Origin of the sequence: Paenibacillus sp. GYB003 (genome assembly GCF_036577625.1) — a bacterium.
Lineage (GTDB): Bacteria > Bacillota > Bacilli > Paenibacillales > NBRC-103111 > Paenibacillus_AB.
In genome coordinates, this window is the sequence record NZ_JARBDC010000052.1 from 1 (window position 1) to 230,152 (window position 230,152).

197 protein-coding genes, 1 rRNA gene, 2 pseudogenes and 1 riboswitch are annotated in these 230,152 nt (G+C 58.6%); of the genes and pseudogenes, 150 read left to right on the forward strand and 50 right to left on the reverse strand.

Annotated features, from left to right (window positions below):
* Both PV407_RS16975 and PV407_RS16980 read right to left on the reverse strand, forming a co-directional pair.
* A 16S ribosomal RNA gene (locus PV407_RS16975) occupies positions 1 to 91 on the reverse strand; the annotation flags it as partial.
* 360 nt (positions 92 to 451) lie between these two features.
* Positions 452 to 1,303, reverse strand: coding sequence for a MurR/RpiR family transcriptional regulator (locus PV407_RS16980; protein WP_332091112.1), 852 nt, complete (start codon positions 1,301 to 1,303; stop codon positions 452 to 454).
* Between the two features lie 223 nt (positions 1,304 to 1,526).
* Between PV407_RS16980 and PV407_RS16985 the strand changes: the two genes are divergently transcribed.
* Together PV407_RS16985 and PV407_RS16990 are read left to right on the forward strand one after the other, a co-directional pair.
* Complete coding sequence (locus tag PV407_RS16985) at positions 1,527 to 2,111, forward strand: sigma-70 family RNA polymerase sigma factor (RefSeq protein ID WP_332091113.1); 585 nt, start codon at positions 1,527 to 1,529, stop codon at positions 2,109 to 2,111.
* A complete protein-coding gene (locus tag PV407_RS16990) occupies positions 2,098 to 3,081 on the forward strand; it encodes a hypothetical protein (protein ID WP_332091114.1) in 984 nt (327 codons plus the stop codon). Before PV407_RS16985 ends, PV407_RS16990 begins: the two co-directional genes overlap by 14 nt.
* Before the next feature lie 51 nt (positions 3,082 to 3,132).
* Here the strand turns inward: PV407_RS16990 and PV407_RS16995 are convergent, their stop codons facing one another.
* A complete protein-coding gene (locus PV407_RS16995; RefSeq protein WP_442951670.1) occupies positions 3,133 to 4,023 on the reverse strand; it encodes an EcsC family protein in 891 nt (296 codons plus the stop codon).
* Positions 4,024 to 4,166: 143 nt separating this feature from the next.
* Complete coding sequence (abc-f, locus tag PV407_RS17000) at positions 4,167 to 5,903, reverse strand: ribosomal protection-like ABC-F family protein (protein ID WP_332091115.1); 1,737 nt, start codon at positions 5,901 to 5,903, stop codon at positions 4,167 to 4,169.
* Between the two features lie 630 nt (positions 5,904 to 6,533).
* Between abc-f and PV407_RS17005 the strand changes: the two genes are divergently transcribed.
* Entirely contained in the window at positions 6,534 to 7,628 is a 1,095-nt protein-coding gene (locus PV407_RS17005) for an NAD(P)H-dependent flavin oxidoreductase (RefSeq protein ID WP_332091116.1), read from the forward strand.
* Between the two features lie 410 nt (positions 7,629 to 8,038).
* On the opposite strand, the gene hisJ is transcribed toward PV407_RS17005, so the two are convergent.
* Both hisJ and helD read right to left on the reverse strand, forming a co-directional pair.
* Positions 8,039 to 8,860, reverse strand: coding sequence for a histidinol-phosphatase HisJ (gene hisJ / locus PV407_RS17010; RefSeq protein WP_332091117.1), 822 nt, complete (start codon positions 8,858 to 8,860; stop codon positions 8,039 to 8,041).
* Between the two features lie 240 nt (positions 8,861 to 9,100).
* Complete coding sequence (gene helD, locus PV407_RS17015) at positions 9,101 to 11,464, reverse strand: RNA polymerase recycling motor HelD (RefSeq protein ID WP_332091118.1); 2,364 nt, start codon at positions 11,462 to 11,464, stop codon at positions 9,101 to 9,103.
* Between the two features lie 674 nt (positions 11,465 to 12,138).
* On the opposite strand from helD, the gene PV407_RS17020 reads away from it, so the two are divergent.
* The 3 genes from PV407_RS17020 to PV407_RS17030 all read left to right on the forward strand — a co-directional run bounded on the left by PV407_RS17020 (position 12,139) and on the right by PV407_RS17030 (position 14,067).
* Positions 12,139 to 12,759 carry a hypothetical protein gene (locus PV407_RS17020; protein WP_332091119.1) on the forward strand — a complete coding sequence of 207 codons (621 nt, stop codon included), beginning with the start codon at positions 12,139 to 12,141 and terminating at the stop codon, positions 12,757 to 12,759.
* 175 nt (positions 12,760 to 12,934) lie between these two features.
* Positions 12,935 to 13,459 carry a peptide deformylase gene (gene def, locus PV407_RS17025; protein WP_332091120.1) on the forward strand — a complete coding sequence of 175 codons (525 nt, stop codon included), beginning with the start codon at positions 12,935 to 12,937 and terminating at the stop codon, positions 13,457 to 13,459.
* Between the two features lie 164 nt (positions 13,460 to 13,623).
* Positions 13,624 to 14,067: a hypothetical protein gene (locus PV407_RS17030; protein ID WP_332091121.1), complete on the forward strand. Its 444-nt coding sequence runs from the start codon at positions 13,624 to 13,626 to the stop codon at positions 14,065 to 14,067.
* Positions 14,068 to 14,273: 206 nt separating this feature from the next.
* On the opposite strand, the gene PV407_RS17035 is transcribed toward PV407_RS17030, so the two are convergent.
* Positions 14,274 to 14,960 (reverse strand): L,D-transpeptidase family protein, encoded by a 687-nt coding sequence (locus tag PV407_RS17035; protein WP_332091122.1) that lies wholly within the window; start codon positions 14,958 to 14,960, stop codon positions 14,274 to 14,276.
* Between the two features lie 288 nt (positions 14,961 to 15,248).
* Between PV407_RS17035 and PV407_RS17040 the strand changes: the two genes are divergently transcribed.
* Positions 15,249 to 16,823: an FAD-dependent oxidoreductase gene (locus PV407_RS17040; protein ID WP_332091123.1), complete on the forward strand. Its 1,575-nt coding sequence runs from the start codon at positions 15,249 to 15,251 to the stop codon at positions 16,821 to 16,823.
* Between the two features lie 33 nt (positions 16,824 to 16,856).
* Positions 16,857 to 17,936 (forward strand): Gfo/Idh/MocA family protein, encoded by a 1,080-nt coding sequence (locus PV407_RS17045; RefSeq protein ID WP_442951671.1) that lies wholly within the window; start codon positions 16,857 to 16,859, stop codon positions 17,934 to 17,936.
* Between the two features lie 97 nt (positions 17,937 to 18,033).
* On the opposite strand, the gene PV407_RS17050 is transcribed toward PV407_RS17045, so the two are convergent.
* The 5 genes from PV407_RS17050 to PV407_RS17070 form a co-directional block, all read right to left on the reverse strand.
* Entirely contained in the window at positions 18,034 to 18,189 is a 156-nt protein-coding gene (locus PV407_RS17050; RefSeq protein ID WP_332091125.1) for a DUF1540 domain-containing protein, read from the reverse strand.
* 131 nt (positions 18,190 to 18,320) lie between these two features.
* Positions 18,321 to 19,655, reverse strand: coding sequence for an ABC transporter substrate-binding protein (locus PV407_RS17055; RefSeq protein ID WP_332091126.1), 1,335 nt, complete (start codon positions 19,653 to 19,655; stop codon positions 18,321 to 18,323).
* Between the two features lie 192 nt (positions 19,656 to 19,847).
* A complete protein-coding gene (locus tag PV407_RS17060; protein WP_332091127.1) occupies positions 19,848 to 22,214 on the reverse strand; it encodes a helix-turn-helix domain-containing protein in 2,367 nt (788 codons plus the stop codon).
* Positions 22,211 to 23,782, reverse strand: coding sequence for an extracellular solute-binding protein (locus PV407_RS17065; RefSeq protein ID WP_332091128.1), 1,572 nt, complete (start codon positions 23,780 to 23,782; stop codon positions 22,211 to 22,213). Before PV407_RS17065 ends, PV407_RS17060 begins: the two co-directional genes overlap by 4 nt.
* Positions 23,783 to 23,866: 84 nt before the next feature.
* The gene (locus PV407_RS17070; RefSeq protein WP_332091129.1) at positions 23,867 to 24,472 is read right to left on the reverse strand and encodes a helix-turn-helix domain-containing protein; all 606 of its coding nucleotides are present in this window, start codon (positions 24,470 to 24,472) and stop codon (positions 23,867 to 23,869) included.
* 515 nt (positions 24,473 to 24,987) lie between these two features.
* Here PV407_RS17070 and PV407_RS17075 point away from each other — a divergent pair.
* The 4 genes and pseudogenes from PV407_RS17075 (at position 24,988) to PV407_RS17085 (ending at position 28,276) form a co-directional block, all read left to right on the forward strand.
* Entirely contained in the window at positions 24,988 to 26,319 is a 1,332-nt protein-coding gene (locus PV407_RS17075; protein WP_332091130.1) for an ABC transporter substrate-binding protein, read from the forward strand.
* A gap of 191 nt (positions 26,320 to 26,510) precedes the next feature.
* A pseudogene (locus tag PV407_RS29585) lies at positions 26,511 to 26,966 on the forward strand (NTTRR-F1 domain); the annotation flags it as partial.
* Positions 26,967 to 27,140: 174 nt separating this feature from the next.
* Positions 27,141 to 28,109: a beta-propeller fold lactonase family protein gene (locus tag PV407_RS17080; protein WP_332091131.1), complete on the forward strand. Its 969-nt coding sequence runs from the start codon at positions 27,141 to 27,143 to the stop codon at positions 28,107 to 28,109.
* 23 nt (positions 28,110 to 28,132) lie between these two features.
* Positions 28,133 to 28,276, forward strand: a complete 144-nt coding sequence (locus tag PV407_RS17085) for a hypothetical protein (RefSeq protein WP_332091132.1) — start codon at positions 28,133 to 28,135, stop codon at positions 28,274 to 28,276.
* A gap of 91 nt (positions 28,277 to 28,367) precedes the next feature.
* On the opposite strand, the gene PV407_RS17090 is transcribed toward PV407_RS17085, so the two are convergent.
* The 5 genes from PV407_RS17090 to PV407_RS17110 form a co-directional block, all read right to left on the reverse strand.
* Complete coding sequence (locus tag PV407_RS17090) at positions 28,368 to 29,249, reverse strand: carbohydrate ABC transporter permease (protein WP_332091133.1); 882 nt, start codon at positions 29,247 to 29,249, stop codon at positions 28,368 to 28,370.
* Positions 29,250 to 29,267: 18 nt separating this feature from the next.
* Positions 29,268 to 30,230 (reverse strand): ABC transporter permease, encoded by a 963-nt coding sequence (locus tag PV407_RS17095; protein ID WP_442951672.1) that lies wholly within the window; start codon positions 30,228 to 30,230, stop codon positions 29,268 to 29,270.
* 28 nt (positions 30,231 to 30,258) lie between these two features.
* On the reverse strand, positions 30,259 to 31,908 hold the full coding sequence (locus tag PV407_RS17100; RefSeq protein WP_332091134.1) for an extracellular solute-binding protein: 1,650 nt from the start codon (positions 31,906 to 31,908) through the stop codon (positions 30,259 to 30,261).
* Positions 31,909 to 32,104: 196 nt separating this feature from the next.
* Positions 32,105 to 34,480 (reverse strand): helix-turn-helix domain-containing protein, encoded by a 2,376-nt coding sequence (locus PV407_RS17105; RefSeq protein ID WP_332091135.1) that lies wholly within the window; start codon positions 34,478 to 34,480, stop codon positions 32,105 to 32,107.
* 175 nt (positions 34,481 to 34,655) lie between these two features.
* Complete coding sequence (locus PV407_RS17110; RefSeq protein ID WP_332091136.1) at positions 34,656 to 35,966, reverse strand: ABC transporter substrate-binding protein; 1,311 nt, start codon at positions 35,964 to 35,966, stop codon at positions 34,656 to 34,658.
* A gap of 125 nt (positions 35,967 to 36,091) precedes the next feature.
* On the opposite strand from PV407_RS17110, the gene PV407_RS17115 reads away from it, so the two are divergent.
* Complete coding sequence (locus PV407_RS17115; protein WP_332091137.1) at positions 36,092 to 36,973, forward strand: AraC family transcriptional regulator; 882 nt, start codon at positions 36,092 to 36,094, stop codon at positions 36,971 to 36,973.
* A 99-nt stretch (positions 36,974 to 37,072) separates the two neighbouring features.
* Here the strand turns inward: PV407_RS17115 and PV407_RS17120 are convergent, their stop codons facing one another.
* The 4 genes from PV407_RS17120 to PV407_RS17135 all read right to left on the reverse strand — a co-directional run bounded on the left by PV407_RS17120 (position 37,073) and on the right by PV407_RS17135 (position 41,916).
* A complete protein-coding gene (locus tag PV407_RS17120) occupies positions 37,073 to 38,578 on the reverse strand; it encodes an ABC transporter substrate-binding protein (RefSeq protein WP_332091138.1) in 1,506 nt (501 codons plus the stop codon).
* A gap of 116 nt (positions 38,579 to 38,694) precedes the next feature.
* On the reverse strand, positions 38,695 to 39,630 hold the full coding sequence (locus tag PV407_RS17125; RefSeq protein WP_332091139.1) for a carbohydrate ABC transporter permease: 936 nt from the start codon (positions 39,628 to 39,630) through the stop codon (positions 38,695 to 38,697).
* A gap of 25 nt (positions 39,631 to 39,655) precedes the next feature.
* The gene (locus tag PV407_RS17130; protein WP_442951676.1) at positions 39,656 to 40,606 is read right to left on the reverse strand and encodes an ABC transporter permease; all 951 of its coding nucleotides are present in this window, start codon (positions 40,604 to 40,606) and stop codon (positions 39,656 to 39,658) included.
* Positions 40,607 to 40,953: 347 nt separating this feature from the next.
* A complete protein-coding gene (locus tag PV407_RS17135; RefSeq protein ID WP_332091141.1) occupies positions 40,954 to 41,916 on the reverse strand; it encodes a metal-dependent hydrolase in 963 nt (320 codons plus the stop codon).
* Positions 41,917 to 42,112: 196 nt separating this feature from the next.
* Here PV407_RS17135 and PV407_RS17140 point away from each other — a divergent pair, with 196 nt between their 5' ends.
* Complete coding sequence (locus PV407_RS17140; protein ID WP_332091142.1) at positions 42,113 to 42,277, forward strand: hypothetical protein; 165 nt, start codon at positions 42,113 to 42,115, stop codon at positions 42,275 to 42,277.
* 151 nt (positions 42,278 to 42,428) lie between these two features.
* Here the strand turns inward: PV407_RS17140 and PV407_RS17145 are convergent, their stop codons facing one another.
* Positions 42,429 to 44,075: a helix-turn-helix transcriptional regulator gene (locus PV407_RS17145; protein ID WP_332091143.1), complete on the reverse strand. Its 1,647-nt coding sequence runs from the start codon at positions 44,073 to 44,075 to the stop codon at positions 42,429 to 42,431.
* A 117-nt stretch (positions 44,076 to 44,192) separates the two neighbouring features.
* On the opposite strand from PV407_RS17145, the gene infB reads away from it, so the two are divergent.
* From infB to PV407_RS17375, 46 genes are all read left to right on the forward strand, one after another.
* Entirely contained in the window at positions 44,193 to 46,154 is a 1,962-nt protein-coding gene (gene infB / locus PV407_RS17150; protein WP_332091144.1) for a translation initiation factor IF-2, read from the forward strand.
* A gap of 6 nt (positions 46,155 to 46,160) precedes the next feature.
* Positions 46,161 to 46,520 carry a 30S ribosome-binding factor RbfA gene (gene rbfA, locus PV407_RS17155; protein WP_332091145.1) on the forward strand — a complete coding sequence of 120 codons (360 nt, stop codon included), beginning with the start codon at positions 46,161 to 46,163 and terminating at the stop codon, positions 46,518 to 46,520.
* Positions 46,517 to 47,515, forward strand: a complete 999-nt coding sequence (locus PV407_RS17160) for a DHH family phosphoesterase (RefSeq protein WP_332091146.1) — start codon at positions 46,517 to 46,519, stop codon at positions 47,513 to 47,515. Before rbfA ends, PV407_RS17160 begins: the two co-directional genes overlap by 4 nt.
* Positions 47,512 to 48,453: a tRNA pseudouridine(55) synthase TruB gene (gene truB / locus PV407_RS17165; protein ID WP_332091147.1), complete on the forward strand. Its 942-nt coding sequence runs from the start codon at positions 47,512 to 47,514 to the stop codon at positions 48,451 to 48,453. Before PV407_RS17160 ends, truB begins: the two co-directional genes overlap by 4 nt.
* A gap of 14 nt (positions 48,454 to 48,467) precedes the next feature.
* Positions 48,468 to 49,451: a bifunctional riboflavin kinase/FAD synthetase gene (locus PV407_RS17170; protein WP_332091148.1), complete on the forward strand. Its 984-nt coding sequence runs from the start codon at positions 48,468 to 48,470 to the stop codon at positions 49,449 to 49,451.
* A 175-nt stretch (positions 49,452 to 49,626) separates the two neighbouring features.
* Complete coding sequence (gene rpsO / locus PV407_RS17175; protein ID WP_332091149.1) at positions 49,627 to 49,896, forward strand: 30S ribosomal protein S15; 270 nt, start codon at positions 49,627 to 49,629, stop codon at positions 49,894 to 49,896.
* Positions 49,897 to 50,096: 200 nt separating this feature from the next.
* On the forward strand, positions 50,097 to 52,202 hold the full coding sequence (pnp, locus tag PV407_RS17180) for a polyribonucleotide nucleotidyltransferase (RefSeq protein ID WP_332091150.1): 2,106 nt from the start codon (positions 50,097 to 50,099) through the stop codon (positions 52,200 to 52,202).
* Between the two features lie 890 nt (positions 52,203 to 53,092).
* Entirely contained in the window at positions 53,093 to 54,118 is a 1,026-nt protein-coding gene (locus PV407_RS17185; protein ID WP_332091151.1) for a polysaccharide deacetylase family protein, read from the forward strand.
* 118 nt (positions 54,119 to 54,236) lie between these two features.
* Positions 54,237 to 55,496 (forward strand): M16 family metallopeptidase, encoded by a 1,260-nt coding sequence (locus PV407_RS17190; protein WP_332091152.1) that lies wholly within the window; start codon positions 54,237 to 54,239, stop codon positions 55,494 to 55,496.
* Positions 55,480 to 55,929, forward strand: a complete 450-nt coding sequence (gene dut, locus PV407_RS17195; protein WP_332091153.1) for a dUTP diphosphatase — start codon at positions 55,480 to 55,482, stop codon at positions 55,927 to 55,929. Before PV407_RS17190 ends, dut begins: the two co-directional genes overlap by 17 nt.
* Before the next feature lie 211 nt (positions 55,930 to 56,140).
* Positions 56,141 to 57,040, forward strand: coding sequence for a dipicolinate synthase subunit DpsA (gene dpsA / locus PV407_RS17200; RefSeq protein WP_332091154.1), 900 nt, complete (start codon positions 56,141 to 56,143; stop codon positions 57,038 to 57,040).
* Positions 57,037 to 57,639 carry a dipicolinate synthase subunit B gene (locus PV407_RS17205; protein ID WP_332091155.1) on the forward strand — a complete coding sequence of 201 codons (603 nt, stop codon included), beginning with the start codon at positions 57,037 to 57,039 and terminating at the stop codon, positions 57,637 to 57,639. Before dpsA ends, PV407_RS17205 begins: the two co-directional genes overlap by 4 nt.
* Positions 57,640 to 57,668: 29 nt before the next feature.
* A complete protein-coding gene (locus tag PV407_RS17210; RefSeq protein WP_332091156.1) occupies positions 57,669 to 58,709 on the forward strand; it encodes an aspartate-semialdehyde dehydrogenase in 1,041 nt (346 codons plus the stop codon).
* Positions 58,710 to 58,745: 36 nt separating this feature from the next.
* Positions 58,746 to 59,963 carry an aspartate kinase gene (dapG, locus tag PV407_RS17215; protein ID WP_332091157.1) on the forward strand — a complete coding sequence of 406 codons (1,218 nt, stop codon included), beginning with the start codon at positions 58,746 to 58,748 and terminating at the stop codon, positions 59,961 to 59,963.
* Between the two features lie 118 nt (positions 59,964 to 60,081).
* Complete coding sequence (dapA, locus tag PV407_RS17220; RefSeq protein WP_332091158.1) at positions 60,082 to 60,963, forward strand: 4-hydroxy-tetrahydrodipicolinate synthase; 882 nt, start codon at positions 60,082 to 60,084, stop codon at positions 60,961 to 60,963.
* A 191-nt stretch (positions 60,964 to 61,154) separates the two neighbouring features.
* Entirely contained in the window at positions 61,155 to 62,831 is a 1,677-nt protein-coding gene (locus PV407_RS17225; RefSeq protein ID WP_332091159.1) for a ribonuclease J, read from the forward strand.
* Between the two features lie 520 nt (positions 62,832 to 63,351).
* Positions 63,352 to 64,071, forward strand: a complete 720-nt coding sequence (locus tag PV407_RS17230) for a ClpP family protease (RefSeq protein ID WP_332091313.1) — start codon at positions 63,352 to 63,354, stop codon at positions 64,069 to 64,071.
* Positions 64,068 to 64,286, forward strand: coding sequence for a YlzJ-like family protein (locus PV407_RS17235; RefSeq protein WP_332091160.1), 219 nt, complete (start codon positions 64,068 to 64,070; stop codon positions 64,284 to 64,286). Before PV407_RS17230 ends, PV407_RS17235 begins: the two co-directional genes overlap by 4 nt.
* Positions 64,287 to 64,487: 201 nt before the next feature.
* Positions 64,488 to 67,046, forward strand: coding sequence for an FtsK/SpoIIIE family DNA translocase (locus tag PV407_RS17240; protein ID WP_332091161.1), 2,559 nt, complete (start codon positions 64,488 to 64,490; stop codon positions 67,044 to 67,046).
* Positions 67,047 to 67,206: 160 nt separating this feature from the next.
* Positions 67,207 to 68,019 (forward strand): spore cortex-lytic enzyme, encoded by an 813-nt coding sequence (gene sleB / locus PV407_RS17245; protein WP_332091162.1) that lies wholly within the window; start codon positions 67,207 to 67,209, stop codon positions 68,017 to 68,019.
* 127 nt (positions 68,020 to 68,146) lie between these two features.
* Entirely contained in the window at positions 68,147 to 69,427 is a 1,281-nt protein-coding gene (gene yfmF, locus PV407_RS17250) for an EF-P 5-aminopentanol modification-associated protein YfmF (protein ID WP_332091163.1), read from the forward strand.
* A 3-nt stretch (positions 69,428 to 69,430) separates the two neighbouring features.
* The gene (yfmH, locus tag PV407_RS17255; protein ID WP_332091164.1) at positions 69,431 to 70,720 is read left to right on the forward strand and encodes an EF-P 5-aminopentanol modification-associated protein YfmH; all 1,290 of its coding nucleotides are present in this window, start codon (positions 69,431 to 69,433) and stop codon (positions 70,718 to 70,720) included.
* Entirely contained in the window at positions 70,717 to 71,466 is a 750-nt protein-coding gene (gene ymfI / locus PV407_RS17260) for an elongation factor P 5-aminopentanone reductase (RefSeq protein WP_332091165.1), read from the forward strand. The genes yfmH and ymfI overlap by 4 nt, the downstream gene beginning before the upstream one ends.
* Positions 71,467 to 71,587: 121 nt before the next feature.
* Positions 71,588 to 71,839: a DUF3243 domain-containing protein gene (locus PV407_RS17265; RefSeq protein WP_332091166.1), complete on the forward strand. Its 252-nt coding sequence runs from the start codon at positions 71,588 to 71,590 to the stop codon at positions 71,837 to 71,839.
* A 226-nt stretch (positions 71,840 to 72,065) separates the two neighbouring features.
* Positions 72,066 to 72,833 carry a DUF3388 domain-containing protein gene (locus PV407_RS17270; protein WP_332091167.1) on the forward strand — a complete coding sequence of 256 codons (768 nt, stop codon included), beginning with the start codon at positions 72,066 to 72,068 and terminating at the stop codon, positions 72,831 to 72,833.
* A 46-nt stretch (positions 72,834 to 72,879) separates the two neighbouring features.
* Complete coding sequence (locus tag PV407_RS17275) at positions 72,880 to 73,782, forward strand: helix-turn-helix domain-containing protein (protein WP_332091168.1); 903 nt, start codon at positions 72,880 to 72,882, stop codon at positions 73,780 to 73,782.
* 140 nt (positions 73,783 to 73,922) lie between these two features.
* Complete coding sequence (locus tag PV407_RS17280) at positions 73,923 to 74,414, forward strand: YajQ family cyclic di-GMP-binding protein (RefSeq protein WP_332091169.1); 492 nt, start codon at positions 73,923 to 73,925, stop codon at positions 74,412 to 74,414.
* 103 nt (positions 74,415 to 74,517) lie between these two features.
* Positions 74,518 to 75,846, forward strand: coding sequence for a 30S ribosomal protein S12 methylthiotransferase RimO (gene rimO, locus PV407_RS17285; RefSeq protein ID WP_332091170.1), 1,329 nt, complete (start codon positions 74,518 to 74,520; stop codon positions 75,844 to 75,846).
* Positions 75,843 to 76,421, forward strand: coding sequence for a CDP-diacylglycerol--glycerol-3-phosphate 3-phosphatidyltransferase (pgsA, locus tag PV407_RS17290; protein WP_332091171.1), 579 nt, complete (start codon positions 75,843 to 75,845; stop codon positions 76,419 to 76,421). Before rimO ends, pgsA begins: the two co-directional genes overlap by 4 nt.
* 55 nt (positions 76,422 to 76,476) lie before the next feature.
* Complete coding sequence (locus PV407_RS17295; RefSeq protein WP_332091172.1) at positions 76,477 to 77,727, forward strand: competence/damage-inducible protein A; 1,251 nt, start codon at positions 76,477 to 76,479, stop codon at positions 77,725 to 77,727.
* 301 nt (positions 77,728 to 78,028) lie between these two features.
* The gene (gene recA, locus PV407_RS17300; RefSeq protein WP_332091173.1) at positions 78,029 to 79,078 is read left to right on the forward strand and encodes a recombinase RecA; all 1,050 of its coding nucleotides are present in this window, start codon (positions 78,029 to 78,031) and stop codon (positions 79,076 to 79,078) included.
* 141 nt (positions 79,079 to 79,219) lie between these two features.
* On the forward strand, positions 79,220 to 79,909 hold the full coding sequence (locus tag PV407_RS17305; RefSeq protein WP_332091174.1) for a regulatory protein RecX: 690 nt from the start codon (positions 79,220 to 79,222) through the stop codon (positions 79,907 to 79,909).
* A gap of 68 nt (positions 79,910 to 79,977) precedes the next feature.
* Entirely contained in the window at positions 79,978 to 80,943 is a 966-nt protein-coding gene (locus PV407_RS17310) for a Gfo/Idh/MocA family protein (protein ID WP_332091175.1), read from the forward strand.
* Positions 80,944 to 82,183: 1,240 nt separating this feature from the next.
* On the forward strand, positions 82,184 to 82,807 hold the full coding sequence (locus PV407_RS17315; RefSeq protein ID WP_332091176.1) for a chromate transporter: 624 nt from the start codon (positions 82,184 to 82,186) through the stop codon (positions 82,805 to 82,807).
* A gap of 33 nt (positions 82,808 to 82,840) precedes the next feature.
* Positions 82,841 to 83,377 carry a chromate transporter gene (locus PV407_RS17320; protein ID WP_332091177.1) on the forward strand — a complete coding sequence of 179 codons (537 nt, stop codon included), beginning with the start codon at positions 82,841 to 82,843 and terminating at the stop codon, positions 83,375 to 83,377.
* Positions 83,370 to 84,575: an ROK family protein gene (locus PV407_RS17325; RefSeq protein ID WP_332091178.1), complete on the forward strand. Its 1,206-nt coding sequence runs from the start codon at positions 83,370 to 83,372 to the stop codon at positions 84,573 to 84,575. The genes PV407_RS17320 and PV407_RS17325 overlap by 8 nt, the downstream gene beginning before the upstream one ends.
* A 263-nt stretch (positions 84,576 to 84,838) precedes the next feature.
* Positions 84,839 to 86,383, forward strand: a complete 1,545-nt coding sequence (rny, locus tag PV407_RS17330) for a ribonuclease Y (protein ID WP_332091179.1) — start codon at positions 84,839 to 84,841, stop codon at positions 86,381 to 86,383.
* A gap of 100 nt (positions 86,384 to 86,483) precedes the next feature.
* On the forward strand, positions 86,484 to 87,281 hold the full coding sequence (locus tag PV407_RS17335; protein ID WP_332091314.1) for a TIGR00282 family metallophosphoesterase: 798 nt from the start codon (positions 86,484 to 86,486) through the stop codon (positions 87,279 to 87,281).
* 172 nt (positions 87,282 to 87,453) lie between these two features.
* Positions 87,454 to 87,714 carry a stage V sporulation protein S gene (locus tag PV407_RS17340; RefSeq protein ID WP_006286829.1) on the forward strand — a complete coding sequence of 87 codons (261 nt, stop codon included), beginning with the start codon at positions 87,454 to 87,456 and terminating at the stop codon, positions 87,712 to 87,714.
* 691 nt (positions 87,715 to 88,405) lie between these two features.
* Positions 88,406 to 90,136: a 2-oxoacid:acceptor oxidoreductase subunit alpha gene (locus tag PV407_RS17345; RefSeq protein WP_332091181.1), complete on the forward strand. Its 1,731-nt coding sequence runs from the start codon at positions 88,406 to 88,408 to the stop codon at positions 90,134 to 90,136.
* Between the two features lies 1 nt (position 90,137).
* Entirely contained in the window at positions 90,138 to 91,007 is an 870-nt protein-coding gene (locus tag PV407_RS17350) for a 2-oxoacid:ferredoxin oxidoreductase subunit beta (RefSeq protein ID WP_332091182.1), read from the forward strand.
* 104 nt (positions 91,008 to 91,111) lie between these two features.
* Positions 91,112 to 91,690: a phosphate propanoyltransferase gene (gene pduL / locus PV407_RS17355; RefSeq protein ID WP_332091183.1), complete on the forward strand. Its 579-nt coding sequence runs from the start codon at positions 91,112 to 91,114 to the stop codon at positions 91,688 to 91,690.
* Between the two features lie 91 nt (positions 91,691 to 91,781).
* On the forward strand, positions 91,782 to 93,311 hold the full coding sequence (gene miaB / locus PV407_RS17360) for a tRNA (N6-isopentenyl adenosine(37)-C2)-methylthiotransferase MiaB (protein WP_442951673.1): 1,530 nt from the start codon (positions 91,782 to 91,784) through the stop codon (positions 93,309 to 93,311).
* Positions 93,312 to 93,437: 126 nt separating this feature from the next.
* Complete coding sequence (locus PV407_RS17365) at positions 93,438 to 93,854, forward strand: RicAFT regulatory complex protein RicA family protein (RefSeq protein ID WP_332091316.1); 417 nt, start codon at positions 93,438 to 93,440, stop codon at positions 93,852 to 93,854.
* A 133-nt stretch (positions 93,855 to 93,987) separates the two neighbouring features.
* A complete protein-coding gene (locus PV407_RS17370) occupies positions 93,988 to 94,875 on the forward strand; it encodes a diacylglycerol/lipid kinase family protein (protein WP_332091184.1) in 888 nt (295 codons plus the stop codon).
* A gap of 30 nt (positions 94,876 to 94,905) precedes the next feature.
* Positions 94,906 to 95,409, forward strand: a complete 504-nt coding sequence (locus PV407_RS17375) for a low molecular weight protein-tyrosine-phosphatase (protein WP_332091185.1) — start codon at positions 94,906 to 94,908, stop codon at positions 95,407 to 95,409.
* Between the two features lie 131 nt (positions 95,410 to 95,540).
* Here PV407_RS17375 and PV407_RS17380 read toward each other — a convergent pair whose 3' ends face one another.
* Entirely contained in the window at positions 95,541 to 96,020 is a 480-nt protein-coding gene (locus PV407_RS17380) for a tryptophan-rich sensory protein (RefSeq protein WP_332091186.1), read from the reverse strand.
* A gap of 126 nt (positions 96,021 to 96,146) precedes the next feature.
* Positions 96,147 to 97,547, reverse strand: coding sequence for a hypothetical protein (locus tag PV407_RS17385; RefSeq protein ID WP_332091317.1), 1,401 nt, complete (start codon positions 97,545 to 97,547; stop codon positions 96,147 to 96,149).
* A gap of 157 nt (positions 97,548 to 97,704) precedes the next feature.
* Here PV407_RS17385 and PV407_RS17390 point away from each other — a divergent pair, with 157 nt between their 5' ends.
* The 3 genes from PV407_RS17390 to PV407_RS17400 all read left to right on the forward strand — a co-directional run bounded on the left by PV407_RS17390 (position 97,705) and on the right by PV407_RS17400 (position 102,468).
* The gene (locus PV407_RS17390) at positions 97,705 to 98,892 is read left to right on the forward strand and encodes a DUF2087 domain-containing protein (protein ID WP_332091187.1); all 1,188 of its coding nucleotides are present in this window, start codon (positions 97,705 to 97,707) and stop codon (positions 98,890 to 98,892) included.
* A gap of 87 nt (positions 98,893 to 98,979) precedes the next feature.
* Complete coding sequence (locus PV407_RS17395) at positions 98,980 to 100,491, forward strand: FAD-dependent oxidoreductase (protein ID WP_332091188.1); 1,512 nt, start codon at positions 98,980 to 98,982, stop codon at positions 100,489 to 100,491.
* Positions 100,492 to 101,379: 888 nt separating this feature from the next.
* The gene (locus PV407_RS17400; RefSeq protein ID WP_332091189.1) at positions 101,380 to 102,468 is read left to right on the forward strand and encodes a sialidase family protein; all 1,089 of its coding nucleotides are present in this window, start codon (positions 101,380 to 101,382) and stop codon (positions 102,466 to 102,468) included.
* Positions 102,469 to 102,502: 34 nt separating this feature from the next.
* Here the strand turns inward: PV407_RS17400 and PV407_RS17405 are convergent, their stop codons facing one another.
* The gene (locus PV407_RS17405) at positions 102,503 to 102,817 is read right to left on the reverse strand and encodes a DMT family transporter (protein WP_332091190.1); all 315 of its coding nucleotides are present in this window, start codon (positions 102,815 to 102,817) and stop codon (positions 102,503 to 102,505) included.
* Positions 102,818 to 103,156, reverse strand: a complete 339-nt coding sequence (locus PV407_RS17410) for a DMT family transporter (protein ID WP_332091191.1) — start codon at positions 103,154 to 103,156, stop codon at positions 102,818 to 102,820.
* A gap of 90 nt (positions 103,157 to 103,246) precedes the next feature.
* A riboswitch (guanidine-I (ykkC/yxkD leader) is annotated at positions 103,247 to 103,351 on the reverse strand.
* 195 nt (positions 103,352 to 103,546) lie between these two features.
* Between PV407_RS17410 and PV407_RS17415 the strand changes: the two genes are divergently transcribed.
* The 4 genes from PV407_RS17415 to PV407_RS17430 are packed head-to-tail and all read left to right on the forward strand — an operon-like array spanning position 103,547 to position 105,859.
* A complete protein-coding gene (locus PV407_RS17415; protein ID WP_442951674.1) occupies positions 103,547 to 104,080 on the forward strand; it encodes a mismatch-specific DNA-glycosylase in 534 nt (177 codons plus the stop codon).
* Positions 104,077 to 104,580, forward strand: a complete 504-nt coding sequence (locus PV407_RS17420) for a metallophosphoesterase family protein (RefSeq protein WP_332091193.1) — start codon at positions 104,077 to 104,079, stop codon at positions 104,578 to 104,580. Before PV407_RS17415 ends, PV407_RS17420 begins: the two co-directional genes overlap by 4 nt.
* 24 nt (positions 104,581 to 104,604) lie before the next feature.
* A complete protein-coding gene (locus PV407_RS17425) occupies positions 104,605 to 105,411 on the forward strand; it encodes a PP2C family serine/threonine-protein phosphatase (protein ID WP_332091194.1) in 807 nt (268 codons plus the stop codon).
* A 49-nt stretch (positions 105,412 to 105,460) separates the two neighbouring features.
* The gene (locus PV407_RS17430; protein ID WP_332091195.1) at positions 105,461 to 105,859 is read left to right on the forward strand and encodes a hypothetical protein; all 399 of its coding nucleotides are present in this window, start codon (positions 105,461 to 105,463) and stop codon (positions 105,857 to 105,859) included.
* 23 nt (positions 105,860 to 105,882) lie between these two features.
* Here the strand turns inward: PV407_RS17430 and yiaK are convergent, their stop codons facing one another.
* The gene (gene yiaK / locus PV407_RS17435) at positions 105,883 to 106,890 is read right to left on the reverse strand and encodes a 3-dehydro-L-gulonate 2-dehydrogenase (protein ID WP_332091196.1); all 1,008 of its coding nucleotides are present in this window, start codon (positions 106,888 to 106,890) and stop codon (positions 105,883 to 105,885) included.
* A 139-nt stretch (positions 106,891 to 107,029) separates the two neighbouring features.
* On the opposite strand from yiaK, the gene PV407_RS17440 reads away from it, so the two are divergent.
* The 4 genes from PV407_RS17440 (at position 107,030) to PV407_RS17455 (ending at position 110,373) form a co-directional block, all read left to right on the forward strand.
* Positions 107,030 to 107,776: an SDR family NAD(P)-dependent oxidoreductase gene (locus PV407_RS17440; RefSeq protein WP_332091197.1), complete on the forward strand. Its 747-nt coding sequence runs from the start codon at positions 107,030 to 107,032 to the stop codon at positions 107,774 to 107,776.
* Positions 107,777 to 107,933: 157 nt separating this feature from the next.
* On the forward strand, positions 107,934 to 108,527 hold the full coding sequence (locus PV407_RS17445; RefSeq protein WP_332091198.1) for a GNAT family N-acetyltransferase: 594 nt from the start codon (positions 107,934 to 107,936) through the stop codon (positions 108,525 to 108,527).
* Between the two features lie 67 nt (positions 108,528 to 108,594).
* On the forward strand, positions 108,595 to 109,911 hold the full coding sequence (locus PV407_RS17450) for an MFS transporter (RefSeq protein WP_332091318.1): 1,317 nt from the start codon (positions 108,595 to 108,597) through the stop codon (positions 109,909 to 109,911).
* A 72-nt stretch (positions 109,912 to 109,983) separates the two neighbouring features.
* Positions 109,984 to 110,373, forward strand: a complete 390-nt coding sequence (locus tag PV407_RS17455; RefSeq protein WP_332091199.1) for a hypothetical protein — start codon at positions 109,984 to 109,986, stop codon at positions 110,371 to 110,373.
* Between the two features lie 27 nt (positions 110,374 to 110,400).
* Here PV407_RS17455 and PV407_RS17460 read toward each other — a convergent pair whose 3' ends face one another.
* The gene (locus PV407_RS17460) at positions 110,401 to 110,862 is read right to left on the reverse strand and encodes a hypothetical protein (RefSeq protein WP_332091200.1); all 462 of its coding nucleotides are present in this window, start codon (positions 110,860 to 110,862) and stop codon (positions 110,401 to 110,403) included.
* A gap of 225 nt (positions 110,863 to 111,087) precedes the next feature.
* Here PV407_RS17460 and PV407_RS17465 point away from each other — a divergent pair, with 225 nt between their 5' ends.
* From PV407_RS17465 to PV407_RS17490, 6 genes are all read left to right on the forward strand, one after another.
* Positions 111,088 to 113,475 (forward strand): glycosyl hydrolase family 28-related protein, encoded by a 2,388-nt coding sequence (locus tag PV407_RS17465; RefSeq protein WP_332091201.1) that lies wholly within the window; start codon positions 111,088 to 111,090, stop codon positions 113,473 to 113,475.
* Between the two features lie 249 nt (positions 113,476 to 113,724).
* Positions 113,725 to 114,276: a class I SAM-dependent methyltransferase gene (locus PV407_RS17470; protein ID WP_332091202.1), complete on the forward strand. Its 552-nt coding sequence runs from the start codon at positions 113,725 to 113,727 to the stop codon at positions 114,274 to 114,276.
* 318 nt (positions 114,277 to 114,594) lie between these two features.
* Positions 114,595 to 116,928, forward strand: a complete 2,334-nt coding sequence (locus tag PV407_RS17475; RefSeq protein ID WP_332091203.1) for a glycosyl hydrolase family 28-related protein — start codon at positions 114,595 to 114,597, stop codon at positions 116,926 to 116,928.
* A 61-nt stretch (positions 116,929 to 116,989) separates the two neighbouring features.
* Positions 116,990 to 119,320 carry a glycosyl hydrolase family 28-related protein gene (locus tag PV407_RS17480; protein ID WP_332091204.1) on the forward strand — a complete coding sequence of 777 codons (2,331 nt, stop codon included), beginning with the start codon at positions 116,990 to 116,992 and terminating at the stop codon, positions 119,318 to 119,320.
* A 259-nt stretch (positions 119,321 to 119,579) separates the two neighbouring features.
* Positions 119,580 to 120,590 (forward strand): Gfo/Idh/MocA family protein, encoded by a 1,011-nt coding sequence (locus tag PV407_RS17485; RefSeq protein ID WP_332091205.1) that lies wholly within the window; start codon positions 119,580 to 119,582, stop codon positions 120,588 to 120,590.
* A 40-nt stretch (positions 120,591 to 120,630) separates the two neighbouring features.
* A complete protein-coding gene (locus PV407_RS17490) occupies positions 120,631 to 121,635 on the forward strand; it encodes a Gfo/Idh/MocA family protein (RefSeq protein ID WP_332091206.1) in 1,005 nt (334 codons plus the stop codon).
* A gap of 111 nt (positions 121,636 to 121,746) precedes the next feature.
* Here PV407_RS17490 and PV407_RS17495 read toward each other — a convergent pair whose 3' ends face one another.
* Positions 121,747 to 122,769 (reverse strand): methyltransferase domain-containing protein, encoded by a 1,023-nt coding sequence (locus PV407_RS17495; RefSeq protein WP_332091207.1) that lies wholly within the window; start codon positions 122,767 to 122,769, stop codon positions 121,747 to 121,749.
* 809 nt (positions 122,770 to 123,578) lie between these two features.
* On the opposite strand from PV407_RS17495, the gene PV407_RS17500 reads away from it, so the two are divergent.
* Positions 123,579 to 125,939 carry a glycosyl hydrolase family 28-related protein gene (locus PV407_RS17500; RefSeq protein ID WP_332091209.1) on the forward strand — a complete coding sequence of 787 codons (2,361 nt, stop codon included), beginning with the start codon at positions 123,579 to 123,581 and terminating at the stop codon, positions 125,937 to 125,939.
* A 42-nt stretch (positions 125,940 to 125,981) separates the two neighbouring features.
* Here the strand turns inward: PV407_RS17500 and PV407_RS17505 are convergent, their stop codons facing one another.
* On the reverse strand, positions 125,982 to 126,878 hold the full coding sequence (locus PV407_RS17505) for an AraC family transcriptional regulator (protein ID WP_332091210.1): 897 nt from the start codon (positions 126,876 to 126,878) through the stop codon (positions 125,982 to 125,984).
* 31 nt (positions 126,879 to 126,909) lie between these two features.
* Positions 126,910 to 127,806 carry an AraC family transcriptional regulator gene (locus tag PV407_RS17510; protein ID WP_332091211.1) on the reverse strand — a complete coding sequence of 299 codons (897 nt, stop codon included), beginning with the start codon at positions 127,804 to 127,806 and terminating at the stop codon, positions 126,910 to 126,912.
* A 238-nt stretch (positions 127,807 to 128,044) separates the two neighbouring features.
* Between PV407_RS17510 and PV407_RS17515 the strand changes: the two genes are divergently transcribed.
* The 5 genes from PV407_RS17515 (at position 128,045) to tatA (ending at position 131,977) form a co-directional block, all read left to right on the forward strand.
* Positions 128,045 to 128,857, forward strand: coding sequence for a sugar phosphate isomerase/epimerase family protein (locus tag PV407_RS17515; protein WP_332091212.1), 813 nt, complete (start codon positions 128,045 to 128,047; stop codon positions 128,855 to 128,857).
* A gap of 25 nt (positions 128,858 to 128,882) precedes the next feature.
* Positions 128,883 to 129,833: a glucosamine-6-phosphate isomerase gene (locus tag PV407_RS17520; protein WP_332091213.1), complete on the forward strand. Its 951-nt coding sequence runs from the start codon at positions 128,883 to 128,885 to the stop codon at positions 129,831 to 129,833.
* 52 nt (positions 129,834 to 129,885) lie between these two features.
* The gene (locus PV407_RS17525) at positions 129,886 to 130,590 is read left to right on the forward strand and encodes a PIG-L deacetylase family protein (protein ID WP_332091214.1); all 705 of its coding nucleotides are present in this window, start codon (positions 129,886 to 129,888) and stop codon (positions 130,588 to 130,590) included.
* 49 nt (positions 130,591 to 130,639) lie between these two features.
* On the forward strand, positions 130,640 to 131,665 hold the full coding sequence (locus tag PV407_RS17530) for a Gfo/Idh/MocA family protein (RefSeq protein ID WP_332091216.1): 1,026 nt from the start codon (positions 130,640 to 130,642) through the stop codon (positions 131,663 to 131,665).
* Positions 131,666 to 131,773: 108 nt separating this feature from the next.
* Positions 131,774 to 131,977, forward strand: a complete 204-nt coding sequence (tatA, locus tag PV407_RS17535) for a twin-arginine translocase TatA/TatE family subunit (protein ID WP_332091217.1) — start codon at positions 131,774 to 131,776, stop codon at positions 131,975 to 131,977.
* A gap of 82 nt (positions 131,978 to 132,059) precedes the next feature.
* Here tatA and PV407_RS17540 read toward each other — a convergent pair whose 3' ends face one another.
* Both PV407_RS17540 and PV407_RS17545 read right to left on the reverse strand, forming a co-directional pair.
* Entirely contained in the window at positions 132,060 to 132,383 is a 324-nt protein-coding gene (locus PV407_RS17540) for a hypothetical protein (protein WP_332091218.1), read from the reverse strand.
* 71 nt (positions 132,384 to 132,454) lie between these two features.
* Positions 132,455 to 132,922 carry a hypothetical protein gene (locus PV407_RS17545; protein ID WP_332091219.1) on the reverse strand — a complete coding sequence of 156 codons (468 nt, stop codon included), beginning with the start codon at positions 132,920 to 132,922 and terminating at the stop codon, positions 132,455 to 132,457.
* 195 nt (positions 132,923 to 133,117) lie between these two features.
* Between PV407_RS17545 and PV407_RS17550 the strand changes: the two genes are divergently transcribed.
* The 4 genes from PV407_RS17550 (at position 133,118) to PV407_RS17565 (ending at position 134,567) form a co-directional block, all read left to right on the forward strand.
* Positions 133,118 to 133,375 carry a hypothetical protein gene (locus PV407_RS17550; protein WP_332091220.1) on the forward strand — a complete coding sequence of 86 codons (258 nt, stop codon included), beginning with the start codon at positions 133,118 to 133,120 and terminating at the stop codon, positions 133,373 to 133,375.
* Positions 133,376 to 133,391: 16 nt separating this feature from the next.
* Positions 133,392 to 133,652, forward strand: a complete 261-nt coding sequence (locus tag PV407_RS17555; RefSeq protein ID WP_332091221.1) for a hypothetical protein — start codon at positions 133,392 to 133,394, stop codon at positions 133,650 to 133,652.
* A gap of 35 nt (positions 133,653 to 133,687) precedes the next feature.
* Positions 133,688 to 134,209: an Hsp20/alpha crystallin family protein gene (locus PV407_RS17560; RefSeq protein ID WP_332091222.1), complete on the forward strand. Its 522-nt coding sequence runs from the start codon at positions 133,688 to 133,690 to the stop codon at positions 134,207 to 134,209.
* Positions 134,210 to 134,351: 142 nt separating this feature from the next.
* On the forward strand, positions 134,352 to 134,567 hold the full coding sequence (locus tag PV407_RS17565; protein ID WP_332091223.1) for a double zinc ribbon domain-containing protein: 216 nt from the start codon (positions 134,352 to 134,354) through the stop codon (positions 134,565 to 134,567).
* A 64-nt stretch (positions 134,568 to 134,631) separates the two neighbouring features.
* On the opposite strand, the gene PV407_RS17570 is transcribed toward PV407_RS17565, so the two are convergent.
* Genes PV407_RS17570 through PV407_RS17580 form a run of 3 tightly spaced genes read right to left on the reverse strand, consistent with a single transcriptional unit; the run spans position 134,632 to position 135,691 of the window.
* A complete protein-coding gene (locus PV407_RS17570; protein WP_332091224.1) occupies positions 134,632 to 134,949 on the reverse strand; it encodes a hypothetical protein in 318 nt (105 codons plus the stop codon).
* A 44-nt stretch (positions 134,950 to 134,993) separates the two neighbouring features.
* Positions 134,994 to 135,218: a hypothetical protein gene (locus PV407_RS17575; RefSeq protein ID WP_332091225.1), complete on the reverse strand. Its 225-nt coding sequence runs from the start codon at positions 135,216 to 135,218 to the stop codon at positions 134,994 to 134,996.
* Positions 135,215 to 135,691, reverse strand: a complete 477-nt coding sequence (locus tag PV407_RS17580; protein ID WP_332091226.1) for an Hsp20/alpha crystallin family protein — start codon at positions 135,689 to 135,691, stop codon at positions 135,215 to 135,217. The genes PV407_RS17575 and PV407_RS17580 overlap by 4 nt, the downstream gene beginning before the upstream one ends.
* 441 nt (positions 135,692 to 136,132) lie before the next feature.
* Between PV407_RS17580 and PV407_RS17585 the strand changes: the two genes are divergently transcribed.
* Positions 136,133 to 137,449: a nitrate/nitrite transporter gene (locus PV407_RS17585; protein ID WP_332091227.1), complete on the forward strand. Its 1,317-nt coding sequence runs from the start codon at positions 136,133 to 136,135 to the stop codon at positions 137,447 to 137,449.
* Positions 137,446 to 139,554, forward strand: a complete 2,109-nt coding sequence (locus PV407_RS17590; protein WP_332091228.1) for a molybdopterin oxidoreductase family protein — start codon at positions 137,446 to 137,448, stop codon at positions 139,552 to 139,554. The genes PV407_RS17585 and PV407_RS17590 overlap by 4 nt, the downstream gene beginning before the upstream one ends.
* A 110-nt stretch (positions 139,555 to 139,664) precedes the next feature.
* Here PV407_RS17590 and PV407_RS17595 read toward each other — a convergent pair whose 3' ends face one another.
* Positions 139,665 to 139,958, reverse strand: a complete 294-nt coding sequence (locus PV407_RS17595) for a DUF7167 family protein (RefSeq protein WP_332091229.1) — start codon at positions 139,956 to 139,958, stop codon at positions 139,665 to 139,667.
* A gap of 208 nt (positions 139,959 to 140,166) precedes the next feature.
* On the opposite strand from PV407_RS17595, the gene PV407_RS17600 reads away from it, so the two are divergent.
* The 4 genes from PV407_RS17600 to PV407_RS17615 all read left to right on the forward strand — a co-directional run bounded on the left by PV407_RS17600 (position 140,167) and on the right by PV407_RS17615 (position 143,610).
* Complete coding sequence (locus tag PV407_RS17600; protein ID WP_332091230.1) at positions 140,167 to 141,228, forward strand: M42 family peptidase; 1,062 nt, start codon at positions 140,167 to 140,169, stop codon at positions 141,226 to 141,228.
* A gap of 151 nt (positions 141,229 to 141,379) precedes the next feature.
* Complete coding sequence (locus tag PV407_RS17605; protein WP_332091231.1) at positions 141,380 to 142,441, forward strand: metallophosphoesterase family protein; 1,062 nt, start codon at positions 141,380 to 141,382, stop codon at positions 142,439 to 142,441.
* A 19-nt stretch (positions 142,442 to 142,460) separates the two neighbouring features.
* A complete protein-coding gene (locus PV407_RS17610; RefSeq protein WP_332091232.1) occupies positions 142,461 to 143,033 on the forward strand; it encodes a nitroreductase family protein in 573 nt (190 codons plus the stop codon).
* Positions 143,034 to 143,250: 217 nt separating this feature from the next.
* The gene (locus PV407_RS17615) at positions 143,251 to 143,610 is read left to right on the forward strand and encodes a hypothetical protein (protein ID WP_332091233.1); all 360 of its coding nucleotides are present in this window, start codon (positions 143,251 to 143,253) and stop codon (positions 143,608 to 143,610) included.
* A 73-nt stretch (positions 143,611 to 143,683) separates the two neighbouring features.
* On the opposite strand, the gene PV407_RS17620 is transcribed toward PV407_RS17615, so the two are convergent.
* Positions 143,684 to 144,826: an RluA family pseudouridine synthase gene (locus tag PV407_RS17620; RefSeq protein WP_332091234.1), complete on the reverse strand. Its 1,143-nt coding sequence runs from the start codon at positions 144,824 to 144,826 to the stop codon at positions 143,684 to 143,686.
* Positions 144,827 to 145,011: 185 nt separating this feature from the next.
* Between PV407_RS17620 and PV407_RS17625 the strand changes: the two genes are divergently transcribed.
* From PV407_RS17625 to PV407_RS17720, 20 genes are all read left to right on the forward strand, one after another.
* Entirely contained in the window at positions 145,012 to 145,464 is a 453-nt protein-coding gene (locus PV407_RS17625; protein WP_332091236.1) for a helix-turn-helix domain-containing protein, read from the forward strand.
* Between the two features lie 16 nt (positions 145,465 to 145,480).
* Positions 145,481 to 146,263, forward strand: a complete 783-nt coding sequence (locus tag PV407_RS17630) for an MBL fold metallo-hydrolase (protein ID WP_332091237.1) — start codon at positions 145,481 to 145,483, stop codon at positions 146,261 to 146,263.
* Between the two features lie 27 nt (positions 146,264 to 146,290).
* On the forward strand, positions 146,291 to 147,010 hold the full coding sequence (locus tag PV407_RS17635) for a class I SAM-dependent methyltransferase (protein ID WP_332091238.1): 720 nt from the start codon (positions 146,291 to 146,293) through the stop codon (positions 147,008 to 147,010).
* Positions 147,007 to 148,263 carry a hypothetical protein gene (locus tag PV407_RS17640; protein WP_332091239.1) on the forward strand — a complete coding sequence of 419 codons (1,257 nt, stop codon included), beginning with the start codon at positions 147,007 to 147,009 and terminating at the stop codon, positions 148,261 to 148,263. Before PV407_RS17635 ends, PV407_RS17640 begins: the two co-directional genes overlap by 4 nt.
* A 157-nt stretch (positions 148,264 to 148,420) precedes the next feature.
* A complete protein-coding gene (locus PV407_RS17645) occupies positions 148,421 to 149,398 on the forward strand; it encodes an RluA family pseudouridine synthase (protein WP_332091240.1) in 978 nt (325 codons plus the stop codon).
* A gap of 512 nt (positions 149,399 to 149,910) precedes the next feature.
* Positions 149,911 to 150,510, forward strand: a complete 600-nt coding sequence (locus tag PV407_RS17650) for a carbohydrate-binding family 9-like protein (protein WP_332091241.1) — start codon at positions 149,911 to 149,913, stop codon at positions 150,508 to 150,510.
* Between the two features lie 47 nt (positions 150,511 to 150,557).
* Positions 150,558 to 152,477, forward strand: coding sequence for an alpha/beta hydrolase (locus PV407_RS17655; protein ID WP_332091242.1), 1,920 nt, complete (start codon positions 150,558 to 150,560; stop codon positions 152,475 to 152,477).
* A 136-nt stretch (positions 152,478 to 152,613) separates the two neighbouring features.
* Positions 152,614 to 153,222: an NAD(P)H:quinone oxidoreductase gene (wrbA, locus tag PV407_RS17660; protein WP_332091244.1), complete on the forward strand. Its 609-nt coding sequence runs from the start codon at positions 152,614 to 152,616 to the stop codon at positions 153,220 to 153,222.
* A 177-nt stretch (positions 153,223 to 153,399) separates the two neighbouring features.
* The gene (locus PV407_RS17665; RefSeq protein WP_442951675.1) at positions 153,400 to 154,344 is read left to right on the forward strand and encodes an LLM class flavin-dependent oxidoreductase; all 945 of its coding nucleotides are present in this window, start codon (positions 153,400 to 153,402) and stop codon (positions 154,342 to 154,344) included.
* Between the two features lie 26 nt (positions 154,345 to 154,370).
* On the forward strand, positions 154,371 to 155,105 hold the full coding sequence (locus tag PV407_RS17670) for an NAD-dependent protein deacylase (RefSeq protein ID WP_332091248.1): 735 nt from the start codon (positions 154,371 to 154,373) through the stop codon (positions 155,103 to 155,105).
* 103 nt (positions 155,106 to 155,208) lie between these two features.
* Positions 155,209 to 155,886, forward strand: coding sequence for a response regulator transcription factor (locus tag PV407_RS17675; protein ID WP_332091249.1), 678 nt, complete (start codon positions 155,209 to 155,211; stop codon positions 155,884 to 155,886).
* Positions 155,883 to 157,256: a sensor histidine kinase gene (locus PV407_RS17680; protein WP_332091250.1), complete on the forward strand. Its 1,374-nt coding sequence runs from the start codon at positions 155,883 to 155,885 to the stop codon at positions 157,254 to 157,256. Before PV407_RS17675 ends, PV407_RS17680 begins: the two co-directional genes overlap by 4 nt.
* Before the next feature lie 196 nt (positions 157,257 to 157,452).
* Entirely contained in the window at positions 157,453 to 158,919 is a 1,467-nt protein-coding gene (locus PV407_RS17685; protein WP_332091252.1) for a hypothetical protein, read from the forward strand.
* A gap of 332 nt (positions 158,920 to 159,251) precedes the next feature.
* Positions 159,252 to 160,937: an efflux RND transporter periplasmic adaptor subunit gene (locus PV407_RS17690; RefSeq protein WP_332091254.1), complete on the forward strand. Its 1,686-nt coding sequence runs from the start codon at positions 159,252 to 159,254 to the stop codon at positions 160,935 to 160,937.
* 2 nt (positions 160,938 to 160,939) lie between these two features.
* On the forward strand, positions 160,940 to 161,650 hold the full coding sequence (locus tag PV407_RS17695) for an ABC transporter ATP-binding protein (protein ID WP_332091255.1): 711 nt from the start codon (positions 160,940 to 160,942) through the stop codon (positions 161,648 to 161,650).
* Complete coding sequence (locus tag PV407_RS17700) at positions 161,647 to 162,825, forward strand: ABC transporter permease (protein WP_332091256.1); 1,179 nt, start codon at positions 161,647 to 161,649, stop codon at positions 162,823 to 162,825. The genes PV407_RS17695 and PV407_RS17700 overlap by 4 nt, the downstream gene beginning before the upstream one ends.
* Positions 162,826 to 162,869: 44 nt before the next feature.
* Positions 162,870 to 165,089, forward strand: a complete 2,220-nt coding sequence (locus tag PV407_RS17705) for a hypothetical protein (RefSeq protein WP_332091257.1) — start codon at positions 162,870 to 162,872, stop codon at positions 165,087 to 165,089.
* Between the two features lie 149 nt (positions 165,090 to 165,238).
* Positions 165,239 to 166,018, forward strand: a complete 780-nt coding sequence (locus PV407_RS17710; protein WP_332091258.1) for a stalk domain-containing protein — start codon at positions 165,239 to 165,241, stop codon at positions 166,016 to 166,018.
* Between the two features lie 1,013 nt (positions 166,019 to 167,031).
* Entirely contained in the window at positions 167,032 to 167,613 is a 582-nt protein-coding gene (locus PV407_RS17715; RefSeq protein ID WP_332091319.1) for a sulfite exporter TauE/SafE family protein, read from the forward strand.
* A gap of 92 nt (positions 167,614 to 167,705) precedes the next feature.
* A complete protein-coding gene (locus PV407_RS17720; RefSeq protein ID WP_332091259.1) occupies positions 167,706 to 168,287 on the forward strand; it encodes a GNAT family N-acetyltransferase in 582 nt (193 codons plus the stop codon).
* Positions 168,288 to 168,311: 24 nt separating this feature from the next.
* Here the strand turns inward: PV407_RS17720 and PV407_RS17725 are convergent, their stop codons facing one another.
* Positions 168,312 to 169,403: a cation diffusion facilitator family transporter gene (locus PV407_RS17725; RefSeq protein WP_332091260.1), complete on the reverse strand. Its 1,092-nt coding sequence runs from the start codon at positions 169,401 to 169,403 to the stop codon at positions 168,312 to 168,314.
* A 167-nt stretch (positions 169,404 to 169,570) separates the two neighbouring features.
* Here PV407_RS17725 and PV407_RS17730 point away from each other — a divergent pair, with 167 nt between their 5' ends.
* On the forward strand, positions 169,571 to 169,936 hold the full coding sequence (locus tag PV407_RS17730) for an ArsR/SmtB family transcription factor (protein ID WP_332091261.1): 366 nt from the start codon (positions 169,571 to 169,573) through the stop codon (positions 169,934 to 169,936).
* A 1,062-nt stretch (positions 169,937 to 170,998) separates the two neighbouring features.
* Here the strand turns inward: PV407_RS17730 and PV407_RS17735 are convergent.
* Complete coding sequence (locus tag PV407_RS17735; protein WP_332091262.1) at positions 170,999 to 172,297, reverse strand: PASTA domain-containing protein; 1,299 nt, start codon at positions 172,295 to 172,297, stop codon at positions 170,999 to 171,001.
* Positions 172,298 to 172,594: 297 nt separating this feature from the next.
* Between PV407_RS17735 and PV407_RS17740 the strand changes: the two genes are divergently transcribed.
* Entirely contained in the window at positions 172,595 to 173,659 is a 1,065-nt protein-coding gene (locus PV407_RS17740; RefSeq protein ID WP_332091263.1) for an LCP family protein, read from the forward strand.
* A gap of 99 nt (positions 173,660 to 173,758) precedes the next feature.
* Here the strand turns inward: PV407_RS17740 and PV407_RS17745 are convergent, their stop codons facing one another.
* Entirely contained in the window at positions 173,759 to 174,193 is a 435-nt protein-coding gene (locus tag PV407_RS17745) for a C40 family peptidase (protein WP_442951677.1), read from the reverse strand.
* 594 nt (positions 174,194 to 174,787) lie between these two features.
* Between PV407_RS17745 and PV407_RS17750 the strand changes: the two genes are divergently transcribed.
* A complete protein-coding gene (locus tag PV407_RS17750) occupies positions 174,788 to 176,110 on the forward strand; it encodes an ABC transporter substrate-binding protein (RefSeq protein ID WP_332091265.1) in 1,323 nt (440 codons plus the stop codon).
* A 139-nt stretch (positions 176,111 to 176,249) separates the two neighbouring features.
* Positions 176,250 to 177,629 carry an extracellular solute-binding protein gene (locus tag PV407_RS17755; RefSeq protein WP_332091266.1) on the forward strand — a complete coding sequence of 460 codons (1,380 nt, stop codon included), beginning with the start codon at positions 176,250 to 176,252 and terminating at the stop codon, positions 177,627 to 177,629.
* Between the two features lie 114 nt (positions 177,630 to 177,743).
* On the opposite strand, the gene xerS is transcribed toward PV407_RS17755, so the two are convergent.
* Positions 177,744 to 178,817 (reverse strand): tyrosine recombinase XerS, encoded by a 1,074-nt coding sequence (xerS, locus tag PV407_RS17760; RefSeq protein ID WP_332091267.1) that lies wholly within the window; start codon positions 178,815 to 178,817, stop codon positions 177,744 to 177,746.
* A 48-nt stretch (positions 178,818 to 178,865) separates the two neighbouring features.
* Entirely contained in the window at positions 178,866 to 179,090 is a 225-nt protein-coding gene (locus PV407_RS17765; RefSeq protein WP_332091268.1) for a hypothetical protein, read from the reverse strand.
* 229 nt (positions 179,091 to 179,319) lie between these two features.
* Between PV407_RS17765 and PV407_RS17770 the strand changes: the two genes are divergently transcribed.
* The 5 genes from PV407_RS17770 to PV407_RS17790 all read left to right on the forward strand — a co-directional run bounded on the left by PV407_RS17770 (position 179,320) and on the right by PV407_RS17790 (position 186,005).
* Entirely contained in the window at positions 179,320 to 181,281 is a 1,962-nt protein-coding gene (locus PV407_RS17770) for an ABC transporter ATP-binding protein (RefSeq protein ID WP_332091269.1), read from the forward strand.
* The gene (locus PV407_RS17775) at positions 181,205 to 182,956 is read left to right on the forward strand and encodes an ABC transporter ATP-binding protein (protein WP_332091270.1); all 1,752 of its coding nucleotides are present in this window, start codon (positions 181,205 to 181,207) and stop codon (positions 182,954 to 182,956) included. Before PV407_RS17770 ends, PV407_RS17775 begins: the two co-directional genes overlap by 77 nt.
* A 400-nt stretch (positions 182,957 to 183,356) precedes the next feature.
* Complete coding sequence (locus PV407_RS17780; protein WP_332091271.1) at positions 183,357 to 183,704, forward strand: hypothetical protein; 348 nt, start codon at positions 183,357 to 183,359, stop codon at positions 183,702 to 183,704.
* A gap of 167 nt (positions 183,705 to 183,871) precedes the next feature.
* Complete coding sequence (locus PV407_RS17785; protein WP_332091272.1) at positions 183,872 to 184,792, forward strand: ArsR/SmtB family transcription factor; 921 nt, start codon at positions 183,872 to 183,874, stop codon at positions 184,790 to 184,792.
* 295 nt (positions 184,793 to 185,087) lie between these two features.
* Positions 185,088 to 186,005 carry a glycoside hydrolase family 43 protein gene (locus PV407_RS17790; RefSeq protein WP_332091273.1) on the forward strand — a complete coding sequence of 306 codons (918 nt, stop codon included), beginning with the start codon at positions 185,088 to 185,090 and terminating at the stop codon, positions 186,003 to 186,005.
* 347 nt (positions 186,006 to 186,352) lie between these two features.
* Here PV407_RS17790 and PV407_RS17795 read toward each other — a convergent pair whose 3' ends face one another.
* Entirely contained in the window at positions 186,353 to 187,576 is a 1,224-nt protein-coding gene (locus PV407_RS17795; protein ID WP_332091274.1) for a GntR family transcriptional regulator, read from the reverse strand.
* Between the two features lie 201 nt (positions 187,577 to 187,777).
* On the opposite strand from PV407_RS17795, the gene PV407_RS17800 reads away from it, so the two are divergent.
* A complete protein-coding gene (locus PV407_RS17800) occupies positions 187,778 to 189,160 on the forward strand; it encodes a metallophosphoesterase family protein (RefSeq protein WP_332091275.1) in 1,383 nt (460 codons plus the stop codon).
* A gap of 100 nt (positions 189,161 to 189,260) precedes the next feature.
* Here the strand turns inward: PV407_RS17800 and PV407_RS17805 are convergent, their stop codons facing one another.
* The 3 genes from PV407_RS17805 to PV407_RS17815 all read right to left on the reverse strand — a co-directional run bounded on the left by PV407_RS17805 (position 189,261) and on the right by PV407_RS17815 (position 191,736).
* Complete coding sequence (locus PV407_RS17805) at positions 189,261 to 189,980, reverse strand: GNAT family N-acetyltransferase (protein WP_332091276.1); 720 nt, start codon at positions 189,978 to 189,980, stop codon at positions 189,261 to 189,263.
* A 125-nt stretch (positions 189,981 to 190,105) separates the two neighbouring features.
* Positions 190,106 to 191,263 carry an ABC transporter substrate-binding protein gene (locus tag PV407_RS17810; RefSeq protein WP_332091277.1) on the reverse strand — a complete coding sequence of 386 codons (1,158 nt, stop codon included), beginning with the start codon at positions 191,261 to 191,263 and terminating at the stop codon, positions 190,106 to 190,108.
* A gap of 260 nt (positions 191,264 to 191,523) precedes the next feature.
* Positions 191,524 to 191,736, reverse strand: coding sequence for a hypothetical protein (locus PV407_RS17815; protein ID WP_332091278.1), 213 nt, complete (start codon positions 191,734 to 191,736; stop codon positions 191,524 to 191,526).
* 171 nt (positions 191,737 to 191,907) lie between these two features.
* On the opposite strand from PV407_RS17815, the gene PV407_RS17820 reads away from it, so the two are divergent.
* The 14 genes and pseudogenes from PV407_RS17820 to PV407_RS17885 all read left to right on the forward strand — a co-directional run bounded on the left by PV407_RS17820 (position 191,908) and on the right by PV407_RS17885 (position 204,822).
* Positions 191,908 to 192,387: a GAF domain-containing protein gene (locus tag PV407_RS17820; RefSeq protein ID WP_332091279.1), complete on the forward strand. Its 480-nt coding sequence runs from the start codon at positions 191,908 to 191,910 to the stop codon at positions 192,385 to 192,387.
* 253 nt (positions 192,388 to 192,640) lie between these two features.
* Positions 192,641 to 192,943 (forward strand): annotated as a pseudogene (locus PV407_RS29590) (AraC family ligand binding domain-containing protein); the annotation flags it as partial.
* Positions 192,944 to 193,106: 163 nt separating this feature from the next.
* Positions 193,107 to 193,532: an AraC family transcriptional regulator gene (locus PV407_RS17830; RefSeq protein WP_332091281.1), complete on the forward strand. Its 426-nt coding sequence runs from the start codon at positions 193,107 to 193,109 to the stop codon at positions 193,530 to 193,532.
* Between the two features lie 132 nt (positions 193,533 to 193,664).
* Positions 193,665 to 194,525 carry a phytanoyl-CoA dioxygenase family protein gene (locus tag PV407_RS17835; RefSeq protein WP_332091283.1) on the forward strand — a complete coding sequence of 287 codons (861 nt, stop codon included), beginning with the start codon at positions 193,665 to 193,667 and terminating at the stop codon, positions 194,523 to 194,525.
* Positions 194,526 to 194,753: 228 nt separating this feature from the next.
* Positions 194,754 to 196,898 (forward strand): BglG family transcription antiterminator, encoded by a 2,145-nt coding sequence (locus PV407_RS17840; RefSeq protein ID WP_442951678.1) that lies wholly within the window; start codon positions 194,754 to 194,756, stop codon positions 196,896 to 196,898.
* Entirely contained in the window at positions 196,895 to 197,335 is a 441-nt protein-coding gene (locus PV407_RS17845; RefSeq protein WP_332091285.1) for a PTS sugar transporter subunit IIA, read from the forward strand. Before PV407_RS17840 ends, PV407_RS17845 begins: the two co-directional genes overlap by 4 nt.
* Positions 197,336 to 197,415: 80 nt before the next feature.
* The gene (locus tag PV407_RS17850; RefSeq protein ID WP_332091286.1) at positions 197,416 to 197,685 is read left to right on the forward strand and encodes a PTS sugar transporter subunit IIB; all 270 of its coding nucleotides are present in this window, start codon (positions 197,416 to 197,418) and stop codon (positions 197,683 to 197,685) included.
* Between the two features lie 27 nt (positions 197,686 to 197,712).
* Positions 197,713 to 199,008, forward strand: a complete 1,296-nt coding sequence (locus tag PV407_RS17855; RefSeq protein ID WP_332091287.1) for a PTS ascorbate transporter subunit IIC — start codon at positions 197,713 to 197,715, stop codon at positions 199,006 to 199,008.
* A gap of 186 nt (positions 199,009 to 199,194) precedes the next feature.
* Positions 199,195 to 200,187, forward strand: a complete 993-nt coding sequence (locus PV407_RS17860; RefSeq protein ID WP_332091288.1) for a phosphotriesterase family protein — start codon at positions 199,195 to 199,197, stop codon at positions 200,185 to 200,187.
* 251 nt (positions 200,188 to 200,438) lie between these two features.
* Entirely contained in the window at positions 200,439 to 201,179 is a 741-nt protein-coding gene (locus PV407_RS17865; RefSeq protein WP_332091289.1) for a creatininase family protein, read from the forward strand.
* 32 nt (positions 201,180 to 201,211) lie between these two features.
* Positions 201,212 to 201,946: an SIS domain-containing protein gene (locus tag PV407_RS17870; RefSeq protein ID WP_332091290.1), complete on the forward strand. Its 735-nt coding sequence runs from the start codon at positions 201,212 to 201,214 to the stop codon at positions 201,944 to 201,946.
* Between the two features lie 18 nt (positions 201,947 to 201,964).
* A complete protein-coding gene (locus PV407_RS17875; protein ID WP_332091291.1) occupies positions 201,965 to 202,231 on the forward strand; it encodes an HPr family phosphocarrier protein in 267 nt (88 codons plus the stop codon).
* The gene (gene ptsP, locus PV407_RS17880; protein WP_332091292.1) at positions 202,231 to 204,039 is read left to right on the forward strand and encodes a phosphoenolpyruvate--protein phosphotransferase; all 1,809 of its coding nucleotides are present in this window, start codon (positions 202,231 to 202,233) and stop codon (positions 204,037 to 204,039) included. Before PV407_RS17875 ends, ptsP begins: the two co-directional genes overlap by 1 nt.
* Before the next feature lie 474 nt (positions 204,040 to 204,513).
* On the forward strand, positions 204,514 to 204,822 hold the full coding sequence (locus tag PV407_RS17885; RefSeq protein ID WP_332091293.1) for an Ldh family oxidoreductase: 309 nt from the start codon (positions 204,514 to 204,516) through the stop codon (positions 204,820 to 204,822).
* A 112-nt stretch (positions 204,823 to 204,934) separates the two neighbouring features.
* On the opposite strand, the gene PV407_RS17890 is transcribed toward PV407_RS17885, so the two are convergent.
* Positions 204,935 to 205,834 carry an AraC family transcriptional regulator gene (locus tag PV407_RS17890; protein ID WP_332091294.1) on the reverse strand — a complete coding sequence of 300 codons (900 nt, stop codon included), beginning with the start codon at positions 205,832 to 205,834 and terminating at the stop codon, positions 204,935 to 204,937.
* Positions 205,835 to 206,065: 231 nt separating this feature from the next.
* Here PV407_RS17890 and PV407_RS17895 point away from each other — a divergent pair, with 231 nt between their 5' ends.
* Positions 206,066 to 207,397 (forward strand): ABC transporter substrate-binding protein, encoded by a 1,332-nt coding sequence (locus PV407_RS17895; protein ID WP_332091295.1) that lies wholly within the window; start codon positions 206,066 to 206,068, stop codon positions 207,395 to 207,397.
* Here the strand turns inward: PV407_RS17895 and PV407_RS17900 are convergent.
* Positions 207,394 to 209,493 (reverse strand): multicopper oxidase family protein, encoded by a 2,100-nt coding sequence (locus tag PV407_RS17900; RefSeq protein WP_332091296.1) that lies wholly within the window; start codon positions 209,491 to 209,493, stop codon positions 207,394 to 207,396. The two genes, PV407_RS17895 and PV407_RS17900, sit on opposite strands and share 4 nt — an antisense overlap.
* Before the next feature lie 138 nt (positions 209,494 to 209,631).
* Here PV407_RS17900 and PV407_RS17905 point away from each other — a divergent pair, with 138 nt between their 5' ends.
* Together PV407_RS17905 and PV407_RS17910 are read left to right on the forward strand one after the other, a co-directional pair.
* Entirely contained in the window at positions 209,632 to 210,330 is a 699-nt protein-coding gene (locus PV407_RS17905) for a response regulator transcription factor (protein WP_332091298.1), read from the forward strand.
* On the forward strand, positions 210,320 to 211,660 hold the full coding sequence (locus PV407_RS17910) for a sensor histidine kinase (RefSeq protein WP_332091299.1): 1,341 nt from the start codon (positions 210,320 to 210,322) through the stop codon (positions 211,658 to 211,660). Before PV407_RS17905 ends, PV407_RS17910 begins: the two co-directional genes overlap by 11 nt.
* An 84-nt stretch (positions 211,661 to 211,744) precedes the next feature.
* Here the strand turns inward: PV407_RS17910 and PV407_RS17915 are convergent, their stop codons facing one another.
* Positions 211,745 to 214,480, reverse strand: a complete 2,736-nt coding sequence (locus PV407_RS17915; RefSeq protein ID WP_332091300.1) for a DUF6528 family protein — start codon at positions 214,478 to 214,480, stop codon at positions 211,745 to 211,747.
* A gap of 284 nt (positions 214,481 to 214,764) precedes the next feature.
* Between PV407_RS17915 and PV407_RS17920 the strand changes: the two genes are divergently transcribed.
* The 10 genes from PV407_RS17920 to PV407_RS17965 all read left to right on the forward strand — a co-directional run bounded on the left by PV407_RS17920 (position 214,765) and on the right by PV407_RS17965 (position 230,057).
* Positions 214,765 to 216,531, forward strand: coding sequence for a sensor histidine kinase (locus PV407_RS17920; protein ID WP_332091301.1), 1,767 nt, complete (start codon positions 214,765 to 214,767; stop codon positions 216,529 to 216,531).
* Entirely contained in the window at positions 216,516 to 218,195 is a 1,680-nt protein-coding gene (locus PV407_RS17925) for a response regulator (RefSeq protein ID WP_332091302.1), read from the forward strand. The genes PV407_RS17920 and PV407_RS17925 overlap by 16 nt, the downstream gene beginning before the upstream one ends.
* A gap of 130 nt (positions 218,196 to 218,325) precedes the next feature.
* Positions 218,326 to 219,993: an extracellular solute-binding protein gene (locus PV407_RS17930; protein ID WP_332091303.1), complete on the forward strand. Its 1,668-nt coding sequence runs from the start codon at positions 218,326 to 218,328 to the stop codon at positions 219,991 to 219,993.
* Positions 219,994 to 220,082: 89 nt separating this feature from the next.
* Entirely contained in the window at positions 220,083 to 220,976 is an 894-nt protein-coding gene (locus PV407_RS17935) for an ABC transporter permease (protein ID WP_332091304.1), read from the forward strand.
* A gap of 14 nt (positions 220,977 to 220,990) precedes the next feature.
* Entirely contained in the window at positions 220,991 to 221,875 is an 885-nt protein-coding gene (locus tag PV407_RS17940; protein WP_332091305.1) for a carbohydrate ABC transporter permease, read from the forward strand.
* A gap of 9 nt (positions 221,876 to 221,884) precedes the next feature.
* Positions 221,885 to 222,691 (forward strand): sugar phosphate isomerase/epimerase family protein, encoded by an 807-nt coding sequence (locus PV407_RS17945; RefSeq protein WP_332091306.1) that lies wholly within the window; start codon positions 221,885 to 221,887, stop codon positions 222,689 to 222,691.
* Positions 222,688 to 223,590 carry a DUF6528 family protein gene (locus PV407_RS17950; RefSeq protein ID WP_332091307.1) on the forward strand — a complete coding sequence of 301 codons (903 nt, stop codon included), beginning with the start codon at positions 222,688 to 222,690 and terminating at the stop codon, positions 223,588 to 223,590. The genes PV407_RS17945 and PV407_RS17950 overlap by 4 nt, the downstream gene beginning before the upstream one ends.
* Before the next feature lie 25 nt (positions 223,591 to 223,615).
* Positions 223,616 to 226,267 carry a glycosyl hydrolase gene (locus PV407_RS17955; protein WP_332091308.1) on the forward strand — a complete coding sequence of 884 codons (2,652 nt, stop codon included), beginning with the start codon at positions 223,616 to 223,618 and terminating at the stop codon, positions 226,265 to 226,267.
* A gap of 42 nt (positions 226,268 to 226,309) precedes the next feature.
* Positions 226,310 to 228,994 (forward strand): family 78 glycoside hydrolase catalytic domain, encoded by a 2,685-nt coding sequence (locus PV407_RS17960; protein ID WP_332091309.1) that lies wholly within the window; start codon positions 226,310 to 226,312, stop codon positions 228,992 to 228,994.
* 835 nt (positions 228,995 to 229,829) lie between these two features.
* Complete coding sequence (locus PV407_RS17965) at positions 229,830 to 230,057, forward strand: sensor histidine kinase (RefSeq protein ID WP_332091310.1); 228 nt, start codon at positions 229,830 to 229,832, stop codon at positions 230,055 to 230,057.
* The last annotated feature ends 95 nt before the right edge of the window (positions 230,058 to 230,152 follow it).

Consider the following 230,152-nt stretch of genomic DNA (forward strand, 5'->3'; position numbering starts at 1 on the left):
TCCGCCGCTGACCCCGAAAGGTCCGCTCGACTTGCATGTATTAGGCACGCCGCCAGCGTTCGTCCTGAGCCAGGATCAAACTCTCCAATAAGGTGTTGCTTATTAGATGAGCCGATTTGCTCATTACATACACTTGCGTGTTTGCTTTTCACTCGTTGTGCAGTTTTCAAAGAGCAACTTTTGTTGCGACAGCGAGAATTACTATATCATACTCTCGCATCGATGCGCAACTGTTATTTTCTGGCCAGCGCTTCGAATCTTGCGACTCGGGCGATGGAACCATATCTTACCACATCGTCTCTCAAAATGCAACCGAAACTATTTTCCAGACCAGGGTAATGGCTTACCGTCAGGCACAGACAAGGTCCGACGCGTTTTGCAAAGACAACGATGAATAATATACCACGTTTGCCCCGCCATTACAAATGGTATTTTTTTGACGCCGAACCGATCAGGAACGCTTCGTGCGCCGCCCGACGGCGAGCCTCGTTTTATCGAGCAGCGGAATGACTTTATCCTGCTGCCGGCTCGCGATCGTAATGAACAAAATGTCGATGACGTTCAGCTGCGCGATTCGCGACGCCATCGCCCCGCTTCGGATGCTTTGCTCGACGGAGCTCGTAAACAACCGGATGTCGCCCAATTCCGCCACGGGCGAAGAACCGAATTTCGTCAGCGTAATGATCGTGGCGCCCTGCTGCTTCGCTTCCGTCAACGTTTCGATAATTTCGTTCGTTTGCCCCGAATACGAGATGCCGAACGCAACGTCGCGCTCCGTCAGCGTAACGGCGGACGTCAATTGCGCATGGAAATCGGCGTATGCCTGGCACCACCAATTGATCCGGTTCAGCTTCTGGTGCAAATCCTGCGCGATGACGGCCGACGCCCCCATGCCGTATACGTCGATTTTTCGCGCTTTGGACAGCGCTTCGGCGGCCCGCTCCACTTCTTCCAACGAGAGCACCGACACCGTATCCTGAATCGATTGCTTGTTATTGTTGCTGACCGCCTGAATAATTTCTTCGACGGACGCGCCCATCTTGATTTCCTCGTACGTTCCGGTCGGAATGTTCGAGCTCAGATCGCCGGCGATGCGCAGCTTCAGCTCCTGAAACCCTTTCATATTCATCGTCTTCGTCAGCCGGATAATCGTCGCTTCGGAGACGCCGCTGTATTCCGCCAGCTTCTGCACGGACAGCTTGACGACGTCTTTCGGATGCTCCAGTATATAATCCGCAGCTTTTCGTTCGGACGGTTTCAATTGATCCAATATGGCTTTCATCGCCACAAGCCCGCCGTTCATCGCGATCACTCGTTTCTTTGTTTCTATAATTCCGCCCGTTCGCGCCGATGCCGGTCGTTTCGCTTCGGACAAGGCCACCGGGTCTAAAATCTAGCTTAACCGAACGGTACGGCCGGCGCAATACAATTTCCGGGACTTTCGCCACAAAATCGATGACCGCGAATCGGGCAGTGAACCTTTAGTCGAGTCGGAACCAATATAAGGCGAAGGAGGCCGGCCCCCGATGAACCAACAACAGTCTATAAACGAATTGCTGCAACGCATACGAGACGGAGATCCCGATTCGTTCGCCCGATTGTATGAAGCGACCCGCGACCAGGTATACCGGACTGTCTATTTTCTATTAAAGCAAAAGCAAGACGCCGCGGACGTAGTCAGCGAGATTTATATGGAGCTCCTGCGCTGCTTGCCGAGCTATAACGATGGCCAGCCGTTCCGGTCCTGGTTGAACGGATTGACGGTCCGCCAAGTGCACAGCTGGAACAGGAAGCAATGGCGCTTATTCCGGTTGTTCGAAAGGCGCAGGTCGATGTCGCTCGAAGAGGCGCACGAAGACGCCGCCGACGAAGTGGTGCGGGACGAAAGGGCGGAAGAGCTGTGGGCGTCCATCGAAAATTTGCCGTTCAAGCTGAAAACCGTCATCGTCCTCCGCTACTATCAAGACTGCAGTCTGGAAGAAATCGCGGGGATCTTGAACATCCCGACGGGAACGGTAAAGTCGCGGCATCATCTGGCTCTGAAAAAGCTCCGTCTATCGGTGCGCCAACCCGAATATATGAAGGAGGAATATATTCATGCAGACGGATAACGAGTTGAAACGGATATTTCATAGACGCGCCGCAGCCGTTATGCCGCCGGCGAGTCTGGACGAACGCGTCGCCGGGCTATTCGAGCGCCATATCGGCACCCAACCGGCTAAAACGCGCCGCCGCGCCAGATCGGCTTTCGGCAGACGGACGGCCACCATCGCGCTCGCGCTCCTATTGTTCGGAAGCCTCGCCTACGCTTCGACGACCGTTTATCGAATGAGTACGGAAAATTTCCGTTATTCGATGACGGCCGATCCGACGATTGCGCTGAAGCATGCGTCGGGCAAACAAATTTACGAAGCGGTTGCATTCGTCCAAGGCAAGCTCGGCGAGGACGAAAAGGCCGTAACGTTCATCCGTTTGCTGGACGAGGAAAAACTGCCTCCCCTGATCAGTGTATCGAAGCCGCGGTTATATACGGACATCGCGGAATGGAAAAAAGCCGTCAAGTTCGACGCAGCCTGGAAAATGCCGCAGCGGCTCCCCGAGGGCTACAAGATTGCCGGCGGGAGAACGCAGTTTCCGATCGAAGCCGTTACGGCCGAATGGGCCGACCGATACGGGAGCAAACTGAAGAAAGAGGCGCAAAAGAGCGAGGATGCCGTGTCGTGGATCATAATCGGCAAAGGCGGGCATCCCCCGTACCCGGGAATCGACATACCGAATCTGGTTATAAAAACGAAAGCGGGCGGGGAAATCATCGTCAGCTGGATGAGCGTTCCGCCCGATACGAAAGTCGCGATGGACGTGAAAACAGGCGGTATGACTGTCGCCGAAAAACTCGACGTGAACGGCGTCGATGCGGTCTATTCATATAACGCCGACCACTTCTTCAGCCCGACGGGACGCATGCAATCGCTCTCGTGGTCGGAACAAAAAAACGGGACCACGATCCTGTATCAGCTCTCTGCGGATGCGCCCGATATGACAAAGAACGATTTGGTTGCGATCGCCCGAAATATGGAGTGACCTATAAAAGCAAACCCCCGGCGCCAAGACAGGCGCCGGGGTGTTTTCGCGTTAAGATTGCCGGAGCCTGCGCAGCAGGACCCGTTTCCTATACATCATTTTGCCGACTTCCGCCACGTCGCTCACCGCGCTTTTGTTGAGCAGCGCACCGAACAGCATCCCCGCGATCGGAACGAGCTGGAACAGCTTCTTCCAGCCGAAATTGTCCCGGTACGTCGCGAGCACCTCCCGCCAACCTTGCAGCTCCGAGGCCAGCTCCCGATCCTTCGCCCCGGCGTCCGCCGACGCCAGATCTTCGAGCACCGCCCGTTTGCCGACGATATCGGACGAGCTGAACTGCAAGCATTTGACGATAAACACCCGCTCCCGCGGATCGTTCGGATCGAAGCCGTAGCAAATCGCCGTTTCCTGCAGCACCTTCAGCGACAAGCCGAGCAGGGCGGGAATATCGATCGCCAGCGTAAACAGCCCGCCGAATCCGGTCGTCGCGCCCTGGACGGCGGCGAACGTTTTGCGGCTTTCCGCCAGCCGGTCGGCGGCGCGGTCCATGATCGCAAGCGGCAGCCGTCCCGCTTCGGCAGCCGAAGCCGGAGCCGCAGCCGCATCGCGCAGGCCGTTTTCCTCCGCGGCGCGGCGAAGCGCGTCGAGCACCGTTTTTTCCGAAACGAGATAGCGCCCGCCCGTCTGCACGTAGCCGCCCAGCTCGTCGATCGCTTGGCCGATTTTGTTCCGCACCGTTTTGGGCGTTAGTTTGTCCAGCAGCATGAACGGAATGCGGCCGATTTTTTCCCAAAACCAAATATCTTTTTGCCCGCGCTCCCAACGGGCGACCGACTCGAGCTCCCGCTCCAGCCATTCCTTCGTTTCCGCGGCACGCACGTCCGCGCGCGGCCCGCCGGATTCGTCCGCAAAGCCGGCAGCTTCGTCCGAAAGCAACGTCATCGCTCACCACTCCTGTCTTTGTTCTAGTATGCTATACGGATCGGAAGCCATTCCGGCTCAACAAAAATATCGTTCGCGGCGGCACCGTTTCGCGGATAGCATGCAGGAATAACGGACACCGACGGTCGGAACAAACGATCCAGCTACCGCTTCAATACCTTTAACCGGCGCATCAAACGGGCGTAAGCGTCCTCGAGCTGCTCCTTCGAATCGTGTTTGCCCGGAGCGGACAAACGGCCGAGCAAGCCGGTCAGCTCCAGCTCGAGACGCATCGTTTCCGCCTCGCGTTCCGCGGCGGACAAGCCCGCAGCCTCATCGGCTTTCTCCGCGTCCGCCCGTCCGGCCGGCTCGCCGGAAGCTGCCCTTTCCCGATTGTCCGAGCCTCCGGCGGACCGTTCGCCCGATTCGCGTTTTCGTTTCCGTTCCCGATACTCCGCGAATCCGCCGTATTCGAACGTCCACGTCCCGTTTTCCATAACGAGCAGATGGGTCGCCACTTCGTTCAAAAAATGCCGGTCGTGCGAGCAAAACAAAATCGTCCCCGGGTATTCCCGCAGCACCTCCGCCAGCTTCTCCCTGGCGAAAATGTCCAAATAGTTGGTCGGCTCGTCGAGCAGCAGCACGTTGTAGTTCGCCATAAACAGCTTGGCGAGCACCGCCTTGACTTTCTCTCCGCCGCTCAAGACGCCGGCCGGCTTGAATACGTCGTCCCGCTTCATCAGCATGCGCGCGAGCGCGGTGCGGATATTCGCCTCCGGATAGTCGCTCGTCTCCGCGACCTGCTCCAGTACGGTGCGATCGTTTCGCAAGCCGTCCAGCCGTTGGTCGAAATAGCCGATCTTGCTCGCCGCGGCAAGCCGTACGCCGGCCTCCTGCCGAAAAATCATTTGCAGCAGCGTCGTTTTGCCGCAGCCGTTCGGACCGACGATGCCGAGCCGCATGCCGGGGGCGATGCTGCAGGAAAACGGACGGAACAACAGCCTCTCGCCGAACGACCGTTCGAGACGGTCGATCCGGATCGCCTCCTTGGCGTGAATCGGCGTATGGTACCGGATATCGAAAACGGGCTGCTCGCGAATTTTCGGCTTTTCCTTGACCTCCAGCTGTTCGATGCGCTTGTGAATCGTCTGCACCGTTTTCTCGACTTTTGCCTTGCGCCGGTTGAACCGGTCTTTGCCAAGCCGCGCTTCGCTGTTCGTCTTGCCCGTTCGTTCCTTCTTCATGCTTTTCGCCTGTTCCGCTTTTTCGACGGCCGCCTGCTCGAGCCGCCTTTTCTCCTTCGCGTACTGCTCGTATTCGAACCATTCGCGTTCGCGCCGCTGTTCCTTCTGCCGCATATAGTCGGAAAAATTGCCGGCATAGTCGCGGAGCCGCCCGTCCTCCAGCTCGAGAATGCGGGTGCACACCGCATCCAGCAGCATCCGGTCGTGCGAAATGAGCATCACGGTCCCGGAGTACGTCCGCAGCTGCTCCTCCACTTCCGCCGCTCCGTCCGTGTCGAGATGGCTCGTCGGCTCGTCGGCGAACAGAAGCGCCGCCTGCTTGCGCATCGCCTGCCGCCATTTCCAGCGCGTGCGTTCCCCGCCGCTCATGGTGGCGTACGCCTCCGGCGCCGCCGATTCCTCCTCGTTCGACTCGGCAAGCTCCGGATCGGCCGGGTCTATCTGCCGAACGAAGGCAGCCGTGCCGTGCCGCGCGACCGATCCTCCGTCCGGCTCCGCCAGGCCCGCCAGAACGGAAAGCAGCGTCGTTTTGCCTGCGCCGTTTTCGCCGACAAGGCCGACCCGCTCGCCCTCGTACAGGCGCAGCGTCCCTTCGATCCGAAACAACAGCCGGTCGCCGATGCGGCGTTCGAGCTGATTCGCTTCCAGTCTTAACATACAAAAAAACCTCCCCGTACCCGGAGAGGATTGGTCGTTTTCCGTTTTCCATATACCGACGCAAACCGCCTTGCAACCAGCGGCGCAGCCGAATACGCGCGTGCCGTATCGATTCGCTTCCGTCTCATCCGGCTGCGGACGCATCCGGACGAAAAGGTCGCGCCATCGTCCGACCAACGGCGCGAAACGGGCCGGTTCGGCTATGCGGGTGCGGTATCGGCGAAGGACGTGTATTCGGTCGTATGGACAGACGTATCCCAATCTCCGGGTCAATTCGAATTAGAATCATCGTTCGGTATGATCCAATGCGCTTTGCCTTACGACAGAGATACATGATCCATTTCCGTCAAATACCTTGCCCTTTCCTTCGATTAGCCGCCGCTTTGTTTTGGCGCTGCGGCTTGCTCACAGTATAATGGGAATGGAATCCTTTTGTCAAACGCCCGGTTTCGGGGCGGGACACCTTGGTCGCGCTTGGAACGCGGCCGGACGGCAGGCAGCAAAACGTCCGTCGTCCGGGGCAAATCGGTCCCTATCCGCCTGTCGATTCGTTGGACGCCGATTTCCGGCCCGCGAAAAGTACGCTATACGTTCCGACCCGTTTCAATCCTTTCTTAGGAGGTTTCGCTTATGTCCCAGGATCCGCTGTACACCCCGCTTTGCCGGCTGCTCGGCATCGAGCTGCCGATCGTGCAGGCCGGCATGGCCGGCGGGCCGACGACGCCGGAGCTCGTCGCCGCCGTATCGGAGGCCGGAGGCCTCGGCACGCTCGGCGCCGCCTACATGGAGCCGGAGGCGATCCGCGAAGCGGTTCGCGCGATCCGGCGCCTGACGGCGAAGCCGTTCGGCGTCAATTTGTTCGTCGTCGCGATGCGGGACGATTACTCGCGGTACGCCGAAGTGCAGCCGGTGCTCGACCGGCTCGGCGCGGAGCTCGGCGTGCCGCCGCGGGCCGGCCTGGAGCCGATGCCCACGCCCGATCGGCTGGAGCGGCAGTTCGCCGTGCTGCTGGAAGAGGACGTCCCCGTCATCAGCACGGCGTTCGGTCCGCTCCCCGAGCCGTTCGGGCGCGCGGCGCGCGATGCGGGCCGGCTCGTCGCCACGATGGTGACGACGGTGGAGGAGGCGCGGCTCGCCGAAGCGGCGGGCTGCGACGTCCTCATCGCGCAGGGCGGCGACGCCGGGGGCCACCGGGGCACGTTCGACGTCGAACGTCGCCCGTACGGGGCCCTCGTGGGCACGTTTTCGCTCGTTCCGCAAATTGCGGATCGGGCGAACGTGCCCGTCGTCGCCGCCGGAGGCGTGATGGACGGCCGCGGCCTCGCCGCGGCGCTGCTCCTTGGGGCGCAAGGGGCGCAGCTCGGCACGCGGTTTTTGACCGCGGCCGAATCCGGCGCCCATCGCGCCTACAAGGAGGCGCTGCTGGCGAGCGCGGAGGACGACACCGTCGTCACCCGCTGGTTTTCGGGCCGGCCCGCGCGCTCGCTGCGGAACCGGTTCATCGAGGAAACGGAGCGGGCCGGCGTCGAGCCGCTGCCGTTCCCGAGCCAAAACAGCGCGACCGGCCCGCTGCGCCAAGCGGCGGCTCGGCAAGGCGACGCCGGGTACATGTCGCTTTGGTGCGGGCAGGCGCCCCGCCTGCTCACCCGCGAAACGCCGGCGGCGCAAATCGTCCGCGAGATCGCGGAGCAAGCCCGCCGCCTGCTTGCCCCGGGGACGCCGTAATGATCCGCAGCGCAAAAGGCCCGATAAAGTGAGCAGTCATATGCTCCTTTATCGGGCCTTTTCGACTTTGGAGGTTGCTGCGCCGAACCGTTAACGAACGAAACTTCCCAATTAGCCACCTTCACCTGCGCTAATTCGCCCGAAATGCCGGGCAACGTGCAATGAAGGAATTTTAGTTCACTATTAATGCCACTAAGTATATGAATAGTGAACTATCGTTTTGTATCGCACAACATTTTCGTATTAGCGGACAACTAAGAAAATGAGGTTCCTTATTAAGAAAATAAAGTTCATTAACGATCGGAGACCGCCCGCTCCACAGCCGAAGTCGGAACCGGGCGACGGCGGCATGAAGCCTGCGCCCTCACCCTTGCGCCGTCGCCCCCCTTGCTACCTTGCTTGTTCTCGCTTCACGCGCCGCGCATCGCCTGCTCGAAATAGTCCCATCCGAGGCCGACCTGCTCCGGCTTATGGGAATCGGAGCCGTACACGCATTCGATGCCGGCGGCCGTACAAACGCGGATGAACCATTCCGGAACGTACGGCTTGCCGCATGTCTCCACGCGCAGACCGGCCGTGTTCACGTCGACGCCGACGCCGGTCCGTGCGAGCAGCGGAACGACCCGCTCCAGCCTCTCGCGCACCTGCTCCTCGTCGATCGGCGGCAGCGCGCGGCCGAACTTCTCGATCAGCCCGATATGGCCGAGCCGCTTCCGTCCCGGCAATCGGATCGCGCTTTCGATCGCCAGCTCGACGTGGTCGAAATATTCGCCGACGACCTTTTCCATCGAGCCGTAATAGTCGAGCAAATTCGTCTTGAAATCGTCGGGCTTGTAATCGATGCAGCGCATGCCGCCGCGGCCGGGCAAGTAATGGACCGATACGACGCAATCCTCCAACAGGTCCGCCCACGGCTCCGCGACCCGCTGCGTAAACGCGAAATTATCGTGCAAATAATCGATCTCGAGCCCGACCGCGACGTCGATCCGCCCTTCATACCGGTTTTTGCAGTCGCGCACGTATTCGAAATAGGCCGGCATTTCCGCGAAGTCCATCGCCAGCTCCGCCATCAGCCCTTCGTCGGGCACGAGCTTCTCCGGCAAAGGCGGATGCTCCGTGACGGAATACCGCTCGAACCCGAGCGCGATAGCCCGGTCCAAATAACGCTCCAATTCGTCCGGGTGGCCGTGCTTGCAAAATTTCGTATGCGAATGCCCGTCCCATTTGATCATCGTCCGATTCTCTCCTCCGTCTTCTCCGCCTACGGCCCGCCTCGGCGCCGCTTTCGGTCCGCCGACACCGGCCGCCGGGCGCCGGTTCGGCACGGCCCGACAATAAATCCGACGCGTCCTAGCCGGCGCCGAAGGAGCGCTTCCTTCGTCACCATCGCGCTCCGTGCCGGTCGGCCGTTTTTCCGTATTCATTGTACCAGCTTCGCCGCCGGCCGCGCCATGCCGATTTTTCCGCGAGCGTTACGCCTGCGCCGTCGCCGTTTCGGCCTCGTAGACGTCCGGGGATACGCCGTCCAGAAAGGGAGTGCGCTCGCCCGCATAGCAAAGGTGCAGCTCGTGCATGGCCCGCGTGCAGGCGGTATAAAACAGCTTCCGCTCGCTCTCCCGGCCGTAACGGTCGCGGGATGCGTCATACAGCACGACGCCGTCGAATTCGACCCCTTTGGCCAAATACGAAGGGATGACGACCGTCCCCTGCTCGAACGTCGTCGAGGTCGTGCCGATCAGCTTCACCGGCAGCAGCGCCTGCAGCGCTTCGTACGCCTCCCGGCTTTCTTCCGCTGTTTTGCAAATGACGGCGATCGAGCGGTGTCCTTCCTCCTGCATGCGCCGAATCCGTTCGGCGACGGCGGCCGGCAGCGCAGCCCGGTTCTCCGTCCGGACGACAACCGGCTTCCTTCCTCCCCGATTGAACAGCTCGATCGCTTCGCCGCCCGCTATAAGCCCACGCGTAAATTCCACGATTTCGCGCGTGGACCGGTAGCTCCGCGTCAATACGAACTTCTCCGTCTCCTCCTCGTCGAACAGCCGGGCCAGCGCCGCAAAGCCGTCCTCCTCGGCCGCGTGCGCATAGATCGCCTGGTTCAAGTCGCCGAGCACGGTCATTTTCGCCCGCGGGAACAGACGGCGCAGCACGGCGAATTGGAACGCGGAGTAATCCTGCGCTTCGTCGACAAAGACGTGCCGGACGGACGTATTCGTCTGAAACCCTTCGAGCCGCTCCAGCACGTTCAAATACGGCGCGGCGTCTTCGTTCCCCAGCTCGCCCCGGTCGAGCCTTTCGACCGTCTGCGCGCAGATGTCGCTCCACAGCGGCGGCAGCGGGTCTTCGGGCGCAAGCGAGGCGGCGAAATCCGGGCGCTCGAACAGCTGCCGGTATATGCCGGGGACGTCGATGAAGGCGAGCCGTTTCGCCGCCCTTCTAAGCGGCTTGAATCGCTCTTGCACGACCATGAACGCCAGCTGATCGTGCTCCCGGGCGAAATCGTCGAACGTGTTTTCGGAAAATCGCTTTTTCCGCTGCAGCTGCTCGAACGCTTCGATATAGGCATCCTTGTCGAGCAGCTCGATTTCGTCTTCGACCCACGGCTTGCGCCGTTCCAGCTTCGCCAACTGCCGCAGCTCCTTCAGCAGCCATTCCGACAGCTCCTGCATCCGGTTCGGAAGCGTGCGGGCGCGGTCCGTCTCGTAAAACTTTTCCCGCAGCCGATCGGCGGACACGAGCACCCGGTCCCGGAACGTCACGTCGCGAAACCGTATGCCGTCCGTCGCCAAATAGGCCGCATACTTGTCGAGCAGGCGCATGAAGGCGGCGGACGATTTGAAGCGGATTCCTTCCACTCTCGCCGCGTAGCCGGGCTCCTCCATCGCGGTCAGCGTATATTCCATCTGCTCGAACGGGTCTTCGACCTTGAACGATTGCCCGAGCCGGTATTCGACGTATTGCTGGAACGTCGTCTGCTCCATGTTTTCTTCCCCGAGCTCGGGCAGCACCGTCGATACGTAGCTGTTGAACATCGGGTTCGGCGAAAACAGCACGATTTGATCCGCTTTGAGCGTTTCGCGGTACCGGTACAGCAAGTAAGCGACGCGCTGCAGCGCCGCCGACGTTTTGCCGCTGCCCGCCGCGCCCTGCACGATCAGCAGACGGGCCCGCTCGTTGCGGATGATCCGGTTTTGCTCCCGCTGGATCGTCGCCACGATGCTCTTCATCTGCGCGTCCGACTGCTTGCCGAGCACCTCCTGGAGCAGCTCGTCGCCGATCGTGACGCCCGTATCGAACAGGCTGCGAATGACCCCGTCCCGGATGACGAACTGGCGCTTCAGTTCCATGTCCCCTTCGATCGTGCCGCCCGGCGTTTCGTACCGCGCCTCGCCCGGTCCGTAATCGTAATATAGGCTCGACACCGGCGCCCGCCAGTCGTAGATGAGAAACTCCATGCCGTCGTCGCTGAGCAGCGAGCTCGTGCCGATATAGACGCGTTCGGCATTCCGCTCGCCCTTTTCCCGAAAATCGATCCGCCCGAAATAAGGAACCTGCTTCAGCCGCGCGAGCGCCTTCAGCTGATTGAACGCATGGCGGTGGCTGCGCTCCCGCTCCGACAGCACTTCCGCCTGCTGCTTCATGCTGGCGAACGTCTCGATCGCTTCGATGGCGTCTTCCAAATTGACCGTTACATCGTCCCAAAACGTTTTGCGAATTTGCACGATGTCCGTTTTCAGATCGCCGACCTGCTCCCCGAGCTTCTCCATTCGCTCGTCGATAATGCCGACGACACGGTTCACCCTCTGCTGCTCCTCCGCCCTGTTCAATTCCGCGCTCATGCCACCGCTCCCTTTCGTCCTTATTTTTCGCTCGAAAAACGAGTTGACAACGTTCTTCCCTTTGTGTTATGATTATGTTGGGAATATATGATGATTATCGTTTTTCATGAGCGAGAATCACTTTTCATTGTACCACGGGGTTATTCCCGATACAAGGCGATATTATGCAAAAAGAGCAACGGAGACGCATCGGCGACTCCGTTTTTTAGTTTCCGGACGGCAATCCGACCCGGACTGTACGTATGCCTTAACGGCTCGGCGTCCGTTCCCTCGAATGCAATAAACCTCAGCCCGCTGTCCGACGTCTTTGAACGGATCCGTACGATTCGTTCGCAAATTTCTTGCGCCGGGCAGCTTGTTCACCTTCTCCAAACTCTCATGAAATGCTCAACACGCCTCGAATGCGCCCCTCCTGTCATATTGCGGAAAAGTCCCTCCAAGCAATGCATTTCGTTTTGTATGCTAAACCTTTCTACGACTCCCGACCTTCGGCCCGGCTCATTAGCGGGCAATTTATGTCCGAGGGATACATATATTCATGTAAACGGCGGCAGGCTTCTTAATTCCCGTTCGACACTTTTGTAAAATACAACAATTTCAATTATATAATTGAAATATACTCGTTACAGTTATATAATTTCGTTACAAATTATTTTATTGGGGAGTTGAATCGCATGCCTGAACCGACGGCCGTCAGCTCGTCGCTTGACGAGCTTTCCGAAGGGATGGCCGCCTTCGAGGAGGAATTGGCCGACGAAATCGGAGAGCTCGCGAAACGGCGCGATTGGCAGGCCATTCAAGAAAAGACCGAGTACGCCAAGCAAATTCGCGCGTTCGCCCACAAGATCATGGCGCTCAAGGAGGAGTGGGACCGTCTGAACGGCTTGGACGATGCAGGCCCGGCGGAGTACGAAGGCGATCCCGACCAGCTTCCCGTTACCGCCCGCACCCGCTGGGAGCAAATCGGGGACAAAATTCGCGTGCAAACCGAAGGCGTCCGTTCCGCATACTCGAACGTGATCCCGGTTTGGCTGTTTAAAGATTTGGCTCTTGCCGCCCTTTCGCTAATCCGCGCAAACGGTTACGTGAAAACGGCCGACGTGCTGAACGGCAAACTGGATACGATCGTCGAAAAAAGCGAATACAAGCGCGCCCCCCGGCTTCCGGTGTACGTCACGTTCAAAGTGCTGGTCAAGGAAGGCATTTTCGAGAACCCGGACCGGAATACGCACCGGTATACGCTCGTAGGCGGCAACGAGCAGTTACTGCATCGTTTTTTGGGCGAGCTCGGTTAACTGCGGATATTTAACGTCGCAAAAGAAGCCGTTCGCAAAAAAGTCGCTCAGCCGTCGTCATCAGGCGCTGCGCTGCGGAAAGTCTCCAACGTGCAATGGGAATTACGCTTTCCCCGTCCCGACACGAAGGAATACAAGATCGGAAGAAAAGATTACCGGCAAGGAGCGTGTACTTATGGGTGAACGAATCATCCGGCAAATCGGAGATCCGGTACTGCGGCAAGTTTGCAAGCCCGTACCGGCCGTTACGCCGAATATTATTAAGCTGCTTAACGATTTGGCGGATACGATCCACGCCGGCGACAATCGCGCCGGACTCGCCGCTCCGCAGGTCGGCATCGCCAAACGGGTGGCCGTCGTCGATTACGGCACCGGGCTGATCGAGCTCATTAATCCCGTTATCGTCGAACGTTCCGGCGAACAGACCGGAGCCGAAGGTTGTTTATCGATTCCCGGCGTATACGGGATCGTCAAGCGCGCGCAATATGTCAAGGTAAAGACGCTCGACCGCGACGGGAACGTCGCGTACGTAGAAGGCACGGACAACGTGGCGGTTTGCTTGCAGCACGAAATCGATCATTTGGACGGCGTGCTGTATATCGACCATGTGAAGAAAGGCGAGCTGTTCAGCGAGCATAACGACAAACCGCTGGACGTCCTGAACATGATCCGGCTGTCGCGGTCGCAGGAAGGAAGGTAAGCGGCACGCTCAATTCGGTCGCTTCCGAGAACGTTCCTCCCGATCCCGGAGCTTCTCCCTCTTGCCAATCGCCCGCTCTGTACTATGATCGAAGCACACCGTTCGAGCCCTTTTCGGGCCGATGCGGTGTTTTTTTTATTTTGTATTAGGAAGGGAGCTGCATTATGACATTCGAAAGCGAGTACGAAGCTTTTCTGCTGCGCCATGCGAAGATGGGCCCGAGCGAGCGTCTTCGCCGTCTGCAGGAGGGACACGGCCATGCCGAGAAGCTGTTTCTTCAGCATGTGTGGTGGCCGGCGATCGGTCATTTCGACCATTTGCATCCGGAATACGAGGTCCATGACATCAAGGACGGCACGCGCTTTCTCGATTTCGCCTATATCCGGACGCCGTACAAAGTTTGTTTCGAAATCGACGGCTACGGCCCCCATAGCCGGGATGCAAGCCGACGGCAGTTCGCGGACAATTTGTTGCGGCAAAATCATCTCGTCATCGCGGGACGGAAGGTGATTCGCTTCGCCTATGACGACATTCAAGAAAAGCCCCGTCGCTGTCAGCAGCTGCTCGGCAAATGGTTCGGCGACGAGCATCGTCACGCCGCCGATTAGTCGAAATCGACGTCCTGCTTCCCGCTTCGGGTGCGAAACGAATACGAACGTACCGGCTGAGCGCTTCCGTCCAACCATATTTATATGGATGATCCCCCATTAACGGAAGCAGATTTAAGCAGATTCCGTTATCCGTGTAAAATAAAAAACATGTAGGGCATTAAAGGAACTGCGTTCCGTTATTTGTCCAAGATGCGGGTTCATCCTCAAAGCGCGGCAAACGGCGCGAGCCGCACCAGCTCCCGGCGCGTCCCGATCGCCATGACCGGCTCCGCCTCCGGCGCCATCCATTCGAGGACGCGCAGCACGTGCTCCTCCGCGGTCGTCACGCAGCCGGCCGAGCCGGTATCGGGGCCGCTCCAGACGTGGAAAAAGATCGCGCTCCCCCGCCCCGGCACGATCGGGCTATCGTTATAGCGGATGACGGCCGCTTTCCGATAAAGCGGAATCGACAGCCGTTCGAACGACGCCCAGCGGCCTGCCGGATCGCCGTCGTAGCGGACCCAGCGGTTGTAATCCGGCGAACGCGGATCGTCTACCCAGTAGTCGCGGTCGTCCGTCAGCCGGTACGGCCACGTCCCTGCCGGAACCGGCCCGGCGCCGAAGCCGCTGCCCATCCGGAACCGCCCGGCGGGCGTCCGTCCGTCTCCTTCCCGCTTCAGCAAAGACAGCCCGCCGCGCCCGATCGCCGCGGGAGCGGTTCCTCTCCGCTTCCAACCGTCCGCCTCGCTCCGCCGCTCCCACATGGACAGCGTCGCCCGGACCGTTGCGTAATCCGGCGCCTCAACGACGAGCATTTGACCAGTGCGTTCGATGCCGCACACCTCCATAAGCCGCTCCCCCTTCGATCTTCTACTATGCGTCGTGCTTTTTGCGCTGTCTCGTTGTTCCATTCACATATTTTCCGTCCGTCCATTATACGCCGAATTCATGCCGCTAAGAAGACGTTGTCTGGAATAAGACTTTATCGAACGTTACCGGGGGTACTTCCCAGCGATTCCCTCTCCCGTTTCTGAAAAAACAGCGAAAGTACCAAAAAAGGTCATCGTATTCCATAGGATTGCGCCGTCATTTTTCTTACAATGAACCTATCTATGCCTTTCGCATCGCGTTATAATAACATTGGCGGAAACTGGACATGGACATGGAAATGACATTACCGGCAAAAAGGAGTCGAACCGATGAACCGTCATCTTCACGCGGATATCGTCATTATCGGAGGAGGCACCGGAGGAACGGCGGCGGCGCTCGCCGCGGCCCGGATGGGACGCTCCGTCATTATGACCGAGGAAACCGATTGGATCGGAGGCCAGCTGACGAGCCAAGCCGTGCCGCCGGACGAGCATCCGTGGATCGAGCAATTCGGCAGCACCCGCAGCTATCGCCAGTTCCGCAACGGAGTGCGCGCCTATTACCGCGACCACTTCCCCCTTACGCCCGAGGCGCGCGCCAACGAGCGGCTCAATCCGGGCGGCGGCGGCGTCAGCCGGCTGTGCCACGAGTTCCGCACCGCGCACGCCGTGCTGCTGCAAATGGTCGCGCCGTACGTGCACAGCGGCAGGCTGACCATCTTGACCCGCCATGCGATCGAGTCCGCGGAAACCGAAGGCGACCGCGTCGTCTCGGCCGTCGTGCGCAATCGCGACACCGGCTCGCAAATAACGTTGACCGCGCCGTACTTCATCGACGCGACCGAATGCGGCGACGTGCTGCCGCTGGCCGGGGTCGAGTACGTAACCGGGGCGGAATCGCAAGCCCAAACCGGCGAGCCGCACGCGCTGGAAGGCGAAGCGGACCCGCTCGACATGCAGGGCTTCACCCATTGCTTCGCCATGGATTATGTCGAAGGCGAAGACCATACGATCGAGCGCCCGGCGCAGTACGATTTTTGGCGCAATTACAAAGCCGACTTCTGGCCGGACAAGCTGCTCAGCTGGAAAGGCGTCCGCCCGCATACGCTCGAGACGGTGCAGTACGAGCTGTTCCCCGGCACGGACCGCTACTCGCTGTTCCATTACCGGCAAATCGTCGAGAAGTCGCACTTCGTCCCCGGGACGTACGCAAGCAACGCGACGCTCGTCAACTGGCCGCAAAACGACTACTGGCTCGGTCCGGTGTTCGAGGTCAGCGAGGAAGAGCGCGCGAAGCATCTGGAAGGCGCGAGACAGCTCAGCTTGTCGCTGCTGTACTGGCTGCAAACGGAAGCGCCGCGTCCCGACGGCAAGTACGGCTACCCCGGACTTCGTCTGCGTCCCGACATCGTCGGCACCGAGGACGGCCTGGCGATGTATCCGTACATCCGCGAATCGCGCCGGATCAAGGCGGAGTTCACCGTTCTCGAGCAGCATGTCGCTACGGCGTGCCGCCCGGACGGCAAAGCGGAAACGTTCGCCGATTCGGTCGGCATCGGCTGCTACCGGATCGACCTGCACCCGAGCACGGGAGGCCGGCATTATATCGACATTTCGTCGCTGCCGTTCCAAATTCCGCTCGGCGCGCTCATTCCGGTGCGCATGAACAACCTGCTGCCGGCCTGCAAAAATTTGGGCGTGACGCACATTACGAACGGCTGCTACCGGCTCCATCCGGTCGAATGGAACATCGGCGAATCGGCCGGCTATTTGGCCGCCTACTGCCTCGAACGCGGCGTTTCGCCGCGCGCCGTGCGCAATACGAAGCCGGATCTCGAGCAGTTCCAGCAGCTGCTCGCGCGCGAAGGCGTCGAGCTGTCGTGGCCCGCAACCCGTCCGGTATAATCGTTCTTTATCGTTTCATACCCTTACCAATCCATGAATGAGGTGCTATCCGTGAGCAAAACCGTAAAAATCGCCGTCGTCGGCGCCGGATCGATCTCCGAAAGCCATTTGCGCTCCTATAAGGAAAACCCGCAGGCCGAGCTGTACGCCATCTGCGACCTGAACGAACAGCGCGCCCGCGCCAAAGCGGAGAAGTATAACATTCCGCACGTTTACACCGACTACAACGAGCTGCTGAAAGACCCGAACATCGACGCCATCAGCGTTTGTACGTGGAACAACGGCCACGCGCCGATCAGCATCGCGGCCCTTAACGCCGGCAAGCACGTGCTGTGCGAAAAGCCGCTCTGCAAAACGGTCGAAGAAGCGTACGCCGTTCAGGAAGCGGTTCGCAAAAGCGGCAAAACGCTGCAGGTCGGCTTCGTCCGCCGTTACGCGTCGAATACGCGGATCGTCAAGGAATATATCGACAACGGCGAAGTGGGCGAAATTTACTACGCCAAAGCGACGTGCATTCGCCGACTCGGCAACCCGGGCGGCTGGTTTTCCGACATCGAGCGTTCCGGCGGCGGCCCGCTCATCGACTTGGGCGTTCACGTCATCGACTTGTGCTGGTATTTGATGGGGCGGCCGAAAGTAAAAAGCATCAGCGGCAACACGTACCGCAAGCTCGGCAACCGCGCCAACGTGAAAAACCTGGCCTACTACAAGGCGGCCGACTACAACGCCGAGCATAACGACGTGGAAGACTTGGCGAACGCGGTCATCCGCTTCGAAAACGGCGCTTCCCTGCTCGTCGACGTCAGCTTCACGCTGCACGCGAAAAAGGACGAAATCTCCGTCAAGCTGTACGGGGAAAAGGGCGGCTTCGAGGTCGAGCCGGAGCTGGCGATCGTTACCGAAAAATACGATACGATCCTGAACGTAACGCCGCAAATCAACAACCTGTCGTTCGATTTCGTCAAAGGGTTCCAGGACGAAATCGACCATTTCATCGGCGTTTGCCTCGGCGAACGCGAAACGCTCAGCCCGGTCGAGGACGGCGTGGAAATGATGAAAATTTTGTGCGGCATTTACGAGTCGGCGGAAAAAGGCGTGGAAATCCGGTTTTAAGCCGCGTTAACAAAATCAAGCAAGCCGAATGATAATTGTTATCATTCAGGGTCATACTAAGAGGGGAGATCGCAGCTCCCCTCTTTTTTAAATCGGATTACAGCTTCGGTTCGAACGTTTTGCAGTCGGTTTCTTCGGAATTTCGCGCATGCTCGCCGCGGTGGCTGACTACATAGATGGACGATGCGCTGCATTTGTTGCCGGCCGCCCAATATTTGCACGAATTCACTTCGCAAAGCACGTCTTTGGCCATGTCCCTCACCTCCCCTCTCCCATTAAGGGTGGGCTACCGGGGCATTGTTTTATACGTGCTTCTTTTTGTTCCGCATTCGATCGGCGGGGGAACGCCGCGAATGCGATCGGCGCGCCCTGCCGATACCGGCGTTATTTGCCTTTCGCTTTTCGCGCCTCGGCAATTTGCTTGTCGGCCGTCTCCTGCGCGTCGCGCAGCGCCGTATTGATATCTTTCTGACCGAGGGCAACCGCTTTCGCAGCGTCGTTCAGCCGCGGCTTCACGATGGAACGGTCGTATTCGTTCGGGTTGTCGTGCATTTTTCTCGGCTTCGCCTTGAAGATGCCGGCCGTGTTTTTCCCCTTCAGGCTGCCCAGATCGGATCCGAACGACTTTTCCAGCTCCGGCTTGTTCAATACGGGGAACCGCCCCGCCTTGGCGACGGCTGTCTGAATTTCCTCGGACAGCATATAGGCCATCACCTTGAACGCATCGTCCTTATGTTTGCTTTGGTTGCTCAGCATGAGCAAATGCATGTCGACTTCCCTGCCCTTGCCGAGCTCCTCCTGGAAGTTGGGGAGGGCGGCGATGTCGTAGTTCAGCGGCTGTCCTTTCAAAAACAACTCCTCCGCGGCCCCGATCACCCCGTCCGACCAGTTCGGCAGCATCGCCAAATTGCGGTCCTTCAAAAAGGCGTTCAGCCCGTAAGTCCACTTGTTGTTCGGGCCGATGTAGCCCGGAATATCGTAATTTTGCTTCAGCAGGTTAAATATGTTTTTCCAGCCGTCGGAGTTGATGACCGTATTGCCGGTCTTCGCGTCGACGAGCGGCAGCGACAGCTGCCCGCCCGGCCGGTCCGGTTCGGTGAAATCGAGCCCGACATACTGGATGCCGCCGTCTTGACGGGTCAATTGCTTCGCCAGTCCGATGACCTGATCCCACGTCATCAAATCTTTCGGATAGCCGACGCCGAATTTATCGAAAATGTCCTTATTGTAAAACAGCGCCGCGTAATTCATCACGAACGGAAGCCCGATCATTTCCCCCGGTTTGTCCGCATACATGCCGAGCGTCTCCAAGACGGCCGGATTGACGCCCGACAAATCGAGCTTCTCCTTCTTGACGTATTCGGACAGATCCGCCACCCATTTCAAATCTTTATGGGCGAATACCGCCGTATTGCTGCCGTACATGATATCCGGGTACGTTCCGGCCGCGATGAGATCGTTCGGGTCGGTGCCGCCGTTTGCTTTATCTTTCACGAATTCGAGCGTAATGTGGGGATACTTCTTCTTGACCGGCTCGGCGAAAAAACGCTGAAACTCGTTGTCCGCAAGCGCGGCCCCGTGCAAGTAAAGCTTTAACGTGACCGGCTCCTTCTTCTCTTCGGGCTTCGCGCCCCCCTCCGATACGCCTTCTTTGCCGGCGCAGCCCAACAACGATACGCCCAACAGCACATTCAACGAAACAATGACAGCCTTCTTCATGGTTCAACCTCCCGTTTTGATCGTTTTTCCGTTTTTGATGCGCGGCGCAGCGGCGCCTGCGCTCATAAAAAGTAGCACGGCGCACGGACGGCGGGAAACGTACACTTTTTGCTTTCGCTCTCTTCTTTTGCTCAGTCGAAAAAAAGGCCCCCGCCGGCCCGATCGAGCCGGAGGAGACCTTTTTTGTTCCGCTTACTTTTTTTGCGCGAGCCGCAGCGGACTTCGCTTGGCCCACTCGCGTTCCCGGTATTCGCTGGGCGTCAGCCCGGTAAACTTTTTGAATATCCGGGTAAAGCTCGTATCGTGCGTGTAGCCGACCCGTTCCGCGATATCCCGAATTTTCCAGTTGGATTCGGCCAGCAGCTCCTTCGCTTTGCCCACCCGCAGCTCCGTCAAATAATCGATAAAGTTGTCGCCGGTATACTCCTTGAACAACCGGCTCAAATGCGACACGGATACATGAAACTCGTCCGCAATATAGTGCAGGGACAAATCGCTGAGCGCATAATGGTTCCGGACGAAATCGATGACGGCGTCCATCCATTCGTTTCTGTCCCGGTTAAAGCGCCTTGCCGCAATACGCTCGACATATTCGCCCAGCGTCGCGTCCGCCATGTCCCGGATTTGCTCCAGCCTTTCGCAGCGGCCGAGCATTTCTCCGATCGACGGCGAGCCGTCCGGCTTTTCGCGGTTATCCCGCTTCGCGCCGAGTTCCTCTGCGGTGACGGCCGCCCTCATCAGCAGCTGAACGACCATATGCTTGATCGTATCCGGCGGCACGCCGTATTTGCCGAACGCATCGAACCATTGGGCGGTTAAGGACCGCAGCTTCGCCGCATCGGGCAGCTTGAGCGAATCGACGATGCCGTCCATCATCGCGAACAGCTTCGTATACTCGGCATTATGCATGTCGAGAATATCGTCCGCCGTAATGACGGTATTGCCGCCCGTAATCAATCGGTACTTCAGCGCCTCGAGCGATTGCTTGTAGGATAAGGAGATGTCCGGCACGGAGTAGACGATCCCGCCGATTCCGATCGTCACCGTTCTCCGCAAATAGTCGCGCACGCTGCGCTTGATCATATCCGCGACGGCGACGGCGCGAATCGCCAGCTTCGCCTCGTCCTCCGCGTCCTCGAAGCTGACGATGACCGCGCAGCGGCCGTCTTCCCATTCCATCGCGGCTCCTCTATGCTCCGCGCCCACGATTTCTTCGGCGATGTTGCACAGCGCGTAAGCGTACAAGTGCAAGTCGCGCGCGCTCTTGATCTCGTGCTGGTTGTCGAGCTGTATGCTCATGACGACGAAGCAGCCGTCGTACAGCCGGATGCCTACCAGCTCCATATACGCATCCATGTTGCGATAGCCGGCCAAATCGTTGGTCAATATGTTCATGAGCAAACGCCATTTCATGAACGGCTTGCTTTCCTTGATCTGCTTCTGCAGCTTCTCGCTGTCGCTCAGGACGTCCTGCATCATCGTTTCGAAATAGACGAATTCGTCGGAATACCGGCCGTCGAAGCCGCGCAGATGATGCGCCTTCAGCTTGCGCGACATGCTGGCGATAAAGCGGTTAACCGGCTTGAACGTCCAGCGGCTGACGAACACGGCGGCGAGCGCGGCGGCGCAAAACAGCATCACCGACACGGCCAGCAGCATGTTCCGGATATGGACGAGCGGTTTGTTAAGCTCGACGGCCGGTACGACCCGGATGATGCTCCAGCCCGTATATTCCGAGCCGAAGTGAAAAATCGAGCTGCGGGCATCTCCTACGTCTGCCGTAAAAAAGCCGTCGCTCCCGCTTTGAAGCAATCGGGCGATATAGGGAACCTCGCCCATGTTTTTGCCGACCGTACGGTAATCCGGATGAAGAATCACCTGCCCGGTGCGGTCAATGACGAACGATAGCTCGGGCGCCGGGTAGCGGTCCAGCTCCTGAACGAGACCGTACAGCGCCTCTTGCTTGACGCTGACCGCGATAGCCCCTCTCCGGTAGCCGGGAGAGTGCAGCAGCGGGTACGTGCGAACCGAGGTGATGACGTCCTGATATACCGGAAAATTGGCGACGTCCAGCGTCAGCTTCCGGGTCGGGTACCAGCTTTGAAACCCGTCCGCCGCGTAAAATTGCTCGATCCACCCGAAATTTTCCGGAACGTCTTCGGCCGTATTGCTGTTCGCGGATATTTTCTGCTTCTTGACATAGGAATACAGGTCGACCGAAAAGACGTAATCGCTTCTTTGCATCATGTCGTTCAGCAAAGCCTCGATCAGTCTCTTGTTTGCCTGACGCTCCCCCTCCTCCATGTCCATGTCGAAAAACTTGCGGACTTCCTCGTGCTTCAGCAGCCGGATCGCGCTCCGGTCCAATTCCTCCATAATCAGCTTCAGCTTCTGGTCGATCTGGCGCAGCAGCTCCATATTGGCGTTCGCCACCTCATGGTTCAGTCTGCCGGTGACGATCCGGTAGGAAAGAAAGGCCGTCAACGAAACGACAAGCAGCAGCAGCGCAAGCAAAACGAGAACCATTTTTTTCGCCAACCGGGATTGCCAAAGATTCACGGGCTCCCCCCTATCCGATGCTCATCCGGCCGGCCGTTCGGAAAGCCGGCTTTATTCGTTTCGTACCAGCTTCGGACAAGCGCCTCGACATGCACGCCGCCGATGCGCCGCCATTCCTTGCGAATTTCCTGCATCGCCCATTCCGGGGTGTAGGCGGGGCCTTCCCGCACCGCTTTGAGCCGGAAATATTCGAATTTTTGTCCGACGGACGCAATCGCCTCGTTCAATTCCACGAAGCTGGGCTGGTACGGCAAGTCTCGCCTGTACGTATAGTTCAGCGCTTTCCGCAGGGCGTCGGTCTGCAAGCCGGCAACGCGCTGGGACAGCGGATCGGGCGCGGCTCTCGCGGACCAGTCGGACGGGCGCACGATTTCCGGCCGAAGCACGGCGTACTCGGACGCGTACAACACTTCCTTCCGGTATTTCTCCGCGTCGATCGTTTGCGGAATCCCGTTTACGGTTCGGACATGGACGCCTTCCGTGCCGTACGCAAGCTCCTTCCATCCTTTCTCGAGCATCCAGTCGAGGTACTTGACCGCCGTTTCGGGATCTTTCATTTTCTTGTTGAACGCCACATAGATGAACGGGGGCTCCTCCTGATACAGGCCGTATACGCCCCGTTCCGTCTCGACCGGCTCGAGCGGCACCGGTTTCGCGGCGGGGAAGCCGTTCAGCAAGTCTTTCAGCTGCATGTCGAACGTAAAGCTGCTCCACTGGCACAAGCAAATTCCGGCTTTGCCCGACACCCACGTCCGAACCGAATCTTTGCCCTCCGTATCGATCAGCCCTTCGTCGTAAAGCTGCTTTTCCAATCGGATCGCGTCCTTATACCGATCCGTTGTCGGACCGTATTGCAGGCTGCCGTCCTCCACAAACCATTCGCTCCGATGAATGCCGTAAAGGGCGGCATAAATGTCGGGCGATTCGCGGCCTACGATCGCGACGGTGTCGTCTTGGCCGTTGCCGTCCGGGTCCCGGCTGCGGAACGCTTTGGCGACGTCCAGCAGCTCGTCGATCGTTCGCGGCATGGCGAGGCCCAGGTTGTCCAGCCAGTCCTGCCGGATCCATATCCCGTGATTGACGACCGAGGTGACCGGGCGCTTCGTTGCAACCGCATACATTTTGCCGTTGAACGATAAGTAAGGCTTCAGTTCGGGATGTTCCCGCAAATAGCTTTTATAAGCCGTACTGTACGCTTCCAGGAAATCGTCGACCGGCTGAATGACGCCCTGCGACGCCAGCATGCCGATATATTTTCGGTCATAATCCCAGATCAGGTCGGGAGCGTCGCCGGCCGCGAACATAATATTGAGCTTTTCTTGCGCCTGCATTCTCGGTACCGGGACGAAATGGACGTAAATGCCGGACTGCTCCCGTATCCGTTCCACCCAACGATTGTTTCGGTACGTTCCTTCTTCGCTGGACACTTGCCCTCTGTCGTACATGGAGACGCTGAGCATCTTCGGGGCGGCGGATTCGTTCGAGCCGCCGCACGCCCCGAGCGCGATGCCGAACGCGGGCAGAAGCGTCAGCAGCGCCGCATTCCGTTTGCCGGCATTTTCGTTCATGGCATCCTCCCATTCGGCAACATTCGAAATGGATCGTTTTATCGCCGATTCCATTTTATCACAGCGATTTTGCGCGGGGAACGTTCAATCCAGCAGCTTGGCGCGCTCTCTGTCGGCGGGCATCGCCGCTTCGCCTCTCGACGGCGAGCGGAAGCCGATTTTGATATCGGGCAGTCCGGTCACGTGTTCGAGCGCTTGTAAAATCATTTTCAAATACCGGCGGTACAACCAATCTTTCTGAAATGGGCTGCCGCAATGGATGACAAGCAGCCCGTCCTCCACGGTCGCCTTCGTCCCGCGTATCCATGTGTTGTAGCTGGGCCATGTAATTTTCGTTTTCAGGATGGCCTTTACGTGGTTCCACACTTGCTCCGCATCCAGCGCCCCCGGGGCGGCGGGCGGTTCCGTTTCAGCGGCAGCCGGCTCCGGCTCCGGCGTTTTGTTCGTCGCGCTGTCCGCGCCTCCGTCCCCGCGTTTTTTCGCGACAAGTCCGAGCAATACATCGGTCGGCACGCCGAGCAGAAGCGCCAATTGCGCGAATGTCGGCAAATCCGGCAGCGAGACGCCCCGCTCCCATTTCGATACCGCCTGATGCGTCACCCCCAGCCGTTCGGCCAGCTCCGTCTGGGTCATGCCTCCGTTTTTCCGCAATTCGGCTATTTGGGCGCCGATGTGCCGCATATCGATCATCGTCGTTCATCCTTTCGCTTATCGTCCGTTTGGATTAGCTTTACGATAGCACAATGGGGGCGGATTTTCATGAAACCGTTCGTTGGATTTGGTTTGCTTCCCCGGGCTCGTGATGCAACCTGCCGTTGCAGAGGCCCATTGTCGTTCCGCAAAGGATGCCGACGCACAGCCATAGTCCCCCCGCCCGCCTACGTCGTCGAAATGATGTCTCTTAATTGACGGTGCCGGTAGCGCTTGCTATGCTGAAGGCGAAATCGTACGCAGCTTTTTTCGAACTCGCGATCTACCGTAGCGCAGGAGCGGGAAGGGGGCGGGATTGCACGGAAAGTCGGCTGCCGGGAGCGGCCGGTCTGACATTGCGACTGTAATTTGAAAGCGTTATCACAAAATGAAAACGTTGTCAAATTGTTCCTGTTGTTGCCCTTGTTTACGTCCTTACATCCATGTCTCGGAAATCGGAGAAACGCCCTGTCCGCAACGGATGGGTGATAAGCGAAAAAAGGGGACTGATGCGTATGAAACGATGGAAAACGATCGCCGGCTCGGCCGCGCTCCTGTCGGTATTTACCGCAGCATGCGGCTCCGCCGGCACGCCGAGCGGCGGCGCGAAACAACCGCCGGTCGCCGAAGCGGTTCCGAAGCCGGCTTCCGAGCCGGTCGAGCTCGTCTTTTTCCATGCCGGCGGCGACTGGAACCAGGAAGGCTACTTCATGAAAGAGTACGGCGACTTGATCCGCGCCAAATTTCCGCACGTCACTCCGAAGTTCATACCGACCACGAGCGGATCGCTCGACAAGCTGGTCGCTTCCGGCCAGCAGCTCGACATTATCGTCAGCTCGGTCGGCACCGCCTTTACGACCGTGTTTCCCGCCGGCCTGCAAACCGATCTCGATCCTTACGTGAAAAAATATAAGTTCGACGTAGGCCGTTTCGAGCCGACCAGCATCGACATGATGCGCCAAATGGGCGAAGGCAAGCTGTACGGGCTGCCGCTGTACACGTCGCCGGCTCCGATCTATTACAATAAAGACATTTTCGATCTGTTCGGGGTCGGATACCCGACGGACACGATGACGTGGGACCAGCTGTACGAAACGGCGAAAAAGCTGACCCGCCGGGAGGGCGGTCAGTCCTATTACGGCTTGGCCATTTCCCCGAGCCATTATTTGCTGCGCCATCAATCGACGCTCCAGCTCGTCGATCCGGTCACGTTGAAAGTGACGCTGAACACCGATCAGACGAAGGCGGCGATGGAAAATTTGCTCCGCTTCTATCAGCTTCCCGGCTACGAGCCGAACGCGACCAAGCTGTCCGTTTCCGGGCAGCGGCAGCTGTTCCAGAAAGACCATACGGCCGCCATGTGGCTCCCGTTCAGCACGATGCATACCGCCGAAGAGCTGGAAGGGATGAACTGGGACGTCGCCGCGGCGCCGACCTGGAAAGACAAACCCGGCGTCGGGGCGCAAGTGTACCCGTATCACCTGTACTTGGCAAGCAACGGCAAATATAAAGACCAGTCGTTCGAGGTCATCCAATATTTGCTGTCCGACGAATTCCAGCTGGCGAAATCGAAAAAAGCGCTGTTCGTTTCGCTGCTGAAAAGCGAAGCGATCCGCAGCGCATTCGGCCAGGACGCGCCGATGTACAAAGGCAAGCATATTCAGGCGATGATGCCCGGCAAGCCGGCTGCGCCGTCGGCGCAAAGCAAATATTTCAGCGCCTCGACGTCCCGCCTCGCGACGACGGTCGTTCAGGACGTCGTGCTGAAGGGCAAAGATCTCAACACCGCTCTCCGGGAAGCGGAGGAGGCGATCGTCAAGCAGATCGAGGCGGACAAAAACAAATGAGCCGACGTACTGCAGCCGGTTTCGCAAGCTTTCGCATGTAAACCAGAGCCGATCCTTCACGCCGCGCTGCGCCGAAGGATCGGCTCTACTTTTTTGTACGTCGGGAACTCTAGCAATTCGGTCGCTTGTCCCTTTCGAAACAAACATAGCTGCATATAGTAGCAGTAGCCATTCGAAAGGAGGAGATCTTTGTGGCCATTAATATAGTAAATAAAATCCAAAACCCGGGCTTCGAAACCGGAACATTCGCCAACTGGTCCGTCAGCAACGCAGCGATCGATGCCGCTCACAGCCATTCGGGAAATTTCAGCGCACGATTGACGGGCGGAGCCGTTGACGCTTTCGTCTCGCAAACGTTCTCCGTTAACCCGGGCGAAAATTTTGAAATAAACGTAGCGCTGGCAAAGCTGGGAGCGGCGGCAAGTCCTACGGTCGGGATTTCCGTTTTTTATTTTAACGCTGCATTGTCGTTCCTTGGAACCGGCTTGAATACGTTCGTCCCTTCCAGCCGTCTTCCCGACAATAACGAGGACGATTGGATCGAGCTTGCTCTAGTTACTACGCCGGCGCCCGCCAATGCTGCCGTAGGGCAACTAACCGTCTTCAAATCTTCTTTGGCCGGAAGCGCGGATGTTTTGGTGGACGACGTTTCGCTGTTATTGTTCGAAGGAGCGTCGACGCCAACGCCGTCGCCCGATCCCTGCTTCCAAGATATGAGGACGACGCTGCAGCAGCTTCAAGGAAAGCTGATTTCGGTCACGCTCGCGGGCTGCTGCGACGACAGTTTGTTCGGGCGCGTATTACGTGTCGACGACGGAAAAATGATTTTGGTCGGTACGTTAGGGACGCGCATACTTCCGATTTGTTCGATCAGTTCCGTCGATTACGGACCTTTTGCTTATGTCGCCAATTCGTCCGCCGATACGGTTACGGTCATTAATACCGCCACCAATACGGTCGTCGGTTTAATCCCGGTCGGCAATAATCCCGTAGATATAGCGATTACGCCCGACGGAACGCGGGCTTATGTCACGAACTTCCTCGGCGGCTCCGTCTCGGTCATTAATACCGACACCAACACGGTCATCGGTACGGTCTTTGTTTTGTTCCTGCCTCAAGGGATTGCGATTACGCCGGACGGGACGCGGGCCTATGTCGCAAATACCGGCAGCGATGCAGTTTCGGTGATCGACATTGCCACTAACACGGTTATAGGCGCTCCGATTCCGGTTGGGGACGCTCCGACGAAGGTAGCCATTACGCCCGACGGGACACGGGTTTATGTCACCAACGCCGGCAGCGATTCGGTTTCGGTGATCGATACCGCCACCAACTCGGTCGTCGGCGCTCCGATTCCGGTCGGGGACGGCCCTCAAGGAATCGCGATTATGCCGAACGGAGCGCGGGCTTATGTGGCAAATGCCAACAGCGATACGATCTCGGTGATCGATATCGCCACCAATACGGTTATTGCGACGATTCCGACTTTGGATAATCCTCAAGGGGTCGCGATTACGCCGGACGGGAGATTCGCTCTCGTCACAAATGCCGGAACCGACACGGTCTCCATATTCGATACGTCCACCCAATTGCGCGTCTTTCCTCTTGCGACTATCGTTGGCGATAACCCTATAGGGATCGCGATTACGCCCGACGGGAGCCGGGCCTATGTCGCGAATTTCCTCGACGGTAACGTCTCGGTAATCGATATTACGACCAACACGGTCACCGGCACGGTCCCGGTCGGAGGCGGTCCTCAAGGGGTCGCGATTACGCCGCTCACGATATAAGCTCAAGAGGGAGGACGATTCCATTGAAAAGAGCGGACATCATCGCTTTGATTCAGAATGAATTAAAGGAAAATCCGCATGCCGCAAGCATCGAGATCGCCAAAAAACACCGAATTCCCGTCACCATGGTCGAAGTATTTAGAAGAAAGCTAGCAAAAAACTCATGAAACGCCCTGGCGGCATTTCATAAAACAAGAGCCGTTCCTCCGCATCGCCTTGCGCGGAAGAACGGTTCTCTTTGTTTTTAAGCCCTCTGCGCTATCCCTTCAACGCGCCGACCATGACGCCTTTGACGAAATATTTTTGCAGGAACGGGTACACGCACAAGATCGGAATGGTGGCGACCATAATCGTCGCGTATTTGATCGTTTCCCCGATCTGGAACCGATCGCCGGCGTCGGAGCCCTGCGCCATGCTGTCGGTCGAGTTCGCGATCAAGATTTCGCGCAGCGTCAGCTGCAGCGGGAACAGAGCGCGGTCCTGAATGAAGATCGAGGCGTAAAACCAGCCGTTCCATTTCTCGACCGCGTAGTACAAAATCATGACGGCGATGACGGGCATCGACAGCGGGACGATAATTTTGAACAGGATCGTGAAATGGTTCGCCCCGTCCATTTTCGCCGATTCCTCCAGACTTTCCGGTACGGCCATGAAGGCGGTGCGCATAATGATCAGGTTGAACGTATTGATCGAGAACGGGATGATCGTCGCCCACAGCGAATCGATCAAGCCGACGTTTTTGACGATCAGATAGAGCGGTATAAGTCCTCCGCTGAAAAACATCGTGATGACGATAATGAACATGAACGCTTTGTTCCACAGCACGTTGCGGCGCGACAGCACGTACGCGCCGAGCGACGTCATGAGCAGGTTGACCGTCACCCCGGCGACGAGGATGAACAGCGTGTTCCGGTAGCCGGTCAAGATGGCCGGATTTTGAAACACGCTGCGGTACGCCTCCAGGTCGAAGCCCAGCGGTCCCCACAGCAGTCCTTTATGCTCGATCAACCGGCTCGCGTCGCTGACGGAAGCGAACGCGACGTGCAGCAGCGGATACAGCGTTACGACGACCAGCGCTATCAAGACGCCGTATACGACGACGTCGAGCAAACGGTCCGACAAGCCGCTCCGTTTCGCCATCGGCCTCCCCTCCTTCGGCTACCATAGGCTGTTTTCGCTCACTTTCCGGCTCATGTAGTTGGCGGCGACGAGCAGCAGCAAGTTGAATACGGAATTGAACAGGCCGACCGCCGAGCTGTAGCTCCATACGAACTCGAGCAGCCCTTTCCGGTAAACGAACGACGAGATGACGTCGGCCGTATCGTAGATGGCCGGGTTGTACAGCAAAATGATTTTCTCGAAGCCGACGTTCAGCATGTTGCCCATCCGCAAAATGAACATGATCGTAATCGTCGGCATAATGCCCGGCAGCGTAATGTGCCAAATTTGCTTCAACCGGCTGGCGCCGTCGATCCGGGCCGCCTCGTACTGCTCCTGGTCGATGCTCATGAGCGCGGCGATGTAAATGATCGATTCCCAGCCGATTCGTTGCCATATTTCCGACAGCACGTATATGCTGCGGAACAGCTCCGGCTTTTGCAGCATCGCCAGCCCGTCGTAGCCGAAAACCGTCAGCGCCGAATTGATGATGCCGCCGCTGTTCGTGAAATCTTTGACCATGCCGCATATGACGACGAGCGAGATAAAATACGGCATGTAGGTGACGGTTTGAACGAACCGCTTGAACGCGCGGCGGCGCACTTCGTTGATGAGCAGCGCCAGCACGATCGGAGCCGGAAATTCGAACAGCAGCGTCAGCAGGCTGATGACGAGCGTATTTTTCAGGATGCGCCAAAAATAAAAGCTGCCGAAAAAATCGCGAAAATGCGCCAGTCCGACCCATTCGCTGCCCATTACGCCCTTCATCGGACTGTAATCCTTGAAGGCGATCGTCGCTCCGTACATCGGCGCGTAATGAAATACGGCGTAATACGCCAGCACCGGAATCATCATCAAATACAAATATTTGTTCAGCGCGAAATCGCGGACGAAGCGGCGTTTCCAGTCCGGCGTTCGTTGCGGGGCCGCCTTGGCGGGTCGGGCTTGCAGCGTCTTGTCCATCAGCGGACCTCCCTTCTGCCTTCCTGGCTCACCGCTTGTTGTACCGCTCGAGCGCCGCCTTCTGAATCTCGATCGCCCGGTCCAGCTTCAGCGACTTCATCTTGTCGACGTACTTCTCGAAGCTGTCGAGCGGCTCCGTGCCGAGAATGAGCTTCAGCGTCATCTCGTCGACGAGCGTATCGATGTCGGTCATAATTTTCGCGTATTCCGAGCTTTCCTCCTGGGTCGGCGTAATCGGCGGCAGCTGATGCTTCTCCATGTCCGTCTTCTGCCAAATGCCGACCGCCTCGCGCTGCTCGGGCAAAGCCAAATATTGCTCGATGTACCGTTTGTCCTGCACGAACGGACCGTTGTAGTTGCTGCGGAAATACATCGACATCGCCTGGGCCGGCGCGAGCTTATCCGGGTTGTTCATGATGAGGTCGGTATATTTCGGGTAACCGTTTTCCATCTTGTAGCTGACGCCTTCCGTGCCGAAATTGAAAAACATATGCCCTTCCTCGCTGTAGCCGTAGTCGAGCAGCTTCGCGGCCAGCTCGGGATTTTTGGACTTTGCGGTAATGGCGACCATGCCGCCTTGCGTAAACGGCTGATCCCGCTGCCCGAACTTCGGCGTGTCGCCCTTCTTCAGCACCGGATACGGCGCGGCGACGAGCTTCGCCTTCGGATCTTTCGCCGTGACGAGCGGCTGCCATTTGCCGATGCCGCCGCCGGCATTGCCGACCGTCGCGCCGGTCGCGCCCGAGGCGATATTGGCGTCGAGCGCCTTCGTATCGACGTTGGCGATATTTTTGTCGAGCAATCCGTCCGCGTACCAGCTGCGGAACAGCGCAAGGAAGTCTTTGAACCCTTTCTCCGCCGGGCCGAATTTGATCTGGCCGTTTTCCAAATAAAACCCGCGGGTAACGCCGAAAGCTCCGGCGAACGCCCCCGCATTGAAATCGTTCAGCACCCTCGGCTTGCTGTTGACGGAAAACGGAGCGGCCGCGCCCTTCTTCTCCTTGAACGCCTTCAGCATCGCCGTCCATTCGTCGATCGTCGTCGGGAGGGGCAGCCCGAGCTCGTCGAGCCAGTCTTTGCGGACGATCGGCCCTTGGAACACCATCAGGCTGGCGTCGCCGCGGATGAATGGAAACACGTAGTAGCTGCCGTTGTCGGTTTTGATCATTTTGTCGACTTCGGGATGCTCCTTCAAATACTTTTTCAAATTCGGCGCGTGCTTGTCGATCAGGTCGTTCAGCTTCAAAATGTACCCGTCCTTGATCGCCTTCTCCGGCCCGCCCGGAAACGAGACGAAGTTATACTCGATCATGTCCGGAAGGTTGCCCGACGCCAGCATGACGTTGAGCGCCTCTTTCGCCTGATTGACCGGAGCGGTCGTAAATTTGAGCGGAACGCCGGTTTTTTTCTGCCATTCCTGAAAAAACGGCACTTCGCCGTGCGCCGCCTTCACCCCGGTCAAGTTGCCGGGCAGCTCGGCCCAATACGTAAGCATCTGATCCGTTTTGATCGGATACGTCGTGGACGACGCGCCTGACGACGCGCCCGGCTTGGCCGAATCGGACGGCGACGAGCCGCCGTTCGGAGAGCTTCCCGAGCCCGAGCAGGCGGCGACGACGGCGCCCATCATCGCGGTTGCCGCGAGGGCGGGTACGAGCTTGAATCGTTTTTGTCTCATCGCGAACAAGACCTCCTTGTACTTCCGGTGTGACCGGAACGCTTCGAGAACGTTCTCGTACCTCCACTTTATGACACCGCTTACAATCGGAATATCGGCAATTTCTCGAATCGGATCGGCAAAAACGGCGGCCGCCATCTTCAAAACGTACAATCGCATCTTCAAAATGTTCGCGGCCGGCACGAAGGGCGCCTTATTACGCTTTCGGCAGCAAGCTTTCCTTGTACGCTCCGGGCGTTACGCCTTCGACTTTTTTGAAAATGCGGATAAACGCGTTCACATCGTGGAAGCCGACCCGGCCGGCCACGTCGGAGACGCTCTTGTTCCCGCTGCCGATGACGCGCTTCGCCTGCGATACGCGTTCGCGGTTGATGCGGTCGAGCAGCCCTTCGCCCGTCTGCTCCTTGTACAGCTTCGAAATATAGGCCGGCTTCAGCCCGAAGTGCGCGCCGATCATCGTAATGTTCAAGTTCGGGTCGTCGTACCGGTCGGCGATAAACGCCGATACCCGCGCCGCCAGCTCCCTATAGGCGTGACTGCGGGATTCCTCCATATGCCGTCGCCGCTTCTCGCCCGTATATTCGCACACGGCCTGCAGCAAGTCGGTCATCTGCCCCCGCATGTCGGCGATCGTCTCGCACGCGGTCAGCCGTTCGATCCGCTTCGCCCGCTGGAACAGCTGCAGGTCCGCGCCCCCGCCCATCTCGCTGACGCACTTGATCAGCGTGCCGAGCAGATCGAATACGAGACAACGGGCTACCGGAGCGGGCAACACGTGAGACTCGAAGTTGCGCGCGATCAGCTCGCCCAGCAGCCGTTCGGCGTTCGGGAAATGGCCGGCCTTGACGCAGTTGATCAGCTGCTGCTCCACCTCCAGCGGATAATAGTAGCCTTCGTCCGAATCGGAGGCTGCGGAGTTGACGATATCGTCGTACGATAAAATTTCGCTGTCGCCCATGACGAGCTTGTATTCCATCGCGTCGAGCGCCTCCGTATACGCCTGCGGAATCCCCCGGAGCGTACGATGGATCGAGCTGAGCGATACCGACAGCCGGACGCGGAATTTCGCTTTCATGAAGCTGCGCACCTCGCGGGCGATCCATTGCAGCTCCCGCCGGCGCTGCTCGGGGTTCGCCGAGGCGAAATTGATCAGGCACGCGAGCGACCCGCCAACCTCCGCGACGTAGCCGCGATGGCGGGCGGAAGCGAGCTCCTCGGTAACGTTCGTCACGATAAAATGAAGCAGCTTCAGCTTATCCGGATGCTCGCCGGGCAGTCCGTCCGTAAATTCGCTTTCGTCGGCGTACAGCAGCATGACGGCGAAGTCGTCCGACTCGAAGCGCATATCGAACGCCGCGAGCGACTCGCTGACCGGAATATGCGCATCCGTCCGGCCCTGCAGCAATCTGGCGATGAAGTGGGCACGGACGATCGAATGCTGCTGCTTCACGCTTCTCCGCAGCCGGTCGATCTCGCCCAGCGTGCTGACGAGCGCTTCCTGAATGAAGCGGAATTCGTTATAGCCGCGCTCGTTTCGCTTCGGCTCCTCGGGCTTGGCGGCGAGAGACTGTACGATCGAGCGCACGGGATTGTACTGGCGGCGCGCGAATACGTAGGTGAGAATGCCGCCCCCCAGAATGCTGACGGCGATGCTCAAATAGGTAAACGCGCGCACCTGCTGCGCCTTCTCCCAAAAAATGCCGCTTGGAATGAGCGTGACATACTTGAGGTTCGTATCGGCGGATCTGATGACCGATACTTCGAAGCGGCGCTCCCCGTCCTGCCAAAACGTCGGCTTGTCGCCCGTCATCCCGGCGAGCGGCAGCCCGGCCAGCATCGATTCGTCCAAGCTCGAGACGAGCAGTTCGTTTTTCTCGTTATAGATCGCCACGTGGCCTTTATTGAACAGCTCCATCTTGTCGACGGCCCCGATGATGCGCGACCGATCGATCATGACGATGTTGGTGCCGACGGGCAGCCCGTTATCGTACGGATGGGCGGCAACGTAAGCGACCGTTTTGGTCGGTACGCCGTCTTCGGTAATCCGCACGGACGGAATGAAGCCCGGCGAACCGCCGCTCTCGACGAGCCACTTCCAGCTTTCGAAGGGAAGCGCTTGATCGGCGTGCAGCAGTTGATAGCCGAACGCGGCTTCGCGGTACAGGTTCGGCAGGAGCATCAGCTTTTCTTTGGCCAAATAAATGTAGAACAAGTCGATTTGCGGGAACGACGTTTTGTACACGTTCAAATCCTGCGTAATTTGATACAAGTCGTAGTAAAAATCGTTCGGGTAATTCAAATATTTGTTGGAATATAGAAGCTGCCTTACTTTGAGGTTCCAGCCCAGCTCGAAGCTGAGCCGCTTCATGTCCGCGAACCGGCCGTCCATGACGCTGCGGAATTGCTCCAGCAAGGAGTCGTTGGCTTCGTGAATTTCGTTTTCCAGCATGCGGCTCGATTGGAAGTAAACGACGATGCTGATGAGGATGGGGAACAGCAGGACGACGGCGTACGACAGCAGCCACGTGACCAGCACGCTTTTCGAATTGATGCGGAATTTCGATTTCGGCATAACATCCCCTCCGCAAAATCGGTGCGATTGTACCATTATATTACCGCTACATGAAAGCGTGTACAAGAAGGAGAGGCTGGAAGCGAAAAGCTTGGTAATCGCCGGCCGCCGTGTGATAAAATGAGGAATAGGAAAAAAAAGAGGCCGGCCGGAATCGTCCGTCGACCTCGTCTCCTTACTTGATTTTATTCGCTTCGATATGTTTGTTGATCGCTTCTTCGGCTTCCCGCAAAATCGAGTTGATGTCTTTTTCCCCTTTCACGACCGGTTCGATCAGGCTCGCCATGTGACCTTCGGCGAACGAGTCGTATTTGCTGACCGGCAGCGCTTTCGCCGGTTTGGACAAAAAGGCGGCTTTCAAATGCTTGCCCTGCGCATAAGGCAAATTGCTCCCGAACACATCCTCGACGGTTTTGCCCGTCAGCACCGGGAACCGTCCGTTTTTGGCGATCTCCGTCTGCACTTCGTCGGACAATACGGCGGTAATGACCTGGAACGCCTGCTCTTTATGCTTGCTCTGCGCGGTCACATGGAGTATCCATTCGTCGACCTGCATGCCGGTATCTTTCAGCTCGGGAAAGGACGGGTACTGCGCCATATCCCAATTCAAATTTTGCGCTTCCTTGAAATTCGGCAAATAATTGACGGAAGCCAGCATCGCCAGCGTCCGGTCTTTCACGAACTGATTATAGCCCGTTCCCGCCAGCCCGATCTTGTTGTTTCCGGGGATGTCGTAAATGCTCTTGAGAAGCCCGAACACCTTCTTCCAGTTATCGTTGTTGACCGTCGCTTTTTCCGCGGCGGGATCGATAAATCCGTAAGACAATACGGAGGCGACGCGGGTCGATTTATCCGGCTCGAGGCCGCGGTACTGGACGCCGCCCTCGTATCTCGTCACTTTTTTCGCCAGCTCGCGCGTTTCTTCCCAGGTCATGCCGTCCTTCGGATACGCCACGCCGAATTTATCGAAAATGTCTTTGTTGTAGTACAGCGCGCTGAAATGCATCGTCCACGGAAGGCCGATCAGCTGATTTTGCCGGCTGGCCGTTTTGACCGACTCGACGGCGATTTGGTTATAGCGGGACATGTCGAATTGAAACGATTTGATCAGCGGCTCGATATTGTGCTCCAGGCCGGTTCCGAGAAACCGGTACATGATCGGCGAGGCGGTCATTACCAAGTCCGGCACCGTCCCGCCGGCGATGATTTTGTCGAGGGCGAACTCCGGCTTCGTCATGTCGATGGCTTCCAGCGTAATATGGGGATAGCGCTTACGCACCGGCTCCTCGAAATATTTTTGAAATTCGTCCGGTCCCAGCCAGCCCATGTTGATCGCGAATTTCAGCGTTACGGGCTCGGTGGAAACGGTTACTTGACGGTCCTTCTCGCCGCCTGCGGGCCCCTGCCCCGTCTGGCTTCCGCAGGAAGCCGTCAGCAACGCCGCCAAAGCCGTGCAAATCCAGTACATTCCGCTCCTTTTGTTCATGCGAACTCCCTCCATCGAATTCGAACGGGGTTATCCCTTCCTTCAGCATAACGGATGCGGAACGACCAAGTATGCCACATTTTCGGCGAACCTGCCACATTTTCGGAAGCAGGAGGCGATTTGCCTTGACCTTCTATCCGGCAAGCAAACAGTTGAACGCTTACGCCGCGTTGAACAAACGGTGCCCGCTCATCCTCACCGTGAACGAAGTGAAGCGGCATTTTCCGGCGCACCGGCACGACTTTCTCGAATGTTCCCTCGTCATCGGCGGCGAAGGCTACGAGCTGATCAACGGCGACAAGCATCCGATGAAGCCCGGAACGTTCACGTTTTTGCTGCCCTACCATGTGCACGAAATTTTCACCGTATCGGAGCAGCCGCTGCGCTTGTATAACTGCATGTTCGATCCGAATGTGCTGTTCCGGTCGTCGGAGACGGGAGCCGGGCTCAAAGATTTGCTGTTCGCGAAACCCGGTTTGCCGCCGTCGGTTCATCTGAGCGACGAACATTTCGGGAAGCTGGCGGGCATTCTGGACGAAATGATGCGCGAATACGACGGGGACGACGCATGGCGAAACGATATGCTTCGGCTGAAGCTGGCGGAAGTTCTCATTCGTTTCGACCGGATCCGAAGAGCGAAGAAGACGGCTCGGTCCGCGGACGATTCCGCGGGCGGCGGATCGGTATGGCCGATCGTTCGCCACATTTATTTGCATTATCGCGAACCGATGTCGCTGTCCGAGCTGGCCGAATTGTTCGGGATGAGTCCGTCCCATTTGAGCGAAGAAATCAAGAAGCATCTCGGCATCACGTTCGTCCGCTTTCTTCACGAGATCCGGATTCATCATGCCTGCAGCCTGCTCGCGTCGACGAACATTCGCGAATACGACATCGCGCTCGAGGTCGGTTTCGGTTCGTACAAGACGTTTTCCAGATTGTTCCGAGAATTGAAGGGCGTGACCCCGAGTGATTACCGGAGAAACCGTTTGGCGGGGAGCGGACGCTAAGCTTAATCGCGGTAACAAAAAAGGCCCGTCCCCCGGGCGCTAGCAAACCCGGTTGGACGGCCTTTTACATCATCGAAAGGCTTCGATACGAAGCTTTTCTTATTTTTTGGTGGAAGCGTACCAGTCGTTGGCGGCTTTGATCATGTCGTCTCCGCCGTCCGCTTTCCATTGGGCGAGGAACTTGTCGTAGTTGCTGAGCGGTTCCGCGCCGGTCAAAAACTTGATGAACGTATCTTCCATCAGCTTGTTGAGCTTTTGCGCGTTTTTGGCGATCGCATCCATCGGAGGCGCGAAGGCGAGCGGGTCGACGACGGTGCTGCCTTTGGCGTTGTCCTGGATTTTCGTATACACCTCGGTCAGAAGCGGATCTTTGCGTACGCGCGCTTGCCAGTAGATCGGATAGTTTTTCTCGTCGACGCCGGTCAGGAAGCTGCTGCCGTTGTTCAGGTCGTCGTTGAATTTCGGCAAAATCGGAACGTAGTTGCCGTTTTCCACTTTATGATGCACGCCTTCTTCGCCGATCGAGGCGCCTTTGTGAATGTTTTTATCCAGCTTCAGATCCAAGTATTTGATGATTTCTTCTTTGTTTTCGGCCCATTTCGGGATGGCGGCGTAGAAGCTGATGCCGGCGGTGCCTACTGCGGCGGATTTACCGTTGTCGCCTTTAAGCAGCGGCAAAATGCCGACTTTGCCGTTCGGGAAGTTTTTCGTCAAAGCGTTCGAAATCGTCGGCGCGTTATACCAGCCGTTCAACATCATGGCCGCTTTGCCGCTCGTGAAGTTTTCGATCACTTTGTTCGATTGGTTGATGGACCATTCCGGATCGATCAGCTTCTCGTCGTACAGCTTTTTCATGAACGCCAGGTATTCTTTGATCGCCGGGCTTTCGACCATATGGGTTATTTTTCCATTCGATTCGACCCAGTTGGTCGTGAGGCCGAACGTCGTGGCGATCTGCTCGACCATCGGGCTTTTGCCGCCGGTAAGCGGAATGACGTTTTTCTTTTCTTTGATCGTCTTGAGCATGTTGTAAAACTCGTCGCGCGTCGTCGGCGCTTTCAGGCCGAGCTCATCCATCCAGTCTTGACGGACGAACATGCCCATGTTGACTACGACGCCGGAACCGGTTTGCGGAATGCCGTACGTTTTGCCGTTCAGCTTCGCGCCGTTCCACGACTTTTCGCTGATGACGCTTTTCAGGTTCGTACCGTACTTGTTCACCAGCTCGTCGATCGGCTCGAGCGCGCCGGCTGCGGCCAGCTTCGAATATTGCGTCGCGTTCAAAATCATGAACGAGTACGGCTCTTTGTTCGCCATAAGCAGGTTCAGCTTCTCGTCGAAGTTTTCGACCGGCAGCATATCGTACGTCACTTTGTATCCGGTCTTCTCGTTCAAATATTTGGCGGTAAATTCCGCGTTCGGGTCGAAACGGCCGTACTGGATCAACGCCTTGAACTCCGGCTTCGGCTTGTTGGCATCCGTTTGCTTGTTGTCCGTCGGAGCCGCGGAGCCTCCCTGCGTTTTGCCGTCGCCTCCGTTGCCGCAGGCGGCTACCGCCAAAGCGAGCGTGGCGATCGATACTGCCGACATTGTCTTTTTGAACATGGTTGAACCTCCCTTTAGCTGTGCAAATCATGAAACGATCGGGTCGTGCTTCGTAATGATGCAGCATCGCAAATAGCCATCCGTTTTTCCGCACCACCACCTTTCAGTCCTCGCGGTCAGCCTTTCACGGAGCCGACGAGCACGCCTTTGACGAAATATTTTTGCAGGAACGGGTAGACTAGCAAAATCGGCAGCGTAGCCAAAATGATCGAGGCCGCCTGAATCGCCTGAGGCGACGTATTCATTGCCGCGTCGACGTTGATGTCCTGTCCGGCCCGCAAAAACGTGTCGCTGGAGGAGACGAACAGCTCCTTCAAGTACAGCTGCAGCGGCTTCAGATGAGCCGAGTTGATGTAAATGAGCGAAGCGAAGTAGTCGTTCCAGAATTGAACCGCGAAAAACAGCGCGATCGTCGCCAGTACCGGCAGCGAGAGCGGCAGCATGATCCGCCACAGGATCGTCAGGTTGCCGGCGCCGTCCAGCTTCGCCGATTCTTCGAGCGCGTCCGGCAAGCTCTCGAAATAGTTTTTGATAATGAGCATGTTGTATACGCTCACCATCGCCGGCAGGAACAGCACCGGCAGTTTGTCGATCAGGTGAAGCTGCTGCATGAGCAGGTACGTCGGAATGAGACCGCCGCTGAACAGCATCGTGAAAATGTACATCAGGATAAAAAATTTGCGACCGCGAAGGCGCGGCTTCGACAGCGGATACGCGGCGAGCGTCGTCATGAACAACGAAAGCAGCGTCCCGCATATCGTTACCGTGAGCGATACTTTGAACGCGTTCATAAACATCGAATTTTGCACGACGTATTTGTATGTGCCGACCTGAAAATCGATCGGCCAAAACGTTACGATGCCGGAAACGACCGCCGCCTCGCTGCTGAACGATTTGGCGATCAGGTTGATGAACGGAAAAATGGTCGTCAGTCCGAGAAGGACGAAGAAGACGTAATTGAATACGGTAAATGCTTTTTCCCCGGCGGACGTTCGAATGCCGCGGGATTTTACTTTCACACGCGCGCCGCTTACGGCGTTATCGGCGTTCATGGCAAATCCCCCTTTCTCGCTACGCTTACCATATCCCCTGCTTCAGGAATTTGCGGCTCAAATAGTTGCCCGACATGATCAGGATGAAGCCTACGACCGAATCGAAAAGGCCGACGGCCGTCGAGAAGCTGTAGTCCTGGTCGCCGAGACCGATCCGGTACACGTACGTGCCGATGACGTCGGATACGTTGTAGACGCTCGGGTTGTACATGACGAGAATTTGCTCCGTCCCGGCTTCCAAAATATGGCCGAGGCGCAAAATGAACATAAGCATGATGATCGGAATGAGACCCGGCAGCGTCACGTGCAGCGTCTGCTTCCATTTGCTCGCGCCGTCGATCCGGGCCGCCTCGTACAGCTGCGGGTCGATGCTCGTGAGCGCCGCCAAATAAACGATCGTGCTCCAGCCGGTCTCCTTCCATCCGGCCGAGAAAACGAGCACCGAGCGGAATATGTCGCTGTCGAGGAAGAAGCGGATCGGCTCGCCGCCGAGCGCGACGATGATTTTGTTCACGATGCCGCCGTTCGTCGACAAAATGTCGATAAACAGGCCGCTGACGATAACCCACGACAAGAAGTGGGGCAAATAAATGACCGTTTGGATGCCGCGCTTGAACAGCATGTTTTTCAGCTCGTTCAGCATGATGGCGATAATGATCGGCAGCGGAAACAAGAAAATGAGCTTGTATAACGAAATAATGAGCGTGTTCTGGAACACGTGAATGAAGCTGTCGTTCGCGAACAGCTTCTCGAAATGCTTCCATCCGACCCACGGGCTGGCGGCCAGTCCGTCGAAAATGTTGAAGTCTTTGAATGCGATGACAATGCCGTACATCGGCGTGTACTTGAACAGCAATATGAACGCGATTCCGGGAATCAGCGCCAAATATAAGTCCCAGTCTTTGCGTATATCCGACCATAGCGTTTGAAAATAAGTTTTCTGTGCTCTCGGTGCGGGACCGGTGCCTTCGGTCATTGCCGGCTTCATCTTATCGTCCCCCTTCGAACCGATCGGCGGCGGCGCTTCGCGAAAGGCGCTTCCGTCGGTCATTATGTCTCGTATACTAGCATAGCAAACGGCGGCGCGATCTGTACCGGACTACTTTTACGTGTTTTGGTACTTTCGTGACAACGTTGCTGAGCCTTCCGGCAGGGGGGCGGGCGGCGGCGGAAAAAACGTTCCGGACAAGCGTTTGCGGCTATCCGCTCTCGCGCCGAGCCATGCGCGGAAGCGTCAAAAAGCCCGGATTCGAAAATCCGGGCCCGCTTTTTGCGCGTAATTTCGACTTCGCTCGACAGTCTCGCCGCCGCCATTTCCCGCCTTTATACGTAGGGCGGGGACCACGCCTTTTTGCGCCAGCCGAGCCGATCGTCGACGACGCGCAAATCGCGGTCCAGCCGGACGACGACCCCGAACGGCAGCTTGCGGTTATACCAAAATCTCACATCGCTCCAGACGACCTCGTAGCCGTCCTTGATTTCGCTCCACGATACGTGAACCCGCTGCGCGAATCCGAGAAACGCGCGGACGCCGTCCGTCCCCATCGTCGCCCGGATCACCTCGTTGCTCGCTTCCTTCGGATACGTTTCTTCCAGCGTAATGGCGCCCCGTACGATTTTCCCGAAAAGGAAGCGATCCTCCGTCTCCACGACGAAGCTCCACTTGTACCAGAGAACATCCGGCAACACGTGATAAATGCCTTCTGCGTTCAGGCGGCGCTTTACGTTACGCAGCTGCACGGAATGATGCCAGGCGCGCCATCCGATATAGGCGAAGCTCAGCGCATAAACCAAGACGAACACGTTGGCGGGGTCGGCCCCCCATACGAACCACAGCAGAAGCCCGCCGATATGAATCGCGAACAAGAACGGCTCGAAGATGGAGAGTACGTCCAGATGCATCCATTTGTTGTGAATGGGCCGCATGCATTGCACGCCGTAGGCGTTCAACAGGTCGAGACCGACGTGAAGCACGGTCGCGATCAAGCTCCACGCATACAGATGCGGCAGCCATTCCGGCGACCGGCAAGCCAGGGCGATAGGTACGGAGAGGAGCAGCGGCCAAATAAAGAGCGCCGGGATCGAATGCGTGATGCCCCGATGAAAGCGGATATAGTGGGAGAAGCCTTTCAGACGAAATAAGGAGTCGAGATCGGGGGCGTTCGAGCCGGCCAAAGTGCCGATCAGAACCGCTTGCGCCAGCTCCGGATTTTGCGCGACGGCCGGATCGACGTAAGCGAGACCGGCCAGCGTCAAGCCGATGGCCAAATGACTTCCGGTGTCCATTTCGTTCATCCTCCTCGTTTGCTTATGCCGAAGCGGCCCGCTTTCGCTTGCCGCGATTTCATTGTAACGGGGAAGGATCAACGCAAATTGCCGATTATGTAAACTTTTTGTAATTTACATTTCATTACAATTCCATTAACACCCGGTTAACCAACGAGCGTTACAATGAACGGTAAACGAGTAGGGAGGTGCGGAAGTGGTAGTATTCGACATCGTCTGCGACGGAGAAATCAGGGAAACGTTCCGGCCGTCCAATCAAAACCGACGCGAGCTGTATTGGTTTATCGTCGACCGCCTTCCCCTCTTGAGGCAAAAGTACGGCCACAGCTTCACCGTGTACCGAAGATCGATCCAGGAATAGCGGCCTGTCCCCGGCACCTCATCCCGCGACGAGAATCGGAACCGCGCCTCGCTCGTCGTCGACGGCCGGAACAGGCCGGCGCAAGACGAGATGAGAAAGGCCGCGGACGCGCGGGGATTGGCGTTTCTATCGACCGGGCGGCCGGCCGCCCTCAAGGCCGTACCTCGCCCGGCGTGACGCCCCAATATTTGCGGAAGACGCGCGTGAAGTAGCTGCCGTCGTGGTAGCCGACCATGGCGGCCGCTTCGCTGATTTTCGCGCCGGCCTGCAGCGCCGCCTTCGCCCGCTCCATTTTGCGCTCGATGACGTAGGCGGAAAACGACTTGCCCGTCTCCTGCTTGAACAACCGGCTCAGATAGGACGAATTGACGTACAGCCGGTCGGCGACCTGATGCAGCGAAATGTCCTGATCCATTTCTTCCTCCACGATGCCGAGCAGCTGCTTGACGATTTGATGGCTCACCGACATGCGCTGCTTGTGCACGTACTCGGCCGCGCGCTGCACGACGCGCACGAGCAGCGCATGAATTTGCTCCTTGCGGCCGAGCGCCTGCAAATTGAAGAAGAGGGCGAAATCGTCGCCGGCCAGCTCCTTGAACGGCCATCCCTGCTGCTGCATAATCCGGATGAGCAGGGCGCCGAAATACATGATGTTCTCCTGCACGTCGTCCGCCGATTCCGCGGCCATAATGCCGCTCATCGCCCACAGCTTCTCGAGCGCTTCCGTCGCCTTCTCGCAGTCTCCCGTCTGCAGGGCGATTTCGAGCGCCTTCTCCATGTTCGGATCCGACGGAAGCAGCGGCTTGTTGCCCGTCTCCTCGCGGAACGGGATGGCGATATTGCCGCCGTAAACGATCCGGTTTTGCAGCGCGCGAACGGCTTGCCGGTACAGCTCCGGCACTTCGTCGCGGCTGCCGGGAGTCCGGCAAATGCCGCCGCTCGCCGTAAGCTTGAGGCATTCCTTCACCGTCGACAGCAGCCGGGCGACGTCCGTGTTGATCTGCAGCATGACGTCGCCGTCCTCTTTATCCGCCGGAGCCTTGAATATAAGCGCGGTCGGTCCCCCCGGGTCGGAGCACACCCAGCAATCCGGCAGCGTCTCCTTGGCGATGCCCCCGAGCGCGAACTGCAGCACGGGCATATCCTGCTGCCCGAAGCGCGTTTCCCCTTCCGGCACCGGGTCCATGTCGACGGCGACGACGGCGTACTTGGCATCCCGCTCCAGGTCGAGCTGCACGTCCTGGCTGCGGCGGGTCACTTCCCATTCGACGAATTTGCCGTTCAGCCAATTGACGAAAAAGTTGTTTTGCAAATTCGGCAAATTATGCCGCCACTTCTCCTGCAGCGCGTCCTGGCTGTGCTTCAGCTCGAGCTCCCGGCGCAGCTGCTCGGCCGCATCCAGCACCGCCTGCAATATTTCTTCGTCGCCGGCCGGCTTGAGCAAATATTTCGAGAGCAGGGCGGCCGTCCGCAGGGCGGCGGTCAAGGCGGCGGCGAGCGCCGCCACGACGGAAATCGCCCGCCGTACCAGGGCAACCGTCCGCAAGGCGGCGGCCAAGGCGGCGGAGGAGGCCGTCCGTTCGGCGACCGTCCGCAGGGCGGCGGCCAGGGAGGCGGCGAGCGCCGCCACGACGGAAATCGCCCGCCGTACCAAGGCAACCGTCCGCAGGGCGGCGGCCAAGGCGGCGGAGGAGGCCGCCCGTTCGGCGACCGTCCGCAGGGCGGCGGAGGAGGCCGTCCGTTCGGCGACCGTCCGCAGGGCGGCGGAGGAGGCCGTCCGTTCGGCGACCGTCCGCAAGGCGGCGGAGGAGGCCGTCCGGCCGCAGTCGCGCCGGTCGCACCCGCAGCCAATACGCGGCCGCCGGCTCCGCGCACCGACCGCGACCGCGGCTATCAGGACCGGGAACGGGGAGGCGTGTTGAAAAACGCCGATCCGCGCTTCAACAAAGCGGAGGTCATTCGCACGACGGTCGAAAATTTGGACGACATCACGGTAGGTACCGGCCGGGCGAAAAAACCGAAGCCGGGATTTTCCGGCCGTTCGGGCGGAGCGGGCAACCGCGGAGGCAAAGGCGGCAGAGGCCGGCATCAGCCTCAGGAAGTGCGCAAAGAAAAAATCGACAATACGCCGAAAAAAATTATCGTGCGCGGCACGATGACGGTCGGCGAGCTTTGCAAGCTGCTTCATAAGGACGCGTCCGAAGTGATCAAGAAGCTGCTGTTCCTCGGAACGATGGCGACGATCAACCAGGAGCTCGACCTCGACACGATTTTGCTGGTGGCGGGCGAATTCAACGTCGACGTCGAAGTGAAGCTGCCGGTCGAGGAAGACAATTTCGAAACGATCGAAGAGAAGGACGACGAAGCCGACTTGGTCGAACGTCCGCCGGTCGTGACGATTATGGGACACGTCGACCACGGGAAGACGACGCTGCTTGACGCGATTCGCCAGACGAACGTCACGGAAGGCGAAGCGGGCGGCATTACGCAGCATATCGGAGCTTATCAGGTCGAGATTAAAAATAAAAAGATTACGTTCCTGGATACGCCGGGTCACGAAGCGTTCACGTCGATGCGCGCGCGCGGCGCCCAGGTGACGGACATCACGATCATCGTCGTGGCGGCGGACGACGGCGTCATGCCGCAAACGGTCGAAGCGATCAGCCACGCGAAAGCGGCGGGCGTGCCGATCATCGTGGCGGTCAACAAGATCGACAAGCCCGAGGCGAACCCGGACAAAATCAAGCAAGAGCTGACGGAATACGAATTGGTGCCGGAAGAATGGGGCGGCGATACGATTTTCGTCAACATTTCGGCCAAACAGCGGATCGGTTTGGAAGAGCTGCTCGAAATGATTTTGCTCGTCGCCGAAGTGCAGGAATTCAAAGCGAACCCGAACAAACGGGCGAGAGGCACCGTGATCGAGGCCGAGCTGGACAAAGGGAAAGGGCCGGTCGCCCGCGTGCTCATCCAGCACGGGACGCTCAAGATCGGCGACGCGTTCGTGGCGGGCGTCTGCTTCGGCCGCGTGCGCGCGATGGTGAACGACAAAGGGCGCCGTCTGAAGGAAGCGGGACCGTCGACGCCGGTCGAAATTACCGGTTTGACGGATGTGCCGCAGGCCGGCGATCCGTTCATGGCGTTCGAGGACGAGCGGAAGGCTAGAGCGATCGCCGAGCGTCGTCTCACGACGCACCGCCAGTCGACGATGGGCGCCAACACCCGCGTCACGCTGGACGATCTTTACAAGCATATTAAAGACGGCGAAATCAAAGATTTGTACGTCATCATCAAAGGCGACGTGCAAGGGTCCGTCGAAGCGCTCAAAGGCTCGTTGGAAAAAATCGAAGTCGAGGGCGTTCGCGTGAAAATCATTCACAGCGGCGTCGGCGCGATAACGGAATCGGACATCATCCTCGCGTCCGCTTCGAACGCGATCATCATCGGCTTCAACGTTCGTCCGGAGCCGGCCGCGATGACGACGGCCGAGCAGGAAAAAGTCGACATCCGCCTGCACAGCATCATTTACAAGGTGATCGAAGAGATCGAGCAGGCGATGAAGGGCATGCTCGACCCGGTTTACAAAGAGGTCGTCATCGGCCAAGCGGAAGTCCGCAACTTGTTCAAGGTGAGCAAAATCGGCACGATCGCCGGCTGCATGGTCACTTCGGGCAAAATTACGCGCGCGGCCGAACTTCGTCTGATTCGCGAAGGCATCGTCGTGTATACGGGCAAAATCGATTCGCTCAAACGGTTCAAGGACGATGTCCGCGAAGTGGCCCAAGGGTACGAGTGCGGCATTTCCATCGAGAAATTCAACGATATCCGCGAAGGCGACGTCATCGAAGCGTTCGTGATGGAATCCGTGGAAAGGTGATGACGGATGGCTAAAGTTCGCGTCGGCCGTGTCGGCGAGCAAATCAAAAAAGAATTGAGCCAAATTTTGCAGTCGGAGCTGAAGGATCCCCGCGTCGGCTTCGTGACCGTAACCGGAGTCGACGTGACGAACGACCTGTCGCTGGCGAAGGTGTACCTGAGCGTTCTCGGCACCGATCAGGAAAAGGAAGAGTCGCTCAAAGCGATCGCCAAGGCGACCGGCTTCATCCGTTCGGAGCTCGGCAAACGAATCCGTCTGCGGATTACGCCCGAGCTGCAGTTCCAGATCGACGCGTCGATCGAATACGGCAGCCGGATCGACCGGCTGCTGCACAAAATTCAGGAAGACGGGAATCCGAACGTATGAGCGGGCCACGCGAGACGCGCTCTTATGCCGAGCAATTGGCCGCCGCCCGGGCGTTCATCGAGGCGAACGACGATTTCCTCGTCGTCGCGCACGTGAACCCCGACGGCGATGCGGCCGGCTCGACGGCCGCCGTCGGGCTGCTGCTGGAGCGTTTGGGCAAAACGTACACCATGGCGAACGAAGGCGTCATGCCGGACAAGTTCGACCATTTGGCAGGGTTCGGGCGAATCGCCAGCATGGACGGCGATCGGCCGGAGCGCCGGTTCCGCTGCGTCATCAGCGTCGATTGCGCGGATGCGTCGAGAATCGGACGCGTTAGGGAGCTGTTCGCGGACGACGCGCGCATCCTCAATATCGACCATCACGCGTCGAACGACCATTTCGGCGACGTTCGGCTCATTCGCCCCGACGCGGCGGCCACCGTCGAGCTGCTGTACGATTTGGCGCGCGAGATGAACGTGCCGCCGTCGCTCGAATTCGCGACCGCCGTCTATACGGGACTGCTGACCGACACCGGCGGCTTCCGCTATTCGAACACGACTCCGAAAGTGCTGCGGATCGCGGCCGAGCTTTTGGAAATCGGCGTCAGCGGGGATCGGCTGGCCGAACGGCTGCTGGAGCGGATCAGCTTTTCGCACGTAACCGTCTTGAAGCAGGCGCTCGGCACGCTTTCGTTCGATTACGGCCGCAAGCTGAGCTGGATCGTCGTGTCCGCGGAGCTGATGCGGCAGACGGGGGCGACTTCCGAAGACTTGGACGGACTCATCCTGTACCCGCGCAACATCGAAGGCGTCGAAGTCGGGCTGCTGTTCAAGCAGACGGACGAGCGCACCGTCAAGGTGAGCTTCCGTTCGAACGGCAACGTCGACGTGGCGGCCATCGCCAAAACGTTCGGCGGGGGCGGACACGTCCGCGCTTCCGGCTGTACGGTCGCCGGCGAGCTGGAGGACGTCGTCGGGCGGGTTACGAAGGAAGTAGGGCAATCGTTCCTATGACATACGAAGGCGTTTTGCCGGTTCGCAAACCGGCCGGATTTACGTCGCACGACGTCGTGGCCAAAGCGCGGCGCATACTCGGGATGAAGCGGATCGGCCATACGGGGACGCTCGATCCCCAAGTGACCGGCGTTCTTCCGCTTTGCCTCGGCCGCGCGACCCGATTCGTCGAATACATTCAGGAGCTTCCGAAGCAGTACGAGGCCGAGCTGACGATCGGTTACAGTACGGATACGGAAGATTGGACCGGGGAAACGACCCGGAAGCTTGCGCCGGGACAAGTCGCGCTGTCCGAAGCGGACGTGCGCGCAGCGATCGCATCGTTCGTCGGAACGATCGAGCAGGTGCCGCCGATGTATTCCGCGGTGAAGGTCGGGGGCAAAAAATTGTACGAGCTGGCCCGGGAAGGCAAGCAAATCGAACGGAAGGCGCGCCGCGTCGACATTTACGAAATCGAACCGATTCGTCTCGACTTGACGGCGGATTACCCGAAAGTCCGTTTCCGCGTTCTTTGCTCGAAAGGGACGTACATTCGCACGCTGTGCGTCGATATCGGAAAAGCGCTCGGTTTCCCGGCGGTCATGACCGACCTCGTTCGCAGCCGCTCCGGCCCGATTACGCTCGGCGACTGCCTGACCTTGGAGCAAATCGAGGAACTGCACCGAACGGGGCGGCTCGCCTCCCGGATCATTCCCGGCGATCGCGTCGCCGAGCATTTGCCCGCGATCGCCGTACCCGTTCGGGACGCGGCGCACGCCGCGCAGGGCAAATCGGTCCCGCTGCCGGAAGGCGCGGCCAAGCCGGAAACGGGCGGGCTTGTCCGAATGTACGACCCGGACGGCCGGTTTGTCGGCTTGTTCCGGTACGATCGCGACGGCGACGCGCTGCGTCCCGAAAAAGTGTTTGCGCAAAGCTTATCCCGGCCGGACGCCGATTAGCAGGTGAGAGTGACATGCAAGCGATAACGATGAACTATCCGATGCATTTCCCGGTGCCGGGGATGCCCGAACGCGGACAAGTGCTGGCGATCGGAGATTTTGACGGGCTGCATCTCGGACATCGCGAGGTCGTCCGCAGGGCGGTCGAGACGGCCCGCAAGCTGCGTCTTCCCGCCGCGGTCATGACGTTCCACCCGCATCCGCGGGAAGTGCTCGGCCAACAAAAATACGTGGAGCATTTGACGCCGCTGCAGGACAAGCTGAAGCTGCTCGAGGACGCGGGGATCGACGTCGCGTACATCGTCCGTTTCGACGTGCCGTTTTCGCAAATCAGCCCGTCGCAATTCGTCGAAGAGGTTCTCGTCCCCATGGAGCCGAGCACGGTCGTGATCGGCTTCGATTACCGGTTCGGCCATAAGGGGGGCGGCGACGCGGACTCGCTCTGCGAGCTGGCCGCCGGCCGTTTCGCCGTCGAAGTGGTGCGTCCGTACCGGATGGACGGCGAGAAAGTGAGCAGCACGCTGATTCGCGATTCGCTCATGCAGGGGGACGTAAGCCGGGTTTCCCGGCTTCTCGGACGCGATTACGCCTTGTCGGGCGAAGTCGTGCACGGCGCGGCCAGAGGCAGGCTGATCGGGTTTCCGACGGCCAACATCGAGCCGGACGCCCCGTACGTCGTTCCGGCGAACGGCGTCTACGCGGTGCGGCTCGAATGGGGCGGCAGGCGGTATGCCGGCGTGATGAATATCGGCACGAAGCCGACCTTCGAGGGGGACAAGGCGAAGCGGACGCTCGAGGCGCATTTGTTCGATTTCGATTCCGACATATACGGAGAAACGGTCAAAGTCGAATTCGTCGCCTACATCCGGCCCGAGCAAAAGTTCGCCTCCGTCGACGACCTGATTGCGCAAATACGTCGCGACGCCGTTACGGCCCGCGAACTGACCGGCCATTCTCCCGTTCAGGAGGCGGCTCGGCTTCGGAACGGGCTTTCGTAAACGAACCGGAAGCTTCATCGGTTTCGGCGTTTACTTTCGTTCCCCGAATGTGCTATACTAAATTCCGTTGCCCGGGCATTTCGGCCGCGGCGGACGAACCTTGGCTCGGTCGCTAGATCTCACCGTCTTCTTCTGGGCTAACGGCGATTATTTGACGAATAGGGAGGTGAACGGGATGGCATTGACTCAAGAACGCAAAACCCAGCTGATCCAGGATTTCAAGAAGCATGAATCCGATACGGGATCTCCGGAAGTGCAAATCGCTATCCTTACGGAAAACATCGTGAACTTGACGAACCATCTGCGCGTGCACAAGAAAGACCATCACTCGCGCCGCGGATTGCTCAAAATGGTCGGTCAACGCCGCAAGCTGCTTGCCTACTTGAAAAACAACGACGTAGGCCGCTACAGCGCATTGATCGAACGTCTCGGACTTCGCCGATAACGTAAAATCGCGAGCGAAAAACAACCTAGCCGGCTCCGTGGCCGGACGGTTGTTTTTTTCCTATATGGGGCCTGACGGGGCCGGCTCCCGGGATTCCCCGGTTTTTCGGGGAATTTTCTTCGGTTAGAAGGAAATACTGGTTGGTATGCAGAAATAAGGAGAGTCGCTAGCCGAGCTTACATAAGAGCAGGAGGGATTGTATGGTAACGAAAGCGAGCATGGACCTTGGCGGTCGGCCGCTTCAGTTTGAAACCGGGCGATTGGCCAAGCAGGCCAACGGAGCGGTGCTCGTTCGCTATGGCGAAACGGTCGTGCTGTGTACCGTAACCGCTTCGAGCGAGCCGAAAGATTTGGATTTTTTCCCGCTTACCGTCAACTACGAAGAAAGGCTGTACGCGGTAGGGAAAATTCCCGGAGGATTTATTAAGCGGGAAGGCCGCCCGAGCGAGAAAGCGATTTTGGCCGGACGGTTGACCGACCGTACGATTCGTCCGCTGTTCCCCGAAGGGTTCCGCAACGACGTCCAAATCGTGGCGATGGTCATGAGCGTCGATCAAGACTGCTCGCCCGAAATCGCGGCGATGATCGGCACCTCGGCGGCGCTGACCGTCTCCGACGTTCCGTTCAACGGACCGATCGCCGGCGTTATCGTCGGACGAATCGACGGTCAGTTCATTATTAATCCGACGCACGAGCAGGAGCTGAAAAGCGACATGTACGTCGTCGTCGGCGGGACGAAAGACGCGATCATGATGGTCGAGGCCGAAGCGAACGAAGTGCCGGAAGAGCATATTTTGGAAGCGATCATGTTCGGCCACGAAGAAATCAAGAAAACGATCGACGTGATCGAATCATTCGCGCGCGACGCCGGCAAGCCGAAGATGGAAGTGAAGCTGCACGCGGTCGATCCGCAAGTGAGCGCGGACGTTCGCGAGTTCGCCGCCGCCCGTTTGGTGGAAGCGATCCGCATTCCGGAGAAGCACGCGCGCCAGGACGCGATCGACGCGATCAACGGCGAAGCGGTCGACCATTTCTCGCAAGCGTACGCCGAGACGCCGGAAAAGCTGAGCGACGTCAAGGAAGTGCTGTACGATATCGTCAAGGAAGAAGTGCGCCGCCTCATTACGCACGATAAAGTTCGTCCGGACGGCCGCGGCCTGAGCGAAATTCGCCCGATCGAATGCGATACGGCCATACTGCCGCGCACGCACGGCTCCGGCTTGTTTACGCGCGGGCAAACGCAGGCGCTCAGCGTATGTACGCTCGGGGCGCTCGGCGACGTGCAAATTTTGGACGGACTCGATTTGGAAGAAACGAAGCGGTTTATGCACCATTATAACTTCCCGCCGTTCAGCGTCGGCGAAGCGAGACCGCTGCGCGCCCCGGGACGCCGCGAAATCGGCCACGGCGCGCTTGGCGAACGGGCTTTGGCGAAAGTCATTCCGCCGGAATCCGAATTCCCGTACACGATCCGTCTCGTATCCGAGGTGCTCGAGTCGAACGGTTCGACGTCGCAGGCCAGCATATGCGCCAGCACGCTGGCGATGATGGACGCCGGGGTGCCGATCAAAGCGCCGGTGGCGGGCGTGGCGATGGGGCTCATCAAGGACGGGGAGCATTTCTCGATATTGACCGACATTCAAGGCATGGAAGACCATCTGGGCGATATGGACTTCAAGGTCGCCGGGACGTCGGCCGGCGTGACGGCCATTCAGATGGACATCAAGATCGACGGCATCGACCGTTCGATATTGACCGAAGCGCTCGCGCAGGCGAAGGAAGGCCGGATGTTCATTTTGGGCAAAATGATGGAGGCGATCGCCGAGCCGCGGAAAGCACTTTCGCCTTACGCGCCGAAAATCGTCATCATGCACATCAATCCGGACAAAATCCGCGAAGTGATCGGAGCCGGCGGCAAAGTGATCAACAAAATCATCGAGGAAACCGGCGTCAAGATCGATATCGAGCAGGACGGCACCGTATTCATCGCTTCGTCCAACGCGGAGATGAACGAGAAAGCGAAGTCGATCATCGAAGGCATCGTCCGCGAAGTCGTCGTAGGCGAAACGTACCTCGGCACGGTGCGGCGGATCGAGAAGTTCGGCGCTTTCGTCGAAATTTTGCCGGGCAAGGACGGTCTCGTCCACATTTCGCAAATATCGAACGAGCGCGTGGCGAAAGTCGAAGACGTACTCAAAATCGGCGATCAAATTACGGTCAAAGTCACCGAAATCGACAATCAAGGACGCGTCAATTTGTCGCGCAAAGCGACGCTGGCGGCGCCTCAAGTGCCGACGCAAAGCTGACGCCCGCAACCAACCGCATACTTTTTCAAACAAAGAGCCAGAGCAGTCTGTCTCTTTTTTTATGGACAAATAGTGGTTATCAATTAGAACTTATATCTTTTCGGCCTCCTTCTTAGTGTTTTGCAAACCTTCGTTTCCACGTCCGGCGTATCCTTATACTGTCGGGCCACTGGAATCGAACGAATCGGAAAACCTCCTGTTAACTCACTCTCGTATAGGCGTCGTTTTGAAATACCGGGAGAAGCTCCAGTTATAATGGCTCTGTATCGGCGAAATGCGCGGTTCGGTCGAAAATAGTGGGACGTTTTCCCGTTGTTTTGCCCGGAAACGGGAATCGACCCGAAAATAGCGGGAACATTTCCATCTCGCTTCCCGCTTCGCTGCCGTTTCGGCACAACCAACATGGTTCGGTTTGCACAGAAAAGACCGTCCTGTCCCGACCTTTGCTTAACGGAGCGGTCCTGCTGCCGGCGGCGGGACACACGATATCGGCCCGTATGACCTGCGCCGGCGTCGCCGGGAGTTGGAGCGTGGGGCGAGCGTGGGGCGGTTGCGGGACGGGCCCCAAGTTCCAAGCGTCTAACGGACATGGCGGACGCTATTGAGCCTAATAACGGCTTATTTTTTTCTAACGGACACAGGCTCAGCTATTTGGCGAAAAGCCCCTTCTTGAACGGCGGTTCGGAGAAAGTAAGCGCAGGTGGTGTCCGTTACGAGTGGAAAACGGCCGATTTTCGCGAAATAAGCTCCGTGGCGTCCGTTACGTTTTGGAACCCGACGGTTTGCGTTCATCCTCATAATACGTCGATAGACGATTTTCTTAATCCCGACATATCCCCGGGCTGTCCGACATAAAATTGGTACAAACTTACGGATCGGGGTATGGGGAGATGAAAAACGTAAAAGTGATCGTCATCGGAGCGGCCTTGACGCTCGCGACTTGGGGAGCGCTCAGCTCCGGCAGCCTGGACGCGTACGTGCGCTCGCTCGGCCAAAGCTCGGGGACGGCGTACCGGTACGTCGAGCCGTTCGACGGCCCGGACCCGGCATCGCGGACGACATCGATCAAGCCGAACGAGGAGCAGCTGCTGCAGTCCATCAAGGACGAGGCCGAGAAGCGGAAGGAGGCGCCGATCGACGCCAAGATCGACCGCGTTTGGAAAGCGATTCCCGGCTACAACGGGATCGAGGTGGACATCGAGGGCACGTGGAAGCTGGCGATGCAGCGCGGAACGGAAAACGGCATTCCGTTCGTGTACAAAGAAATTCCCCCGAGCGTCGGCCTCGACGATCTCGGCGCCGAACCGATCTACAAAGGCAATCCGAAAAAGCCGATGGCCGCCTTCATGATCAACGTCGCATGGGGGAACGAATATATCGGAACGATGCTGGACGTGCTGGAGAAGGAAGGGGTTCGCGCCACCTTTTTTTTCGACGGCTCGTGGCTGAGCAAAAACGTCGAAACGGCCAAAACGATCCGGCAAAAAGGGCACGAGCTGTCCAACCACGCTTATTCGCACAAAGATATGAGCAAGCTGGGGAGGGAGGATACGGTGCGGGAAATCGAACGGACGCAGCGGCTGCTCAAGGAACAGCTGGGAGTGGACAATACGCTGTTCGCGCCGCCCTCCGGCGACTTCAGCAGCCTGACCGTAAAGGTGGCGCACGAGATGAACTTGAGGACGATTCTGTGGACGCTCGACACGGTCGACTGGACGAAACCGAGCTCCGATTCGATCGTTCGCAAAATCGCCGCCCGCGTCGAGCCGGGGGCGCTCATCTTGATGCATCCGACGGCATCGGCGTCCGGGGCGCTCGAAGGAATGATCAAGACGATTCGGGACAAAGGGCTGGTCCTCGGCACCGTCTCCGAAGTAATATCGCCGAATCGGGTTCCAAAGGTTGAGCATCCGTAGTTTTTTTGTTACTATCATGGGAGTACGCGGGACCGACCGTCGTCCTAAGCGCTAACGAGTTCGCCCAAACCGCATCGTTACGATTACTTACGTTTCCATAATAAGGGGGAGCCCCATTTTGATCAAAAAGACGCTCAGCAACGGGCTGCGGATCATCGCGGAACCGATTCCGACCTATCGTTCGGTTTCGTTCGGCATATGGATCAAGACCGGATCGCGTCATGAAGGCGCGGCGAACAACGGCATTTCGCATTTTATCGAACATATGCTGTTTAAAGGCACGGAGCGGTATTCGGCCCAAGATATCGCGGAAATTTTCGACGGAATCGGCGGCAACGTGAACGCCTTTACGGCCAAAGAATATACGTGTTATTACGCCAAAGTGCTGGATACGCATCTGCCTCTCGCCGTCGACGTGCTGGCCGACATGTTTTTCCATTCGAAGCTCGACCAGGCGGAGCTCGACAAGGAACGCAACGTCATTCTGGAAGAAATCTCGATGTACGACGACACGCCGGACGATCTCGTGCACGACCTGATCGCCAAAGCGTCGTACAGCGATCACCCGCTCGCGTATTCGATACTCGGCACCGAGCAAAATTTGCGCGCCATGCAGCCGGATACGCTCCGGCAATATATGAACGACCATTACTCGATTCCGAACACCGTCATCTCGCTGGCCGGCAATATCGACGAGAGCGTCACCGAGCTGCTCGAACGCCATTTCGGCTCGTTTCGCAATACGGGAACGGCGAGCAGGCTGGAAGCGCCCGCGTTTGTCGGCGAGTCGCTGTTCCATGCGAAAAAAACGGAGCAAAACCATATTTGCTTGTCGCTTCCCGGCTGCTCGCTGCACGATCCGATGCTGTACCCGATGATTTTGCTCAACAATTTGATCGGCGGCGGGATGAGCTCGTATTTGTTCCAGGAAATTCGCGAGAAACGGGGACTCGCGTACTCCGTTTATTCGTATCATACGGCGCATGCCGACAGCGGCGAGTTTACGATCTATATGGGGACGGCGCCGAAGCAAACGGACGAGGTGCTGAAGGTGACGATGGACGTCCTGGAAGGCGTCGTGCGGAAAGGGCTGTCCGACGAGGAGCTGCGCAAAGGAAAGGAGCAGCTGAAGGGCAGCTTCATTCTCAGCCTCGAAAGCACGAGCAGCCGGATGAACCGGCTCGGCAAAAACGAGCTGATGCTCGGCGTTCACCATACGCTCGACGAGATACTCGCCATGATCGATTCCGTGTCGCAGGACGACATTCGCGGGCTGGTCAATCGGCTCTTTTCCCGGCCTTTCGCGCTGGCGATGGTCGGGAAATCGGACAAAGCGATCCAAACGTTCAGGAGGGACTCTCTTGTCATACGAAGTTAAAGTGAAGCGGCTGCCCGGCTGCGAAGACGTCCGGCTCCCGCAAAAAATGTCCGCGCTCGCCAGCGGCTTCGACTTGCACGCGGCCGTATCCGAGCCGGTTACGCTCGGGCCCGGGGAACGCGCCCTCATTCCGACCGGGATCGCGATCGCGATGCCGGGCGAGCTGGAGGCGCAAATACGGCCGCGCAGCGGCCTCGCCCTGAAGCACGGCATCACCTGCCTGAATACGCCGGGAACGATCGACGCCGATTACCGCGGAGAGATCAAAGTGCTGCTCGTCAATTTGGGACAAGCTCCTTTTACGATCGAACGCAACGAACGGATCGCCCAAATGGTGTTCCAGCTCGTCCCTCCGGTGCGGCTTGCCGAAGTCGCCGATTTGGACGAAACGGAGCGCGGCTCCGGAGGGTTCGGCCATACCGGCACGCAATGATGCGAGACCGATCGATAACGATAACGATTACGAAACCGCCATTTCCGATCCGGAAATTGGCGGTTTTTTCGGTTAAGCCGCCGCCGGCGGCCGGGGGGACGCCCGCGTTCCGCGGGAGGACGCGCGGACGGCCGCTCGTCTTGGGCTGTAACCCATCGGCGCAAGACCGCATAAGATGTCGTATACTCGGTTGTATGAAAGGGGTGTAATCATGCTGACCGGCATTCAAATTACGCTCATTGGCGGAGACGCCCGCCAATTGGAAGTGATCCAGAAATTTTCGGAGCTGGACGCGGCCGTCACCCTGATCGGGTTCGACAATTTGCAGTACTCGTACAGCGGCGTTTCGAAGCTCGCTTTGACGCCGGAATCGCTCGAAAAGACGGACGCCGTCATACTGCCGGTCGTCGGGACGGACGACAACGGCGTCGTCGAATCGATATTTTCGGGAACGGAACTCATTTTGACGGGCGACCATCTCGCCGCTCTGCCGTCGCATGCCAAAATATACACCGGAATGGCGAAGCCCTATTTAAAGAAGCTTAGCTCGGAGCACAACATCAGGCTGATCGAGCTGCTCGAGCGGGACGACGTGGCGATTTACAATTCGATTCCTACCGCGGAAGGCGCCCTCATGATGGCGATCCAAAATACGGATATTACGATTCACGGCTCGGTCTGCATGGTTCTCGGCATGGGCCGCACCGGCTTGACGATGGCGCGGACGCTGAAGGGGCTCGGGGCGAACGTGCTTGTCGGCATCCGCAAACCGGAGCATTTCGCCCGGGCGTGGGAGATGGGTTTTACGCCGTTTTACCTTAGCGAGCTGGCCCAAAAGGTGACCAATATCGACTTGCTTTTTAATACGATTCCGACTATGATAGTCACAGCGCAAATTATTGCCGGAATGCCGCACCGCGCCGTCATTATCGACCTTGCGTCGAAGCCCGGCGGCACCGATTTCCGCTTCGCGGAAAAACGCGGCGTGAAGGCGATGCTTGCGCCAGGACTTCCCGGAATCGTCGCACCGAAAACGGCTGGCCGCATTATCGCGAACACGATAAGCCAGCTGATCTTGGAAGACGTTACGACCGGGAGGAATGCGCAATGAACTGGACGGGGAAGACGGTCGGTTTCGCTTTGACCGGCTCTCACTGCACGTTTGCCGAAACGATGCCGCATATTCAAAGCTTCGTCGACGCCGGAGCGAGGGTGATTCCGATCGCCTCGCAAACGCTCATGACGACCGATACGCGGTTCGGCACCTCGGAAAATTGGCAAAAACAGTTGAAAGATATAACCGGGAATGATATCATTTCTTCAATTGTGGATGCGGAGCCGCTCGGACCTTCCAAATTGCTCGACGTCATGCTGATCGCGCCTTGCACGGGCAACACGACGAGCCGGCTTGCGAACGCGATGACCGACAGCGCCGTACTGATGGCCGCCAAAGCGCAGATGCGCAATCAGCGTCCGCTCGTGCTCGCCATCTCCACGAACGACGGACTCGGCCTCAATGCCGCCAATATCGCCAAGCTCCTCGTAGCCAAAAACATTTATTTCGTTCCGTTCGGCCAGGACAATCCGGCCCAAAAGCCGAATTCGCTCGTGGCGCGGATGGAGCTGATCATGGACACGTGTGCAGCCGCGCTGGAAGGAAGACAGCTGCAGCCGCTGCTTATCGAAAGGTTCCAGGATTTCATATCATAATCATCATTTCTTAAGGGGAGAACCAAGTCATGTCGAACCAAAAACTTTTCAATGTCGCCGTAGTCGGTGCAACCGGCGCGGTGGGTGAGCAGATCATCCGCCTGCTGGCTGAACGGGATTTTCCGGTGAACGAGCTGAAGCTGCTTTCGTCCGCGCGTTCCGCCGGCACGAAAATAAAGTTCAAAAACCGTGAAATAACGATCGAAGAAGCGACGCCCGAAAGTTTTAAAGGGATCGACATCGCCTTGTTCAGCGCGGGCGGCGACGTCAGTCGCAAGCTCGTACCCCACGCGGTGGAGCACGGTGCGGTCTGTATCGACAACACGAGCGCGTTCCGGATGGACCCGGAAACGCCGCTGGTCGTGCCGGAAGTGAACATCGACAAAATCGCCGAGCACAAAGGCGTCATCGCCAACCCGAACTGCTCGACGATTCAAATGGTAGCGGCGCTGAAGCCGCTTTACGACCGTTTCGGCATTTCCCGCATCATCGTATCGACGTATCAAGCCGTTTCCGGCGCCGGCGCCAAAGCGATCCACGAAATGCAGCGCCAAACGAAGGAAGTGCTCGAAGGCCGCGACGCCAACCCGGATATTTTGCCGGTTTCGTCGCTTCCGGTCAAGCATCAAATCGCGTTTAACGCCATCCCGCAAATCGACAAGTTTACGGACAATGGCTTTACTTACGAAGAAATGAAAATGATCAACGAAACGAAAAAAATTATGAACGACGATTCGCTTGAAGTGACGGCGACTTGCGTGCGGATCCCGGTCGTGTACGGGCATTCCGAGTCGGTTTATGTCGAATTGAAAAACGATTTCGACTTGGCCGAAGTGAAGTCGCTGCTTGCGAACGCGCCGGGCATCGAGCTTCTCGACAATCCGGATGAGCAGCTGTACCCGCTCGCGACCGACGCCGCCGGCAAGCTGGAAACGTTCGTCGGACGCGTTCGCCGCGACTTGTCGAATCCGCGCGCGCTCAACATGTGGATCGTTTCCGACAACCTGCTCAAAGGCGCCGCCTGGAACGCGGTGCAAATCGCCGAGTACATCGCGATCGAACAAAACTAAAGCGTCATTCCGTTAAACCGGCATGGAGGGAAGCCAATGCGTACTCTCGTACAGAAGTTCGGCGGAACTTCCCTCTCCGACGCCCGGGCCAGATCTCATGCCATCGGCCATATTAAGCGCGCCTTGGCCGATTCATACCAGCTTGTCGTAGTCGTTTCCGCAATGGGCAGAAAAGGAGAGCCTTACGCCACCGATTCATTGCTCGAGCTCATACGTCTGAACGGCAACTGCCTTCCCGCCAGGGAAAAAGATTTGCTGCTTCACTGCGGCGAGCTGATATCGGCCGCCGTCTTGTGCAGCCTGCTCGAAGCCGAAAACATTTCGACCGTCGTCCTGACCGGAGCTCAAGCCGGAATACGGACGAACGAGCGGTACGGCGACGCCCGCATCGAGTCCATTCAACCTTCCCGAGTCGTACAGGCATTGTCCGAGGGGAAGGTTGTGATCGTTCCGGGCTTTCAGGGCGAAACGGCGCACGGCGATATTACGACGCTCGGCCGCGGCGGCAGCGACACGACGGCGACGGCTCTCGGGGCGTCGCTTCGCGCCGAGCGCGTCGACATTTTTACCGACGTAAGCGGAGTTTTCACCGCCGACCCGAAAATTGTCGACAAAGCGAGACCGATCGAACGGGTCACCTACGCCGAAATTTGCAATTTGGCGTATCAAGGAGCGAAAGTGATTCACCCCCGCGCCGTCGAAATCGCGATGGAAGCCGGCGTTCCGATTCGGGTCCGTTCGACGTTTTCCGACGATCTCGGCACGCTCGTCACGAATGCGGGTGCGGCGGAACGTTCCGACGGGAAGCTGAACGACCGTTTCGTCACCGGCATCGCCCACGTCGCGCCGATCACGCAAATCAAGGTGGCCGCGCAGGAAGGCCAGTACGATTTGTCGCTAAACGTGTTCAAGGCGATGGCGGAGCACCGGATCAGCGTCGATTTTATAAACGCCAATATATCCGGAGTCAGCTATACGGTGTTCGATCACGAATCGGAGCGGGCGATCGCCGTTTTAACGAATATGGGCTATCGTCCCGAGTTCGTGACCGGCTGCGCCAAAGTATCGATCATCGGCGGAGGGATGAACGGCGTTCCGGGCATTATGGCCAGCATCGTCGAAGCGTTGACCAAGCGGGATATTCCGATCCTGCAATCGGCCGATTCGAATGCGACGATATGGGTGCTCGTGAAGGAAGCCGACATGACGCTCGCCATTCAAGCGCTCCACCATTCGTTCAGCTTGGACAAATAGTGCCGGCTTTGCCGCTCAATGCCCGGCTGATGCTTACGAAGACGGCTTTGCTTCGCAAAGCTCGGCATATGCTTACGAAGACGGCTTTGCTTCGCAAAGCTCTGAGGAGGAACCAGTAGTGGATTTCGGAAGAGTCATTACCGCGATGGTGACCCCATTCGACGCCAATCTGCAGGTCGATTGGGACGGGGTGAGGCGGCTGATCGATTATTTGATCGACGAGCAGCAATCCGACAGCTTGGTCGTGTGCGGCACGACGGGCGAATCCCCGACGCTCACCGAAGAAGAGAAGCTCGAGCTGTTCCGCGTGGCCGTTCAGCATGCGAACGGGCGGTGCCGCATTATTGCCGGTACCGGCAGCTACGATACGGCGCATACGATCCATTTGACGAAGCAAGCCGAAACGATCGGCGTCGACGGCGTGCTGCTCGTCGCGCCTTATTACAACAGGCCGTCGCAGGACGGCATTTACGCGCATTTCAAGGCGGCCGCCGAAGCGACGAAGCTGCCGGTCATGCTGTACAACATTCCGTCGCGGACGGGCATTACGGTCGCCGCTTCGACGACGCTGAAGCTGGCGCAGCTGCCTAACGTCGTCGCCACGAAAGAAGCGCACTCCGATTTCGATCTCGTTTCCGAGCTGACGGCGAACGCGCCGAGCGGCTTCAACGTATACAGCGGGGACGATATTTTGACGCTGCCGATGCTGTCGGTCGGCGCGTACGGCATCGTCAGCGTGGCCAGCCACGTCATCGGCAAACAAATGCAGCAGATGGTCCGCGCCTACGTCGGCGGCGAAGTGCAAAAAGCGGCGGAATGGCATGCGAAGCTTCGGCCGATTTTCAACGGGCTGTTCAACTGTCCGCACCGCGTGCCGAATCCGGTTCCGGTCAAATACGCGCTCGGCCTGCACGGCATGCCGGTCGGCGGCGTCCGGTTGCCGCTCGTCGAAGCTGCGGAAGAAGAAAAACGTTTTATCCGCGCGCTGTTCCAGCGCTGATCGAAATAAGGAAATAACCGAGGAAAACCGGTGCCCGGAGGCATCGGTTTTTTGTTTTGGGGAACGCTAACATTACTCGACTTGTATTTGCATATGCGCTTCATGTATAATGAAACACAAGTGACTGGTTCGGGTTATCTTTGGTCTGGGTATATAAAGATCGTCGCCAAAATCACTTAGGAGGGTTAGACTTGTCTAAAAAAAATATAGATAAAGTATCCATTTTCGCTCTGGGCGGCGTGGGCGAAATCGGGAAAAACATGTATTGCGTTCAATACGGGAACGATATTGTCGTCATCGATTCCGGTCTGAAGTTTCCGGAGGAGGACATGCTCGGCATTGATATCGTCATCCCCGACATTTCGTATTTGACGGAGAACCGCGATAAAGTCAGAGGGATTTTAATTACGCACGGCCACGAGGACCATATCGGCGGATTGCCGTATGTTCTCAAATATTTGAACGTTCCCGTATACGGAACGAAGCTTACGCTCGGCTTGATCGAAGCGAAGCTGAAGGAAGCGAATTTGCTCGGCGAAACGAAACGGATCTTGATTAACGCCGATTCGGAAGTTCAGCTCGGGTCGATGAAAGCAACCTTCTTCCGGACGAACCATAGCATTCCGGACTCGGTCGGCGTTTGTCTCGATACGCCGGAAGGACTCGTCGTTCATACGGGCGACTTCAAATTCGATCAAACTCCGGTTAACGATCAATACGCGGATTTGCATAAAATGGCCGATATCGGCCGGCGCGGCGTACTGGCTCTCATGTCCGACAGCACGAACGCCGAGCGCGCCGGATATACGGGCTCCGAGCGTACCGTCGGAGCGGAGCTGGAAGAAGTGTTCCGCAAGGCGAAGCAGCGCGTCGTCGTGGCGACGTTCGCTTCGAACGTGCACCGCATTCAGCAGGTCATCAACGCGGCGGAAGCTACGCGCCGGAAGATGGCCGTCATCGGCAGAAGCATGGTCAACGTGGTGAACATCGCAAGCGAACTCGGCTATTTGCACATCCCGGACGGCATGCTGATCGAACCGGAAGAAGTGAACAAGCTTGCGGCCGACCGGGTAGTCATTTTGTCGACCGGCAGTCAGGGCGAACCGATGTCGGCGCTGACCCGGATGGCTCGGTCCAATCACCGGAAGGTCGATATATTGCCGGGCGATACGGTCGTCATCGCGGCGACGCCGATTCCGGGCAACGAACGGTTTGTCGGACGCACCGTGGATGAGCTTTTCCGCATCGGCGCGAACGTCATCTACGGATCGGGATCGGTTACCGGCGTTCACGTTTCCGGTCACGGCAGCCAGGAAGAGCTCAAGCTCATGCTGAATATGATGAAGCCGAAATATTTCATACCGGTTCACGGCGAATACCGGATGCTTCGCCAGCACGCGCATCTTGCCGAATCGGTCGGAATCGACCGCGAAAACATATTCATCGTCGATATCGGCGATACGGTTGAAATTCAAGGCGGCGTGGCGCGCAGAGGACCTCGCGTTCCTTGCGGCAACGTGCTGATCGACGGACTCGGCGTGGGCGACGTGGGCAACATTGTATTGCGCGACCGCAAGCTTTTGTCGCAGGACGGAATCTTGGTCGTCGTCGTAACGCTGAGCAAGCAGGACGGAACGATCATGTCGGGGCCCGACATCATTTCGCGCGGTTTCGTGTATGTGCGCGAATCCGAAGGGCTGCTCGACGAAGCGAACCGCATCGTCAGCAGCACGCTGAATCGACTGATGGTCGAAAACGTCAATGAGTGGGCCTCGCTCAAGACGCATGTCAAAGATGCACTCGGACGATTTTTATATGAACAAACCCGAAGAAGACCAATGATTTTGCCGATTATTATGGAAGTGTAATCCGGTAAAAACGCTAGTCACTGAACCCAACGATACCCGAACACGTTTATGATGAGCTTTCCCGCTTGGCGCGGGGAAGCTTTTTCTTTTCGACATTTCGATCCCCCTCTTTCCCCCTTCGCCAAGGGGGAGGACTCGGGCGCTGCGCCCCGAGACCCAGCCAAGAAGCGTACCTTCGTCCGGGCCGTCTTCGATGGTTACCCAGGCGTATGAACGCTCTCGTCCGGAAGAAGCGTTTTCAAGCAGGGAATCGCCGGACACGCTTGCAGTTAGTGTTCTTACGCAATGTTTGCCCGATTGGAGGGACCTGCTACTTCACGATGAAAAGTCCTAACGTGGTTATTTCCCGCCATCATGACTTCGTCATGAAGCTTTATTTCGAACTTTTGGTAGGCGCATCTTGCTGCGCTCGTCCATCGACCGCAATTAGCAAACCTTTTCCAAACGAGCCGCCCGGATAAAATTTCAGACCCGATCCATACTATGGAAGACTACAGGAGGAGGGTCTGCCATGCCTGCAATGCCAAACAACGAAGCGGAACAGCCGGAAGTGGGCGAGAAACGCAGCACGACCGTCGACACGATCCAGCAGCTCGGCCAAATGTCGACGCCGGTTACGGAATCGAATATTTACTGCATGACGATCATCGGCCAGGTCGAAGGCCATATCGTACTGCCGCCGCAAAACAAAACGACGAAGTACGAGCACTTGATTCCCCAGCTTGTCGCCGCCGAGCAAAACGCGAAAATCGAAGGCGTTCTGATTATATTGAATACCGTCGGCGGGGACGTGGAAGCCGGCCTGGCCATAGCGGAAATGATCGCTTCCTTGTCCAAGCCGAGCGTGACGCTCGTGCTCGGGGGCGGCCACAGCATCGGGGTGCCGATCGCCGTGTCGTCCCACTTTTCGCTGATCGCCGAAACCGCGACGATGACGATCCATCCGATCCGGATGAACGGCATGGTGATCGGCGTTCCCCAGACGTTCGAATATTTGGAGAAAATGCAGGAACGCGTCATCCGGTTTATTACGAACCATTCGCGAATCCCGGAAGACAAGCTTAAGGAGCTTATGTTCAAAACCGGCGAGCTGACCCGCGATATCGGAACGACGGTCATCGGAGCCGACGCGGTCAAATACGGGCTGATCGACGCCGTGGGCGGAGTCGGCGATGCGATCAAGCAGCTGAACAAGCTGATCGACCAATACCGGGCGACGAGGGAGGGGCTGGTGCAATGATCCTGTACACGGCCGTACCGATCGAGACGGTGCTGGAAGGGATGGACGACCCGCGGCCCGCTACCGTCGAAATGACGGTGAACGGCGTGATGATGCAGATCGAGCCGGTTTCGCCTTACTCGGGCAAAATCGTCCGCTTGCTCAGTCCGGACCCGACGCATTTTTTGAATCCCGATTATGCGCCGGGAAAATTGATCGACTTTCGGCCCGTTTGACGCTTTAAAGCGGAAACGACCCGGGTGAGCGATTCGGAAGGGAGGGAGAAAACGCCCTCTCTTTTTTTCGCTCGCCATTTTTTTTTGGCTTCGAACACGAACGTGTGTTTTTATTTGCGCCGTTTTTTGGAAAGTATGATATAATGAAATACGCTTCGATGTCGGACAATCGGATGTAAAAGCAAACCGGAGGTGTGGAGCTTGGCCAAACGACGGAAAAAAGGCGGATCGCTGACGACCCAGCTGAAATACGAACTTTACGGCATCCTTATACTCATTTTCTCCGTCATCGCGCTTTCGCATGAAGGATCGGTCGCGCGTTCGCTCATGTACTTGTTCCGATTTTTCCTCGGCGTTTTCGACTGGGTCATTCCGGTCATCTTCATATACATAGGCTTGTACGTCATGATCAAGCGAGGATGGCCGGGGGGCTGGACGGCGCGGAAATCGGGATTTTTGCTGCTCGTGCTCGGCTTTCTCATCATGAATCACATTACGATGTTTCAGCTGCTCGACCCGACCGGCGAGCTGACGACGTCCAGCTGGATCATCGGGCAAACGTGGTCGAGCTTGCTCGACGGCCTCAGCCCGCAAAACGAGCAGGTGCTGTCCCATCAGGTCGGAGGCGGGATGATCGGCGCCGTTTTATACGCATGCTTGTACTTTTTGTTCGACAATTTGGGCGCGCGCCTGATCGAATATTCGCTGTTCGCGATCGGCTTCATCCTCGTCACCGGCTTGTCGTACGTCGATATGGTCAGCAAGGTGAAACGGCTGTTCCGCGGCAGCGGCGTGCGGATGAAAGATACGTTCTCGCAAATGTTCCAGCTGATGAAAAGCCCGGAGAAGCCGAAGCCGGTCCGTACGCGAAAGGCGGTCCAGCAGCAAATACCGGCCGACGACGATTTCGAGGACGAAATCGCCGAACCCGTCGTGATGCGCGAGAAAAAGAAGCCGGTCTTTTTCCAGCTGCTGCAAAAAAAACAGAAGCCGGCTGCGGCCGATAAAGACGAGGCCGAAGCCGAGCAAATCGTCTATTCGGCCGACGAACGCGACGGGACGGGGCTGCCTGCGCTGCACGAAGCCGACGACGCCGATGCCGATCGCGACGATTCGGAATTGCCGCGAATCCGCGACTTTCAGGAGCATATCGAGCAGCACGATTCCGATGAGGACGACGAGCGCGAGCCGGTTCAGCCGGAGCCGATTCAGGCGCTGCCGACCGCGACCGCATATGCGCCCCCGTCCAATCAGATGAAAATCAAGCTGCCGGTCGACGGCGAAGGGGAGATCGACGTCACGTTCGCGCAGCAGCGGGAACGCCCGCCGGCGAAGCCGTACGTGCTGCCGTCGTTTTCGCTACTTGCGAAGCCGGGCGGCTCCGGCAAAGGCGGCGACGCGGTCGACTACAAGACGATCGCCCGCAAGCTGGAGTCGACGCTGGAAAGCTTCGGCGTTCGGACGAAGGTGCTGGACGTCGTCCGCGGGCCATCGGTTACCCGCTATGAAATTCAGCCGGACGTCGGCGTGAAAGTAAGCCGCGTCGTCAGCCTGACGGACGACATCGCGCTCGCCCTGGCCGCCAAAGATATTCGGATGGAAGCCCCGATTCCCGGCAAATCGGCGATCGGCATCGAGGTGCCGAATTCGGAGATCGCCGTTGTGACGATGCGCGAAGTGATGGAAAGCCCGGTTTTCCAGGAATCGAGCTCGCTGTTGTCGATCGCGTTCGGCCGCGACATTTCCGGTCAGGCGATCGTCGGCAATTTGGCCAAAATGCCCCACTTGCTCGTCGCGGGCGCGACCGGCTCGGGGAAATCGGTCTGCATCAACGGGATCATCACGAGCATTTTATATAAAGCGAAGCCGGACGAAGTCAAGTTTCTGATGATCGACCCGAAAATGGTCGAGCTGAACATGTACAACGGCATCCCGCATCTGCTCGCCCCCGTCGTCACCGACCCGAGAAGGGCGTCGCTGGCGCTCAAAAAGATCGTCGGCGAAATGGAGAAGCGGTACGAGCTGTTTTCCAAATTCGGGACGCGCAATATCGAAGGCTACAACAACATGATGGCGGACAAGCCGGACGGCGAGAAGCTGCCGTTTATCGTCGTCATTTTGGACGAGCTCGCCGACTTGATGATGGTCGCGGCCAGCGACGTCGAAGACTCGATTTGCCGACTCGCCCAAAAAGCGCGCGCCGCCGGCATCCATCTCATCATCGCCACGCAGCGGCCGTCGGTCGACGTCATCACCGGCTTGATCAAGGCGAACATCCCGTCGCGGATCGCGTTCGGCGTTTCGTCGCAGGTCGATTCCCGCACGATACTCGATATGGTCGGAGCGGAAAAGCTGCTCGGACGCGGCGATATGCTGTTTTTGCCGGTCGGCGCGTCGAAGCCGATCCGGGTGCAGGGAGCGTTTTTGTCCGACCAGGAGGTCGAAGCGGTCGTCAATTTTTGCAAAAATCAGGAAGAGGCGAATTATCAGGAAGAAATGGTTCCGGAAGTGGAGGAGCAGGCCGAAGCCGCCGACGAATACGAGGACGAGCTGTACGACCAGGCGGCGCAAATCGTCATCGAGGCGAAGCAGGCGTCCGTGTCGCTGCTGCAGCGGCGCATGCGGGTAGGCTACGCGCGGGCGGCCCGCCTGATCGATTCGCTGGAGGCGAAAGGCGTCGTCGGCCCGTACGAAGGCAGCAAACCGCGGGAAGTGCTCGTCACGCTGGAGCAGTACCAGCACAGCCGGATACCGTCATAACATTGTTTTTCAGGAAGCGTTCTGTCGGGAGACAGGACGCTTTTTTGCTTTGCGCCGTCCGAAAGACGATCCCTTCTTTTGAATAATCCGGATATCGCATTGTCATAATAAGGCGTAAATATGGCGTACATTCAAGCAGCGAGGGATGGTAGAAAACACGATGAACAAACGATTGGTCGTCATTACGGTTTGCACCGTTTTATTTTTGCTGGGCGCCCTTCAAGTGAAACAAAGATGGTATTCCGAACAAACGTTCGGAGAGGCGGAAATCCGTTACGGCGCGCAAGGGGGAGACGTGTACGAGCTGCAAGGCAGGCTGAAAATGCTCGGCTTCTATAACGGCGACGTGGACGGCGATTTCGGGTATGAAACGCTGCAGTCGCTGAAACATTTCCAATCCGAATTCGGCATGAAGGTCGACGGAGTCGTCGGAGGCAAGACGAAGGTGAAGCTGTGGGAGGCGACGAAAGACTGGTCGCCCGACCGGACGCCGCGCAAAGGGGCGGAAGCGGAGGCCCCGACGCCGGCTCCGGCGCCCGCGCCGGCGGGACAGGACAACGCCCAGGCGGCTCCCGCCGCCGGCAACGAGCTGTATTCCGGCTCGAACCAGCTCGGCTTGTCGGCCCAAGATTTGAAGCTGATGGCGAACGCGGTATACGGCGAATCGCGCGGCGAGCCGTACGTCGGCCAAATCGCCGTGGCGGCGGTTATCCTGAACCGCGTCAAATCGCCGAGCTTCCCGAATACGGTGTCCGGCGTCATCTTCCAGCCGGGCGCGTTTACGGCGGTCGCCGACGGACAAATATGGCTGACGCCGAACGAAGTCGCCTCCAATGCGGTTCAGGACGCCTTGAACGGATACGACCCGTCCGGCGGCTGCTTGTACTACTTCAACCCGGAAACGGCGACCTCGAAATGGATATGGACCCGGCCGCAGGTGAAGCAGATCGGCAAACATATTTTTTGCAGATGACTTCAGCGAGAAGAAGTAACCGCATCGGTTGCTTCTTCTGTTTCTGGAAGAATATAATGGAAAAGAGGTCGATACAATGGCAGTAGATTCGAAGCGACCATCAATTGGCGAAGGGAGCGTATTGCCGTTGAGCAAATCCAATTTCGAACGGGAAACGATCGGAAACGTGAGGCTTCACGTCCTGCCGACCGACCAGTTCAAAACGTACGCCATTTCGGTATACATAGGGACTCCCTTGACGGAATCGACGGTTACGTCGGTGGCGCTGGCGCCGTTCGTGCTGCGGCGAGGGACCGCAAGCTTGCCGGAAACGAAGCAGTTCCGCGAGCGGCAGGACGATCTGTACGGCGCCGGCTTCGGCTTCGACGTATACAAACGCGGCGATTATCAGATCGTACAGTTCCGGATGGACATGATTCACGACGACTTCGTCAAAGACGAACAATCGATGCTCGAGCAGGCGATGAAGTTCGTCGGCGACGCGATTACCGATCCCGTCCGCGAAAACGGGGCGTTCCGCGCGAAGTATGTGGAAGCGGAAAAGGAGACGCTGCGCAAGCGGCTGGCCGCCATCGTCAACGATAAAATACGCTATGCGGCCGAACGCATGACCGAAGAAATGTGCAAAAACGAGCCGTACCGGCTGCATCCGCTCGGGAGAGCGGACGATTTGGCGGCGATTACGCCCGAATCGCTGTACGCCGGCTACGAGCGCTGGCTCGCCGAATCGCCGATCGACGTTTATGTCGTAGGCAATACGACGCTCGGCCAAGTGAAGCCTCTGCTCGAATCGGCGTTCCGTTGGAAACGGACCAAAGCCGCCGCTTACGACCGGAAGGCGGAGCACCGTCAGGTGAACGATGTCAACACGGTCGTGGAGCGAATGGACGTCACCCAAGGAAAGCTCAACATGGGCCTTCGCACGTACGTCACGTACGCCGACGACGAATATCCGGCCGCGCTTATGTATAACGGCATCCTCGGCGGCTATCCGCATTCGAAGCTGTTTTTGAACGTCCGCGAAAAAGAAAGCCTGGCCTATTACGCATCGTCGCGTCTCGACGGACATAAAGGCATTTTGACGATTCAATCCGGCATCGAGTTCGCGAATTACGAGAAAGCGGTCGACATCATCAAGCGGCAATTGGCCCACATGGCCGAAGGTCAAATCAGCGAGCTCGAAATGTCGCAAACGCGCGCCATGATCGCCAACCAGCTGCGCGAAAGCCAGGATTCGGCCTTCGAGACGATCGGGCTCGATTTCAACAACCAGCTTTCGGGCAAAATACGTACGGCGGCCGAACTGATCGAACAAGTGGAGCGGGTCGACGCGGACGCCATCCGCCGGGTAGCCGAAGGCGTGAAGCTCGATACGATTTATTTCCTTCGCGACCGGAAGGGGGAATGACGCATGCAAACGATACCTTTCACCCGACTGAAAGAAACGCTGTACCACGAGAAGCTGCCGAACGGCCTGAACGTGTACATTCTTCCGAAGCCCGGGTTCCATAAAATTTACGCGACGTTTTCGACGAGATACGGTTCGATCGACAACCGTTTCCAGGTCGAAGGCAAGCAGGAGACGTCCGTCCCGGACGGAATCGCCCATTTTTTGGAGCATAAAATGTTCGAGGAGCCGACGGGCGACATTTTCGCCACGTTCGCTTCGCAGGGCGCTTCGGCCAACGCGTTTACGAGCTTCGACCGGACCGTATATTTGTTTTCGGCGACGGAGCAAGTGAACGAAAACTTGACGACGCTGCTCGATTTCGTGCAAAACCCGTACTTCACCGACCAAAACGTGGAGAAGGAAAAGGGCATCATCGGCCAAGAGATCAACATGTACCGCGACAATCCCGATTGGCGCGTCTACTTCGGCCTGATCGAGGCGCTGTACCGGAATCATCCGGTGCGCATCGACATCGCCGGCACGATCGACTCGATCTCGCAAATTACGAAAGAAACGCTGTACGAGTGCTACCATACGTTTTATCACCCGAGCAACATGAGCCTGTTCGTCGTCGGCGGCGTCGATCCGCAGGCGGTCATGCAGCTCGTTCGCGACAATCAGGCGGCGAAGACGTTTCCGCCGCAGGGCGACATTCGGCGATTTTTCCCGGATGAGCCGGAGCAGGTCGCCGAAGAAACGAAACGGATCGAGCTGCCGGTGTCGCTGCCGAAATGTTTGTTCGGCTTCAAGGAGCCGGTCCGGCAAGGCGAAGGCGGAGACGCGGCGCTGAAGCGGGAAATGACGACGAAAATCGTGCTCGACGCGCTGCTCGGCCCAAGCTCCCGGCTGTACCAGCAATTGTACGACGACGGCCTCATTTCCGACCAGTTCGGCCACGAGTACAATTCGAACTCCAATTATGCCTTTTCGATTATCGGCGGCGAGACGAAGGATCCGGATGAGCTCGTTAACCGCATCCGGGCCGCGCTCGAGCAGGCCAAATCGGAAGGGATCGACGCGGAATCGTTCGAGCGAAGCAAGCGCAAAAAGATCGGCGGCTTCATGCGGATGATGAATTCGCCCGAGGCGATGGCGAACGAATTTACGAAGTACGAGTTCAAACAGACGAGCTTGTTCAACGTGCTCGACGCCTACGAGTCGGCAACGCTGGACGATGCGAACCGTCGGTTGAACGAGCATGCCGATTTCGGCCGGTTCGCCGTTTCGATCGTGCGGAGTCCGGGAACATGATCAAGCCTTTGTCCGAGACGACCGTGCTGGTCACGGGCGCGAGCCGCGGAATCGGAGCCGCCATCGCGGCGCGCTTCGCTTCCGCCGGGATGAAGGTCGTCATCCATTATTTGAATTCCCACGAATCGGCCAACGAAACGGCGCGAACGTGCCTGAATCTGGGCGCCAAAGTGCTGACCGTGACGGCGGACGTGACGAACCGGGACCATCTGCTGCGGATGAAGGAAAAGATGGAGAAGCACGGCATGGTGCCCGACATTTTGGTCAACAACGCCGGCATCGCCCATTACGGCTTGCTGCAGGACGTGTCCGAGGACGATTGGGAGCGCGTCATGAACGTCAACCTGAAAGGCATGTTTTTGTGCACGCAGCTGTTTATGGAGCCGATGATTCGGCAAAAATATGGAAGAATTATTAACGTATCGTCGGTTTGGGGGCTGTCGGGGGCTTCTTGCGAGGTCGTCTACTCGACCGCCAAGGGCGGCGTCAACGCGTTTACGAAAGCGCTGGCCAAGGAGCTGGCGCCTTCCGGCGTAACCGTGAACGCCGTCGCTCCGGGCGTCGTGGAAACGTCGATGAACGCGGGGCTGTCGGTAACCGAAAAGGAAGCGCTGCAAAGCGACATTCCGGTCGGCCGGTTCGCCCAGCCCGACGAAATCGCCTCGCTCGTCTATTTCATCGCCTTGCCCGAATCCGGCTACATTACGGGACAAATCATCAGCCCGAACGGCGGCTGGCATACGTAACGAAGCTTGCCCGGCGGAAAGCAGCCTGAAATTGGACGCGTCCCGCGGGCATACGGGGCGGACGTACGGCGCATGCTAGTATTGGTCATACCTTTACTACCCGACAAGGAGGAACCTTTACATGGCTACCGTACTCAAAAGCTTCGAGCGTTGGAAGGAGTTTTTGTCCGAGCGCGTGGAGCAGGCGCACAAAGCGGGCATGAGCGATGAAACGATATCCAAGATCGCCGCGCAGGTCGGCGAGTTTTTGGCGGATAAAATCGATCCCGAAAACAAAGAGGAGCGCGTTCTGAAAGAGCTGTGGGACGTCGCCGACGAGCAGGAAAAAAGAGCGATCGCCCGCTGCATGGTGAAGCTCGTTCGCCAGGAATAGGCGTAATCCGCGGATTCGAACGCTCCGCGCCATTTAAGGGCCGGATGCGGCGAACGGCGAAACGAATCGGATCAAACGAATAAACGCGCGGCGGACGGAAGCCTCCTGATCAGGGGGCTTTTCCCCCTGCCGTGGCAACTTTTTTTACGCGAAGCTAGGAGGATAATAGCGAATATTGTAGAATTAATGGTTAAGGAACGGCCAACCCGGGAAAGGTGAGATCACGATGGAAACGAAACAATGGTATATGGAATACAAAATACATAAAAACCGTCCCGGTTTGCTCGGCGATATCGCGTCTTTGATGGGCATGCTCGAAATCAACATTTTGACGATCAACGGCGTGGAAGACCGCACGCGCGGGATGCTGCTGCAGACGAACGACGACGAAAAAATCGAACTTATGGGTAAGATGTTGAAAAAAGTGGATAATATTACTGTATCGGCGCTTCGCGCGCCGAGACTGGTCGATATTCTCGCGGTACGGCACGGCCGCTACATCGAGCGCGACTCCGACGACCGCAAAACGTTCCGCTTCACGCGCGACGAGCTGGGACTTTTGGTCGATTTTCTCGGCGAAATATGCAAGAAGGAAGGCAACCAGGTCATCGGCCTGCGCGGCATGCCCCGCGTCGGCAAAACCGAATCGATCATCGCCGGAAGCGTATGCGCCAAAAAACGGTGGACGTTCGTCTCGTCGACGCTGCTTCGCCAGACGGTGCGAAGCCAAATGTCGGACGACGAAATGAACCCGCAAAACGTGTTCATTATCGACGGCATCGTTTCGACGATGCGCTCGAACGAGAAGCATCATATGCTGCTTCGGGAAATTATGGCGATGCCGTCGACCAAAGTAATCGAGCATCCGGATATATTCATTCGGGAATCCGAATATACGTACGATACGTTCAACGTCATTATCGAGCTTCGCAATTCGCCGGATGAAGAAATCACGTACGAAACGTTTACGAACTTCGAGCACGACAAATTTTAATTCGGCGACGGACGCGGATCGCCGGGGCACGGGAGGTGAAGAAACAGTGTCGGATTTGGGACAGCTGCTGAAAAAAGCGCGACTGGACAAAGGAATATCGCTCGATCATCTCGAGGAAATGACGAAAATTCGGAAGCGTTATTTGGAAGCGATTGAAGAGGGCGATTACAAAATTTTGCCCGGCAGCTTTTATGTGCGCGCCTTCATCAAAAGCTATTCGGAATCGGTCGGGCTCGACCCGAACGAGGTGCTGGCCTTGTACGGGAACGCGATTCCGGCACATACGGTCGAAGCGGCGGCGGAACCGATCCGGCGGAAGCGAAACAGCGCGCGGAATACGGAGAAGCTCAGCAAATGGGCGTCCAACATATTGATGCTGTCGTTCATCCTGCTAATTTTGGGCGTTCTGTACTACTTTATCGGCAATTCGTACAAAGGGGACGCCAGCAAGCAGGTCGATCCGAACGAGAAAATAACCGATAAGCTGGCGGAGGATACGGGCGCGTCCGGCGACGCCGGCGGCAAAACGGATGCGGGCAAGCCGCCGATGGCCGGCGGGCAGCAAACAGGCGGACAGGTCGTTCAACAGAATACGGCTCCGCCTGCGACGCCGGTCGTCACGCTGGCGAAGACCGAGAACAATATCGATTATTATACGGTGACGAACGCCGACAAGGTGGACGTCCAGTTGAAAATTATCGGCGAGGAATGCTGGCTGAAGATCGACAAACTCGTGCCGGCCGCCGAAGGACGGAAGCAGGAACGCCAGGAAATCGAGCAGAAGCTTTACAAAAAAGGCGAGACGCGGGATTGGACGTCCGATTCCGGCGTTTTCATGAGAGTCGGCTTCCCGCCGGCGGCCGAAGTGATCGTGAACGGCACGGCGATTTCGCTCGGCACGAAGAAGGATGTCAAGCAAATCCAGATCGATTTGCAGAAGCCGCTCTGAACGGGAGGCAATGTTGACCCCATATGGCGCGAAGCAGACATCCCGTTGGAAGAGGATGTCTTTTTTTCGGGCAGGCGGGTTGTTATAATGAAGCTTGTCGGAAACCGCATTTGATATAGAGAAAGGTGGATATTCAAGCGATGAGTTCGGAAAATTCCTTCGATATCGTTTCCCAGATCGACATGCAGGAGCTGAACAACGCCATCCAGCAGGCGGAGAAGGAAATCGCCAGCCGGTTCGACTTCAAAGGCTCGAAAAGCAGCATTACGCTGGACAAAAACGAGCTTGTCATCGTTTCAGACGACGAGTTTAAACTGAACGGCGTGCTCGACGTGCTTCATTCGAAAATGGCGAAAAGAGGCATCCCGCTGAAAAATTTGCAGTACGGCAAAGTGGAGCCGGCCGCCTCGTCGACGGTTCGCCAGCGGATCGGGCTGAAGCAGGGCATCGACCAGGAAAACGCCAAAAAAATCAACGTGATCATCCGCGATTCGAAGCTGAAAATCAAAAGTCAAATTCAAGGCGATCAGCTGCGCGTCACCGGCAAAAGCAGGGACGATTTGCAAAAGGCGATCCAGCTCATCCGGCAGGCGGATATCCCGCTCGATCTGCAGTTTGTCAATTTCAGGTAACGGCGGGGGCCGCGGCCTTATCCGGTTTTGACACCCTAAAGTCGATTGGTTTATACTTGTGTGGATACAAATGGCCGGAAATCGGATTTGGGGGATATCAGGAATGACAGAAAAAGTAAAAATCGTCACGCTCGGCTGCGAAAAAAATTTGGTCGATTCGGAAATCATGTCCGGACTGATTCACGAGCGAGGATATACACTGGTTGACGATAAAGAGGAAGCGACCGTCATCGTCGTCAATACGTGCGGATTTATCGACGCCGCGAAGGAAGAGTCGGTCAATACGATATTGGATTTGGCGGACCTGAAGGAGACGGCGAATTTGAAGGCGCTCGTCGTATCGGGCTGTCTGACGCAGCGGTACAAAAAAGAGCTGATGAACGAAATGCCGGAAATCGACGGCATCGTCGGCACCGGCGACTTCGATAAAATCGGCGACATTATCGACGAAGCGCTTGCCGGCCGAAAGCCGATTCTGATCGGCAACCCGGCGTTCAATTACGAGAAGCAGCTGCCGCGCCGGATGACGACTCCGCGCTATACGGCTTACGTCAAAATCGCCGAAGGCTGCGACAACGCCTGCACGTTTTGCAGCATTCCGCTCATGCGGGGCAAGTTTCGCAGCCGTTCGATCGAGTCGGTCGTGGGCGAAGTGCGCCAGCTCGCCTCGCAGGGCGTCCGCGAAATCAGCCTGATCGCGCAGGATTCGACCAACTACGGAACCGACCTGTACGACGGCTTCATGCTTCCGGCTTTGCTGAACAAGGTCGCCGAGGTGGAAGGCATCGAATGGGTGCGGCTCCATTACGCGTACCCGGGCTTTTTCACGGACGAGCTGATCGACGTGATCGCGAACAACCCGAAGGTGTGCAAGTATATCGACATGCCGCTGCAGCACAGCGAAGATTCGATTCTGAAGCGGATGCGCCGGCCCGGCCGCCAGCGGGATACGCGTGAGCTCGTCGCGAAAATCCGTTCGCGCATACCCGACGTCGCGCTCCGGACGTCGCTCATCGTAGGCTTTCCGGGCGAAACCGAAGAAGATTTCGCCAATTTGTGCGAGTTTGTGAAAGAAATGCGGTTCGACCGGCTCGGCGTGTTCGCCTATTCCAAGGAGGACGATACGCCCGCTTCGCGCCTGCCGAATCAAATTCCGGACGACGTGAAGGAATACCGGGCGACGGCGCTGATGGAAATTCAGCGCGAAATTTCCCGCGAAGTGATCGGCAAGCGGATCGGCCAGGAGCTGAACGTGCTGATCGAACGGTACGACGGCCGCAACGATGTGTACGTCGGGCGCTCCGAATTCGATGCGCCGGATGTCGACGGCGAAGTATTCGTAACCCGGTGCACGGCTGCCATCGGAGAAATGCAAAAAGTGCGCATCACGCATTCCTTCGAGTTCGACTTGTCCGGGGAGGGAATTGCATGAACCTGGCCAACCGCATCACGTTGGCGAGAATTTTTCTCGTCCCCGTCATCATGTTTTTTTTGCTCGTCAACCTGAACTTGCCGCCGATTCGGATCGAGCAGTTCAGCATTACATACAACCAGATCATCGCGGTGCTCATCTTTATCGTGGCGGCCAGCACGGACAGCTTGGACGGCTATATCGCCCGCAAGCACAAGCTGATCACCAACCTGGGGAAGCTGCTCGATCCGCTCGCCGACAAGCTGCTCGTATCGGCCGTTCTCGTTTCGCTCGTCGACATGGGCAAGCTGGACGCGTGGATCGCCATCGTCATCATCAGCCGGGAGTTCGCGGTCACCGGACTTCGTACGATATGCGCGGCGGAAGGGATCGTGCTGGCGGCGGGCAAGCTGGGCAAATGGAAAACGGCGGCGCAAATTACCGCCATCATCGCGCTGCTCGTCAACAACTTTCCGTTCGCGTTTTTGAACGTTCCGTTCGACTTGATCGCCAGCTGGATCGCGGCTATTATAACCATTTGGTCGGGCATCGATTATTTCGCGAAAAATTGGCACGTCATTCAGTTCGATAATTGATCGTTCCGAGCGCCGCCGAACGTATTAAGCGCGCCGGAAAACGGGGGACAGAACGATGAAAGCGGAAATTATCGCGGTCGGCACCGAACTGCTGCTCGGCCAAATCGTCAATACGAACGCCCAATACATCGCCGCAGGCTGCGCGGGTATTGGGCTTAACGTTTATTATCAGACCGTCGTCGGCGACAACCGCGAACGGCTCAAGCAATCGTTCGGCCTCGCCGCGTCGCGGGCGGACGTCGTCATCGTCACCGGCGGCCTCGGACCGACGCAGGACGACTTGACGAAGGACGCGCTCGCGGAGCTGCTCGGACTGCCGATGTCGATTCATGAGCCGTCGATGGAAAAGATCGTTTCCGTCTTTCGGTCGCGCGGGCTCGACATGGTGAAAAGCAACGAACGGCAGGCGAACGTCTTGGCGGGCTGCACGCCCCTGGCCAACGACAACGGCCTCGCCGTAGGGGTCGCATTGACGCACGCCGGAACGCATTACGTGCTGCTGCCCGGACCGCCGAAAGAAATGAAGCCGATGTTCGACCGGTACGCCGTGCCGTGGATCCGCGCCGTCATGGGCGAGGAGGCGGCGCCGCTCCATTCGAAAATGCTCAAGTTCGCCGGCATCGGCGAATCGAACTTGGAGCACCGGCTGCTCGACTTGATCGAAAGCCAGCAGGACCCGACGATCGCGCCGTACGCGAAAGAAGGCGAAGTGAGCATCAGGCTGACGACCCGCGCGGCTTCCGCGGAGGAAGCGGAGCGGAAGCTGGCGGAAACGGAGCGGGAAATCCGGAGCCGCGTCGGCGAATATTTGTACGCCGACCGGGACGTTCCGCTCGAGCACGAGCTTGTCGCGCTGCTTGTCCGCGCGGGCCGTACGGTCGCGCTTGCGGAAAGCTGCACGGGAGGCACGGTCAGCGAAATGATTACCGCCGTGCCGGGCAGTTCGGCGGCTTACCGCGGCGGCATCGTCTGCTATACGAACGACGCGAAGCGCGAGCTGCTCGGCGTCCCCGCGCACGTGCTGGAGGGCGAAGGAGCTCCGGGCGCCGTCAGCGCGGAGACGGCGTCCTTGCTGGCCGAAGGCGCGATGCAGCGGATCGGCGCCGATTACGCGCTGTCCGTCACCGGCGTGGCCGGTCCGGCCGAATCGGAAGGCAAGCCGGTCGGGCTCGTTTACGTCGGAATCGCCGAGCGGGGCAAGCCTCCGGAGGCGATCCCGCTGCAGCTTTCCGGCAATCGGGACTCGATCCGGCTGAGGGCGGCGAAGCAGGCGCTGTACGCGCTGTGGCGGCGGCTCGTCCGCTAACGCAAATTTGTTGTTGCCGAGGCGGCGCGAATCCCTTATAATGGAAGTATTGGAACGGAAGAACCGTAACAATTGGCCGGCAATGCCTTTTGTTGCGGTTTTTGTTTTGCCGCGCGAACGGGCATCGTACATGCGGCGCGACGCGGAAGGCGAACCTTTTCCCGGACGGGCGGAACCGGGGAGGGCGAACCGTTCGCTTGCGACCGAAAAAAAATGCGAATGTATGTTCGAAAAAACAGTTGGCAAACGGCGGAAAAGCGTGTATGATTAATATCAGAAACGATAAAAGGAAGTGAGTATGTTGTCAGATCGCCGCGCTGCGTTAGAAAATGCCCTTCGCCAAATCGAGAAGCAATTTGGCAAAGGATCGATTATGAAACTCGGTGAATCCACCCACATGCAGGTGGAAACGGTCCCAAGCGGATCGCTCGCGCTCGACCTCGCTCTTGGAGTAGGCGGTTTTCCGCGCGGTAGAATTATCGAAGTGTACGGACCGGAATCGTCGGGTAAAACGACGGTAGCGCTCCATGCGATCGCCGAAGTGCAACGAATCGGCGGACAAGCGGCCTTTATCGACGCGGAGCATGCGCTCGATCCGCTCTACGCCAGCAAGCTCGGCATCAACATCGACGAATTGCTGTTGTCGCAGCCGGATACCGGCGAGCAGGCGCTCGAAATCGCCGAAGCGCTCGTCCGCAGCGGCGCTGTCGACATCCTTGTCATAGACTCCGTCGCCGCTCTCGTGCCGAAAGCGGAGATTGAAGGCGAGATGGGAGACTCGCACGTCGGCTTGCAGGCGCGACTCATGTCGCAGGCGCTGCGCAAGCTGTCGGGCGCGATCAACAAGTCGAAAGTCATCGCCATCTTCATCAACCAATTGCGCGAGAAAGTCGGCGTCATGTTCGGCAACCCCGAGACGACTCCCGGCGGACGGGCGCTCAAGTTTTACTCCACGATCCGGCTCGAAGTGCGCCGCGTGGAAACGCTCAAGCAGGGCAACGACATGGTCGGAAACCGGACGCGGATCAAGGTCGTCAAAAACAAAGTCGCCCCGCCGTTCAAACAAGCGGAGCTGGACATTATGTACGGCGAAGGCATTTCCAAAGAGGGCAGCATTATCGATATCGGGACCGAGATGGACATCGTGAACAAGAGCGGCGCCTGGTATTCGTACGACGGCGAACGGCTCGGCCAAGGCCGCGAGAACGCGAAGCAGTTTTTGAAGGACAACCCGCAAATCGCTACCGTCATCGAGAACAAAATCCGGGAAGCGAGCAATATGTCGCAAGGCGTGCAGCTGCCGGTATCGGACGACGACGAGGACGAGGAAGAGCTGGCGGCATTCGAATAAACGAATTGACGATATGCGGCAGACGATGCACCGACGCGCACCTTTGGGCCATACAGGGTGCGTTTTCGGTTTTGTCTGCGGTTTGCGGCCGGAGACTGCCGGCTTCGGCCCGGCCGCGCGCCGGTTCGAAAGGAGGCCAACATGACCAGCAGCCCGCCATCGATCATAACTTCGGTCGAGCGGCACCGGAGAGCCGCGCATCGCTATCTCGTCTTCGTCGACGGACGATACTCGATGACCGTGCACGAAGACGTGCTGATCAAGCATCGCTTATTCAAGGGCGAGCGGATCGACGAAGACAAAATGCGTCTCGTGGCCGAAGACGAGGAGCGGCAAAAGGCGTGGTCCGAGGCGCTGAAGCAGGTCGGACGGCGCCCCCGCTCGGAGAAGGAAATGCGGCAATATTTGAAGCGGAGAGGCTACGTGCAGACGCTTGCCGACGAGGTCGTTGCGATGCTGAAGGAGCAGCGGTATATCGACGACGCCGATTTTGCCGCGCAGTGGACGGAGCAGCGCATTTTTTCGCAGAAGAAGGGCAAGCGGCTCATCAAGCAGGAGCTGCAGCATAAGGGCGTCGCCCCGGCGACGATTCAAGAGACGCTGAATCAAGTGTCGCCGGAGGACGAAGAACGGCTCGCGTTCGAGCTCGGCCTCAAGAAGTGGAACGTGACGGGCGGCGGCCGGATGGACAAAAAGCGCAAGACGGCCGCGTTTTTGATGCGGAGAGGATATTCCGCCCGGATCGCGGGCAACGTCGTCCGCAAGCTGGCGGACACGTACCGGGACGAGACGGATGGCGACGAAGAGGAGCCTTCGGATTGGTTCGAATAGGCGGCAGTCATGCCGCGGCCGGGCCGATCACGGCGAGCGATTACCGATGAAGCGGGGGATCATGGCGAATGACGAAAACGATTCGATGGGGCATTATCGGCTGCGGCAACGTGACCGAGGTGAAAAGCGGTCCGGGCTTTCAACTGGCGGAACGGTCGGAGCTCGTCGCCGTCATGCGGCGTAACGGCGAGCTGGCGGAAGATTACGCCAGGCGCCATCAGGTGCCGAAATGGTACGACGATGCGGATGCGCTGATCGGCGACCCGGATGTGGACGCCGTCTACATCGCGACCCCGCCGTCGACGCACAAGCCGTACGCGCTGGCGGTCGCCGCAGCCGGCAAGCCGGTGTACGTCGAGAAGCCGATGGCGCTCCATGCGGGCGAATGCCGAGACATGATCGAAGCTTGCCGAGCGGCCGGGGTGCCGCTTTACGTGGCCTACTACAGAAGGGCGCTGCCCCGTTTCCTGAAGGTGAAGCAGCTGCTCGAAATGGGGGCGATCGGCGACATCCGGTTCGTGACGACCGTACATACGAAGAAGCTGACCGAAAATCCGGACGACTTGCCGTGGCGCGTCATTCCGGAGCTGTCCGGAGGCGGCCACTTTTTCGATCTGGCCAGCCATACGCTCGACCTGCTCGACTTTTTGCTCGGTCCGATTCGCGACGCGACCGGGCGGGCCGGCAATCAGGGGAAAGCGTACCCGGCGGAAGACATCGTCAGCGGCACGTACGTGTTCGATTCCGGCGTGCAAGGGACCGGGCTTTGGTGCTTTACGGCTTATCAGGGCGGGGAAGTGAACGAAATCGTCGGCTCCCGCGGCAAGCTCACGTTTTCCACGTTCGGCAGCGAGCCGATCCGGTTGACGACCGCGGAAGGCATCGGCGACTATTCGCTCGAGCAGCCGAAACATATTCAGCAGCCGTTGATTCAGACGATCGTGAACGAGCTGCTCGGTACGGGCGCATGCCCGAGTACCGGCGAGTCCGCGCTGCGCACGGCTCAGGTGATGGACGAGCTGACGAAGCGATAGCGTTGGTGTTGGCGTTGGGATCGAACGGGACAAGCGGGCGATGCGCAAGAAACGGCAGGCGCGGGATCAAGGCGGGCCGTGTCGCGTAAGCCCAATAGCAGAGATCGAGTAGGGCCGGGAGCGAATCCCGGCCTTTTTCCGTAGATTGGACATCGCTAAAGCACTGGAGCGCGAAGTGCGGCTTTCGGTACGGAGACGCCGGTGCCCGCCCGGAAATCGCCAACGGACCGAGCGGACGCGAGTATGGTCCATTTCGTCCCAATCGAACATGTACGGCTAAAGGATGCAGCAAGCAGCGCCTTTTGTTTCCGCGTCCGACGGATCCTAATCCTGCCGGGCCAACTGGATCTGAACGAACGGGAAAACCTCCTGTTCACTTGCTCTCCTAGTGGCGTCGTTTCGAAATACCGGGAGAAGCTCCCGTTAAAAATGGCGCTGGTTCCGCTAGAAGCGCGGTAAGGACGAATGTAGCGGGACGTTTTCCCGTTGTTTTGCCCGGAAACGGGAAACAACCGAAAATAGCGGGAACATTTCCATTTCGTTCCTCGCTCCGCTGCCGTTTCGGCGTGGAAAAAGGTTCGGTTTGTGCAGAAAAGACTGCCGTCGCGCAATCGAGCTACGTCCGTCGCGACCTTCGCTTAAGCGCCAAGCCGGAGCGGGTTTCCCGCTGCCGGCGGCGGGACACGGCGATACCGGCTCGGTTGACCTGCGCCGGCGCCGTCTGGAGTTCGAGCGGGGGGCGAGCATGGGCGGCGGCGGGGCTGGCCCAAGTTCCGAATGTCTAACGGACATGGAGGCCGCTAATGTGCCTCGTTTCGGCCTATTTATTTTCTAACGGACACAGGCGCAGCAATTTTGGCGAAAAGCCCCTTTTGGACGGCGGTTCGGAGCAAATAAGCGCAGGTGGTGTCCGTTACGATTGGAAACGGCCGATTTTCGCGAAATAAGCGCCGTGGCATCCGTTACGTTTCGGAAGCCGACTGTTCGCTCATCCTCGAAATGCGTCGATTAGCCGTTTTTCGTTAGTGTTACCGACAATCGCCCGCCGCATTAATCCGAGTTGAACCGTAGGAATGGTTAGATATAATTCCATTTTGGTTGAAAGATTCAGAATTCGACGATAATTTAGGTGAATTTTTAAGGATTGGACAAATAGATGCTGAAAGAGGCAAACATCTTTATTCCAAAATGAAAGAAAGTAGGTTATAATAGAGCTATCGAGGGATAGGGAGAGATCAGCATGACGAAAAAGACGACGAGACGGAACCGGCTCTGGCCCCTGTTTTGGACCTTTTGCCGCATCGCTCCGATTACGTTCGGCGGGGGCTATGCGATGATTCCGGTGCTGGAGCGCGAGGCGGTCCATAAACGGCGCTGGATTAAGCAGGAGGACGTCGCCGACGTTCTCGCCGTTTCCCAGACGATTCCCGGGGCCGTCGCGCTGAACGCCGCCTCTTTCATCGGCTATCGGGTAGCCGGAGTGGCGGGCGCCGTTGCGGCCGTCGTCGGCATGCTGCTTCCGACCTTTTTGATCGTCATCGGGCTGTCGGCTTTGCTGCTGGCCTTTCGCGACAATCCGAAAGCGGCCGCCGCGCTCCAAGGAATGAAGCCGGCCGTCATCGCGATGATCGTATACGCCGGCTACCGGATGGCAAAGACGGCTCTCGTCGACAAATCGACGATCGCTCTTGCCGCCGCGGCCGTGCTGCTGCTCGTATTGACGCCGCTGTCGCCGATCCTGATCATCGTGTGCGGCGCTTTGGCCGGCATCGGAATCGGCGCCTGGAAGCACAGGCACGGAATCGAAACGTCGCCGCGGCGATATTACGCGGACCCCGACTATTTTATCGGAGACGGAATATAGGAAGAAGACGAACAGGCGGGAGGCTTGCTGGCGATGCTATGGGACATGTTCGTCACGTTTTTGCTGATCGGCTTCGTGTCGGTCGGGGGCGGCTACTCGATGGTGCCGGTCATCGAACGCGAGGCGATTTCGCACGGATGGATGAATGAGCAATCATTTTCTGATATGATTGCTGTAGCGGGAGCAGCGCCGGGACCGATCGCAACGAATACGGCCGTCATGGTCGGCTTTCACGCGGGCGGCTTTCCCGGCGCCGCCGTTTCCGCGATCGGCATGACGCTGCCGTCGCTGTTATTGGTTATCGCGGCCGGCTTGCTGCTGACCAAGGTTCAGCACCATCCTCTAACGGAATCGGCCTTTTACGGCCTCAGGCCGATCGTCGCCGCGTTGGTTTTTTATGCGGCTTACCGGCTCGTGATGGCGGGCGGAGCGGCTTTGGCGATCGACTGGAAAACGGGATGCTCCATCGCCATATTCGCCGGCGCCCTCATCGCCCTGATGCGCTTTCGCGTGCATCCGCTGGCGGTGATCGCGGTATCCGGCCTGGTGGGTGTAGCGCTGTATGCCTAATTTGGAGGAATGGATCCCGAATCGGAAGGCGAAGCAAATTTTCGCCGAAATCCGCAGAAGGGGCGTCGTTTCGAAATTCGACCTGCTCGAATTGAGCGGGCTCACGTCCAGCACGCTGACGCGCATGCTCGAAGAGCTGGCTACGACCGGCTGGATTGAAGAAAGCGGACTCGGTGAATCGTCCGGCGGACGCCGGCCGCTGCTGTACCGGCTGAAGCAGGACCGCGGCTATGTGCTCGGGCTCGATATTTCCCGTTCGACGTCGCGGCTCGTCTTATGCGATTTGCAGCTGGAAAAAATCGACTCCGCCTCCTGGCAGATGACGGAGCGGATGACGCCGGAGCTTCTGATGGAAGAAGTCGTTCGTGCCGTCGGCCGCATGACGGCGGACAAAGGGATCGCGCCGGACCGGCTGCTCGGCCTCGGCATCGGCGCCGTAGGCCCCGTCGATCGCGCCCGGGGAATGATGCTCAATCCGTTATATTTTCCGGCCGAAGGCTGGAACGAAGTGCCGCTCGGCCCGAGGCTCGAAGCGGAGCTGGGCGTTCCCGCGCTGCTCGACAACGGGGCGAATACGGCCCTGCTGGCCGAATATTGGGCCGGCTCGCCGCAGCAGTACCGGCATTTGCTGTACGTGCGCGCCGGCGTCGGCCTTCGCTCGGCGATGATGTCGAACGGCCAGCTCGTCTACGGCGCCGTCGACATGGAAGGCTCCGTCGGCCATATGATTATACAGACGGACGGTCCGCCGCATCCCGAGCGTCCCCATGTTTACGGCTGCCTGGAATCGTTCGTGTCGATTCCCGTTCTGGAGAAGCAGGCGGCGGCGCGGCTGAAGCAGGGAAGGCGAAGCGTGCTGAGCGAATGGGTCGACCGGCCGGACGACGTCGACTACCGGCTGCTGCTGCGGGCTTTGTCCGCCGACGACCGTCTCGCGACCGAGCTGTTTACGCAGGCGGCCACTTATTTCGGCATCGGCTTGTCCAATCTGCTGAACATTTTGCATCCGGAAAAAGTGATTTTGGGCGGCCCGCTCATTACGACGAACGAGCTGTTTTATCAGATCAGCACGCAGGTCGCGCTCAAAAATACGCTGTATTATCCGACGTATCCGGTCACGTTCACGCGCGGCAAATTGTCGGACGACGCGCTTGCCGTCGGGGCCGCCGCGATGGTGGTCGACCGGCTTACGTCATAGCGAAAGACGAAGCGCTTTCTTGTTGCTTGACAACCGCATTTTGCAAAAGCTAAAATGAGGTTGTACATTCCGATTTCGCCGGATTTCGCATTATTTTTCCTTATTGCAGTTTTTTTGCGGCCGATTTCGGCGGAAATTCGCGCGAATCCGTTCACTCCGGACTGTACGACCGGAATTCGATTGTAAAGCGGAAAGCAAACCGGAATAAAAAACCGAATATCCCAAGCTAACCCCTTGGAGGCTTCAACGAGGAGGTGAACAAGATGCTGCACACTGTCATCTGGATCGTCATCGTTCTCGTTGTTGGCGCAATATGCTTTGGGATTGGTTATTTTATCCGCAAGTCCCTCGCCGAGGCGAAAATTTCCAGTGCCGAAGAAGCGGCCCGTCAAATCGTCGAAGCGGCGAAGAAAGAAGCGGACGCGCAGAAAAAAGAAGCGGTGCTGGAAGCGAAGGACGAAATTCATAAACTTCGCGCCGAAGCTGAAAAAGACATTCGTGAACGTCGGAATGAAACTCAACGGCAAGAAAGACGATTGTTGCAAAAAGAGGAAACGCTGGATAAAAAGCTGGAATCTCTGGAGCGTAAAGAGGAGCAAGTCGCCAACAAAGAGAAGCGGATCGACGAGACGCAAGCGCAAATCGATCAGCTGTACCGCAGCCAAGTGGCGGAGCTGGAACGCATATCCGGCCTGACGATGGAAGAGGCGAAGCATATCATTTTGACCTCGGTCGAGCAGGAAGTCCGCTACGAGACGGCGCAGCTGATCAAGGATATCGAGAATCAGGCGAAGGAAGAAGCCGAGAAGAGGGCTCGAGAGGTCATCACGCTCGCGATTCAGCGTTGCGCGGCGGACCATGTGGCGGAAACGACCGTTTCCGTCGTGGCATTGCCGAACGAAGAAATGAAAGGCCGGATTATCGGACGCGAAGGACGCAACATCCGCGCGCTCGAGACGTTGACCGGCATCGACCTCATTATCGACGATACGCCGGAGGCCGTCATTTTGTCCGGCTTCGACCCGATCCGCAGGGAAATCGCGCGGACATCGCTCGAGAAGCTGGTTGCGGACGGCCGCATTCACCCGGCGCGAATCGAAGAGATGGTCGAGAAATCGCGCAAGGAAGTGGACGAACGCATCCGCGAGTACGGCGAGCAGGCAACGTTCGAGACGGGGGTACACGGACTGCATCCGGACCTGATCAAAATTTTGGGCCGGTTGAAGTTCCGGACGAGCTACGGTCAAAACGTGCTGAAGCATTCGATGGAAGTCGCCTATTTGGCCGGTTTGATGGCCGGGGAGCTCGGCGAGGACGTAACGCTCGCGAAGCGGGCCGGGCTTCTGCACGACATCGGCAAGGCGCTCGACCACGAAGTGGAAGGATCGCACGTCGAGATCGGCGTCGAGATCGCCAAAAAGTACAAGGAGCATCCGGTCGTCGTCAACAGCATCGCCTCCCATCACGGCGATTGCGAGGCGACTTCGGTCATCGCGATGCTCGTCGGCGCGGCGGACGCTTTGTCCGCGGCAAGGCCCGGAGCGCGTCGGGAAACGCTGGAGACGTACATCAAGCGGCTCGAGAAGCTCGAAGAAATTACCGAATCGTTCGACGGCGTCGAGAAATCGTACGCGATTCAAGCCGGACGCGAGGTGCGGGTCATGGTTCAGCCGGAAAAGATCGACGATACCGAGGCGTTCCGACTCGCGCGCGACATTACGAAGAAAATCGAAAGCGAGCTGGACTACCCGGGACACATCAAAGTTACCGTCATCCGCGAAACCCGGGCGGTCGAGTACGCGAAATAAGCAAACGAAACCTTTCATAAGATGCGAGAAGTGGCTTAGCGGCCACTTCTCCTTTGCTTTTGCCAGGGTAAAATACGTTCAGCAACAGGGGGAGAGTTCCATTCGCATTTTGTTTATCGGCGATATCGTCGGCGGCTCCGGCCGGAGGGCGGTCAAGACGCTGCTGCCCGAGCTGAAAAAAAAGTACGATCCGGCGTTTATCGTCGTCAACGGAGAAAACGCGGCCGGCGGTCGCGGCATAACGGCGCAAATCGCCAAAGAGCTGTACGATCAGGGCGTACACGGGATTACGCTCGGCAACCATACGTGGGACAATAAAGACATTTTCAACTTTATCGACGACGAGGAACGGATGATCCGGCCGGCCAACTATCCGCCCGGAACGCCGGGCAAAGGCTTTACGGTGCTTCGCAACGCCGCGGGCAAGGAGCTCGTTATCGTCAACGCGATGGGGCGAACGTTTTTGCCGCCGCTGGACTGTCCCTTTCAAACGATCGACGCCATTCTCGACAAGCTGAAAAAGAAGCACAGGTTCATATTCGTCGATTTTCACGCCGAAGCGACGTCGGAAAAAATCGCCATGGGCTGGCATTTGGACGGAAAAGTTTCGGCCGTCGTCGGCACCCATACGCACGTGCAGACGCATGACGAGCGGGTGCTGCCGCGCGGCACCGGCTACGTAACGGACGTCGGCATGACCGGCGCGCGCGACGGCGTGCTGGGCATGGAACGCGAGGCGGTGCTGCAGAAGTTCAAAACGCAGCTGCCGGTCCGGTTTACGGCCGACGAAGGCAGCTGGCAGTTTCACGCCGTCGCGATTACGTTGGACGACGAGACCGGGATGACGCGCAGCATCGAGCTCGTTCGCCGGTTCGAAACGGAAGCCGTGTTCGAGTAATCGAGCGCCCGTGCGCCGGAAATGTGCCGGCCGATCGGACGAATTGCGCGAATTGGCTGAAATTTTAGATTTTAATGGCGGGGAACGGCCGTCGGGTAGAAGGAATTATTCCGGAGCTGCACGAATAGTGTAGTAGTGGAATTCATCCAAACATTCCCGAGGAGGTCTTGCCATGGAAGTATTAAAAGTTTCAGCAAAGTCCAATCCCAATTCCGTAGCCGGCGCATTGGCCGGCGTATTGCGTGAGCGAGGAGCGGCCGAGCTGCAAGCGATCGGCGCCGGCGCGTTGAACCAGGCCATCAAAGCCGTGGCGATCGCGAGAGGATTCGTCGCCCCGAGCGGCGTCGATTTGATCTGCATCCCGGCGTTTACCGATATCGTCATCGACGGGGAAGACCGGACGGCGATCAAATTGATCGTAGAGCCTCGCTAATCGCGGAATTGTTCCATGACGGCCGAATCGGATTGAAAGCTCCCGCGATGGAGCTTTTCTTAACGTTTCGGAACGGCCGAGTTTGCTTACAAATTGCGGACGCACCGCCCTAAAAATGAATCATTCCGGTTTTCCCCGTAAAAGCGACGGTAACGGCTTCGAAGCCGCGTTCTTTTACGGGTTATCGCCATGTCCGCTTGTATAAGCGCTTTCATTATGGATATGCTGATAACAACCGGCCGTACCGGCGTCGTCGACGAAAAGGACGGTGCCATTTTTCGCCATTTGACGATTTTGTGTCAACTCTGCCGAAATCAGAATGCTAGACGTTCAATCGTTCTAATTGCGATATGGATTCGATCTAAAATAACTATGTTTAAAATCTGTGAATTCGCTTGCTTTTTCAGTAGGGAAAGCATAAAATCTTTACGAATGATTAGCATTGCGTAAGGCACGACGCCTCTCGGAACCGGCATTCCGCCGGAAGCGGCCCTTGGACGCGCCGCGGACCGCGCAAGAAAGGCTGCCGCTATCATCCTCTATGTTCATATCGGAACGTTTGCGAGGGCTGTTCATACGGCGTTTGTCTTTTTGGCTGCAGAGAGACGGTTTGCTTTAGTGCTTTAAAGATGAAAAATGTTATCCGAATCGCCTTCAAAACGTTAGGACACAGTTCAAAGGAGTGGACGTTGTGATCGAGCAATTGTCATGGAAAGTCGGGGGGCAGCAAGGGGAAGGGGTCGAAAGCACGGACCGCATTTTCTCTACCGCCCTGAATCGTCTTGGCTACTATCTGTACGGCTATAGACACTTTTCTTCCCGGATCAAGGGTGGACATACGAACAATAAAATCCGTATCAGCACGAAGCCGAAACGGGCGATTTCCGACGATCTGGACATTTTGGTCGCTTTCGACCAGGAAACGATCGATTTGAACGCGCACGAGCTTCGCGCCGGCGGCGTCGTCGTCGCGGACGCGAAATTCAACCCGACGTTACCGGAAGGAATCGACGCGCGACTGTTCCCGGTTCCGATCACGGCGATCGCCGAAGAGTTGGGAACGGCGCTGTTTAAAAATATGGCCGCATCCGGCGCGTCCTGGGCGCTGCTCGGATTGCCGCTCGAAGTATTCAACAAGGCGGTCGAGGAAGAATTCGGACGCAAAGGCGCAGCCGTCGTCGAGAAAAACGTCGAAGCGGTCAAACGCGCGGCCGATTTCGTCATCGAGCTGGCCGGCGGTCCGCTGGAAGAGTTCAAGCTCGCGCCCGCAGACGGCAAACAGAAGCTGTTCATTATCGGAAACGACGCGATCGGTCTCGGCGCGATTGCGGCAGGCTGCCGCTTTATGCCGGCTTACCCGATCACTCCGGCTTCCGAAATTATGGAATATTTGATCAAACGTCTGCCGAAGTTCGGCGGAACGGTCATCCAGACCGAAGACGAAATCGCCGCGGTAACGATGGCCATCGGCGCCAACTATGGCGGCGTGCGCGCCCTTACGGCATCCGCCGGGCCGGGCTTGTCGCTCATGATGGAAGCGATCGGTCTTGCCGGCATGACGGAAACGCCGGTCGTCATCGTCGACACGCAGCGCGGCGGACCGAGCACCGGGCTGCCGACGAAGCAGGAGCAATCCGACTTGAACGCGCTCGTATACGGGACGCACGGCGAAATTCCGAAAATCGTCATCGCGCCGGCTACGGTCGAAGATTGCTTCTACGATACGATCGAAGCGTTTAACCTGGCCGAGAAATACCAATGCCCGGTCATCATTATGACCGACCTGCAGCTTTCGCTCGGCAAGCAATCGTCCGAGCTGCTCGATTACGACAAAATCGTCATCGACCGGGGCAATCTCGTAACCGGAACGGAGAAGCTGGAGGACGGCAAGCTGTTCAAGCGGTACGAATTTACGGAAAGCGGCATTTCCCCGCGCGTGCTGCCCGGCGAAGTTGGCGGTCTGCACCACGTGACCGGCGTCGAGCACGACGAAACCGGCCGTCCGTCGGAAAGCCCGGTCAACCGTCAAAAAATGATGGATAAACGTCTGGCCAAGCTGAAAGGCTTGAAGCTGCCGAACGCGGTCATCGCCGACGCTCCGCACGACAACGCCGACCTGCTGTTCATCGGCATGGGGTCGACGGGCGGTACGATCGACGAAGCGAGAGCCCGTCTCGAGCAAGACGGCATTACGACGAACCATGCGACGGTGCGCCTCATTCATCCGTTCCCTGCGGACGAGGTGGCTGCGCAAATCGCCAAGGCGAAAAAGGTCGTCGTCGTCGAAAACAACGCAACCGGTCAGCTTGCCGACCAAATCAAGCTGCATGTCGGACACGACAAAATCGTCAGCATGCTGAAATACGACGGAACGCCTTTCCTGCCTTCGGAAGTTTATTCTCAGAGCAAGGGGCTGAAATAAGATGGCTACATTAAAAGATTTCAGAAATAATGTAAAACCGAACTGGTGCCCGGGCTGCGGAGACTTCGCCGTCCAAGCGGCCATCCAAAGAGCCGCTGCGGGCGTCGGACTGGAGCCGGAAAATTTGGCGATCGTTTCCGGGATCGGCTGCTCCGGACGTATTTCCGGATATATTAACTGCTACGGCTTCCACGGCATTCACGGGCGTTCGCTGCCGATCGCGCAAGGATTGAAAATGGCCAACCGCGAGCTGACGGTCGTCGCTTCCGGCGGCGACGGCGACGGTTTCGCCATCGGCCTCGGCCATACGGTTCATGCGATCCGCCGCAACATCGACATTACGTACATCGTCATGGACAACCAAATTTACGGGCTGACGAAAGGGCAAAACTCCCCGCGCAGCGCGAAAGGGTTCGTCAATGCGAAATATACGCCGCAAGGCTCGATCGAGTCCGAGCTCGCTCCGCTCGAAATGGCGCTGGCCGCCGGCGCGACGTTCGTGGCGCAGTCGTTCTCTAGCAACCTGAAGCAGCTGACGCAGGTGATCGAGGAAGGCATGAAGCACAAAGGCTTCTCCTTCATCAACATTTTCAGTCCTTGCGTAACGTTCAACAAAACGAATACGTACGAATGGTTCAAAGAAAACATCGTCGATCTCGAGCAGTTCCCGGATTACAATCCGAACGACCGCGTCATGGCGATGACGAAAATTATGGAAACGAACGGCATGCTGACCGGCATTATTTACCAAAACAAAGAAAAGCAAAGCTACGAGCAGATGGTTCCGGGCTTCAAGGAGGAAGCACTCTCCAAGCAAAACTTGAAAATTACCGAAGCCGAATTCGAGAAGCTCGTCGCCGAGTTCAAATAATCGTCATACAATAGTCAAGGCATGTGACGCCCGTCACATGCCTTTCCTTTTTGTTTCGGGTATAATGAGAACAGACCAAACCATCGGCCAAAGGAGCGATCAGCATGAACGCGAAACCGGTTCCGGTCGGCGTATCCGCCCGCCATATCCATTTGACGAAGGAACATATCGCCGCGCTGTTCGGCGAAAACTACGAATTGAAGCCTCTGAAGCCGCTGTCGCAGCCGGGCCAGTATGCCGCGGAAGAAACGGTGGCGATCGTCGGGCCGAAGGGCCGTTTCGATAAAGTGCGCATTTTGGGTCCGGCGCGAAGCGCTTCGCAGATCGAAATATCGAAAACGGATTCGTTTCAGCTCGGCGTCGCCCCGCCGGTACGCGAATCGGGAAAAATAGACGGTACGCCCGGCATGATCGTCCAAGGTCCGGCCGGCCGAATTACGCTGGAGCGGGGCGTCATTATCGCCGCCCGCCATATTCATTTCCATACGGACGAAGCCGCCGCCTGGGGGATCGCCGACAAACAGCCGCTTCGCGTCAAGGTCGAAGGCGAGCGTTCCGTCGTGTTCGAGAACGTGATCGCCCGCGTTTCCGATCATTACGCGCTCGACATGCATATGGACACGGACGAGGCGAACGCAGCCGGCGTGTCGACAGGCGATAAGGCTTACATATTGGACGATTGACCGACGAACGCTGCGATCGGTCTTTCCTTTTTTGTCAGCGAAACTTTTTGTCTTCCGGGGGGGTGTGATGGTATAATGGTATAATGACTGAATGCGGAAAGGAGCTGCTGCACAAGTGAAAGAGCTACCGACCCAAACCATCGGGAAGCAAGCGAAGTCCGACAAGGACTATTCGATATATTTCCAGTCGCCGTCGCTGAAGGACGCGAAAAAGCGCGGCAAAGAAGAAGTATCCGTCCGTTACGAATCGGCCATTCCCGACGATATGAAGACGATCGGCGAAGGGAAACGGTATTTGATTCGTACGTACGGCTGCCAAATGAATGAGCACGATACCGAAGTGATGAAGGGCATGCTCGAGGATATGGGCTTCGAGGCGACGGAGGACAAGCGCGACGCCGACGTCATTTTGCTCAATACGTGCGCCATCCGCGAAAACGCCGAAGACAAAGTGTTCGGCGAGCTCGGCCATCTGAAGACGCTGAAGCAGGAAAAGCCCGGCCTCATTCTCGGCGTCTGCGGCTGCATGTCGCAGGAAGAGACGGTCGTGAACCGGATTATGCAGAAGCACGCGTTCGTCGATATCATTTTCGGGACGCACAATATTCACCGGCTGCCGGTGCTGCTGAAGGAAGCGTATTTCAGCAAAGAAATGGTCGTCGAGGTTTGGTCCAAGGAAGGCGACATTATCGAAAATTTGCCCAAGAAGCGCGAAGGGATGAAAGCTTGGGTCAACATCATGTACGGCTGCGACAAGTTTTGCACGTACTGCATCGTCCCGTACACACGGGGGAAAGAGCGGAGCCGCCGTCCGGAAGACGTGCTCGCGGAAATTCGCGATTTGGCGCGGCAGGGCTTTAAGGAAATTACGCTGCTCGGCCAAAACGTCAACGCTTACGGCAAAGATTTCGCCGATATCTCGTACACGTTCGGCGACCTGATGGACGACGTGCGCAAAATCGATATTCCGCGCATCCGCTTTACGACCTCGCATCCGCGCGATTTCGACGATCGTTTGATCGAGGTGCTGGCGAAGCGCGGCAATTTGGTCGAGCACATTCATTTGCCCGTCCAATCCGGCAGCACCGAGGTGCTCAAGCGGATGAGCCGGAAATATTCGCGCGAGCATTATTTGGAGCTGGTAAGCAAAATCAAGCGGGCGATTCCGGACGTCGTGCTGTCGACCGACATTATCGTCGGGTTCCCCGGCGAGACGGAGGAGCAGTTCGAGGAAACGATGTCGCTCGTTCGCGAGGTCCGCTACGATTCGGCGTTCACGTTCATTTATTCGCCGCGCGACGGCACGCCGGCCGCCGCCATGGAGGACAACGTGCCGGACGAAGTGAAAAAAGATCGACTGAAGCGGCTGAACGACCTGATGGCGACCATCAGCAGGGAGCAAAACGAGCTGCTGCGCGGGCAAACCGTCGAAGTGCTCGTCGAAGGCGAAAGCAAAACGAACCCGGACGTGCTGTCGGGCCGGACGAGAACGAACAAGCTCGTCCATTTTCAAGGTTCCAAGGAATTGGCGGGCCGGTTCGTGCACGTCACGATCACGGAGCCGCAAACGTGGCTGCTGAAAGGCGAGCTTGCCGTCGCCCAGCCGGCCAAAGTCGTTTAGCGGCGAAACGAATCAAGCAACCGACGGACCGAACATTGGCGTAGGAGTGGATAACGGATGGCAAATACGCAAGGAGCGCATGCGCATCATCACGAGCATGGGCATGAATGCGACATTCACGACAACATGGAGAAATATACGGCGACGGAGCTGATCGTCCGCGACGATATTATGGAGAAGGCGAAGGAGCTGGCGGCGCTGATCTCGACCTCCGACGAGGTGCAGTTTTACCGGCAGGCCGAGAAGCAGGTGCAGGCGAACGCGGAAATTCAAGAGCTGATCAAGCTGATCAAGAAGCGGCAAAAAGAAGTCGTCGCCTTCGAAACGTTCCAAAACAAAAAGATGGTCGATAAAATCAACGGCGAGCTCGAGGAGCTTCAGGACAAGCTGGATCAGTACCCGATCGTTTCCCAGTTCAAGCAGGCGCAGGAAGATATCAACTATTTGCTGCAGCTTGTCGTAGGCGTCGTACGCGACACCGTAGCGGAAAAAATACAGGTCGAGGATGCGGCTCCGGTCGTCGAATCGAACTGCAGCGACTGATTAAGCGGGGCGGAATTCGCAGCGGCCCGCGAGCGGCAAACGGCGTACAATGTTTTACGAGCGGCTTACGCGTAAAGCATTGTACATTTTTTTTACGCGATCCGGCGTTCATACGAGGGGGCTGGCGGGACGGATGATATGGTTCGTGGTCAACCGGATGTCGGGCAACGGCAGAGGGATGAAGGTGTGGCGGCAAGTCGAGCGCGTACTGGACGAAAGACGGATCGAGTACGGGCATCGCTTTACCGAAAGGCAAGGACACGCCGGCGAGCTGGCGCGTCAGCTATCCGAACAACCCGGTACGACCGCCGTCGTCGCCGTCGGAGGCGACGGAACGGTTCACGAGACGGCGAACGGCTTGGCCGGCTCCCCCGTGGCGGTCGGCTGCATTCCGGCCGGTTCGGGGAACGATTTTTGCCGCAGTCTCGGCATACCGGCGGCGTGGGAGGAAGCGTTGGAGCGAGCGCTGGCTCTCGACCGCAAGCGGATCGACGCGGGCATCGTGAACGGACGGCTATTCGTCATATCGGCGGGGATCGGCTTTGACGGCGACGTCGCTCTGTACACGAACCGGTCCTGGTACAAAAGGTGGCTCAACCGGCTCGGCGTCGGCAGCTTGTCGTACGTCGTCACCGTGCTGCGTCTGCTCGTATCGTACCGGCCCTGCGAGATCGAGCTCGACGTGGACGGGGTTCGTTCGGTTCATAGCGGCGTATGGCTGCTGGCCGCGGCAAATATGCCGTATTACGGCGGCGGCATGAAAATATGTCCGGAAGCCCGGCACGACGACGGGATTTTGCACCTATGCCTCGTAACGAATATCGGCCGGCTCGAGCTGCTTCGTTTTTTTCCGCGCGTCTTTCAAGGAACGCATACGGCGCATCCCTCGGTTACGATGCTGTCCGGCCGCCGCATCCGGATCGCCGGCTCGTCCCCGATGACGATACACGCCGACGGCGAATACGGGGGAACGACGCCGGCCGACATCGAGCTGCTGCCGGAGCGGCTTTACGTCTTATGACGGAATTGCATCGCGAAAGGAGAAGCCGACATGGTGAAAGTGCTTTTCGTTTGTTTGGGCAACATATGCCGATCGCCGATGGCGGAAGCGGTGTTCCGCCGTCAAGTGCGCGATGCCGGGCTGGAAGCGCGGATCGAGGTCGATTCGGCCGGAACCGGCGACTGGCATGTCGGGCAGCGTCCGCATGAAGGGACGCGCAAGCTGCTGGAAAAGAAAGGGATCGATTGGAAAGGCATCGTGGCGCGGCAGGTGACGCAGGGCGATATGCGGCGATTCGATTATATCGTGGCGATGGACGGCAGCAATTTGCAAAACTTGCGTGCCATAGCCGGATATGCGGGCTCGAGGCCGGGAGACGGCGAAGGCTCCGGGGCGGAGCCGAAGCTGATTCGGCTGCTCGATCTCGTGCCGGAGACGAAGCTGGAGGATGTGCCGGACCCGTATTATACCGGCAACTTCGAGGAAGTGTACGAGCTGGTCGAAGCCGGCTGCGCGGCATTGCTGCGCACCATTCGAGCGGAACTGCCGGCATGAGGGGACGGCGGCGGGTGCCGTTTACCGGAACCTGCTGAAGGCTGACGCGATCGGCGCGATCGGCGGCAGGACGCTGAGTGCCGCCGGCTTCGGGCAAAAAGGCGGAGAGCGGTATTCGACAGACGTTCGGCTTAGGCCTCGGCGTTGTCGCGGTTCAGTATAAAAATCGACCAGGGAAGCAGCGTTTGAAAACAGCTCCACACCAGGTAAGGCATAATCAGCCAAGCCGCAAGCTTGGAATATTGGACCGTTTCCACCGCGAGCCAGCAGGCGGAGGCGGCGACGGCGAAGCTGGCGATAAAGCCGGGAAACAGCTTTTTTTGCTTGCATTCGAAATAGCGGGACAATTGGCTGCAGCCGTAATTGACCGCAAGCGCCGTCAACCAGGCCGGCGCGATGTCCTGGAACGCGTCCGATCGGCTGTAAACGATCGTAACGGCCGCCGCAACGGCCGCGTAGACGACGCCCCAAACGGCGATGCTCCAACCGGCCGGAGGCGTCCAGGCAGGTTTGTCCAGCCCGGCGTACCAGGACCGGTCGGCCGGCCAAAGCAGGACGGACAATGCGTATAAACCGATCGTCACCAACCATACGATGGCCGAATGCCACATCGAAATTCCTCCTTCGGGCAACTTTCGCTTTTTTACATCATACGCCTGTCTTCCATCGATATGACGACGAAAAAAATCGAAGCGGCCCCGGATCGGTCCGGAGCCGCTCGTTTTCGCCCGAGCGGACTATATCAAAAACATGGCGACGATCGTCGTGACGATCAAGCCGATAACGACCGGCTTCAAATTGCGCCTGGCCAGCTCGAACGGATCGACGCCGCATATGGCGGCGGCCGGAATGAGCGCCCACGGCACGATCGTGCCGCCGCCGACCCAGATCGCGGCGATTTGGCCGAGCGCCGTCAGCGTGGCGATGCCGGAGCCGATCGCGGCAGCGAACAAGTGCGCGATCGAGCCGGCCAGCGAGATGCCGGAGAAGCCCGAGCCGTCGAGGCCGGTGATGGCGCCGACCGCCGTCAAGGTGACCGCGCTGACGCCGGTGTTGATCGGCACCGTATGCGCCAGAGCCAGGCCGAGGTCGTTGACGATGCCGTGCGACCCTTCCGGAAGCGCTTTGCCGAAAATGTCGGCGAACGCCGAGTCGCCCAAATAAAAAAAGGCGGCGATCGGGATGACCGGTCCGAACACTTTAAAGCCGAACAAGAAGCCTTCGATCAAATACGAGGTCGTTTTTTCCAAGCCGGTATTCCGATGCGCCGCGAAAGAAAGAGCGATCATGATGAGCATGGCGGTACCGCCGATGAGGGCGGTCGCGTCTCCGCCCTGCAGGTTCAGGCGGAACATGGCGACGATGTCGAGCGCGAACAGGAGCGGGATGGCGACCGCCGCCGTTAGCTTGACCGGGCGCGAGAGCGAAACGGCGGACGCCTGTTCCGTTTGAGCGGGAGGGGCCGCCATTTTGCCGGTATCGCCGGTCAAGGCTCCCGATTTCATATCGCGGCGCATATACCAGTAAGCGACGGCCGTCGTCACGACGCCCATGACGGCCACGAGCGGAACGCTGGCCGAGATGACGTCGGCCACCGGGATGCCGGCGGCGTCGGCGGTCAGCTTCGGCGCGCCTTGAATGACGAAGTCGCCGGACAGCGCGATGCCGTGCCCGAACAAGTTCATCGCCACGGCTACGCCGAGCGCGGGCAGTCCGGCGCGCAGCGCGACGGGCAGCAGCACGGCGCCGACGAGGGCGACGGCCGGCGACGGCCAGAAAAACCAGGAAATGACCATCATCACGATGCCGATGACCCAGAACGCGAGCGCAGGGGAACGGATCAGCCGCGCGACCGGCGAAATCATCGTCTCGTGGATTCCCGTTGCGATCAGCAGTTTGCTCAGCGCCACGATGAGCGAAATGACGAGAATGGTGCCGATCAATTCCTTGATCGCATAAATGAAGCCGGTAAAGACGCCGCCGACCGATTCGCTGACCGAATGCGTCGCTAGCAAGCCCAACGCTACGATGCCCGCGACGCAAACGACGGTCGTGTCGCGGCGCATCACCATGAAACCGATAATGAGCAGGACGAATGTCAGGTAAACCCAATGCAGCGGCAAAAGGATGACGTCCATCATGCGCACCTCCAGACAGAGGGGATACATTCGTGCTAACAGTGTATGCACGGGCTGTCGCCCGCGTGTTTGCCGCGGAAGGATGGCGTTTCATTGACTTCGGAGAAACGTAATGATAATATGTCTATTAATGAATAGACAGAAGGTGAATTCGTTTATGAACGATAAATTCGACCGGTTTTGGGACGCCGGCTTGGACGAATTGAAGCGGGGATATGCGTACGATGAGGGGACGGACTGCTACGTCTGCCTCGTTTGCGGGGAACGGTTCGAGAAAGGGGCCGTGTATCCGCTCGGTCCGAAATTTTACGAAGCCGAGAAACGGACCGCCCTTCACGTTGCGGACGAACACGGCTCCATGTTCGACTATTTGCTGCAGCTGGACAAGAAGCTGACCGGTTTGTCGGACTTGCAGAAGCAGCTGCTTCGCATGTTTTACGACGGGGTCAGCGACCGGGATATCGTGACCGCATTGAACGGGGGGAGCGCCTCGACGATCCGCAACCACCGGTTCCTGCTGCGGGAGAAGGAGAAGCAGGCGAAGCTGTTCGTCGTGCTGATGGAACTGCTGCGCGACAAGCGCGATAAAAAAGACGGAAAACCGAAATTCGCCGGCATCCGCGAATCGGACGGAGACGCGCGCGAGACGGATTCGATCGGCGAATTGGAGCGGGAACACATTTTGCGCAAATATTTCCCGGACGGTCCGGGCGGTCCATTGACCGAGTTTCCGCGCAAAGAGAAACGAAAGCTCGTCATCTTGGACCAAATCGCCGGCTTGTTCGAGCCGGGCCGCCGGTATACGGAAAAAGAAGTGAACGATGCGATCGAAGCGGTTTACCACGATTATGTGACGATTCGCCGTTACTTGGTCGACTTCGGCTTTATGGACCGCAAAGACGACGGCAGCGAATATTGGTTGAAGGAGCGGCCCGCGGGCGGACCGAAGTCCGGGCGGGAACGGGAGAGCGGCCGGGAAGCGAAGCGGAAGACGGAGGCGGTCGGCGAAGGACAAGCCGGCGTGTTCCGTCTGCTGAACAAGGCGAACGGCAAAATGCTGATCGAATCCGCGAACAATTTGCGCGGCGCCTGGAACCGGCTCCGCTTCGCCCTGCAAACCGGCTACGACGGCAATCGGGAGCTGCTGAACGATTGGAACGAATACGGCGAGGAGCAGTTCGCCTTCGACATATTGGAGACGTACGAGCCCGAGCCCGGCGCGAAGCCGAAGGAGCGGAGGGAAAGGCTGAAGGAGATGGAGCGCCGCTATCTGGATCAGCTGCGGCCGTACGGCGATCGCGGCTATAACAAGGAAACGGCGAAGGCGAAAAGCTCCGACGAATGATCGGGGCTTTTTCAGCCTGTTCGGCAGTGAAACCTTTTTGTTCCGGTTTCGTCTAATGGAATGGAGAACGCTTTCGAAGGGGGATTTATGAAACGGATTGCGCTTGGAACGGTTTTGCTCGCCATCGCTTTGGGCGTGCTGTCCGCTTGCGAGGACAAAAACGGGCAGGCGAGGACGAGCCCGCCCGCCGACCCGACGAAGCCCGACGTCGTCGTCGTGGGCTCGGAAATCGAAGGCATGTATTTGGCCCGGGCGGCAAAGGACGAAGGGCTTTCGGTCGTCGTCATCGATCCGCGGGAGCAGCCCGGCGGACAGCTGATTCAGGGCGAGATGCAATATTTGGACGAGCCGTCCGCCGACGGCGGCAAGTCGCTGCTGCAAGGACGGGTCAAGCAGCTGTTCGACGCCTACAAAAAAGGGGCGATCCGCAAAAGCGGCGAATTTCGCGACTATTTCGACAAGCTTGTCGAAGGCATCCCGATCGAATCCGGAATCGCGATCACGGACGTGGCGCTCGAGAAGCGATCCGGCTCGGACAAGCAGGCCGTCCGCTCGATTACGTACCGGACGAAGGACGGGAGCACGAAGACGGTGACCGCCCGCTATTACGTGGACAATACCGATTTCGCCGCCTTGACGAGCCGGCTCGGCTTGAAGCGGATTCCCGGCATCGAGACGGTGTTCGGCGGCACGAAGCCGAAAGATTATATGGCGGCGTCGATCATGATGAAGTTCAAGGGCGTCGACTGGAACAAATTCCAAAGCGAAATCGGGAAGCTGAGCAAAAAGGAGCGCGAGGAGAAGTTCGGCTCGGAAACGACGGTCACCGATACGTTCACGTGGGGGCTCGGCAACGTCGGAGCCCGATACAAGCCGAGCTCGCCGGACGTTTTTTTGCGCGGGCTGAACACGATCAACCAGCGCGACGGCGACGTGCTCATCAACGCGCTGCTGCTGTACGACGTCGATCCGTCCGACCCGGAAAGCGTGCGGAAGGCGATCGAGAACGGCAAGCGGGAAACCGACCGCATCTTGCCGCATCTTCGGCAGGAGCTGCCGGGCTGGGAGCGCGCCGAGCCGAACGGCTATCCGAACTATTTGTACATTCGCGACTTCGACCGGTACGAAACCGAATACGTGCTGCAGGCCAGCGATCTGATGAGCGGCGCCATGTATTGGGATAACGTCAGCATCGCCGGCTACCCGATCGATCTCCAGGGGACGAAGGAGCATACGTGGGGGGAACGGAAAGGCGTTCCGGACAAGTACGGCATGCCGCTTCGCTCCTTTATCCCGAAAGGGTACGCGAACGTATTCGTTGCCGGCAAAAACGTCGGCGCCTCGGCCGTCGCTTACGGCAGCGCGCGCATACAGCCGAATACGTCGCTGGCCGGGGAAGTGATCGGCATCATGATGGCCAGAACGGGGCCGGAGCGGCTGCTGACGGAAGTAACGGAGAAGGAAATGAAGGAGCTGCAGCAGTACGTTCAGAAGAAATACGACATTCGCGTCAGCGGAGTGAAGGCGAAAAACAAAATCGCGAACTTGTCCGACGAGCAGGTTCGCCAGTTTAACGCGGGCAAGCTCGTTTTGCCTTAATACGGGAGCCGCCGGTCGATTCGACCGGCGGCTTTTCAAAGTAAAGAATTATATTTCTTTTCGGGTTCCTATCCAGATCCTACCGTGTGGTTGAATCGAATACCGAACGAACCGGAAAACCTCCTGTTAATTCGCTCTCCTACAGAGGTCGTGTCGAAGTATATGGAAAAGCTCCAGGTAAAATGACGTAGTATCGGCGAAAAGCGCGGTTTGGACGACATTAGCGGGACGTTTTCCCGTTGTTTTGCCCGGAAACGGGAATCGACCGAAACTAGCGGGAACTTTTCCATCTCGTTCCCCGCTCCGCTGCCGTTTCGGCGTGCAAAAAGGTTCGGTTTGCGCAGAAAAGACCGCCCGTCCCGACCTTCGCTTAAGCGCCGAAGCCGGAGCGGATTTCCCGCTGCCGGCGGCGGGAAACGGCGATAGCGGCTCGAATGACCTGCGCCGGCGTCGTCGGGAGTTGGAGCGGTGGGGAGCATGGGGCGGCGGCGGTACGGGCCCAAGTTCCAAGTTTTCTAACGGACATGGCGGCCGCTAATGAGCCTCATTTCAGCTTATTTTTTTCTAACGGACACAGGCGCGGCTAATTGGCGAAAAACCCCCTTTTGGACGGCGGTTCGGAGCAAATAAGCGCAGATGGTGTCCGTTACGATTGGAAAACGGCCGATTTTCGCGAAATAAGCGCCGTGGCGTCGTTACGTTTCGGAAGCCGCTGTTTACGCTCACCCTCGTAATACGTCGATAGACGTGTTTCTTAGCAACGACTTGGCCGAACAAAAATTTGAAAAAAACGTTGATTGTTTCGGAACGATCGTATACTGTAATAGTAGCGGTTCTAGCATGGTCATACCATAATACATATGAATGAAATTGGAGAGGTGCATTCGGATGATCCAAAAAGGGAAAATCGTGCTCGATTTGCGGCCGGGCGACAACAATCCGCGCAACAGCGAAGGCGCCTTCGTCGAATTGAAGGACGGGCGGCTGCTGTTCGCGTACAGCCGTTTCGCCGGAAAGTCGGCGAACGACGACGCGAAGGCGTCCATCGCGGCCCGGTATTCGGCCGACGGCGGCGAGACGTGGTCCGGCGATTCGATCATCGCGAGACCCGAGGACCACGACGCGCTCAACATTATGAGCGTATCGCTGCTGCGCCTCGGAAACGGCGACATCGGCCTGTTTTACATCGTACGTTACGGCTGGCACGATACGCGGCTGCACCTGCGCAGGTCGTCCGACGAAGGAGCGACATGGGGCGAGCCGATCTGCTGCGTGCCGGGCCGGGGATATTACGTGACGAACAACGACCGCGTCGTCCGTTTGTCTTCGGGCCGGCTCGTCGTTCCGGCCGGTTATCACCGGATGAAGGCAAGCAGCGAAACGGAATGGGGCTCGTTCGACGGGCGGGCGATCGCGTACTTTTTTTTATCCGACGACGACGGTTATACGTGGCGGGAAGCGAGAAATTTTTGTTCGATCGGCGCGCCGAATTCGCGCAGCGACATGCAGGAGCCCGGCGTGATCGAGCTGGCGAACGGAGCGCTGTGGGGATGGGCGCGAACCGACCTCGGCTGCCAATACGAGGTGTTTTCCCACGACGGCGGCGAGACGTGGAGCCGGCCGGCTCCGTCGAAGTTCACGTCGCCGTGCTCCCCGCTGTCGATGAAGCGGGACCCGGGCACCGGCGCTTTGCTTGCCGTTTGGAACCCGATACCGGCCTACAACACCCGCCGGCTCGAGAAGCACAGCTGGGGCCGGACGCCGCTCATCGGGGCGATCAGCAAGGACGAAGGGAAGACGTGGGAGCGCCACTTCGCCGTGGAGCGGGAGGAGGACGGCAACGGCTGCTGCTACGTCGCCATCCATTTCGCCGGAGATGCCGTTCTGCTCGCGTACTGCGCGGGCGAAGCGGAGGACGGTATTTGTCTCGCCCGATTAAAAATTCGCAAAATTGCCATTTCGGAGCTGTATGCGTAATATCGCGGACAAGGTCGATTGAAGCGGCTAAACGCTACACCATCAGCTTAAGGCCGACGGCGGCGCAAAGCACCATGGCGATAAACAGCAGTCTCCGCCAGTCTTTCGATTCGCCGTAAGCGAACATGCCGAGCAGAGCGCTGCCGACCGTGCCGATACCGGTCCATACCGCGTAGGCGGTTCCCATCGAAATCGTATTCATCGCGTACGAAAGCAGCAATAAGCTGAGCGTGAAGCCGCCGAACAAAATCGCGAACGAAGCGAAGCTTTTGGACCGGTTGACCCGGTTAATGCCCGATACGCCGACGACCTCGAAGCAGCCGGCCAATACAAGCGCAAGCCAGTCCATTTAACGCACCTCCTTCGAGCCTTGTTCGCCCGTCACGACTTTCAGGCCGATGACGCCGGCGAGCAGCAGCAAAATAAGAAGCAGCTTGGCGATTTTGAACGGTTCCCCGAATACGACCATTTCGATTAAAACGGTGCCGGCCGTGCCGATCCCGGTAAATACGGCGTAAGTCGTCCCGACGGGCAGGCGTTTCGACGCCCGGATGAGCAAGTCCATGCTGATCAGGATCGCGGCGACCGTGCCCAGCCACGACCAAACGCCGTTCGCGTGCTTCAAGCCGCTGACCCAAGCGATTTCGAACAAACCGGCGACGAAAACGAGCGTCCAATTGCGATTCATGCGTCGTAACACCTCTTTTCACGATAGTATTGGCAAATCCGGTACGCATTAACAGACGCAAAAAAGCCCGGCAGATATCATCTGGCGATATCCTCCCGGGCTTTTATCCCTCCGTGTCCGCAGAAATCGGATCTGCGCGTTTTCTCTCGGACCAGACCGATCGATCGCGATCGCGGAACCCTAGAAAACAGTAGCATCGTACATGTTACGTTATGGGCGAATTAGTGTCAAGGGAACGTTTGTTCCCTTGACATGGTTGTCCGGCTGCAGGCGCGGCAAGTTAACGTTCTTTGTCACATAGGGACCCGAAAGGGTCCTTTTCATTTTGTCAATATGGTATAATGATATGACATTCCGGCGCAAGCCGCAGGCGAAAGGAGGATGAAGCCCGTGAATCCGATTCCGGATCATCTCGATTACGGTTTGGCGATATTGTTCATCGGCTTCAATCCGAGCGTCCGTTCCGGAGAAACCGGGCACCATTACGCGAATCCGCATAACCGGTTCTGGACGATCATCCACGGCGCCGGCTTGACGCCCCGCAAATACAAGCCCGAGGAAGACGGCGAGCTGCTGAAGCTCGGGTACGGCTTTACCAATATCGTCTCCCGGCCGACGAGAACGGCTGCGGAAATCACGAAGGAAGAGTATAGGGCGGGCCGGCTCCGCTTGATGGAAACGATTCAAACGTACCGGCCGAAAGTCGCCTGCTTCGTCGGTAAAGGCGTCTACGGGCAATACAGCGGGAAAACGGGGATCGATTGGGGCGAGCAGCCGCAGCCGCTCGTACGGGGCGTCGTCGAGTTCGTCGCTCCGTCGTCGAGCGGACTCGTTCGCATGAGCGTGGAGCAAATCACCGACATTTTTCGGCGGCTGACCCCTTACGTTCGGCCCAATACGGATGAAACGGAGGTGCATTCATGATCGTAGGGGTCGTATCCGATACGCATGTACCCGGAAAATCGCGGGGGCTGCCGCGGGAGCTGATCGAAGGAATTTGCCGGGCGGACGCCATCGTCCACGCCGGCGACTGGCTGACGCTGGACGTATATGAGGAGCTGTCCGCGATCGCGCCGGTTTACGGCGTTGCCGGAAACGGAGACGGCGATGAGATCGTACGCCGCTTCGGCTGGAAAACGACGGTCGAGCTGGGCGGCGTACGCATCGGCATCGTTCACGGACATACGGGGAAGGGCCGGTCGACGCCCGAACGCGCGCGTCTCGCTTTCGCGGACGAGCGGCCGGACTTGATCGTATTCGGCCATTCGCACATTCCGCTGCTGGAACGGGAAGGCCCGACCGTCTTGTTCAACCCCGGATCGCCGACGGACAAAAGGAGGCAGCCCCGCTATTCGTACGGGATCGTCACGATTCGCGGCGGCTCCTTCGAAGCCGAGCACCGTTTTTTTTCAAATCGATCCTAGAAGAGAGAGAAAGGAACGTTCATCATGCAAATCCGGCATTATTCGAAACCGAGTCCCCAAAAAAAAGAAGGCGAGGACGCGATCGTCCTGAACGAAAAAGCTCGTCTGTACGGCGTTATGGACGGGGTCACTCCGATAACCGGCTACCGTGACGAGAACGGTCATAACGGAGCCTATCTCGCCTCGAATACGCTCAGGGCGTATTTGGAACGGTCGGACGGCCGCGCAAGCCTGAAGGACGAAGTGATCGCCGCCAACCGGGAGCTGAGACAGGCGATGCTGCGAAACGGAATCGATTTGAACGTCAAGCACGAGCTGTGGGCGTCGTGCATCGCGGTCGCCCGTGTCGACGGGGACTCCGTCTCGTTCGCCCAGCTCGGCGATTGCATGGCCGTCGCCCGCTACGAAGACGGGCGTATCGTCGTGCTGACGGAAAACCGCGTCGTCGGGGTCAGCGCGAGAGCAAAGGCGAAACGGGCGCGAGACCGCGAAAACGGATTGCCGGTCGAGGACGAAAGCCATTTCGACGAGCTGTATCCGAAGCTCGTCTATAACCGGGCGCACATGGCCAATTCGCCGGAAGGGTACGGCGTCGCCAACGGGACGGACGAGGCGGCGGACCATATTCAGGCCGGCGTCGTCGAGACGAAGGGGCTTACGCATTTGCTGCTCGTCTCGGACGGCATGTTTCATCCCGACCTTCCGCTCGAGGCGACGATGGAGCAAATCGTGAACGACGGCTTCGAGCCGTACGTCGAGCGCGTCGAAGCGGCCGAGCGGGCGAAGAGGCTGAATCCCGACGACCGCTCCGCCGTCTTGTTGTCGTGGTAAGCCCGCATCGAGACGGGCGTTATCGAACCGGGAGAGGAGGCGTTACGACGTGAGTCCCGATTTCATCAAGCTGAAGCCGCTCGCCGGGGAGCTGAAGCTGTCGCACAAGAAGACGAACTTCGGCATTACCGTCTCGACGAAAGAAGTGGTGCTTCACAAGCCGCACGTTAACTACTACATGAATCTCGAAGATATTGTGAGCATTACCCCATTCGAAACGAAAGGGTTTACGCAGCTCCGTTTCGTCAGCAAGCAGAGCAGCGGACACGAGGTCGTCCAAGCCGGCGACGGGACGCCGCACTACAACGTTTTCGCGAAGCAGGTAACGATCCATAATCGAAGCGGCTTGTTCCAGCTCGGCGCGATGCGCTTCGTCATCCCGATCCGGCACGAGCTGATGAAAGCGATCGGGCAGCTCGGCCGTTGGGACGTCTCGTTCGACGCATAGCGGATCGGCGCGGCTGCTTCGGGTCAGGCGTCGAGCTCCAGCACGGCGCGCCAAATCGATTCGTCGACCGGTATGCCGTCCCGCAAGTTCCGCTCGCGGACGCGCATCGTTTCTTCGCCGGGGTAGCGTGCCTTGCCGCCGTTCTCATCGGGGGCGGCCGCATGCAGATCGTCGATCATATCGGCGATTTTGCGCCCCAGCTCGTCCCGATCCGGCAGCCTGGCCGCATCGACGGCGATGAACACCTGAGACAAATCGCGCTCGGCGCCGAGCTTGCCCATGTCCATGGACGAGTTGCCGCCGGACAGCAGCGTGACGATCGCATCGAGCATGAACGATAGGCCCGAGCCTTTCCAAAACCCGATCGGCATCGACCGTCTCGTGGCCAGGATGGCCGAGGCGTCCCGCGTCGGATTGCCGTCGGCGTCGAATCCCCCGGGAACGGGCAGCGGTTCGCCGCTCGCGGCGTGAATGCTCATTTTGCCGTACGAAAACTGCGACATCGCGACGTCCAGCACGATCGGCGATCCGTCCGTGCGGGGAACGGCGAATACGATCGGATTGTTGCCGATTTTGCTCTCTTTGGCGCCCCACGGCGGCATGTTCGGAATCGTGTTCGTCCAGCAAATGCCGACGCAGCCCGCCTCGGCCGCAAGCCAGCCATAGCTGCCCGCGCGCATCCAATGGTTCGTGTTGCGGATCGCCACGCAGCCGATCCCGTATTGGCGCGCCAGCTCGATCGCGCGGCTCATCGAGAAATGGGCGTTCAAATTGCCGGGGCCGGACCGGCCGTCCCACCGCTCGATCGCGCCCATCCGTTCCGATATAACCGGCTCGGCGTCGACCCGGACGTAGCCTTTGCGGATGTAATCGATGAAGACGGGGAATCGGTTCAAGCCGTGGGAGTAGACGCCGTCGCGGCTTGTTTCGGCGAACAGCCTCGCGCACATCTCGGCCCGGTCGGCCCGGAAGCCGTGTTTCAGCAGGACGGACCGGAATCGTTCGAACATTTGCTCGAATGGTATTCTCATGACAATTTCAGCTCCTTGTTTTTGGGCGGTAGGCGACCGTCGATCGCAGGGTGGCCGGTTGCCGCGTTTTTGCGGGCAGCCGATAGACCCAGTATACCAAATTGCCTTCTATTTCGTAGCGGAAAGGTCGGAAAAGAGGATGGAATATTCGAACCGGGTCGTCATCGTCACCGGAGCCGGCGGCGGGATCGGGAAAGCCGTATCGAGCGATTACGCCACCCGCGGCGCCCATGTCGTCGTTGCGGAACGGAACGCCGAAGCGGGAGAGCGGCAGGCGGCCGCCATTCGCGCCGCGGGCGGTTCGGCGCTGTTCGTCCGGACGGACGTCCGCAGCGAGGCCGATATCGCGGCTCTCGTCCGCGAGACGGTGAACGCGTTCGGCACGGTCCATGCGTTGATCAACAACGCCGGAGTGTCCCGCTTCAAGCCGATATACGAGCTGACGGCGGACGATTGGGACGACGTGCTCCATACGAACTTACGCGGCGCGTTTTTGTGCGCGAAGGAAGCGGCCAAGGCGATGCGGCTCAATCCGGACGGCGGCGCGATCGTCAACATCGCCTCGACGCGGGCGCTTATGTCCGAGCCGAATTCGGAAGCGTACGCCGCGTCGAAAGGCGGCCTCGTCGCGCTGACGCATGCGCTGGCCGTCTCGCTCGGGCCGGATCGCATCCGCGTCAACTGCGTCAGCCCGGGCTGGATCGAGACCGGCGACTACGAGTCGCTGCGCGCCGAGGACCATGCCCAGCACCCGGCCGGACGCGTCGGCAAGCCGGACGATATCGCCAGGGCGTGCCGGTATTTTACCGATCCGGCGAACGACTTCGTAACCGGCGCCCATCTGGTCGTCGACGGCGGCATGACGCGCAAAATGATATACGAGTGACGACGCGAAGCCGTTCGTCGAGAGACGAGACTCCGCGACGGAACGGCTTTTGGCATGCCGCCGTGCCCAGCGGCCAAAACAAGGGTTGAAAAGACCGGCCGGATCGTGGAAAATGGAAGCTATCTGCCAGTATTGGCGCAGCGAAAGGAGACCGCGAATGAACGAGATGCACTATGATCGACAGTCCCCCGACAGGGCGGAACAGACGGCGATTCCTTACGTCGAGCTGTTCATGCGGCGACCGAATTTGCTGCAAATTCCCGACGCTCCGCTGCCGGACGGCTATTCGATCCGCAGCTTCGCCGCCGGCGAAGACGCGCATTGGGCGCGAATCGAGCATGCGGCCGGCGAGTTCAAGACGGAGGACGACGCGCTGCGGCATTTCCGGAACGAATTCGGCGGCAAACCCGAGCAGATGGAAAAACGCTGCTTATTTTTGACCGACGCCGCAGGCGTACCGGTCGGAACGACGACGGCCTGGTACGGCGATTGGGACGGGCGTACGTCGGGCCGCATTCATTGGGTTGCGGTCGTGCCGGAGCATCAGGGGAAAAGATTGGCCAAGCCGCTGTTGTCCGCGGCGCTGCGCACGATGGCGCAGTTTCACGAGGACGCGTACTTGACTACGCAAACGACAAGCTACAAGGCGGTAGGCATGTACTTGAACTACGGGTTCGAGCCCGTTTACCGGAAGCCGGAATGCGATCGAGGCTGGAAGCTGATCGAGTCGCTGCTCGGCAAGTCGGTTTGAAGCGGCCGGGAGGGGATTGCGCGTGACCGAAAGGCAAAGCCGAAGCACGACCGGCAAATGGTTTGTCATGGCGAGCATCGTGCTCGCCGTTCTCGTCTCGTCGATCGATTCGACGATCATGAATACGACGGTGCCGCATATCGTCAAAGAATTGGGCGGCTTCGAGCTGTACGCCTGGAGCTTCGTCGCCTATATGATCACATCGACGGTGCTGACGCCGATCGCGGGAAGGCTGTCCGACATGTTCGGCCGGAAAAAGGTGTTCGCCGCCGGCATGCTCGTCTTTTTGCTCGGATCGCTGCTGTGCGGCTGGGCGCAAACGATGCTGCAGCTCGTGCTGTTTCGCGCCGTGCAAGGAGTCGGGGCCGGCATGATGAACCCGTTTCCGGCCATTATCGCCGGAGACCTGCTGCCGGTCGAGAAGCGCGGCACGGTGCAGGCGCTGTTTTCCGCCATGTGGGGCATTTCGGCCGTGCTTGCGCCGCTGCTCGGCGCGGTGTTCGTCGAATACGCCAGCTGGCGGTGGATTTTTTACGTCAACATTCCGGTTTGCATCGCCGCCGTGCTGCTGCTCATTCCGTACAAGGAAGCGTACTCGCCGAAGCGGGCGGCCGTCGACGTATGGGGAGCGGCCCTGTTTTCCGCCAGCGTCAGCCTGCTGCTGCTGCTTACGATCGTCGATCGCGGATTCGTGCTGTACGCGGCGGGCGGCATCGCCCTGCTGGCGGCGTTTATCGCATACGAACGCCGGCACGAGTCGCCGCTCATTCCGTTGTCGCTGTTCCGCAATCGGAACGTCGCCTGGATGATCGGCAATACGTTTCTCGCCTGCGCCTCTTTGTTCGGCACGTCCAGCTATATTCCGCTGTTCATGCAGGAGGTGAGGGGCTACGGGCTGTTCGTCAGCGGCTTGCCGCTGCTCGGCCAGGCGGTCGGCTGGATGCTCGTGTCCGTGCCGGCCGGGAAATGGGTCATCCGGTACGGCTACCGCCGGCTGCTCGTAATCGGTAACGCGCTGCTGATCGTCTGCGGCGTCGGCGCCGTTCTGCTGAATGCGGGGAGCGGCTTTTGGCACGCCTTCACGCTCATGTTCGTGCAGGGGCTGGCGTACGGCCTCATCTTTACGGTGACGACGATCGGCGCGCAGGAGCTCGTCGAGCCGCACCGAAAAGGAATTTCCACGTCGATGCAGTTTTTCGCCCGCAATATCGGCACCGCGGTCGGGACGACGCTGATGGGCGCGTTTTTGACCAAGGCGGCGGATACGATGACCGGCATTCATCAGCTGCTGCAATACGGGTTTTGGATGTCGCTGCTCGCCTTCGTCTCGTGTCTGTTCATCCGTTCGGCGCAGGCGGCCGGCCGGAGCGAGCGGACCGCCTAAGCGGACGACATGGCGTTGGCCCGGCTGAATGAGCTGCTTCAATGTGCGGTATGCGAAAGGAGCGAATCGGTTATGCGCTTAACGCCTCGCGCCAAAAGCGCCGGCTGGCTTTGGCAGTTTCTGGTATACGGGGCCGCGCTGTCGGCCTTGATCGCCCTGAACCGTTTCGTCGCGCTAGGCAAGCCGTTCGACGGCGAATTGCTGCTGCGGTTCGCCGTCTTGTCGTTCGGTCTCGCCGCCGCGGCGAACGGGCTCGGCTGGCTCGGCGGCCGTTTGGCCTACTTGTTTACGACGGCGGGCATCGTCGTCGGCGTCGTCCTGATGTTCGTCTATGCGAACAGAAATATGGACGGCTGGGAAGACCTCGCCGGCGTTTTGGCTTTCGCGGAGGCGGCGGCGTTCGGCATCGCGATCGGGTTGATCGCCGAATTGGCGCGCTGGCTATGGAAGCTCCGCCGATAAGCCGAATTCCGCCGCTGCTGTCGAAGATTAAAGGATCGATTGGGTGGAAGCCCAATCGAGAAGCCGGGCGACCTGCTTCCCGTCCGCGGACAGCGAATACCAGGCGCCGTTCATGCGGGCGACGATCCGCTGCTCGGGATGCCGCGATTTCACCGGAACATACAGCGTGAAATCGTCCGAATATCGGGCGTACACATGCGCCCAATCCGTCTTCGTCTCGGCGGGCAGCTTGCCGGTCACCGCGAGCGTCGGCAGCACGCCGTCCAGCAATTCGCGTATGATGGCGCGTCCTTCGGGCGACCATTCGGCGATCGAGCGGTCGGCCTGAAATTCCGGCGTTTTTCCCGCGACCGCGGCTACGTAGCCGGCAAGCTCCGCTTTGGCGGCATCGTCCGGCGGGGCGGATTTGCCGGCGCCCGCACGCGCTCCGCAGCCGGAGGCGAGCAGGAGGACGCCCGCCAAAATAATCCCTATCGTCCACGTTTTCATCGTATCCCCCCGATATCGTATGCGTTCGCATAGATGACGGAATTGCGGCGGCAAATGTTGCGGCCGCGGCGCTTTTCCCGTACCGGAGTGCAAAAAACGCGTACGATGTTGCACCCGCAAGTGCAAAAAACGCGATTCCGCATCCAAAGCCATCCGATTGTAAGCGCTATACAATATAAACAAGCAGTTTTGAAAGCGATTGCATCAAAAGGAGGATCTTGGACGATGGAAAACGCAGGTTACATCGAACCGCAACGAAGGGAGACGGCGGAACGTACGGAAGCGAAGCGGCGGACGGAAACGTTTCGGCCGGACCCGGATCGGCTGGCCGAGCAAAAATGGACGCGACGCAAGCTGCTCGCCGCAATTGGCGCCGCCGGAGCGGCCGCGGTCGCATACGGCGCCGCGAGCTCGTCGGCGGCCGCGGAAAAAGGAGGCCGCGACGTCGCGGACGCCGTATACGGGAGCTGCGGCAACCCGAACATGCCGGCCGGCGATTTCGTCAAAACGACGATCGCGGAGCTGCGCTCGAATACGGCGCCTTGTCCGGACGCGATCTATTTCGTCGTCGATCCCGGCCGGGAGGGCCATTTTTACTACGATCCCGCCGATACGGCGTCGGCCGACAACGCCGGTCTCGTGCTCGTCTCGACGTCCGGCGCGCGGTTCAAACGCATCGTCGAAAACGACCGGTACAGCGTCAAATGGTTCGGGGCAAAAGGCGACGGCGTCACGGACGACATGGACGTCATCCAGTCGGCGATCGATGTCGTGTACGCGCTCGGCGGAGGGACGGTATTTTTTCCGAAAGGCACGTATATCGTCTCGCCTTCCATGCAAACGCGCCGCATCGTCCCGAAAAGCAACGTTCATCTGCTCGGCGAAGGTCCGAATTCCGTCATCAGAGTAAAAGACGACGCGGGCGACTACTGGACGATCATCGGCAATTTCCAGACGTGGCCGAAAGTAAGCAACGTTTCGATCCGCGGCCTGCGCTTCGACCAAAATCCGAGCGGCAATACGACGTGCAACATCGACCACCGTCGGACGGACTTTTACTGGACGCAATTTTGCATCAGCCTGTTCGATTACGAAAACATCGTCGTATCCGATTGCACGTTCGATCCGATCTGCGGCTGGAACACCGTCGTACTGAACAACGCCCAGTCGAAAAACGCCGTCGTCCGCGACTGTTCGTTCCGCTTCGTCCATGCGCGAGGGTTTGACGGCTACGACAATTCGGCCGTGTACATGAACGGGAAGTCGCACACCGTCACGAATTGCCGGTTTTATGCCGCTCCCGGGGAGAAAGCGATCGGCGCGATCGAGACGCATGCGGGCCAAAGCGTCGTGTCGAACAACGTGACGGACGGGTACGTAACCGGCGTACATATTCAGGCGAGCGAGACGAGCGGCGAACACGCCGATATGACGATTGCGGGCAACACGTTCACGAACGCCGTACATGCGATCCAGTTTTGGCCGTTCAAGGAGCATTCGCTGAAAAACGTTACGGTGTCCGGCAACACGATCAGCTTGGCGAACGCCCAAAAGCAGCGCGACATGATGGTCGGCATCGGCGCGTTTCCCGGCTACTTGCCCACGGACCATACGGGTATGTTCGAAAACATTACGATTACAGGCAACACGATCACGTGCGAGGAGGAATTCGGAAAGCGGGCGAATCTGCTGGAAGGATTTTGCTACGGCATCGGCTTCGTCCGGGAGACGGACGTCAAAAACGTCGTCATCAGCAACAACATCATTAAAAACGCGCCGATCGCCGCGATCCATATCGGCAATACGAAAAAAGTCGGAACGATGTCCGATTTGCGCATTACCGGCAACGTCATCGTCAACGCGGGCCATTATCCGGCCGCGAACGAAGCGTACAAGGCGGCGATTTTGCTCCGGTCGAACGTCGTCCGGGCGAAGATCGCCGGCAATACGATCAGCGAAACGTACGACACGTCGCGCGGGCTGTATTCGATCAGGCTCAACGCGGCCGACGGAACGTACACGGACGTCGAGGTGACGGACAACCTCATTTCGTCGAAGCAGGGCGGACTTTGGCTCGATTTGCACGCTTCGATTCGGACGGACGAGGCCGACAAGCATTTGAAGTTTACGGACAAATATATCGACGACCCGCTGCTCGGATCGGGGACGACGTACCAGGCAGGGACGGTCGTGCTCGTCGTCGGCGCTTCGTTCTCGCCGGGAACCTCGCCCGCGGGGTACCGCATATTGACCGGCGGCACGTTCGGAACGTTAACGGGCGTAACGGCGACCGGCACGGCCGGTACGTACAAGGTCGCGGTGAGCGATTCGTCGGGCCTGAAAGTCGGCCAATGGATCCGCATCGACGCCGGCGCGCAAATTCGCCGTATCGTCCGGATCGCCGGCAACGAGCTGCGCGTCAACGCGCCGCTGTCCGCAGCCGTTTCCAGCCCGAGCCCCGTCGCCTATACCGCGCCGACGTACGAAACGTTCGGCCGGATCGGCCGGCTGCCCGCGCTCGCCGATACGTCGGGCCTGGCGGTCGGGCAGCTGGAAGCCGAGCTGAACAAGCTTAAACAGGCGCTGCGCGATTACGGGCTGCTGAATGCGTAAGCGGCGGCCCGAATTTGATGCTCCGGGATCCTAAGTGCGATTGCCGAAATGTTGACTCTTCAAGGAGGGATTGGAGAGGGGAAGGGCGAATAAGAAACGATCCGGGGTTGAATCCGTGCGAACGATGTGCGTTACGGGAAGGCGTCGATTTTGAAAGCGTTAGCAAGCTTCGTTCGACCGTTCCCGACGTTGCGCCGATCGACGGCACGTCCGCCCAACCTTATTTGCAGACGAGAAAGCAGGTGTCGGATGAAAAAGGTTTCGTTTCTCGGCGAATTTTTGTCGAATACCGCTCAAGTAGGCAGCGTCATCCCGAGCTCGAGCTTTTTGGCGCGCAAAATGCTGCCGCCCACGATTCCGTGGCGCGACATCGGGCACATTGCCGAGCTCGGGCCGGGTACCGGCGTCTTTACCCGGCATATCGAGGAGCGGCGTTGCGAGACGAGCCGGTTCGTGCTGTTCGAAAAAAACGATGCGTTTCGCGACAATTTGAGGCTTCGATATCCGCATCTGCCGATACTGGACGACGCGCTTCGTTTGAACGAAGTCGTCCAAGAAACGGGGCGGCCGTTCGATCTGATCGTATCGGGGCTGCCGTTCGCCAACTTTTCCGACGACTTGCAGCAGATGCTGTTCCGCACGATTCGCGATGCGCTCGCCCCCGACGGCACGTTCGTGGCGTTTCAGTACACGCTGCTGCTGAAAAAAAAGTTTCAGGCGTATTTTCCGACGTTCGAAACCGAGTATACATGGATGAACGTCCCGCCGGCCTGGGTATTCAAATGCAAAAAGTCGGTATGACGGCCGCCGTCCCTGCCGCCGCCTCCGTCCCGGCGCCGCGTCAATGCGCCAAAAAGCGAAGAAGCTCCCGAAACGATTCGTTTCCGGAGCTTTTTTGTTGGCGGTACCGGAATGGACAAAAGTACAAACGGACTGAACGATAATACGAGTCGGATGACAAAAAGAGCGGAAAAAGTTCCAAAGCTTTCGGCGCGCGGGCGAGTTATGATGGACGTAACGCCCGATGTAAACGGTTACATGGTGTCGGCTGCGGGCGCGGGGAACGAGGGGGATGCCGATCTGGCCGAGCGTCCCCGAAATCGGAAGGAGGGATCGATCATGGATGTCCGGCATCGATCGGGCAAGACGGACGCCGCTGCAGAAGAACCCCGCAGGAAGGAGGAAAAGACGGATGGAACGTCGATCAGCCGCAGGAAGCTGCTCGTCTCGGCGGGGATGGCCGGAGCGGCGGCGCTTTTATCCGGCGCGGTCGGCGGCGCGAACGGGCTGGTCAGGCAGCCGGTCGGCAGCTCCGTTTACGGCGGCGTCGACGGGGAAGGGGCCGCGACGGACGGGCTGGCGGCAGCCGATTGCGTGGTCGCCGTAACGGTCGCGGAGCTGCGGGCGATGACCGCCCCCGGGCTCGACACCGTTTATTTGATAACCGACAAAGGGCAGGAAGGCCATTTCGCTTACGATCCGAACGATACGACGTCGGCGGACAATACAGGTACGGTACTCCTTACCGCCTCGGGCGCCCGATTCAAACGGATGCTCGAATCGCCGTATTGGAGCGTCAAATGGTTCGGTGCGAAAGGCGACGGATCGACCGACGATACGGCGGCCATCCAGAAAGCGATCGATACGGCTAGCGCGTTCGGCGGGGGGACGGCGTTTTTTCCGGAAGGAACGTACATCGTGGCGCCTTCCGGCGGCTTTAAAATCAATTTGCGCAGCAACGTCGATCTGCTCGGCGAAGGAGCCGGCACGATCATCAAAGTGAAAAACAACGCCGGCGACTACGGCATGATTTTCGGCTCGTCCAACTCGGGCGTCCCGCTCCAAAACGTCCGCATATCCAATCTCCGCATCGACCAAAATCCGCAAAACAATTTGACGTGCAACATCGACCCGAACCGTACGAACGACAGCAATTATTGGCAATTCGTCGTCGCGCTGTACAATTACGAGAACATCGTCATCGACAACGTCGCGTTCGATCCGACCTGCGGGGTCAACACGATTACGCTGAACAACGAGCAGGGCAAAAAGGCGACGATTACGAACTGCCGGTTCCACTTCGTCAAGGCGAACGGACATCCCGAATACGACAATTCCGCGGTTTATTTGAACGGTCAAAACCATACGGTGTCGAACTGCCTGTTTTACGCCGCACCGGGACAAAAAGCGAGAGGCGCCATCGAAACGCACGGCGGGCAAAGCGTCGTATCGAACAACGTCAGCGACGGCTATTACACCGGCGTCAACGTCCAGGCGAACGGCGCATCGACCGCGCATGCCGATATTACGGTCACGGGCAATACGTTCAGCAACGCGAACCAAGGCATCCAGCTGTGGCCCATGAACGCGAACCCGCTGAAAAACGTAACGATCAGCGGCAATACGATCCATCTGGCCAATACGGTTCACCTGCGCAATACGACGACCGGCATATCGAGCGCAGGCGGACCTGCGGAAACCGGAGCGTTCGAAAACATAACGATAACCGGCAATACGATCGTTTTCCAGGAAGAGCTCGCGTACCGGTCCAGCTTGAACGAGTCCGCTTACGGGATCGGCCTTGTCAAAGAAAACGACGTAACGAACGTCGTCATCAGCGGCAACATGATCCGCAACGCTCCCGTCTCGGGCATCCGGATCGGCAGCAACAGCAAAGCAGGCGCTTCGCGGAATATCCAAATCACGGGCAACGCGATTATCAATGCGGGTCATTATCCGTCCCCGAGCGAGCTGTACCGCTGCGGCATCCTGCTTCGGTCGACGGTGAGCGGCGCGGTCGTTTCCGGCAATTTCGTTTCGGATACGTTCGATAACGCGCAGGGGCTGTTTTCGATCCGGGTAAACGATTTCGACGGAACGTTTATAAACGTTTCGGTGACGAACAACTTTATCGCCGCCAAGCAGGGCGGGCTTTGGTTCAGCGTAAGTCCGAGCGTAACGACCGATCCGCCGCCCGTCAAAGCGTCCGCGACTTCGCCGCCCGCGTCCGGAACGTACATTCAAGGCGAAATCGTCATGTATACGGGGCTTTCGGTTACGTCCGGCCAATCGCCCGCGGGCTTCAAAGTAACGGCTACCGGTACGGCGGGCACGCTTGTCGGCGTGACGGCGACGGGCTCGATCCAAACGCCGACGATTACGGTGAACGACTCGTCCCAACTGAAGCCGGAGCAATGGATCCGCATCCAGACGGGCAACCAGCTGAGGCGAATCGTCCGCATTTCCGGCAACCAAGTGCGGCTGAACGCCAATTTGACCGTCGACGTACCGACGGCCAGTCCGGTTTCGTTCGCCGCTCCGACGTTCGTTCCGTTCGGCACGGTCGGGAAGCTGCCGGGCATTGCCAATACGAGCGGCTCGACGCTCGGCCAATTGGAGAACGAAGTCAACTTGATGAAGCAGCTTATGCGCGACTACGGAATCATGACTTGAGGAATCGCCGTCAACCGGTTGTTCCAACCCTCGATATCGAAGAATGAAAGGGGAACTCGAAATGGCAAACCCGACGAACGAAACGAAACCAATCATAAGCCCCATTGACCGGGAGGAAGCTTTGCGACCCGGCGGCGCGGACAAAGCCGCGATCAGCCGCCGCAAGCTGCTCGCCTCCGCGGCGATGGCGGGGGCGGCCGCCTTATTGGCCGGCGCGATGAACGGAAGCGCCAAGGAGAAAGATCCCGGCAGCGTAACGGGCAGCGTTTACGGCGGATCGGATCCGAAGCTGAAAGATTTGCTGGACCTGGATTTTGTCGTCGCGACGACGATCGCCGAGCTGCGAGCGATGACCGATCCGTATTTGGACTACGTCTACTTGATTACCGATAAAGGTCAGGAAGGCCATTTCCTGTACGATCCGGCCGATACGACTTCGTCGGACAATACCGGTACCGTTCTCGTAACCGCATCCGGCGCCCGCTTCAAGCGACTGCTGGAATCGCCGTACTTCAACGTGAAAGGGTTCGGCGCGAAAGGCGACGGCGTGACGGACGATATGGCCGTCATCCAGAAGACGATCGACGCCGCTTCGGCGTACGGCGGAGGCACCGTCTTTTTTCCGAAAGGGACATACATCGTCTCGCCGTCGGGGAGCGTTCGCATCAATTTGCGCAACGACGTCCATCTGCTCGGGGAAGGGACGAGCTCGGTCATCAAAGTGAAAGACAACGCGGGCGACTACGGGATGATTTTCGGCAACAACAATTCCAGCATACCGGTCAAAAACGTTCGCATCTCCAATTTTCGCGTCGACCAAAACCCGCAAGGGAACCAGACGTGCAACATCGACTCGACGAGAACCGATTCCTACTACTGGCAGTTCGTCATCGGGCTGTACAATTACGAAAACATCATAGTCGACAACGTCGTCTTCGATCCGACCTGCGGCAAAAACACGATCACGCTGAACAACGTTAACGCGAAAAACGCGACGATCACGAACTGCCGGTTCCATTTCGTCATGGCCAAAGGCGACGGCAATTACGACAATTCGGCAATCTATTTGAACGGCCGCAGCCATACCGTCTCCAACTGTTTGTTTTACGCGGCTCCGGGGCAAAAAGCGAGAGGGGCGATCGAAACGCATGCGGGCACGAGCGTCATTTCGAATAACGTCTCGGACGGCTACTATACGGGCATCAACCTGCAGGCGAGCGAAACGAGCGGCGACCACTGCGATATGACCGTGACGAACAATACGATTTCCAATGCGAATCAAGGCATCCAGTTCGGGCCGAGAAAGACCCATCCGATCAAAAACGTCGTCATTTCGAACAATACGATCCATTTGATCAATACCGTCCATTTGCGGAACTTGACGAGCGGCATTTCGACGGCGGGAAGCTCCGAGGATACGGGCGATTACGAGAATATTACGATATCCGGAAACACGATCGTATTTCAGGAAGAATTGACGCGGCGGTCGACTTTGAACGAAGGGGCTTACGGAATCGGTTTTTACAAATCGAGCAATTACACGAACGTTCTCGTCAGCAACAATTTAATCAAAAATGCGCCGGTGACCGGCATTCGGTTTGGCGCGAACAATAAGGTCGGGGTCTCGACCAACATTAAAATTACCGGCAACATGATCGTCAATGCGGGTCATTATCCGGCATCGAGCGAGCTGTACCGGGCGGCCATCCTGCTCCGGTCGACGGTAAACGGCGCGGACATTTCCGGCAATTTCATTACGGATACGTTCGATAACGCCCAAGGGCTGTTTTCGATTCGGGTGAACGACTTCGACGGAACGTTTACCGGCGTGTCCGTAACGAACAATTTGATTTCCTCGAAGCAGGGCGGGCTTTGGTTCAGCGTGAGTCCTTCGGTTTCGACCGACTTGCCGCTCGTCAAAACGTCCGCCTCGTTCCCGCCCGAATCGGGGACGTTCAATCAAGGAGAAATCGTTCTGTATGCGGGACTTGCGGTGACCGCCGGACAGTCGCCGGCCGGGTATAAAGTAACCGGCACGGGAACGGCGGGGACGCTCTCCGGCGTTACGGCGACGGGCGAAGCGGGCAAGCCGTACGTCACGGTGACCGACTCGTCGCAGTTGAAGCCGGACCAATGGATTCGCATCGCGACCGGCAACCAGCTGAGGCGCATCGTCCGCATATCCGGCAACGAGGTGCGGCTGAACGCCAACCTGACGACCGGCGTGCCGGCGGCCAGCGCGGTCTCGTTCGCCGAGCCTACGTTCGCCCCGTTCGGCGCGATCGGCAAGCTGCCGGACATCGCCGATACGAGCGGCTCGACGCTCGCGCAGCTGGAGACGGAGGTCAATTCGCTGAAGCAGCTTTTGCGCAATTACGGCGTCATGAGCTGAGCGCGCCGCGTTTCGGCAAGCGGAGAACGGTTCCGGTTATCGGCGGAACCGTTCTTTTTTTCGCTTGCTTTAAACGGCCGATGCCGGGACGAAGGAAAATGCAAATGATGCGAATGATTGTACAAACGCGGATGCAAAATATTCGACCGATCCGCTAAATCTTTTGCACGTTCGGAAAGTGTATGATGGTGAAGGTAGACCGGGCAATCCGCCCATTGCGGCGGACGGTCGAATAAAGGAACGATGGGGGAAACGGCAGATGGCATTACGATTCGGCATATACGGCTGTCAGCACGGCCATATCGCCGCTTTTATCGGCGAAATGACGGCGCTCGGCGCGGAATGCGCCGGCATATACGAGCCCGAGGCGAACGCGCTGGCGAAACGGCTGTCCGGCCAGTACGGCATCCCGCTGCTTGAAAGCGCGGAACCGCTTCAGGACGAATCGATCCGGATTATCGGCTCGTCGGCGATCAACAACGAAAAAATCGACGTTATCGAATGGTGCGAACGGTACGGCAAGCATATTATGCTCGACAAGCCGATCGTGACGAACCGAAGCGCGCTCGAACGATTGGAAGCCGTCGTGGAGCGGGGACGCATTCAGGTCGGCATTCTGCTCACCGAGCGTTTTCGGCCTGCGATCGCCGCTTTGAAGCGGAACATCGAAGACGGACGGCTCGGCCGGATCGTCAGCATTACGATGCGCAAGCCGCACAAGCTTTCGCCGGCGTCGCGGCATGCGTGGCATTTCTCGAAGGAGCAAAACGGCGGACTCATCATAGATCTGTTCATTCACGACTTCGATTTGCTGCGCTGGCTGACCGGACAGGAAATCGAATCGATCCATAGCTTGCTGGCCAAACATACCGCGCCGGAGCATCCGACTTTTTTCGATACGGCGGGCGCCCAAGTGCTGATGCGCGGCGGGACGATGGCGCAGCTGTATACGGATTGGCATACGCCGGACAAAAGCTGGACCTGGGGGGACGGTCGCATTTTCGTCACCGGAACGGCAGGCTGCGCGGAGCTGCGGTTAAGCGGCGACCCGTCGACGGTCGCGAACGAGGAGCTTTATTTTCAAATTACGCATGAAGAGCCGTTCGTCCGGATCGTTCCCGAAGCGGTCCCGGTTTCGATTACCGCCGATTTTCTCGGCCGGATCGAAGGGAAGCCGAGCATCCTGACGCACCGCGACATTCTCGAAGCGAGCCGAGCCGCCGTGCACGCCGATGCGTCAGCGACTCTAATCCATGCCATTAATAATTAATGAAATTAAATATTAGCAGCATGAAAGGTGATGCGAAACCATGAGCGAACGGAAAGTGCGTTTTGCCGTCGTAGGCTGCGGCGGCATTTCGTCCAGCCATTTTATCGGAATCGAGCGGGCTCCGGAAGCCGAGCTCGCGGCCGTATGCGACGTCAATGCGATGCGCGCGGAGGAGTATGGGGCCAAGTACGGCGTCAAGGCGTACTCTGATTACGGGAAGCTGCTTGCCGCGCCGGACATCGACGTCGTCTGCCTGTGCACGCCGAGCGGCATGCACGCGGATCAAACGATCCAGGCCGCCGAAGCGGGCAAGCATATCGTATGCGAGAAGCCGATGGCGATTCAGCTGCACGACGCCGAGCGGATGGTCGAGGCTTGCGAGACGCTCGGCGTCAAGCTGGCGACGATTTTCCCGCGCCGGATGTCCCCGGCGTCGCGGTTCGTGAAGCAGCTGCTGGACGACGGACGGCTCGGCAGGCTGAGCCTGTGCTCGGGCTACGTCAAGTTTTACCGCGACCAGGCGTATTACGACAGCGCCGGCTGGCGCGGCACGTGGGCGATGGACGGCGGCGGGGCGATGATGAACCAGGGCATCCATACGATCGACCTGCTGCAGTGGCTGGCCGGTCCCGTCGAGTCGCTGCACGGCTATGCGGCGAACGTGCTGCGCAGCATCGAGGTGGAGGATACGGCCGTCGTCTCGCTGCAGTTCAAGTCGGGGGCGCTCGGCTCGATCGAGGCGACGACGACGGCGTACAAGCAGCCGGATCACCGCATCGTGCTGCACGGGGACAAAGGAACGATCGTATTGACGGGCGACGAAATTACGACGCTCTACGTCATCGGAGAGAAAATCGAAATTCCGGCGTTCGAGCCGTTCTCCGTCGTGCCGGACGGGCATGCCGCGCAAATCCGCGATATGGCGCAGGCCGTGCTGCACGACCGCCAGCCGGTCATAACCGGCCGCGACGGCAAGCATTCGCTCGAAATCATACTCGGCACGTACGAGTCGCAGCGGAGCCACCGCGAAATATTGTTCGGATAAGCGGCGCCGCCGCATCGGAAAGCCCCCTTTTCAACGTACGGCAGAAAAGGGGGCTTTGTCGTTTCCAGGCATCGCATTGCTCGCGCGACTCTTATTCAACGACACACAAGCTTACCGTTTCGCAAGCTTATAGACGGAAGGATGCAGCCCTTTCAAGCTGAGCGAAGCCAGCTCACGGACCTCGAACGAGAACCGTTCGGCCGCCCGTTCCAGCGGCTCGGCCGCGTCGGTCATGCAAATGACGGTTCCGCCGCCTGTCAATACCCTGTCCGCTTCGTTCACGATGTCCCGGTAAAGCGCGGGGATCGTTTCGCCGGAACCGATCTGCTTGCCGAACGGCAAATTGACGACGAGCTTGTCCACGCTTCCGGCATCGAGCGGCAATCGGCGCGCATCCCATCGATGCAGCCGCAGCCGCGCTTCGTTGCCGGCGTTTTCGACGGCGGCGCGGACGGCGTCCTCGTCGATATCGCCGCCGACGATTCGCCGGGAAGGATAGGCGAGCCGTTCGATCACGATCGTTCCCGAGCCGCAGCACGGATCGACGAACGTATCCGAGGGGGCGGGCTTCGACAGCCATACCAGAGCGTGGGCGACGGTAGGGCGGATCGCCGCCGGGGCGAACGCGCGCGACGGCTTGCGGTACCGGAACGACGAATCGGTCAGCCTCAAGGCGAAGACCGCTTCGTCGTGCGCGATATCGAGCCTGAATTCGACCTCGTGGTTACCGCCCGCGCCTTCGCGGAACCGGCTGCGTCTCTTCGTCAGGCCGATCATGGCGGCGGACGAGGCGTCGAACCTCGAGTACGTATGCTTGCCCGACCGGCTCGCGTGCACCGCGCACCGGACAGGTCCGGATCGGCCGTCCGCGACCCAATCCAGGTCGAGGGCGGCGATTTCGCGTTCGATATGATGCAGATCCGTTTTGTGCGGACCGACCCGAAACCGGTGCACGAATCGGAACAAATTGTCCGCCGTCCGCAGCGTCCGCAGCGTTTCCTCCTCTCGCGACGAAGTGAAATATACTTTTCCGCGTTCGATCGTCGCGATGCGCGCATCGCCGATTTTCGCGCGAATTTCATCCTCCAGCACAGCTTCCAATCCCGGCAGTACGGTAGCGAAATAAAGCGTCATGACGCATGTCTCCATTTGTTTTCGATTTTCGGGAACAAAAAAACGGCGAATGAACAAAAGTCCATTCGCCGTTTCCATGAACGTGCCGTCGGCCGTTTCCGCGGGAAACGAGCTCGGCGGCGAGCGATCGACTATTCCGTTTCATTGACAATTCGTACGCGCGCATGCAGGCATGGGCAAACAGAACCGCCGTTCTCGGGGTCCATCCGCCGAACGCTGATTCAGACCGTTGCCGGTCGCGATCCGCACGCTATTCAGTTCGCGGTCAACTGAACGAAACTGTCAAAAAAACGGCCATCATCAAAGCGCTGTTCCCTCCATCCGAAACGAATAGGCTCATTATACACGATTTCGGGTGCGGGGGCTACCGGCAATCGGATGTAAGCAACGGGAAAAGCTCCCGGTAAATCGGCCTTGTTTTGGCGAAAAGCGCGGTCCCGGCAGCATGATCGGGAAGTTTTCCCCTTAATGCTCCCAAAGAGGGGAAGCCGACAAAAACGGAGGTTTTCCCGTCGTTCCTCCTGCATATTTCGGGTCCCATCCGATGCTGTTCGACAGAGCTGCGACAAATACACGTAAGCCGGCCTGCCAATATGTGCAAACGGTGCGAACGATCGTGACAAGGCGGGTGTAAAAAGTTCGGGCGATCAGATAAAGATTTCGCCCGTATCGGCAAGGTAAGATCGAAATGTAAGCGATTGCGGGAATGGGCGCGAGCCATGCGGACCGTTTTCGGGCAAGCCCGACGAACCGATACCGCGACCTCTCCCGGCGATCGTCATTATCGCAATGGGCGAAGGAGGATGTTTATGCGGGACCCGAACGTACGGGAGAAGCTGGGGGAAAGCAGCGCGAACGGACATAATGCGATCGAACGCGATGGCGCGCAAACGAACGGGAGGCTGGTCAGCCGCAGAAAGCTGCTTGCCTCGATGGGGATGGCGGGAGCGGCCGCGATGATGTTCGGCGCGATCGGCTCGAACGCGAAAGGAACCGTGGACGAGGCGGTGTACAAGGCGCTTGGCAAAGACAAGCCGAAGGATAAGGACAGACTGCTGGAGCTCGCAAATTACGATTTGGTCGGCGGGGTCGCCGTAAGCGAGCTTCGCGCGACGAGTACGCCGCAAACCGATTTTATTTATTACGTAACCGATCCCGGCAAGGAAGGGCACTTTGTATACGATCCGAACGACTCGACTTCGACGGACAATACCGGTCTCGTCCTCGTATCGACGAGCGGAGCGAGGTTCAAGCGGATCGTCGAGACGGAGTATTACAACGTCAAATGGTTCGGCGCGGCGGGGAACGGAACAACCGACGATACGGCCGCCATTCAGCTGGCGATCGACAGCGTGGCCGCGATCGGCGGCGGAACCGTCTTTTTCCCGAAAGGAACGTATGTCGTTTCGCCGAGCCTGCAAAACCGGATCGATTTGCGCAGCAACGTCAGCCTGCAGGGCGAAGGCATCCATACGATCGTCAAAGTGAAGGACAACGCGGGCGACTATTGGACCGTATTCGGACATACGTTCGGCTCGCCGAAAGTCGAGAACGTGCGAATCAGCCACTTGCGGATCGACCAAAACCCGCTTTCGAACACGAGCTGCAACATCGATTTCGGCCGGAAAGATCATCCGTATTGGCACCAATTCGTGTTTTGCCTGTTCCATTACGAGAACATCGAAATCCGCAACGTGCAATTCGAGCCGACATGCGGCACGAACGCGATCTTTTTCAACGGGGACGACGGCGAGCGGGTTGCGATTACGGACTGCCTGTTCCACTTCGTCCAAACGAAAGGCACCCCCGAGTACGACAACTCGACGATCTACGTCAACGGCAAAGACCATCTCGTCGACGGCTGCATCTTTTTCGCGGATACGAGCCAGCGGGCGCGGGCGGCGATCGAATCCCATACCGGCCCGAGCGTCATTTCCGGCTGCGTCGTCGACGGCTACTATACGTTCATCAACCTGCAGCCGAGTATTTTAAGCGGGGATCGGACGGACATGACCGTCACGGGCAATACGATCAGCAACTGCAATCAGGGCATCCAGCTGTGGAACCGGCAGGAGGATCCGAATCCGGTCAAAAACATTACGATATCGAACAACACGATCAGCATCTCGAATAAAGTCCATATGCGACGTTACGCGACCGGCATTTGCACGGCCGGCAGCTTCGAAAGCGTCGGCGATTTCGAAAATATTACGATTACCGGCAATACGATCGAATTCGAGGAAGAGCTGACGACGCGCAGCCTCAGCGAAATGTTCTATTACGGAATCGGGCTGATTAAAGATACGAACATGACGAACATCAACATCAGCAACAACATCATCAAAAACGCTCCGCTCTCGGCCATCCATATCGGGAAATACCAAAAGACGACGAGCGTGCTGTCGAACGTCGTCATTTCCGGCAACATCATCATCAACGCCGGCCATTACCCGACGGTCAACGAATTTTACCGCGCCGGCATTTTGCTCCGCAAAAACGTGGACGGGGCGCTCATCTGCAACAACTATATCGCCGACCGGTACCCGGAAACGAAATGCATTTATTCGATCCGGCTGAGCGATGCGGACGGCTATATGAAAAACGTCAAAGTGCGCGACAACCATATCGTTTCGAACGGCGGGCTGTGGCTGTTTACCGCGCCGTCGGTTCAACTGGATTCGGCCGACCGCTACTTGAAGTTCGTCTCCGAATTCCCGCCGCAATCGGGGACGTTCGAAGACGGCGACATCGTCCTGCTGACGGGAACGGCGGTCGTCGACGGCAAAACGCCGATCGGCTATAAAGCCGTCTCGAAAGGAACGGCCGGCACGTTGACCGGCGTGACCGCGACCGCTCCCGCGGGCCGCTCGTACGTAACCGTATCGGATGCCTCGATGCTCGCGCCGGGACAATGGATCGTGTTCCAATCCGGCAATCAGGTGCGCCGCATTATCCGCGTCGCCGGCAACGAGCTGAAGATCAATCAAGCTCTCGATACCGCGCTTAACGCCAGCCCGGTATCGTTCGCGGCGCCGACGTTCAAGCCGTTCGGAGCGCTCGGCAGCGCGGGAGCCGCACCGGCGACGAACGGGGCGACGCTCGCCCAGCTGGAGGCGGAAGTGAACCTGCTGAAGCAAGCGCTTACGAATTACGGCGTTTTCCAACCTTGACGAACGGATCCGATATTGCGGTCGACGCGGCTGCCAAGCCGTCTAATGGATCATTTGCTTGTACAGCCGCTCCCGCAGCACTTTGGCGTATTCCGACGGCGTCATGTCCGTCGTCCGCTTGAACTGGCGCGAGAAGTAATGGAGGCTGTTGTAGCCGAGCAGGTCGGCGATTTCCGTCAAATTGTATTTGTTTTGCCGGATGTACTGCTTCGCCTTGTCGATCTTCAGCCGGTTCCAATATTCGAGCACGCCGCAGTCGAATTTCGCTTTGAACAGCGTGCTCAGATGCGTCCGGCCGACGGAAAACTTTTCGCACAGCTGCGACAGCGCCAGGCTGCCGACCAGGTTGTCCTTCATATAGGCGACGACTTGGTCGATCAGCTCGGCCTCCTGCTTCTCCTTGACGACGGACGATTGCTGCTGCCGCTGCTGCAGACGCTCGCCCATGCGGATGAGCTGAAGCAGCAGCAATTCCAAATAAAGGACGAACAGCTGCTCGCTGCCGAACGGCGAGCTTTGCTGTCTCGCCAGTTTGCCCGCGACCGGGTTGGAGCCGAACGTGTTCCAGCCCTCCTTCATGATGAGGGAGACGGTCGCGATTTGTTCGTTCTTGAGATGAAACCGTTTATGCTCCGTAAAATAGCGCATCGCCGGCGAGAAGCATTCGAACGAGACGATGTACATGTTCGCCGCCGACTTGCCGTTCGTGCTCGGCCGGTGAAACTCGCCCGGCTCGTAGAGCAGCAAATCGCCCTGCTTCAAGTCGTAATCGGACGTGTCGGTGCTCACGTGAAGCTCGCCCCGGTCGATGTAGACGAGCTCCCAAAAATCGTGGCTTTCGCCGCGGTGCCAATAATTTTTCGCCAGTTCGAAGTAATGGCAGGAAACGATGTTGTCGATCACGATGTCGCGCGCGATCGGATATCGCTTCAGCGTCATAAACGAATCATGCCCCTTTCAACCGATCGAATTATTTCGTTATTCGCGTGAACCCTTTCGATAACGTTTTGGCGTATTCCGACGGCGTCATGTCGGTCGTTTTTTTGAAATGCCGGGAGAAATAGTGGACGCTGCTGTAGCCGAGCAGCTCCGATATTTCGGTCAAATTGTAAACGTCTTCACGGATGTACGTTTTCGCCCGGTCGATCTTGAGCTGGTTCATGTATTCGATAACGCCGCAGCCGACCCGCTTTTTGAACATGATGCTGATTTGCGTCCGGCCGATGGCGAAACGGTCGCACAGCGCGTCGAGCGTCAAATTTTCGCCCAGATGATCGTTCATGTAGGCGATCACCTGATCGACGACGCCGCTATCCCGGTGCTCACGCGGGACGGGCGACGGCATCGTTTTTTGCGCGTCGTGGCCGGCACGGATCAAATAGATGAGCAGCGTCTCCAGATGCGCCTTGAACAGCTGCTCGCTGCCGAACGGCGCGTCTTCCCGCGGATACAGGATGCGGCCGCTGCCGAGCGGCGGGGTGTCGAACGCGTTCCATCCTTCCTCCATCATCAGGGCGAGCGCCGACTTCTCTTTTTCGTTTAAGTGAAACAGTTTGTTTTGCAAAAAAAACGACATCGGCTCGGACTCGCACTCGAACGTGACGATGAAGACGTTCGGCGAAATTTTGCCGTTGCTCTTCGGACTGTGAAATTCGTTCGGCTCGTGGAACAGCAGGTCGCCCTGGCGCAAATTGAAATGGCCGAAGTCGGTGTCGATTTCGATCTCGCCCTTGTCGACGTAAAAAATTTCCCAGAAGTCGTGTTTTTCGCCCGCGTACCTGTAATTTTTGGACAGCTCGAAATAGCAGCACGAGATTAGCTTGCGAATGTGGATGTCTTCGCGAATGTCGTAGCGTGGGAATCGCATAGCCGAAATCGCCCTTTCCGCGTACAAACGAGTTTGTTTGCATTTTCACTTCAACGCGGAGCGGATAAATTCCTTTCGGCGAACGCCGCTTTTATGGCCCGGAACGGCAAAATGCAAATTTTTCGAACGATTGTGCAAAAGGTCGTGCAAAAAAGACGTTTCATCGTCTAAAGAACGGCCGCCGATTCCACGTTATGATTACGATGTAAATCCAACCTGGAAATGGAGGGCGAAGGCGTTGGAAATCGGCGTCGTCAACATTTTGAAAAACAACGGCAGCTGCTTCGAGCATGTCAGCCAATTCGGCTTGAACGTTTGCCAGCTGATCGGCTGGAACCCCGAGCTGTGCACGCCGGAAATCGCGGACAACGTGCTGCGCGAATCGAAGGAGCACGGCGTTCGCATTTGCGCCATGTGGGGATGGGTCGCCGGACCGGGGAAATGGAATTTCACCGAGGGGCCGGTCACGCTCGGTCTCGTGCCGGAGGCGTATCGCGAAGAGCGCGTGCGGACGCTGAAACATTGGGCCGACTTCGGCAAAAAAATCGGAGCGCCCGCCCTGGTGACGCATTGCGGCTTCATCCCGGAAAATATGACCGACCCGAACTACGAAGGGGTCGTCGCGGCGATCCGGGAAGTGGCGCACTATTGCGAAAGCATCGGCCTCGGCTTCTGGTTCGAAACCGGGCAGGAAACGCCGGTCGTGCTGCTGCGGACGATCGAGCGCGTCGGCACGTCCAATCTGGGCATCAATCTCGACCCGGCCAACTTGATCTTGTACGGGAAAGGCAATCCGATCGACGCGCTCGACGTCATCGGTCCGTACGTCCGCAACGTTCACGTGAAGGACGGCTTTTATCCGACGAACGGCGATCTGCTCGGCAAGGAAGCGCTCGTCGGCACCGGGAAGGTGAACTTCCCCGCATTTTTGGCCAAGCTGCGCGAGATCGGCTACGACGGCGAGTTGATTATCGAGCGGGAAATATCGGGCGAGGAGCAAGCGCGCGACATTCGCGCGACGATCGACAATTTGCAAAAATGGCTGGCATAGCCGGCCGACAAGGAGGATGCGAAGCATGAATCTGTTCACGACGCTCGAAGGGTCGCTGATGGAGACGTTTTTTCCGGCCGGCTGGGACTTGCGGAAAATCGACCGGTGCGCGGGCTTGACGCCGGAAGAAGCGCTCAAGCGGGAAACGCACTGGAACGACGGCTTCCGGCCCGTGCCATGCTCCAGCCTGGAGCAGTTCGACACGTACATGGGGCATGAAATCGCGCTGCTGATCAAACAGACGCGCGACCGAGGCGAGAAGCTGGCGCTCATCCTGCCGGTCGGACCGATGGGCATGTACAAATGGACGGTTTATTTCCTGCAGGCGTGGAACGTCAGCGCATCGCACGTATACGGCTTCAACATGGACGAATGGAGCGACGCGGAGGGCAATACGCTGCCGCCGAGCAATCCCGGGGCGTTCCAATACGCGATGGAAAACAGCTTTTACCTTCCGCTCGGCGAGCTGACCGTTCCCGAAGCACAGCGCAATTTCGCGACGAAGTCCAATTTGCCGGCGTACGGCGAAAAAATCGCCCGGCTGAAAAGCGAAGGGGCGAAGCTGGCCGTCGTCTACGGAATCGGCCGCGTATTCCATATCGCTTTCTGGGAGCCGCATTTCGCCGGCGAATACGCCACCGAGGCCGAGTGGCGCGCCGATACGCACCGGATCGGCGCGAAGCTGCACCCGCTGACGATCGAGCAAAACGCGATCACGAGCTTCAAAAGCCGGACGACGCTCGTTCCGTGCTATGCGAACACGATCGGTCCGGGACTGTTTTTGCAGGCCGATTACGCGATCGGCGGCGCGGACGGCGCGCTCGGGCGCGGCATGATGTGGCAGGGGATGTCGCTGCGGACGACGCTGAAGTACGGCCCCGATCCGTGGGTGCCGTCCAGCTACATGCCGACGATTCCGGGCAAGCTGTTTTTCCTCGCCGAGCTCGGCGGACCGCTAGAGCCCGAGCTGAACTGACGGGCTTTCGCCGGCCGCAACGCAATCAATGATGGAGAAAGGAGCGATCGGCATGAACATTTTGGCCGTGGGCGCCCATCCGGACGATATCGAAATATCGTGCGCGGGAACGCTGTCCAAGCTGAAGCAAGCCGGCCACCATATCGTGCTTTGCCATGCCTGCAAAGGCGATAAAGGCCACTATACGATTCCGCCGGAGGAGCTGACGGAAATTCGCCGCAAGGAAGCGCAGGAGGCGGGGAAAGTGATCGGCAGCGAAGTGATCTCGCTCGGCTTCGGCGACGGGGAAATCATCGCGGAAAATCAGGAAAACCGGATGATGTTCATCGACCTCGTCCGTTACGCGAAGCCGGATATCGTCATTACGCATGCGCCGAACGACTATATGCCGGACCATATCGCCGTCAGCCAGCTCGTCTTCCACGCGACGTTTTTCGCCACGCTGCCGTGGTTCAAGACGAACAATCCGGCGGCGGACAAAGTTCCGGGCCTTTACTATATGGACAACTTGTCCGGGCTCGGCTTCGAGCCGACGTTTTACGTCGACGTGACGGACCATCTGGAAACGAAGCTGGACATGCTGCGCAAGCATCAAAGCCAGCTCGTCTGGCTGAAGGAGCACGACAACGTCGACATCGTCGATTTCGTCACGACGCTCGGCAAGACGAGAGGCATTCAGGCGGGCTGCACGTATGCGGAAGGATTCGTCCAGCATCTCGTCTGGACGCGTCCGAACGCCGTCCGCTTCCCGGTTTGACGCGAACGGTAGCAAAGCGGCAGACAATATACGTTTAGGAGCGAACCTTATGCTGAAAGTGGGCTTGGTAGGCCTCGGCTTTATGGGCCGGATGCATTTGACGAATTACAAAAGGCTGGAGGCGGAAGGATTCCCGATCCGGGTAACGGCGATTTGCGACTCGGACGCGAAAAAGTTCGAAGGCGTTTTCGTCCCCGGCAACATTCCGACCGTAGGCGGCGATCTCGATTTGTCCGGCTACAAGCACTATACCGATTACGATCGGATGCTGGAGGAAGAGTCGTTCGATTTCGTCGATATCGCGATGCCGACCCATCTCCACGCGGACATGACGGTCAAGGCGTTCGAGCGGGGCTGCCACGTGCTGTGCGAGAAGCCGATGGCGCTCGGCACGGAGGAAGGGCGGCGCATGATCGAGGCGGAGAAGCGCAGCGGCAAAAAGCTGATGATCGCGCAAGTGCTGCGGTTTTGGCCGGAATACGAGTATTTGAAGGAAACGGTCGACAGCGGCCGGTACGGCGACGTTCTGTCCGCCCACTTTTTCCGCGGCGGGCATCCGCCGAAATGGACGCACAACGACTGGATGGTGCGCAAAGAAACGAGCGGCGGCGGCTTGTTCGATCTGCATATCCACGATATCGACATGATCAACTGGCTGTTCGGCAAGCCGCAGTCGGTGTCGACGTTCGCGCGCGACGTGCTGCCGGGCAGCTCGTTCGACATCATATCGACGAATTATTCATACCCCGACCGCAAAATCGTCAGCTCGCAATGCGACCGTTCGCTGACCGGCGAATTCGGCTTCGAGATGTCGTTCCGCGTCAATTTCGAAGGCGGCAACCTCGTCTACGAGAAGCGGGTGTTGCGCGACAATCCGATGAACGGCAAAGGGTTCGTGCCGGAACTGTCCGGCGACTCGGGCTATTACCGCGAAATCAAATATTTCGCGGAGGCGATTTTGCACGACCGTCCGATCGAGCGGGCGACGCCTTTCGATACGCTCGTCACGCTGGCGATCGCCGAAGCGGAAGCCCGTTCCGCCGATTCGGGCGGCGCACTGGTCGGAATCGCATAGCGAATCTTCTTCAAAAAATATTTACGTTAAGACCCGCCCGAGGGGATTGCCCATGGGCGGGCTGTCTGTTATCGTTAAGGAAGAGCCGACATGGAGGAGGGAATTCGTATGCCGTTTAATATCGGTTGGACCGGGCTTATTTTGATCATCCTGATCGCTTTGCTGTTGTTCGGACCGTCCAAGCTTCCTCAGTTGGGCCGTGCTATCGGAGATACGCTCAGAGAGTTCCGCAAAGGAAGCCGGCAAATGATCGCCGAGGCGGAAGAGTCGAACGTTTCGGAACCGAAGCCGGAACGCAAATCGGTCAACTGACGTTGCCATGGCGACGCAAGATAGACCGTATAGATGATCGGGTTCGCAGCGGTGCGGATTCGGTCATCTTTTTTTGTAAGCGCTATCCGTCGCGCTTTCGTTTGCGGCTCCGCTTCCGGCGCCCGGCCGGCTTTCGCGGCTTGGCCGCTTTGCGCCCCTTCTTGCCGCCGGCGGAGGAGGGCGGCGCCACGAGAGCGGCCGGACCGAACGCGACCGCGTCCAGGACGTCTTTATCGGAGAAATAGGCGCGGTTGCGAGTCGCGTTCGCGCCGGAAAGCTCTTGACCCGTTTGCGTTTTGGCGTACGATCCCCAAAACGAAGCGTTGTTGATGCCGATAAATACGCCGCTGTTTTGCGCCATTTGGTTGACTCGTATTTGCTTGAAGACGATGGCGGACGGTGTCACTGCGGCGTTCCCCTTTGCGGTCGTATGCTACATCTTACGCTAGCGGCGGCAAATGGGGCCTGGGCGAACGTTTACCGATCGGGGGCGGAGGATGCGGAAGGCCGGTACGAGAAGCCCGAAGCCGTGCGCCGCATCGATTCGCCCGGATCGCCCGGTTTTTCGTCTGCCCGATCCGAGTTCGCATCGGATTTCGTCCTGCCGGCGGACGGCGTGTCCGTACCCGCGCCTTCGTTGCGATTGGCCGCTTTTCCGCCGCGAAATAACGACTGCGGGTCGATCTGCACGTCGAAATTGTTGCCTAGATTGAGCGAACCGCTCAGCTCCTCGATGTCCAGCGCATCGAGACGGAACGTTACGTTTTCCACGACCGGATGATGAATATGAAGCTGGCGTACGACTACGCTTTGCTTCCTCGTTTCTTTGGCGAGCTGCTGCATCGACTGCTCGAGCCGTTCGAGCTTTTGCTCCAGCCGGCTCGTCTTGTCCGCGGCGGGCGGAAGCGCCGTCGTTTTGCCGCGCCGCGGCATCCATTTGAACATGGCCATCCCCCACTCGTCCGTTCGAATCAGACAACCCTTCTCACTTTCAGTATATGGGCGTCGCGCGGAAAGCATGCGTCGCGCGAGCGACTCCGGCGAATAGGACATCCGCGAAGCGGAGTATACATAGTTGAACGACGATACGAGACGCTTCAGGTCGGAGGCTTTTGAATTCGCTGGAAGGAGGGGACGCAAGTGCCGGGGACGATCATTTTCAACGGAATTTATGTGAACAACCAAGGCCCGAACGGCGCGGTCTTCGTAGGCGAAACGTCGGCGCCCGGATGGGATTCCCACAATAAAAACCAGGCTTCGAGCGGACAAAACAACAACGGCTTCGGCGGGGGAGTAAATAATTCGGGCAATTTGTTTCTGATGTCCGACAACGACTTCCTCGATACGCTTATCCTCGACGGCTTCGAGAAAGAAGGAGGGCCGAGCGTCCAATCGTAACGAAAGGGGCTTCGTCATGCCGGACACCAAATTTCTCGTGCAATTCGACCGGATCGTCGTCAATTCGATCGGTCCGAATTCGGGTATTTTCGTCGGAACGAATTTGCAGTACGGATGGAGCTCGCATAGCAAAACGAATGCAAGCATGTCCGAAATGGGCGATAACAGCGAAGTGTCGCGGAACGTGAACGTCATTTACGACAACGATGCGATCGATACGCCGATCGACGACCGCGACGTCTTCTTGAGCGGCCGGGCGCCGGCCAAAGCGTCGTAACGGAGGAAACTGCGCGAGCGGAAAGGAGGAAGCCCGTGGGCGAAAATGACGGCAGGCAGGCGGGTAACGGGGCGGACGGACCGATGTTCGATTGGGAGCAGTTTCAGAACGGCTTTTTCGGAGGACCGGGGTGGAAGGAGGCGCTAAGCGGAGCGGCGGGAACGATCCCTTGGGTCGACCGGTACGTGAAAAACATTTTGGCCGAGACGGTGCCCGCCGCGGTCGCCCACCAAGCCGGAACCGCAGGCCCTCCGCCGTCTGCGGGCAAATTGTCATCCATAGCGTGCAACGTGTTCGAGACGCATCGCGCCATTTTTGTAAGAATTCGCTTGAACGCGGACGTCGATCCACGGAGCGTGCGTCTGTTCGCCTTTCCCGGCGAGCTGAAGGTCGCCGGACTGCCGGGCGAAGAAGACAAGACGGTGAAATTTCCCGCGCTCGTTCGCGTGGACGGCGCGAAGGCGATTTATAAGAGGCGAATCGTGGAGGTGACGCTGCCGAAGGAAGAGGAGGCGCCCGCCAAAGAAATTCCGATTCGTTACATGGAAGGAGGCTGAATACCGCAGAAGGCAGACCGCCGTTCGTTCAATCGGCTCAGCGAGCCGAAACGATACGCGCGGTCCGTTTTCGTTTCGGGAAAACCGCCTGCGATCCCGCTGCATACAATAGAGCAACGATTGCAAGCGGAGGCGGTTGAACATGACGGACAGCGAGAAGGAGCCGTGCGTCCGCTGCGGGCATATGCCGGAAAAGACCGACAAGTATTGTGTCCGCTGCGGCGCGCCGCTCGTCAACCGTTGCACGAAAAAAAGAAGCCCGCTGCATAAGGGCTGCTCCAAGGTGAACCGGAGCGATGCGGCGTTTTGCGCGGATTGCGGGTCGCCGACCGTGTTCCGGGAAGCCGGGCTGCTGTAAGCGGACGTTCGCCGGATGCTTCGGCGCGTCGGACGGCTTGTCGGGAGAAGGGAGTAGGGAGAAGTCAATCGCCCTTCGCGATATCCGCCTGCTGCGACGAGGCGCGAACGAGCTCGGCGAACCATTCCCGGACCGGCTCGGGAATCGATTCGGCCGCGCCGCCGCCCATCCATTCCAAAAAGTCGGAATCGTCGAGCGACGACTTCGTGCCGGATAAATGGTTGTTGTTTCCGCTCACGTCGCCGAAGCCTTGGTTATGCTTTTTGCTGCTCTGAAAGTTGGAAGGGAAGTTGTTGCCCATGTTGACGCACGAGGCTCCTTCCACGCTGCCGATCTCGATGCGGCCGATCACGAAATTCGGCGAAAACAGCGAAGCGGCCATAATGTCCAAGCCCCCCGTCCGGTACTAATCTGATCCGATCCAGCTTATTCCGCCGTTTGCGCGGGCGGACGCTTCGTCCGCAGGACATGCTGTCCGGCTTCGATCCGGTTGCCCTTCCCGCCGCCCGTACCGAGAGCCTCGTTCGTTTGCTCCCGGGCGGTTCTGCCGATGATGACGTTGATTCCGGCGTTGACGGACGAGCTGTCCGCGATGCGGTCGATTTCGATCGATCCGAAACGAATGCGTACTATGGGAATCGCCCCCTTCATGATTGCGGCTCGCCGTCGGTCTCGTTTTCGTTCGGCGGTTCGCCCGTGTCGATGGCGATATCGATGACGGCGTCCGACGGCTTGCTTCGAAAAAATTCGACGGTGAGAAGTCCGTCCCGCAGCCGGGCTTTCATCCCTTCGTCCGAAACGTCGGGAGGAAGCTGGATTTTGCGGTGGAATTGTCCGAAAAACCGTTCGGACACGATCAGCTGATCGTCCTCGACCGGGTATCGGTACGGAATGTCGCCTTTAATATGGAGCGTATGGTTATGGACGGACAGCTTGAGCGTCCCGTCCGGCGTGCAGCCGGGAAGCTCCATCGCGACGAAAAAACGGTCGCCGGTCTGATAAACGTCCACCCGGGGCTGCGAGTTCGGGATTATACCGGCAATATCGTTCCAGAACTGATCGCCTAACGTCCGGTCCGCCTGCGACTTCAGCTTTTTCCAAAATTGACGGGGAGTTTCGCTCATCAGCGGCCTCCTTTCGGCGAAAGACCGTTCTCGTTCTCCTTTATATGTATGAGCCGGGTTGCCTTCCCATGCCCTCGCCCGATGGATGAACCGCCGCTTCCGGACATTTCGTCTCGATCAGAAGCGGGTAAATGACATAAAATGTTATATAAAATGTCTTTGTCGCTCGTTTTAAAAATGAATAAAAATTTGTGTGATGTATATTGACACGAAAGTTGCGTTCCGATACAATCAAGTACAGAAATGATTCGGACACAACGACGTGTCCGATCGGCGATGAAGCCCATTTTTCCGCGCGGCGGGAAATGGGCTTTTTATGTCTTTTCGCATTGTTCGACCGATTGCGGGGCGTCGGCCCGGAACGGAGGGAGGCTAGCAGTTTTGGCAAGTTAAAGCGATTGTTGTGTTAGATATCGTTACATGAAGGAAGGGGTATCGCCAATGGACAAAAAGTCGTTTTTGAAAAGCGGACATACGCCCACGCTGTTTTCCTCGTTTTTGTATTTCGACATCAGCTTCATGGTATGGGTTTTGCTCGGTCCGCTCGCCGTCGTTATTTCCGACCAATTCCAGCTCGACGCCGCGCAAAAGGCGAACCTCGTCGCGCTGCCGACGCTCGGCGGATCGTTTCTGCGGCTCGTGCTCGGGCTGCTGACCGATTCGATCGGGCCGAAAAAAACGGGACAGCTCGGCCTGCTCGTCACGATGGTGCCGCTCGTCTGGGGCTGCTGGTTCGCCGATTCGCTGACGGAAATGTACGTCGTCGCCCTGCTGCTCGGCGTGGCGGGAGCCAGCTTCGCCGCGGCGCTGCCGCTTGCGAGCAGATGGTACCCGCCGCAATATCAGGGGCTGGCGATGGGAATCGCCGGAGCGGGCAACAGCGGAACGATTTTCGCCACTTTGTTCGCCAACCGCATCGCGCAGCATTTCGGCGATTGGCACATCGTATTCGGGCTGGCGCTCATTCCGGTATGTCTCACGTTTCTCGTCTTTACGCTGCTCGCCAAGGACAGCCCGAACCGGCCGGAGCCGAAGCAATTGACCGATTACGCGCAAGTGCTGAAGCAAAAAGACACGTGGCTGTTCTGCTTTTTTTACGGCGTGACGTTCGGCGGCTTCGTCGGGATGTCGAGCTACTTGACGATTTTTTTCAATACGCAGTACGGACTGGCGCCGGTCAGGGCGTCCGATTTCACGACGCTTTGCGTCATTGCCGGAAGCTTCTTCCGTCCGCTCGGTGGATGGCTTGCCGACAAATTCGGCGGAATCCGCATGCTCATCGCGCTGTACGCCGGCGTAGCCGTGCTGCTTGCCGCCATTTCGACGCTGCCTTCGATCGGGGTGGCGACCGCGCTTCTGTTTGTCATGATGATGGGTCTCGGGATGGGCAACGGCTCGGTATTCCAGCTCGTGCCGCAGCGGTTCGCGAACGAAATCGGCGTCGTAACCGGCATCGTCGGGGCGGCCGGCGGACTCGGCGGATATTTTTTGCCCAAAATACTCGGCAACATGAAGCAGGCGTTCGGCACGTTCGCGCCGGGCTTTCTGATTCTGAGCGGCATTGCGTTCGTCAGCATGCTCGTCATCGTCGCCGTGCAAAGCAATTGGCGAAAAACGTGGATCGGCGCCGGCGGCAAAGTCGTCGTCGGCGGAACGGGCCCGTCCGCGGTCGGAGGGGTGGCTGCGGGCAGCGCGAACAGGTTGGCGTACCAGGCGACGTTCGCGGCAGAGGCGCGCCCGGATGAGAGGAAAGCATGAGCGGCGGGTCATTGAAATCCCACTGCTGCTTTTGCAGCATGCAATGCGGCCTGGAGCTCGTTCAGGGGGAAGGCGAGGCGGGACTAGTCGTGAAGCCCAGCCCGGACTTTCCCGTCGCGACGGGACGGCTGTGCCAAAAGGGGCTCCATTCGCTCAGGCACGCCGTGCACCCCGGGCGGATCGCCGCTCCGATGCGGCGTACCGGCGGCCACGGCGGCGATGCGGACAAAGGACCGTGGCGCACGGCCGATTGGGACGAAGCGCTGTCCGGCATAGCGGACCGCATCGTGGACATACAGCGGCGATTCGGGCCGGATGCCGTCGCCGTGTTCGGGGGCGGCTCGCTGACGAACGAGGTGTGCTATTTGCTCGGCAAGTTCGCCCGGGTGGCGCTCCGGACGAAATATATCGATTACAACGGCCGGTACTGCATGTCGTCCGCCGCGGCGGCGTCCCAGCTTTGCTTCGGTCTGGACCGGGGGCTGACGATGCCGCTGTCGGATATCCCGAAGGCGAAGTATATCATCCTCGCGGGGACGAATATCGCGGAATGTCAGCCTACGATGATGCCGTATTTGCTCGAGGCGAAAAAACGCGGAGCGGTCATTGTCACGATCGATCCGCGCAATACGATGACGTCGAAAAGCGCCGACTTGCATATCCGGCTTCAGCCCGGCTTCGATTCGGTTTTCGTCAACGGCTTGATCCATGTCATCCTGAACGAAAAGCTGTACGACGAATCGTTCGTGCGGGAGCGGACGAACGGGCTGGAGCAGCTGTTCGAGGCGGTCGAGCCGTTTTCTCCGGATCGCGTGGAGCAATATACCGGCATTTACGCGGCGGTCGTTCGAACGGTCGCACGCGGCTTCGCCAAAGCGGAAACCGGCGTCGTCCTGACGGCGCGCGGTCTCGAGCAGCAGGTGAACGGCGTCGAGCATGCGCTCAATTATATGAATTTGTGCCTGCTGACCGGCAAAATCGGCAGGGAAGGCTGCGGCTTCGGCGCCGTAACCGGCCAGGCGAACGGACAAGGGGGCCGGGAGCACGGCCAAAAGGCGGATCAGCTGCCCGGCTACCGCTCGATCGAAGATCCGGCGGCCCGCGAGCATGTGGCCGGCGTATGGGGGATCGCTCCGGAAGACATACCGGGCAAAGGCGTTTCCGCTTACGAGCTGTTTCAGAAGGCGGATGCGGGGGAAATCAAGGCGATGATCGTGCTCGGCTCCAATCCGCTCGTGTCCAGCCCGAACAGCCGCGTCGTCGAACGGGCGCTGCGAAAGCTGGAGCTGCTCGTCGTCGTCGATTTGTTCGAAACGGAAACGGCGCAGCTGGCCGATTGGTTTTTGCCCGGCTCGTCGTTTCTGGAGGCGGAAGGGACGATGACGAATTTGGAAGGGCGCGTGTTCCACCGTCCCCGGGCGCTGCCGTCTCCCGGCGACAGCCGCACCGATATCGATATTATTTGTTCGCTCGCGCGCCGGCTGGGGCGCGGCCGCTACTTCGATTACGCTTCGACCGAGTCGGTCTTCGACGAGCTGTGTTTGGCTTCGAAGGGAGGCAAAGCCGACTACTCCGGTCTCAGCTACGCCCGGCTGCAAAGCGAGCGAGGCGTCTTTTGGCCGTGCCCGTCCCCGGATCATCCGGGAACGCCGCTTTTGTTCGCCGACCGGTTTTATCATCCGGACGGAAAAGCGAAGCTGCACGGCATTCGTCCGATGAAGCCGGCCGAGACGACCGATGCCGACTATCCGTACATTTTGACGACGGGCCGGCTCGGCAACCATTACTTAAGCGGCGTGCAGACGCGCAGAACGGAGCCTTTGATGAAAAAGTCGCCGGTGCCGGTCGCCGAAATTCACCCGTCGGCCGCAGAGAAGCTGCGCATGAGGCCGGGGAGCCGCATTCGCATTACGAGCCGGCGCGATTCGCTCGTGTTCGAAGCGAAAATTACCGACAATATTCATCCGACGACCGTATTCGTACCGTTCCATTGGGGAGGGGAGCTGTCGATCAACCGGCTGACCAACGACGCCCTGCATCCGGTCAGCCGGATGCCCGAGTTCAAAATATGCGCGGTCCGTCTGGAGCGGGTCGACGACGAATAGGATGACGAAAAACGGCCGAGGGAGCGGGATTCCTTCGGCCGTTTTTTGCGTGCGAGTTTCGGTTTCGGCTTCGATTGGTTTCGGTTTGAAGAAGCTTGTCGCCAGTCCGGTCAAATCAGCTTGATCAGATGAACGATCTGCGAATCCGTCCATACCCGGATCATATGGTTGGACGAATCGTACTGCACTCTGCCTTCGCCCACCTCGATATGCGGTTCCGTGCCGAGGCCGTAAAAAATATCGTCGGCGAGCGTTTGCAAATAATCGATTTGTTCGTCGCGGTCCAGTCTTTCCCAATCGTCCCGGTCCATCTCAAACGTTTCGTAGCAGTTGTCGATTTGTCCGAGCGCGGCTCCGAGATCGCGGACGATATCCCGGTATTCGCGGTTGAAGCGGACGCCCATTTTCGGTCACAACCTTCGTTTTTGGCATGTACAACCATCTTACCAAATGTACGGTGCGCGAATCCACTGGATACGCCACTATTTTCGGCCCGCGCTGGAAAACGGTTCCGTTCCCCGCTATGATGGTAATAATGAAAGGGTAGCTGGACCGCGCGGAAGAAGCGCTCTCGTAACCTTCATTCGAAGAGGAAAGGATGTCTACACGATCATGGACGAACAAGCGAAACGATTTTTGATGGAGCTGCTTTCCACGCCGTCCCCATCCGGGCAGGAATGGATCATTCAGCGCAAATGGATCGAGTACGTAAAGCCGTTCGCGCACGACATACGCACCGATATGGCCGGCAACGCCGTCGGCGTCGTCAATCCGGAGGCGCCGTTCAAAGTGCTGCTGGCCGGTCACTGCGACGAGATCGGCCTGATCGTCAGCAAAATCGACGACAAAGGCTTCGTCTACGTCGACGCGCTCGGCGGCATCAGCCAGAAGCTGGCCGTCGGCATGAAGGTCGACATATGGGGCAGCGGCGGGCGCATCACGGGCGTCATCGGAGCGAACGCCCAGCATCACGGCGGGCTGAAGGACGATTTCGAGTTTTCGGATCTGTGCATCGATTGCGGCGCGAAAAGCAAGGAAGAGCTGGCCGGCATCGTCCAGGTGGGCGATCTGGCCGTCTACAAAAGAGAGCCGGAGCTGCTGCTCGGCGACCGGATCAGCGGCCGGGGGCTGGACAACCGGACCGGCGCGTTTATCGTCGCCGAAACGTTGCGCAGGGCGGCCGGTCGGGGCGCGAAAGTCGGCGTGTACGCCGCCAGCACCGTCAACGAGGAGACGAATTTGGGCGGCGCCTATTTTGCCTCCGCCGGACTGCAGCCGACGATGGCGATCGCCGTCGACGTCACGTTCGCGACCGATTATCCGGGCACGACCTCCAAGCACGAGGTTATCGAGCTGGACGGAGGGCCCGTGCTGGCGAAGGGTGCGCCGATCAACCGGAAAATCAACAACCTGCTGGAGCTGGCGGCCAAGCGGCAAAACATTCCGATTCAGCTGGAGCTTACGCCGCGCAAAACGGGGACGGACGCCGACATGATCCGGTTCACCGGCCGCGGCGTGCCGATCGCGCTCGTGTCGCTGCCGCTTCGCTACATGCATTCGCCCGTGGAGACGGCGAGCCTCCGCGACATCGAGCAGGAGATCGAGCTGCTGACCGATATGATCGTCAATCTTACAGGCGGCGAAAATTTGAATCCGCTTGACGACGAGCTGTAGGACGGCAAGGAATAACGATGCCGCATCGAAGGCTTTTGGTGATTAATGACATTAATAATTAGCATGAATAATTAACACCGTTAATTATGTTCAATCCGCAGCCGCTGCGATATAATCGTATCGAATACGTACGCGGCAGCGGAGGAACATCATGGACAGAAGAACGTTTATCAAAAGATCGATCGCCGCAACCGTCATGGGCGCCGCAACCGTCGGCGGGATTTGGAAGTACGCGATCGACAGACGGTCGGGCGTCCCGGCCGGCGTTACCGCATCCGGAGCCGACGAAAGCGGGGAACCGGTCGTCATCGGCAACCGGGACGACGATTCGGGGGCGCTTTTGTCGTTCATGATTTTGAGCGACCTGCATATCAACAGCGGCGTCGCCTACCCGAGCGAACGGTTCCGCCATGCGCTGGACGATATGCTCGCCTTCGAATCGAAGATCGAGGCGATCGTCATCACCGGAGATATTACGGAATCCGCGACGGACGCGGATTACGAGGAATACCGCCGCATATTGAAGGACTACAAGCGGCTGCCCCCGCTCTATGCCAATATGGGCAATCACGATTATTACAACATTTGGATCAGCGAGGAAGGCGCGTGGAGCAAAGAAACGATGCCGAACGGCAAGACGGACGCCGGCTCCAGGCAAACGTTCATGAAGCAGTTTCGTCTCGAAAAGCCGTACTCGGAGGCGACGGCGGGCGGGTACCGGATCCTGCTTTTATCGCAGGAAGCTTACGTCCAGGAAAAGCCGAGCGTCGGCGAAGGCGCCTGGTATTCCGACGAGCAGCTCGCCTGGCTGAAGGACCGTCTGGCGCTGCAAAACGGCAAGCAGCCGGTTTTCGTCATGATCCATCAGCCGCTTCCGCCCGTCGGTCAAAACGGCGGCAATCATACGCTGATTCGGGCCAAAGAGTTCCGGGACATTTTGAAGCCGTATTCGAACGTATTCGTCTTCTCCGGCCATACGCACCAAGATTTTCAAAACGGACGTCCGCATTATGCGAAGGAAACGTTTCACTGGTTTCATAATTCGTCCGTCGGCCGCGTGCTGAATACGCAGTACAACCCCGTGCCGGGTAATGTCGCGCAAGGGCTGTACGTGCAAGCATATGCCGATAAAGTCGTGGTGCGCGGCCGGGAATTCGTCGGCAGAAGCTGGATCAAGGAAGCCGAGTGGTCGGTGCCGCTGCGGCTTTCCTAATATCGATAGGAGTGGAACGATGGACGTATTGGACGCGATTCGCGAACGGAGATCGGTCGGTTTGCTTGCGGACGAACCGGTATCCAAGGAACAGATCGAACGTATTTTGGAGGCCGGCCATTGGGCGCCGTGCCATCATTTGACCGAGCCGTGGCGCTTTTACGTCATGCTGGGGGAGGGACGCCGCGTCTTGGCCGACGCTTACGCCGAAATCGCGCTGGATCAAGCCCGGGCCGCCGGTACCGCGGAGGACGAGCAAAATATTCGGACGAAGCAGGGAGCGAAAGCGTACCGCGCGCCCGCCGTTATCGCGGTGGCCGTCTCGCCGAGCGATAAGCCGCAGGTCGTGCGCGTCGAAGAATTCGCCGCCGTCCACGCGGCCGTGCAAAATATGCTGCTCGCCGCTCATGCGATCGGACTTGGCGCGATTTGGCGCACCGGCGAACCGATGTACCATCCGATCATGCGGAAAGCGTTCGGCCTCGCGGAAGGGGAGGAGCTCGCGGCGCTCCTGTATGTCGGCGTTCCGAAGCTGCCGCTCCCGACCAAGAAGCGGAAGCCGGTGCAGGACAAAACCGTTTGGATCGAATGATCCGGCCGTTCGACACGAAAGGGCGCGCACCGCGGCCAAGCGTGTCAAGCCGGTTTGGATTTTATCGACTTTTGCGCTTCCCCGGGAAATGGGAGCCGAGCGGGTCAGCGAACCCCGCTAACGCATATTTTTGCTAGAATAGATTCATATTCCGGTCGTTCCGTCCAATCCTACTCCTTCTCGCTTCATATGTTGATAGAGAAGGAGGGGATTCAGCATGCTAAAATCGATAGCGCAAACTTTTCCGAGATTGGCGCTGTGGACCGATGAAAACTTCAGAGGGCGCGTTCGCGTCCTGCGCGGCAATCTGGGCATTCGCAACCTGGACCGGTTCGACGCGGAAAGCTTGCGGTTTTTCTCGACAAGCCCGAACGCTACGCTCGTATTGTTCTCGCGCACGAATTTCAGGGGGGCGTTCCGCGTATTCCGGGGCAACCGGAGCATCGCCGACCTGGACGACATCATTCGCGGAAACGATGCGGAATCGTTAATATCGTCGAACGTACGGCTTTCGCTCGCGCAAATCCGCACGATTCGCAGAACGGGCAGACTGCCCTCCGGGTTCAGAACGCTGTAACCGGACAAAGGTGAAAGAGGCGACGGAATCGATTCCGTCGCCTCTTTTCTATGACCGCCTATGACCGCCGCCGTCACTCGCCCCGCAAATCGTCGAGCAGCTTGCCCATATCGGCCGGCAGCGGAGCCCGCACTTCCATTCGCTCCCCGGTCCACGGGTGAAACCAGACGAGCTTTTCCCCGTGAAGCGCCTGCCGGTGAATATACCGGCGCGTTCCGCCGTACATGCCGTCCCCGGCGAGCGGATGCCCGATCGAAGACAGGTGAACGCGAATTTGGTGCGTGCGTCCCGTTTCGAGCCGAAGCCGAACCAGCGTATGGTCCGCGAACGTATCGACGACGTCAAACAGCGTGACGGCCGGTTCGCCGGTTTCGCTGACGCGGCGGCGCGTCGAATGATGGCGGTCCTGTCCGATCGGCTTGTCGATTTTGCCGCGTTTTTGGGCGAACACGCCTTCGGCGACGGCCAAATAGATGCGCTCGATCTTTTTTTCGCGCATCGCTTTGTCGAATTCGTAATGGGCGAATTCGTTTTTCGCGTACAGCACCGGGCCGGTCGTTTCTTTATCCAGCCGGTGAATATGGCGGACGCGGCAGCTTTGCCCGGAAGCTTCGTAGTAGGCGGCCACGGCGTGGGCGAGCGTTCCGCGCTGGCCTTGGACGCTCGGATGCACCTCGACGCCGGCGGGCTTGTTCACGACCAGCGTAAAATCGTCCTCGTACAGCACGTTCAGCTCTTCCCAGTCCGCCGGAAAGCCGGGCGCTTCCTGCGGAAACAGCTTCAGCCGCAAGGAATGGCCCTGCTTGACCGCTCCGTTCGAGGCGACGAGCTTTCCGGCCAGCTTCGGCGCGATGGGCAGCTGCTTCATAATGGCGCCGATCGGCGCGGCGGACAAGCCGTCCGGAAGCTTCAGCTCCAGCCATTCGCCTTTGCGCCTGGCGGATTTCAAACCGATCGTCTGCTTCGGTACGGCCGGGGGCGCCGTTCTCGAATCGGCCGCTCCTTTGCGGTTCGCTTTGGCGGCGGCACCGGGAAGCGGTCCGCCTCGTCCGGATTTGCCCGGCTCGGTTCCGCCGCCGCGGCCGCCGCGTCCGGGCTGCGATCCTTTTCGCTCGTGCGGGCCCGGCTTGCCGGAAAACGTCTGTTTGGAACGTCCGCCCGGTTTGCCGGCCGGCGTTCGTTTCGATTGTCGGTCGGATTGTCTCAACGATGACACCACGCGTTTCTCTCGTTTTTTCGTCAATACGGATAATTGTACGATAAAAAGGCGGGAATGGAAACGGTTCGAAAAACTGTCCGAATAGTTACATATTATACCCTATAGTTACATTTGATCATTGACGATCGTACCGATATCGGTTACACTTTTCCCGACATGGAAAAATGTGGGGAGGCGTTGCCGTGTATACGGTTGAACAGGTCGCCGCGATGCTGGAGCTGCATCCCAGGACGATACGCCGCTATATTCGCGAAGGCAGGCTGTCGGCCAGCAAGGTCGGCGGCGAATGGCGAATGCGGGAGGAAGACGTCGATGCGTTCGCCGGCGGAATCGTGCTCGACTTGCACGAGCGATCGAAGCGCGATATCGAATCGTTTTTGAACGGCGACCGGATCGGGGCGGACGAAAGGATGACGGTATGCTCGGTATTGGACGGCCGGCTCGAGCCGCAGGAAGCGGCGGACCTCTCGCAGCGCATCGTCGCGATCATGAACGAGGACGACGCTTCGAGAGGACAAGCGAAATTCCAGTACATGTATTTGAACGAAGAGAAAAAAAGCCGTTTCATCATTTGGGGAAATCCGTCGTTCGTCGGCAAATTGCTGAGCGAAGTCGGACGAATCGCCGGAACGTGACCGGGAGGATCGATTTATGCATATTCGCGACGATTGGTTTACGGTCGAACGCATCGACGAGGACACTTTCGCGATCAGCGAGTACGGCCATTGGGAGAACGTGCATTCGTATTTGCTGATCGGCGGCCGCTGCGCCGCACTGATCGATACCGGCATCGGCATATCCGATATTAGCGACGTCGTGAAACGAATAACGCGTCTTCCGATCAAAGTATTGACGACGCACGTGCACTGGGACCATATCGGCAGCCACGGCCGATTCGACGACATTTACGTGCACGAGCTCGAAGAAGAGTGGCTAACGGACGGAATTCCGGGCTTGCCGCTCGAGCAAATCCGCCGCGACGTCGGGAGAGACATTTCGATTCCCGTTCCGCCCTCGTTCGATCCCGACCGTTACGAGCCGTTCCGCGGCAAGCCGACCGCGCTCGTTCGCGACGGCGATACGCTCGATCTCGGCGGACGCGCGTTGACGTTCCTCCACACTCCGGGCCATTCGCCGGGACATCTGTGCATCTATGAAGAAAAGCGGGGCTATTTGTTTACCGCGGACTTGATCTATAAAGGGACGCTGTACGCTTTTTACCCGACGACCGATCCGAGCCGGTTCGTCCGTTCCGTCGAAAAAGTAAACGGGCTGCCGTTCGTTACGAGGCTGCTCCCGGGCCATCTCGATCTGGGGCTGGACCGGGCTTTCATGGCCGACGTCGGTCGGGCGTGCCGGCAATTGGCGGCGGCCGGTCTGGACCGACACGGCACGGGCGTTCACGAGTTCGGATCGTTTCAAATTTATTTTTGACGGAGCCTGCAAGAGGAGGAACAGAAAGTGGCCCAATACGACGGATTCGCCGAGCAGTACAACAAGCTTGTGAAGCAAGGAGGGCTTGCGGGCCCCGAGGCGTCGTTCCGCTATATCGAAGCGCAGCTGAAGCGGCTAGCCGATTTGCGCGGGCGTTCGATCTGCGACGTCGGCTGCGGACAAGGGGAGCTGAGCCTGCGGCTGTCGGCGGCCGGCGCGGACGTCACCGGCGTCGATTTGAGCGCGGAGCAGCTTGCGTACGCGCGGGCCGAGAGCGACCGGGTGCGGTGGGTATTGGACGATGCGATGCGCATGGAAAGCGTGCCCGACGAATCGTTCGATTTCGTCGTCTCGAGCGTCATGCTGATGGACGTTCCCGACCATAAGGCGGTGTTTCGCGCCTGCCGCCGCATTTTGAAGCCGGACGGGATCATGGTTTGGGTCGTGATGCATCCGTGCTTCCAATCGCCGTTCAGCCATCCGCTCGGCGACGGCTCGCGCAAAGTGATCGATTACCGAGAGCAATTTTGGAAATCGGGCGGCACGGGCACGATTCGGTCGACGCTCGGCGCCTACCATCGGCCGTTATCGGTATACGTCAACGATTTTATGGACGCCGGCTTCGCGCTTATGCGCGTGGACGAACCGGACCGGCTCGACCGGACGGTCGATGCGCTGCCCGCCCATTTCGCGGCGGTCGGCCGCAAATCGAAAGCGGAAGAGCGGGCAGGAGGGGGCGAAACGTGAGTCCGGTCGAAATGATGGAACGCGTGGACAAGATGGCGGCGAATCGGTTATGGAACGGCTTCGATATGCGCCGTATCCCTGTCGCCGTTTTCGACGGGACATCCACTTGGCTGTTCGGGCACGATAAGCCCGGCGATCGGTTTCATCCGATAGACGGCCGTCCCGATACGTACTTGTACGAAGGGCTGCACGACTCGGTGCGCGGAAATTCGGTGGCCGTAGTGAACGGAGTGGAGACGGCGACCGTGATGCTCGATGGAATCGCCGGCGACGACGTTTCGGTCGCGGCATCCGTCGTCGTGCACGAAATGTTCCACGTCTTTCAATCGGCTCGTTACGCCGAACGCGGCGGCAATCTTGTTCATATGTACGACTATCCGGTCGAGGATGTCCGGCAGCTGCAGCTTCGGCGACTCGAAACGGAAGCCGTAAGCAGAGCGTTACGGGCAGCGGACGGCGCCATATCCCGGAAATGGTGCGCGGAGGCGTTGAAGATCAGACGCCGCCGTTATGACGGTTTGCCTCCCGAATACGTCGAATTCGAACGGGCTACGGAACGGCATGAAGGATTGGCGCATTATATCGAAATCCGATCGTTAGGGCGGCATACCGTCGAGCTTCCCGAAGCGGAATTCGCGCCGGACGCCGTTCGAAAACGCTGCTATCCGATCGGCTGCGCGTTTGCCTTGCTGCTGGACCGGTTTGCGGAAAATTGGTCCGAAAGGTTCGCCGGCCGCCATAGCGATCTGGACGGGCTGCTGGCATCCGTCGTCGATGCCGAGGCGGATCCGGATATCGGCTTCGGCCCGGAGGAAACGGACCGGGCGCTTCGCCAAGCCGAGAACGACATATCCGACTTGCTTCGGAAAAGGCGGGAGACGAAGCGCAGCTTTTACGACCGGACCGGATTCTTGATCGAATTGCGCTTCGGCGAAGCTTTGCGCCTTACGGCGATGGACCCGTCGAACGTTCATACGGTCGGCGAATCGGAGGTGCGGCACAGCCGCTTCGTACGGCTCGAAGCCGGTACGGATCGGATCGAGATGACGGACGGCGACGCGCTGACCGAGAGCGCGGGAAAGCATCCGTTGTTCGCCGGCATATGCGCGGTCGCTTTTTTTGCCGCCGACGAGCCCGTAATCGAAAGAAAGTCCGGCATGATCGCCGCGGATCATCCCGGCCTGCGAATCCGGCTGTCGGAAAGCCGGGTGACCGAAAGCGTCGTGAGAAAAATTGGAACCAACCACTTCTAATTCGGCCTTGCACTTCGTAAGGAACCGGAAATAGCTCCCGTCAAATCGGCACGGTATCACTCCGCGATTCCCGTTTTTGCGCCGGACATGATATGATAAGAATTCGGCAGTACATATCGAAACGGACGAACGAGCCGGAACGGGGAGTGCTAACGCTATGATCACCCGCATCGTGACGCCATCCGAAAGCGGAAAACGACTGCATCGCTATATCCGAAATTTGATGCCCAACTACCCGCTCGGGCAAATTTATAAAATGATCGAGCAAGGCAAGGTGAGGGTAAACGGCAAGCGGAAAAAAGACAACTATGAGCTGGCCGCCGGCGACGAGCTGTCGATCTATATCGAGGAAGACGCATTCGCCGAGGCCAATGCCGGCGCCGGGGACAAAAAGGTCAAATTCGCCGGCGTCGTCTCCAATATCGACGTCGTATACGAGGACGACGAGATGCTCGTCGTCAACAAACCGGCCGGCCTGTTGACGCACCCGGACCGAAGCGAGCAAAAGGAGACGCTCATCACGCGCGTTCACGCCTATTTGCACAAAAAAGGGCAGCTGGACAGCCGCCTGTTTTTACCCGCTTCCGCCAACCGGCTCGACCGCAATACGAGCGGCCTCGTGCTGGTCGGCAAGACGGCGGGCATGCTGCACCGGCTGAACCAATGGATTCAAAATCGGGAGCTGGACAAATATTACGTGACGATTGTCGAAGGGGTGCTGACCGAGGGCGGCACGGTGGACGCAAAGCTCGTCCGCGACGAGAAAGGAAACCGGACGCGGGTCGTGAAGGAAGGCGCTTTTCCGCGGACGGACGACGGCGAAGCCGGCTGGAAAGAGGCGACGACGCGTTACAGGCCGCTGCAGACCGGCCGCCGCCATACGCTCGTCGAGGTCGAGCTGATCAGCGGACGCACCCATCAAATCCGCACCCATCTGCAAAGCATCGGCCATCCGCTGCTCGGCGACGTCAAATACGGCGGGAAGCCGTTCGAGGGCGTCAACCATCAGCTGCTGCACGCGCGGAAAATCGCGCTTCCGGACGGACGCGAGTTCACGGCGCCGCTTCCGCCGCTGTTCCGTTCCGTGCTCAAAAAAACCGGCATCCCGTTCTCGCTCCCGGCCGGCGTCGAATGATCAAGCGGGTCATACACGGGATCGCGGCCCGGGCGAATCCGGGCCGGCCGGCTAACGAATCTTCCGATGCTTATCGGCGGAAAAACGAACGTTTTTCAAGGCTTACGAATCCATGCATCGTTATCGGGCCGAAAAGGGAAAAAAACGGCCCGATTTTCGGGTATTTACGTTACCAGGGTTTGTTGCCATTTCAACTCCCCCTTTTTAGCCCCGATAACGATCGCTCGATTCGTTAGCCGTACGACCGGAAACGCGGCTCGCGGGAGGTCGAGAGGGAAGGGGATGGAGGCCGAACGATTACGGGCCGCATCTGAAGTCGTGTTGGGGCCCGAAGATGAATCAAGACAACGCGACTTCACCGGCGGCTGGGCATATATCGAAAATAAATGGATTGACTCGCAAAAATGGCGCGTACTATAATGAAGTCGCATGAGTTAGAAATCGATTGCTGACGAGGCGGGCCGCCGGGATCGCGGCCTTTCGCGGCGATGCGGGAAAGGAAGCTGAAGCGAATGGAGAGAGCGGAATACCGCTGCGTCTACGAGGCCGGTCCGGTCATTCGCTGGGAGCGGATCGACGCGATCGCGCTGACCGATACGGTCGACGGGGGCGCTCCCCGGCTGAAGACGACGGTCAAAATGTGCAGAACGGACGACGCGGTGCACGTGCGGTTCGAATGCGAGGACGATCACGTCGTCGCCACGTACGGCAAGCGCGACGATCCCCTTTATTTGGAAGACGTCGTGGAAGTGTTTATCGACGAGCAGCGTGCCGGCACGCGCTACAAGGAATACGAGATCAGCCCGCGCAACGTCGTTTTCGACGCGCTGATCGACAAGAAACCCGGGGAACGGCCGATCGTCCATACGGAATGGGACGATGCGGGCCTGCGATCAAATGTGACGACGGCGGAAGACGGCGCCTGGGTATGCGACATCGCGTTCGCGATCGATTCGTTCGACGAGCGTCCGGTTTCCGGGACGCGCTGGAACGTCAACTTTTACCGGATCGACGGCGATCCGGAGGGCAACCGGCATTTTTACGCCTGGTCGCCGACCGGCCGAATCGATTTTCACCGGCCCGAGAAGTTCGGCACGGTCCTATTCGCGTAAAGAGAGGATGAACGGCTATCCGAATCGAGCAGCTTGAAAGCTTTAACTTGGGCATTTACGACGTGAAGGATCAGTTGAAACGATGGGTGTACGACCGCTCCAAGGCGGCGTTCGAGCAGGGCGACAAAGATCGGGACGCGATAACGTCGGTGCAGGGGCACCAGGCGAGAGTCAAGCTTATGCGCGAAAAGCTGCTCGAATGCGTCGGCGGCTTGCCGCCCTCGGATCGTCCGCTGAACGCGAGGCGGACGGGAACGCTCGCCTTCGACGGCTATACGATCGACAAAATCGTGTTCGAATCGCGCCCGTCCGTCTACGTCACGAGCAGCCTGTATAAGCCGGAGCGTTTGCAGGGCCCTACCGCGGCGGTGCTGTTTTTGTGCGGGCATGCCGAAAACGCCAAGCAGTACGCCCCGTATCAGACGGTTTGCCGGCGGCTCGTCGCCGAAGGCTTGATCGTGCTTGCCATGGACCCGATCGGCCAGGGCGAAAGATTCAGCTACTACGAGCCGGAAACGGGACAGGCGGCCGTTCGACCGGGAACGCACGAGCACGATCATGCCGGTAGCGCGTGCTTGCCGCTCGGCGATTCGCTCGCCCGTTATTTTATTCACGACGCGATGCGCGCCGTCGACTATTTGAGCGGTCTCCCGGAAGTCGATCCGCGGCGGATCGGCGTGACGGGCAACTCCGGCGGCGGGCTGCAGACGAGCCTGATGATGCTGTGCGACGATCGGATCGCGGCGGCCGCCCCGGGCACGTTTATCATGAACCGGGAATCCTACATGTATGCCGGTCAAGGGCAGGATGCCGAGCAAATATGGCGCGGCATGACGAAGCTCGGGTTCGATCACGAAGATTTGGTGCTGGCGATGGCGCCGCGCCCGGTCATCGTGCTGGCGGTGACGTCCGACTTTTTCCCGATCGAAGGCACGCGGCGGACGGTCGCGCGGACGAAGCGGTTTTGGGACATGTACGGCGTCGCGGACATGCCGGCGCTGGCCGAAGACCGATCGGTGCACCAATACACCCCGGCGCTCGCCGATGCGGCAGCCGCCTTTTTCGCCGAACATCTGCTCGGGCGCAAAGCGTCGGACCGGAAAGCGGCCGACATCGTTCCGCATGCTCCGGAGCTGCTGAACTGTACGTCCAGCGGGCAAGTTCGCGGTGATTACGGCGACGCCCGCGCCGTTTTCGACGAAAACGTCGATCGCCTGCGCGAGATCGAGGAGAAGCTGGCGGGCATTCCCGACGAGCAGCGCAAAAAGCGGGCGCTGGAATGGCTGAGAGAGCGCGTCGAAGGCTCCCGCATCGTCCCCGACTTGAATCCGCGGCATTTGCAGCTATTCCCCGCGGACGGCTTGCGCGTCGAAAGCTATATATGGTGGAGTCAGGAAGGTATTTTCAATCACGGGTTCGCGTTCAGGGATGCCGCCTATGACGGCGCCAAGCTGCCGGTCACGATCGGGCTGTGGGAACGGGGAACGACCAAGCTGAAGGACAAATTCGACTGGATCCGGAACGTCTGCTCGCAGGGCCGCATCGTCTTCGTCCTGGACGTGACCGGCGACGGCGTCTGCACGCCGCATCCGATCAACGCCCTGAAGCTGTGGGATTGGTACGGTACCGTCCACAAGCTGACGACCGATCTGTTCTGGCTGGACGACAGCTTGGCCGCCGTCCGGTGCCACGACGTTTTGCGCGCGCTGGACATGGCTCGCGAGCTGCCGGACTGCGAGGCTTCGTCCGTCCGGCTGCACGCGCGCGGACGCTTTAATTTGTATGCGGAAATCGCCGCGGCGCTCGACGACCGGATCGCCGCCGTCGAAACGGCGGACGGAACGGACAGCGTCGCCGCATGGGTGCGTTCGCGATATTACGACACTTCCGACACGGTCGGCCACATTTTGCCCGGCATGCTGCAAGTTTTCGATTTGCCCGATCTGCGCAGATGGCGCGGTCGCTAAATGAAACGAAACGAATCGCGCTTCGCCGCTCGTCCCCGGCCGGGACGGGCGGCGATTTTTTGTGTGGCCGATGAATAGGAGCGGCGCATCGAAGGCATAATCTAGGTGATTCGACTAGGCGAAAGGGGTTTCGAACATGTCCGTCAATTTGGCGATCATTTACTACAGCTCGACCGGTACGAACTATCAGCTGGCTGAGTGGGCCGCGGAAGGGGCGAAGCAGGCGGGCGCCGAGGTCAAAATTTTGAAGGTGCAGGAGCTTGCGCCGGAATCGGCCATCGCCTCCAATCCGGCATGGAAGGCCCATGTCGACGCGACGAAAGACGTGCCGGTCGCGACGCCGGACGATATCGTCTGGGCCGACGCGATCATTTTCAGCACGCCGACCCGGTTCGGCAACATGGCTTCGCAAATGAAGCAGTTTCTCGATTTGACCGGCGGCATCTGGTTTAACGGCAAAACGATCAACAAAGTGGTCAGCGCAATGACGACCGCGCAAAATCCGCACGGCGGCCAGGAGGCGACGCTGCTCGCGCTGTACACGTCGATGTACCACTGGGGCGCCATCATCGTCGGCCCCGGCTATACCGATCACTCGATTTTCACGGCCGGCGGCAACCCGTACGGGACGAGCGTCTCCGTCGATCAGAACGGCAAAATGATTGAAGACGTCAAAAACGCCGTCATGCATCAGGCGAAGCGTACCGTCACCGTAGCCGGCTGGGTGAAAAACGGCCAGGCGTAAACATGCCGCCCGCGGTACTATCCGCCCACCCGGCATCCGCATCGGCCTGCACGAACCGAACGATGCGCCGAAGAAGCCCCGCTCCGATCAGGAGCGGGGCTTTCGGCATGGGCGCGCCAAACGCCCGATATTTCGTTTCCTCTGCTTGTAAGCTATAATGATGGCATGCAAAGGGGAATGGACATGCCACAATGCCGGTTAAGCGTTTTGGATCTGGTGCCGATTTTGGAGCAGGCGTCTCCGAAAGCGGCGATCGAGCAGGCGGCGCTGCTCGCGCAAACGGCCGAACGGCTCGGCTACGCGCGATATTGGATCGCCGAGCATCACGATATGCCCGCGATCGTATCGTCGAGTCCGGAGGTGCTGCTGGCGCATATCGGGGCGAGGACGGAGCGGATCCGCATCGGCTCGGGCGCGGTGCTGCTGCCTTATTACAAGCCGTACAAGGTGGCGGAAACGTTCCATATGCTGGCGACGCTGTATCCGGGCCGGATCGACCTCGGCGTCGGCCGCGCTCCGGGCGGCTCGGCGCACGTCTCGATGGCGCTCGCCGACAACTATTTGGAGCAGGTGCGCCGGCTGCCGGAATCGCTCGAAGCGCTGACCGCCTTGTTGGCGGACGAGTTCCGGGTGGACGACAGCCCGGTGTCGGCCCGTCCCGTTCCGGCCGTTCCGCCCGAACTGTGGCTGCTCGGCACGAACGTCAAGAGCGCGGACTATGCCGCGCGATTCGGCGCGGGCTACGCGTTCGGCCATTTTATGAGCGACGCGGACGGCAAGGAGATCGTCCGCATGTACAAGGACGGCTTTCGGCCGTCCCGGCCGGCGGACGAGCCGCGCGTTTCGATCGCCGTCAGCGTCGTTTGCGCGGAGACGGACGAGCGGGCGCAATCGTTGGCGCGGCAAGGCGCCGAGCTGATTTTCGGCGTTTCTTCGGCGGAGAGCGGCTACGATGCGGCCAAGGCAAGGAAAAGCGTCGTCGGCGCGCCCGAACGCGTGCGAGAGCGGCTGCTGGAGATGCGCGACGAATACGGTGCGGACGAATTTATCGTCGTCACGACGGCGCCCGATTACATATCAAGGCTCCGTTCGTACGAGCTGCTGGCCCGTGCGCTGCTGTAGACGGTTATAATACGGAGGCGACTTCTATGGACGTTTCGCAATTGCGGCGTCTCGTCTCGGAAAGCGAACGCATCGTCTTTTTCGGCGGTGCGGGAACGTCGACCGAGAGCGGGATTCCCGATTTCCGCTCGCAGAGCGGCTTGTTCAAGACGGTGCGGGGGACCGAGCATTCGCCCGAGGAGATGCTCAGCCATCGGTTTTTTATGGAGCATCCCGAGGAGTTTTACCGGTTTTACCGGGAGAAGATGATCTATCCGGACGCGAAGCCGAATGCCGGACATTTGGCGCTGGCGGAGTTGGAAAGGACCGGCAAGCTGAAGGCGGTCGTCACGCAAAATATCGACGGCCTGCATCAAAAGGCCGGCTCCCGAAACGTGCTGGAGCTGCACGGCTCCGTGCACCGCAACCACTGCATGGCGTGCGGGGCGTTTTACGCGCTGGACGATTGGTTCGGCTCGCCGGAAACGGTGCCGCGGTGCGCCGAATGCGGCGGGATCGTCAAGCCGGACGTCGTGCTGTACGGGGAAAAGCTGGACGATCGCGTGTTTCGGGCGGCGGAAGAAGCGATCGCGGACGCGGACATGCTGATCGTCGCCGGGACGTCGCTGTCCGTTTATCCGGCGAACGGCCTTATTCGCTATTACAAGGGCGACCGGCTCGTGCTGATGAACAAAACGGCGACCCGATTCGACGATTCGGCGGACGTTTTGGTACGCGAGCCGTTTTCGCTCGTCATGCGCGAGCTGGTCGGGCGGGATTGAGCCGGGGAGCCGCGGCTTTAACCGCCGTTTTAATATCATTTTAAGGCAGAGGGCGTATAATCGTCGTGTGCCCATGATCATGCGAAAGGATACATAGACCGTTATGAGCAAAATTCTTATCGTCGACGACGATCTCGCCATCCGCAAGCTGGTCAAAGCGTTTTTGCAGCAGGAAGGCTTCGCCACGTTCGAAGCGTCGAACGGCCAGGAGGCGCTCGATGTGCTGGCCAACGTGAAAATCGACCTGATCGTCCTCGATATTATGATGCCCGTCATGGACGGATGGGATTTTTGCCGCGATTTGAAAAAGTCGCTCGACATCCCGATCATCATGGTGACGGCGAAAGGCGAAATATCCGAGAGGCTGCGCGGCTTCCAGCTCGGCACGGACGATTATATGGTCAAGCCGTTCGATCCGATGGAGCTCGTCATGCGCGTAAAGGCGCTGCTGAAACGGTACCGCATCGAGCATTCGGAAACGGTTCAGGTCGGCGACGTGACGATCGACCGCAGAACGTTCGAGCTGACGGTGGGCGGGCAAAGCTCGATGATTCCGCCGAAAGAATTCGAGCTGCTGTTCAAGTTCGCCAGCAATCCCGGACATATTTTTACGCGCGCGCAGCTGATCGAAGAAATATGGGGCGTCGATTACGAAGGGGACGCGCGGACCGTCGACGTTCACGTGAAACGGCTGCACGAGAAGCTGGAATTCAACGCGTCGGAAAAAGTCGCGATCGTCACGATTCGCAATCTCGGATACCGGCTTGAGGTGCAGCCTTGATCCGGACGCTGTACATGCGCATCGCCATCGTCATTTTTATCGTCGTTTGGTGCAGTCTGGCGCTGTCGAGCTTTACGTTCTCGCACTATTACCGCAACCAGCTCAACAATCGCGTGGAAGGGCTGCTGCAAAACGCGGCGAAGCTCGTCATCCGGCTCATCCAGGAGACGGAAACGCAGCAGATCGCCCAGACGGTGTCGATCGCCGGCAAGCTCAGCCGCGGCCAGGAGCTGTATTTGTACGCCGAAACGGGCGAAAGCTACATGTCGCGGCCCGGCTCCGCTTCGAATTGCGCCATATCCGGGGAGACGGTCCGGCTCGTGCTGGACGGCGGCTCGTACTCGAGCTTCCGGAACGAGGGCGGCGACGCCTGCCCGCAAGGAAGCGTCGGGGCGTCGTTCGAATACGCCGGCAAAAAGTACGCGCTGTTCGTGACGGCGGTGACGCCGAACCCGCCCCGCAAGCTCGATTTTTTCGATTTCCGCAACTTATGGACGATCATTCTCATCTCAACGTTTTTGATCGCGCTCGCCGCCGTCTATTTGGTGCGTCCGCTCAAAAAAATAACGGCCGCGACCGAAAAAATCGCCGGGGGCGATTTCGACGTGCGGCTGCAGATCAACCAGAAGGACGAGCTCGGCGTGCTGGCTTCGAGCATTACGCATATGGCCGGCGAACTGAAAAAAATGGAGAAAATGCGCCAGGAGTTCGTCACGAGCGTCTCCCACGACATCCAGACGCCGCTTACGTCGATTCGCGGCTTCTCCAAGCTGCTGCAGCAGGATACGCTCGACCGCGAAGAGCGGCTCGGCTACTTGAAGCTGATCGAGAGCGAATCGGAGCGGCTGTCGCGGCTGAGCGAAAATTTGCTCAAGCTCGCTTCGCTCGATTCGGAGCATCATCCGCACCATCCGAAAACGATCCAGCTGGACGAGCAGCTGCGCCGCGCCGTCGTCGCCAGCGAGCCGCTCTGGGCGGGCAAAAAGCTCGATATCGAGCTGGAGCTCGATTCGGTGCGCATCGTCGCCGACGAAGATTCGCTCAGCCAGGTGTGGACCAATTTGCTGCACAACGCGATCAAGTTTACGCCGTCAGGCGGGCGGATCACGATTACGGTCGGCCGCGACGAGAAGCAGGCGACCGTTTCGATCGCCGATACGGGCATCGGCATCGCGCCCGAAGACCAGGGCCACATCTTCCGCCGCTTTTACAAGGCGGACGCCTCCCGGCAGACGTCGGAATGGAGCGGGAACGGGCTCGGTCTCGCGATCGTGAAAAAAATCGTCGACCTGCACGGTGCCAAAATTTCGTTTTCGAGCGCCGTTAACGAAGGGACGACGTTCGTCGTCCATTTTCCGCTCAAAAGCTGAATCGGCCGTTCGTTCGAACCGTTCTCCGGTCGCGGGGAACGGTTTTTTCGCATGCGCGCAAGCGGGTCGCCCGCCGCCGTTCGTTTAAGCAATTTATTTTCAGCTTCCTTTAAGGCTCCGTTCACACGCCGATCAAACAGAGCGCCTATACTGGGCTTGCTTGGACATATCGAGAGTGGAAGGATGGAGAACAGAGATGAGAAAACAGATGCGAAACCAATTGGCCGTCTTGATCGGAGCGGCCGTACTGACGACCGGGGGGCTGACGCTTCCGGACAAGGCGGCCCGCGCCGAAACGGCCGCCGCCGTCCTGCAGCCGCAGGCCGAACCGCAGCAAACGGCCGCGGAGGCGGCCGAGCCCGGCTACGTCGATATCGTGCTGCAAAAGGCGATAGCGGCGGCACGGACGTCGGTAGCCGCATCGGTGTATAACGAAAACGACGACACGGCATGGCCCTATAGCACGGAAGGACAATCGTTGGCGGCGGTAACCGGATGGAGCGAGTCCGAGCTCGAAACGGCGCTGCTGCGCTCGGTAACGGAGGCGATCGCGCGCGATCTGGAATCCGGCGTGCTGACGGCCAATGAAGCGAGCGACGCCTCCGCCGCAGCCACAGCCGCGGTACATAAGACCGTATCCGGGCCGGCGGCGGGCGCCTCCGCAGCCGCTTCATCGACCAAAGGCGCCGCGATCGTGCAAAGCTTTTTGGACACGATCGTGCAGCGTACCGCGGACCTGCTCGAGCTCAGCGCCCGCGACCTGCGAAGCGCGCTCGGCGCCGGACAAACGCTCGCGCAGGCGGCCGGTCAGACGGAAGCGCAGCTCGGCGAGCTGCTGAAGCAATCGCTGAACGGGGAGCTGGACCGGGCGGCGGCTTCGGGAAGCTTGTCGTCGGCGGAAGCGATCGAACGGAAGCGGGATGGAGCGGAAGCGATCGACACCATCGTCGCGACGGTGGGGTACGACCGGGAAACGACGCCATGGATGGAACGGTTCGGCGAATCGCTGCTCGCAAACAAGCTCGGATTCGCCGCAACCTTGACCGCAACGTGGTCGGACAAGGAGTCCGACGACTTTTTCGCGGCGCTGGCGCAGGGCGGCACGCTCGCCTCGGCGTCCGGGCTGTCCGAGTCCGAGCTGCTCGCCCTGCTGACCGATTACGTTGACGAAGCGATCGACGGCGCCTGGCTGGACGGCGATCTCTCCGCCGAATATGCCGGCCGGCTGAAGACGAGGGCGGCCGAGCTGGTCAAGACGGCAATTTCGACGCCGGGCTACGGCATGCCGACCGCACCGGCGGCGCGAGTGGTGTATGTCGCGGTACCGGATGCGGACAGCGCGGATGCTGCGGAGTCGTACGTTGCGGAAGTTGAGGACCTGGATGCGGACGCTTATGCGGCCGACCGGTTGAACCGCGTCGTCGCCGACATCGCCGCGCTGACCGGTACGAACGGGGACGAGCTGCTGCGCCGTTTGTCCGGCGGACTGACGATCGGGCAGGCGGTTCATACGGACGCCGATTCGCTGCTGTACAGTCTCGTCGGTTCGTTCGGCAAAGAAGTGAACAATTTCGTCGCGGCGGGCGCCTTGTCCGAGGAGGACGGCGCGCGGGCGAAGTCGAATTATACGTCAGGGCTGCTGAAGCTGCTGACGAGCCGGTAACCAAGTCGCAGGGCGCCTTTCATCGGGCGTTCCTGCGATTTTAACTTGTTTTAAGGTTTTGTTCATAAATGGTTCACAATCTCCACCTATAATCGGATCATATGTGAACAAAGTTCCCATCCGCGCAGCACGGTCTCGTCCCTCGGTGGCGAAGGCCGCCCGTTTGTTTCCACATGTTGTAAGCGCAACCGTTTTCAGCGCGCATGTACGCGGAATTCTCGGGCCGGACGGGCGAGACCGCCGCCGTTCGCGGAGCGGGGCCGTATCGCGCGAGAAGCGGCACAATCCAAAGCAATGTTATTAGCGTAGACGGGAAAGGGAAGATGGACAAGATGGCACTTAAGCGCAGAACGAAATGGCTGATCGTTTTGGCGGTCGTAGTCGTCGCGGGGGGCGGAGGTACATACGCGTTCGTGGGCAAAACGGAGAAGCCGAAGTCGGCCGCCCAAACGGCCGTAAATACGGTGAAGGTGCAGAAGGGCAACATCCGGCTTTCCGTATCGGGCACTTCGCAATTCGCGACGCAAAACTTGCAAAACATTACCGCTCCGGCCGACGGCGTCATCAAGACGCTGAATTTGGCCCGCAGCCAGCCGGTCAAAAAAGGCGACGTTCTGATCGAATTTTCCAATTCGACGCTCGAATCGAACTTGAAGGACGCGCAGGCGAACTACGACACTTTGGTGAAAGAGCTGGACGACCTGATCGCCCAGCAAAACAATTTGCGCATCGTCGCTCCGGAAAGCGGCAAGCTCGTCCTGGGGACGAACATCGACGTCGGCTCGTCGGTCGGCAAGTCGGCGAAAGTCGGGACGATCTCGGTCAATCGGACGTTGATCGTCAAGCTGCCTTTCCCGATGGAGGAAGCGATCCAGTTCAAGGCGGGCGATCCGGTCGATCTGGCGATTACCGGCTATTCGCTGACGAAAACCGGCAAAGTGCAGTCGGTCGGCAAGGAACTGAAGGCGGACGCGGCCGGCAACCGGCTCGTCGACGTGGAAGTGGCGATCGAGAACGACGGGACAATGGATGCGGGGATGGACGTCAGCGGCAGCGTCGTGCTGAACGGCCGCGACATCAAGGCGAAAGGCGCGGCGAAGCTGGAAGCGGCGAGAACGATCGCCTTTTTGTCCGAAACGTCCGGCACCGTGTCGGAGCTGCGCAAGAAAAACGGCGATATGGTGCAGGCGGGCGACGTCATCGCCGTCGTCGTTAACGATTCGCTCAAAGATGCGATCGCGGCCAAGCAGGCGAGCGTCGACCGGCAAAAAAACACGCTCGAGCAGGCGCAAAAACGGGTCGACGACTTGACGGTGCGGGCGCCGTTCGACGGCGTCTTCTCGACCGACTTCGCGAATCAGCGGCAAAACGTGCTCGCCCGGTTCCCGGTCGGGGCGACGGTCGATCAAGGCGCGCTGTTCGGAGGCGTGGCCAGTCTCGACGTCATGACGCTGCCGATCCAGGTGGACGAACTCGATTTGACGAGCATCAAGCCCGGGCTGAAAGCGGAAGTGAGCGTGGACGCGCTGTCCGGCAGGAAGTTCCAGGGCGAGGTGCTGCAGGTGTCCACGGTCGGTACGACGACGAACGGCGTCACGTATTACGATGCGATCGTCGCGGTCGAAAATAAGGACCAGCTGCTCAAATACGGCATGACCGGCACCGCGGAAATATTGATCCAGGACAAGAAGGACGTGCTGACGCTGCCGATCGAGGCGCTTCGCATGCAGCGCGGCGGAGCCAGCGTGACGATCAAGAAGGAAGACGGCACCTTGCAGGAAAACGTGCCGATCAAACTCGGCATTCGCAGCAAAACGAACGTGGAAGTGGTCGAAGGCTTGAAGGAAGGCGACGAAGTCGTCGTCCCGACCCGTCAGCGCACGCAAAACGGGTCGCAGCAGCAAATCGACGCGCTGCGTCAGCAGTTTCAGCAAGGCGGCGGCGGAGGCGGGGGCCAATTCCCGGGCGGCGGCGCCTTCCCTCAGGGCGGCGGCGGAGGCGGCGGGGGAGGCCGATAAGCATGAACATCATCGAATTGACCGATATTCACAAAACGTACGGCCGCGGCGAAGAGGAAGTCCGCATTTTGAAGGGCGTCTCGCTCACCGTCGCGACCGGCGACTTCGTCGCCATCGTCGGACCCAGCGGCTCGGGCAAATCGACGCTGATGAACACGATCGGCTTGCTGGACAGCCCGACGTCGGGCACGTATACGCTTGACGGCGTGGCGACCGAGAAGCTGAGCGACGGACAGCTCGCCTCGCTGCGGAACAAAAAAATCGGCTTCATTTTTCAACAATTCAATTTGCTGCCGCGGCTGACCGCCCTGGAAAACGTCGAGCTGCCGCTCATCTATGCCGGCGTTGGCAAAAGCGAACGAAGGGAGCGGGCGCGCGCCATGCTGGAATCGCTCGGCATGGGAGCCCGCGTCGACCATAAGCCGAGCCAGCTGTCCGGCGGCCAGCAGCAGCGGGTGGCGATCGCCCGGGCGCTGGCCGGCTCCCCGTCGCTGCTGCTCGCGGACGAACCGACCGGCGCGCTCGATTCGAAAACAGGCGCGGAAGTGCTGGAGCTGATGATCCAGTTGAACGAGCAGGGCAACACGATCGTGCTCATTACGCACGACCTGCATATCGCGGAAAGCGCCAAACGCGTCGTTTCGATCCGCGACGGACTGATCGTGGACGACCGGCGGAATGCGGAAGCGGCGAGGCAGGTGGTGCGGGTATGAACGTGTTCGAGCTTGTGCTGATGGCGCTCCGCACGATCATGAGCAAACCGATGCGCACGCTGCTGACGATGCTCGGGGTCATTATCGGCGTCGGCTCGGTCATTACGCTCGTATCGATCGGGCAAGGGACGACGGCCCAGATCGAGAAGCAGTACGAAAGTCTCGGCACCAATCTGCTCGTCGTCAACTTGCTCGGCAACGGGCGGGCGACGCAGCTCGATTACGAAGATTTGATGGAGCTGGAACTATTGCCGGAAATCGAATCGATCGCCCCGACCGTAACGAAAAACGGCTCGACCGTCAAATACGAGCGCACGTCGGAAACGTACAACGTCATCGGGACGAACGACCGCTATTTCTCGCTTATGAAAACGCAAATCGAGAAAGGGCGGGCGATCGTGCCCGCCGACGTCGAGTTCCGCAACAAGGTGGCGGTGCTCGGCAGCGAGGTGGCGCAAACGCTGTTCGGGAAAACCGATCCGGTCGGCCAGGACATCAACATCGACGGGCTCGTCTTTACGGTCGTCGGCCAGCTGAAGGCGAAAGGCTCCAGCATCGGAGGGACGTCGCCGGACAGCGCGGTGATCGTACCGCTCGAAACGGCGCGGCGGTCGTTCAAGCTCGGCCAAATCCGGACGACGTATTTGGAAGCGCCGGAAATCGACCAGCTGTCCGCGGCGCAAACGACGATATCGCAATATTTGACGGCCAAATTCAAGACGAGCAACGGCTTCCGCATCGTCAACCAGGACGAACTGATGAACGCGCGCAAGCAGGCGTCCAGCTCGCTGACGAATCAGCTGATCAGCGTTGCGCTCATCTCGCTGCTCGTGGGCGGGATCGGGATCATGAACATCATGCTCGTCACCGTAAGCGAGCGGACGAGAGAAATCGGCATCCGCAAATCGATCGGCGCGCAGCGGCGGCATATTTTGATGCAGTTTTTGATGGAGGCGACCGTCATCAGCGGCTTGGGCGGCTTGCTCGGCCTGCTGCTCGGCGTCGCCGCTTCGATCGCGTGGCCGTATTTCAATCCGTCGCAGCCGACGCAGCTGTCGCTGGAAATCGGCTTGTACGCCTTCCTGTTTTCCGTCTTGGTGGGCGTTATTTTCGGCTTGTATCCGGCCAACAAAGCTTCGCGTCTGAAACCGATCGACGCGCTTCGCTTCGACTGATCGAGCGAGCGAATCCCACAAAACCGATGGAGGAACTGAACCCAATGATTCGACACGGACGCGGCGCCTGGCCGCGAAAAGTCAGAACGATCCTGCTCTCGTTCGTCATCCTCTGCTTCGCCTTGACGCCGTATGCGGCGCTCGCCGGCAAAGAGGGCGTCTACATAAGCGGCGACGTTTATTTTACGCTGGAAAACGTACGCTTCTCCGAAGGGTCCGACGATTCGATATTGCGATTCTCCGTCGCCCTTCACAACGGCAGCGACAGCGCCGTCGATTACAATTATTTCGGCGCGCGCGTTACCGACTCGAGCGGCTTCAGCTATTCCGCGCAGCTGGCCGGCCAGCACAACGCCCGGGTGCAGCCCGGCAAGGAGCAGCTGTTCGCTTACGAAGCCCGCGTCGCGAAGGGACTATCCCCGGCGCAATTGCGCGTCGCGATGTTCGCCTGGAACTACGGAACGACGGTTTCGATGACCGATCTCGGCTCGTTTTCGGTAGCCGCGGCGATGGAGGAAGCGGCCGAAGCGGCGCCCGAGGCGATCGTGCCTCTCGGTAAGGTGGACGCGGCGCTTGCGGCCGACGATCTGGTCCGCTTCCGCGTCGGGGGCGAATATTTCGTCGTCGAGAACGGCGATTGGAGCTGGTACGCCGAGCTTGTCGCCGAAAACGCGGGAGACTCCGGGCTGTCGCTGCCGGCCGGTCTGAAGCTGAGGCTGGAAAATGCGGCAGGCCAAACGGTCGCGGCGACGGCGGTGGACGGAGCGGACAAATCGCTGCTTCCCGGCAAGCCGCAGCGCATTACGGTGAAGGCGTCCATCCCGGCCGCCGATCTGGAAAGCGCATGGGCGCTGCAGTTTTATTATTCGAACGGGACCGATACGACGGTGCTCGACAGCTTGCCCGTCGGCCGATCGAAGGCCGTTGCGGCGATCGGCGACGCCCGTCCGATTACGGACGCTTCCGGTCAGGAAGCCGTTTCGGTCAAGGTCGAGTCCGCCGTCATTTCGCAGAGCGATTCCGGCCAATGGGTATCGGCGAAAGTAAGCGCGACGAACAACGGCTCGAAAGTCGTCGCCGTTCCGAAGCTGTCCGCCAAAGTGCAGTCGAGCGGCGGCGGCGTCAGCGTCGCGGCGGAAGATCCGTCCTCGCACGCGGCTTACTTGTCGCCGTCCGAGAGCGAGACGTTTTCCTTCTCCGCGCTCATGCCGAAGGGCGTCGACCCGGCGGATATGCAGTTCGCGCTGTTCGAAAACCGCGGCAGCGCGTCGACGAGCGCGGCGAACGGCGGATCGGGCTCGAGCAATAGCTCGAACGCGAATGCGAACGGCAATTCGAGCAGCAACACGAACGCCAATACCGGCAATTCCAACGCGAATGCGAACGGATCGGCCAATCATTCCGCTTCGTCTTCGTCTTCGTCGATTTCCGGCTCGCAGGCGAAAATCGTGCCGGTGCTGCTCGCCGGCTTGAGCGGCGCGGACATTTACAAGCAAGGAAGCGGCGACCCGTATACGCTCGGCGACAAGCTCGATTTGGCGCTCGACAAAAAGGTGGACGTCGCGCTGTCGGAATTGCGCATGTACGACAACGAAACGAACGGCTTCAAGACGGCGGTCGCCAAGCTGAAATTTACGAACGCCGATACGACCGTGCTTGCGACCCCGGATCTCGCGTTCGAGCTCGTGGACGAGTCGGGCCGCATCTATTCGGGAACGAAGCAGGCGACGGCCGCCGCCCAGCTCGCCACGAACAGCAGCTATTTGATCGCGTATTCGTTCCTGATGTCTTCCGTCGACGAATCGAAGCCGCTGCTGATGCGGATCTACAACGCGAAGGACGCCGGCAAAGTGCCGCTCGGCACCGTCCAGGTCGCGTTCCAGCAGGACGATCCGGCCGACGACGTATGGAACGCGTTCCCGTACCAAGTTACGCTCCATTCGAAACTATTGCTGCACAGCGTCCTCAGCACGACGTTTTCGTATACGCTCCGCTTCGACGTCGATTTGCAGCGGAAAGAGCAAATTATCGCGGATGCGGGATTGTCCAAGCTGCAGTTCGAGCTGGTCGACGGGCTGGATCAGGTCATCTCGACCCAGACGCTGCCGTTCCAGGGAACGACGAAGCTGCTGAACGGCTCGAACGAATTGACGTTTACGAACTTGAAGCTGAATCAATACAGCTCGAAAAACTATATGAACGTATACGAGGTCGTCGATACGCCGAACGGCGCGGTGAAGCGCAAGCTAGCCGAGTTCCGCTGACGGTCCGAAGCGGGGAGGCGGCATGGCTGCGAAGGCCATGCCGCTTTTCTGTCGCGCGTTTGGCGGAAGGTAGGATTTTGCCCGCTGCCGTCGAATGAATACACATCACGATCTTGCCGACAGGCGGATCAGAAGCGGGGGGCAGACCAATGAACAAACGAATCGCGCTGCTGGCGGCAGGCATGCTGCTGGCAGCATCCGGGATTGCGGCCGCGGCTGGCGTAGGCGGCGACTTCAAAGGATACCCGGTCGTCCGGGTTGTCGTCAACGGCAGCGAGGTGCGCGGCGAGGTGCCCGGCATCAATATGGACGGAAATACGCTCGTTCCGCTCCGAGTCGTCGGCGAGGCGCTGGGCGCGAAGATCGGCTGGGATCCGGCGACGTCGACGGCGTCGGTCATGACGGCCGCGGTGCAGCCGGCTGCTCCTTCGAGCGGGAAGGCGGAACAACCGGAAAGCCGGGAAGACGCCGAAAAGCGCAAGCTCGTCGAGCTGGTGCGCGGCCTGTACGACGAGGTCGGGGCTTATATCGGGCAGCTTCCGGTCATGCGCGAAAAAATCCGCATCGCCAAAGAATTTTACGACATTAAAATGAGCGCCCAATATTTCACCGCGATGAACGAGCTGTACTGGAAAACGTTCGAAGACAAATATACGGCACTGCTGACGGAGACGAGCACGGAGCAGTTCAACCGCGCGAAAACGACGGGCGTCCTGGACCCCGAGTTGTTGAAAACGATCGAAGCGGCCCATTCCGCCATGTCCTATTACAAATATTCGGTCGAGCATTTCAACCGGTACGTTTCGATGAATCAGACGCAATTTTTGGATTTTTACATTACGAGCTACGCTTCCGCGTTCGAGGAAGAGCTGCAGGTGAAGGAGCAGTATGCCGCCGCTCTGGACAAGTTCAAGCGCGCCAACCCGTGACGCCCGGTCGTCCGGGTTCTTTTTTTTGTCAGTAAAGAATGTAGAAGGATGCGGCAAGCAGCGCCTTTCGTTTCCGCGTCCGACGGAATCCTAGTCCTGCCGGGCTGCTGGAATAAAACCGAACGGGAAAACCTCCGGTTCACCCGCTCTCCTAGTGGCGTCGTTTCGATATACCGGGAGAAGCTCCCGATAAAATGGCGCTGTATCGGCGAAAAGCGCGGTTTGGACGAGTATAACGGGACGTTTTCCCGTTGGTTTGCCCGGAAACGGGAAACGACCGAAACTAGCGGGAGCATTTCCATCTCGTTTCCTGCTCCGCTGCTGTTTCGGCGTGCAACAAGGTTCGGTTTGCACAGAAAAGACCGTCTTTCCCGACCTTCGCTAAAGCGCCAAAGCCGGAGCGGTTCCCAACTGTCGGCGGCGGGAAACGGCGATATCGGCTCGGTTGAGCTGCGCCGGCGTCGTCGGGAGTTTGAACGGGGAGGGCAAGCAGGGCAAGCAGGGCAAGCAGGGCAAGCTTGGGGCGAGGGCGGGACGGTTCCCAAGTTCCCATTGTCTAATGAACATGGCGGCCGCTATTCAGTCTAAAACGGCTTATTTTGTTTCTAACGGACAAGGGCGCAGCTATTTGGCGAAAAGCCTCCTTTTGGACGGCGATTCGGAGCAAATAAGCGCAGGTGGTGTCCGTTACGATTGGAAAACGGCCGATTTTCGCGAAATAAGCGCCGTGGCGTCCGTTACGTTCCGGAAGCGGGCTGTTTTCGCGCATCCTCGAAATACGTCGATAGATCTGATTGCGACGCCGGGCTGTCCGGATGTGCAACTAACGGATCGATTCGGATAAAGACATACGGCGCGGCGCGCTTTATACTGGTTTTCGACCATTCTGAAACGGAAGGAGATTCGCGTGGACTGGCTCTTGTCGTTCCTCATCGTGCTGACGGCGGCTGCGGTCCAGACCGCAACCGGATTCGGCTTCACCATATTGGCGATTCCGCCGCTGCTGCTCGTGCATCACGACGCTTGGCCTATCGCTGCTGACCTCGGTATCGACGCTGCCGCGCGTCGCGCGCGACGCCGACATGCCGTTATTGCGCAGGCTGCTGCTGGGCAGCTTGTTCGGCCTGCCTGCGGGCGCGTTCGTATTCGCCATGCTCGACGTCGACTGGCTGAAGCTGACCGCCGGCGTCTGCATTTTGCTTTTCGCGCTGCCGCTGCTGATGAACGTCAAGCTGCCGCTCGGCCAAGGAAGCGGCGTCGGCTTCGCGTCCGGGCTGCTCGGCTCCGGCATCGGCATGGCCGGACCGCCGATCGTCCTGTATTTGCGATCCCGACGGATCGGGAAAGACGCTTTTCGCGGCACCTCGATCGTGTACTACAGCATCGTGAACGCGATCAGCTTCGCTCTCCAGCCGGTCGGCGGGCGGGTGCACGCGGCGGAGCTCGGGTATGCGATCTTGCTCGTACCCGCCATTTTCGCCGGACAGGCGCTCGGCGCGGCCGCGACCCGCAAGCTCGATCCCGTCCGGTTCCGGCGCGCGTCGTTCGTGCTGCTCGTCGCGACAGGGGTTCAGGCCGTCGTATCGGGCTTGTAGTGTTTCCTACCGCCGGTTGCCCCGCCTTGGCATTCCGAACCGCAAAATGATATAGTGAGAATTAATTTCGGATCGGCGGGAGGTGAAACGGCATGATCAGACCGGCAATTCCCGAAGATGCGGGCGAAGCGATCCCGCTGCTGTTCAGCGCGGTCGGCGATATCGCCTATTCGCTCGCGGGTACGAACGACCGTGAGGAAGCGATGCGCATATTGACCGGCTTTTTCCGGCAGCGCGGCAATCGGATCAGCTTCGAAAACGTCGTCGTCTCGGAACGCGACGGACAGATTGCGGGCATCGTCGTCGCTTACGACGGCGGCCGGGCGGACGAGCTGGATGCGCCGCTCGTAACGCATGCCCGAGCATTGACCGGCCGGGACGATTATACGATCGCGAAGGAGACGCGGCCGGGCGAATATTATTTGGACTCGATAGCGGTAAACGATGCGTTTCAAGGGCAAGGGATAGGCAAGTCGCTTATGCGGGCGTTCGAGGAGAAGGGCGGGGCGGAAGGGCATTCCAGGCTCGCCTTGATCGTCGAGGAAGACAACGATCGGGCGTACGCGCTGTACCGGAAAATGGGGTACCGGGAAGACGGGAGGCTGACCGTTGGCGGGTCGTCGTACCGGAGAATGGTGAAATCGATACGGGCAGAAGAAAGCGAGTATACATAACTAATATTATGTATACTCGCTTCGCTATACTTTCATATCGCCATGCTGCAGAAGGGACGTTTCGACTTGAATCGTCGTATGCATGATTTTGAAATTCCGTTCGATCAAGTGAACCGCTTGCTGCAAAATCGATTGGCAGTCGGCTTCGTCATCGACGAGCACGTGGCAGCTTAACGAGTCGAGGCCGGACGTAATCGTCCAAATGTGGAGATCGTGGACGTTCCGTACGCCTTCGATCGCGAGCAGCGAACGCTTCACCTCGTCGCAGTCGACCGTAACCGGCGTTCCTTCCATCAAAATGTGGATCGCATGCTTGATGACGCCCCAAGCGCCTTTCAAAATAAGCAGGGCTACCAGGATGCTGATGATCGGATCCGCTACGTACCAACCGAACAGCAGCATGATCAAACCGGCCGCGATGGCGCCGACGGAACCGAGCGCGTCTCCGAGCACGTGCAGATAGGCGCTGCGCACGTTGATGTTGTTTTTCACGTCGCCTTTTCGGATGAGCGTCCAGGCGCTCGCCAAGTTGGCGAGAAGCCCGACGAGGGCGATCAGCATCATCGACCCGCTCGCGACTTCGGGCGGGCTCGCGAACCGCTGGCACGCCTCCCAGACGATAAAGCCGGCAATGACGAACAGCGTCGCACCGTTAAATAGAGCGGCCAAAATTTCGAACCGGTAAAAGCCGTACGTTTTGTTCGGTGCGGCCGGTCGCGTCGCGAACCACATCGCGATCAGGCTGAGAGCCAGCGAAGCGGCGTCGCTGAGCATATGGCCGGAGTCGGACAGCAGGGCGAGGCTGTTGGTGAGCAGCCCTCCGACGAATTCGAGAAACATGATGGACGACGTAATAATGAGCGCGATCGCAAGCCCTTTCCGGTTATTCGGGCCGTGATGATGGTGACCGATGCCATGGGCGTGATCGTGCCCGTGATGATGATGCCCGTGTCCGTGACTATGGTCATGACCGTGCTCGTGGTGATTGTGACGGTCTTGCGCATGGTCGTGATCATGATCGTGACCGCTATGGCCGCAATCGCTCCCGCGGTTCTCGCCGCGGTCATGCTGCCGGTGTTCGACGGCGCCATCGGCCGGGATGTCGCGTTTTTTCATCGGTATACCTCCTTCGACAACATATGAGCAACTATTCATATGTATTATATTCCATCATTAGTATCCGTGCAACCGTTTCGTTTCATTCCATGGCTCAAAATCGTCGCGAGCTTCTGGTATAATACGTATAACGAAAATGTTACGATTAAGCCGAAGGTGGTGCTTGTTTGGAAAAGGTGCAGCACGATTACTGCGACGACACGTGCCCGGGAACCGACGCCGACCTGGACAGCCTGAAAGCGGCCATGATCTCCGATCAGGCGGCCGCCGGAATGGCCGATTTGTTCAAGGCGCTCGGCGACGCGACCCGGGTGAAGCTCATTTATGCTATGCTGGACAAAGAGCTGTGCGTGCACGATTTAGCCGTTCTTCTCGATATGGGCCAGTCCGCCATTTCGCACCAGCTACGCTATTTGCGCAACCTGCGCATCGTGAAGCGGCGGAAAGCCGGCAAAACGGTCTATTATTCGCTCGACGACGACCATATCGAGCAAGTTTTCGTGCAGACGCTGCAGCATTTGAAGCATCCGTGAAAAATAGGGCGGCCGGCGTCGCAACGAATTCGAGACGCAAGCGAACGCCGCCTTCGCCGAGCGGCGTCCGCTTCGGGCAAGTTGAAAGGAGCCATCCGATTACGGAGGCTCCGTTTTTAGTCGGTTCAGTATGTTTAGTTCGCAAAAGCATCAAAGCTAACCGAACATAATTGGCCCTAAATTGCCGTCGCTCCGGCCGGTCACGGCTAATATGAAGGCGCAGGGCAATGAGTTGCTGCGATCAGTGTAGTAAAAAAGGACTCGATACAAACCTTTTTCGGTTATGAGACCGGCGGTTTCCTGAAGTGGTTCGGCAATCGGAATTACTGGAATTTCTACTGCTATTTTCGTTTCCGCAGCAGTATCTGAACGTACGAACGGGAAAAGCTCCCTGTAAATCTGCGCCACTACGGCAAAAAGAGCGATTCGGGCGAGGTTATCGGGAGGATTTCCCGCAAATGTGGCCGAAAGAGGAGAAATGGCGAAAATAGCGGGAGGTTTTACCGGTAACTTGGTTTCCGGACGCGACGGGGGACGAAATCGTAATTGTTTTCCGATGCGGTTGGCAGATCGGAACCGATGATTGCTTCCCGATGCGGCCGGCAGATCGGAACCGATTGCTTCCCGATGCGGCTGGCAGATCGGAACTGTTGATTGCTTCCCGATGCGGTTGGCAGATCGGAACCGATGATTGCTTCCCGATGCGGTTGGCAGATCGGAACCGATGATTGCTTCCCGATGCGGCCGGCAGATCGGAACCGAAGATTGCTTCCCGATGCGGCCGGCAGATCGGAACCGATGATTGCTTCCCGATGCGGTCGGTCATTCAGAAAATGGAAGCGTTTGCGAAGACAGCGATCGCGGCTTGAACAGGGAAGCGGCCTCCACAAGGTATTGAGGCGGAAAGCTTGCGGGTGCCTGCGAAGTCGTGTCGTTGCCTTAATCCGATCGGCAGCGCCAGCACAGACTTTTTTCGCCAACGCCATACGTCGATGCACACAAAAAACCGTCCGGACGTATTTCTCGGACGGTCTACAGATGCGCATCGGAGACGAATGCGGCTTATTGCTTTGCGGGTCCTTTGCTGACCCAAAACGTGACTCTGCTGCCTTTTTCCACTTGCTCTTTCGGCGCAGGCTCTTGCTTGAATACGGTCCCGGCCGCATGATCGGCCGATTCCAAAAAATAAGAATAACGAAGTCCCGAGTCAACCGCCAGCTTTTCGGCCGCTTCCTGCGTCAAGCCGGTCAAAGTCGGAACGCCGACGAGCGTGCCGTCCGTTTTGGCGGGCGACTCCTTTTTATCGCTTGCCCCGGTATCCGGCTGCTTTTGCGGCGCGGACGGCGCCGGAGACGGCGGCTGCAAATCGGCAACCGTCTCCTGGGGCGGCGCGGTTTTCGGTCCCCGGTTCATCGTTTCGATCAGCAGCACGAAGACGCCGACGAACACGGCCAAGCCTAGCGCGGACAGCGACAGTCCGATCCACAGCTTTTTTCCGAACTGGAGCAGGCGCCGGCGTGGAACCGGCTCCTCTTCCTCGAACGCGGCCGTCTCATCCTCGGCCTGAGGCGGCATGTTCGTCCGCGACGCCGGAATCGGGGCGACCGGCTCGACCGGCGCTGCTCGCGCCGATGTCGGGCGGCGGATCGGCTCGGTCGGCATAACGGGCCCCGGCGCGTGCCGGAACGAGCGGATGTAGCGGACGAACGCGGCCAAGGTGAGACGCTCGGACCATGCTTCCGAGAGCGCATGGACGATTTCATCCTGCTTCGCCGCCGATAGTCCGTTCAGGTTGGCGCGCAGAAGCGATTCGAACGATGCGGCATCGTCCGGAAAATGCTCCGAGCCGGTCAGCAGGTGGAACAGCAGCTCGGCGAGCCCTTTGGACAATCGCTGATTGCCCGGCGCCCTGTCCCACGTGTTGATGATGTTGACGACGCCGTCGTCGGTCACCCAAACGTTGTCCGCTTCGATCGAGAAGTCGAGAAGGCGCTCTTCGGCGGCGTCCAGCAGCGCCTGCCCCAAATTTCCCGCCATCGTCAAGGCGGCGCGGAAGGAGGGGGCGCGGCCCCGGATATATTGCCTCAGCGGGCAGCCCGGTTTATACGAGACGATGACATGAATCGTCCCGCTGCCGACCTCTGCGTCCAACACGTGCAGAAACGGGGACTCGGCCGCACCCGGCACGGCGGCGTTGCCCAAGCTGCGGATATAGTCCGAAACGTCGGATTCCCCTTGTATATCGATCGTATAAATGAAAACCGTCCGCTGCAGAGACAAGTCTTTGCCTTCGTACAACATGCCGCCCAAAAGCGGCGAAAGCAACCGTTTCGGCTCGTACCGGTTCGAAATAGGCTTCACTTCGTTTTCACCCCATAACTTTCCTATTCCATACTATTCGTGAACATACCCGGTTTTAGGACTAACGGACGGGAATATTTCGTCCCGAGTCCCGGCGCGGCGTTCGGACATTTCGATTAGTGTACCATGCCCGGGAACCGGTATCAACTTCCGCGCGGAACCCGTCTCCGATTCGGCGAATTGCCGCCGAGAGTAAACCGGATGCCGACCTCAAACGTCTATTTTGAATGTAGCGAATTTAGGGTGAACTTGTCGACTCGTCCGTCGAAATCAATATGCCGGGAGTGGAAGCGCATCATGAGAGCAAAGCCGTCCAACCGTTTATGGAAAAAAATCGGAATCGCCGCCGCGGCCGTGTTCGGCGTCCTGCTGGCCGGTACAGCCGTCTATACCGGATATTTGGCGAATAAAGCGAGCGACGCGATCGGCCAAATTTCGGCGGCGCCCGCCACCGGCACTCCGATCGCCGAGCCGTCCGAGCCGCAGGAGCGCGAAAAGCCGCTGCTGTTTTTGGTCGCGGGGGTCGACAACCGTGAAGGAGGGGGCGGGTCGATGAATACCGACGTGCTGATGCTCGTGGCGCTCGACCGAAACGACCGCGCGGCCACGGTCGTATCGCTGCCGCGGGATTTGCGGCTGAAGCCGCCCGGGATGTCGTCGCAGAAGGCGAACTATTATTACGCCTATTATTATAACAAAGATCGCGACAGCGCGATTGCGAATACGAAGTCGTTTTTCGGCGACCTGCTTCATCTTCCGATCGATTACATGGCCGTCATCGATTTCGACGGCTTCCGGAAGCTCGTCGACGCGCTCGGCGGCCTGCAGATCGATGTCGATATGGATATGCGGTACGTCGACGAGGAGGACGGCACGAACATCAATTTGAAAAAAGGGCTGCAGCAGCTGAGCGGCAAACAAACGCTCGATTTCGTCCGCTACCGGAAGTCCAATATGGGCACCGCGGAGTCGTCCGATATCGCGCGCAACGACCGGCAGCATCAAGTCGTCGAGAAGCTGCTCGACAAGCTGACGTCGCTCGGCGGCATAACGCAGTGGGGCACAGTGCTCGATATCGCCGGGAAAAGCGTGAAAACCGACGTGCCCGAATCGGTTCTGCGCGGCTGGATCATGCAGCTGAACAAGCTGAAGCCGGAGCAAATCGAGTTCGTTCCGCTGGAAGGGAAGTGGGACAGTCCGTATATCGTGCCGAAGGAGGAGACGATGCGAACGGCGCTCGATGCGCTTCGCGCCCGGCTCGGTTTGGCTCCGTCCGACGACTCGCTTCGGCTGTCCGACGCGATCGCGCTGGAAAGCGCGGAGTCGACGACCGTGACGAAAGATACGTATCAACGCAGGTAGCTTCAAACAGCAAAAAACGCGACGACAGCCGGATCCGGCGTCGATCGCGTTTTTTCTGTTGCGGGCCGGGCACCCCGGCTCGGGCGCCGAAGCGAATGGTTAAAGCACGCGGCGGGCCGAGTTGTAATGATCGCTCCACCAGCCGGAGTTCAGATTGGATATTTTTACCCCGCCTTTGCCGTACGTATGCAATATTTTGCCGTCCCCGATATAGACGGCGACGTGGTGAACCGGCGAGTAGAAAAAGACGAGATCGCCGGGCTTCAGCTGGCTGCGGGGGACGAAAGTCCCGACTTTGGATTGCTGGCGCGACGTGCGCGGAATGGAGACGCCGTTTTGCCTGTAAATGAATTGCGTAAACGAAGAGCAGTCGAACGAGCTCGTGTTTCCGGTTTTCGCGCCGAATTTGTACGGAACGCCCATGTACCGTTTGCCGGTGGCGATTACGGCGTTCGCTTTGGACGAGGCGGAAGTTGTCACGGTTGCGGCTTGAGCCGAGCCGGAAGTCATAAACAAGCTGCCGGAAAACAACATCGAAAGACTGATGCCGACTGCGGCGACGGATTTGAAAAGTCGACTGCGGTTCGTCATGTTCATGAAAGCCTCCTTGGTTGCGGTATTCATGGCGTGAATGGCTTGTCCATACCGTATCACAAACGGAATTCCCTAAACATTGGCATCGCCGCGCGAACGCCCCGCCGCCCAACGGTTTCCCGGACAAAATGAAAATTCGATTAGAAAAAAATGAGAGGTTTCTCCTTGACATCCAGATTGGTTGCGCTTACAATGGATCGTTCGCGATCGGGCTGCCGCCGGATATGTAAATCAGGACAAAATCACAACGAACACTCTTCAACCAATCTTAAAAATCCGTATTGACTTCCCTAATTTTTCTAACTATAATCACGAATAGAACACGAAATCAACACGAAATCACAACAATGAAAGCGCATAAATCAAAGCGAAATCAGAACGCTGCGTCAAAACGTTCATGCGGCGGCGCCCGGCAGCCGATTATGCGGCTCTCGAATGTCGTGCGAATAGGAAAACGCTTTCAATGTCATTGGCGTTTCATTAAGCGCCTTTGCATAAATCCAAGCGATTGACAGAATAAAGGGAGGGCATGACATGAAAAAGAAATCGACGTTGATGTTTTGCGCGGGGATGGTCGGACTGCTGCTCGCTTCCGGCTGCAGCGGCGGCGGCGGGGAAAAAGACAAGGCGGGGGACGCCGCTCCGCCGAAAGATACGCCCGCCGATGCGGCGGTCAAGGTGAGCAGCGATCCGGTCACGCTCAAGTTCGCGATCAATTTTTCCTGGCTGAGCGAGGAGGAGCGGAACAAATATATCGTCGAGCCGGTCAAGAAAAAGTATCCGAACATTTCGTTCGAATGGATCAATTTGACCGAAACGTCGCTCGACAAAGTGATCGCGACCGGCGTCGTGCCGGACATCGTGCAGTCGGCTTCGCCGATCATTAACGTGTACACCGATTTGGGACTGGCCGACAATATGGAGCCGCTCATTAAAGCGCATAAATTCGACACGTCGAGAATCAGCAAGGTCGGCTTGGACGCGGTGAAAATCACGAGCGGCAACGATTACTTGATCGGCTTGCCGTGGACGATCTCGTTCAACGCCACTTACTACAACAAAGACATTTTCGACAAGTTCGGCGTCAGCTACCCGAAGGACGGCATGACGTGGGACGAAATGAGAGAGCTTGCGATCAAGCTGACCCGGAAGGAAGGACAAACGCAATACCGCGGACTCGAGCCCGACGTGCCGAGCCGGATGGTGTCCGTGCTGTCCCGGGGTTACGTCGATCCGAAAACGAACAAGGCGACGCTCGATACGGACGAGTGGAAGCGCGTATTCGCGTACATCAAATCCGTTTACGACATACCGGGCAACGAAAATTACCGCTGGGTGCCGAGCGCGTTCGACCAGTTCATCAAAGAACGCACGCTCGCCATGTATCCGGGCTTGAACCATTTCCCGAACTTCAAAGGCGTCGAGGGCATCAACTGGGACATCGTGCAATATCCGCAGTTCAAGGACAAACCGAATACGGGCATGCAGGTCGACGAATGGATTTTGCACATTACGAAGCAAAGCAAATACAAGGATCAAGCGTTCCAGGTCATTTCGACGGTTTTGTCCGACGAAGTGCAGACCGAAATGTCCCGCAACGCGCGGTCCCCGATCCTTACGTCGAAAGCGGTTCAGGACGAATTCGGGAAAAACGTTCCGTATTTGCAGGGCAAAAACCTGAAGGCGATCTTCCTGACCCAGCCGGCCGCTCCGGTGCCGCCTAGCAAATACGGCGCCTATGGCTCGACCGTCTCGCAGGAAGCGTTCAAAAAAGTAATGAAGGACGGCGTCGACATCAACTCCGCGCTGCGCGAAGCGGACGAGAAGCTGACCAAAAATATGCTGGAAAACAAATAAGTCCGGGTCCGGGCTTTACCGGCCATGCGGCCGGCGCGAAATCATGCACCATGCGCGAGGCGTTTGTTGAGAGGCGGCGCCCGCGCATGGTATGATTGTTTAGATCGAGACAACGGTTCGGCAATCTGGAGGTTAGCATATGGAAAACCGCCCCGGCCCAAGCAAGTCGCGCCTGGACGAGCTGGTGCAGACGCTGCGGGACGAGATCGAGCAGGGCAGCCGCCGGCCCGGCGAATATTTGCCATCCGAGCGGGAATTTTCGAAGCAGTACCAGCTGAGCAACCTGACCGTCCGCAAAGGACTGGAGCGGCTCGTGGACGAAGGGCTGATCGTCAAAATTCCGCGAGTCGGCAACAAAGTGATCGGACCGGCCCGAGCCGGCGAGGTCGTTTCGCTTACAATCGGGTACTATACGTCGATTCCCCGCGAAACCGGGATCGACCGGCTGCTCGAACGGTTTCACGAGCTGCACCCGACGATTCGGGTCCAGGCGATTCCGTTTACGAACGAGCATCCCGACGTGATCAAACGGTTTCTCGACAACGGCATGCTCGACGTCATTACGCTGAACTACAACCATTTTCGCGCCTACCTGGAATTCGGCTGGGCGGACTTGATGGAGCCGCAGCGGCCGGACCCGGACATTTACCCGTATTTGACGGACGCGTTTACGTACGGCGGCAAGCTGCTCGTCCAGCCGTTCATCTTTTCGCCCGTCATTTTGTGCTACAACCGGGACCATTTTCGCGAAACGAAGCTGCACGAGCCGGACGGCGGCTGGCATTGGGAGCGGCTGTTCGAAACCGCCTCGAAGCTCGCCGTGCCGAACGAGCGTCTCGGCTTCTATTACCATTTTTTGTCGGCGAACCGGTGGTCCGTCCTGCTGCTGCAGCGCGGCGGCACGTTCGAGAAAGACGACGGCGGCGGCGTGAAGCTGCTGCATACGGACATGATGGAGGCGTTCCGGTTTTGCCGCGACGTGCAGGAGCATTTCCCGATCTTGTCCGAAGGCATCAACAACGGCGACGTCGAACGGCTGTTCGTGCAGGGGAAAGCGTCGATCATCATGACGAGCTATTTCCATTTGAACTTTATGATGGATAAGCCGGTTTCGTTCGACATTTCGCCGGTGCCGCATTTCGGCCATCCGGCTACGCTGCTCATGAGCATCGGGCTTGCGGTGAACCGGCATTCGCGGAACAAGGAGGCGGCGAAGACGCTTGTCCGCTTTTTGACGTCGGAGGCGGCGCAGCTGTCGATCCGGCAGCGGACGTACAGCCTGCCGGCCTTGAAATCGGCCGCGGAGTGGGTCGGGGAGGAGAGCATATACCGGCCTTCGCGCTTCTCGCTGTTTCGCGAAATCGTTCCTTCGTTCCGCTACTTTACCGACCTCGGCATCGGCGACAAGCAGTTCCGCACGATCGAGCGGGAAGTGATGCTGTACTTCGCCGGTCTGGAGGACGACGAGCAGTTCGGCGGCCGGCTGGAGCGGCTGCTGTCTCCCGCGGCGGCGACGTGATCCGGTTTCGATCGGAGAACGGCCGCCGCTTGTTTTTCCCGGACGTTCGCATCCGGCGGGCATGCGAAAAAAGACGGCACGGCGTACCGCCTTTTCGATTCGCGGGCGAAAGCGTTACGTTTTGTCGATCGCTTCCGCCATCGTTTTGTCCGTCAGGTGGGCGTAGATTTGCGTCGTTTCCGGAGAAGCGTGGCCGAGCTGATCCTGCGTCTTGTACAGATCGTTGCGCAAATAATAATCGGTCGCGAACGAATGGCGCAGCTTATGGACGGACAAATACGGTTTGCCGAAATGTTTCGCGTATTTGATCACCATTTCCTGGATCGCCCGTTTCGTCATGCGCCTTCCTTCCTTCGTGCCGTTGGCCACGGCGAGGAACAGCGCTTTTTCTTTTTTGTCCGGATTGTAGCGCAGCTGGCGAACGTCCATGTACGCCGTCAGATCGGCGACCGCGTCCTGGCGGAAATAGACCGGCGTTTTGAACGTTTCGTCGTTTTTCCCTTTCCGGTAAACGTACAACAGCTTTTTCTTCAGATCGACGTCCTCGATGTTCAGGTTGACGACTTCCGACACCCGCAATCCGGAGTTCAAAATGAGGCTGACGATGCAGACGTCGCGCACGCGGTTTTGCTCGAACGCGTACAGCGCCTGCTTGTTTCTCGACACCGTCTGCGCATAGCCCGATTTCACGTAATCGATGAATTCCGCGATTTCGTGTTCCTGCAGCAGCTTGCCCTCCAGCTTGGCGGCCGTATCCTTCGGCTTGTGCGTCCGTTTGATTTCCACCTTCGCCATGACGTTTCGCTTCAGCAGCGGGTAAAAATCGTCGTCCTCGGCGATTTGGCTCAAATAATGAAACAGCGAGCGAAGGGAGGACAGCTTGCGCGATATCGTCGTCTTCGTATTCGCCTGCTCCTTCTTGGTCGCGAGAAACATGCGGTACGTATCGATATTTTCCATGCGAAGCTTCTCCAGCGTCTCGATCGGAATGTCGCGAATCGAAGGCGCGTCGCTGATCCCTTCCGCCAGCAGCCACGAAAAAAACGTTTCGTAATCGCGCACGTATTCGAGCAGCGAGGAAGGGGACAAGTCCGGCAGCTTGTAGTTGATGAATTTATCGACGTACCAGGGCATGGTCGGCACTTTTTTATCCAATTCCTGACGGTCTTTCTGCTTGATCACGTTCACTCGTCATGCACACCTCGCTTGCGGATTCGGCTTCCGGCCGCAGGCCGTTTATGTAGCTTCGCTTTCGTCCACGATCGCGATCGTGAACGCGACGCGCTGCATGACCGACTCCATGCCGGTATGCTGTTTGGCCCGCGCCTGAGCCTCCATCAGATCGAAATATTTGAAGTAAAGCTGCGCGTCTTCCAGGATGCGCGTAGAATGCGGAGCTTCTTCGATAAAATAGCTGCCGTCTTCGAGCCGAAGCACGTGGCCGTGTCGAAGCTTGGACAATGGAATCACCTCATCTTTAACTATACCGCATTTCGCGCGATAATGCTCCCTCGATCCGGGCGGATGCCGGATAAGCCATGGCGGTCGCAAGCCCAAAGCAATTTTCTCCATGTTTTCAAATAATATTATCTATACCCTCCGTCCGGTCCGGCGTGATATGCTGTTGGAATAATGGAGAATCCGATCAAGACGATCGCCGGTAAGGAGAGGGAGGAGCCGACTGAACCAGATGGAGCATAGCGACGAACGGGAGCGGGAGCGGAAGCGAGAACGGGAACAAGAACGAGGACGGGAGCCGGAGATGCCGCGCGGCCGCGGGAGAAGAATCGATCCGGACGACGACTGGGAACGGGAGTATGTCAAAGACCCGTCCAAAAACGGCATGTATTATTTCCGCATCTACATGTGGCTGTTGACGTATTTGAAGCCGTACAAATGGCAAATGTCATTGTTTATCGGCTGCGGGCTCGCCATCTCGCTGTCGCAAATGAGCATTTTTCGCGTCCTTCAACATATTATCGACGATGTCGTCATGGCCGGCAATACGTCCAAATTCAAATGGATCGTCCTGACGCTCCTCGCGATCTTATTATGCATGTTCGCGGCGATGGCGGCGAACAACCTGCTGTCCCGGCTGATCCGGGAAAAGGCGTCGCGGGATTTGCAGTTCGATTGCATCCGACAGCTGCGCCTGCTCAGCTTTTCGTATTACGAAAACCATCCGGTCGGCGAAACGCTGTCGCTGCTCAACAGCGACGTGCAGGCGATCCAGGGCATTTATCAGCGGCATTTTCCGAGCCTGGTCAACAACGCGCTGCTGCTGTTCGTCGCCTTCGGGTTCGTCGTCCATATGAACGCGGCGCTGACGTTCGTTACGCTGCCGTGCTTCCTGCTCTATTATTTGGCCGGACCGTATTTGACGAAAAAATCGTCCTTCTGGGGCAAAGTCGCCAGAGACCGCCGGACGGACTGGAACCGCAAAATATACGAAAGCGTTTCCGGGCTGACGGAAATGCGCGCGCACCGCAGCGAGCCGTGGGATATGCAGCGGTACGAGCAGAAGCACGCCGCCTACAACGAGAGCCAGCGCAAGCAGTTTTTGTTCCGCGGCTTCCGCATGCTCGCCCGGCAGCTGTCGTCGTTCGCCGGCATGATCGTCATGTTCGTCTACGGCGCTTATTTGAACCGGATCGGCGCGCTGACCGTCGGCGAGTTCGTCGCCTTTACGATGTATTACCAGATGCTGAACCGCCAATCGTCGCAGCTCGTATCCATCTTTATGGATCAAAGCTTGCTGCTGCACCAGGGCGAGAAGCTGAAGGGCTTCATGGAGCTGAAGCCGGAGGTGAAGGAGCCGGAGGCGCCGGTCGAGCTGCCCGCCGTACAAGGCGGCGTCACGTTTCGAAACGTGACGTTCGGCTACGGCGGCCGCGACATTTTGCGGAACTTTTCGCTGGATATCCGGGCAGGCGAGCGGGTGGCGCTCGTCGGCACGAGCGGCGGGGGCAAATCGACCGTGCTGAAGCTGATCGACCGGTTTTACGATCCGCGCGAAGGCGAAATCCTGCTGGACGGCGTACCGCTGCGCCGGCTGTCGCTCGAACGGCTGCGCGATGCGGTCGGCATCGTATTTCAGGAAACGTACTTGTTCGGCGCGACGGTGCGCGAAAATATCCGGTTCGGCAATCCGGACGCGACCGACGAGCAGGTGCTGGAGGCGGCGACGGCGGCGAACGCGCACGAATTTATAACGGCGCTGCCGGACGGCTACGACACGTTCGTCGGGGAGCGGGGCGTCAAGCTGTCCGGCGGCCAACGCCAGCGGCTGGCGATCGCCCGCATGTTCATTAAAAATCCGCGCATCGTGCTGCTCGACGAAGCGACGTCGGCGCTCGACAGCGTCAGCGAGCGCGAGGTGCTGAAAGCGCTGGAACGGTTGATGCGGGGGCGGACGACGATTACGGTCGCGCACCGGCTGTCGACCGTTCGGGATTACGACCGGATCGTGGTCGTGGCGGACGGCGGCGTCGCCGAAGTCGGCAGCTACGACGAGCTGATGGAACGGCGCGGCTGGTTGTATCGGCTCGAACAAACCGCCGCGGGCGGAAAGGACGGTGAAGCGGAGAAAGATGAAAACGGCCCGCTGGATATACGGACTCGTAAGGCAAATGCGCTGGGCGCTCACGCTTAGCATGCTCGTGCTCGTTGCCGGGCAATGGGCGCAAATCGCGGCGCAAGGCTCGCAAAAGTTTTTGATCGACGACGTTCTCGTCGGCAAGCGGTACGACCAACTGAAATGGGTGCTGCTGTATCTTGCGGTCACGTATTTGAGCTCGTATGTGCTCAATTGGTGGGGCCGGTATTTGACGAGGATGAACGGGCTCGCGCTGCACCGCCATATGGGCGGCCGGCTCATGGCGATGATTCAGCGGCTGCCGGTCGCGTCGATTCAGGGAGGCCGGACGGCGAAATGGGTGCAGTATTTTACGAGCGACATCCAGCAGGTGTCGTCCTTCGTTACGGACGATTTGCCCAGAGGCATCCAGCAAATCGCCGGCACGCTGCTGCTGATCGCGGTCATCGGCTTGAACAGTCCGGTCGTGCTGGCGATCGTTTCCGCCTTCAGCGCCCTTTACATCGGACTCGGGCGCTACTTCGGGCCGATCATGCGCAGGCAGACGAGGGAAATGCAGGAGAAGCGGGGCGACATGCTGACGAAAATCGAGGAAGGCATCTCGTCGACGCGCGAGGTGATCGCCTTCAACCGGATGGAATGGGAGCAAAAAAGCTTCCGCGGCGCGTTCGCCGTCTTCTTCGACAAAGTGATGCAGAACGGCAAGCTGGCGAATTCCCAGCTGCTGCTGAGCAACTCCGTGCAGTGGATCGGCCGTCTCGCCGTGCTCGTCTTCGGCGGCTATTCGGTCATTCGCGGCGACGTGTCGATCGGCGTTTTCGTCATCGTCTACCAATACTCGAACCAGCTGTTCACGAACTACCAGACGGTGTTCAATTTCGCGATGAACATGTCCGGCCAGCTCGCATACGCCGACCGGGTCAAGGAGCTGCTCGCGCAGGACGTGATCGCGGAAGGCGACAAGCCGCTCCGATCGCCCGTTCATTCGCTGACGTTCGAAGGCGTTACGTTCGCATATCCCGGAACGGAGCGCATCGTGCTGGACGACCTGCATATGTCTCTGCCCGCCGGGAAAAAGATCGCGATCGTCGGTTCGAGCGGAGGCGGCAAGTCGACGATCGCCCAGCTGCTGCTGCGCTTTTTCGAGCCGGCTTCCGGCTGCATCCGCGTCAACGGCATTCCGCTGCCGGAGCTGCGGCAGTCCGACTGGATGGGCAAGCTGTCGGTCGTCTTCCAGGAGCCGTTTCTGCTCCCGGATACGATCCGAAACAATATCGTGTTCGGCCGGACCGACGTATCGGAAAGCCGCATGATCGAGGCGTGCAAGGCGGCGCAAATTCACGATTTCATCGAATCGCTCGAGGACGGCTACGATACGGTCGTCGGCGAGCGGGGCTACACGCTGTCCGGCGGCCAGCGTCAGCGCATCGCCATCGCGCGGGCGATCGCCGGCGAGCCGGAGCTGCTCATCCTGGACGAAGCGACGTCGGCGCTCGACATGGAGACGGAGAAGCGGCTGCAGGACCGGCTCGATGAGGAGCGGGCGGGGAAAACGACGATGATCATCGCCCACCGGCTGTCCACGATCCGCAACGCGGACGTCATTTTCGTCATGCATCAAGGCCGGCTGGTCGAGCAGGGGACGCATCAGGAGCTGATGGCGTCGGGCGACGTATACCGGCGGCTCGTCTCGATCATGAACGAGGAGGGCGCGCGCACGAGGGGAGCGTGATTTTTGTAAGAACGAACGGCGTCCGGGGTTCCCGGACGTTTTTTTTGAAATTAATGTCTTTTCGTGCGGCAAGCAGCGCCTTTTGTTTCCGCGTCCGACGGATCCGAATCCTGCCGGGCCGCCGGAATCGAACGAACGGGAAAACCTCCGGTTAACTCGCCCTTCTTGTGGCGTCGTTTCGAAATCCGGATCGATGGCTAAGGAATCGTCCGATGCTTATTGGCGGTAAACCGGACGTTTTTTAAGGCCAACGAATCCTAGTATCGTTATCGGGGCGAAACGAGAAGAAAACGATCCGATTCGCGGGTAATAACGTTAATGGAGTTCGTTACAAATTCAAACCGCCGCATTCGACTCCGATAACGATCGCTCGGTTCGTTAACCGAAGTGGGGACAGTCGGTGCGTACGCTGTCCGGAGGAGAATGCCAACGGATCAAGCTGGCGAGGGAGCTCAGCCGGAATTCGAAGCGGCATACGCTTTACTTGCAGGACGTGTCGACGAGCGGCCTCCATCCGGCCGATACGCGAAGGCCGATCGTGCCGCTGCACAAGCTCGTCGATGCCGGCCGTACGGTCATCGCCGTCGAGCATAACATCGAGGTGATCCGCGAAGCCGATGGGGTCGTCGAACTCGTCCGAAAGGCGGAGAGGCGGGAGGCGAGGTCATGGCTGCAGGGGAGCCGGAGCAGGCAGCGATGGCGGGGGCGTCATAGACCGGCCGCTAGGTGCGGCAAGCGTTGGCCTTGACGTAACGGCCGCCGGCGCCGACGCGATGAGAAGGACGTTCGCTCGCCGCGGGCGGGCGAACGATTTCCGATTGCCGTTTGCCGGTTACGGGTGTTATGCTGAATGGACAAGAAACGCATGCGGTTTCGGCATGCAAGCTGCATACTGCATACGCGGAGGTACTTTACGTGCTGGATTTGTCGCTCGACGAGCCGGAACGGTTGAAGCGGGTCGCCCACGCGCTTTCGTCCGATGTCCGGATCGGCATTATCAAGCTGCTGAACGAAAACAAAATGAATATCGTCGACATCGCCGACCGGCTCGGCCTGCCGGTATCGACGGTCGCGCTCAACGTCAAGGTGCTGGAGCAGACGGGGCTCATTTTGACGGAAACGGTTCCGGCCAAACGCGGGACGATGAAGGTGTGCTCGCGTAACTTCGATCTTGTCCGGATGAAGCTGTATACGACGATCGGCAATCATGACCCGAAAAACTGCTACACGGTCGAAATGCCGATCGGCCATTTCACGGACTGCGACATCGCCCCGACGTGCGGCATGGCGGTGGAGAGCGGTATCGTCGAGCCGAAGGAGGAGCCGTCCGTCTTTTACGAGCCGGAGCGGGTCGACGCGCAGCTGATTTGGTTTCGCAGCGGCTACGTGGAATACAAATTTCCCGCGGCGATACCCGGACAGGCCGGCATTCGATCGATCCAATTTTCGTTCGAATTATGCTCGGAGGCGCCGACCTACGATCACGAGTTCCCGTCCGATATTACGGTTTGGATCAACGGGGTCGAAATCGGCACTTGGACTTGTCCGGGGGATTTCGGCGACCGCAGAGGCAGGCTGAACCCGGCCTGGGTCCCGTACGGGGTGACGCAGTACGGGCTGCTGAAAACGTGGAAAGTGAACCGAAACGGCACTTATCTCGACGACATGAAGCTGTCCGACGTCGCGCTCGGCGAGCTGGATATCCGGCCGCGCAGGCCGATCCGTTTGAAAATCGGCGTCAAAGCCGACGCCGTCCATATCGGCGGCCTCAATTTGTTCGGCAAAAAGCTCGGCGATCACGAGCAGGACATCGTCATGCGCATCCTGTACGAATAGCCGCATCTCTCCAGCGAGCGACGGCAAGCTTTTTTTCGAGTATGAGGCGCTGTCTGTTATACGTACAGAAGGTCGCGTATCGCTTGGACGCTCTCGCGAACCGTATCGGACCATTAGACGCTCGGCAATCGCCTATCGCCAGGCGTCTTTTTTCGTGCCGACCGAACGAGAGGGACTTTGGAGTGTTTATATTACATAAAACATAGAATAAAGCGTATACAAAGAAGATATCCCGATGTTATTATGATTTTGTTACATAAAATATGGAACTTATGATGGGTGAGGAGGGTGTCAGATGACGCTAACGCTGGAACAAATCCATTTGCGGGACCCGTTCATCTTGGCGGATGCGGCAACAAGCTCGTACTACATGTACGGCACGACGGGCAAAACGGCTTGGGGCGGACGGCCGGAAGGGTTCGACGTGTACCGGAGCGACGATTTGGTACACTGGGAAGGTCCGGCGCCGGCATTTCGACCGGCTCCCGGCTTTTGGGCGGATCGCGATTATTGGGCGCCCGAAGTGCACGCCTGGAACGGAACGTATTACATGTTCGCCAGCTTCAAAGCGGAGGGGAAATGCCGGGCGACGCAAATTTTGGCCGCCGATAGCCCGGCGGGGCCGTTCGTCGTCCACAGCGCCGAGCCGGTGACGCCGGCCGATTGGGAATGCTTGGACGGCACCTTGTATGTCGACGAAGGGGGCGATCCGTGGATCGTTTTTTGTCACGAATGGGTGCAGGTCGGGGACGGGGAAATATGCTGCCGGCGGCTGACGCGCGGGCTCGATGCGGCCGTCGGCGATCCGCTGCTGCTGTTCAAGGCGTCCGAGTCGGGCTGGAGCGAGCGCGGCAAGGCGGGCAACCGGGTGACGGACGGGCCGTTTCTGTTTCGCTCCGAAGCCGGCGAGCTGCGAATGATTTGGTCCAGCTTCGACAAGCGGGGCTACAATGTCGGGGTCGCCCGCTCGGTATCCGGGCTTATTACCGGACCGTGGAAGCACGAGCCGAAGCCGCTGTTCGGGCCGTCCGAAGCGGACGACGGACGGAAACCGGCGGCGCCTGCGGAAGGCGGGCACGGCATGCTGTTCCGCACGTTCGACGGTCGGCCGATGCTCGTAATCCACGCGCCGAACAAGCATCCGGAGGAGCGCCCGGCCATCGTTCCCGTTCGGGAAATCGACGGGACGCTTGCGCTCGGCTACGACCAATGATTCGGCGTCCCAAAAGGGAAGTTAGGCTTATTGAGCAAGTATGGGCATTGCCGGGAGTCGATTGCATGGCGTGCATGGCAACGGCAGCTTCTTAACATTCAGAACGTTATTACTCGCTTTCTGCCCATCGGCAATCGAACGAATCCGGCTCGATGGTTAACGAATCGTATGCTGCTTAGCGGCGGGAAAACGGTCGTTTTTCCAATCTAACGAATCAGGGCATCGTTATTGAGCTGAACATGGATCAAAAAGTTGGGCGGCGGTTGAGCCATATCCCGTACCTCCCCGCACTTGGCTTAACACAAAACCGTCCGGGTGTCCCGGACGGTTTTTCTTAGGGAAGATATTCATGTTTCGGCCATTCCCGGCTCCAACAACGCCGTACCGGGCTCGCCAACGGCCGCGGTCGACGCACGGACGACGAGACGGGTCGGCACGACGATTTTTCGCCGTTTTTGCCTCGGGTCGTTCATGACGGAGACGAGCAGCTTGGCGGCTTCGCGGCCAACCGTATATTCCTCCTGGTTCACGTGCGTCGGCGGGATCGCGGAAAAGGCGGACAGCTCGTAATCGTCCAAAAAGACGACCGACAGCTGATCCGGAACGCGCTTGCCCAGCCGCTTCGCCGCTTCCATGACCGTCAAGCCTACCGCGGAATTGGCGGCGACGACCGCGGTTATCTCGGGATTCCGCTCCAGAAAGCGCACGATCCGCTCCGTGCTGGCGGGCTCGCTCACCCCTTCCCGCAATATGCCGTTCACCAGCTTGCCGTCCAAATCGGTCAACCGCTGATGGCGATCGATCAAAATGCCCCGCTCGAACAGCGCCTTTTCGTAGCCGCTCAGCCGATCCTCCAAGCTGGACGTTCCTTCCGGATGGGTGGAAACGAAAGCGATGCGGCGATGACCGTTTCGGATGCAGAGATCCGTCGCCTCGAACGCGCCGGAAACGTTATCGGAGCATACATAGTTCGTTTCGACGCCCCTCAGGTAACGGTCGACGACGACGACCGGAAACTCGTTCAATGTCAGCTTGAGCAAGTCTTCGTTGTAGCTTTGGCCTTGCGCGGGGTAAATGATGATCCCGTCCACGCCGGCCTCCACGATCTCGCGAAGCAGCCGCTTCTCGGTTTCCTGCGAATCGGCCGTCGTCCGAAACAGCAGATGGAACCCCGCTTCGGCCAGCTCGTTTTCGATGCCGTGAAGCAGGTTGGCCGTAAATCGGTTGTCGAGGCGGGGGATCAAAAAAGCGACCGTCGGGCCGGAAGACCGCCCTTCCTGCCGATAGACGGGCGGCTCGCCGCGCCGGTCCGGCGAGACGAAGGTGCCTTTGCCCTGGACGCGGTAAATGAGCCCTTCCTCGATCAGCTCCTGCAGCGCGTTTTTGATCGTGATCCGGCTGACCTGGAATTGGGCGGCCAGCTCGTTTTCCGAAGGCGTTTTGTCGCCGGGCTGCCAGACGGATTGCCGGATGTTGTCCAGAATAAATTGTTTGATTTGTTTGTAAAGCGGGATGCGTCCCGGTTGCTTCGGCTCGGCTTCGGTTCGGGACGTCTTTCGTTCGTTCGGCAACGGCATAGCCGCCTTCCTTTCCGGAACGTTCGGGGCGAACTCTCCAAGGAACGTTCCTTGTCTTCGTCCGGCGCTGCGTGAAGTTATTGTAAACGCATTGACACGGCTTCCTCGCGAAAAATATACTTGCTATGTTGTCCTAGATTACTATATGTGAAATATAACAAATAATCAACTCAACGTGCGAGGTGCCGTCGTTACATGAACAAAACGTCATTGCGTTTCGTCGTCATGGGAGATTTGCATTACGTGCAGGAGCAGTCGCACCGGCAAGCGCTGAACGGCAAGCCGAAAGGCGTGACGGAAGCCGCGGACGTCGCCCGGAACTTATGGATGACGCGCAACGTGACGCCGCAAGTCATTCGCGAAATCGCCGCCTTGCGACCGGATTTCGTCGTCCAGACGGGGGATGTCATCCAAGGCCATTGCGACGACGAGGCGGGCGGCCTGCGCGAAATGCGCGAAGCGATGGAGCTGCTGGAAGGACTCGGGGCGCCCGTCCTGTTCGCGCTGGGCACGCATGACGGCGTCGTCTGCAAACGCGAGGAGAAGCAGGTGACGCAGTTTGTGTATCCGGCCGTCGGAAAGGCGCTCGGTACCGCGCCGCTGACGAAAGGATACTTCCGCTTCGAAAGAGCGGGCAGCTTATTTATCGTTCTCGACTATACGACGTTCGCCGCGGGGGACGGGCAGGAGCGTTTCATTAAGGATGCTTTAGGCGAATCGGACCGGTACGAGCACGTTTTTTTGTTCGCCCATCCGCCGCTCGTTTGCGTCGGCCGGCCGTTTTTTACCCATTTCGACTTCGTTCGGACCGTATTGCGGGAGGCGGCCGGCCATCCCGTCGACGCTTATTTTTGCGGTTATACGCATAATCAGGTGACGACCTTGCACCGGGTCGGACGCTACTGGCTGCCTCAATTGAAATCGTCCGTGCTCGGCTATCCCGACCGCGCTCCCGTCTGCTTGAGCGACGTTCGGCCCCTGTTGCCGGAGCCGGCCGACTGCGAGTATATTTGGGGGTATTTGGAGGATTCGGCGCCCGGCTGGTGGGAAATCGAGGTGAGCGGGGAAACGGTGCGCGCCGATTGGCACGTAGTCGGCCGCGGAACGGTCGGACGGCTTGCATGGCGTCGGGGCGAAAAGGCGGAAGTCGTCCGCAAGCCCGATTTCGCGCGAACGTCCGGACTGCCGCTGCCCGCCGCCGCCGAAATTCGTTCGGTTCGGATTCGGGCGGCCGGCTCCAACTGCCAAGCTCCGGATGCGTACCGGGTTCGTCTGAACGGAACGGAAGTCGGCGCGTTCGGACGGCTGGAATATTTCGACAGCCGCCAGTCGCTCGAGATTGGGCGCGAGCATTGGCATTTGCTCGGCCGAACGAACCGGCTCGAAGTGACGACGGGCGAGGAGGCTATGTGTATCGGAGGGTTCGTGCTGGAGATCGAAACGAACGACGGGACGGTGCGCAGCACGATATCCGACTATTTTGCGAACACGGATCGTTGGGATCGGTGGGGAACAAGAGCGGTGGACAAAATAGCCCCTCGGCAGACGGCGAGCGCAGAGCTTATGTTCGGATCGTAAGGGAGTGCGGACATGCCTTGCGCATGAATCGCCCTCGATCTGACGGGATGCCGCCGATTCGTACGGGCCTGAATCGGCAGAGTACGCATCCGGGCGTTGTTCATCGGATAGAAAACTCGACGCCGTACAAGCCGAGCGCCAGCTTTTCGGCCACTCGACGCGAGGAACGGTTTTCCCAAGACGTACTGTACATCGGAAGACTCCCGGCCTCGCGTACCGCCGACGCCCATCCGGCAACCGCCTCGCCGGCATATCCTTTCCCGCGGTATTCGTCCAGCGTTTCGAGCCCGGCTTCGTGCGCCCGGGGCGTAATGCGGACGCTGCGGCAAATCGAAACGGCCCGGTTGTCGCGCACGATCGCGATGCAGGGCTGAGCGTAGTCGATTTCCGCCCTCAGCCATTCGAAGCCGTCGCGCAATAGCCCGTCCATGTTTTCGCGGGTTATGCGGACCGCATCCGACGAAGTCGCCGCCATAGGCGGAATGACGTAACATGGCCCCATCTCGAAATTCCGACTTTGAAGAAGAGCCATATACGCATCGGCGCTTTTCGGCTTCGCCTCCAAATCGTTCAAGTCCGGCTCTTCCGCACACAGCGCCTCCAACCGCTCGACGATCGGATCCGGAACGTCGACGCGGAACCGGCAACATGTCGTGCCCGCGATCGTCCTTCCCAAATAAAAGCGGGGAGCCGGACCGCTTCCCGGCCAAGGCTCGTTGATATTGCGAAGCCGCGACCTTTCGTCCTGCGTAAACAGCGCATCGATATGAAGCTTCATCCATTCGTCGGCGCTTTTTTCGAGCTTTGTTCGATCGTTCATTTCATCGCTCCTCGATATCGAATATGCAAAAGATCGTATCATTTTTCGGACGTCCATGCCCGTAAAGTTTGAATAAAGCGAAAAATAACCTTTATGCCTTCAGGCACAAAAGTTATTTTCGCATCCTATTTTTTGGCGGCGATCGCTTTGTCGATATTTTCGTTCGCCTCGCGCAGCGCCGTATTGAGGTCGACCTTGTCGGCGGCGTAATCCCGGAACGCCTGCTGTCCGATCTTCTTGCCGTCGTTTTCATAGATCGAGTAGACGGGGGAAGGGGAGACCGTGCTTTTGAACAATGCTTCCACATGCTTTCCTTGCAAATATGGAACGTCCGCGCCGAACTGCTTCTTCGGTTCTTCGCCGAGTAACGGCGACATGCGCGCCGTTTTTCTCGCGCTCAGCAGCTGGACCTCGTCGGAAGTAACCACCTCGATCACCTTCATGACCGCTTCCGGATGTTTGGCCGTTTTCGAGACGATCAAGTTGTGGGAATCGAGCTTGCCCGATACGTTCGGCAAGTCTTTGTAGCTCGGGTATTGCGCGATATCCCAGTTGACGGTATTCGCAGCGCTGCCGATTTGCGCCATCAAATTCGTCGACGCGAGCATCGCCACGTTTTTCTCCTTGATGAACAGGTTGCCGGAAGCGGCCGCCGAAGGTTCCGGGCTCGGCTGGGCGTTGCCCGGTATCGATACGATCGTTTTGGCGAGCTCGAACACCCGTCTCCATTTGTCGGTGTCGATGCTCGCTTTGTCCGTCTTGCCGTCGACGTAGGCGAGCGAGTACGGGAAGCTCATCACGTAGCTGCTGGCCGGATCGAGTCCGCGGTATTGGACGCCTCCGTCAAGCCGCGTCAGCTGGCGGGCCAGCTCGATGGCATCGTCCCAAGTCATGCCGTCTTTCGGGTAGCTTTTGCTGAACTTGTCGAAAATGTCCTTGTTGTAGTACAACGCGTTAAACTGCATGGCGTAGGGGATGCCGTACAGCTCGCCTTTGTCCGATTTGACGGCGTCGATCGCGACGGGCTGGAAGCGCGCCAGGTTGAAGTTTCGGGACTTGACGTGAGGGGCAATATCGGCCAGCAGGTCCAACTGCTTCAGTTCCATGATGCCGGAATTCGGGGTAAGCAGCAAATCCGGCACCTCGCGCGCGGCAACCAGACTGTCGAGCGTGACGTCTTTGCCCGGCCGAAGGAGCTCCAGCCGAATGTTCGGATATTTGGCGCCGACCGGCTGAACGAACAACAGTTGGAAATCTTCGTCGGATATTTCGGCCCCGTTCACGAACACTTTTAACGTCGTAGGGACATCGGACTCGGTTTTGGCCGATTGAGTCGGAGCCGGGGATTGGGGGTTCGCTGCTCGTATTAAATATGTTGGTTAACTTGTCTATTTGTTATATCGGATAGCAGCGGTCCGAATATTTAGTTAACATAACAATTAATATGTAAACTTAAACCGTCATTCCTGAACCGAAATTTTCGCCCGCCTGGAAACGACAAAAGCTCCGCGCCGGCTGCAAGCGGACGCAAAGCTTTTGTCGGTTACCGTTTGGTCAGAGCGGTATACGGCTCGCCGCCGGATGTGCGGCCGGCGCTTTCCAATCGAACGGGTCTTACGATTTCGGCGTAATTGGCCTCGATATCGGAACGGATCGAATCGAGCAAATGAAGCGCATAGCTTCGTTCGTCGGGATCGGAAATCGTTCGGACGACATCTTCCAACAGTTTCAGCCTTGTTTCCGTGACGAATCTCATATCGATGCCCCTCGCTAGCCGCCATTGCTAAACCATTCGTCCGCTTCCGTAATTTTATGTCGAGATTGTCGAATCCGAACTGTATTGCGCTTGAATATCGGGCGGCGAGACGTTACGATGATACGGAACGGAAGGGCGACAAAGCGATGTCATACGACCGAGGAGGCGCTTATGTTTCATCAACAACGATACGACGGCACACGGGAGCAAAATTATGAATCGGTTATCCGGCAACTGCAGTCGCTGCTCGACGGGGAACCGGATCCGATCGCCAATTTGGCCAACGCGGCGGCGCTGCTCAAGCAATTTATGGACGATATCAATTGGGTCGGGTTTTACTTGCACCGGGACGGCATGCTCGTACTCGGGCCGTTCCAAGGACTGCCGGCATGCGTTCGCATCCCGCTCGGCAAAGGCGTTTGCGGGAAAGCGGCTCTGGAACGAACGACGGTTCGAGTCGCCGACGTCCATGAATTTCCGGGGCATATCGCTTGCGATGCCGCTTCGCTATCGGAAATCGTCGTTCCCGTCGTCGTGCGGGGCGAGCTGTACGGCGTTCTCGATATCGACAGCCCGATTCGCAGCCGTTTCGACGAAACGGATCAACATAATTTGGAGCGGTTCGTCGCCAAGCTTGGCGAATACTTGTAAGGCGGTCAGGCAGTCCGTTCGATCGGGCTGCTTTTTTTTCGCCGCGCTCATCGGCGTCCGCGAAACGTTCGGCGCAAATCCTCGACCCATGAGTCCGGAACTTTGCGTTCGTTCGGTCGTCTGCGCCTACGAAACGGTGCCCGGCTCGGATATAAAAATGTTGACGAACGGAATCCCGTTGCAAATTCGTTTCTTGCGATCTAATCTGAAACTACCGTGTTGCGCAGTCTGGATCCGTGTCGGAGGACGATCTATGAACATTATTCAGTCCGTGGAAGCGATCCGCAACGATCATACGCCCAGCTTGGAAAGCGGCGTGCTGCTCGTTCCTTGGACGCTGGCGACTATACCGGAAACGCCGCATTGGCATGACGAGCTGGAAATATGCTATTGCGTTTCCGGGAAAGGCGTGTTTTATTTCAAGGACCGGCAATACGAAATCGGCGCGGGCGACCTGATGATTATAAGCCAAATCGAGAGGCATACGTCCAATTCGGTGCGTGGCCATACGTGCTCCAATTTGTTTTTGTTTTTCCGGGCGAGCGCGATCGAGCGGATGGATTTCAATTTGCTTCGCCCGTTCATTTTCGACCGTGAGCGGTTTACGCACAAAATTCCGGGACATTTGCCGGTCGCGAAGGAAATCGGAAGCTTGATGCTGCGCATGCGGGACGAGCTCGAGCAGCGGCAACCGGCCTTCGGCCCCCCTGGTCAAAAGCATGCTGCTCCAAATTTGTTCGCTGCTGCTTCGCCATTACGACACCGATACGATCGACGCCTGGCACCAGTTTTATTCGAAATACGCGGTTGTCCGGTCCGGCTTGACGTATATTCAATCGCATTATCACGAAAATATAACGCTCGAACATGTCGCCGAAGCGATGGCGCTCAGCCCGTCGCGCACCCGCCATCTGTTTGTCGAAGTGATGGGGATGGGGGTTCGGGCGTATTTGATTCATTATCGCGTTCAGGCCGCGCAGCGTCTGCTCGTCCAGACGAATATGGCAGTCGAAGAAGTCGCCGAACGATGCGGGTTCCAAAGTGTTTCTTCGTTTTATCGCGAGTTTCGGAAGCGGGTCAAGGAAACCCCCGTTTCGTACAAAAAGCGGTGCCTCGGCCTGACCGGCGACGGTCCGCAATCGTAACCCGATACCGCCGCTGCGGTAGCTCATTTCGATTTAGCCCTTTGTGAGAACGATTCGGACGCTGTCGCCATTGTTCGGCGCGCGGTTTGAATTTACGATAAGGCTATCCCGAATAGAAAAGAGGAGTTGTCCATGGCAACAAAGACGGCTTTGCCTTATCGTTTCGAATTCGACCCGGCCGAAACGGCGGAAATCGCAGCGTGCAACAAGCGGCACGGATTCGCGATCGTGAAAGGCATGCTTCCGCCCGGCATGGCGGACATGCTGAAGGCGGAGGTGCGCCGCGTGCTCGAGCCGGTCGTACGATCGTCCGGCGCCGTTACGTTTACGCACGACCATTTTATCGAGTACTCTCCGGTGTTCGCTTCGCTCATGACGTACGAGCCGTATATGCGAATCGCCCGCGCCTTGTGCGACGACGAGCCGATGACGCTGAACCGGTCGGCCGCGATATACAAAAAGCCGGGCTGCGGTCCGATGGCATGGCACACGGACTGGGATCCGCTCTCGCACCCGTACCGGACGAACGCCGTGCTGAACAACTCGGGCGCATCCTCGATGTGGTTTTATTTGAACGGGATCGACGACGTGAGGGGGGGACTGGCGATCATTCCCGACTCCCATGCCGAAGACTGGCCGGCTCCCGACGGCTTCGAATTTACGGCCCGAAACAAATCGTTTTCCCGAAAAGGCGGCGCCTCCGGCCCCCACATCCGAATGGACGACGTTCCCGGAGCGATGCCCGTCATCGCCGAGCCTGGCGACCTGATCGTGTTCGCCGAGCGGACGTACCACGGGGTTTACCCGCACCGAGGAACGGAAACGAGACTCAGCTGCGGCATGAGCTTTCGCAAGCAAAGCTACAAGCCCGAGCAACTGTGGCCGATATCCGAATCGGCACGCAGCTTTATCGATTTTTGCGGGCCGGAGGTGAGGCCCTTCGTCGAAGGCTATTGGGGAATGGGCGGGAACTGGCAAAGCGAACCCCTGTAAATGAATAAACCGAACTGCGATAGGAAACGAGACTCGTTCGAAAGGCGGACGCGTCTCGTTTTTGTTTCGTTTCCCCGGCTTGCATGTCTTGAAGTACAGTTTTGCACAAACGGTCGAACAATACTTGTTCTGTTAGAACCGGAAGCCGTTACATATACTAGGAGTACGAAGACAAAATTCGACACGCCGGGGAGGGATGAGTCGATACTGGACGAACGCCGTACCGCCATTTTGGCCATTTTGCAGCAAACGCCGGGCTTTGTCACGGTTCAGCAGCTGATGGAACGTTTGAAGGTTTCCCGCCGCACTGTTTATTACGACATGGACAAAGTGAACGGCTGGCTAGCGGACAACGGCCTGGAGCCGGTCGAGTACGTCAGGGGGGCGGGCTTCCGTTTGCCGGAGGCGAGCCGGACCGGACTGCCGGAGCAGGCGCAGCGCATTCGTCCGTACGAGTACGCCTTGTCCCCGAAGGAACGGAAAGCGTGGATGGCGATCGTGCTGTTTACGAGGCCGGATGCGGTATTCGCACACGATTTGGCCGATTTTTTGCAGGTCAGCCGGATGACGGTGCTGCAGGACATGAAGCTGCTTCGAAACGAGCTTGATGTATACGGACTTACGGTGCGCGTCGACCGCAAAGCGGGCTATGTCGTCGAAGGCGAAGAAGGCGACAAGCGCAAGGCGCTGGCGCACTATTTGCCGCAGGTCATGGCGGACGCGAGCCGGAAGCAGTATCGTTCGCCGTTTCGCGGCGTCGTGCGCGGTCCGCTTGCCGACCGCCAACCGTCATGGCAAAGCGACGAGGAGCTGCTGGCGGAAGTATACCGGCTGGTGGCGGATTGCGAAACGTCGCTCGGGCTGGAATTTACGGACGAAACGGTGTTCGTGCTCGCGTCCCGGCTCGTCTTGTTCGCGTCCCGTCTGAAGCAGGGCGACGTCGTGAAGCTGGACGACGACGAAAAGGCGGTGCTGCGGCGTATGCCCGAATATAAAGGGGCGCAGCGGCTCGCAGGCGGGCTGGCCGACTTGTTCGACGTCCGGTTTCCGGATGACGAGGTTTGTTATTTGACGATGCATCTGCTCGGCGCGAAGCTGAACCGGCTCGACCCGCCGCAAGGCGGAGAAGAATCGGCGGCGCACGGGGAAGCGGCTGCGCTCAAGGCGCTGACGGGCCGGATCGTCGACCGGTTCGAGCAGCTCGCCTGCGTCTTTTTCGAGCGGCGCGCGGAGCTGGAGGAGCAGCTGTTTTTGCATATCAAGCCCGCCTATTACCGGATCAAGTACGGCTTCGAGGTCGAGCATCCGCTGCTGGACACGATGCGGACAAAGTACCGCGAGCTGTTCGAGCTTACGCGAAAGGCGGTTCAGCCGCTGGAGCATATGATCGGCCGTGCGGTGGGCGACGACGAGACGGCGTTTATCGCGATGCATTTCGGCGGCTGGCTGCGGCGGCAAAACGCGGAGCCGATCCGGCGGCGCAAAGCGGCGATCGTATGCGTCAACGGCATTTCGACTTCGCGAATGCTGCGCATTCAGCTGGAAGGGCTATTCCCGTATCTCGACATCGTCGCCGTCTTGTCGCTTCGCGAATACGAAAAGTTTCGCCAGCCGGTCGACGTCTTGTTTTCGACCGTGCAGCTGCAAAGGGCCGAGGCGCCGGTATTCGTCGTGAACGCCGTGCTGTCCGATCGGGAAAAGGCCCATCTGCTGCACGAGGTGAACCGGCGGCTCGAAGCGAGCGCGCCAGGCGCGGCGAATCCGATCGGCGGGCTGGTCGAGCTGATCAAACGGTATGCGGACGTGAAGGACGAGAACGGCTTGACCGAGGCGCTGGCCGGCTACTGGTCGGCGGCGAACAAGCCGGATTACGCGCAGCCGGGCAATCCGAGCCTGGCGCAGCTGATCCCGCTTTCGCGCATCCGGTTCGTCCGCAAACTGCCGGACTGGCGGGAGGCGATCGAACGGGCGGCCGAGCCGCTGCTTGAAGACGGATATATCGAGCGGCCGTATATCGCGGCGATGATCGACAAGGTCGAACGGCTCGGTCCGTATATCGTCATCGCTCCCGACGTCGCGATCGCGCATGCGAAGCCGGACGAAGGGGTGCTGCGCACCGGGATGAGCCTGCTGCTCGTGCGCGAAGGCGTGCCGTTCTCGGCGGAGGCGAAGCATCGCGTCCGGGCGCTGTTCGCGCTCGCGAGCGAAGACGGCGAGTCGCATTTGACCGCGCTATCGCAGCTGACGACGCTGCTTCGCGACGAAGCGAACCGGGAGCGGCTCGCCGGCGCGGACCGCGCGCAAACGATCGCCGCGATGTTCGAACAAGCCGCTGTCGACGCAACAGACGGAGAAAGGGGAACAGACGCATGAAATTTTTAACGGCGGATTTGATCGCCTTCGATATCGAGGCGAACGGGCCGGAGGACGCCATTCGGGCGGCCGGCAGGCTGCTGGCGGCTTCGGGAGCGGCCAGCGACGATTATACGGAGGCGATGGTGCAGTCGTTTCATGAGAAAGGGCCGTACTTCGTGCTCGCTCCGGGAATCGCGCTGCCGCACGCCAAAGCGGAAAGCGGCGTGAACGAGGCGTCCGTCTCGTTCGCGAGACTGAAACGGCCGATTCCGTTCGGGCACAAGTCGAACGATCCGGTCGATCTCGTTTTCGCACTCGGCTCGGCTTCGAACGCCGACCATATCGCGATGCTTCGCAAGCTGACGATGCTTTTGAACGACCCGGCCAACATCCAGGCGCTGCGCGAGGCGAATACGCCGGAAGCTGTGCAGGCGCTCATTTTGCAGGAACGCTGATCGGGCCGCGACCAATAGACAAATACGAACATGCGCCGAAACCGGCAACTCCCGGCGGCGCTTCCAAGGAGGATACCGACATGGTCAAACTGTTGTGCGTTTGCGGACTCGGTCAAGGAACGAGCCTTATTTTGCGGATGAATGTGGAGACGGTGTGCCGCGATCTCGGCGTTCAGGCGGATGTCGAGCATACGGACGTTTCGTCCGCGAGCGGCGTCGCCGCCGACTATATTTTGACGAGCAACGAGCTGGCGCAAAGCTTGCAAGGCCATTCTGCGAAAATCGTCGTCATCGACAACTATTTCGATATGAACGAAATCAAGAGCAAACTTAGCGAAGCGCTTCAATAAGAACGATAACGGAGAGAGGGATTGGCGATGGATATCATTTTCTGGATTGCCACGAACGTATTCGGCACGCCGGCCATTCTGCTCGGGGCGATCGTACTGCTCGGCCTGCTTCTGCAAAAAAAGACGACGAGCCAAATCGTCAGCGGGACGTTCAAAGCGGTCATCGGTTTCTTGATCATCGGCGCCGGTTCCGGCGTCATCGTAAACGCGCTGAACGTGTTCGAGCCGATGTGGAAAGAAGTGTTCGGGCTGGAATCGGGAACGCTGGGATCGTTTCTCGGCCAGGAAAAATTTAACGCGCAGTACGGCAGCGCTGTTACGCTGGCGATGTTTCTCGGCTTCCTGATCAACGTGCTGCTCGCCCGGTTTACGAAATTCAAATATATTTATTTGACCGGTCACATGATGTTTTGGACGTCGACCGTGTTCGCCGGGGTCGTCGTTCATACGGCCGGGGACGTGGCGTTTTGGAAGCTCGTTCTGTTTTTGGCGGTCGTGCTCGGATTGTACTGGACGTTCCAGCCGGCGCTGACGCAGCCGCTGATGCGGAAAATTACCGGCAACGACAATATCGCGCTCGGCCATACGTCGGCGTCGGTCGCGCTGCTCGGCGGCTTGCTCGGTAAAGCGTTCGGCAACAAGCAGAACGATTCGGAAAAGCTGAAAGTGCCGAAAGGGCTCGAGTTTTTGCGCGATTCGAACGTCATTACGGCGCTCAGCATGGGCGCGCTGTTTCTGATCGGCGCCATCGTCGTTTCGTTGAAAGGAACGCCGGGGGCGCAAGAGCTCGTGAAAAAAGCGGGCGATCAAAACTTCATCATCTATTCGATCGTTCAATCGTTTACGTTTGCCGGCGGCATCGCCATCGTACTGATGGGCGTGCGGATGTTTATCGGGGAGCTCGTCCCGGCGTTCAACGGGATCGCCACGAAAATCGTCCCGGGCGCCAAGCCGGCGCTCGACAGCCCGGTCACGTACCCGTATGCGCCGAATGCGGTCATCCTCGGGTTTATCGGCGGCTTCGTCGGGGCGCTGATCTGGCTCGTCGTACTCGGCAACACGGTGTCGTACGTGTTCGTTCCGACGATGATCGTGCTGTTTTTCCACGGCGCGACGGCCGGCGTGTTCGGCAACGCGACCGGCGGTACGCGCGGCGCGCTGCTCGGCGGCTTCGCGACGGCTACGATCGTCGCCTGGGGACAGTTCATCATGGTGAAGTTCCTTATCTCGTCGACGATTCCGGATACGGCGATGTGGGCGGCCGACTCGGACATGTTCATTATCGGTCCGATGATCAGCTTCCTCGCCAAGCTGCTGTTTTAACGGATTATTCGGTTTCGCGGCATACGGAAAGGCGGCTTCCCGCGGGAGGCTGCTTTTCCAGCCGTATGGCAGGCAGCTTACGAAAGGGACGATGCCGTCCGGACAAACGTTGCCGGTACGCGCGAATCTCGTTTGTTAGATGCATTAATTGTTAATGTCATTAAGTTTGGAAGGGAGTAGGGAGACATGAGCTTTATTCGGACTTTGGAGGGAGACATTTCGCCGCAGTCGCTCGGATTCACGTATTCGCACGAGCATATCGTATGCCGGCCGGCCTTCTGGGCGGAACGGGGCGAGTCGGACTTGCTGCTGGACGATCCGGAAAAATCGAAGCTCGACGTCGCCGATTTCAAAGCGTGCGGCGGCGAAGCAATCGTGGACGCGACGGCGGTCGATTACGGCCGCGACGTGGAAGCGGTGCGCCGGATCGGGCTCGAAACCGGCGTCAAAATCGTCGGCACGGCCGGGTTCAACAAAAGCTTTTTGTGGGACGCCCGGATCAAGGAGGAGCTGAAGCCGATCATCGGCGATTACGCGACGTACGCGGAATGGATCGACAAGGCAACGATCAACGAGCTGACCGAGTTCGTCGTCCGCGAAGTCGAGGAAGGGCTGGAAGGGACGCCGTTCAAAGCGGGCCAGGTGAAGTTCGGCACCGGCTACAACCGGATTACGCCGCTCGAGGAGAAAACGCTGCGCGCCGTCGCACGGGCGCACCACGAGACGAAGGCGCCGATTCATTCCCATACGGAGGTCGGCACGATGGCGCTGGAGCAGCTCGAGCTGCTGCGGAGCGAAAACGTCGACCTTCGCTACGTCAGCCTCGGTCATATGGACCGCAACCCCGATCCGTATTTGCACGAGCAGCTCGCCAAGGCGGGCGTTTATCTCAGCTTCGACGGTATCGGCAAAATCAAATACGCGCCGGAGAGCACCCGCATCGCGTTGATTCTCGAGCTCGTGCGCAAAGGGTACGAGGATCAAATTTTGATCAGCGGCGATACTGCGCGCAAGACGTACTACAAGCATTACGACCACGGCCTCGGGCTGGAGTACATCAAGGCGAAATGGCTGCCGCGCTTCGTTGATGAAGCGAACCGGGCCGGCTTCGACGGCGACATGCTGGCGGACAAATTTTTCGTGAAAAATCCGGCGGCTTGCTTTTCGTTCAAAAAGTAAGTCGTAGGACGAGATAGTGCTCGAAGGAGCGTTATCTCGGCGGGAGCGCGACAATTTTGCAGGTATAGTGTTCGAAAGAACACTATCAACGCGGATTCGGGGCATCGAGCACATGAATAGTGCCGGATAGTGTTCAAAGCAGCACTATCTCGACGGGAGTGCGTCATTTTTGACGGTATAGTGTTCGAAAGAGCACTATCGGCGCGGACTCGGGGTCCATCGAAAAGCTACAGGAGAGGAGGGCGTACGTCGTGCAATTTCAATACGAAAACGCTTATGACGTGAAGGCGCGCATCGCCGAAAAGAAAGTCGCGATTTTGCCGGTCGGCGCCGTCGAGGCGCACGGTTCGCATCTGCCGCTCGGCACCGACAACTTGCTGGCGGAGCGAATGGGCGCAAAGCTGGCCGAGCTGACGGACAGCTACTTGCTGCCGACGCTGCCGTACGGCCAAGTATGGAGCTTGCGCAACTTCCCCGGCAGCCTGAGCGTCTCGAACGAGTCGATGGCGATGCTGCTGACCGACATCGGCGAAAGTTTGCATCGTCAAGGCTTCCGCGTTTTCGTCATGCTCAGCGGCCATCTCGGCAACGGTACGGCGCTGAAGGAAGCGGCCCGGCGGCTGTACGAAAAAACGCCGGAGCTGAAAGTGTACCACTTTTTCTATCCCGGCTCGAAGGAGGCGACGGCCCGCGTCCGCGAATCGTCGCCTTTGCACGGCTCGTATTTTCACGCGTGCGAGATCGAGACGTCGTATATGCTCTATTTGGCGGACGAGTTCGTTGACATGGACAAGGCGATATGCGATATTCCCCATATTACCGAGGAAGCGGACTGCACGCCGACGCCGTGGGAGTCGTTTACCGAAACGGCGGTGCTCGGCGATGCGACGCTGGCGACTCGCGAGAAGGGCGAAACGATATTGACGGCCAGCTTGAAGGCGATGGCAGATATGGTGAACAAGGCGAAACGCGAAGCCGAAGCCGGACGTTAAGCCCGTACAGAGAGAAGGAGTGAGAGGGAACGATGATTGACGCTTATTTCCAATCGATCGAAACGATGCTCGGCCGCGTGCTGGCTTCGGAAAAAGACCGGATGCGGCAAGCGGCGTCGAAGGTGGCGGACTGCATCGCGGAAGGCGGCATCGTCCATTTGTTCGGATGCGGCCATTCGCATATTTTGACGGAGGAAGTGTTTTACCGCGCCGGCGGGCTCGTGCCGATCCGGCCGATCTTCTACGAGCCGCTCATGCTGCACGAAGGCGCGGTCCGCTCGTCGGAGCTGGAGAGGCAAAACGGTCTCGCCTCCGCTTTCATGGACGGGCAGGACATTCGCGAAGGCGAAGTGATGTTCGTGCTGTCCACGTCGGGACGCAATCCGGTTCCGGTGGACGCGGCGCTGGCGGCCAAGGCGAAGGGGGCCTATACGATCGGCATCACCTCGTTCGAATATTCGGGCAGCCAGCCTTCGCGCCACGTCAGCGGCAAACGGCTGTCCGACGCGGTCGATCTGGCGATCGACAACAAGGCGGCCAAAGGCGACGCCGTGCTGACGCACGAGCGGGTGAAGGTGCCGTTTACACCGACGTCGACGGTCGTCGGCGCGACGATTTTGAATGCGGTGTTCGCGCAGGCGATCGCCGATTTGGCCGAACGCGGCATCGAGCCGCCGGTTTATTTGAGCGGAAATATCGACGGAGCGGACGCGCACAACGAGGCGCTCATCGCCCGATATCGCGGGCGCATTCCGCTGCTGTCTTGACATAGGGAGGAAAACGGCATGATCAGCAAAGAGTTGACCGTATTGAACGAGCAAGGGTTTCACGTCCGTCCGGCGCAGCTGTTTACCGAGAAGGCGGCGCAGTTCGAGTCGAACGTGCGGGTGCGCAGCGAAGCGGGCGAGGCGGACGGCAAAAGCATGCTGGAGCTGATGACGCTCGGGCTGGCGCGGGGATCGCGCCTGACGGTGGAGGCGGACGGACCGGACGAGGCGGAAGCGCTGCAGGCGCTGGCCGGACTGATCGAAGACCGTTTCGGTGAAGACTGATGGCGGGCGAAACGATCATTGCCGGCATCGGCGTCTCGGAAGGCATTCGGATCGGCCGCGCGTACCGGCTGGACGAACCGGCCGCCGCCGGCGGGACGTCGCGCGAGGCTGAGTCCGCGTCTTCCGCTGCCGGGCGAAGCGGCAAACAATCGCAGCCGGCCGCCGTCGGCGAAGCGCCTTCGCCGCTCGACGCGGCGGCGGAGGAGCGCCGGCTGGAGCAGGCGCGCGACCGCAGCGCGGAGCAGCTCGAGGCGCTGGCCGAGCAGGCGCGCGAGCGGCTCGGCGACGACAAGGCGGCGATCGTCGTCGGCCAGCGCAGCTTCCTGAGCGATCCGGCGTTTTATCCGGCGATCGCGAAGCTCGTGCGGGAGGAAGGCCGCAGCGCGGAGGAAGCGGTGCGCGAAGTCGTCGAGCGGTTCGCCGGGAAATTCGAGGCGATGAGCAACGCGTACATGCGCGAGCGGGCGGCCGACATCCGCGACGTCGGCAAGCGGCTGCTGGACGCGCTCCGCGGCGAAGACGCCCAGGCGGGCCTGGCCGGGCTGCGCGAGGAAGCGATCCTGGTGGCGGAAGACTTGTCGCCGTCCGAGACGGTGCAGCTCGACAAGCGGTACGTGCTCGCGTTCGTGACCCGCACCGGCGGCAAAACGTCGCACACCGCCATTTTGTCCCGCTCGCTCGGCATTCCTGCGGTCGTCGGCGCGGGCGATCCTTTGGACGCCGTTCGCACCGGCGACACCCTCATCGTCGACGGAGCGTCCGGCCATTGCATCGTCAGGCCGGACGAGACGACGATTCGCGAGTACGAGGCGCGCATGGTCGCGGAGCGGGACCGGCTCGCCGCGGAGCGCGAAACGCGGCTGCGCCCGGCGCAATCGGCGGACGGCCGGCGCGTCGAAATCGGCGCGAACATCGGCACGGTCGCCGAGGCGGCGAACGCCGCGGATAGCGGAGCCGACGGCATCGGCCTGTACCGCACCGAGTTTTTGTTCATGGGGAAAGACCGGCTGCCGGACGAGGAAGAGCAGTATGCCGCCTACCGCGAAGTCGCCGTGCGAATGGAGGGCCGGCCGGTCGTCATTCGCACGCTCGACATCGGCGGGGACAAGGCGCTGCCGTATTTGGATTTGCCGAAGGAGGCGAACCCGTTTCTCGGCTACCGCGCCATCCGCATCGGCTTGGACCGCGAGGAATGGCTGCGTACGCAGCTGCGGGCGATCGCCCGGGCAAGCGCGCACGGCGACGTTAAAGTGATGTTCCCGATGATATCGGGACTGGACGAATGGCGGCGGGCGAAGCGGCTGTTCGACGAAGAGCTGGCAAAGCTCCGCCTCGAAGGAAAGCCGGTCGCGGAACGGATCGAAACCGGCATTATGGTCGAAATTCCGTCGGCCGCGCTGCTCGCAGACCGGTTCGCCCGCGAAGTCGATTTTTTCAGCATCGGCACGAACGATCTCGTGCAGTATACGCTGGCGGTCGACCGGATGAACGAGAAAGTGGCGCCGCTGTACGACTATTTCCATCCCGCCGTGCTCGAGCTGATCAAACGCGTGATCGATGCGTCCCATGCGCACGGCAAATGGACCGGCATGTGCGGCGGCATGGCGGGCGATCCGCTCGCGGCCCCGCTGCTGCTCGGCTTCGGGCTGGACGAATGGAGCATGGACGCCGGCTCGATCCCGAAGGTGAAACGCGAGCTGGCCGGTCTGGACAGCGGCGCATGCCGCGAGCTGGCCGAACGCGCGGTAACGCTCGACACGCCGGAGGCGGTCCGGGCCGAGTTGAAGCGGTACGCAAGCAAGGTCTAACGAGAAGAGAAGGACGTCTGCAAGCAGACGTCCTTCTTCGTCGTTTTCGGCCGTTTCTTCGGCAACCCGCGGCGTTTATCCTGCATCCGGCAAGGCAATAATGGTAAACAGCGAAAAGTGGAACCGGGGGACTGAGCCTGTCGGTCACCAATAAACCGTTGACGGTACATGACGATTTCGTGGCATCGGCGAACGTGCTTCTTCGGACCGACTTGCCCCGCAATTTGGAGCAAATCAAGCACGACCTCGGCGAAAGCGACGACATCGTCATCCGCGAAATCCGTTCGCGTGCCTCCGACGAGCCCGCGGCGGCCGTCGTCTATACGGACGGCTTGGTGGAAGCTTCCGCAATCAACGATTTCATAATGGAGGCGCTGGCGCTATCCCTCGCAAGCGGGGAGGAAGGAGCCGTCCCGGATACGTCCGCGTTGGTCCGAGCGCTTGTCGCATCGGTCGGCTCGATTCAAAGCCGGCATGCCCGCACCCAAAGCCGATGTATTGGCGGATCTTTTGGTCAAAAACGATCTCCGCGGCGTATTCGGCCACGGTTCGAGACAGATCGCCGCTTACGCGCGCATCATGCGCGACGGGTTGATTAACCCGAATCCCGAGCCGAGAATCGCAACCGAAAGCCCGGCCGCGGTTGTTGTCGACGGCGTCGGAGGTCTCGGCTATTTTCCGGCCTATAGGGCGGTGGCGGAACTGATCGACCGGTGCAAAGACAACGGAATCGCCGCGACCGTTACCCGCAATCACGGTCATATCGGCGCTGCATCGCGATAACGAAGAAAACGGGCGTCCATACGGGCGCCCTAATTGTGTTGGCAAAAGAAACGCAGCAGTCGACATCAGGGCGGCTGAACATGCAGCTCCCGATTTGCGAGATGTTTCCGATTCATCGGTACTTCGTCCGGTATTCCGAAGGGGTCATGCCCGTCTTGCTGCGGAAAGATCTGGAAAAATAATGGATCGAAGAGTAGCCGTACTTTCGCGCGATTTCGGTTATGGTGAGATCGGTGAGGCATAGATCGTCGGCAATACGGAGAAACTGGACTTGCCGGATATACTCATGGGGCGTATACCCCGTGTCCTTCTTGAACAAATCGTGAAACCGGCTTTTTCCCAGTCCGAGCTCCTTCGCCAACCGATACAGCGCCGGCTCGGTTTGTTCCGGCGGCAGCCGTTCGAGCGTTTCGAGAATTTTCCCGATTCGGGGGTCGTGCGTCAAATCGGCTTTCGCGGCAAACGACAGGTAGTGGTGAAGAAAGGTTTGAAACGCTCCGTTATACTGCAAAATGTCGATCGGATTTCGATCGTCGAGCAGCTCCGGCGGAGGGGTCAGCGCGTTGAAATAGGATACCCATAACGGGATATTGTTCACGCGGGTCACTTCTTGAATCCGCAAATCCGGAAGAGGGGAAGCGAGTTCTTCCCGGAACGAACCGACCGCGGTAAAATAGTTTCTCTGGTAGCGAAATTTCGGTCTGCTGACATAGCTCCAGTCGAAATAGGCGCAGCGCTGAACCATCGGCTGTTGCCGATCCGATTCCCAACGATGGACGGCTCCGGCGGGAATATAAACCAGCGTTCCGGGAACGAGCGGATGCTCGTTGCCGTTTAGCCGCAATATTCCGACGCCGGATTCGACGAGCACGACGACATGGGCGTAGCATTTGCGCAGCGGGCTCGATTCGTTTGCGGCGAATTCGTATTTTTGCGCAAACAGGAGAAGCGGATTAAATTCCGAATAACGCGTCAAATAGTCCATCCTGAAGCGGTACACCGGAATCCTCATGCATTGCACCTCCTCTTGCAGGCTGATTTCATCTTAAATGGGGCAGCTCTTTCCAGCAAGCCCGCATCGCACAAAATGATTGGAAAAAAGGATAAATGTCGCGTTCCTTCGCCAAAGACATTCCCTCCGTCGATTTCTATAATGAACGTATGTGAAAGGGCTTTCCCAAATGAAGAGAGGGGTGTTTCTGTGGTTCGCCAGAGCAATCTTTCGGTTATGCGGATCGCCGGATTGACATCATTTTTGCTGCTTGCCGGTTGCGGACGGCAAACGGACGGCTCGCCGGCCGTTTCGAAGCCCGCCGGGCGGTCCGACGCCGGGACGACCGTCAACGGGACGACGCTCGATACCGGACTTACCGCCCGCTTAAGCCTTTACATGGATCTAAGCCTGTCCGATGAATGGCTCCGGCAGTTCGTCATTGATCCGGTGCGGAAAAAGTTTCCGAATATGACGATCGACATCGTCCGCAAAAAGGAGGGAGCCGGCCCCGGCGACCTGGTCGCGGCGGGGAGCTTTCCGGATTTATTATACAGCAGCACGCCGAGGCTGACGCAATATCGGGATCTGGGCTTGCTTTACGATATGAGGGAATTGAGTAAAAAGCATAACGTTCCCCTCGATCGGCTGAACAAGCCGGCTCTGGACGCACTGGAACAGTGGGGCAGGGGCGGAGAGCTGTACGGCCTGCCGTTGTGGGTCAATTATACGGCTTTATACTATAATAAAGATCTTTTCGATCGTTTCGGCGTACCGTATCCGAAGGACGGCATGACGTGGGACGAAACGATCGAGCTTTCCAAGCGGCTGACGCGAAGCGACGGCAATACGGCCTACCGAGGGCTGGATATCCACGACATGAACGGCCTATACAGCCAATTGTCGCTGCCTTACGTCGACCCGAAAACGGACGCCGCGCTTCTCGATACCGACGGGTTCAAAACCGTTTATGCGACGATGCAGAAGCTGTACAGCATTCCGGGAAACGGGAACCGGACACCCGCGAAGGACGCCTTCTTGAAGGACATGACGCTCGCGATGTGGCCGATGTATGCGGACGTTCCCGCCTGGATCAACGATTTGGTCGCCAAGGGCACGCCGTTTAACTGGGATATGGCGCAAATGCCGAGTTTTCCCGCGAGGCCGGGAGTCGGCTGGCAAGTCGATTCGCATAACCTTCACGTCACCAGCACCAGCGCAAACAAAGAAGCCGCCTTCAGCGCCGTCGCCTATTTGTTATCCGCGGAGCCGCAGCTGGAGCTGGCGAAATACGGACTTCCGCCTTCCTTGAACGATGACGAATGGAATCGGCACTTTGGAGAAGGGATGCCGATTTTCAAAGGAAAGCATATCGAAGCCGTTTTCAAATCGAAGCCGGCGCCGAAGTATACGATGACCCCCTATGACTCGATTGCGATGAGCGCGTTCACCGGCTCGTTTAAGGACGTCGAATCCGGAGTCAAGGACATCAATACGGCGCTGAGGGAAGCGAAAGAAACGGCCGATCGGAACATTCGCGAGAAGAAAGCAAGCGAAAACAAAGGGAACATGATCGGATTCTAATCCGGCAAGTTCCCGGACCTCGCCCCTGCTTCGTACGAAGATCGGACATTGTCGTACATGAGATGCAATATCATGCCGGTCGCCGCGTGGCCCAGGTTATGGCAATGGTCCATCCACATGCCCGGATTGTCCGCGACGAAAGCCACTTCGTACGATTCGCCGGGCAGCACGTTTAACGTATCGGTTACCCATGGCGTTTTCACTTTCCCGCCGTTTTTCTTGAGCACCGTCATATGATGCCCGTGCAGGTGCATCGGATGCTCGGCCAAACTTTTATTCACAAATGTCGTTTTGACCGTATCGCCTTCTTGGACGACGAGAGTCGGCACCCGGGGGTAGACCTCTCCATTGATCGTCCATAAAAAATGAAACTTGCCGTTATAAAAGCCCATTTCGTTACCGAGAATCAGTCGGAACTCCCGATCGAACGTTTTCGCCGCGGTTACCTCGTTTGCGACGGGACGGCCGTAATCGGACGGGTCAAACAGTGCGGATTCCGCCCGGAAGACCGGTTTCTCCGGAAACGTATCGGCATAAAAAACGATGCCCGGATTGCTGTCGTTGTTGTAATCGCCGAGTTTGAAGTAGACCGGATGGTTCGGCATCGTGAAGGTTACGTCGTACCGGCCGCCCGAACCAAGCCGAAGCGCCGTTTGATCGGACAGCGGCTGCGGGTTTCGAATCCGCATCCCGTCAATGCTTTCGATTCGGAAATCGGTTCCTTGCAAAAGGTATTTTTGCGAAAGGTTATGCGTATTGATGAGCCTCAGCTTTACCTTCTGACCCGGCTTCACCTGCTTCCACTGCACGGCATCTTGATTTCCGAAAGCATGCTTGTACCCTTGGTCGGTCGTCCAGCGATGATTGATAACGGTAAACTGTTCGTCGAAGGCTTCGGCGTCCTGTTTAGGCTCCACGATCAGCGCGCCGAAAAGTCCTTTCACCACTTGCTCCGCCGCTTGCTGATGGGAGTGGAACCAGTAGGTTCCTTCCTGATCGGCGCGAAACTTGTACGTGAATGATTGCCCCGGTTTCACGATATTTTGGGTCATCCCCGGCACGCCGTCCATCGCATTCGGCACGTTATAGCCATGCCAATGAATGGTAACCCCGCTATCGATATCTTGATTGATCAGCTTCACTTCGACCATATCGCCATGCTTGACCCTAAGCTCGGGAGCGATTTCGCCGTTATAGGTCCAGGCATCGACGACGGCTCCGGAAGCAAGCGTTATTTTTTTCCGCTGTGCCACCAGTTCGAATGTCACATCGGCAGGATCCGAAATGGTTCCTGTCAGAGCGGCCACTTCCACGGTGCCGGCCGGATGATTCGAATGATGCTGATGATGATTAGGAGAGCCCCCGGACATCCGGGTAGCCGTACCGCCCCCTTCGTCAATCCGGTCGTGATTCATCATGTCGGACGCTTCCGGCAGCTTGGAGGCGTTGACGCCTACAAGTACGTTGAATACGAGGATGGCGATGGCTACGGCGAAGGAGAGCATGCTTGCAAATGCGAATTTTAGCAGCCTGGCAGCAAACCCGCGTTGAAGCTGTTCCCCCCGTATAATCCGAAGGTATCTTCTTCTTGCCCATATAGCCGGCACAATCAAAAGGAGCGCAACCAGCATGAACCGCCGAACGATCTCAACCGGTCCGGGCAGCACCGGCTGGGCAAAGACGGTGCCGAAGGCGGAAATGCCGGAGGCGAGCGCTGCCGCCAAAAAGGAAAGCGCCACAGAAGGACGGGCCACCGTGCGCAGCGCCGTCTGCGTCGGCGGTTCCCCGCCGGATTCCCGCAAGCTTTTCAGCTTAGGCAGTATCGTCGACGCCAAATACAATTGAGGGAGCAGCGTCAAGGGGATAAGCGCTTTGACGGTGCCCTCCACAAACAGCCAGCCGCTTGTAACGAGCCGGCCGACGATTGCCGTGTACCACAGCGCGCTTAGAAGCAGCGCCGCGCCGCCCGTCCAGAGCAAGAAGGTTTTTCTGGCTTTCAAGCTTCGGTTGGTCGGGCAGTAGGGGAGCCCTACCGCCGTTATGCCGGCAATTCCCCATAGCAGGGTCATCCCTACCGTAAAAATGATGCTGTCCATGTTCAAATCCTCCCGACGGCTTCTTTGCTTTCTATCGTACCGGCGAAATGTTGCGAACTTGTGGTGAAACTATTTACACATTGTGGGGCTGCCGATATTGTATAAAGGGGAACGAAGAACGACGTCCAGGGGTGGGGAATGGGAATCAAGGTTCTGATCGTAGAAGATGAATTCAAAATCGCGTCGCTTATGGAATCGTTTCTTCAAGCCGAAGGCTACGAAGTCTTGACCGCGACGGACGGCAAAACCGCCTTGCAGCTTTATACCGTACATAAGCCGGATATCGTTCTGCTGGACTGGATGCTTCCGCAAATGAACGGACTGGATCTATGCCGGCAGCTCAGACAGACAGGGGCTCCCGGCATCGTTATGGTCACGGCCAAATCCGAGGAAACCGACAAAATCGTCGGCCTCGAAATGGGAGCGGACGATTACTTGACGAAGCCTTTCAGTTTGCGGGAGCTTTCCGCACGCATCCGCTCGTTGTTGAGACGACTGAACAGAAGCGACAATGACGGTTCCGGCCATGTGCTGCGAAGAGGCGATCTTACGATTCACGAGGATCGTTTGCAGGTATTCAAAGGGGCGGAGGAGCTGCATCTCACGCCGACCGAATTCAAGCTCCTGCACCTGCTGGCGTCAAAGCCCGGTCGGGTGTACAGCCGCATGCAGCTGCTGCAGCATGCTTTCGTGGAGGAGTTTATCGTCGACGAACGGACGGTCGATTCCCATATCAGCAAGCTTCGAAGGAAGCTCGAGGGCGGCAGCCGGAGCTCCGACTATATTCAAACGGTTTACGGATTCGGCTATCGTTTTGGAGCGGAACATGAAAATTAGAACAAAGCTGATTTTGTCGATGACCGTTTTGCTCGTCTTCATCCTGCTCTTTCCGCTGGCTGTCACGCATATTCAATTTTATATTTCCCGGGATTACGCTTATCGGGAAAATAAAGCCGCCTTCGAAGCTTTGCGGGAGGAATTCGGCCGGTATTACACGGAGCATGGCGATACATGGGAACGGGTAGAGAACGCTTCGTTCGAATCGATACGCGATTTTGCCGAAGTTCTCCTGTACGCGGACGGATTTCCGCTGTACCGGCAAGGCCGTCTGAGCGTCGACGAGCTTCGGAATGACGGCTACCCGTTGGTGATCCGCTCGGGCCAACAAAAGGTAGGCCGTCTTTATGTGATGAACGGCGAGCAATACAAAACCTACGAGTTCAAAAAAGAGTGGTACGGCATCTTGCCCAATATCGGCATCGCGTCGCTGCTCTTCACCTGCGTCGCCGCCCTGCTGTCCATCTTTTTATTGTCGTGGAGACTGACGCGCCCCATTCGCATAATTATCCGAGGGATCGAAGGCGTCAAGAAAGGGGACAACGCCGCAGTTTTCCCCGTCCGAAGAAAGGATGAATTCGGGTCGATCTCGAGGGCGCTCCGGGACATGAACGAATCGTTGGCGGATGCGGAACGTGCCCGGAAGCAGCTTCTGTCGGACGTCGCGCACGAATTGAAAACCCCGCTCATGATAATCCAGGGAGAGCTGGAGCTGGCCCAAGAAACGGGGGCGCAACTGACTCCGGATAAACAATCCTCCATCCTCGACGAAGTTTTGCGGCTGTCCCGATTGGTCCATGAGGTGCTGGATTTATCCAAGCTGGAGGCAGGCATGGCGGAGCTTCGTCGGGGACCGGAGAATCTCGCGGCGCTGCTCGAGGATTTGACGGAAAAAACCCGGTTTTTGGCGGAGGAAAAGCAAATCCGGTTCACATTGCAGACAACGGAGGACGAGATTCGCGTCTCTGCGGATAAATCGCGCATCCTCCAAGCTTTGTACAACCTGCTAACGAACGCTATTTATTACACGAACCCCGGCGGTCTGATCCGGGTATCGCTTGATCGGGTGGAGCTGCCGGATAAGCATCAACAATATGCGCGAGTCCGGATAGAAGATTCCGGAGTCGGCATATCCGAAGAGGATCTCCCCCATATTTTCGACCGTTTCTACCGGGCGGACCACGCCAGGGCGCGACCGACCGGCGGCACCGGGCTCGGGCTCGCCATTGCGAAGCAAAATATTGCTGCTCATCAGGGCTGGATCGACGTGCGGAGCGAGGAAGGGCAAGGATCCGAGTTTATGGTTTATTTGCCCGTCATTTCTTCTTAAATCGGGATTCATTGCGGCGCGGGAGCGACCCCGGCGATGTTCGGCGCAGCAGGGCCGGCGGATCGTCTCCGCCGGCCCCGGCCGTTAAGGCATGCCCCGTTTCGACTCGAAACGAATGTCGGATACGGTCGTTTTCGTATAAAGCCCGGCATCCTCCGAAAACGCCGCAACCCCCGCCCGGAGCGACTTCTCCAGATTAACGCTCATCCCCGAACGGCCGGGATTGCCATTGACGGGCACCCATGCGCCGTTTTTCTCGTAAAACCCGACAAACCGGTTTCCGGTTTTCTCCAGCTTCAAGCGGACGGGGAATACGGTATAGTCTCCCTTGATTTCTTGAATCGCGCCGGCTTTCGTTCGGGCCGTCATCACGATACGTCCTTGCGGGTTGACCGTTAAGGAGACCGACGGTCCGAACGAATCCGCTTCGCCTCCTTCGCGGAACATAATTCCGGCATGACCGTTACGGCCGTTCGCGGTTTTATATACGGCTTGTATGACGCTCGTCACGGCGATCGGGTTCGCGGCCGCAACGTCCCGGTACACGAAAACGAGGTCGTCGCGATCGGCCCCGAAGCCCGTGCCGTTCGCCCGCAGTTCAAACCCGTCCTCCGTCGCCGAGATCAACCCGTGCGCTTGTCCGTAAAAATCGGCGTTCCACGGGGCAGGGAGACTTTCGACGACGATTTCGCATCCGCCGCTTTCGACGATCCCGTCGCTTTTCGTCACGGCGACGGCAATAACGGCCGTTCCTTCCGCATGAGCGGTCACGACGCCGTTCTCATCGACGGTCGCAACGGCGGGATCTTGGCTTGCATATCGGATACGGGCCCCGCTTAATGGGTCGATTTGTCCGTCGCGAGTCCAGCCGACAACCGCAATCGTTCCCGTTTTGCCGACCAGCAGCCTGGAAGGCACCGCCCATATCGACAACGGGCTCGTACGCGCATAAATCTCGATCTCGGCGAACTGCATATGATAGTTGCCGAACGGGTCGCCGGTCAAATTGGTGCCCACAACCTTCACATAACGCGCCGCAGTGGCGGGAAACGCGTATTCCAGCATGCCGCCGGGCTTGGTCGCCTGATGTCCGACTACCGCGACCGACCAGCTGACGTTGTCCTCCGAAACTTGGATCGTAAAGTCGGTCGGGTACCCCAATCCGGCGTTTTTGCCGTCCGCCCGCGGATACAGATCGACCGTATTGATGGTGTAGACGCCGCCCATATCGATTTGGATCCATTCCGTATGGTTGTTCTTGATATCGTTGTAGCTGGTCCAGCCCATCGAGCTTGAAGTCGACGTTCGCAGCCCGTCGGTCGCCGCGCGGGCGTACCAGCCGGACCTGCCGTAATCGCTCGAAGCGGTAACCGTCTTGTGCAAGGCCAAGTTCGTATACGGTCCGACAATCGGCGGCTCCGGCGGAAGCCGCTCGGGCATTTGATAGCGGAAATCGGCGGGCAGCGCATACAGCCTCGATTCTCCCGGCGTCAAAGCGGTTGTCAGCATTGCCGAACCGGCATCGTAATCGGTTGCGATCTCCGCGCCCGTTTCCTTCGACACTTCCGTTACCGAATTGATTTTGCGGTCCGCGTCAACATGGAGGACGGCCGTTTGCGTCCGAGCCAGGGAAAGATTGACGACGGACAAATAGCTTCTTCCGTTTGCCGGATCGACGAAGCGAGAGATGGCGATAGGACCTTGATCGTTGTCGACGCGCACGAAGTAATCGTCGGGGAGCTTCGTCAAGCCGCCTGCCGCGCCCGCGCTCCCGGCGTAAAAGCTTTCCGCGGCGGTCAACCGCTTCAGGACGGCTGCGCGCAAATCCGATCCGCCTTCCCAAATGCGTGCTTTGTAGATGGCGGAGCCGGTCGCCGTACGCGTCGAGTCGGGCGAGAACAGGTCGACGGTATCGGTGCACCAGCCGTTTATTTTGCAGCTGCCCGGGGGCGTCTTCAGATTGTCCGGTCGCGTCTCCACGATTTGTCCCGAAGGCAATTGGCCCACGGACTTGACGAACGAACGGTTTGCTCCGTCCGGCGCGGGCGTAAACGTCTTAGCGGCTATGTCGTATACGTACACCTCGGCGTTCGTGCTGACCCACAGCTTGTTGGGGTCGCCGGCGTAGGCGGCGACATCGTGTCCCCACGGACTGGGCAATACGGCTCTGCGGCCGGTTTCCTCCGTCAAGGTCGGCTTCGCATCCGTTCCGCCCACGCGGAGCGCCGTCAAAATATGCTGCTTCGCCCCGGCATCGTGCCCGATGACCCACAGCAGCTTGTTCGCCTCGTCCCAGTGGGTCGCATGGGCGAAGTCGAGCTTGAACTCGGCGTATTCAACGGCATCGGGGCCTTGCGAGGACGCGTAGACGCGCACCCATTTGCCATCGCTGGCGGCAACGGCGATATTGCCGTTCGGAAGAAGCTCGGCGGAATGGGGGTTGCTCCCGATGCCTACGTCCGCCGCCCATATTCTCGTGCCGGACGGGTACGAAGCGACGGTGGCCAATTGTCCGGCCGTAGCGACGAGCACGCGTCCTTTCAGCTTGGCGTCCGAAGGGCCGTTCCACAGGCTCGCCTCCTTGGGAGAGTAGCCCAAAGCCGTACCGGGCTTCCAGGACCATACGAGCGCTTCATCGCGATCCCAGTCCGGAAATGCCGGATCGTACGCTTCAATGGTGTTGGTTGCCTGATCGGTTATGGCGACGAGACAGCAGGGCGGGGCGGCGGCTTCGGTTTTCGGGTCCGAATCGTACCCGTTCAGAACGCCGGCCGCCAGCATGGCAATGACAAGGGCCGTTAAACGCAGCAGATGTTTCATATTGAATCCTCCATCATGGATCTTTGTTGTCGACCGTAAGAAGCCCGTCGTCGATTCAGCGCCTCGACCTACGCGAACCGGCCGTCCTCCTTTGCTTTATAGTGGATTGCGCCTTCATTTTATGCCCCGCGACCGATCGATCAAAATAGTAATATTTCGATATTCGTTGCCCGATTTCTACCGATTTCGTATTTTCGGGCCGGCCGGAACGCTACGTTCTTCCCCGGCGGTGCCGGGGATGGTACAATCATCGTGAATTTCGCCGTTGAAAGCGAGGAGCATCCATGAAACGGAAACGGTTCAGGCGTCCGAAAATGAACATCTACTTGCGTCTCGTGTTTACGCTTTTCATTATCGTGGCCCCTTTGTATACGGTAAGTCTCCTGCTGAACGGCTCGGGCGAGGCTGCGGTGAAAAGCGAAATATCCAATTCGATGCTCGCCAAAGTGCATTTTTATTTGGGGCTTCTCGAGCTGGATATCAGCAAAATCGCCAAGCTCGGCAGGGAATATATAGCGGATGACGACATCGGCAAGCTGAGCGTCGCCGCCCATGTCATGCCCGACTACGAGAAGACGAGAGCGATGCTGCGTCTTCAGAAGCAGCTTCTCCTGCTGAAAGCGTCCAGCAGCTATATCGCGAACGCCAGCATTCACATTTCGATGCTGGATCGTACGATTTCCGCCAACAACATGGTCGACCGGATTCCGATGGAGGAATTCGAGGCCTTGTCGGTCTCGTCCAACCGTTTCAACTCCCCCTTTATCACTTGGCGCAACCGTATGTTCATTACTTATCCTTACCCCGAGTACGCTTTATCGGACCGGAAGCCGGCTTTTCTGGTCGATATCGAAATCGATCGGAAAGAGATCGAACAAGTGTTGCGGCAAATGCACGACAACAAAATGGGCGGTTCGCTTCTGGTCGATACCGATCTTCAATGGAGCATTTCCGGCAGCGGTGACCGGAACAAGGATCGGGCTTTGACGGATTGGGTGAAGGGCAAGCTGTCGGCCGGCTTGTCGCAAGGCGTCGAGTCGGCCAAAATCGGCAATGAAAGCTATTTCATCAGCTTCGAGCATTCGCGCGTACTCGGGGCCGCGCTGGTCGCCTATTTGCCCGAGAACAGCGTCATGGCGCCGCTCGATAAGCATCGGCTCTGGTTTTGGCTGCTGTCCGGCATCTCGGCGATCCTCATCGCTTTTTTCTCTTACGTCATTTACCGATTGATTCACCGCCCGCTCCGGACGCTCGTGCGAGCTTTCCGGGCCGTGGAGCACGGGGATTTCAACCAAACGGTCCGTTACCGGTTCAAGGACGAGTTTTCGTACCTGTACTTCCAGTTCAATGCGATGGTAGAGCGCATTCGGGTATTGATCCACGAAGTTTACGAGCAGCAGTACCGGGCCCAAGTTTCCGAATTCCGGCAGCTTCAATCCCAGATCAATCCGCACTTTTTGTACAACAGCTTTTTTACGCTTTCGAGAATCGCCAAAAACGAGGATTACGAAAACGTGACCCGGTTTACCCGCTATTTGGGCGAATATTTCCAATTTATTACGCGCGACGGCGCGGGAGAAGTGACGCTGGAGACGGAATGGAACTTCGCCAAAACGTTCGTGGACATTCAGTCGTTTCGTTTCTCGACCCGGATTGAAGCCCGATTCGGGGCGATTCCGGAGGCATGCGGGAACATGGCGATACCGCGGCTGGTCATTCAACCGATCATCGAAAACGCATACAATCACGGGCTGGCCAACAAGAAAAAAGACGGATTAATCGAAGTCGCGCTGCGACGACAGGAACGGCATATTTCGATTTCGGTCGAGGATAACGGCGAAGAGCTGACGGACGACAAGCTGAGCGAATTGCAGGCGCAGCTGCTTTCCAAATCCCCTTTGGAGACGACAGGACTCGTGAACGTTCACCGGCGACTTCAAATCCGTTTCGGCGAACAGTTCGGATTGCGCTTAACCCGCAGCCGTTTGGGCGGGTTAAAAGCGGAAATCATCATTCCGGCGGAGGAGCAGACAACATGTACCGATTGTTGATTGTGGACGACGAACCGATTATCGTGGACGGCATTTACCGGCTCCTTCAGGAGGAAGAGGAGCTGGAGCTGGATCTCTACCGAGCCTATTCGGGAGACGAGGCGATGGAGAAGCTGAACGCGATGCGATACGACATCGTGCTGTCCGATATCCGGATGCCGGGCATGTCGGGGTTGAAGCTTCAGGAGAACATGATGACGCGGTGGCCGGCATGCAAAGTCATTTTTTTAACGGGACATCCCGATTTCGAATACGTACAAGCGGCGATGCGCAACAAAAGCGTCGATTATATCCTGAAAACGGAAAGCGACGAAGAAGTCGTCCGCAGCGTGGCCAAGGCGGTCGAAGCGCTGAACGCCGAAAGGCTGAACGCGAAGTTTCTGGACAAGGCCGCGGAGCAAATTCAGTTGGCCATCCCTTCGCTGCAGAGGGAGTACATGCTCGGGATATGCGAAGGCACGAAGTCGGTAGCCGCCCTGAAGCCCGAGCTGCTGCGGGACTTGTACATTCCGCTCCGGCTGGGGGAGCCGGTTCTGCCCGTGATCGGGCGGGTGGACGGCTGGCCAAGCCGGATCATGAAAGCGTCGGACAAAACGCTCATGATGTACGCCATCCACAACATCGCCAAGGAGCATTTGGCCTCCTGCTCGTTTCACGCCGTCAATGCGGATCAAAACCGCTTCATCTGGCTGATACAGCCGGGCGAACAAGCGGGAACCGGCTTGGACGACGCCGATTCGGCTTGGAGCGGGACGATCCGGCTCGTGCACGGCACGCTGGAAGTGATTCAGTCGACGAGCCTGCAGCTGCTGGATGTGCCCGTCTCATTCGCGACGGGGAAGACGGCCGCGGAATGGGGCGACCTTCCGGCCTGCTACGCCATGCTCCGCAACGGGCTCGGACGGGGGCTCGGAATCGGCCGGGAAACGATGATTATCGTGGACAAGCGGCAGGAGGACGTCGCGCTCGAGGAGGGAGAAAGCCGGAAGCAGGCGATCCGAAATTTGACGAAACGATTGACGGGCTCGGACGGTTATATCGAGAGCGGCGACAAGGAAGAGTTTATGAAACGGATGGTCGAAATATCCGGGCAAATGGACGACTTGTACGACGATACGGGCTTTTTCCTGGAAGTGTACTACGCGATCGCGTCCCACCTGCTTTCTCAAGTGAATCGCTGGGGAGGCGGGCACGACGAGGTTCCCGACGTGCAATTGGACAAGCTGTCCCGCTATGAGCTGCACGCAACGAGAAGGGAAGCGTTCGACTATTTGATACAGACCGCGGTGCGGCTGTTCGAGGCTCGCGACAGCGAAAAGGCGGAGCGCACCCATCAGGTGGTGGATGCGATCAACCGGTACGTGGAAGCCCATTTGGAGCACGATCTTTCGCTTACCGCGATTTCGGAAGTCGTCTATTTGAATCCGTACTACATGTCCAGGCTTTACAAACAAATTACCGGCCTGAATTTGTCCGACTATATCGCCGACGTGCGTCTGAAAAAAGCGAAAGAACTCGTCGCCGGGTCTCACCTGAAAATGCATGAAATCGCCAGGCTGGTCGGATACGAATCGCCGGCTTATTTTACGCGGATTTTCAAAAAAAAGACGGGGTGGACCCCTCAGGAATTCCGGGAGCAAAGGTCGGCCCGCCACGAACCGTGACGGGCGAAAACGATGTGGTGCAAATCGGGCAAGGGAAGTGCAAATGTTCATATAGGAACGAAAATAGGGCCTCCCTATAATGGAACTTGTAAGACATCCGATAGGTTACGAGATAACGGGAGGTTGCCACATGAAGCATTTGAAAGCGTCTTTATCGCTTGCCGCAATCGGTACTCTGCTCGTCGCATCCGCGTGCGGTTCCACCGCTCCTTCGGACGAGAAGCCGAAAGCGGGCGAACCGTCCTCGACGGCGCCGGCCGCGCCCGCAGGTCCTTTGAGCAAATATCCGACTCCGATTGAAGTGACCACCGTCCGGAGCGTAGACGCCTCCATCAAGTTTGTCGGGAGCGATTCGATCGACAACAACGAATGGACCCGGGCGTACTCGGACGAACTGGGCATCAAGCTGAAGTACAAATGGATCGCGACAAGCGGGGAAGATTCGTCGCAAAAAATGAACGTCATGATCGCGTCGGGCGATCTTCCCGATATTATCCCGGTGAACGCGATCCAGCTGAAGCAGCTTGTCGAGGCCGACCTGATCGCCGATTTATCGGACGTATACGCCAAATACGCTTCGCCGCTTGCGAAAAAGTTCATGGAAGGGAACAGCCCGGAGCAGCTCAATTCGGCCAAATTCAACGGCAAGTTGATGGCGATCCCGAACACGAATTCGTCGATCGACGGAGCCTCGATCCTTTGGGTACGGACGGATTGGCTCAAGAAGCTGGGGCTGCCGGAGCCGAAGACGATGGACGACGTCGTCAAAATCGCCGAGGCGTTCGCCAAGCGGGACCCGGACGGCAACGGGAAACACGATACGTTCGGATTGGGCATCAACAAAGGCATCGGCGGCGGCGGAATTATGGGATTGGCCGGCTATTTCAACGGCTTCCACGCATATCCCGGGTCGTGGGTGAAGGATGCATCGGGCAATCTCGCATACGGCTCGATCTTGCCCGAGGTGAAGCCGGCGCTGCTCAAGCTGCAGGAGATGTACAAAGCCGGCTTGCTGGATAAAGAGTTCGGCGTGAAGGACGGCAACAAAACGGGCGAGGATGCGGTAGCCGGCAAAATCGGACTGTATTACGGAGCGATGTGGAACCCGATCAATCCGCTGCAAAAAGGGAAAGATCTCGATCCGAGCATGGAATGGGGAGCGTATCCGATCGTATCCGTCGATGCGAAGCCGGCCAGGCCGCAAGTGGGGAATCCGGTATTCGCCTATTACGCGGTGAAGAAAGGCGCCAAAAACCCCGAAGCGGTCATGAAGATGGTCAACCTGTTTATCGAAAAAGGATGGGGCGAGAAACAAGACTTCGACAACTATTTTACGTCCAAGGACGGCATCGAGCTGTTCAAGCATTCGCCGTTCAACGCCTGGTCCCCGACGAAAAACTTGGAAGTGCATTTGGCGGTCGTCAACAGCCTGAAAACCGGCGATACGTCCAAGCTGAACGGGGAACAAAAATCGACCTACGACAAAATCAAAAAATTCAACGAAGGCGACAACAAAAATTGGAACCAGGCGCGCGTGTTCGGCGAGTCGAGCTCGTTTGCGGTGATCAACCAATACCAGAACCATAATTTGCCGTTGATGAGCCAATTTTTCGGGGCGCCGACCAAGACGATGGGCGAGAAAAAAGCGACGCTCGATAAGATGGAGCTGGAGACGTTTACGAAAATCATTATGGGCGAGCCGATCGAAGCTTTCGACAAGTTCGTGGACGATTGGAAAAAGCTGGGCGGGGCCGACATTACGAAGGAAGTCAACGAATGGGCCAAATCGGCACGGTAATGCCGGCATGCATGCGAGAGCTGCGGCGGGGGCGGTCGCCTTCCCGCGGCTCTGTTATTGCCCGACGTTCGAAGGGAGAGGATGAACCGATGATAAACAAATGGCGGCACGAGCTGCCGCTTCATCTCATGTTGCTGCCGGGACTCGTCATCCTGCTCGTTTTCAGTTATTGGCCGATGGTCGGGATCGCGATCGCCTTTCAAAAGTACGTTCCGGCCAAAGGCTTATTCGGCTCGGAGTGGGTCGGTCTTAAAAACTTTTTGTACGTATACAACTTGCCGGATACGTTTCAGATCGTCTACAACACGATCTATATCGCCGTGATGAAGATCGTCGCCGGGCTGATCGTTCCGATCGCGGTCGCGCTTTTGCTCAACGAGCTGGCGAGCGAAAAAATCAAACGAAGCATCCAAACGTTGATCTATTTGCCGCATTTTTTATCGTGGGTCATTTTGGGAGGCGTTCTGATCGACGTCTTGTCGTTGAAAGGAATCGTCAACCAATTGGTCGGACTGGCCGGAATCGACCCGATCTATTTTCTCGGCGACAACGACTGGTTTCCTTACGTGCTCGTCGCCACGGACACATGGAAGGATTTCGGCTTCGGCACGATCGTCTATTTGGCCGCTCTGACCGGCATCAATCCGAGTCTGTACGAGGCGGCCGTCATGGACGGAGCGAATCGATGGAAGCAAACGATCCATATTACGCTTCCCGGCATCATGCCGGTTATCGTTCTCATGACGACGTTAAGCTTGGGAAACGTGCTGAACGCCGGGTTCGATCAAGTTTTCAATTTGTACAGCCCGCAAGTGTACGAGAGCGGAGACATTATCGACACGTTCGTGTACCGCATTGGACTGATCGATGCGCAGTACAGCGTGGCGACCGCCGTCGGTCTTTTTAAATCGGTCGTATCGCTTCTGCTCATCTCCGTATCGTATATGCTGGCGTATCGGTTCGCCGGATACCGGATTTTTTAAGGAGGAACGCGCATATGGTCCAAAAAACGGGAGCCGGCCGAAAGCTGTTTGCGGCATTCAATTATACGTTTCTGATCGGACTCGCCGTTCTTTGTCTGCTTCCGCTTGTTCACGTGCTGGCGGTTTCGTTCAGCTCCAGCGCGGCGGCCATGGGAGGCATGGTGAAATTGTGGCCTGTCCAATTCACGACCAGCGCCTACGAGTTCGCCCTGCAAAAGCCCGAATTTTTGACGGCTTTGATCGTCACGGTGAAACGGGTGGTTCTCGGCACGTCGATCAGTATGTTTCTCACCGTTCTGTCCGCCTATCCTTTGGCGAAGGAGAGAGCGAAGTTCAGGTGGAGAACGGCGTATGCATGGCTGTTCGTATTGACGATGCTGTTCCACGGCGGCTTGATTCCTTGGTACATGACGATCAAAACGCTCGGAATGCTCGATTCGATATGGGCGTTGGTATTGCCGGGAGCGGTACCGGTATTTAACGTGATCTTGCTGCTGAACTTTTATCGGGGACTGCCCAAGGAGCTGGAGGAATCCGCTTTTATGGACGGCGCCGGCCACTGGACGACGCTTTGGCGCATTTACGTGCCGCTTTCGACGCCGGCGCTCGCCACGATCGGTCTGTTTACGATCGTCGGGCACTGGAACAGCTGGTTCGACGGACTGATTCTGATGAATTCGCCGGATCATTATCCGCTGCAAAGCTACTTGAGAACGATCATCGTCGGCCAAGATTTGACGATGCTGACCTCCACCGATTTGACGCTGCTGAACGAATTGTCCGAACGGACCGTCAAGACGTCGCAAATTTTTCTCGGTGCGCTGCCGATTATTATGGTGTATCCGTTTCTTCAGCGATTTTTTATTAAAGGCATCGTAATGGGCAGCGTGAAAGGATGAGATTCGAAGATGGAACATGATTTCGCGAATAAATCGGCCCCCCGCTCCTGGAAGGTGGGCACCTCCTTCAGCCTGGCGAATCCGATCGACCTGGTCGCGGTGAAGGAAGCGGGATTGGAATGCATCGAGCTGACCTGGCAGCCGCTCCGCCTGTCGGACCGGGACGTCCGGCTGGCCTGCGACGAGGTCGTAAACAAGGCGCGGGAGCTCGGGATCGAGCTTTGGTCGCTGCACATTCCGTTCGGGACGGAGTGGGATCCGTCGAGTCCGGACGCCGCCGTCCGCGAGCGCGTCGTTAGCCAGGTTCGTGCGGTGCTTTCCAGCGCCGACGCCTGGAACATTCGAACCGCCGTCATTCATCCGAGCTGGGAGCCCGTCCCGGCCGAGGAGAGGTCCCGGCGCTTGGAGTTCGCGAGGCAAACGCTCGGCGTTTTGTCCCGCGAAGCGGCCGAGCTGGGCGTGAAGCTGGCGGCCGAATGTTTGCCGCGGACCTGCCTCGGCCGTTCGGCGGACGAGATGGACTATTTGCTGGCGGACAACCCCGAGCTGGGCGTATGCTGCGACGTCAATCATCTGTTTCAAGAACCGCCGCAGCAATTTATCGAACGGCTGGGCGGGCGGATCGTGACGACCCACATTTCCGACAACGACGGCACGGACGAGAAGCATTGGATGCCCGGCGAAGGAATCATTGCGTGGGACGAGGTGATCGAGGCGCTCGCCAAGACCGGCTATCGGGGACCGATCGTGCACGAGGTGAGAAAGCCGGATCCGTTTCGGCTGGCCGAGAATTGGAGAAAGGTGTTGAAGTCATGATGAAGGCCGAAACGGGGCGGCGGCTGCACGAGTACGGCATTGCCGTGACGGACCAGGCTGCGGAGCGGATATCGGTATACGATCCGATGATAAACGACTGGAACGAAAGTGGGGCCATCCTATGGTCGTGGGCTCCTTCCGGGACAAACGGGTTTGCGGAGCTTCTGCACGGATGGGGGCTGCCCTCCGACGTCAAGCTCCGCGAAGGGAGAGCGGGCGGGACGTACATGGTCGTAACCGACTCCCGCGGACTGGCGGCGATCGTCCCTTATCCGTCGGGCGACCGCAGAACGTGGGGAGCGATCGTGGGAGGCAACCCGCATGCGGCCGAGCTGCTGCCCGACGGGAACATCGCCGTCGCCGCCAGCGCGGGCGGCTGGGTCCGGGTCTATGCGGCGTCGCAAGGGCCGGACGCGGCCGACTATGCGGAATATTCGCTCCCGGGTGCGCACGGCGTGCTTTGGGATCCCCGGCTGCGGCTGCTGTGGGCGGTCGGCGACTACGACTTGATTGCGCTGAAGGTGGTCGGAACGGCCGAATCGCCGGTATTGGAGGAAGTGCGGCGATCGAGACTGCCGACCGACTGGGGACACGATCTTTTTGCCGTTTACGGAAATACGGACAAGCTGTGGATTACGACCCATTCGCATGTGTATCAGTACGACAAATCGGGCGATCGCTGGTCGCTGTCCTATGAAGGCGCAAGCGGGATCGACGGACGAGGGGTGAAAAGCATCGGCAACCAGCCGTCCGGTCTTGTCGTCAAGACGAGTCAAAAGGCGGGCACCAAGTATGCGTGGACAACGGATACGGTCGACATGCACGTTCCGAACGATCGGCGAACCGTTGCCGGAGGCGCGTTTTATAAAGCCCGCGTATGGTGTTCCGATTATCAATGAGAGACGAAACGGAGGATGCCGCCCGATGGGAAACGGAACATCGGCCCACCCGCTAGCTTCGTTCGATCGACCGCCGCGGCATCTCGGCGCGCTGTTCTGGCTGCACGGAACGGAGAGCGAGCCGGAGCTTCGACGCGCGTTCGAGCTTGCCGTCGGTTCCGGAATCGGCGAATTGACGCTGGAGTCGCGGCCGCACTGGGACTTTCTGGGGCCCAAATGGTGGAAAGATCTGAAACTGATTTTGTCGTGGTGCAAAGAAGCCGGCATCGACGTGTATTTGTTCGACGAGAAATGGTATCCGAGCGGCGTGGCGGGCGATACGGTTCAAAAGCTGGATCCGGCTTTCCTGCGTTCTTCCATTCGTCTTCAGTACGTTCGTTACCGGGGGCCGCTTCCCCAAGCGAGCTTGATGCTGCCGTGGACGGAGGCGCCGAACAGCACGATTTTGGCCGCTTATGCGTATCCGTGCGAGCGGGGGGCGATCGATTACGGCCGAAGCGTGCCGCTTGCGCTCGACCGTTCCGATTCCTTACACATGCACGGCATACTTGGCGCAATCCAATGGGACGTGCCGAAGGGGGAGTGGATCGTCTGCTTCGTGATCGAAGACCGCTCCGACAATTATATCGATCCGCTGCATCCCGGAGCCGTGGAAGCGTTTCGCGAAAGGGTGTACGAATCGTCCAAAACCGTAATCGGCCATTTTTTCGGTTGTCCGGTGAAAGGGTTCTTTTTCGACGAGCCGCTCTATTCCAACAAGGCGCATCAAGTTCCGTGGGGGTACGACCTCCGGAACCGGTTCATCGCGAGCAAAGGGTACGATCCGATGCCGTACTTGCCCGCCCTGTGGCTGTCCAAGGAAAGTCCGACGGCGGTATCGTTCGTCTACGATTACTACGAGTTTCTCAATGGCGAATACGCGGAAACGTATTGCCGGCCTCTGTACGAATGGTGCGAGGCGAACGGCTTGAAATATATCGGGCATTGGTACGAGCACGAGGCTTGTCCCGCCCATGGCGAACGGTATATGTTTCACAACCGGACGACGGAAGGGCCGGGAGATTTCTTCAAAGTATCGCGCTACGCCCACGAAGGCGGGATCGACGTCGTCTGCAATCAGGTCATTCCCGGATACCGCAACCGGGATTACTGGGGGCTTCCGAAGCTGGGCAGCTCCGCCGCGCATATTTACGGCTTGAAGGACGACCTGGCCTTATCCGAAACGTTCGGCGCCTACGGCTGGCACCTGGGACTGCGCATGATGAAATGGCTGACCGACTGGCAGGCGGTGAAAGGGATCAACCATTTCATCCTGCATGCTTTCAATCCGAAGTGGCCGGACCTCGACTGTCCGCCGTATTTTTACGACGGGGGCTTGAATCCGCAATGGCCGTATTTCGGCAGCTACGCGAAGTACGCGAACCGGCTTCAGGACGTTTTGCGGGGAGGACGGCACGTCGCCTCCTTGCTGATTCTGTATCCGGGCTCGATCGGCTATGCGGGAGACAGCGTGCCCGTCGAGGACGTTCAGCAGGTCATGTGCGAGCACCAATACGACTACGACCTGATCCCGGAGGAAGAGCTGGTGCGGTCGGTTGTCGCCGAGAACGGGGAATTGCGGCTTCGGCGGGAAACGTACCGGGGCGTCGTCATTCCCGGAATCGAGTGCATCACCGTATCGCTTCTGCGCAAGCTGATGGCGATACGCGACGCGGGCGTCCCGGTCTTTTTCTCGGACCGGTATCCGAGCCGGTTGATCGGGACGGATGACCGATCGGAATGGGAATCGAGGCTGGAAACGTTTCGTACGATGCCCTCCGTCTACGTGGCGGAGTACGGCGCCGAGCTGCCCGCCGCCTGGAAGGCCGCCGGAATCGAGCCCCAGCTCGCGTTCGACGGCTCGGGACGAGAAGGACTTCGTCTTCTTCACCGCATCAAGGACGGCTGCCCGGTATGGCTGGTGAGCAACGAAAGTATCGGCGAACCCGCGGAAGGCTGGATGACGCTGCCGGAAACCGGCGGCGCGGAATCGGTTATCGCGTGGGAGCCGTTGACCGGGGAACGGTGGCTCCCCCCGACGAGAACGTCCGGGAGCGGTATCGGCCTGTTCGTCTGCTTGCCGCCGTATCGGTCGATTCTGCTGACGACGGACGCCGGCCTGTCCGACGACGAACGGGCTTCGATCGGCGTCACGGTGCCCGCTCCATACCGCAGCGCGGCTTCGGTCGCGGCCGTAAAGCCGATAGATCCGGCCGGCATCCGCTTCGAGTGGAACGGAACCGAGCGCAGCGGTCTGACGCCGTGGCTGGAGCTCGACCCGACTTTTTCCGGCACCGTCGATTATTCATGGACCGTCGATTTGTCCGCCGGCATGCTTGGCCCTCGGCATCGTCTGCTTCTGGACCTCGGACAAGTCGAAGAAATCGCCGACGTCGAAGTGAACGGCGTGTCGATCGGGCATTCGTTCGTCCCCCCGTACCGGTTCGACGTGACGACGGCGATTCGTCCCGGAGCGAACGCGTTTAAGGTGTCGGCGACCAACGTCGTATCCAACCGGATGAGCGCAGAACCGCTGCTCGAACATGCGGAGCCGAACGGGAGCAAGCTGCGGAGCCAGTTTTCCCTCCGCAAGGAGGGCGGGCTGCTCGGGCCGATCGTGCTGGAGCTGGTGAAGTGAAGTGCAAAAAGGCAGCTTGCCTATCGATCGAAAGGGGATTGTATGAGAAACATTGCTGCGGACGAAGGCGGAGCAGGGCGTTCCGTGCCGGTTCGGGTCGATTTTTTGCGGGTGGACGGCAACGAGACGCCGCTCGGTTTGGATAACGACGGATTTCGCTTCTCGTGGCGTCTCGCCGGCGACGAACAGGGTCTGCGGAGCCGGGCGGCGCGGATCTGGGTGGCGACGGATCGGCGGCTGCTGGATAAAGGCGAGGCGGACGTGTGGGACAGCGGCACCTTCGACGGCCGATCGCTTCATGCCGATTATGCCGGTCCCCGCCTGAAAGGCGCTTCGCGATATTGGTGGAAAGTTGCGGTTTGGAACGAGGCCGGTCGGCGCAGCGACTCGGACCCGGCCCGCTTCGACACCGGATTGTTTCCCGAAGATTGGGAGGCGCGTTGGATTTGGCGGACGACCGATCTATTGACGAACGATTATGCGTATTTACGTAAAGAATTCGATGTGAGCAAGCGAATCGCGTACGCCAAGCTTTTTATGTCCGCCCATAACGTCGCTCAAGTGTTCGTCAACGGAACGAGCATCGGCGGCTTCGGTTCCCCGGCCCCGACGAATCCGGAGAAACGAAAATATTACCTCGCGTACGACGTGACGGCCGCGATCCAAAACGGGCGCAATTGCATAAGCGCGATCGCCCATTATCTCGGAGGCTCGGGTCAAAATTACGTCAACGGCGTCCCGGGCTTCCGGCTGCAGCTCGAAGCCGTCCATGAGGATGGGACCAGACAACGGTGGGCGACGGATACGTCGTGGGAGACGCTCAAGGTCATGCCCCGAACGGCAGGAATGCCGTATCAGCAAAACCGCAGAATGTCGGCGATCGACGATTACGATGCGCGCAAGCTCGATCCGGCCTGGCAGCTTCCCGGCTTCGACATGTCCGCGTGCCGCCGGGCGGTCGTCGCCGGAGTTCACGAGGACGGCTGGCCGATGAAGTGGCAGGAAATTCCCGAAGGGGCGATCGAGAAGGCGATCGTCCCGCACGAAGTAACGCCGCCCGGTACTCCGGCCGGAACCCAAGTGTTCGATACCGGCAAAATCGTCTCGGGCTGGCCGCGAATCCGGCTGCCGGGCATACCCGGGGTTACGGTGCAGATGCGGTATGCCGAGGAGCTGGAACAAAGCGGTTTCGTGAAGCACCACGTATGCAACGAGAAGCAGGAACGGCATTACGACCGGTATACGATGCGCGGCGATGCGCTCGAAACGTGGCAGCCCGATTTGTCGTACAAGGCGTTCCGTTACGTGGAGATTACCGGCTATCCGGACCTTCTCGTTCCCGGGGAACATGTGGAAATCGTTTTCGCCCATACGGCCGTTGCCTGCGAAGGCCGTTTCCGCTGCTCGGACGGGATGTTGAACCAAATGTTCGAAGCGGCCGTGCAGACGCAGAAAAACAACTTGCTCGGCCAGACGGTCGACTGCCCGCACCGGGAGCAAGCGCAGTATTTGGCCGATTCCGATCTGCAGGCCGAGCTGCTGCTTTACAATTTCGATTCCCGCTCGATGCTGGAGAAGGTGCTGGCGGATTTCGCCGATTCCCAGCTGGAGGACGGAACGTTTCCGTTCGTATATCCGTCCAATTACGAGCATCCGGACTTTCATTTGCAAATACCGGAATGGGACCTCCATTTTTGCACATTGTGGTGGAAATTGTATTGGAACGTCGGGGATATTCGCGTGCTCGAGCGGTATTACGACACCGCCAAACGCATGATCGATTATTATTTGGGAACGGCGGATCCCCATACGGGACTGGTGCCGGCCGGCAAAGGATGGCATATTAGCGATTGGCCGTATCCGACCGTCGATCACGGCTCGGCGTTTTTGACGGTGCACAACGTCAAGCTGGTCCAAGCCGCTCGCATCGTCGCCGAAGCCGCCAAGAGGATCGGACGCCCGGCCGACGGAGAGACTTATTTGCAGCTTGCCGGCGAGCTCGGCCGCAGCATCGTCCGCCATCTGTACGATGCCGAGCGGAAACGGTTTGTCGACTGCCTCGGCTCCGAGGCATCTCACCAGGGGGTAAACGGGCTTGCGCTGCATGCCGGTTTAGTGCCGGAGACGGATGTGGGCGCGGTCGCCGAGTACGTCGCCGGCATGGAGTGGGAGGCAAGGACGGTGCTTTCGCTCCCGATGCTGAGAGCCTTGTTCGAGCACGGCCAGCCGGAAGCGGCGTTCCGGATCATCGCGCGCCAAGAATATCCGGGATGGGGATATATGATCCGGCAAGGGGCAACCACGCTGTGGGAAGGCTGGAACGATATCGAGTCGCACTGTCACGCCTGGAACGGGTATCCGATACGGCTGCTTCAGGAATATGTGACCGGCATTCGGGCGGTATCTCCCGGCTTTGCCGAGGCGACGATCCGTCCTTTCTTCCCGGACGGACTTCGGTTCGCCGATGCATGCGTGACGACGGTTCGCGGTCCGATATCGGTCCGATGGGAGCGCATCGAGCGGCGGACCGGGACCGTATTCCGCCTACTGCTGGACATCCCCGCCGCGATGACCGCCGTGCTCGAGCTGGATCTTGTGCCGATCGTCGGCCGCTTGTCCGTCGCGGAAGCCGGAAGCGACCAGGTGGCGGTCATAGCCGGCCGGGATCTGGAGCTGGCATCGGGGAAATACGATTTGCTGGTGTCCGGACTTGACCCAAGCGATTAAGCGAACGCCGGAGGAGCGATTTTGCGGAATCGCTCTTCGCGCGCTTGCAAGCATGGGGCGAGCAGCGTCTTACGTTTCCGCCGCGCCGCTGGAATCGAACGAACGGGAAATCCTCCCTTTAACCTGCTCTCCTAAAGGCGTCATTACAAAAGAGAGGGAGAAGCTCCAGTTAAAATGGCGCCGTATCGGCGAAAAGCACGGTTTGGGGGGATTTATCGGGACGTATTCCCGTTGTTTTGCCCGGAAACGGGGAACGACCGATATTAGCGGGAACATTTCCATTTTGCTTCCCGCTCCGATTCCGTTTCGGCGTACATAAAGGTTCGGTTTGCACAGAAAAGACCGTCAAACTGCTGACGGTCTTTTCTCAATGATTCAGAATGTTTGCGATAATGCGTTAAAGTGAACGATATTCGACTACAGCGTTCAATATGCGAATCGCTTCCGGATCCGGAAATTGAGCGCGAGATTCGCGGCTAACCGAATCGACAATCGGGCGGAAATGGGAGGACCGATTCCCGTCCCAATAAATCGTATCGATCGGCTATTCCTCGATGACATATCCTTGAGCCGGCTTACTGCGCCGGGGCCGGCTGTCCGCTTCCCGGGCGGGAGCCGCCTCGTCCGCCCCCCATGCCCGGATTGCCGCCGGAGCCGCCTCCGGGGCGGCCGAATCCTCCGCGGCCCGCTCCCGGTTCGGTTACTCCCGATTCGTTCAGCCACGTCACCGAACCCGAAAGTTGGAAGTCGACCAGCTTCGTGCCCGCTTGGTAAGCAGCTCCTTCGTAGAGTCCGCCGGTCGCCTTGCCGCCGCTCGCGGTTCGCCAGCGAGGCCGTGGAGAACGTCATCCTGATGACGGAGGCCGCGATTTTCGAGAAGCGGATCGAGCTGACCTACGAGATTGAGCCGGACGTCACGGTGCGCGGCAACAGCGAGCAGCTCAAGCAGATCGTGCTGATCCTGCTCGACAATGCGCTGAAGTATACGGAACCCGGAGGAACGATTCGGATTCTGCTGAAACGGCAGCATCTGTTGTTCGTCTGTGATAATGTCATACCATAACTGTTCTGAGATAATGTCACTATGGGACAGGAGACAATTACACTGACAGAAGACGAATGGAACAAGGTGAGAATCGTTGAAAAAATATTGGAGGG

Bases quoted from the DNA above. Each gene is read 5' to 3' on its own strand.
- PV407_RS17505 (WP_332091210.1), bottom strand. From the start codon at position 126,878: ATGACGCTGAAGCGATATCCGATCGCGCGCGACATCGTGATCGACAAC.
- PV407_RS17520 (WP_332091213.1), top strand. From the start codon at position 128,883: ATGAATCTGTTCACGACGCTCGAAGGGTCGCTGATGGAGACGTTTTTT.
- PV407_RS17725 (WP_332091260.1), bottom strand. From the start codon at position 169,403: ATGAAAAAACGCGACATCCCGGCCGATGGCGCCGTCGAACACCGGCAG.
- PV407_RS17305 (WP_332091174.1), top strand. From the start codon at position 79,220: ATGACCAGCAGCCCGCCATCGATCATAACTTCGGTCGAGCGGCACCGG.
- PV407_RS17645 (WP_332091240.1), top strand. From the start codon at position 148,421: ATGATCACCCGCATCGTGACGCCATCCGAAAGCGGAAAACGACTGCAT.
- PV407_RS17700 (WP_332091256.1), top strand. From the start codon at position 161,647: ATGAACGTGTTCGAGCTTGTGCTGATGGCGCTCCGCACGATCATGAGC.
- PV407_RS17790 (WP_332091273.1), top strand. From the start codon at position 185,088: ATGACGCTAACGCTGGAACAAATCCATTTGCGGGACCCGTTCATCTTG.
- PV407_RS17395 (WP_332091188.1), top strand. From the start codon at position 98,980: ATGAAACGGATTGCGCTTGGAACGGTTTTGCTCGCCATCGCTTTGGGC.
- PV407_RS17690 (WP_332091254.1), top strand. From the start codon at position 159,252: ATGGCACTTAAGCGCAGAACGAAATGGCTGATCGTTTTGGCGGTCGTA.
- PV407_RS17610 (WP_332091232.1), top strand. From the start codon at position 142,461: ATGGACGTATTGGACGCGATTCGCGAACGGAGATCGGTCGGTTTGCTT.
- PV407_RS17920 (WP_332091301.1), top strand. From the start codon at position 214,765: ATGAAACGGAAACGGTTCAGGCGTCCGAAAATGAACATCTACTTGCGT.
- PV407_RS17890 (WP_332091294.1), bottom strand. From the start codon at position 205,834: ATGAGGATTCCGGTGTACCGCTTCAGGATGGACTATTTGACGCGTTAT.
- PV407_RS17570 (WP_332091224.1), bottom strand. From the start codon at position 134,949: ATGGCCGCTTCGCTGTTTTCGCCGAATTTCGTGATCGGCCGCATCGAG.
- PV407_RS17210 (WP_332091156.1), top strand. From the start codon at position 57,669: ATGTCGAACCAAAAACTTTTCAATGTCGCCGTAGTCGGTGCAACCGGC.
- truB (WP_332091147.1), top strand. From the start codon at position 47,512: ATGACATACGAAGGCGTTTTGCCGGTTCGCAAACCGGCCGGATTTACG.
- PV407_RS17545 (WP_332091219.1), bottom strand. From the start codon at position 132,922: ATGTTCAAATGGATGCCGCGGCGCGGCAAAACGACGGCGCTTCCGCCC.
- PV407_RS17910 (WP_332091299.1), top strand. From the start codon at position 210,320: ATGAAAATTAGAACAAAGCTGATTTTGTCGATGACCGTTTTGCTCGTC.
- PV407_RS17270 (WP_332091167.1), top strand. From the start codon at position 72,066: ATGGAAACGAAACAATGGTATATGGAATACAAAATACATAAAAACCGT.
- PV407_RS17830 (WP_332091281.1), top strand. From the start codon at position 193,107: ATGCTGCTCCAAATTTGTTCGCTGCTGCTTCGCCATTACGACACCGAT.
- PV407_RS17075 (WP_332091130.1), top strand. From the start codon at position 24,988: ATGAAACGATGGAAAACGATCGCCGGCTCGGCCGCGCTCCTGTCGGTA.
- PV407_RS17885 (WP_332091293.1), top strand. From the start codon at position 204,514: ATGCCCGCACCCAAAGCCGATGTATTGGCGGATCTTTTGGTCAAAAAC.
- rny (WP_332091179.1), top strand. From the start codon at position 84,839: ATGCTGCACACTGTCATCTGGATCGTCATCGTTCTCGTTGTTGGCGCA.
- PV407_RS17065 (WP_332091128.1), bottom strand. From the start codon at position 23,782: ATGAACGAAAATGCCGGCAAACGGAATGCGGCGCTGCTGACGCTTCTG.
- tatA (WP_332091217.1), top strand. From the start codon at position 131,774: ATGCCGTTTAATATCGGTTGGACCGGGCTTATTTTGATCATCCTGATC.
- PV407_RS16980 (WP_332091112.1), bottom strand. From the start codon at position 1,303: ATGAACGGCGGGCTTGTGGCGATGAAAGCCATATTGGATCAATTGAAA.
- PV407_RS17900 (WP_332091296.1), bottom strand. From the start codon at position 209,493: ATGGACAGCATCATTTTTACGGTAGGGATGACCCTGCTATGGGGAATT.
- PV407_RS16995 (WP_442951670.1), bottom strand. From the start codon at position 4,023: ATGACGTTGCTTTCGGACGAAGCTGCCGGCTTTGCGGACGAATCCGGC.
- PV407_RS17915 (WP_332091300.1), bottom strand. From the start codon at position 214,480: ATGAAACATCTGCTGCGTTTAACGGCCCTTGTCATTGCCATGCTGGCG.
- abc-f (WP_332091115.1), bottom strand. From the start codon at position 5,903: ATGTTAAGACTGGAAGCGAATCAGCTCGAACGCCGCATCGGCGACCGG.
- PV407_RS17160 (WP_332091146.1), top strand. From the start codon at position 46,517: ATGAGCGGGCCACGCGAGACGCGCTCTTATGCCGAGCAATTGGCCGCC.
- PV407_RS17405 (WP_332091190.1), bottom strand. From the start codon at position 102,817: ATGGACTGGCTTGCGCTTGTATTGGCCGGCTGCTTCGAGGTCGTCGGC.
- PV407_RS17590 (WP_332091228.1), top strand. From the start codon at position 137,446: ATGAGCGGCGGGTCATTGAAATCCCACTGCTGCTTTTGCAGCATGCAA.
- PV407_RS17050 (WP_332091125.1), bottom strand. From the start codon at position 18,189: ATGGCCAAAGACGTGCTTTGCGAAGTGAATTCGTGCAAATATTGGGCG.
- PV407_RS17485 (WP_332091205.1), top strand. From the start codon at position 119,580: ATGGCATTACGATTCGGCATATACGGCTGTCAGCACGGCCATATCGCC.
- PV407_RS17230 (WP_332091313.1), top strand. From the start codon at position 63,352: ATGCCAAACAACGAAGCGGAACAGCCGGAAGTGGGCGAGAAACGCAGC.
- yiaK (WP_332091196.1), bottom strand. From the start codon at position 106,890: ATGAGAATACCATTCGAGCAAATGTTCGAACGATTCCGGTCCGTCCTG.
- PV407_RS17835 (WP_332091283.1), top strand. From the start codon at position 193,665: ATGGCAACAAAGACGGCTTTGCCTTATCGTTTCGAATTCGACCCGGCC.
- rpsO (WP_332091149.1), top strand. From the start codon at position 49,627: ATGGCATTGACTCAAGAACGCAAAACCCAGCTGATCCAGGATTTCAAG.
- PV407_RS17905 (WP_332091298.1), top strand. From the start codon at position 209,632: ATGGGAATCAAGGTTCTGATCGTAGAAGATGAATTCAAAATCGCGTCG.
- PV407_RS17740 (WP_332091263.1), top strand. From the start codon at position 172,595: ATGAGAGCAAAGCCGTCCAACCGTTTATGGAAAAAAATCGGAATCGCC.
- PV407_RS17370 (WP_332091184.1), top strand. From the start codon at position 93,988: ATGATATGGTTCGTGGTCAACCGGATGTCGGGCAACGGCAGAGGGATG.
- PV407_RS17720 (WP_332091259.1), top strand. From the start codon at position 167,706: ATGATCAGACCGGCAATTCCCGAAGATGCGGGCGAAGCGATCCCGCTG.
- PV407_RS17375 (WP_332091185.1), top strand. From the start codon at position 94,906: ATGGTGAAAGTGCTTTTCGTTTGTTTGGGCAACATATGCCGATCGCCG.
- PV407_RS17595 (WP_332091229.1), bottom strand. From the start codon at position 139,958: ATGGGCGTCCGCTTCAACCGCGAATACCGGGATATCGTCCGCGATCTC.
- PV407_RS17410 (WP_332091191.1), bottom strand. From the start codon at position 103,156: ATGAATCGCAATTGGACGCTCGTTTTCGTCGCCGGTTTGTTCGAAATC.
- PV407_RS17555 (WP_332091221.1), top strand. From the start codon at position 133,392: ATGCCGGACACCAAATTTCTCGTGCAATTCGACCGGATCGTCGTCAAT.
- PV407_RS17455 (WP_332091199.1), top strand. From the start codon at position 109,984: ATGCGCTTAACGCCTCGCGCCAAAAGCGCCGGCTGGCTTTGGCAGTTT.
- PV407_RS17320 (WP_332091177.1), top strand. From the start codon at position 82,841: ATGCTATGGGACATGTTCGTCACGTTTTTGCTGATCGGCTTCGTGTCG.
- PV407_RS17585 (WP_332091227.1), top strand. From the start codon at position 136,133: ATGGACAAAAAGTCGTTTTTGAAAAGCGGACATACGCCCACGCTGTTT.
- PV407_RS17745 (WP_442951677.1), bottom strand. From the start codon at position 174,193: ATGTTGTTTTCCGGCAGCTTGTTTATGACTTCCGGCTCGGCTCAAGCC.
- PV407_RS17310 (WP_332091175.1), top strand. From the start codon at position 79,978: ATGACGAAAACGATTCGATGGGGCATTATCGGCTGCGGCAACGTGACC.
- PV407_RS17615 (WP_332091233.1), top strand. From the start codon at position 143,251: ATGCTAAAATCGATAGCGCAAACTTTTCCGAGATTGGCGCTGTGGACC.
- PV407_RS17580 (WP_332091226.1), bottom strand. From the start codon at position 135,691: ATGAGCGAAACTCCCCGTCAATTTTGGAAAAAGCTGAAGTCGCAGGCG.
- PV407_RS17770 (WP_332091269.1), top strand. From the start codon at position 179,320: ATGGAGCATAGCGACGAACGGGAGCGGGAGCGGAAGCGAGAACGGGAA.
- PV407_RS17600 (WP_332091230.1), top strand. From the start codon at position 140,167: ATGGACGAACAAGCGAAACGATTTTTGATGGAGCTGCTTTCCACGCCG.
- PV407_RS17045 (WP_442951671.1), top strand. From the start codon at position 16,857: ATGAATGAGGTGCTATCCGTGAGCAAAACCGTAAAAATCGCCGTCGTC.
- PV407_RS17925 (WP_332091302.1), top strand. From the start codon at position 216,516: ATGTACCGATTGTTGATTGTGGACGACGAACCGATTATCGTGGACGGC.
- PV407_RS17935 (WP_332091304.1), top strand. From the start codon at position 220,083: ATGATAAACAAATGGCGGCACGAGCTGCCGCTTCATCTCATGTTGCTG.
- ymfI (WP_332091165.1), top strand. From the start codon at position 70,717: ATGATCAAGCCTTTGTCCGAGACGACCGTGCTGGTCACGGGCGCGAGC.
- hisJ (WP_332091117.1), bottom strand. From the start codon at position 8,860: ATGATCAAATGGGACGGGCATTCGCATACGAAATTTTGCAAGCACGGC.
- PV407_RS17020 (WP_332091119.1), top strand. From the start codon at position 12,139: ATGCCTGAACCGACGGCCGTCAGCTCGTCGCTTGACGAGCTTTCCGAA.
- PV407_RS17705 (WP_332091257.1), top strand. From the start codon at position 162,870: ATGATTCGACACGGACGCGGCGCCTGGCCGCGAAAAGTCAGAACGATC.
- PV407_RS17845 (WP_332091285.1), top strand. From the start codon at position 196,895: ATGAAATTTTTAACGGCGGATTTGATCGCCTTCGATATCGAGGCGAAC.
- PV407_RS17940 (WP_332091305.1), top strand. From the start codon at position 220,991: ATGGTCCAAAAAACGGGAGCCGGCCGAAAGCTGTTTGCGGCATTCAAT.
- wrbA (WP_332091244.1), top strand. From the start codon at position 152,614: ATGTCCGTCAATTTGGCGATCATTTACTACAGCTCGACCGGTACGAAC.
- PV407_RS17460 (WP_332091200.1), bottom strand. From the start codon at position 110,862: ATGAAAACGTGGACGATAGGGATTATTTTGGCGGGCGTCCTCCTGCTC.
- PV407_RS17110 (WP_332091136.1), bottom strand. From the start codon at position 35,966: ATGAACAAAAGGAGCGGAATGTACTGGATTTGCACGGCTTTGGCGGCG.
- PV407_RS17385 (WP_332091317.1), bottom strand. From the start codon at position 97,547: ATGGACGTCATCCTTTTGCCGCTGCATTGGGTTTACCTGACATTCGTC.
- PV407_RS17185 (WP_332091151.1), top strand. From the start codon at position 53,093: ATGAAAAACGTAAAAGTGATCGTCATCGGAGCGGCCTTGACGCTCGCG.
- PV407_RS17280 (WP_332091169.1), top strand. From the start codon at position 73,923: ATGAGTTCGGAAAATTCCTTCGATATCGTTTCCCAGATCGACATGCAG.
- PV407_RS17710 (WP_332091258.1), top strand. From the start codon at position 165,239: ATGAACAAACGAATCGCGCTGCTGGCGGCAGGCATGCTGCTGGCAGCA.
- PV407_RS17930 (WP_332091303.1), top strand. From the start codon at position 218,326: ATGAAGCATTTGAAAGCGTCTTTATCGCTTGCCGCAATCGGTACTCTG.
- sleB (WP_332091162.1), top strand. From the start codon at position 67,207: ATGAACAAACGATTGGTCGTCATTACGGTTTGCACCGTTTTATTTTTG.
- PV407_RS17955 (WP_332091308.1), top strand. From the start codon at position 223,616: ATGGGAAACGGAACATCGGCCCACCCGCTAGCTTCGTTCGATCGACCG.
- miaB (WP_442951673.1), top strand. From the start codon at position 91,782: ATGCGGAAAGGAGCTGCTGCACAAGTGAAAGAGCTACCGACCCAAACC.
- PV407_RS17315 (WP_332091176.1), top strand. From the start codon at position 82,184: ATGACGAAAAAGACGACGAGACGGAACCGGCTCTGGCCCCTGTTTTGG.
- PV407_RS17465 (WP_332091201.1), top strand. From the start codon at position 111,088: ATGGAAAACGCAGGTTACATCGAACCGCAACGAAGGGAGACGGCGGAA.
- PV407_RS17860 (WP_332091288.1), top strand. From the start codon at position 199,195: ATGAGCTTTATTCGGACTTTGGAGGGAGACATTTCGCCGCAGTCGCTC.
- PV407_RS17495 (WP_332091207.1), bottom strand. From the start codon at position 122,769: ATGACGCTTTATTTCGCTACCGTACTGCCGGGATTGGAAGCTGTGCTG.
- PV407_RS17120 (WP_332091138.1), bottom strand. From the start codon at position 38,578: ATGTTCAAAAAGACAATGTCGGCAGTATCGATCGCCACGCTCGCTTTG.
- PV407_RS17950 (WP_332091307.1), top strand. From the start codon at position 222,688: ATGATGAAGGCCGAAACGGGGCGGCGGCTGCACGAGTACGGCATTGCC.
- PV407_RS17380 (WP_332091186.1), bottom strand. From the start codon at position 96,020: ATGTGGCATTCGGCCATCGTATGGTTGGTGACGATCGGTTTATACGCA.
- PV407_RS17510 (WP_332091211.1), bottom strand. From the start codon at position 127,806: ATGCGATTCCCACGCTACGACATTCGCGAAGACATCCACATTCGCAAG.
- PV407_RS17665 (WP_442951675.1), top strand. From the start codon at position 153,400: ATGGACATGCCACAATGCCGGTTAAGCGTTTTGGATCTGGTGCCGATT.
- PV407_RS17530 (WP_332091216.1), top strand. From the start codon at position 130,640: ATGCTGAAAGTGGGCTTGGTAGGCCTCGGCTTTATGGGCCGGATGCAT.
- PV407_RS17870 (WP_332091290.1), top strand. From the start codon at position 201,212: ATGATTGACGCTTATTTCCAATCGATCGAAACGATGCTCGGCCGCGTG.
- PV407_RS17565 (WP_332091223.1), top strand. From the start codon at position 134,352: ATGACGGACAGCGAGAAGGAGCCGTGCGTCCGCTGCGGGCATATGCCG.
- PV407_RS17040 (WP_332091123.1), top strand. From the start codon at position 15,249: ATGAACCGTCATCTTCACGCGGATATCGTCATTATCGGAGGAGGCACC.
- PV407_RS17350 (WP_332091182.1), top strand. From the start codon at position 90,138: ATGGCTACATTAAAAGATTTCAGAAATAATGTAAAACCGAACTGGTGC.
- PV407_RS17235 (WP_332091160.1), top strand. From the start codon at position 64,068: ATGATCCTGTACACGGCCGTACCGATCGAGACGGTGCTGGAAGGGATG.
- PV407_RS17130 (WP_442951676.1), bottom strand. From the start codon at position 40,606: ATGACCGAAGGCACCGGTCCCGCACCGAGAGCACAGAAAACTTATTTT.
- PV407_RS17105 (WP_332091135.1), bottom strand. From the start codon at position 34,480: ATGCCGAAATCGAAATTCCGCATCAATTCGAAAAGCGTGCTGGTCACG.
- PV407_RS17445 (WP_332091198.1), top strand. From the start codon at position 107,934: ATGAACGAGATGCACTATGATCGACAGTCCCCCGACAGGGCGGAACAG.
- PV407_RS17420 (WP_332091193.1), top strand. From the start codon at position 104,077: ATGATCGTAGGGGTCGTATCCGATACGCATGTACCCGGAAAATCGCGG.
- PV407_RS17080 (WP_332091131.1), top strand. From the start codon at position 27,141: ATGATTTTGGTCGGTACGTTAGGGACGCGCATACTTCCGATTTGTTCG.
- PV407_RS17125 (WP_332091139.1), bottom strand. From the start codon at position 39,630: ATGAACGCCGATAACGCCGTAAGCGGCGCGCGTGTGAAAGTAAAATCC.
- PV407_RS17675 (WP_332091249.1), top strand. From the start codon at position 155,209: ATGAGCAAAATTCTTATCGTCGACGACGATCTCGCCATCCGCAAGCTG.
- PV407_RS17800 (WP_332091275.1), top strand. From the start codon at position 187,778: ATGAACAAAACGTCATTGCGTTTCGTCGTCATGGGAGATTTGCATTAC.
- PV407_RS17630 (WP_332091237.1), top strand. From the start codon at position 145,481: ATGCATATTCGCGACGATTGGTTTACGGTCGAACGCATCGACGAGGAC.
- PV407_RS17470 (WP_332091202.1), top strand. From the start codon at position 113,725: ATGAAAAAGGTTTCGTTTCTCGGCGAATTTTTGTCGAATACCGCTCAA.
- PV407_RS17960 (WP_332091309.1), top strand. From the start codon at position 226,310: ATGAGAAACATTGCTGCGGACGAAGGCGGAGCAGGGCGTTCCGTGCCG.
- pduL (WP_332091183.1), top strand. From the start codon at position 91,112: ATGAACGCGAAACCGGTTCCGGTCGGCGTATCCGCCCGCCATATCCAT.
- rbfA (WP_332091145.1), top strand. From the start codon at position 46,161: ATGGCTAAAGTTCGCGTCGGCCGTGTCGGCGAGCAAATCAAAAAAGAA.
- PV407_RS17450 (WP_332091318.1), top strand. From the start codon at position 108,595: ATGGCGAGCATCGTGCTCGCCGTTCTCGTCTCGTCGATCGATTCGACG.
- rimO (WP_332091170.1), top strand. From the start codon at position 74,518: ATGACAGAAAAAGTAAAAATCGTCACGCTCGGCTGCGAAAAAAATTTG.
- PV407_RS17605 (WP_332091231.1), top strand. From the start codon at position 141,380: ATGGACAGAAGAACGTTTATCAAAAGATCGATCGCCGCAACCGTCATG.
- PV407_RS17400 (WP_332091189.1), top strand. From the start codon at position 101,380: ATGATCCAAAAAGGGAAAATCGTGCTCGATTTGCGGCCGGGCGACAAC.
- pnp (WP_332091150.1), top strand. From the start codon at position 50,097: ATGGTAACGAAAGCGAGCATGGACCTTGGCGGTCGGCCGCTTCAGTTT.
- PV407_RS17815 (WP_332091278.1), bottom strand. From the start codon at position 191,736: ATGAGATTCGTCACGGAAACAAGGCTGAAACTGTTGGAAGATGTCGTC.
- PV407_RS16985 (WP_332091113.1), top strand. From the start codon at position 1,527: ATGAACCAACAACAGTCTATAAACGAATTGCTGCAACGCATACGAGAC.
- PV407_RS17095 (WP_442951672.1), bottom strand. From the start codon at position 30,230: ATGGACAAGACGCTGCAAGCCCGACCCGCCAAGGCGGCCCCGCAACGA.
- PV407_RS17365 (WP_332091316.1), top strand. From the start codon at position 93,438: ATGGAGAAATATACGGCGACGGAGCTGATCGTCCGCGACGATATTATG.
- PV407_RS17945 (WP_332091306.1), top strand. From the start codon at position 221,885: ATGGAACATGATTTCGCGAATAAATCGGCCCCCCGCTCCTGGAAGGTG.
- PV407_RS17805 (WP_332091276.1), bottom strand. From the start codon at position 189,980: ATGAACGATCGAACAAAGCTCGAAAAAAGCGCCGACGAATGGATGAAG.
- PV407_RS17035 (WP_332091122.1), bottom strand. From the start codon at position 14,960: ATGGAACAACGAGACAGCGCAAAAAGCACGACGCATAGTAGAAGATCG.
- PV407_RS17695 (WP_332091255.1), top strand. From the start codon at position 160,940: ATGAACATCATCGAATTGACCGATATTCACAAAACGTACGGCCGCGGC.
- PV407_RS17650 (WP_332091241.1), top strand. From the start codon at position 149,911: ATGGAGAGAGCGGAATACCGCTGCGTCTACGAGGCCGGTCCGGTCATT.
- PV407_RS17295 (WP_332091172.1), top strand. From the start codon at position 76,477: ATGAAAGCGGAAATTATCGCGGTCGGCACCGAACTGCTGCTCGGCCAA.
- PV407_RS17480 (WP_332091204.1), top strand. From the start codon at position 116,990: ATGGCAAACCCGACGAACGAAACGAAACCAATCATAAGCCCCATTGAC.
- PV407_RS17135 (WP_332091141.1), bottom strand. From the start codon at position 41,916: ATGGACACCGGAAGTCATTTGGCCATCGGCTTGACGCTGGCCGGTCTC.
- PV407_RS17440 (WP_332091197.1), top strand. From the start codon at position 107,030: ATGGAATATTCGAACCGGGTCGTCATCGTCACCGGAGCCGGCGGCGGG.
- PV407_RS17170 (WP_332091148.1), top strand. From the start codon at position 48,468: ATGCAAGCGATAACGATGAACTATCCGATGCATTTCCCGGTGCCGGGG.
- PV407_RS17265 (WP_332091166.1), top strand. From the start codon at position 71,588: ATGGCTACCGTACTCAAAAGCTTCGAGCGTTGGAAGGAGTTTTTGTCC.
- dpsA (WP_332091154.1), top strand. From the start codon at position 56,141: ATGCTGACCGGCATTCAAATTACGCTCATTGGCGGAGACGCCCGCCAA.
- pgsA (WP_332091171.1), top strand. From the start codon at position 75,843: ATGAACCTGGCCAACCGCATCACGTTGGCGAGAATTTTTCTCGTCCCC.
- helD (WP_332091118.1), bottom strand. From the start codon at position 11,464: ATGAGCGCGGAATTGAACAGGGCGGAGGAGCAGCAGAGGGTGAACCGT.
- PV407_RS17100 (WP_332091134.1), bottom strand. From the start codon at position 31,908: ATGAGACAAAAACGATTCAAGCTCGTACCCGCCCTCGCGGCAACCGCG.
- PV407_RS17030 (WP_332091121.1), top strand. From the start codon at position 13,624: ATGACATTCGAAAGCGAGTACGAAGCTTTTCTGCTGCGCCATGCGAAG.
- def (WP_332091120.1), top strand. From the start codon at position 12,935: ATGGGTGAACGAATCATCCGGCAAATCGGAGATCCGGTACTGCGGCAA.
- PV407_RS17755 (WP_332091266.1), top strand. From the start codon at position 176,250: ATGGAAAACCGCCCCGGCCCAAGCAAGTCGCGCCTGGACGAGCTGGTG.
- PV407_RS17070 (WP_332091129.1), bottom strand. From the start codon at position 24,472: ATGATCGATATGCGGCACATCGGCGCCCAAATAGCCGAATTGCGGAAA.
- PV407_RS17390 (WP_332091187.1), top strand. From the start codon at position 97,705: ATGAACGATAAATTCGACCGGTTTTGGGACGCCGGCTTGGACGAATTG.
- ptsP (WP_332091292.1), top strand. From the start codon at position 202,231: ATGGCGGGCGAAACGATCATTGCCGGCATCGGCGTCTCGGAAGGCATT.
- PV407_RS17575 (WP_332091225.1), bottom strand. From the start codon at position 135,218: ATGAAGGGGGCGATTCCCATAGTACGCATTCGTTTCGGATCGATCGAA.
- PV407_RS17005 (WP_332091116.1), top strand. From the start codon at position 6,534: ATGTCCCAGGATCCGCTGTACACCCCGCTTTGCCGGCTGCTCGGCATC.
- PV407_RS17685 (WP_332091252.1), top strand. From the start codon at position 157,453: ATGAGAAAACAGATGCGAAACCAATTGGCCGTCTTGATCGGAGCGGCC.
- PV407_RS17205 (WP_332091155.1), top strand. From the start codon at position 57,037: ATGAACTGGACGGGGAAGACGGTCGGTTTCGCTTTGACCGGCTCTCAC.
- PV407_RS17875 (WP_332091291.1), top strand. From the start codon at position 201,965: ATGATCAGCAAAGAGTTGACCGTATTGAACGAGCAAGGGTTTCACGTC.
- PV407_RS17500 (WP_332091209.1), top strand. From the start codon at position 123,579: ATGCGGGACCCGAACGTACGGGAGAAGCTGGGGGAAAGCAGCGCGAAC.
- PV407_RS17325 (WP_332091178.1), top strand. From the start codon at position 83,370: ATGCCTAATTTGGAGGAATGGATCCCGAATCGGAAGGCGAAGCAAATT.
- PV407_RS17490 (WP_332091206.1), top strand. From the start codon at position 120,631: ATGAGCGAACGGAAAGTGCGTTTTGCCGTCGTAGGCTGCGGCGGCATT.
- PV407_RS17475 (WP_332091203.1), top strand. From the start codon at position 114,595: ATGGATGTCCGGCATCGATCGGGCAAGACGGACGCCGCTGCAGAAGAA.
- PV407_RS17670 (WP_332091248.1), top strand. From the start codon at position 154,371: ATGGACGTTTCGCAATTGCGGCGTCTCGTCTCGGAAAGCGAACGCATC.
- dapG (WP_332091157.1), top strand. From the start codon at position 58,746: ATGCGTACTCTCGTACAGAAGTTCGGCGGAACTTCCCTCTCCGACGCC.
- PV407_RS17850 (WP_332091286.1), top strand. From the start codon at position 197,416: ATGGTCAAACTGTTGTGCGTTTGCGGACTCGGTCAAGGAACGAGCCTT.
- PV407_RS17855 (WP_332091287.1), top strand. From the start codon at position 197,713: ATGGATATCATTTTCTGGATTGCCACGAACGTATTCGGCACGCCGGCC.
- PV407_RS17090 (WP_332091133.1), bottom strand. From the start codon at position 29,249: ATGGCGAAACGGAGCGGCTTGTCGGACCGTTTGCTCGACGTCGTCGTA.
- PV407_RS17820 (WP_332091279.1), top strand. From the start codon at position 191,908: ATGTTTCATCAACAACGATACGACGGCACACGGGAGCAAAATTATGAA.
- PV407_RS17425 (WP_332091194.1), top strand. From the start codon at position 104,605: ATGCAAATCCGGCATTATTCGAAACCGAGTCCCCAAAAAAAAGAAGGC.
- PV407_RS17525 (WP_332091214.1), top strand. From the start codon at position 129,886: ATGAACATTTTGGCCGTGGGCGCCCATCCGGACGATATCGAAATATCG.
- PV407_RS17340 (WP_006286829.1), top strand. From the start codon at position 87,454: ATGGAAGTATTAAAAGTTTCAGCAAAGTCCAATCCCAATTCCGTAGCC.
- yfmH (WP_332091164.1), top strand. From the start codon at position 69,431: ATGCAAACGATACCTTTCACCCGACTGAAAGAAACGCTGTACCACGAG.
- PV407_RS16990 (WP_332091114.1), top strand. From the start codon at position 2,098: ATGCAGACGGATAACGAGTTGAAACGGATATTTCATAGACGCGCCGCA.
- PV407_RS17055 (WP_332091126.1), bottom strand. From the start codon at position 19,655: ATGAAGAAGGCTGTCATTGTTTCGTTGAATGTGCTGTTGGGCGTATCG.
- PV407_RS17750 (WP_332091265.1), top strand. From the start codon at position 174,788: ATGAAAAAGAAATCGACGTTGATGTTTTGCGCGGGGATGGTCGGACTG.